The 226574-nt window shown below is 68.4% G+C and carries 188 protein-coding genes, 1 tRNA gene, 1 other RNA gene, 2 pseudogenes, 1 CRISPR repeat array and 1 riboswitch (2 of these 194 cut by a window edge); of the genes and pseudogenes, 95 read left to right on the top strand and 97 right to left on the bottom strand.

The window, feature by feature from the left end:
- The 8 genes from ABDJ85_RS10680 to ABDJ85_RS10645 form a co-directional block, all read right to left on the bottom strand.
- Positions 1–613 carry the 5' portion of a DUF4382 domain-containing protein gene (locus ABDJ85_RS10680; protein WP_347704739.1) on the bottom strand. It extends 836 nt beyond the left edge of the window, so only the first 613 of its 1449 coding nucleotides appear in the window; it begins with the start codon at positions 611–613; the stop codon falls past the left edge of the window.
- 123 nt (positions 614–736) lie between these two features.
- A complete protein-coding gene (locus ABDJ85_RS10675; RefSeq protein ID WP_347704738.1) occupies positions 737–2263 on the bottom strand; it encodes a S8 family serine peptidase in 1527 nt (508 codons plus the stop codon).
- A 3-nt stretch (positions 2264–2266) separates the two neighbouring features.
- Positions 2267–3052 carry an anti-sigma factor gene (locus ABDJ85_RS10670; RefSeq protein ID WP_347704737.1) on the bottom strand — a complete coding sequence of 262 codons (786 nt, stop codon included), beginning with the start codon at positions 3050–3052 and terminating at the stop codon, positions 2267–2269.
- Positions 3040–3567 carry an RNA polymerase sigma factor gene (locus tag ABDJ85_RS10665; RefSeq protein WP_347704736.1) on the bottom strand — a complete coding sequence of 176 codons (528 nt, stop codon included), beginning with the start codon at positions 3565–3567 and terminating at the stop codon, positions 3040–3042. Before ABDJ85_RS10665 ends, ABDJ85_RS10670 begins: the two co-directional genes overlap by 13 nt.
- 84 nt (positions 3568–3651) lie before the next feature.
- Complete coding sequence (locus tag ABDJ85_RS10660; protein ID WP_347704735.1) at positions 3652–5628, bottom strand: DUF1631 family protein; 1977 nt, start codon at positions 5626–5628, stop codon at positions 3652–3654.
- A 219-nt stretch (positions 5629–5847) separates the two neighbouring features.
- Positions 5848–7491 carry a chaperonin GroEL gene (groL, locus tag ABDJ85_RS10655; protein ID WP_347704734.1) on the bottom strand — a complete coding sequence of 548 codons (1644 nt, stop codon included), beginning with the start codon at positions 7489–7491 and terminating at the stop codon, positions 5848–5850.
- Positions 7492–7602: 111 nt separating this feature from the next.
- A complete protein-coding gene (locus ABDJ85_RS10650) occupies positions 7603–7893 on the bottom strand; it encodes a co-chaperone GroES (protein WP_347704733.1) in 291 nt (96 codons plus the stop codon).
- A 251-nt stretch (positions 7894–8144) separates the two neighbouring features.
- On the bottom strand, positions 8145–8828 hold the full coding sequence (locus ABDJ85_RS10645) for a PEP-CTERM sorting domain-containing protein (RefSeq protein WP_347704732.1): 684 nt from the start codon (positions 8826–8828) through the stop codon (positions 8145–8147).
- 284 nt (positions 8829–9112) lie between these two features.
- Here ABDJ85_RS10645 and ABDJ85_RS10640 point away from each other — a divergent pair, with 284 nt between their 5' ends.
- From ABDJ85_RS10640 to ABDJ85_RS10605, 8 genes and pseudogenes are all read left to right on the top strand, one after another.
- Entirely contained in the window at positions 9113–10003 is an 891-nt protein-coding gene (locus ABDJ85_RS10640; protein ID WP_347704731.1) for an amino acid ABC transporter substrate-binding protein, read from the top strand.
- A gap of 69 nt (positions 10004–10072) precedes the next feature.
- Positions 10073–10813 carry an amino acid ABC transporter permease gene (locus ABDJ85_RS10635; protein ID WP_347704730.1) on the top strand — a complete coding sequence of 247 codons (741 nt, stop codon included), beginning with the start codon at positions 10073–10075 and terminating at the stop codon, positions 10811–10813.
- Positions 10813–11478: an amino acid ABC transporter permease gene (locus tag ABDJ85_RS10630; protein ID WP_347704729.1), complete on the top strand. Its 666-nt coding sequence runs from the start codon at positions 10813–10815 to the stop codon at positions 11476–11478. Before ABDJ85_RS10635 ends, ABDJ85_RS10630 begins: the two co-directional genes overlap by 1 nt.
- A 9-nt stretch (positions 11479–11487) precedes the next feature.
- On the top strand, positions 11488–12222 hold the full coding sequence (locus tag ABDJ85_RS10625; RefSeq protein ID WP_347704728.1) for an amino acid ABC transporter ATP-binding protein: 735 nt from the start codon (positions 11488–11490) through the stop codon (positions 12220–12222).
- A gap of 43 nt (positions 12223–12265) precedes the next feature.
- A complete protein-coding gene (gene pyrC, locus ABDJ85_RS10620; protein WP_347704727.1) occupies positions 12266–13297 on the top strand; it encodes a dihydroorotase in 1032 nt (343 codons plus the stop codon).
- Positions 13294–14022, top strand: a pseudogene (locus tag ABDJ85_RS10615) (NYN domain-containing protein); the annotation flags it as partial. The gene pyrC and the pseudogene ABDJ85_RS10615, both read left to right, overlap by 4 nt.
- A 353-nt stretch (positions 14023–14375) precedes the next feature.
- Positions 14376–15782, top strand: a complete 1407-nt coding sequence (locus ABDJ85_RS10610) for a S1 family peptidase (protein WP_347704726.1) — start codon at positions 14376–14378, stop codon at positions 15780–15782.
- Positions 15767–16786 carry an FHA domain-containing protein gene (locus ABDJ85_RS10605; RefSeq protein WP_347704725.1) on the top strand — a complete coding sequence of 340 codons (1020 nt, stop codon included), beginning with the start codon at positions 15767–15769 and terminating at the stop codon, positions 16784–16786. Before ABDJ85_RS10610 ends, ABDJ85_RS10605 begins: the two co-directional genes overlap by 16 nt.
- 24 nt (positions 16787–16810) lie before the next feature.
- Here ABDJ85_RS10605 and cysK read toward each other — a convergent pair whose 3' ends face one another.
- Positions 16811–17728 (bottom strand): cysteine synthase A, encoded by a 918-nt coding sequence (gene cysK / locus ABDJ85_RS10600; protein ID WP_347704724.1) that lies wholly within the window; start codon positions 17726–17728, stop codon positions 16811–16813.
- Positions 17729–17778: 50 nt separating this feature from the next.
- Here cysK and rnpB point away from each other — a divergent pair.
- The 3 genes from rnpB to ABDJ85_RS10585 all read left to right on the top strand — a co-directional run bounded on the left by rnpB (position 17779) and on the right by ABDJ85_RS10585 (position 20368).
- An RNA gene (gene rnpB / locus ABDJ85_RS10595) (RNase P RNA component class A) lies at positions 17779–18094 on the top strand.
- Between the two features lie 108 nt (positions 18095–18202).
- The gene (locus ABDJ85_RS10590; RefSeq protein ID WP_347704723.1) at positions 18203–19411 is read left to right on the top strand and encodes a multidrug effflux MFS transporter; all 1209 of its coding nucleotides are present in this window, start codon (positions 18203–18205) and stop codon (positions 19409–19411) included.
- Positions 19412–19456: 45 nt separating this feature from the next.
- Positions 19457–20368 (top strand): carbonic anhydrase, encoded by a 912-nt coding sequence (locus ABDJ85_RS10585; protein WP_347704722.1) that lies wholly within the window; start codon positions 19457–19459, stop codon positions 20366–20368.
- Here the strand turns inward: ABDJ85_RS10585 and ABDJ85_RS10580 are convergent.
- The 10 genes from ABDJ85_RS10580 to dusB all read right to left on the bottom strand — a co-directional run bounded on the left by ABDJ85_RS10580 (position 20346) and on the right by dusB (position 32047).
- Positions 20346–22679: an ATP-binding protein gene (locus tag ABDJ85_RS10580; RefSeq protein WP_347704721.1), complete on the bottom strand. Its 2334-nt coding sequence runs from the start codon at positions 22677–22679 to the stop codon at positions 20346–20348. The genes ABDJ85_RS10585 and ABDJ85_RS10580 overlap by 23 nt on opposite strands.
- A 180-nt stretch (positions 22680–22859) precedes the next feature.
- Complete coding sequence (ruvC, locus tag ABDJ85_RS10575) at positions 22860–23408, bottom strand: crossover junction endodeoxyribonuclease RuvC (RefSeq protein ID WP_347704720.1); 549 nt, start codon at positions 23406–23408, stop codon at positions 22860–22862.
- A 219-nt stretch (positions 23409–23627) separates the two neighbouring features.
- The gene (locus ABDJ85_RS10570) at positions 23628–24623 is read right to left on the bottom strand and encodes a phosphatidate cytidylyltransferase (RefSeq protein ID WP_347704719.1); all 996 of its coding nucleotides are present in this window, start codon (positions 24621–24623) and stop codon (positions 23628–23630) included.
- Positions 24623–25267, bottom strand: a complete 645-nt coding sequence (locus tag ABDJ85_RS10565; RefSeq protein ID WP_347704718.1) for a lysophospholipid acyltransferase family protein — start codon at positions 25265–25267, stop codon at positions 24623–24625. The genes ABDJ85_RS10570 and ABDJ85_RS10565 overlap by 1 nt, the downstream gene beginning before the upstream one ends.
- 8 nt (positions 25268–25275) lie before the next feature.
- Positions 25276–26400, bottom strand: a complete 1125-nt coding sequence (locus tag ABDJ85_RS10560; protein WP_347704717.1) for an SGNH/GDSL hydrolase family protein — start codon at positions 26398–26400, stop codon at positions 25276–25278.
- A gap of 120 nt (positions 26401–26520) precedes the next feature.
- On the bottom strand, positions 26521–27381 hold the full coding sequence (locus tag ABDJ85_RS10555) for a tetratricopeptide repeat protein (RefSeq protein WP_347704716.1): 861 nt from the start codon (positions 27379–27381) through the stop codon (positions 26521–26523).
- Between the two features lie 77 nt (positions 27382–27458).
- On the bottom strand, positions 27459–29093 hold the full coding sequence (locus ABDJ85_RS10550; RefSeq protein WP_347704715.1) for a GMC family oxidoreductase: 1635 nt from the start codon (positions 29091–29093) through the stop codon (positions 27459–27461).
- A 78-nt stretch (positions 29094–29171) separates the two neighbouring features.
- On the bottom strand, positions 29172–30749 hold the full coding sequence (gene purH / locus ABDJ85_RS10545) for a bifunctional phosphoribosylaminoimidazolecarboxamide formyltransferase/IMP cyclohydrolase (protein ID WP_347704714.1): 1578 nt from the start codon (positions 30747–30749) through the stop codon (positions 29172–29174).
- Positions 30750–30767: 18 nt separating this feature from the next.
- Entirely contained in the window at positions 30768–31019 is a 252-nt protein-coding gene (locus ABDJ85_RS10540) for a helix-turn-helix domain-containing protein (RefSeq protein ID WP_347704713.1), read from the bottom strand.
- A gap of 23 nt (positions 31020–31042) precedes the next feature.
- A complete protein-coding gene (gene dusB / locus ABDJ85_RS10535) occupies positions 31043–32047 on the bottom strand; it encodes a tRNA dihydrouridine synthase DusB (RefSeq protein ID WP_430765538.1) in 1005 nt (334 codons plus the stop codon).
- A gap of 158 nt (positions 32048–32205) precedes the next feature.
- Here dusB and ABDJ85_RS10530 point away from each other — a divergent pair, with 158 nt between their 5' ends.
- Both ABDJ85_RS10530 and ABDJ85_RS10525 read left to right on the top strand, forming a co-directional pair.
- Positions 32206–32703, top strand: coding sequence for a YqaA family protein (locus tag ABDJ85_RS10530; protein WP_347704711.1), 498 nt, complete (start codon positions 32206–32208; stop codon positions 32701–32703).
- Complete coding sequence (locus ABDJ85_RS10525) at positions 32700–34181, top strand: carboxypeptidase M32 (protein WP_347704710.1); 1482 nt, start codon at positions 32700–32702, stop codon at positions 34179–34181. The genes ABDJ85_RS10530 and ABDJ85_RS10525 overlap by 4 nt, the downstream gene beginning before the upstream one ends.
- On the opposite strand, the gene ABDJ85_RS10520 is transcribed toward ABDJ85_RS10525, so the two are convergent.
- From ABDJ85_RS10520 to ABDJ85_RS10435, 18 genes are all read right to left on the bottom strand, one after another.
- A complete protein-coding gene (locus ABDJ85_RS10520) occupies positions 34178–34363 on the bottom strand; it encodes a hypothetical protein (RefSeq protein ID WP_347704709.1) in 186 nt (61 codons plus the stop codon). The genes ABDJ85_RS10525 and ABDJ85_RS10520 overlap by 4 nt on opposite strands.
- Positions 34364–34373: 10 nt before the next feature.
- Positions 34374–35309 (bottom strand): UDP-3-O-acyl-N-acetylglucosamine deacetylase, encoded by a 936-nt coding sequence (lpxC, locus tag ABDJ85_RS10515; protein ID WP_347704708.1) that lies wholly within the window; start codon positions 35307–35309, stop codon positions 34374–34376.
- Between the two features lie 4 nt (positions 35310–35313).
- Positions 35314–37314 (bottom strand): sensor histidine kinase, encoded by a 2001-nt coding sequence (locus ABDJ85_RS10510; protein ID WP_347704707.1) that lies wholly within the window; start codon positions 37312–37314, stop codon positions 35314–35316.
- Positions 37315–37599: 285 nt separating this feature from the next.
- Positions 37600–38841, bottom strand: a complete 1242-nt coding sequence (gene ftsZ, locus ABDJ85_RS10505) for a cell division protein FtsZ (RefSeq protein ID WP_347704706.1) — start codon at positions 38839–38841, stop codon at positions 37600–37602.
- Between the two features lie 94 nt (positions 38842–38935).
- Positions 38936–40165 carry a cell division protein FtsA gene (gene ftsA / locus ABDJ85_RS10500; RefSeq protein ID WP_347704705.1) on the bottom strand — a complete coding sequence of 410 codons (1230 nt, stop codon included), beginning with the start codon at positions 40163–40165 and terminating at the stop codon, positions 38936–38938.
- An 8-nt stretch (positions 40166–40173) separates the two neighbouring features.
- A complete protein-coding gene (locus tag ABDJ85_RS10495; RefSeq protein WP_347704704.1) occupies positions 40174–41043 on the bottom strand; it encodes a cell division protein FtsQ/DivIB in 870 nt (289 codons plus the stop codon).
- Between the two features lie 16 nt (positions 41044–41059).
- On the bottom strand, positions 41060–42034 hold the full coding sequence (locus tag ABDJ85_RS10490) for a D-alanine--D-alanine ligase (protein ID WP_347704703.1): 975 nt from the start codon (positions 42032–42034) through the stop codon (positions 41060–41062).
- The gene (gene murC / locus ABDJ85_RS10485) at positions 42031–43413 is read right to left on the bottom strand and encodes a UDP-N-acetylmuramate--L-alanine ligase (protein WP_347704702.1); all 1383 of its coding nucleotides are present in this window, start codon (positions 43411–43413) and stop codon (positions 42031–42033) included. Before murC ends, ABDJ85_RS10490 begins: the two co-directional genes overlap by 4 nt.
- 109 nt (positions 43414–43522) lie before the next feature.
- Entirely contained in the window at positions 43523–44584 is a 1062-nt protein-coding gene (gene murG / locus ABDJ85_RS10480; RefSeq protein WP_430765537.1) for an undecaprenyldiphospho-muramoylpentapeptide beta-N-acetylglucosaminyltransferase, read from the bottom strand.
- Between the two features lie 14 nt (positions 44585–44598).
- Positions 44599–45840 carry a putative lipid II flippase FtsW gene (gene ftsW / locus ABDJ85_RS10475; protein WP_430765536.1) on the bottom strand — a complete coding sequence of 414 codons (1242 nt, stop codon included), beginning with the start codon at positions 45838–45840 and terminating at the stop codon, positions 44599–44601.
- A gap of 5 nt (positions 45841–45845) precedes the next feature.
- Complete coding sequence (gene murD, locus ABDJ85_RS10470; protein ID WP_347704700.1) at positions 45846–47462, bottom strand: UDP-N-acetylmuramoyl-L-alanine--D-glutamate ligase; 1617 nt, start codon at positions 47460–47462, stop codon at positions 45846–45848.
- A 138-nt stretch (positions 47463–47600) separates the two neighbouring features.
- Complete coding sequence (mraY, locus tag ABDJ85_RS10465; RefSeq protein ID WP_347704699.1) at positions 47601–48779, bottom strand: phospho-N-acetylmuramoyl-pentapeptide-transferase; 1179 nt, start codon at positions 48777–48779, stop codon at positions 47601–47603.
- A complete protein-coding gene (locus ABDJ85_RS10460; RefSeq protein ID WP_347704887.1) occupies positions 48779–50155 on the bottom strand; it encodes a UDP-N-acetylmuramoyl-tripeptide--D-alanyl-D-alanine ligase in 1377 nt (458 codons plus the stop codon). The genes mraY and ABDJ85_RS10460 overlap by 1 nt, the downstream gene beginning before the upstream one ends.
- Positions 50156–50172: 17 nt before the next feature.
- A complete protein-coding gene (locus ABDJ85_RS10455) occupies positions 50173–51684 on the bottom strand; it encodes a UDP-N-acetylmuramoyl-L-alanyl-D-glutamate--2,6-diaminopimelate ligase (protein ID WP_347704698.1) in 1512 nt (503 codons plus the stop codon).
- A 76-nt stretch (positions 51685–51760) separates the two neighbouring features.
- A complete protein-coding gene (locus tag ABDJ85_RS10450; RefSeq protein WP_347704697.1) occupies positions 51761–53539 on the bottom strand; it encodes a peptidoglycan D,D-transpeptidase FtsI family protein in 1779 nt (592 codons plus the stop codon).
- Complete coding sequence (gene ftsL, locus ABDJ85_RS10445; RefSeq protein ID WP_347704696.1) at positions 53536–53829, bottom strand: cell division protein FtsL; 294 nt, start codon at positions 53827–53829, stop codon at positions 53536–53538. Before ftsL ends, ABDJ85_RS10450 begins: the two co-directional genes overlap by 4 nt.
- On the bottom strand, positions 53823–54752 hold the full coding sequence (gene rsmH / locus ABDJ85_RS10440) for a 16S rRNA (cytosine(1402)-N(4))-methyltransferase RsmH (RefSeq protein ID WP_347704695.1): 930 nt from the start codon (positions 54750–54752) through the stop codon (positions 53823–53825). The genes ftsL and rsmH overlap by 7 nt, the downstream gene beginning before the upstream one ends.
- Positions 54752–55180, bottom strand: a complete 429-nt coding sequence (locus ABDJ85_RS10435) for a division/cell wall cluster transcriptional repressor MraZ (protein WP_347704694.1) — start codon at positions 55178–55180, stop codon at positions 54752–54754. Before ABDJ85_RS10435 ends, rsmH begins: the two co-directional genes overlap by 1 nt.
- 685 nt (positions 55181–55865) lie before the next feature.
- Here ABDJ85_RS10435 and ABDJ85_RS10430 point away from each other — a divergent pair.
- From ABDJ85_RS10430 to ABDJ85_RS10420, 3 genes are all read left to right on the top strand, one after another.
- Entirely contained in the window at positions 55866–56399 is a 534-nt protein-coding gene (locus ABDJ85_RS10430; RefSeq protein ID WP_347704693.1) for a hypothetical protein, read from the top strand.
- A 132-nt stretch (positions 56400–56531) separates the two neighbouring features.
- Complete coding sequence (locus ABDJ85_RS10425) at positions 56532–57152, top strand: YdeI/OmpD-associated family protein (protein ID WP_347704692.1); 621 nt, start codon at positions 56532–56534, stop codon at positions 57150–57152.
- A 94-nt stretch (positions 57153–57246) separates the two neighbouring features.
- A complete protein-coding gene (locus ABDJ85_RS10420; RefSeq protein ID WP_347704691.1) occupies positions 57247–57723 on the top strand; it encodes a hypothetical protein in 477 nt (158 codons plus the stop codon).
- 52 nt (positions 57724–57775) lie between these two features.
- On the opposite strand, the gene ABDJ85_RS10415 is transcribed toward ABDJ85_RS10420, so the two are convergent.
- The gene (locus ABDJ85_RS10415) at positions 57776–58768 is read right to left on the bottom strand and encodes a Bug family tripartite tricarboxylate transporter substrate binding protein (RefSeq protein ID WP_347704690.1); all 993 of its coding nucleotides are present in this window, start codon (positions 58766–58768) and stop codon (positions 57776–57778) included.
- A 146-nt stretch (positions 58769–58914) separates the two neighbouring features.
- Between ABDJ85_RS10415 and ABDJ85_RS10410 the strand changes: the two genes are divergently transcribed.
- The 3 genes from ABDJ85_RS10410 to ABDJ85_RS10400 all read left to right on the top strand — a co-directional run bounded on the left by ABDJ85_RS10410 (position 58915) and on the right by ABDJ85_RS10400 (position 62421).
- The gene (locus tag ABDJ85_RS10410; RefSeq protein WP_347704689.1) at positions 58915–60510 is read left to right on the top strand and encodes an ExeA family protein; all 1596 of its coding nucleotides are present in this window, start codon (positions 58915–58917) and stop codon (positions 60508–60510) included.
- A gap of 12 nt (positions 60511–60522) precedes the next feature.
- Positions 60523–61194 (top strand): general secretion pathway protein GspB, encoded by a 672-nt coding sequence (locus ABDJ85_RS10405; RefSeq protein ID WP_347704688.1) that lies wholly within the window; start codon positions 60523–60525, stop codon positions 61192–61194.
- A gap of 69 nt (positions 61195–61263) precedes the next feature.
- A complete protein-coding gene (locus tag ABDJ85_RS10400) occupies positions 61264–62421 on the top strand; it encodes an FAD-dependent monooxygenase (protein ID WP_347704687.1) in 1158 nt (385 codons plus the stop codon).
- Positions 62422–62424: 3 nt separating this feature from the next.
- Here ABDJ85_RS10400 and ABDJ85_RS10395 read toward each other — a convergent pair whose 3' ends face one another.
- From ABDJ85_RS10395 to ABDJ85_RS10370, 6 genes are all read right to left on the bottom strand, one after another.
- Positions 62425–64056 (bottom strand): ShlB/FhaC/HecB family hemolysin secretion/activation protein, encoded by a 1632-nt coding sequence (locus ABDJ85_RS10395; protein WP_347704686.1) that lies wholly within the window; start codon positions 64054–64056, stop codon positions 62425–62427.
- A 6-nt stretch (positions 64057–64062) separates the two neighbouring features.
- Positions 64063–68103 carry a two-partner secretion domain-containing protein gene (locus tag ABDJ85_RS10390; protein ID WP_347704685.1) on the bottom strand — a complete coding sequence of 1347 codons (4041 nt, stop codon included), beginning with the start codon at positions 68101–68103 and terminating at the stop codon, positions 64063–64065.
- A gap of 101 nt (positions 68104–68204) precedes the next feature.
- Positions 68205–70418, bottom strand: coding sequence for a protein kinase domain-containing protein (locus tag ABDJ85_RS10385; RefSeq protein WP_347704684.1), 2214 nt, complete (start codon positions 70416–70418; stop codon positions 68205–68207).
- A gap of 13 nt (positions 70419–70431) precedes the next feature.
- Positions 70432–71037, bottom strand: a complete 606-nt coding sequence (locus tag ABDJ85_RS10380) for an ECF-type sigma factor (protein WP_347704683.1) — start codon at positions 71035–71037, stop codon at positions 70432–70434.
- 33 nt (positions 71038–71070) lie between these two features.
- Positions 71071–72318 (bottom strand): patatin-like phospholipase family protein, encoded by a 1248-nt coding sequence (locus ABDJ85_RS10375; RefSeq protein ID WP_347704682.1) that lies wholly within the window; start codon positions 72316–72318, stop codon positions 71071–71073.
- Positions 72319–72346: 28 nt separating this feature from the next.
- Complete coding sequence (locus ABDJ85_RS10370; protein ID WP_347704681.1) at positions 72347–72973, bottom strand: phasin family protein; 627 nt, start codon at positions 72971–72973, stop codon at positions 72347–72349.
- Between the two features lie 176 nt (positions 72974–73149).
- On the opposite strand from ABDJ85_RS10370, the gene ABDJ85_RS10365 reads away from it, so the two are divergent.
- From ABDJ85_RS10365 to ABDJ85_RS10355, 3 genes are all read left to right on the top strand, one after another.
- Positions 73150–75156 (top strand): SDR family oxidoreductase, encoded by a 2007-nt coding sequence (locus tag ABDJ85_RS10365; protein ID WP_347704680.1) that lies wholly within the window; start codon positions 73150–73152, stop codon positions 75154–75156.
- A gap of 66 nt (positions 75157–75222) precedes the next feature.
- Positions 75223–75597: a VOC family protein gene (locus tag ABDJ85_RS10360; protein WP_347704679.1), complete on the top strand. Its 375-nt coding sequence runs from the start codon at positions 75223–75225 to the stop codon at positions 75595–75597.
- A gap of 7 nt (positions 75598–75604) precedes the next feature.
- A complete protein-coding gene (locus tag ABDJ85_RS10355; protein ID WP_347704678.1) occupies positions 75605–75880 on the top strand; it encodes a hypothetical protein in 276 nt (91 codons plus the stop codon).
- Between the two features lie 265 nt (positions 75881–76145).
- Here the strand turns inward: ABDJ85_RS10355 and ABDJ85_RS10350 are convergent, their stop codons facing one another.
- The 11 genes from ABDJ85_RS10350 to ABDJ85_RS10300 all read right to left on the bottom strand — a co-directional run bounded on the left by ABDJ85_RS10350 (position 76146) and on the right by ABDJ85_RS10300 (position 92560).
- Positions 76146–76529 carry a hypothetical protein gene (locus tag ABDJ85_RS10350; protein WP_347704677.1) on the bottom strand — a complete coding sequence of 128 codons (384 nt, stop codon included), beginning with the start codon at positions 76527–76529 and terminating at the stop codon, positions 76146–76148.
- Between the two features lie 163 nt (positions 76530–76692).
- Complete coding sequence (locus ABDJ85_RS10345) at positions 76693–77352, bottom strand: PEP-CTERM sorting domain-containing protein (RefSeq protein WP_347704676.1); 660 nt, start codon at positions 77350–77352, stop codon at positions 76693–76695.
- A gap of 196 nt (positions 77353–77548) precedes the next feature.
- Positions 77549–78019, bottom strand: a complete 471-nt coding sequence (locus ABDJ85_RS10340; RefSeq protein ID WP_347704675.1) for a cupin domain-containing protein — start codon at positions 78017–78019, stop codon at positions 77549–77551.
- A gap of 290 nt (positions 78020–78309) precedes the next feature.
- Positions 78310–81114: direct repeats of the CRISPR family, unit length 36 nt; unit sequence GTTCCGGCCAGAGCGCATTTCCCAGCGACCTAGACT.
- Positions 81115–81184: 70 nt separating this feature from the next.
- On the bottom strand, positions 81185–81511 hold the full coding sequence (gene cas2 / locus ABDJ85_RS10335; RefSeq protein ID WP_347704674.1) for a CRISPR-associated endonuclease Cas2: 327 nt from the start codon (positions 81509–81511) through the stop codon (positions 81185–81187).
- A 10-nt stretch (positions 81512–81521) separates the two neighbouring features.
- Positions 81522–82451 (bottom strand): type II CRISPR-associated endonuclease Cas1, encoded by a 930-nt coding sequence (gene cas1 / locus ABDJ85_RS10330; RefSeq protein ID WP_347704673.1) that lies wholly within the window; start codon positions 82449–82451, stop codon positions 81522–81524.
- Between the two features lie 5 nt (positions 82452–82456).
- Entirely contained in the window at positions 82457–85546 is a 3090-nt protein-coding gene (gene cas9, locus ABDJ85_RS10325; protein ID WP_347704672.1) for a type II CRISPR RNA-guided endonuclease Cas9, read from the bottom strand.
- Between the two features lie 309 nt (positions 85547–85855).
- Positions 85856–86416, bottom strand: a complete 561-nt coding sequence (locus ABDJ85_RS10320) for a DUF6036 family nucleotidyltransferase (protein WP_347704671.1) — start codon at positions 86414–86416, stop codon at positions 85856–85858.
- Positions 86413–87093 carry a helix-turn-helix transcriptional regulator gene (locus ABDJ85_RS10315; RefSeq protein WP_347704670.1) on the bottom strand — a complete coding sequence of 227 codons (681 nt, stop codon included), beginning with the start codon at positions 87091–87093 and terminating at the stop codon, positions 86413–86415. Before ABDJ85_RS10315 ends, ABDJ85_RS10320 begins: the two co-directional genes overlap by 4 nt.
- Positions 87094–87157: 64 nt before the next feature.
- A complete protein-coding gene (locus ABDJ85_RS10310; protein WP_347704669.1) occupies positions 87158–90415 on the bottom strand; it encodes an error-prone DNA polymerase in 3258 nt (1085 codons plus the stop codon).
- On the bottom strand, positions 90412–91719 hold the full coding sequence (locus ABDJ85_RS10305) for a Y-family DNA polymerase (protein ID WP_347704668.1): 1308 nt from the start codon (positions 91717–91719) through the stop codon (positions 90412–90414). The genes ABDJ85_RS10310 and ABDJ85_RS10305 overlap by 4 nt, the downstream gene beginning before the upstream one ends.
- Positions 91688–92560, bottom strand: a complete 873-nt coding sequence (locus ABDJ85_RS10300; RefSeq protein ID WP_347704667.1) for a recombinase RecA — start codon at positions 92558–92560, stop codon at positions 91688–91690. Before ABDJ85_RS10300 ends, ABDJ85_RS10305 begins: the two co-directional genes overlap by 32 nt.
- A gap of 395 nt (positions 92561–92955) precedes the next feature.
- Between ABDJ85_RS10300 and ABDJ85_RS10295 the strand changes: the two genes are divergently transcribed.
- The 10 genes from ABDJ85_RS10295 to ABDJ85_RS10250 all read left to right on the top strand — a co-directional run bounded on the left by ABDJ85_RS10295 (position 92956) and on the right by ABDJ85_RS10250 (position 98444).
- Positions 92956–93408, top strand: coding sequence for an SRPBCC family protein (locus ABDJ85_RS10295; RefSeq protein ID WP_347704666.1), 453 nt, complete (start codon positions 92956–92958; stop codon positions 93406–93408).
- A 30-nt stretch (positions 93409–93438) separates the two neighbouring features.
- On the top strand, positions 93439–93780 hold the full coding sequence (locus ABDJ85_RS10290; RefSeq protein WP_347704665.1) for a YciI family protein: 342 nt from the start codon (positions 93439–93441) through the stop codon (positions 93778–93780).
- 139 nt (positions 93781–93919) lie between these two features.
- The gene (gene sugE, locus ABDJ85_RS10285) at positions 93920–94240 is read left to right on the top strand and encodes a quaternary ammonium compound efflux SMR transporter SugE (RefSeq protein ID WP_347704664.1); all 321 of its coding nucleotides are present in this window, start codon (positions 93920–93922) and stop codon (positions 94238–94240) included.
- Positions 94241–94339: 99 nt separating this feature from the next.
- Positions 94340–94978: a LysE family translocator gene (locus ABDJ85_RS10280; protein WP_347704663.1), complete on the top strand. Its 639-nt coding sequence runs from the start codon at positions 94340–94342 to the stop codon at positions 94976–94978.
- A 1-nt stretch (position 94979) separates the two neighbouring features.
- A complete protein-coding gene (locus ABDJ85_RS10275; protein ID WP_347704662.1) occupies positions 94980–95471 on the top strand; it encodes a GNAT family N-acetyltransferase in 492 nt (163 codons plus the stop codon).
- Complete coding sequence (locus ABDJ85_RS10270; RefSeq protein ID WP_347704661.1) at positions 95468–95980, top strand: GFA family protein; 513 nt, start codon at positions 95468–95470, stop codon at positions 95978–95980. Before ABDJ85_RS10275 ends, ABDJ85_RS10270 begins: the two co-directional genes overlap by 4 nt.
- A complete protein-coding gene (locus ABDJ85_RS10265) occupies positions 95977–96858 on the top strand; it encodes an alpha/beta hydrolase (protein WP_347704660.1) in 882 nt (293 codons plus the stop codon). Before ABDJ85_RS10270 ends, ABDJ85_RS10265 begins: the two co-directional genes overlap by 4 nt.
- 13 nt (positions 96859–96871) lie before the next feature.
- Entirely contained in the window at positions 96872–97603 is a 732-nt protein-coding gene (locus tag ABDJ85_RS10260) for a glycine-rich domain-containing protein (RefSeq protein WP_347704659.1), read from the top strand.
- 19 nt (positions 97604–97622) lie between these two features.
- Positions 97623–98024 (top strand): MAPEG family protein, encoded by a 402-nt coding sequence (locus ABDJ85_RS10255; protein WP_347704658.1) that lies wholly within the window; start codon positions 97623–97625, stop codon positions 98022–98024.
- 57 nt (positions 98025–98081) lie between these two features.
- Positions 98082–98444, top strand: coding sequence for a GFA family protein (locus tag ABDJ85_RS10250; RefSeq protein ID WP_347704657.1), 363 nt, complete (start codon positions 98082–98084; stop codon positions 98442–98444).
- Positions 98445–98484: 40 nt separating this feature from the next.
- On the opposite strand, the gene ABDJ85_RS10245 is transcribed toward ABDJ85_RS10250, so the two are convergent.
- Positions 98485–98898: a VOC family protein gene (locus ABDJ85_RS10245; RefSeq protein WP_347704656.1), complete on the bottom strand. Its 414-nt coding sequence runs from the start codon at positions 98896–98898 to the stop codon at positions 98485–98487.
- Positions 98899–99093: 195 nt separating this feature from the next.
- Between ABDJ85_RS10245 and ABDJ85_RS10240 the strand changes: the two genes are divergently transcribed.
- The 19 genes and pseudogenes from ABDJ85_RS10240 (at position 99094) to tatC (ending at position 111377) form a co-directional block, all read left to right on the top strand.
- On the top strand, positions 99094–99528 hold the full coding sequence (locus tag ABDJ85_RS10240; protein ID WP_347704655.1) for a GFA family protein: 435 nt from the start codon (positions 99094–99096) through the stop codon (positions 99526–99528).
- A gap of 30 nt (positions 99529–99558) precedes the next feature.
- Positions 99559–100113, top strand: a complete 555-nt coding sequence (locus ABDJ85_RS10235; protein WP_347704654.1) for a hypothetical protein — start codon at positions 99559–99561, stop codon at positions 100111–100113.
- Between the two features lie 38 nt (positions 100114–100151).
- Positions 100152–101129 carry an isochorismatase family protein gene (locus ABDJ85_RS10230; protein WP_347704653.1) on the top strand — a complete coding sequence of 326 codons (978 nt, stop codon included), beginning with the start codon at positions 100152–100154 and terminating at the stop codon, positions 101127–101129.
- Between the two features lie 62 nt (positions 101130–101191).
- Positions 101192–101677: a nuclear transport factor 2 family protein gene (locus ABDJ85_RS10225; protein ID WP_347704652.1), complete on the top strand. Its 486-nt coding sequence runs from the start codon at positions 101192–101194 to the stop codon at positions 101675–101677.
- Between the two features lie 148 nt (positions 101678–101825).
- Positions 101826–103124, top strand: a complete 1299-nt coding sequence (locus ABDJ85_RS10220) for a flavin-dependent oxidoreductase (RefSeq protein ID WP_347704651.1) — start codon at positions 101826–101828, stop codon at positions 103122–103124.
- 101 nt (positions 103125–103225) lie between these two features.
- Positions 103226–103666 (top strand): GFA family protein, encoded by a 441-nt coding sequence (locus ABDJ85_RS10215; protein ID WP_347704650.1) that lies wholly within the window; start codon positions 103226–103228, stop codon positions 103664–103666.
- Complete coding sequence (locus ABDJ85_RS10210) at positions 103666–104331, top strand: hypothetical protein (RefSeq protein ID WP_347704649.1); 666 nt, start codon at positions 103666–103668, stop codon at positions 104329–104331. The genes ABDJ85_RS10215 and ABDJ85_RS10210 overlap by 1 nt, the downstream gene beginning before the upstream one ends.
- Positions 104332–104391: 60 nt before the next feature.
- Positions 104392–105297, top strand: a complete 906-nt coding sequence (argB, locus tag ABDJ85_RS10205; RefSeq protein ID WP_347704648.1) for an acetylglutamate kinase — start codon at positions 104392–104394, stop codon at positions 105295–105297.
- Positions 105294–105962, top strand: coding sequence for a pyrimidine 5'-nucleotidase (locus ABDJ85_RS10200; protein WP_347704647.1), 669 nt, complete (start codon positions 105294–105296; stop codon positions 105960–105962). Before argB ends, ABDJ85_RS10200 begins: the two co-directional genes overlap by 4 nt.
- A gap of 64 nt (positions 105963–106026) precedes the next feature.
- The gene (locus ABDJ85_RS10195; RefSeq protein ID WP_347704646.1) at positions 106027–106716 is read left to right on the top strand and encodes a response regulator; all 690 of its coding nucleotides are present in this window, start codon (positions 106027–106029) and stop codon (positions 106714–106716) included.
- Positions 106717–106764: 48 nt separating this feature from the next.
- Positions 106765–107385 carry a nucleoid occlusion factor SlmA gene (slmA, locus tag ABDJ85_RS10190; protein ID WP_347704645.1) on the top strand — a complete coding sequence of 207 codons (621 nt, stop codon included), beginning with the start codon at positions 106765–106767 and terminating at the stop codon, positions 107383–107385.
- Between the two features lie 41 nt (positions 107386–107426).
- Positions 107427–108290 (top strand): ATP-binding protein, encoded by an 864-nt coding sequence (locus tag ABDJ85_RS10185; protein ID WP_347704644.1) that lies wholly within the window; start codon positions 107427–107429, stop codon positions 108288–108290.
- Positions 108287–108703, top strand: a pseudogene (locus ABDJ85_RS10180) (NUDIX domain-containing protein); the annotation flags it as partial. The gene ABDJ85_RS10185 and the pseudogene ABDJ85_RS10180, both read left to right, overlap by 4 nt.
- A complete protein-coding gene (gene hisI / locus ABDJ85_RS10175) occupies positions 108704–109105 on the top strand; it encodes a phosphoribosyl-AMP cyclohydrolase (protein WP_347704886.1) in 402 nt (133 codons plus the stop codon). It begins immediately after the preceding pseudogene.
- Complete coding sequence (locus tag ABDJ85_RS10170; protein ID WP_347704643.1) at positions 109098–109430, top strand: phosphoribosyl-ATP diphosphatase; 333 nt, start codon at positions 109098–109100, stop codon at positions 109428–109430. Before hisI ends, ABDJ85_RS10170 begins: the two co-directional genes overlap by 8 nt.
- Positions 109431–109438: 8 nt before the next feature.
- Positions 109439–109786: a histidine triad nucleotide-binding protein gene (locus ABDJ85_RS10165; protein ID WP_347704642.1), complete on the top strand. Its 348-nt coding sequence runs from the start codon at positions 109439–109441 to the stop codon at positions 109784–109786.
- 73 nt (positions 109787–109859) lie between these two features.
- Positions 109860–110087 carry a Sec-independent protein translocase subunit TatA gene (gene tatA, locus ABDJ85_RS10160; RefSeq protein WP_347704641.1) on the top strand — a complete coding sequence of 76 codons (228 nt, stop codon included), beginning with the start codon at positions 109860–109862 and terminating at the stop codon, positions 110085–110087.
- Between the two features lie 13 nt (positions 110088–110100).
- Complete coding sequence (tatB, locus tag ABDJ85_RS10155) at positions 110101–110589, top strand: Sec-independent protein translocase protein TatB (RefSeq protein WP_347704640.1); 489 nt, start codon at positions 110101–110103, stop codon at positions 110587–110589.
- Positions 110586–111377, top strand: a complete 792-nt coding sequence (gene tatC, locus ABDJ85_RS10150; protein WP_347704639.1) for a twin-arginine translocase subunit TatC — start codon at positions 110586–110588, stop codon at positions 111375–111377. The genes tatB and tatC overlap by 4 nt, the downstream gene beginning before the upstream one ends.
- Here tatC and ABDJ85_RS10145 read toward each other — a convergent pair.
- Positions 111374–112522: a S1C family serine protease gene (locus ABDJ85_RS10145; protein ID WP_347704885.1), complete on the bottom strand. Its 1149-nt coding sequence runs from the start codon at positions 112520–112522 to the stop codon at positions 111374–111376. The two genes, tatC and ABDJ85_RS10145, sit on opposite strands and share 4 nt — an antisense overlap.
- A 20-nt stretch (positions 112523–112542) precedes the next feature.
- Here ABDJ85_RS10145 and ABDJ85_RS10140 point away from each other — a divergent pair, with 20 nt between their 5' ends.
- Positions 112543–113292, top strand: a complete 750-nt coding sequence (locus tag ABDJ85_RS10140; RefSeq protein ID WP_347704638.1) for a Nif3-like dinuclear metal center hexameric protein — start codon at positions 112543–112545, stop codon at positions 113290–113292.
- Positions 113293–113337: 45 nt separating this feature from the next.
- Here ABDJ85_RS10140 and ABDJ85_RS10135 read toward each other — a convergent pair whose 3' ends face one another.
- The gene (locus tag ABDJ85_RS10135; protein WP_347704637.1) at positions 113338–113973 is read right to left on the bottom strand and encodes a PEP-CTERM sorting domain-containing protein; all 636 of its coding nucleotides are present in this window, start codon (positions 113971–113973) and stop codon (positions 113338–113340) included.
- 183 nt (positions 113974–114156) lie between these two features.
- Between ABDJ85_RS10135 and pdxA the strand changes: the two genes are divergently transcribed.
- Complete coding sequence (pdxA, locus tag ABDJ85_RS10130; protein WP_347704636.1) at positions 114157–115164, top strand: 4-hydroxythreonine-4-phosphate dehydrogenase PdxA; 1008 nt, start codon at positions 114157–114159, stop codon at positions 115162–115164.
- On the opposite strand, the gene ABDJ85_RS10125 is transcribed toward pdxA, so the two are convergent.
- Positions 115148–117589: a DUF1631 family protein gene (locus tag ABDJ85_RS10125; protein ID WP_347704635.1), complete on the bottom strand. Its 2442-nt coding sequence runs from the start codon at positions 117587–117589 to the stop codon at positions 115148–115150. The genes pdxA and ABDJ85_RS10125 overlap by 17 nt on opposite strands.
- A 179-nt stretch (positions 117590–117768) precedes the next feature.
- The gene (gene mscL / locus ABDJ85_RS10120; RefSeq protein WP_347704634.1) at positions 117769–118194 is read right to left on the bottom strand and encodes a large conductance mechanosensitive channel protein MscL; all 426 of its coding nucleotides are present in this window, start codon (positions 118192–118194) and stop codon (positions 117769–117771) included.
- A gap of 204 nt (positions 118195–118398) precedes the next feature.
- Between mscL and petA the strand changes: the two genes are divergently transcribed.
- The 6 genes from petA to ABDJ85_RS10090 all read left to right on the top strand — a co-directional run bounded on the left by petA (position 118399) and on the right by ABDJ85_RS10090 (position 122619).
- Complete coding sequence (gene petA / locus ABDJ85_RS10115; protein ID WP_347704633.1) at positions 118399–118995, top strand: ubiquinol-cytochrome c reductase iron-sulfur subunit; 597 nt, start codon at positions 118399–118401, stop codon at positions 118993–118995.
- Between the two features lie 9 nt (positions 118996–119004).
- Positions 119005–120420: a cytochrome b gene (locus ABDJ85_RS10110; RefSeq protein ID WP_347704632.1), complete on the top strand. Its 1416-nt coding sequence runs from the start codon at positions 119005–119007 to the stop codon at positions 120418–120420.
- A 23-nt stretch (positions 120421–120443) separates the two neighbouring features.
- Entirely contained in the window at positions 120444–121214 is a 771-nt protein-coding gene (locus ABDJ85_RS10105) for a cytochrome c1 (protein ID WP_347704631.1), read from the top strand.
- Between the two features lie 150 nt (positions 121215–121364).
- Entirely contained in the window at positions 121365–121982 is a 618-nt protein-coding gene (locus ABDJ85_RS10100; RefSeq protein ID WP_347704630.1) for a glutathione S-transferase N-terminal domain-containing protein, read from the top strand.
- Complete coding sequence (locus ABDJ85_RS10095; protein WP_347704629.1) at positions 121982–122491, top strand: ClpXP protease specificity-enhancing factor; 510 nt, start codon at positions 121982–121984, stop codon at positions 122489–122491. Before ABDJ85_RS10100 ends, ABDJ85_RS10095 begins: the two co-directional genes overlap by 1 nt.
- A 52-nt stretch (positions 122492–122543) precedes the next feature.
- Positions 122544–122619 (top strand) — tRNA-Thr (locus ABDJ85_RS10090).
- 43 nt (positions 122620–122662) lie between these two features.
- Here the strand turns inward: ABDJ85_RS10090 and ABDJ85_RS10085 are convergent.
- Positions 122663–122977: a DciA family protein gene (locus tag ABDJ85_RS10085; protein ID WP_347704628.1), complete on the bottom strand. Its 315-nt coding sequence runs from the start codon at positions 122975–122977 to the stop codon at positions 122663–122665.
- 240 nt (positions 122978–123217) lie between these two features.
- Between ABDJ85_RS10085 and secA the strand changes: the two genes are divergently transcribed.
- From secA to ABDJ85_RS10055, 6 genes are all read left to right on the top strand, one after another.
- Positions 123218–125962: a preprotein translocase subunit SecA gene (gene secA / locus ABDJ85_RS10080; protein ID WP_347704627.1), complete on the top strand. Its 2745-nt coding sequence runs from the start codon at positions 123218–123220 to the stop codon at positions 125960–125962.
- Between the two features lie 228 nt (positions 125963–126190).
- Positions 126191–126691, top strand: coding sequence for a PEP-CTERM sorting domain-containing protein (locus ABDJ85_RS10075; RefSeq protein WP_347704626.1), 501 nt, complete (start codon positions 126191–126193; stop codon positions 126689–126691).
- A gap of 32 nt (positions 126692–126723) precedes the next feature.
- Positions 126724–127407 carry a PEP-CTERM sorting domain-containing protein gene (locus ABDJ85_RS10070; RefSeq protein WP_347704625.1) on the top strand — a complete coding sequence of 228 codons (684 nt, stop codon included), beginning with the start codon at positions 126724–126726 and terminating at the stop codon, positions 127405–127407.
- Positions 127408–127541: 134 nt separating this feature from the next.
- Complete coding sequence (gene argJ / locus ABDJ85_RS10065) at positions 127542–128771, top strand: bifunctional glutamate N-acetyltransferase/amino-acid acetyltransferase ArgJ (RefSeq protein WP_347704624.1); 1230 nt, start codon at positions 127542–127544, stop codon at positions 128769–128771.
- 161 nt (positions 128772–128932) lie between these two features.
- On the top strand, positions 128933–131047 hold the full coding sequence (locus ABDJ85_RS10060; RefSeq protein ID WP_347704623.1) for a prolyl oligopeptidase family serine peptidase: 2115 nt from the start codon (positions 128933–128935) through the stop codon (positions 131045–131047).
- Positions 131047–131487 carry a GNAT family N-acetyltransferase gene (locus tag ABDJ85_RS10055; protein ID WP_347704622.1) on the top strand — a complete coding sequence of 147 codons (441 nt, stop codon included), beginning with the start codon at positions 131047–131049 and terminating at the stop codon, positions 131485–131487. The genes ABDJ85_RS10060 and ABDJ85_RS10055 overlap by 1 nt, the downstream gene beginning before the upstream one ends.
- Here the strand turns inward: ABDJ85_RS10055 and ABDJ85_RS10050 are convergent.
- Positions 131484–133028, bottom strand: a complete 1545-nt coding sequence (locus ABDJ85_RS10050; protein WP_347704621.1) for a hypothetical protein — start codon at positions 133026–133028, stop codon at positions 131484–131486. The two genes, ABDJ85_RS10055 and ABDJ85_RS10050, sit on opposite strands and share 4 nt — an antisense overlap.
- A 130-nt stretch (positions 133029–133158) precedes the next feature.
- Here ABDJ85_RS10050 and ABDJ85_RS10045 point away from each other — a divergent pair, with 130 nt between their 5' ends.
- Entirely contained in the window at positions 133159–133830 is a 672-nt protein-coding gene (locus ABDJ85_RS10045) for a histidine phosphatase family protein (RefSeq protein ID WP_347704620.1), read from the top strand.
- Here ABDJ85_RS10045 and ABDJ85_RS10040 read toward each other — a convergent pair.
- The 4 genes from ABDJ85_RS10040 to panB all read right to left on the bottom strand — a co-directional run bounded on the left by ABDJ85_RS10040 (position 133827) and on the right by panB (position 137494).
- Complete coding sequence (locus ABDJ85_RS10040) at positions 133827–134948, bottom strand: 6-phosphofructokinase (protein WP_347704619.1); 1122 nt, start codon at positions 134946–134948, stop codon at positions 133827–133829. The genes ABDJ85_RS10045 and ABDJ85_RS10040 overlap by 4 nt on opposite strands.
- Before the next feature lie 176 nt (positions 134949–135124).
- Positions 135125–135715 (bottom strand): peptidylprolyl isomerase, encoded by a 591-nt coding sequence (locus ABDJ85_RS10035; protein ID WP_430765535.1) that lies wholly within the window; start codon positions 135713–135715, stop codon positions 135125–135127.
- A gap of 133 nt (positions 135716–135848) precedes the next feature.
- Positions 135849–136682 (bottom strand): pantoate--beta-alanine ligase, encoded by an 834-nt coding sequence (gene panC, locus ABDJ85_RS10030; RefSeq protein WP_347704617.1) that lies wholly within the window; start codon positions 136680–136682, stop codon positions 135849–135851.
- A 2-nt stretch (positions 136683–136684) separates the two neighbouring features.
- A complete protein-coding gene (gene panB / locus ABDJ85_RS10025) occupies positions 136685–137494 on the bottom strand; it encodes a 3-methyl-2-oxobutanoate hydroxymethyltransferase (protein ID WP_347704616.1) in 810 nt (269 codons plus the stop codon).
- Between the two features lie 62 nt (positions 137495–137556).
- Between panB and ABDJ85_RS10020 the strand changes: the two genes are divergently transcribed.
- The 8 genes from ABDJ85_RS10020 (at position 137557) to ABDJ85_RS09985 (ending at position 165100) form a co-directional block, all read left to right on the top strand.
- Entirely contained in the window at positions 137557–138489 is a 933-nt protein-coding gene (locus tag ABDJ85_RS10020) for a LysR substrate-binding domain-containing protein (RefSeq protein ID WP_347704615.1), read from the top strand.
- A gap of 93 nt (positions 138490–138582) precedes the next feature.
- Positions 138583–139077 carry a Dps family protein gene (locus tag ABDJ85_RS10015; RefSeq protein WP_347704614.1) on the top strand — a complete coding sequence of 165 codons (495 nt, stop codon included), beginning with the start codon at positions 138583–138585 and terminating at the stop codon, positions 139075–139077.
- 150 nt (positions 139078–139227) lie between these two features.
- Positions 139228–140868 carry a peptide chain release factor 3 gene (locus ABDJ85_RS10010; protein ID WP_347704613.1) on the top strand — a complete coding sequence of 547 codons (1641 nt, stop codon included), beginning with the start codon at positions 139228–139230 and terminating at the stop codon, positions 140866–140868.
- A 58-nt stretch (positions 140869–140926) separates the two neighbouring features.
- Positions 140927–142027 (top strand): PQQ-dependent sugar dehydrogenase, encoded by a 1101-nt coding sequence (locus ABDJ85_RS10005; protein ID WP_430765530.1) that lies wholly within the window; start codon positions 140927–140929, stop codon positions 142025–142027.
- A 226-nt stretch (positions 142028–142253) separates the two neighbouring features.
- Positions 142254–142481 (top strand): hypothetical protein, encoded by a 228-nt coding sequence (locus tag ABDJ85_RS10000; protein ID WP_347704612.1) that lies wholly within the window; start codon positions 142254–142256, stop codon positions 142479–142481.
- 137 nt (positions 142482–142618) lie between these two features.
- Positions 142619–144289, top strand: coding sequence for a ShlB/FhaC/HecB family hemolysin secretion/activation protein (locus ABDJ85_RS09995; RefSeq protein ID WP_347704611.1), 1671 nt, complete (start codon positions 142619–142621; stop codon positions 144287–144289).
- Positions 144290–144303: 14 nt separating this feature from the next.
- A complete protein-coding gene (locus ABDJ85_RS09990) occupies positions 144304–145068 on the top strand; it encodes a SapC family protein (RefSeq protein WP_347704610.1) in 765 nt (254 codons plus the stop codon).
- Positions 145069–145138: 70 nt separating this feature from the next.
- Positions 145139–165100 (top strand): leukotoxin LktA family filamentous adhesin, encoded by a 19962-nt coding sequence (locus tag ABDJ85_RS09985; protein WP_347704609.1) that lies wholly within the window; start codon positions 145139–145141, stop codon positions 165098–165100.
- 19 nt (positions 165101–165119) lie between these two features.
- Here the strand turns inward: ABDJ85_RS09985 and ABDJ85_RS09980 are convergent, their stop codons facing one another.
- On the bottom strand, positions 165120–167207 hold the full coding sequence (locus ABDJ85_RS09980; protein WP_347704608.1) for an oxidoreductase: 2088 nt from the start codon (positions 167205–167207) through the stop codon (positions 165120–165122).
- Positions 167208–167334: 127 nt separating this feature from the next.
- Between ABDJ85_RS09980 and ABDJ85_RS09975 the strand changes: the two genes are divergently transcribed.
- The 3 genes from ABDJ85_RS09975 to ABDJ85_RS20335 all read left to right on the top strand — a co-directional run bounded on the left by ABDJ85_RS09975 (position 167335) and on the right by ABDJ85_RS20335 (position 169657).
- Positions 167335–168627: a DUF4397 domain-containing protein gene (locus ABDJ85_RS09975; protein ID WP_347704607.1), complete on the top strand. Its 1293-nt coding sequence runs from the start codon at positions 167335–167337 to the stop codon at positions 168625–168627.
- A gap of 98 nt (positions 168628–168725) precedes the next feature.
- Positions 168726–169442 carry a hypothetical protein gene (locus ABDJ85_RS09970; RefSeq protein ID WP_347704606.1) on the top strand — a complete coding sequence of 239 codons (717 nt, stop codon included), beginning with the start codon at positions 168726–168728 and terminating at the stop codon, positions 169440–169442.
- Positions 169439–169657 carry a cysteine-rich CWC family protein gene (locus ABDJ85_RS20335; protein ID WP_430765529.1) on the top strand — a complete coding sequence of 73 codons (219 nt, stop codon included), beginning with the start codon at positions 169439–169441 and terminating at the stop codon, positions 169655–169657. Before ABDJ85_RS09970 ends, ABDJ85_RS20335 begins: the two co-directional genes overlap by 4 nt.
- Here the strand turns inward: ABDJ85_RS20335 and ABDJ85_RS09965 are convergent.
- A complete protein-coding gene (locus ABDJ85_RS09965; RefSeq protein WP_347704605.1) occupies positions 169621–171861 on the bottom strand; it encodes an ATP-binding protein in 2241 nt (746 codons plus the stop codon). The genes ABDJ85_RS20335 and ABDJ85_RS09965 overlap by 37 nt on opposite strands.
- 163 nt (positions 171862–172024) lie before the next feature.
- Here ABDJ85_RS09965 and ABDJ85_RS09960 point away from each other — a divergent pair, with 163 nt between their 5' ends.
- Positions 172025–172378 carry a response regulator gene (locus ABDJ85_RS09960; protein ID WP_347704604.1) on the top strand — a complete coding sequence of 118 codons (354 nt, stop codon included), beginning with the start codon at positions 172025–172027 and terminating at the stop codon, positions 172376–172378.
- A gap of 20 nt (positions 172379–172398) precedes the next feature.
- Here the strand turns inward: ABDJ85_RS09960 and ABDJ85_RS09955 are convergent, their stop codons facing one another.
- Positions 172399–172851 carry a nuclear transport factor 2 family protein gene (locus tag ABDJ85_RS09955; protein WP_347704603.1) on the bottom strand — a complete coding sequence of 151 codons (453 nt, stop codon included), beginning with the start codon at positions 172849–172851 and terminating at the stop codon, positions 172399–172401.
- Between the two features lie 76 nt (positions 172852–172927).
- On the opposite strand from ABDJ85_RS09955, the gene ABDJ85_RS09950 reads away from it, so the two are divergent.
- Positions 172928–173566, top strand: a complete 639-nt coding sequence (locus ABDJ85_RS09950; protein WP_347704602.1) for a TetR/AcrR family transcriptional regulator — start codon at positions 172928–172930, stop codon at positions 173564–173566.
- A 76-nt stretch (positions 173567–173642) separates the two neighbouring features.
- On the top strand, positions 173643–174530 hold the full coding sequence (locus ABDJ85_RS09945) for a DMT family transporter (protein WP_347704601.1): 888 nt from the start codon (positions 173643–173645) through the stop codon (positions 174528–174530).
- On the opposite strand, the gene ABDJ85_RS09940 is transcribed toward ABDJ85_RS09945, so the two are convergent.
- From ABDJ85_RS09940 to ABDJ85_RS09890, 11 genes are all read right to left on the bottom strand, one after another.
- Positions 174527–175171, bottom strand: a complete 645-nt coding sequence (locus ABDJ85_RS09940) for a DUF6988 family protein (RefSeq protein ID WP_347704600.1) — start codon at positions 175169–175171, stop codon at positions 174527–174529. The genes ABDJ85_RS09945 and ABDJ85_RS09940 overlap by 4 nt on opposite strands.
- Before the next feature lie 17 nt (positions 175172–175188).
- On the bottom strand, positions 175189–175950 hold the full coding sequence (locus ABDJ85_RS09935; protein ID WP_347704599.1) for a type III pantothenate kinase: 762 nt from the start codon (positions 175948–175950) through the stop codon (positions 175189–175191).
- Between the two features lie 84 nt (positions 175951–176034).
- Positions 176035–176397: a cupin domain-containing protein gene (locus tag ABDJ85_RS09930; RefSeq protein ID WP_347704598.1), complete on the bottom strand. Its 363-nt coding sequence runs from the start codon at positions 176395–176397 to the stop codon at positions 176035–176037.
- A gap of 79 nt (positions 176398–176476) precedes the next feature.
- On the bottom strand, positions 176477–176869 hold the full coding sequence (locus ABDJ85_RS09925; protein WP_347704597.1) for a hypothetical protein: 393 nt from the start codon (positions 176867–176869) through the stop codon (positions 176477–176479).
- A gap of 245 nt (positions 176870–177114) precedes the next feature.
- Positions 177115–179109, bottom strand: coding sequence for a DmsC/YnfH family molybdoenzyme membrane anchor subunit (locus tag ABDJ85_RS09920; protein WP_347704596.1), 1995 nt, complete (start codon positions 179107–179109; stop codon positions 177115–177117).
- Between the two features lie 9 nt (positions 179110–179118).
- Positions 179119–181365: a molybdopterin oxidoreductase family protein gene (locus ABDJ85_RS09915; protein WP_347704595.1), complete on the bottom strand. Its 2247-nt coding sequence runs from the start codon at positions 181363–181365 to the stop codon at positions 179119–179121.
- Between the two features lie 33 nt (positions 181366–181398).
- Complete coding sequence (gene nirD / locus ABDJ85_RS09910) at positions 181399–181776, bottom strand: nitrite reductase small subunit NirD (protein ID WP_347704594.1); 378 nt, start codon at positions 181774–181776, stop codon at positions 181399–181401.
- Between the two features lie 4 nt (positions 181777–181780).
- Entirely contained in the window at positions 181781–182698 is a 918-nt protein-coding gene (locus tag ABDJ85_RS09905; RefSeq protein WP_347704593.1) for a type IV pili methyl-accepting chemotaxis transducer N-terminal domain-containing protein, read from the bottom strand.
- Positions 182698–185136, bottom strand: coding sequence for a nitrite reductase large subunit NirB (nirB, locus tag ABDJ85_RS09900; protein WP_347704592.1), 2439 nt, complete (start codon positions 185134–185136; stop codon positions 182698–182700). Before nirB ends, ABDJ85_RS09905 begins: the two co-directional genes overlap by 1 nt.
- Positions 185133–186932: a bifunctional protein-serine/threonine kinase/phosphatase gene (locus ABDJ85_RS09895; RefSeq protein ID WP_347704591.1), complete on the bottom strand. Its 1800-nt coding sequence runs from the start codon at positions 186930–186932 to the stop codon at positions 185133–185135. The genes nirB and ABDJ85_RS09895 overlap by 4 nt, the downstream gene beginning before the upstream one ends.
- Positions 186933–186951: 19 nt before the next feature.
- A complete protein-coding gene (locus tag ABDJ85_RS09890) occupies positions 186952–187761 on the bottom strand; it encodes a formate/nitrite transporter family protein (RefSeq protein WP_347704590.1) in 810 nt (269 codons plus the stop codon).
- 323 nt (positions 187762–188084) lie between these two features.
- Between ABDJ85_RS09890 and ABDJ85_RS09885 the strand changes: the two genes are divergently transcribed.
- Both ABDJ85_RS09885 and ABDJ85_RS09880 read left to right on the top strand, forming a co-directional pair.
- The gene (locus ABDJ85_RS09885) at positions 188085–189812 is read left to right on the top strand and encodes a bifunctional protein-serine/threonine kinase/phosphatase (protein WP_347704589.1); all 1728 of its coding nucleotides are present in this window, start codon (positions 188085–188087) and stop codon (positions 189810–189812) included.
- A gap of 88 nt (positions 189813–189900) precedes the next feature.
- A complete protein-coding gene (locus tag ABDJ85_RS09880; RefSeq protein ID WP_347704588.1) occupies positions 189901–190767 on the top strand; it encodes a dioxygenase family protein in 867 nt (288 codons plus the stop codon).
- Here ABDJ85_RS09880 and ABDJ85_RS09875 read toward each other — a convergent pair whose 3' ends face one another.
- Positions 190768–192018 (bottom strand): MFS transporter, encoded by a 1251-nt coding sequence (locus ABDJ85_RS09875; RefSeq protein ID WP_347704587.1) that lies wholly within the window; start codon positions 192016–192018, stop codon positions 190768–190770.
- A 248-nt stretch (positions 192019–192266) separates the two neighbouring features.
- On the opposite strand from ABDJ85_RS09875, the gene ABDJ85_RS09870 reads away from it, so the two are divergent.
- The gene (locus tag ABDJ85_RS09870; RefSeq protein ID WP_347704586.1) at positions 192267–193178 is read left to right on the top strand and encodes an ANTAR domain-containing protein; all 912 of its coding nucleotides are present in this window, start codon (positions 192267–192269) and stop codon (positions 193176–193178) included.
- 52 nt (positions 193179–193230) lie between these two features.
- Here ABDJ85_RS09870 and ABDJ85_RS09865 read toward each other — a convergent pair whose 3' ends face one another.
- The 4 genes from ABDJ85_RS09865 to ABDJ85_RS09850 form a co-directional block, all read right to left on the bottom strand.
- Complete coding sequence (locus ABDJ85_RS09865; RefSeq protein ID WP_347704585.1) at positions 193231–194025, bottom strand: ABC transporter ATP-binding protein; 795 nt, start codon at positions 194023–194025, stop codon at positions 193231–193233.
- Positions 194026–194028: 3 nt separating this feature from the next.
- Positions 194029–194964, bottom strand: coding sequence for a nitrate ABC transporter permease (gene ntrB / locus ABDJ85_RS09860; protein WP_347704584.1), 936 nt, complete (start codon positions 194962–194964; stop codon positions 194029–194031).
- A 3-nt stretch (positions 194965–194967) separates the two neighbouring features.
- Positions 194968–196212: a CmpA/NrtA family ABC transporter substrate-binding protein gene (locus tag ABDJ85_RS09855; protein WP_347704583.1), complete on the bottom strand. Its 1245-nt coding sequence runs from the start codon at positions 196210–196212 to the stop codon at positions 194968–194970.
- Between the two features lie 457 nt (positions 196213–196669).
- Positions 196670–197290, bottom strand: a complete 621-nt coding sequence (locus ABDJ85_RS09850) for an ANTAR domain-containing response regulator (protein ID WP_347704582.1) — start codon at positions 197288–197290, stop codon at positions 196670–196672.
- 228 nt (positions 197291–197518) lie between these two features.
- Between ABDJ85_RS09850 and ABDJ85_RS09845 the strand changes: the two genes are divergently transcribed.
- Together ABDJ85_RS09845 and ABDJ85_RS09840 are read left to right on the top strand one after the other, a co-directional pair.
- A complete protein-coding gene (locus ABDJ85_RS09845; RefSeq protein ID WP_347704581.1) occupies positions 197519–198265 on the top strand; it encodes a substrate-binding domain-containing protein in 747 nt (248 codons plus the stop codon).
- 56 nt (positions 198266–198321) lie between these two features.
- On the top strand, positions 198322–199875 hold the full coding sequence (locus tag ABDJ85_RS09840; protein WP_347704580.1) for a methyl-accepting chemotaxis protein: 1554 nt from the start codon (positions 198322–198324) through the stop codon (positions 199873–199875).
- Positions 199876–199953: 78 nt separating this feature from the next.
- Here ABDJ85_RS09840 and ABDJ85_RS09835 read toward each other — a convergent pair whose 3' ends face one another.
- Positions 199954–201762, bottom strand: coding sequence for a S53 family peptidase (locus ABDJ85_RS09835; RefSeq protein WP_347704579.1), 1809 nt, complete (start codon positions 201760–201762; stop codon positions 199954–199956).
- A 76-nt stretch (positions 201763–201838) separates the two neighbouring features.
- Positions 201839–201924, bottom strand: a riboswitch (cyclic di-GMP riboswitch).
- Positions 201925–202007: 83 nt separating this feature from the next.
- Positions 202008–202433 carry a RidA family protein gene (locus ABDJ85_RS09830; RefSeq protein ID WP_347704578.1) on the bottom strand — a complete coding sequence of 142 codons (426 nt, stop codon included), beginning with the start codon at positions 202431–202433 and terminating at the stop codon, positions 202008–202010.
- Between the two features lie 96 nt (positions 202434–202529).
- Between ABDJ85_RS09830 and ABDJ85_RS09825 the strand changes: the two genes are divergently transcribed.
- Entirely contained in the window at positions 202530–203426 is an 897-nt protein-coding gene (locus ABDJ85_RS09825) for a LysR family transcriptional regulator (RefSeq protein WP_347704577.1), read from the top strand.
- Here ABDJ85_RS09825 and ABDJ85_RS09820 read toward each other — a convergent pair.
- The 3 genes from ABDJ85_RS09820 to ABDJ85_RS09810 all read right to left on the bottom strand — a co-directional run bounded on the left by ABDJ85_RS09820 (position 203392) and on the right by ABDJ85_RS09810 (position 206485).
- Positions 203392–205581, bottom strand: coding sequence for a molybdopterin-dependent oxidoreductase (locus ABDJ85_RS09820; protein ID WP_347704576.1), 2190 nt, complete (start codon positions 205579–205581; stop codon positions 203392–203394). The two genes, ABDJ85_RS09825 and ABDJ85_RS09820, sit on opposite strands and share 35 nt — an antisense overlap.
- A gap of 74 nt (positions 205582–205655) precedes the next feature.
- Complete coding sequence (locus ABDJ85_RS09815; RefSeq protein ID WP_347704575.1) at positions 205656–206033, bottom strand: PilZ domain-containing protein; 378 nt, start codon at positions 206031–206033, stop codon at positions 205656–205658.
- 29 nt (positions 206034–206062) lie between these two features.
- The gene (locus ABDJ85_RS09810; protein WP_347704574.1) at positions 206063–206485 is read right to left on the bottom strand and encodes a hypothetical protein; all 423 of its coding nucleotides are present in this window, start codon (positions 206483–206485) and stop codon (positions 206063–206065) included.
- A 115-nt stretch (positions 206486–206600) separates the two neighbouring features.
- Between ABDJ85_RS09810 and ABDJ85_RS09805 the strand changes: the two genes are divergently transcribed.
- The 3 genes from ABDJ85_RS09805 to ABDJ85_RS09795 all read left to right on the top strand — a co-directional run bounded on the left by ABDJ85_RS09805 (position 206601) and on the right by ABDJ85_RS09795 (position 209988).
- Positions 206601–207176 (top strand): DUF1134 domain-containing protein, encoded by a 576-nt coding sequence (locus ABDJ85_RS09805; RefSeq protein WP_347704573.1) that lies wholly within the window; start codon positions 206601–206603, stop codon positions 207174–207176.
- Between the two features lie 336 nt (positions 207177–207512).
- Positions 207513–209441, top strand: a complete 1929-nt coding sequence (locus ABDJ85_RS09800) for a methyl-accepting chemotaxis protein (protein ID WP_347704572.1) — start codon at positions 207513–207515, stop codon at positions 209439–209441.
- 244 nt (positions 209442–209685) lie between these two features.
- A complete protein-coding gene (locus ABDJ85_RS09795) occupies positions 209686–209988 on the top strand; it encodes a hypothetical protein (protein ID WP_347704571.1) in 303 nt (100 codons plus the stop codon).
- Here the strand turns inward: ABDJ85_RS09795 and ABDJ85_RS09790 are convergent.
- Both ABDJ85_RS09790 and ABDJ85_RS09785 read right to left on the bottom strand, forming a co-directional pair.
- Entirely contained in the window at positions 209945–210937 is a 993-nt protein-coding gene (locus ABDJ85_RS09790; protein WP_347704570.1) for a PEP-CTERM sorting domain-containing protein, read from the bottom strand. The two genes, ABDJ85_RS09795 and ABDJ85_RS09790, sit on opposite strands and share 44 nt — an antisense overlap.
- A gap of 122 nt (positions 210938–211059) precedes the next feature.
- Positions 211060–214329, bottom strand: a complete 3270-nt coding sequence (locus ABDJ85_RS09785) for an ATP-binding protein (RefSeq protein WP_347704569.1) — start codon at positions 214327–214329, stop codon at positions 211060–211062.
- Between the two features lie 204 nt (positions 214330–214533).
- Here ABDJ85_RS09785 and ABDJ85_RS09780 point away from each other — a divergent pair, with 204 nt between their 5' ends.
- The 6 genes from ABDJ85_RS09780 (at position 214534) to ppk2 (ending at position 222562) form a co-directional block, all read left to right on the top strand.
- On the top strand, positions 214534–215487 hold the full coding sequence (locus ABDJ85_RS09780) for a tripartite tricarboxylate transporter substrate-binding protein (protein WP_347704883.1): 954 nt from the start codon (positions 214534–214536) through the stop codon (positions 215485–215487).
- Positions 215488–215586: 99 nt separating this feature from the next.
- The gene (locus tag ABDJ85_RS09775) at positions 215587–216555 is read left to right on the top strand and encodes a tripartite tricarboxylate transporter substrate-binding protein (RefSeq protein WP_347704568.1); all 969 of its coding nucleotides are present in this window, start codon (positions 215587–215589) and stop codon (positions 216553–216555) included.
- A 194-nt stretch (positions 216556–216749) separates the two neighbouring features.
- The gene (locus tag ABDJ85_RS09770; protein WP_347704567.1) at positions 216750–217286 is read left to right on the top strand and encodes a DUF924 family protein; all 537 of its coding nucleotides are present in this window, start codon (positions 216750–216752) and stop codon (positions 217284–217286) included.
- A gap of 144 nt (positions 217287–217430) precedes the next feature.
- Entirely contained in the window at positions 217431–218705 is a 1275-nt protein-coding gene (locus ABDJ85_RS09765; protein WP_347704566.1) for an SGNH/GDSL hydrolase family protein, read from the top strand.
- A gap of 11 nt (positions 218706–218716) precedes the next feature.
- Positions 218717–221599, top strand: coding sequence for a glycosyl hydrolase 115 family protein (locus ABDJ85_RS09760; RefSeq protein WP_347704565.1), 2883 nt, complete (start codon positions 218717–218719; stop codon positions 221597–221599).
- A gap of 33 nt (positions 221600–221632) precedes the next feature.
- Positions 221633–222562 (top strand): polyphosphate kinase 2, encoded by a 930-nt coding sequence (gene ppk2 / locus ABDJ85_RS09755; protein WP_347704564.1) that lies wholly within the window; start codon positions 221633–221635, stop codon positions 222560–222562.
- On the opposite strand, the gene ABDJ85_RS09750 is transcribed toward ppk2, so the two are convergent.
- The 5 genes from ABDJ85_RS09750 to ABDJ85_RS09730 form a co-directional block, all read right to left on the bottom strand.
- Positions 222556–222915: a cupin domain-containing protein gene (locus ABDJ85_RS09750; protein WP_347704563.1), complete on the bottom strand. Its 360-nt coding sequence runs from the start codon at positions 222913–222915 to the stop codon at positions 222556–222558. The genes ppk2 and ABDJ85_RS09750 overlap by 7 nt on opposite strands.
- A gap of 33 nt (positions 222916–222948) precedes the next feature.
- Positions 222949–224070, bottom strand: coding sequence for a serine hydrolase domain-containing protein (locus ABDJ85_RS09745; protein ID WP_347704562.1), 1122 nt, complete (start codon positions 224068–224070; stop codon positions 222949–222951).
- 32 nt (positions 224071–224102) lie between these two features.
- Positions 224103–224825 (bottom strand): YbhB/YbcL family Raf kinase inhibitor-like protein, encoded by a 723-nt coding sequence (locus ABDJ85_RS09740; protein ID WP_347704561.1) that lies wholly within the window; start codon positions 224823–224825, stop codon positions 224103–224105.
- 115 nt (positions 224826–224940) lie between these two features.
- Complete coding sequence (locus ABDJ85_RS09735) at positions 224941–226158, bottom strand: helix-turn-helix domain-containing protein (RefSeq protein WP_347704560.1); 1218 nt, start codon at positions 226156–226158, stop codon at positions 224941–224943.
- Positions 226159–226227: 69 nt separating this feature from the next.
- Positions 226228–226574: the 3' portion of a sensor histidine kinase gene (locus tag ABDJ85_RS09730; RefSeq protein WP_347704559.1), read on the bottom strand. Its footprint extends 1033 nt past the window's final position; the window shows 347 of its 1380 coding nt (coding positions 1034–1380); its start codon lies off the right edge, out of view; its stop codon occupies positions 226228–226230.

Genomic DNA, 226574 nt, shown 5'->3' with positions numbered 1-226574 from the left:
GGTGCACCCATTGGCCGAAGGCATCCTTGGGGTTGCGCGCCAGGATGGCCGGTGTCACCAGGCCGGTGCTGGCGTTGTAGCTGAACTTCTTCAGGTCGAAGTCGAGCACCAACTGGCCGGTGGTGGCGGGGTTGAGGGCCAGGTCGCGGATGCGCCAGACAAAGCTGCTGCCGGTGCTGCTGAACTTGGCGTTGATGGTGGTGAGCCCGTCGGTCGAGACCAACTGGACACTGTTGCTCAGCGTGACGCGGATCTCGGTGTACAGCTCGGCCGGCAGACTGAGGCTGGACAGGAACTGGCCGACGTTGGCCAGCGAGGCCAGGTTCACGGCGACCGGGCTGCTGCCTGCATCAAAGAGCGTGACGCTGGTGCCGGCGCTGTTCAGGGCGGTGATGCTCTCGATGCTGACCCAGACCTTGGCGTAGTCGGTGGTCAGGTCGTCGGTGATGTAGGTCTGCAGGCGGTAGCTGGCGGCGCTGGCCGTTGGTGGCGCGTTGCTGGTGCTGGCCCCGGTGCTGGCGCCAGGGTCGGCACCGCCACCGCAGGCCGCGAGCAAGGCGGCAGCCAGGCAACTGGCCAAGGTCAGTGAAGCAACGAGATGGGGACGGGTCATGCGAACTCTCCGGTGCGTGGACGAAGGGGGTGCTGCGTGCTGCAGCACCGGCTCATCCCGTCACAACGTTGCTCGGGCCCGCGCTCGTCCTTGCCACGTCGGCAATTTGTATCGACTTGCGATTCAGTTCGACGCCGTGGCGGGCGCTGCGCCACCGAGACCCAGCAGGCCATACCCATACACCGGGTCCCGGCCCGGCGCTCCGGCATCCACGGCCTGGTGCACGAGCGAGGTGATGGCGGCCTGGGCCGCCTCGCGATCAGGCTGCGGCAGCCGCGCGGCGAGCAGGCCGCTCACCACAGGGGCTGCGAACGAGGTGCCGCGCCAGACCTTGGTCAGGCCGTCGCCGCCGTCCACGCTGACGATGCCGGGTGCTGCGAAGACGATGTGAGGGCCGCGGCTGGCCTCCACGAGCACGCGCCCGCGCTCGTCCACACCGGTCACGGCCACGACACCGGGCAGCGCGGCGGGGTAGAGCGGGGGGGCTGCCGGTCCCTCATTGCCACTGGCGGCGACGAGCACATGGCCGCGTGCCAGGAAGAGCTCCACCAGCCTCGCCATCACCCGGTTGTAGGGGCCCGCCGCGCTGACATTGACCACCGGGATCCGCGCGGCCGCGAAGTTCTGCAGGGCCGCGGCCAGGGTGTCCACCGCCCCCAGGCCGCAGCCGAAGTCGGCGACGTGCAGCACCAGGGGCCGGCCTGCCGTCCGCGCGCTGCGCGCGAGCACGGCAGCCACGGCCGTGCCGTGCCCGGTGTTCTGCAGGGCAGGGCGCTCGCAGTGCTTGCCTTCGAGGCGCACACCTTGCAGCTCCGGCACGGCGCGCGGCGCTTCGTCGACCAGGCCGATAAGCAAGGGGGCGGCACTCTCAGGCGCTGCCGCGCGGTTGCTGGCGCCGCCCTCCGGTGGCGCTGCGACGGCGCGGCCCGTTCCGAGCAGCAGGTGATTGAAGTCGACATCGGCGCCGGGTAGCAGGCGACGCAAGGCCTCCAGGGCCTGGCTCAGACTGAGGCCGCTGGGCGTGCGGAGCACCAGCAGGCGCTGCCCCAGCACTTGGCTTTGACGGATCAGGTCAAAGCCCTGGCTTTGCAGCTCGACGGGGGGCTCCACCTCACCGGGCAGCAACACAGTGAGCTCGTCACGCAGCATGGGCGCGCCTACCGGGTCGCGCTGGACCCACTGCGGATAGCTCTGCAGCAATTGCTCCACCCGCAGCGCGCGTGCTTCACCACCATGGAATGGCAGATTGGGCGCAGGCGACCCAGGCGCGGGGAATGGATTGCCACCCGGCTTGCCTTCGGTGTCGCGCGCGGGCTTGGCGCCTGTGGGGGGCGTTGTGGCCCGCTCTGCAGGCGACTGATCAGGGCTTGCGCCCTCACCACCTGAACGGCTGGGTACACCCGCGGGTTTGACGGCGGGCGTGGCGTCGGATGGGCCGGCTGTGGGCGTCCTGCCGGGCGCGGGCGTCGGCGTGACGCTCGGTGGCTGGGACGGCATCGGCGGCATCGGGCGCTGCATGGCCGGGGGCGGGAGCATGGGCGGCATGGGCGCACCGCCATGCGGTGCTGCCCAGGCGCTGCCCGCCAGCAGGGCGATGGGGGCGACAAACCGCGCCCAGCGGTACATGTTCGGGAGCGAGAGGCGGGTCATGGCTCAGCGACGCCAGCCGGCATCGCGCGCCTCGCGCTCTTGTCGTGCATCGAGCGCCATGCCTGCCATGCGGCGTTCAGCCGCTTCCAGCACGGCGATGGGCAGGCCGCTGCTGGCCAGGCGCAGGCCGGCCTCGGCAGCGGGCGCGCTATCGGGTGTGGTGGTGGGTGTGTTGGTAGGTGCGTTGGTGGGCGTGAGCACCACCAGTTGCCAGTGCCCGGCATCCCGGCAGGCCAGGCCGGCACCGCCAGGCGCTTCAAAGCTGCGGCAGTAGCGGCCGTCACGGTCCTTGAAGGTCCAGGCCACCTTGATCGGGCTGGTGCCTGTCTCCAGGGCCAGTTGCTGTTCAAGCGCGCGCTCCAGGCTGGCCGAGGCCACCAGGCGCCCGTCAGGGCCGTTGCGCCAGGCGATGTCTTCCGTGGCGGCGCCAGGGCCCCACGCCTGCCAGCCCCACAGCAGCAGCAATACGCTCGCGGCCAGGCCCATCCAGCGGGGCCAGGCGCCGCGTGGGAAGCGGATGAGTTGCGCGCCCTGGGCAGCGGGTGTGTGCCGTTCTTGGCTCGTGTTCAGGTGCTGCCCATGCGCGTACGCCATCAGCCCGGCCGGCACGGCGCCGCTGAGCTCGGTCGAGAACGCGGCACGCAGCCGCCGGTTGAGCGTCTGCATGCGTTCCACCTGCTGACGAGCCCCGGCGTCGTGAGCGAGGGCGGCCTCGACGGCCGCCGCTTGCTCAGGCAACAACTCGCCGTCGACAAAGGCCATCAGGGTTTCGGTGTTTAGCTCAGGCATGGGCGCGGCTCCTCGGGGGAGAGCAGGTTCTGCAATTGTTCCCGGGCCCGTGCCAGACGGCTCGTCAGGGTGCCGATGGGGACGCCGAGCGCATCCGCAGCCTCCTTGTAGGACAGGCCCTCCACCAGGACCAGGGCTACGGCGGCGCGGTGGTCCTCACTCAAGCGGCTGACGGCCTGGCGCACGGCGAGGGCGTCGGCCGGCGAGGGGCTGTCGGGGCCGGCGCCGGTTTCGGCCAGGGTCTCGTGGTCCACCGACACCAGCACCCGGGACTGGCGCTGGCGGGCACGCACTTCGTCAATCCACGCGTTTTGCATGATCCTGAACACCCAACTGTCGAGCCTGGTGCCCGGCTCCCAGCGCGCTTGGTGCTGCCAGGCCCGCTCCAGGGCGAGTTGAACGAGGTCGTCGGCGTCCTGGGCGTGACCGGTCAGCAGCCGGCCGAAGCGCCGCAAGCGTGGCAGCAAGGCGGCAAGCTCCGGGCCAAAGGCCGTGGGGGCGGGCGGTGATTCCATGTGTTGACCCGACAACGTCGTCCCCCACGAGTTTCTTCCATCGGTGTGGGGATGGGATCGTGACCGCCCGCCGGCCCGAGGTGGTCAAGCCTCGGGCAGGTCCGACATCAGGGTGTCAACAGCACGCTGAACCACGCTCTCCTCTTCCAGGGCCGTGATCAGCCCATTGGCCAGCAGGGCCTCCAGGGCCTTGCGGGTCAGCGGCAGGCGTTCGTCCAGGTCGCGTCCGACGAAGAAGTAGCTTTGCGAGCTAGGGCTGATCCAGGCCAGCTGGACGGTGTGCCACTCGCCCTGCGTGAAGAGATGGAACCAGCGGCCGATGTGCACGCCGCCGAACCAGGCTTCGATGGCGCTGCGGGCGGCCTCACGGTCCCCGCCGCTGTACAGCGCGACGGGCACCGTGGGCAGCTCGCCCCGGTCCACGCGCGTGGTGAGCCAGTGGGTGGGCGGGCGCGAGTCGCGCTCTTCCATCAGCTGCTGGACGATCTCTTCCGGCGTTGGCGGCGGCTTGGCCACGACCTCGACGGCCGGCAAGCCGCGCAGCACACGGCCGTGCATGTCCATCAGGTCCTGGAAGAAGGCGTCGCGGCGCGGCGCGGCGAGCTGGATGCTGTCGCAGCCGGCCTCCAACTGGTGGATGAGGCGGGGCAGGCGCTGCTGCAGCGCGGCGCGGGCGATGGCGTCGCGCGGGGGCTTGAAGCTTTCCAGCAGCGCATCGACGGCGTCCATCGCCATCTGGGCGGCCGCCGAGTCGTGACCGTGCTCGGCCATGGCGTGGACGATGACGTCCACCCAGGCAGTCTCTAAAAAGTGGCGGCAGCGGGTGGACAGCGGCGCGCGCGAGGTTTGCTGCAGGATCTGCTCGCGCACGACGGCGGTCCACTCGGCGCGCTCCTCGCCGCGTGCCAGGGCCTGGATGGCTTCGGCGTGGCGCTGCTCGGCCTGGTGGGTCTGCGATTCGATCTCGGCGTTGACGCGGCGCAGCGCCAGCTCGAACAGGCCGACGCTTGGCACCGGCGCATCGGTCAGCAGCTTGGCCTCGGCTTCCATGAAGCGCAGGAAGGCCTGCAGCGCCGGGTCGTCCGCGCGGTCAAAGGTCATGCCGTGCGCGGCCACGCGGTTGAGCAGGTCCCAGGTGGGGTGATCGTGGCGGCGCAGCAAGCTGGGGTCGGCCCGCGCCATGCGCACCACGGCCACCTGCAGCCGCGCGAGCAGGCCCTTGAGGGGCGGCAGCAGGCGGGGGTCGGCCAGGATCTGGTCGTAGAGCCGGCTGAGCATGTCGGGCCCCGTGCTGCGCACCAGCGGCGCCGCCTGGGCGCCGACATGGGCATCAAAGGGCGCGGGGCGGGAGTTGACGGCGTCCACCCGGCGGGCGAGGCCGTCGAGCGTGCCACGGCTGGAATTGAGGGCCCCCACGCCGCGCGCGGCAGCCAGACGCTGGTGGGCAAAGCTGTCACGCGCACCGCTGCCGAAGCCGGCGACAAGGTCGGTCAGCTGGGCGGCGCGCAGGCGTTCGCAGACACCGCCGTAGAACTTGGCCAGCCGCCGTGCCACGGGCGTGGCGGCGGCGCGCATTAGGTCATGGTGGACCTGGGCGTTGACACCGCTGGCCGCGATGGCCTGGTGCAGGGCCTGGGCATAGATGGCGGGGCGCAGCGGGTTGTCACGCTCACGCGCCTTGCCGCCGCCCTTGAGCGCGGCGAAGAAGTTGCCGATTTGATAAAGCTCGGGCTTGGCAATGTCCTCGGCGGCGTGCACGACATGGGCCACGGCCACGTCCTCCAGCGCCTGGGATTCATCCACCAGGCTCAGGCCGCCCAAGGTGGGGCTGGTGCGCTGGAGTGGGTCGCCGCCATGCAGGGCCTCCTGCAGCGCCGCGAGCAGGCGGGTCTCAAACTCGGCCGCAAAGCGCGGCCGCACGCGGCGCCAGGCCTCGCGCAGCCCAAAGTGCTGGGCGTTGGCGTCGAGTTCGTCCTGGATGAGATTGAGCAGGTCGCGCGACAGGCCGCTCACCTCGGTGAGCGCCTCGTTGACGAGATCCTGAGCGCGAAGCTGGGTCATATCCCCAAAATTATCGAATCGCGCTCCGGCCCGAAATGCCCGAACAGGGGTGTTCTGCCCTCAATCCGGCGCCGACCGTGATGCATTGCCGGCCGGTGTACCCGGTCCTGTGGCGCGCCAGCTTGCCGCTTCGTCTGCGGGGCGCTATGCAGACACCGGCGCCACCAACGAAAAAGGGTCGCCGAGGCGACCCTTTCGAGGCGTGAGGCCTGCGTGGACTTACATGTCCATGCCGCCCATGCCACCCATGCCGCCGGGCATGCCGCCGCCAGCAGGCGCTTCGTCCTTCGGGGCCTCAGCGACCATGCACTCGGTGGTCAGCATCAGCGAAGCCACGGAGGCCGCGTTTTGCAGCGCGGTGCGGGTCACCTTGGTCGGGTCCAGGATGCCCATCTCGATCATGTCGCCATAGGTGTCGTTGGCGGCATTGAAGCCGTAGTTGCCCTTGCCGGCCAGCACGGCGTTGACGACGACGGAGGCTTCGCCACCGGCGTTGTAGACGATCTCGCGCAGCGGGGCTTCGATGGCCTTCAGGACCAGCTTGATGCCGGCGTCCTGGTCGGCGTTGTCGCCCTTGATCTCGCCAGCCGATTGCTTGGCACGCAGCAGGGCCACGCCGCCGCCGGCGACGATGCCTTCTTCAACGGCGGCACGGGTGGCGTGCAGCGCGTCTTCCACGCGGGCCTTCTTTTCCTTCATCTCGACTTCGGTCGCAGCGCCAACCTTGATGACGGCAACGCCGCCAGCCAGCTTGGCCACGCGCTCTTGCAGCTTCTCGCGGTCGTAGTCGGAGGTGGCTTCCTCGATCTGGATGCGGATCTGCTTGACGCGGGCTTCGATGTCGGCAGCCTGGCCAGCACCGTCGATGATGGTGGTGTTTTCCTTGCCCACTTCGACGCGCTTGGCCTGGCCGAGGTCAGCCAGCGTGACCTTCTCGAGCGAGAGGCCGACTTCTTCGGCGATGACCTTGCCGCCCGTCAGGATGGCGATGTCTTCCAGCATGGCCTTGCGACGGTCGCCAAAGCCCGGCGCCTTGACGGCGACGACCTTCAGGATGCCGCGGATGGTGTTGACCACCAGGGTCGCCAGCGCTTCGCCGTCGACTTCTTCAGCAATGATCAGCAGCGGACGGCCGGCCTTGGCCACGGCTTCCAGCGTGGGCAGCAGGTCGCGGATGTTCGAGATCTTCTTGTCGAACAGCAGGACGAAGGGGTTGTCCAGCAGGGCGACTTGCTTCTCGGGGTTGTTGATGAAGTAGGGCGACAGGTAGCCGCGGTCGAACTGCATGCCTTCGACGACATCCAGCTCGTTGTTCAGGCTCTTGCCGTCTTCGACGGTGATGACGCCTTCCTTGCCGACCTTGTCCATCGCGTCGGCAATGATCTGGCCGACGTCGGCATCGCTGTTGGCCGAGATGGTGCCAACCTGTGCGATTTCCTTGGAGGTGGTGGTGGCCTTGGAGGCCTTCTTCAGCTCGGCAACCAGGGCTTGCACAGCCTTGTCGATGCCGCGCTTCAGGTCCATCGGGTTCATGCCGGCGGCCACGTACTTCATGCCTTCGCGCACGATGGCCTGGGCCAGCACGGTGGCGGTGGTGGTGCCGTCACCGGCGTTGTCGCTGGTCTTGGAAGCGACTTCCTTGACCATTTGGGCGCCCATGTTCTGGAGCTTGTCCTTGAGCTCGATTTCCTTGGCCACGGACACGCCGTCCTTGGTCACGGTGGGGGCGCCGAAGGAGCGCTCGAGCACCACATTGCGGCCCTTGGGGCCCAGGGTCACCTTGACCGCATTGGCCAGGATGTTCACGCCTTCAACCATGCGGGCGCGGGCGTCGCCGCCGAAGATCACGTCTTTTGCTGCCATGTTTGTTTCTCCGAATTCAAAGGGGGAATGTCTTTCCGTCTACGGCCGGGCCTGCGGCCCTTAACTTGGCTGCGCCAAGTTAGCCTGCGACGAAAGTGATGCCTCAGGCAATCACTTTTCGACGACCGCAAACAGGTCGTCTTCCTTCATCACGAGCAGTTCTTCGCCATCGACCTTGACGGTCTGGCCGCTGTACTTGCCGAACAGCACCCGGTCGCCGACCTTGACGTTCAGGGTGACGAATTCACCCTTGTCGTTGCGCTTGCCCGGTCCCACAGCCAGCACTTCGCCCTGATCGGGCTTCTCGGCGGCGTTGTCAGGGATGATGATGCCCAGAGCAGTCTTGGTTTCGTTCTCGAGGCGCTTGACGATCACGCGATCGTGCAGGGGACGCAGCTTCATGGAATCTCCTGAGGTCTAGTCTGACGAAGCCGCCCAGGTGGCGGCGTCTGAATCCAAAGCCGCCCCACGGGCGGCATCCGAATAGTTAGCACTCGATGGTGATGAGTGCTAGCAGACCATTATAGGGATCGATCCCGGGCTTTCAAGAAGCCACTTCACGCCGTCGTGTTCGATCCGCCCAGCGGCGCGCCCAAACAAAAAGACCGCCCACTGGGCGGTCTTTTCACAGTGACAACGGCGACGCCGTCAGCTCACTGGCCCCGACGGCGGCGGGTAACGGCAACGCCACCCAGAGCGGCGAGGACGAGCGCGAAGCTGGCAGGCTCAGGGACGCGGTTGGGGGGCGTAGCCTCAAACGGCGTCACGTTGAACTGGTCAAACAACCAGTGCGCGGCGCTGGCAAAGCTCAACCGGAAACTGGTTCCGACCTGACCAGGCGCCAAGTCCACCGAGAATTCCTGAAAGGTGCAAACCCCAACTTTGCAGGCGCTGCTGGACTGGACCCCTGCCACAGCAACCGCACTGCCGATCTGGCCTTGATCGCCGAAGATTTCAAGCATCGGGGAGCCGCCGCTGCGGAGATCGAGGCTGGCCAAACTAAACCCAAAGTTTGTGAAACCTGCTGAAAAGCCGACGGTGATCGCGCAACCCGCAGACGGGCATTGGTCGACCGTATCGCCAAACTGGTCGACGGACACTTCGCTGAGCAGCAGCGCGTTGTGCGTGCCGCCGCCGGCTACCCCAAGGCCAAAGGCAAAGGCACCGTTGCCAGTGAAACTGAGCCCATTTTCAGAGTAGGGCAGCGCGACGATCACGGAAGGATCGCTCGGGGCCGAGAGGCCTTCGAAATCCGCCGTCTTCTTCACCGGGACAGCCTGGACCAGGCCCGTAGCGGCCAAAAGGCCAGCCATCATCAAAGTACGAAAAGCCCGCATGGGACGACTCCGTGAGTGTTCTTGTTGGAGGGGAACGTGCGCTGACTGTACTGAAGCGGCTCAATTCTTGGGGGACGCCGGCCCCTTTGATTCGGGGGGGCTGGAGGAGGCTGAGCCCATGACAAAGGGGGTGAGTGAAGCTTCGCGTCAAAGCCACAGCTGGCTGAGTGGGCGGCAGTAAAGTCGATCGGCACGTAGAAACCCGTATTCGGCGGGCTTGCTCGCCATGGTCTGCTCAGCTTTGCACCACGGCCTCAGTGGTGGACACGATTTTTGGAGAAGCCATGAAGCATTCGATCGTTCTGCTGGCCCTTGCTGGTGCCGTGAGCCTCGCGCAGGCGGAAGACACTCTCAAGAAGATCAAGGACACCGGCACCATCACCCTCGGTGTGCGCGAGTCGTCCGGGCTGTCCTACACGATTGGGGATGGCAAGTACGTGGGCTATCACATCGACGTTTGCGAGAAGATCGTCTCGGACGTCCGCAAGGCGCTCGGCCTGAGTGGCATCACCACCAAATACCAGCCCGTCACCTCGGCCAATCGCATTCCGTTGACGGTGAACGGCACCGTGGATCTGGAGTGCGGCTCCACCACCAACAATGCCACGCGGCAAAAGGACGTGGCCTTTGCGGTGACGACCTATGTCGAGGAAGTGCGTATCGCGGTCAAGGCCAATTCGGGCATCAATTCCATCAAGGATCTGGCCAACAAGACGGTCGCCACGACGACGGGCACCACCTCGGTCCAGACCCTGCGCAAGCACGAGCGCTCGACTGGCGTGGACTTCAAAGAGGTGTTTGGCAAGGACCACGCCGATAGCTTCCTGCTGCTGGAGTCCGGCCGTGCTGACGCCTTCGTGATGGATGGCTCCATCCTCGCCAAGAACATCGCGACCTCGAAGAGTCCCAAGGACTACAAGATCGTCGGCGAAGTACTGTCCGTCGAGCCGATCGCCATCATGATGCGCAAGGACGACCCAGCCTTCAAGAAGGTGGTGGACAACAGCATCAAGGAGCAGATTCGCCTCGGCGACCTGGCCAAGCTCTACGACAAATGGTTCCTGAAACCGATCCCACCGGCGGGCGCCGTGATCGGCATGCCGCTGAACGAAGCCACCAAGGCGGCCTGGGCCAATCCCAACGACAAGCCGATGGAAGACTACGCCAAGAAATAAGGCGGCAAGGCTGGATGCATTGACCACTGGAAGCGGGTGCATGGCACCCGCTTTGCGTTAGGAGGGACGATGAGCTGGGATTGGCAGTTCTTCTGCAATGACACCGCCACGGGCGAAGCCGTGGCCAGCTGCTTCGCGGCGGGTGGCAAGGAGCAGACCTATTTGCAATGGATGCTGGGAGCCTGGGGCTGGACACTCAGCGTGTCGCTGCTCGGTCTCTTGGTGGCCTTGGTGGTGGGCTCGCTGGTCGGGGTGGCGCGCACCACACCCAACCGCTGGCTGGTCCGCTTTGGCGAGGCCTGGACCGAACTCTTCCGCAACATCCCGCTGCTGGTTCAGGTCTTCCTCTGGTACCACGTGCTGCCGGTGATGGTGCCTGTTTTGCAGGGCGTGCCGCCTTCGGTGCTGGTGGTGCTGGCGTTGGGCTTCTTTACCAGTGCGCGCATTGGTGAGCAGGTCAAGGCGGGCATCCAGACCCTGCCCAAAGGCCAGCGCTATGCCGGTCAGGCGCTTGGCTTCACGCTGCCGCAGACCTATCGCTTCGTGCTGTTACCGATGGCCTTTCGCATCGTCATCCCGCCGCTGACCAGCGAGTCGATGAACATCGTCAAGAACTCGGCCGTGGCCTTTGCGGTCAGCATCCCTGAGCTCGCTCAGTTTGCCCAGCAGGCGTCGGAGGAGACCTCGCACTTTGAGGAGATCTTCATCCCGGTCACGCTGCTCTACTTTGTCTCGGCCTTCGTGATCAACCGCGTCGCCAAGTTCATCGAGGCGCGGGTCCGCATCCCGGGCACGGTGGGGGCCAAGTGATGCTGAACCTCGACTACAGCTTCCTGAACTGGGGCGTCATCCACAGCTTTGTGGCCAAGGGTTTCTGGTTCTCGATCCAGCTCACCCTTGTGGCCATGCTGGGCGGCATCGTGCTGGGCACCTTGCTGGCCATGATGCGGCTCTCGGGCCGGGCCTGGCTGGCAACCCCGGCCGCCATCTACGTGGACACCTTGCGCTCCATCCCGCTGGTGATGGTGATCCTGTGGTTCTTCCTGCTCATCCCCAAGCTGCTCGGGCCGCTGGGCGGTGAGACCTCGGCGCTGATCACGTTCACGCTTTTTGAAGCCACCTACTTCTCCGAGATCATGCGCGCCGGCATCCAGTCGGTGTCCAAGGGCCAGGTCAACGCGGGCTATGCGCTGGGCATGACCTATGGGCAGAGCATGCGTTACGTGGTGCTGCCGCAGGCCTTTCGCAACATGCTGCCGGTGCTGCTGACGCAAACCATCGTGCTGTTCCAGGACACCTCGCTGGTCTATGCCGTCGGTGCCTACGACCTGCTCAAGGGCTTCGAGGTGGCGGGCAAGAACTTCAACCGGCCGGTCGAGACCTATCTGGTCGCTGCCCTCGTCTATTTCGTCATCTGCTTCTCTCTGTCGCAACTGGTACGGCGCCTGCAGCAGAAGATCGCCATCATTCGTTGAGGTCCCGCTGTGATTGACATCAAAAACGTCTCCAAGTGGTATGGCAGCTTTCAGGTGCTGACCGACTGCACGACCTCCATCCAGAAGGGCGAGGTTGTCGTGGTCTGCGGCCCCTCAGGCTCCGGCAAATCCACGCTGATCAAGACCGTCAATGCGCTGGAGCCCTTCCAGAAGGGCGACATCGTGGTGGACGGCATCTCGATTGCCGACCCCAAGACCAACCTGCCCAAGCTGCGCTCGCGGGTCGGCATGGTGTTCCAGCACTTCGAGCTGTTCCCACATTTGTCGGTGACTGAGAACCTCACCATCGCGCAGATCAAGGTGCTGGGGCGCAGCCCCGACGATGCCAAGGCGCGTGGGCTCAAGATGCTGGAGCGGGTCGGCCTCACGGCCCACAAGGACAAATTCCCCGGTCAGCTGTCCGGCGGCCAGCAGCAGCGCGTGGCCATCGCGCGGGCGCTTTCCATGGACCCCATCGTGATGCTGTTTGACGAGCCCACCTCGGCGCTCGACCCCGAGATGGTGGGCGAGGTGCTGGACGTGATGGTCAAGCTCGCTCAAGAAGGCATGACCATGATGTGCGTGACGCACGAGATGGGCTTTGCCAAGCGCGTGTCCAACCGCGTCATCTTCATGGACGCTGGCAAGATCGTCGAGGACTGCACCAGCAGTGATTTCTTCAGCAAGCCCGAGGATCGATCAGCCCGCGCCAAGGACTTCCTGTCCAAGATCTTGCAACATTGACCGGGCGCCGAGGCAGACCGGGGGCGACGGACAATCCCGCCCCATGAGTACCACCCTGACCCTCACCCGCCCCGACGACTGGCATCTGCACCTGCGCGACGACGCCGCACTTGCCAGCGTGGCGCCCTACACGGCCCAGCAATTTGCACGGGCCATCGTCATGCCCAACCTGCGGCCGCCCATCACCACGGCCGCCCAGGCCATGGCCTACCGTGAGCGCATCCTGGCCGCCCTGCCGGCCGGCTCGGACTTCCAGCCGTTGATGACGCTCTACCTCACCAACAACACCGCCCCGGCGGAGGTTGCGGCGGCCAAGGCGGCGGGCGTGGTCGCGCTGAAGCTCTACCCGGCTGGCGCCACCACCAACAGCGATGCCGGCGTCACCGACATTCGCAAGTGCTACGCCACGCTCGAGGCCATGCAGCGCGCCGGCCTGCTGCTGCTGGTGCATGGCGAGGTGACCGACCCGGCCATCGACGTCTTCGACCGCGAGGCCGTCTTCATCGACCGCGTGATGCAACCGCTGCGCCGCGACTTCCCCGAGCTCAAGGTCGTGTTCGAGCACATCACCACCAAGGAGGCGGCGCAGTACGTGTCCAGCAGCGACCGCTTCACCGCCGCCACCCTCACCCCGCAGCATTTGCTCTACAACCGCAACGCCCTCTTCACCGGCGGCCTGCGCCCGCATTACTACTGCCTGCCCGTGCTAAAGCGCGAGGAGCACCGGCTGGCGCTGTGCCAGGCCGTCGCCTCGGGCTCTCCGAAGTTCTTCCTCGGCACCGACAGCGCACCGCATGCCGCCCAGCTCAAGGAAGCCTCCGTTTGCGGCGCTGGCTGCTTCACCGCGCTGTCGGCGCTGGAGCTGTACGCCGAAGCCTTCGAGCTGCTCGGCGCGCTCGACAAGCTCGAAGCCTTTGCGTCCTTCAACGGCCCCGACTTCTACGGCCTGCCGCGCAACACCGGCACGGTCACGCTCAAGCGCGAGCCTTGGACCCCGCCTGCCGCCGTGGCCTTCGGTGACGCCCAGCTCAAGCCGTTGCGTGGCGGTGAAACCCTGAACTGGAAATTGCAATGACCACCACGCCCGAGCGCAACGCACGCATCGCGCTCTTGATCGACGCCGACAACTCCCCCGCCGGCAAGATCGACCTCATCCTCACCGAGCTGGCGAGCTTTGGTGTGGCCAATGTGCGCCGCGCCTACGGCAACTGGAAGAAGGACGCCCTCAAGGGCTGGGAGAAGCTGCTGCACGAGCACGCCATCCGGCCCATGCAGCAGTTCGACTACAGCAAGGGCAAGAACGCCTCCGACATGGCCATGGTCATCGACGCCATGGAGCTGCTCTACACCGACCGCCCCGACGCCTTTGGCATCGTCTCCAGCGACGCCGACTTCACGCCCCTGGTCATGCACCTGCGGGCCAAGGGCGCCGCGGTCCACGGCTTTGGCAACCAGCAAACGCCGGCGCCCTTCGTCAACGCCTGCTCGCGCTTCCTCTACCTGGACAAGCTCGACACAGGCGCAAGCAGCGCGCCCCAGCGCATGAGCCCGGCCCAGCTCAAGCAGGATGCCAAGCTCGTCTCCCTGCTGCGCCACGCCGTGCAAGGCGCGGCCAATGAGGATGGCTGGGCCAGCGTCAGCGTCGTCAGCCAGCAGATCCGCAACCAGGCCAGCTTCGACCCGCGCAACTACGGCTACGCCACCTTCACGCGCCTGCTGGAGGCCACCCAGCTGTTCGACTTCAAGCGCGAGGGCAACAACCCCTACGTGCGTGACCGGCGCGAGGCCCGGCCTGGCCGCACCGAGGCCCCGCGCCCGGTGCCAGAGTCCGTCGTGACCCCGCCGCCCCAGCTTGACGTGGTGCCCGAGCCGCCGCCGGCCCCGCCTGTTGCCGAGGCCAAACCCACGCGTCGCCGCTCGCCGCGCAAGGCCAGCGCTGCCGGTGCGGTGCCCCAGAACCCGCCCGCCACCCCGCCAGCCCCCCAGCCAGTAGAAGCCGCCGCGCCCGCGCCCAAGCCCCGCACCCGTCGTCCTCGCGCCAAACCTGCGGCATAGGCCCCATTCCAGCGACAGGCCGTGCCGCGTTCGCGGCTAGCATCGGCGAGCATGGACGGCGGCCCACGCCGCCATGCCCCCAAGCCTTGAGGACTCGCTTGCGCGCTATTCCCAGCCTCCCCCGTCTGCCCCACCTGTTGCTGAGTCTCGGCCTCCTGCTCGGGGCCTTGCTCGTTGCGCCAGACCTGCGGGCCCAGCCTGCCTCCGCACCAGCCGCCACGCCAGCCGCCACATCAGCCGCCACGTCAGCCGCTGCGCCGCCAGGCGCGCGCGCCGCACCGGCGCCCGTCTCCGCCAGCGCCCGCCGCCTCTACGAGCGGTCCAAGGGCCAGCTGCTGCAGATCCGCACCCTGCTCAAGACGCAGGACAGCCAGGCCAGCGTGGGCTCCGGCTTCATCGTCAGCGAGCAGGGCCATGTCATCACCAACTACCACGTGATCAGCCAGTTCGCGCTGGAGCCCGAGAACTTCCGCCTGCGTTACGCCACGACCGAAGGCGAGGGCGGCCAGCTGGAGCTGATCGACTTCGATGCCCGGCGGGACCTGGCCCTGCTGCGCGTGGTCGGTGATGGCCTGAAAGGTGTGGGCCAGCTCAGCTTCCGCCCCCAGGGTCAGCCGCTGTCCAAGGGCGACCGCATCTACTCGATGGGCAACCCGCACGACGTGGCCTTTGCCGTGGTCGAGGGCACCTACAACGGGCTCGTGGAGCGCAGCTTCGACCCACTCATCTACTACTCGGGCTCCATCAATTCGGGCATGAGTGGCGGCCCGGTGCTGGACGAAGACGGCCGCGTCGTCGGCATCAATGTCTCGGCCATGTTCTTTGCGCAGCAGATGAGCTTCCTGGTGCCGGCCGAGTACGCTGAGAAGCTGCTGCAGCGCAGCCGTGACGCTAAACCCATCAAGGGCGCCGCGTGGACGCGCCTGCGTGACCAGTTGATGGCCTACCAGGACGAACTTGTCACCCGCTTCACCGCCCAGCCCTGGCAGAGCGCCAACCATGCGCACTACCGGCTGCCCGTGCCTGAACAGACCTTCATGCGCTGCTGGGGGCGCGGCACGCCGGCCGACACCAAGGGCCTGGACTTCGAGCGCTCGCAGTGCCGCATGGAGCACGCCATTTTTGTGAGCGGCAGCCTGCAGACCGGCTGGCTCGACATGTCGCACGAGGCCTATGACGGCAGCAAGCTCGGCACCCTGCGCTTTGCGCGCCAGTACTCGGGCAGCTTCCGCAACGAGCGGCTCGGCCGGCCCGACAAGAGCCGCACCGCACCCTTCTGCAAGGAAGACTTTGTGGAGCGTGACGGCCTGCCGCTGCGTGCCGTGGTCTGCCTGCGCGCCTACCGCAAGCTCGAGGGCCTGCATGACCTCTCGGTCCTCGTCACCACGGTGGACGCCAAGACCGAAGGCGCGCTCGGCCGCTTTGATGCCCGGGGCGTGAGCTTCGACAACGCGCTCAAGCTGGCATCGCACTACCTGGAGGGCTTCGCATGGACGAAGAAGTGAAGCCCGGCCTGCTGCTGCAAGCCCCCGTGGCCGTCGTCGAACTGCTGGGCCGTGACGGCCGGCCGCAGCTGCTTCAGCGCGTCAGCACCTGGCCAGCGCGCATCGGCCGCTCACCCGCGTGTGAGGTGGTGCTGGACGACCCGCACCTGGCTGCCGAGCACGCCGTGCTGGACTGGACGCCCGAGGGCGGCGTGCAACTGCGCCTGCTGCCCAGCCTCAATGGCGGTAGCCTGGTGGGTCAGGCCGGCGAGGCCTTGAAGCCGGAGGCGCCGGTGGCCGTCGCGGCCTCGCAAGACCTGCTGCTGGCGGGCGTGCCCCTGCGCATCCGCCACACCGCCGCCCCGCTGGCGGCCGAGCAGCCGCTGGCGGTGCCGGTGCGTCGCCACTGGGCGTTGCTGCCCGGCATGGCGCTGCTTCTGGTGCTGCTGCAGTGGGTGGACCGCTGGAGCAGCGTGGACCCCGACTCCCGCTGGGTCGACTACGCCGCGCCGCTGCTGGGGCCTCTGGTGGTGGTGGCTGGCTGGGCGGCGCTGTGGGCGCTGGCTACCCAGCTCTTCCAGCACCGCTTCCCGTTTGCCACGCATTTGCGCAAGGTGCTGCTGGTGCTGTGCACGGTGGGCCTGCTGGAGTGGCTGCTGCCCCTGGTGGCCTTCGCCTTCTCGTGGCCGCGCCTGCTGGTGCTGGAGGCTCTGGTCGTGCCCGTGCTGGGTGGGGGCCTGGTGTGGTGGCATGCCAGCACTGTCTGGCCGCGCGCGCGCCGCTGGCTTGGTGGGGCCATGGTGTCGCTGCTGGTGATGGGCTTGGGCCTCCAGGCCGCTGGCCGCTGGGAGCAGCAGCACCTGTTCGGCCCGCCTTACCTGGCCAGCCTGGCGCCGCCCGCCTTCCGCCTGGCCAACCCCAAGCCGCCAGCGGCCTTGATCGATTCGCTGCGGCCCTTGCAGGCCGAGCTCGCGCGCCAGGCCAACAAGGACAACGAAGCGCCTGAGGCTGACCCGAACGAGTAGCGGCCTCAGGCCAGCTCGCTTGGGTTATGCCGGCAGATAGCCCTCGACCGACAGGTAGCGCTCGCCGGTGTCGTAGTTGAAGCCCAGCACCCTGCTGCCCGCCGCCAGCTCGGGCAGCTTCTGTGCAATGGCGGCCAGCGTGGCGCCGCTGGAGATGCCCACCAGCAGGCCTTCCTCACGCGCGCAGCGGCGGCCGTACTCGCGGGCGGCTTCGGCTTCGACCTGGATCACGCCGTCCAGCAAGCTCGTGTTCATCACCGCCGGGATGAAGCCCGCGCCGATGCCCTGGATGGGGTGGGGGCTGGGCGACCCGCCGCTGAGCACGGGCGAGGCCGTGGGCTCGACGGCAAACACCTTGAGCTGCGGCCAGGCCTTCTTCAGCACCTCGGCGCAGCCGGTGATGTGGCCGCCCGTGCCCACGCCGGTGATCAGCGCATCCAGCCCCTCGGGGAAGTCATTCAGGATCTCCTGCGCCGTTGTGCGCGCGTGCACCGCCGGGTTGGCCGCGTTCTCGAACTGCTGCGGGATCCAGGCGCCGGGCGTGGCGGCGGCCAGCTCCTGGGCCTTGGCGATGGCGCCCTTCATGCCCTTCTCGCGCGGCGTCAGCTCAAAGCTCGCGCCATAGGCCAGCATCAGGCGGCGGCGCTCGATGCTCATGCTGTCGGGCATCACGAGGACGAGCTTGTAGCCCTTGACCGCCGCCACCATCGCCAGGCCCACGCCCGTGTTGCCCGAGGTGGGCTCGATGATGGTGCCGCCCGGCTGAAGCTGGCCCGAGGCCTCGGCCGCTTCGATCATGGCCAGCGCGATGCGGTCCTTGATCGAGCCGCCGGGGTTGGCGCGCTCGGACTTGATCCACACCTGGTGCGAGCCACCAAACAGGCGCTGCAGGCGGATGTGGGGGGTGTTGCCAATGGTGGCCAGGACGTTGTCGGCTCTCATGCGGGGTCTCCGTGCTGTTCTGGTGAAAGGGTCGGGGATAATTTACCCGTGAAGTGCTTCAGACCGCCGCTGGTGCTAGTCCCGAAAGGGCGCACTGGAGGAAGGTCCGGACTGCAAAGAGCAGCGTAGCGGCTAACAGCCGCCCGGCGAAAGCCGAGGATCAGAGCAACAGAGACGAGCCGGTTAAGTCCGGGTGAAACGGGCAATCTCTACGCGCAGCAACACCAAGTAGGCCAGCGTTGATGCGGCTCGCAGAGCTGGCGGGTAGGTGGCATCGAGCCGGGGTGTGAGCCCCGGCCCAGAAGAATGGCGGTCAAGGCCCCGCAAGGGGCTTCACAGAATCCGGCCTATCGAAGCACTTCACTCTTTTCGACTTTCACCCGTCCGGCGTGGCGGGGTGTCTCGCGCGGGGCAGGCAGGGCAGGGCAATGCCACGCAGAATGCCGGCTTGATGTCGCGCCTGAAAGCCTGCCCATGAACCCCGAAGCCAGCCGCCTCTGGCGAGCGCCCCGCTGGGCGCTGTCCATCCTGCTGGCCTGCCTGGGCATGCTCGGGCCCTTCAGCACTGACACCTACCTGCCGGCCTTTGCCGGCATCACCCAGGCCTTGCACGCGACGCCGCTGCAGATGCAGCAGACGTTGTCGAGCTACCTGTTCGGCTTCGCGGTGATGAACCTCTTCCACGGTTCGCTGTCGGACTGCTTTGGCCGCCGCCCGGTGGTGTTGATCGGGCTCACTGCGTTCACGCTGGCCAGCTTGGGGTGTGCGCTGGCGGGCAGCGTCGAGGCGCTGATCTTCTGGCGTGCGGTGCAGGGCATGTCGGCCGGCGCGGGCATCGTGGTGTCACGCGCCATCATCCGGGACATGTACCCGCCGGCCGATGCGCAGCGGGCCATGTCGCAGGTGACCCTGTTCTTCGGCGTGGCACCGGCGGTGGCGCCCATGATCGGGGGCTTTTTGTTCGTGCATGCCGACTGGCATTCGATCTTCTGGTTCCTGGTGGCCATTGGCCTGGCCTTGCTGCTGGCCAATGCGCGCTGGCTGCCTGAGACCTTGCACACCCAGCACAAGCATCCCTTCCACGTCGGCAAGTTGCTGCGCGAGTACGCGCGCCTGATCTCCAGCCCACGCTTCGTGCTGCTGGTGCTGGCCAGCGGCATCCCGTTCAATGGCATGTTCCTGTATGTGCTGGCCACGCCGGTGTTCCTGGGCGAGCATCTGCAGTTCGCGCCGACGCAGTTCTTCTGGTTCTTCTGCTGCACCATCGGCGGCATCATGGCCGGCGCGGCGGTGAGCGGGCGCCTGGCCGGCAAGGTCACGCCGGCGGCGCAGATCAAGTTGGGCTTCCAGGTCATGGTGGTGATGTCGGTGGTCAACATTGCACTCAACCTCTGGGTGCCGCTGAGCGCCTGGTGGGCGCTGCCGGTGCTGGGTCTGTTTGCCTTTGGGTGGGCCATCATGGTCCCGGTGGTGACGCTGCTGGTGCTCGATCAGGTGCCCGAGCGGCGCGGTATGGCGTCGTCGCTGCAGGCCTGCGTGGGCAGTGCGGCCAATGGCCTGGTCGCTGGCGCCCTGGTGCCGCTCGTGATGCATTCCACGCATGCGCTGGCCTTCACCTCGGCGGGGCTGATGTGCATCGGGCTGGTGGCCTGGGTGATCGTGCAAAAGGGGCTCAAGACCTAGCCGCTTCGGCCGAAGAACAGGCCTTGCCGGTGGAGACTGCTGCCCGTGTTCGCTCGCCCCTTGCTTCTCAGCCTGATGGCCCTGGCCCTGCTGCCGGCTCCGGCGCGCGCGCAAGACGCTGCCGATACGGCCGAGCTGCTGCGCCAGCGTCTGGCCGAGCGGCTGAAGGACAAGCCTGACGCCAAGCCGGACGCAAAGGTCGCCACCAAACCCGACGCCAAGGCAGACGCCAAAGCCAGCCCCCCCAAGAAGAAGCCCGAGGGCGCCGCCCACGGCACTGCGCACTGGGGCTACACCGGCGAGGGCGCCCCCGAGCGCTGGGCCGAGCTGAGCCCCGAGTTCCGCACCTGCGCCACCGGCACGCGCCAGAGCCCCATCGACATCCGCGAGGGCATCCGGGTCGATCTGGAGAAGATCGACTTCAACTACCAGCCCAGCCGCTTCTCGGTGCTGGATAACGGCCACACCATCCAGGTCAACGTCGCCGCGGGCAACACGCTCGGCGTGATGGGCCGGCGCTTCGAGCTGCTGCAGTTCCACTTCCACAAACCGAGTGAAGAGCGCATCAACGGCAAGCTCTTCGACATGGTGGCCCACCTCGTGCACCGGGATGCGCAGGGCAAGCTCGCCGTGGTGGCCGTGCTGCTGGAGCAGGGCCGGGCCCAGCCCCTGGTGCAGACCATCTGGAACAACCTGCCGCTGGAGAAGGGCGAGGACCTGCCCGCCCCCGGCAGCCTGGACCTGAACCAGCTGCTGCCCGAGGACCGCGCTTACTTCACCTACATGGGCTCGCTGACCACGCCGCCTTGCAGTGAAGGCGTGCTGTGGATGGTGATGCGCCAGCCGGTGCAGGTGTCTGCTGAGCAGCTGAACATCTTCGGTCGCCTCTACCCGATGAATGCACGGCCGCTGCAGGCCGGCTCGGGACGCCTGATCAAGGAGTCGCTCGGCCCTTGACCTGCTGCTTGCCGGACAGCCAGGCATGCAGGGTCAGGAAGAGCTGCTCGGCCGACACCGGCTTGCCGATGTGGTCGTCCATGCCGGCGTCGATGCAGCGCTGGCGCTCCTCGTCGAAGGCATTGGCCGTCATCGCGATGATGGGCACGGCGGTGCCCTTGTCCGGCAGCTGGCGGATGGCACGCGTGGCGTCCAGCCCGTCCATCACCGGCATCTGCACGTCCATCAGCACCAGCGCGTAGTCGCCGTGCTCGAACATCTCCACCGCCTCGCGCCCGTCGGCGGCCACGTCGGCCGAGAGCCCGGCATTGGCCAGCATGGCCAGCGCCACCTCCTGGTTCACGAGGTTGTCCTCGGCGATCAGGATGCGAGCCTGCGCCCAGGGCGCCAGCAGCGCACGCGCGCTTTGCAGGTCGTGCGAGATCGGGGCCAGCTCGGCGGACTCCGGCTCGGGTGTGGCCCGGTCCAGCCGCAGGCGCAGCCAGAACTGGCTGCCCTGGCCCGGGCTGCTGCGCAGGCCCACGCTGCCGTTCATCAGCTCGGCCAGGCGGCGGCAGATGGCGAGGCCAAGGCCGGTGCCGCCGTAGCGGCGCGTGGTGGAGCTGTCGGCCTGCTCAAAGTCGCGGAACAGGCGCAGCTGGGCTTCGCTGTCGATGCCGATGCCGCTGTCCTCCACCTCGATCAGCAGGCCCACGCGCTCTTCGGTGCTGTGGTCGGCGTCCTGGCGTGCTGACAGGCGCACAAAGCCCAAGTCGGTGAACTTGACGGCATTGCCGGCAAAGTTGAGCAGGATCTCGGTGATGCGCTGTGGGTCGCCCAGCAGCGGCGTGTCGTGCAGGTCGGGTGCGATGTCGACCTCGACGCGCAAGCCCTTGGACGCCGCGCTCTGCGCCACCATGCTGGCCACGTTGTCCAGCACCGACTCCAGCCGGAACTCGCGCCGCTCCAGCTGCACCTTGCCGGCCTCGATCTTGGAGAAGTCCAGCACGTTGTTGATGATGCCCAGCAGGTGCTCGGCCGCCTCGGCCACGCGAGACAGGCGTTCGCGCTGCTCGGGCTCGTTGGCGTCGCCCTGGGCCAGGTAGGTCAGGCCGATGATGGCGTTCATCGGCGTGCGGATCTCGTGGCTCATATTGGCCAGGAAGGCGCTCTTGGCCAGGCTGGCGGCCTGGGCAGCGCTGGTGGCCTCGGCCAGCGCGGCCGTGCGGGCCTGGACGAGTTCTTCGAGGTGGTGGCGGTAGCGCTCCAGCTCCAGCGCATCGCGCCGCTGGCGCGAGATGTCGGTCAGGAAGCCATGCCACAGCACGCTGCCATCCAGCTGCTTCTGCGCAATCGCATTGGCGTACATCCAGCGCTCGCTGCCGTCGCCGTGCTGGGTGCGGAACTCCTGCTGCCAGGGCCCCAGGCTGCGTGCCGAGACCTCCAGCGCGGCGCGCACGGTGGCGCGGTCGGCGGCATCGATGCGGGCGAACCAGGCGTCGGCGGAGTCGGTCAGCTCGGCGCTGCCGAGCAGGAAGTACTCACGGATGGCCTCGCTCACGTAGTCGAAGCGGTAGCCGCCCTGGGGCAGGCGACGCAGCTGGAAGACCACACCGGGCACGGTCTCGGCCATGCCGCGCAGGCGCTCGATCAGTGCATGCTGGGCGCTGAACTGCGTTTGCAGCGCGCCGCGCATGTGCTCCAGGTGGCCACCCAGGCGGCCGATTTCGTCATCGCGCGGCAGGCTCACGGGCGTGGTGAAGTTGCCGCCCGCCAGGCCCTGTGCAAAGTCCTCCAGCTCGCGCAGCGGGCGGAACACGCGTGAGCGCAGCAGCCACAGCACCAGCAGCAGCGAGGCCAGCAACTGGCCGCTCACTGTCATGCCGTAGAGCCAGCGCTGGCGCGTCACGGCCTCGCGGTTCAGGTGGTCGTCGAGTTCGACCTCGACCTGACCGATCAGCGCGTCACCGCGCAGCACATCGCGCTTGCCGGTCAGGCTCTGGCCGCGCCGGCGCTCAGGGTATTGGCGTTCCAGGAAGGGTTGGGACGAGGCCGCATCACGGATGCTGACGCGCACCACCTCGGGCGACTTGACGATGGCGGCCACCACCTCGCGGGCGGCCACGGTGTCGAGGTTCCAGAGCAGCTCGGGCATGCTGCTGGCCAGCACGTCGAGGCGCGATTCCAGCTCGCGCTGCAGCGCGGCCTCAGCTTGTTGCTGGTCGCGCAGACCCATCCACAGCCCCCCCACCAGCAAGGCCGGCACGAGCAGGCCAGCCACGGCACCAAAGGCGAGCGCGACGGAGAGGGAGGCGGAGGTTTTGCGGGTCAAGATGGTGCGGCGGTTGTCAGCGCATGCTGCCACAGACTCCTAGGCGCAGACTCGCAGAGTGCGCCCCGCCCGGTGGGGGTGTCTGCTGGAGCAGGAATTGTTCGCCCGGGCCTGTCGGTGCGTGACATCTCGTGTGTGCGCCAGGGTCTTTGGGTGTGACTTCCGAACGCCGGGGGCTGATCAGTAGGTGCGCCCGCCCCGGAACTGCGCGTGCTGGCGCCGCGCCAGCGGGGTCTGCTTGCTCATGGCGGCAAAGCTCACGCTGGCATGGGCGTGCATGATGGCCAGGCCGAGCGCATCGGCCGCATCCTTGCCCGGCAGGCCCGGCAGGTTGAGCAGACGCTGCACCATGGCCTGGATCTGCTCCTTCTTGGCATGGCCGTGGCCCACGATGGCCTTCTTCATCTGCAGCGCCGTGTACTCGGACACGGGCAGGTCGCAGGACACCAGCCCCGTCAACGCCGCGCCGCGCGCCTGGCCCAGCAGCAGGGTGGACTGCGGGTTGACGTTGACGAAGACGATCTCCACCGCCGCGCATTGGGGTGCATAGCGCGCTACCACCTCGCGGATGCCGTCGTACAGGATCTTGATGCGCGCCGGCAGCTCGCCGGCCGCGACCTTGTTGGTCTTGATGGTGCCGCTGGCCACGTAAGCCAGGCGTGGGCCATCAGCGTCGATGACGCCAAAGCCGGTGGTCTGCAAACCCGGGTCGATGCCGAGAATCCTCATGAGGGTGCTGTCCCGACGTTGGTGACGGTGGCAAGGCTTCTGCGCAGGCTCATGAGCGCGCAGCGCTCGTGAAGTCGCGAGAGCGACGCGCCGCAGCTAAAGCCTGTCGTCTGCAAGCCGGGGTCGATGCCGAGGATCCTCATGGCAGCGCCCGCCGGGCCGCCCCAAGGGCGCTGCAGCCCCCGTGGGGGGCAGTGAACGAAGTTCGCGTGGGGGCTCTCATGTGGCCCTCATCGGCAGCTCAAAGTACCAGCGCACCGAGTGGAAGAACACCGGCGCCGCGAAGCACAGCACCGCGATGCGATCCAGCAGACCCACTGCGCCGGTGATGGAGCTGCGGTTGCCCCAGTAGCGCACGCCGGCATCGCGCTTCATGGCCTTCATCACCAGGCCGCCAAAGCCCGCGCTACCGGCGCTGAGGAAGGCCATCACCAGGGCCTGCCCGGGCTTGAAGGGCGTGATCCAGTAGAGCAAGGTGCCCACCACGGCGCCAGTGAAGGCGCCCGTCCACCAAGCGCGCATCGAGAAGCTGCGGCTGATGCGGCGCGCCACCGGCCGGCGGCGCAGGCTGCGCCGGGCCAGCTCCTGTGCGACCTGGCCGGTCGCCACCACCATCACGAAGAAGAACAGCAAGAAGGCGCCACGGCCCCGGAAGCCGGGGAAGTCGAGCAGCAGCAAGGCCGGCGCGTGGGAGAGGCCGTAGACGCACAGCATCACGCCCCACTGGATCTTGGCGTTGCGCTCCAGAAAGCGCTGCGGGTCGTCGGCCAGCGCGCTGACCATGGGCAGCACCAGGAAGCCATAGACCGGCAGGAAGATGGCGAAGAGGTCAAAGAAGCGCGCACCGCAGATCAGGTACTGCGCGGGCAGCAGCACGAAGAAGGCGACGATCAGCGAGCGGTGGTCGCTGCGCTGGGTGTGCACGAGGGTGATGAACTCGCGCAGGCCCAGGAAGGAGAACACCGCAAAGAGCGCGGTGGCCCCGAGCGGCCCGGAGATCCAGGCCATCCAGAACAGGCAGCCGCCGATCCACGCGGCGCGCAGGTCACGCCGCGTGCGCTCCCAGCCGCGGCTGGTGCCGGCGCGCACGTCCTCGGGCCGCTCGCGTAGCGAGTGCAGGAAGAGCCCCACCGTCAGCAGCGCCAGGAAGCCGAACAGCACCACGAAGAGCAGGGCGACCTGCTCGCTGCTGCTCAAGGACTTGAGCCAGCGCATCAGGCGACGACCTTCTCAGCCCATTCGGGGTTGGGGCGTTGCGCCAGCAAGGCCTCGCGGGCACGCACGAGGAAGTCCGCCTTGCTCTCGCCCGGCTGCAAGCGGATCGGCTCGCCAAAGGTGACGGTGCACAGGATGGGCACGGGCACGACCTCGCCCTTGGGCATCACGCGCTGGACGTTGTCGATCCAGGTGGGCACCAGGGGCACGTGCGGAAACTGCTCGGCCAGATGGAAGAGGCCCGACTTGAACGCCAGCGGCGTGCCGGTGTGCGAGCGCGTGCCCTCGGGGAAGATGACCAGCGAGTCGCCGTGGCCCAGCGCCTCGACCAGCGGCTCCAGCGGGTCTTCGTCGGGCTTGGCGCGCGTGCGGCTGACGTAGATGGCGTTGAAGACGGCACTCGTCAGCCAGGTGCGAAAGGCGCTCTTGGCCCAGTAGTCGCGCGCTGCGATGGCGCGGGTCTGGGCGCGCAGCTCGTGCGGGAAGGCGGCCCAGATCAGGACGATGTCGAAATGGCTCTGGTGGTTGGCGAAGTAGATGCGCTGCTCGGGCAGCGGCGGGCAGCCCTTCCAGTGCCCTTGCGCACCGGTGATCAGGCGCGCGATGAAGGTGAGCAGCTGGCCGGTGAAGTCGGCGACGGACATGCGCCGAATTATCGAGCGCTGGCTGCGGCGGGCCAGACCTCGGGCTCGGCATCGATCAGCGACACCAGGGCTTTGGCGATCTTGCGGTGGTCGGCCAGCGAGGGGTGCCAGTGGCAGCCCATCATGTCGAGCCCGTGCATGGGCACGAGGCGGATGCGGCGCTCGCCCTCGCGCTGCAAGCCCTGCACCACGGCGGCGGCCTGGGTCAGGATCTCGCCGGCCGCGCCGTCGGTGGCCCACACCACCAGCAAGGCTTGCGGATAGCGTGCGCGCAGCTGCTTCAGGAACGCCGCATAGCGCTGCCGGAAGTCCGCCTGCAGGGCCTCGCGCGTGGGCCAGGCTTCGCCGGCCTTGAGCGGCGTCGAAAAGTCATTGGTGCCCAGGGCCATGGCCACCACCTGGGGCTGCCAGTCGGAGGTGTCGCGCGGGCTGGTTGGGTCGAGCAGGGTGTGGGGGTAGGCCTCGGGCAACTTGGGCGAGGCAAAGCCGTCGTAGTTGCGCACCACGCCGCGGCCGGAGATGGCGGTGACGCGGTAGTCGGCGTTGTAGTGGCGCGCGGTGATGGGGCCGTAGGCCTGGGTGTTGTCGGTGGTGGCCCAGACCTGGTCCTGCGTGCAGTCGCGGCTGTTGGAGGTGTTGCCGTAGCCGACGGTGTGCGAGTCGCCGATGAACTCGATGCGGCGTGCGCGCTCAAGCGCCGGCTGGGCCTTGGCGTCTGCGGGCAGCAGGAAGCCGCCAAAGCGATTCGGGCCGGCTTGGTGCTCGGTCAGCACCTCAAGGCGCAGCGCGTGCGCGCCGGGCGCGAGCTCAGACACCGCGTAGACGCCTGCGGCCGGCTTGGTCAGCAGCGGCAGTGCCTGCCCATCCACGCTCACGCGCAGGATGACCGCGCCAGCGCCGAGCTTGAAGTAGGCGCTGCTGCCCTCGAAGTTCAACTCGAAGTAAGCGCCCGGCCACTGGTAGGCCAAGCCCGCCTCGCCCGGCACGGTGCGCGCCACCGGGGCGCTTGCGACGGCGCTGAGGCCCGCAGGGGCCTGGACGGGCTGGGGTGACAGTTGCGGTGCTGCCCAGGACGACAGGCACAGACCGAGGGCGGAGGTGACGAGGCTGAGGCGGAGCGTGGCGCAGAGCATGGGCAGGCAATGAGGCAGTGAGCGCCGCAGTGTAGGCAGGCTCAGCGCGGTCCCGCAAAGCAAACGGGCCGGCATGGCCGGCCCGAGGGGCTGTGTGGTGCGCGGGTGCCGGCCGTCGGCTTACCAGTCGCCGCCTCCGCCCCCATCGCTGCCGCCAAAGTCGCCACCGCCACCCCCGGCATCCCAGCTGTTGCCGCTGCCGAAGTCGATGTCGCGCGAGGCCAGGTCGCTGGCGGCACCCAGGTCTTGGCTACCCCCTTCAAAGGCGCCACCGGGTGCATAGCCATCGCTGCGCGAGGTGGTGTGGTCGCTGCCGCCATGCAGCATGCGCTCGGCCAGCATGCCGGCGGCCACGCCACCGGCAGCAGCCAGGCCCACGCCCATCAGGCCGGGGCCTTGGCTGGGCGCGGCACCGGGGCCATAGCCGCCCATGGGCATCGTGCCAGCACCGCCATAGCCGGGCATGGGCATGCTAGAGGGTGCGGCGGCACGGCGGCGCATCCAGCGCGCGGCCAGCCCGATGAAGAGCACCGAGCCACCGAGCAGCATCCAAAGCGGCACGCCGCCGTCGCTGTTGTGGCTGGCCGGGGCCGGGGTGGGCGTGCGCGCAGGCATGGGCACGGCGGCCGGCGCGGCCGCTGTGCTGGCGCCCTGTGCGCGGTCCAGCAGGCGTTCAAACTCGGTGAACTTGGCGCGGTCCACGGTCTTGAGATCGGGGTCGTTCAGGCGCACCAGGCGGGCTTGCTCGGCGGCGTCCGTGAACTTGCGCTGGCGCGCCAGGATCTCCGCCAGCACATAGTGGGCCTTGGCACTGCCAGGCTTGGCCTCGACGACCTCGCGCATCATTTGCTCGGCGCGGGGGTAGTCGCCCTGGTTGGCGGCGGCGCGCACCTCGTCCACCGAGGGCAGCGCAAACGCCAGCTGCGCGCTGAGCGAGAGCGCGGCAAGCAGGCCAACGAGAAACGTGGGGCGGGAGGTCATGGGACACATCCTCTGTGAACGGCGCGTCCACACGGACGCGTGCCAAAGATAGGGCCTCGCCCACCGATATCAAGAGGTCATGGTGCGGGGCTCAGTTTTATGAAATCCGCCGCCCGCTCGCCAATCATCATGGCCGGCGCATTGGTGTTGCCGCTCACCAGCGTGGGCATCACCGAGGCGTCCACCACGCGCAGGCCCTGCAGGCCATGCACGCGCAGCTCGGGGTCCACCACGGCCATGGCGTCCTGGCCCATCTTGCAACTGCCTACCGGGTGGTAGATGGTGTCGGCGCGGGCGCGGATCAGGGCTTCGATCTCGTCGTCGCTGCGGGCGTCTGCCGTCCAGAGCTCTTCGGTCCAGTGCGCCTTGAGGGCCGGTGCGTGCATGAGGGCGCGGGTGAGCTTGTAGCCCTCGACCAGTTGCGGCAGGTCGGCCGGGTGCTGGAAGAAGCCGGGGTCGATCAGCGGCGCATCGCCGGCCCTGGGGCTGGCCAGGCGCACGCTGCCACGGCTTTCTGGGCGCAGCAGGCAGACGTGGCAGGAGATGCCATGCCCCGTGTGCAGCTTGCGCGCGTGGTCCTCGACGAGGGCGATCAGGAAGTGCAGCTGCACATTGGGCGTGGCGTGCGCGGCCGAGGTGCGCAGGAAGCCGCCGGCCTCGGCGAAGTTGCTGGTCAGCATGCCGCGCCGCTGGTTGCGGTAGAGCGCCACGTCGCGCGCGAACTTGGCGCCGCCAGCGGCCGAGATGCCGAGCGCATCCAGGTCCCGGGACTTGAAACCGAAGACAAAGTCCGGATGGTCCTGCAGGTTGGCGCCCACGCCGGGCAAGTGGTGCAGTACCGGCAGGCCCAGCGCCTGCAACTGCGCGGCCGGGCCGACGCCTGAGAGCATGAGCAACTGCGGGGACTGGATGGCACCCGCTGCCAGCACCACCTCACGGCGCGCGCGCAGGCGGCGCAGCAAGCCGCCTTCAAGCAGCTCCACGCCCACGGCACGGCGGCCCTCAAACAGCACGCGCTGCACCTGCACGCCGCAGCGCACGGCAAGGTTGCGGCGCTGGCCCAGGTGGGGGCGGATGTAGGCCCGCGCGGCGCCCCAGCGCTCGCCCTGGTGCTGGGTGGTCTGGTAGAGGCCGAGGCCCTCTTGGGTCTCGCCGTTGAAGTCGGTGTTGATGGGGTGGCCGCAGTGGCGCGCGGCCTCCAGCCAGTGTTGCTGAAAGGGGTTGCTACTCCGCAAATCGCTGACGTGCAGCGGGCCGCTCTGGCCATGCAGCGGGGCGCCGAGGCGCTCGTTGCCCTCGCTGCGGATGAAGTAAGGCAGCACGTCCTGCCAGGACCAGCCGGTGGCGCCGAGGGCGGCCCAGTGGTCGTAGTCCTCGCGCTGGCCACGGATGTAGACCATGGCATTGATGCCCGAGGAGCCGCCCAGCATCTTGCCGCGCGGCACATAGCCACGGCGGCCATTCAGGCCCGGCTGCGGCGTGGTCTGGAAGCCGTAGTTGTGCAGCTTGGTCGGCACCATCAGCACGGCGCCCGTGGGCACGGTGCTGAGCCAGTTGTTGACGTCGGCGCCGGCCTCCAGCAGTAGCACGTCGATGGACGGGTCTTCGCTCAGCCGGCCGGCCAGCGCGCAGCCTGCGGAGCCACCCCCGACGACGATGACATCGTGCGTCTCGTCGAACGGGGGCAAGGGGGCTTGGGGCGTGAAGCTCATGGGCCCCACGCTAGCGCCGAAGAGGCCCGCTTCCCAGCGGAATGCCCCTTGCTTAGGGGCGAGCCTCTACTTCAACGCTCAGTGGCGGAAGTGGCGCACGCCGGTGAAGACCATCGCGATGCCGCGCTCGTTGGCGGCGGCGATGACTTCGTCGTCGCGCACCGAGCCACCGGGCTGGATCACGCAGGTGGCGCCTGCGTCGGCCACCACATCGAGGCCATCCCGGAACGGGAAGAAGGCGTCGCTGGCCACGGCCGAGCCTTGCAGCGCGAGGCCGGCGTTGGCGGCCTTGATGGCGGCGATCTTGGTGGAGTCCACGCGGCTCATCTGGCCGGCGCCCACGCCCAGGGTCATGCCGCCGCCGCAGAAGACGATGGCATTGCTCCTGACGTACTGGGCCACGGTCCAGGCGAACATCAGGTCATCGATCTGCTGGGGCGTGGGCTGCAGGGTGGTGACGACCTTGAGGTCGGACTTCTGCAGGAAGTGGTTGTCGGCGGTCTGCACCAAGAGGCCCGAGCCGACGCGCTTGACGTCCTGCGCGTTGCGGCCTTGCTCCCAGGGCGTCGATCCACCCTTGGGCAGGGCGATCTGCAGCAAGCGCACATTGACCTTGGCCTTGAAGACCTCCAGCGCCTCGGCGCTGAAGGAGGGCGCCATCAGCACTTCGACGAACTGCTTGGCCACGAGCTGCGCGGCCACGCCATCCACCTCGCGGTTGAAGGCAATGATGCCGCCGAAGGCGCTGGTCGGGTCGGTCTTGAAGGCCTTGCTGTAGGCCTCGGCCGGGCTGGCTGCCACGGCCACGCCGCAGGGGTTGGCGTGCTTGATGATCACGCAGGCCGGGGCCTCGAAGGCCTTCACGCATTCCCACGCGGCATCGGCGTCTGCGATGTTGTTGTAGGACAGCTCCTTGCCTTGCAGCTGCTTGCCCGTGACGAGCGAGCCGGGGGCGGGGTGCAGGTCGCGGTAGAGCGCGGCGCTCTGGTGCGAGTTCTCGCCGTAGCGCAGGTCCTGCACCTTGACGAGGTTGGCGTTGTGCTGAGCCGGGAAGGCGCTGACGCTGCCATCGGGCTGCAGGGCAGACAGGTAATTGCTGATGGCCGCGTCGTACTGGGCGATGCGGTTGAAGGCGGCCACGCTGCAGGCAAAGCGCGTGGTGTCGCTGGTCTTGCCGGCAGCCTTCAGCTCGGCGAGCACACCGGCGTATTGCGCGGCGTCGGTCAGGACGGTCACGTCCTTCCAGTTCTTGGCGGCGCTGCGCACCATGGCCGGGCCGCCGATGTCGATGTTCTCGATGGCGTCTTCGAGCGTGCAGCCGGGCTTGGCCACGGTGGCCTCGAAGGGGTAGAGGTTGACGGCCAGGATGTCGATGCGCTGGATGTCGTGCTGCTGCATGGCGGCCACGTGCTCGGGCACATCGCTGCGGGCCAGCAGGCCGCCGTGGATCTTGGGGTGCAGGGTCTTGACGCGGCCGTCCATCATCTCGGGGAAGCCGGTGTGCGCGGCCACCTCGGTGACAGGCAGGCCGTTGTCGGCCAGCAGCTTGGCCGTGCCGCCGGTGGACAGCAGGGTGGCGCCCAGCGCGTGCAGTTCACGGGCGAAGTCGAGGATGCCGGTCTTGTCGGAGACGGAGAGGAGTGCGGTGAGGGCCATGGGGGTCTTCTTGGAGTTTCAGGCGAGGTTGTGATCGATCAGCTTGCGGCGCAGGGTGTTGCGGTTGATGCCCAGCCACTGCGCGGCCTTGCTTTGGTTGCCGCCAGCCTCGCGCATCACGATTTCGAAGAGCGGCTTCTCGACCAGCTTGACCAGCATCTCGTGCATGGAGTGCGGCTCCTGGCCGTCGAGGTCGCGGAAGAAGGCTTCGAGGTTGTCGCGCACGCAGGCATCGATGGGATTGGGCGGTGTGTTTTTGGTGGCGCTCATGGCAGGGTCAGTTGGCGCAGATTTCAAGCGGCGCAGGCTTCTTCAGCGTCGGCCGTATCTTCGTCATTGGCTGCCAGGATGGCAGGCAGCCGGTCGTGGGTCTGGCCGAGGTCGTCGAACCAGTCGCGGAGCGCTTGCAACTGCTGGTCGCAGTGCTCCAAGGTGTTCATGTGCTGGCGGAAGGCCTCGCCACCCGGCAGGCCGCGCACGGCCCAGCCGATGTGCTTGCGCGCGCTGCGCACGCCGCTGAGTTCGCCATACAGGCCGTAGTGGTCGTGCAGGTGCTCGGTCAGCAGGTCGCGGGCCTCAACCACTGTCGGGGCGGGCAGGTGCTCGCCGGTGGCCAGGTAGTGCGCCAGCTCGCGGAAGATCCAAGGCCGGCCTTGCGCGGCGCGGCCGATCATCAGCGCGTCGGCGCCTGTGTAGGCCAGCACCTCGCGCGCCTTCTCGGGCGAGTTGATGTCGCCATTGGCGACGACGGGGATGGAGAGCGCGGCCTTGACGGCGGCGATGGTGTCGTACTCGGCCAGGCCCTTGTAGCCCTGCTCACGCGTGCGGCCGTGGATGGTCAGCATCGCGATGCCCGCCGCCTCGAAGGCGCGCGCCAGACGCAGCGCGTTGCGCTCCTCCAGGCTCCAGCCAGTGCGCATCTTGAGCGTGACGGGCACGCCGCGCGGGGTGCAGACGTCCACGACGGCTTCAACGATCTCCAGCGCCAGCGCCTCGTTGCGCATCAGCGCCGAGCCAGCCCATTTGTTGCAGACCTTCTTGGCCGGGCAGCCCATGTTGATGTCGATGATCTGGGCGCCGCGGTCGATGTTGTAGGCCGCGGCCTCGGCCATCATGGCAGCGTCGGTGCCGGCAATCTGCACGGCAATGGGCCCGGGCTCGCCGGTGTGGTCGGCGCGGCGCGAGGTCTTGAGGCTGCCCCAGAGCTCCTTGCGCGAGGTCACCATCTCGCTCACCGCATAGCCGGCGCCGAGGCGGCGGCAGAGCTGGCGGAACGGGCGGTCCGTCACCCCGGCCATCGGCGCCACAAAGAGGCGGTTGGGGAGGGTGAAGGGGCCGAGTTGGAAACCGGGGGGCACTGGGGTCTGCTCAAAAAAGAGGCAGGAGTATAGCCATCCGACCTGACGGGCCATATGCCCACGCTTCGGCCACCCACCGGGCCGCACAATTGGCCGCCATGGAAGCTTGGCTGGGCCATTTCGTACAGGACCTTTTGGCCGCGTTGGCGCTGCCGCAGGTGGGGCTGGTGGCGGTGTTTGTCATCGCCTTCATTTCGGCCACGCTGCTGCCCATGGGGTCGGAGCCCGCAGTCTTTCTGGTTGTCAAGGCTGACCCCGCCATGTTCTGGCCCGCCGTGCTGGTGGCCACGTTGGGCAACACCCTGGGCGGCATCACGTCGTGGTGGGTGGGCTATGGCGCCGAACGCGCTTATGAGGGCGCGACCCACCACACACCCAAGCACCCACGCGCGCTGGCCTGGTTGGAGCGCTTTGGCCCCAAGGCCTGTTTGCTGTCGTGGCTGCCCGTCGTGGGCGACCCGCTGTGCGCCGTGGCCGGCTGGCTGCGCCTGCCTTTCTGGCCCTGCGTGGCCTATATGGCGCTGGGCAAGTTCCTGCGCTTCATCTTCTACACCGCCGCGCTGCTGTGGCTGATTCCGGAGTCCTGGTTTCAATGAACACCGCCTACGCCGACCTCGCCGCGCGCCAACTGCGCAGCTGGCGCTTCATCCACCTGCAGTCCATCGCGCAATGGGATCAGGCTGCCAACATGCCGCCTGCTGGCAACGAAGCCCGCAGCCTGGCCCTGGCCGAGCTGGACAGCCTGCTGCACGGCATGGCCACCGACCCGGCCTTGCCGGCGTTGCTGGCGGCTGCCGAGGCTGAGCCGCTGGACGCGCTGCAGCGCGCCAATCTGCGCGAGATCCGCCGTGCCTGGCGCTCGGCCAATGCGCTGCCCGCGAGCCTGGTGTCGGCCAAGACCTTGGCCAACGCGCGCTGCGAGCACGCCTGGCGCAGCCAGCGCCCAGCCAATGACTGGGCGGGCTTTGCGCCCAATCTGCGCGAGGTGCTGGCCCTGGCCCGGCAGGAGGCCGAGTGCCTGTCGCAAAGCAGTGGGCTGTCGCGCTACGACGCGCTGCTCGACCTCTATGAGCCCGGCATGCGCAGCAGCGAGGTGGTGCGCGTGTTTGGCGCGCTGCGCACCTGGCTGCCGGGGCTGATCCGTGACGTTGTGGCCCACCAGGCCGCCGAGACGGTGGTGCAGCCCGTCGGGCCCTTCGCGGTGGATGCGCAAAAGGCGCTGGGCCGCGACGTGATGCAACTGCTCGGCTTCAACTTCGAGGCGGGCCGGCTCGACGTCTCCACCCACCCGTTTTGCGGCGGTGTGCCCGAGGACGTGCGCATGACCACGCGTTACCGCGAAGGCGACCTGCTGCAGGCCTTGATGGGCACCATCCACGAAACCGGGCACGGCCGCTACGAGCAAGGCCTGCCGCGCGAGTTGCTGGGCCAGCCGGTCGCGCGGGCGCGGTCGATGGGCCTGCACGAGAGCCAGAGCCTCAGCTTCGAGATGCAGCTGGGCAGCCATCCAGCCTTTGCGGGCCTGCTGGCGCCGCTGCTGGTCAAGCACTTCGGGGCGCAGCCCGCCTTTGAGCCCGGCAACCTGCACCGCCTGCTGACGCGCGTGAGCCCGGGGCTGATCCGCGTCGAGGCCGACGAGGTGACCTACCCGGCCCATGTGATCCTGCGCTTCGAGATCGAACGCGCCTTGATCGAGGGCGAGGCCGAGGTGGACGATGTGCCCGCCCTATGGGATGCCGGCATGCAAGACCTGTTGGGCCAGGACACGCGCGGCAACTTCAAGGATGGCCCCATGCAGGACATCCACTGGCCGAGCGGCGCCTTTGGCTACTTCCCCTGCTACACGCTCGGCGCCATGTACGCCGCGCAATGGTTTGCCGCCATGCGGCGCGAGCGACCGCAGCTGGATGCCGACATCGCCGCCGGCCGCCTGGGCGTGGTGTTTGACTGGCTGTCCAGCCACATCTGGCAATCCGCCAGCCGCTACGAAACGCCTGAGTTGGTGCAGCGCGCCAGTGGCGAGCCTCTGAACCCGGCGCACTTTGAGGCACATCTGCGCTCGCGTTATCTCTAAAGCAGTAGCGCCAGTCGCTCCAGGATCAAGGCCCCGAAGAAGGCCAGGCCGGCAATCAGCGTCCACTTGACGATGACGATGCCGATCCGGCGCCAGCGGGGCTGGCGCGTGGCGACGGACATCGCAAAGCAGATGACCGCCGCGAACAGCAGCAGGCCGATGACGAGGCGGGCGATCATCATGGCGTGCGCCTCACCAAGCCGGGGCCAGTTGGGCAAAGCCGGCCGGGGCCTCGCGCTCGTGCTCGAAGCTCACCAGCTCGTAGGCTTCGGCATCGGCCAGCAGGGCGCGCAGCAACTTGTTGTTGAGCGCGTGGCCGCCCTTGAAGGACGTGTAGGCCGCCAGCAGCGGGTGGCCGGCCACCTGCATGTCGCCGATGGCGTCGAGGATCTTGTGCTTGGCGAATTCGTCGTCGTAGCGCAGGCCGTCGCTGTTGAGCACGCGGTAGTCGTCCACGACGATGGCGTTGTCCATCGAGCCGCCGAGCGTCAGCCCGCGTGAGCGCATCAGCTCGATGTCCGACGTCATGCCGAAGGTGCGGGCGCGGGCGATCTCCTTTTTGTAGAGACCCGATCCCATGTCGAAGTGCACCTGCTGGCCGGTGGCGGCCACGGCGGGGTTGTCAAACTCGATCTGGAATTCGAGCGTGTAGCCGTGGTGGGGTTCGAGGCGGGCCCACATCAGCTTCTTGCCCTCGCCCTGGCGCACCTCGACGGTCTTCTTCACGCGCAGAAACTTCTTGGCCGCGTTTTGCAGCTCGATGCCGGCCGACTGCAGCAGGAAGACGAAGCTGGCCGCCGAGCCATCCAGGATGGGGACCTCGTCGGCATTGATGTCGATGTAGAGGTTGTCGAGCCCGAGGCCCGCGCAGGCCGAGAGCAGGTGCTCGATGGTCTGGACCTTGGGGCCGCTCGGGTCACCGCCGGGGCTGATGGTGGTGGCCATGCGCGTGTCGCAGACGCTGCTGGCCGAGACCGGGATGTCCACCGGCGGGCAGAGGTCGACGCGGCGGAACACGATGCCGGTGTCGGGGGCTGCCGGACGCAGCACCAGTTCGACCTTTTGACCGCTGTGGATCCCGACGCCTACTGCGCGCGTCAGGGCCTTGAGGGTGCGCTGTCTGACCATGCGCTCATTGTCCGGTAAAGCCTGAATGCAGGGAGGGTCCGGGGTCTTGTTGGTCGGGTCTGGCGGCAGCGCGTTCCAGCGGCAGGCGCAGCGACACCCGCGTGCCCACGCCCACCGAGGACTCGACGCGCAGCTTGCCGCCCAGCTTCTTGGCGCGCTTGATCTGGCTCTTGAGGCCGCGGCCATGGCGCACGGTCTCGATGTCGAAACCATTGCCATCGTCCTCGACGCGGATCTCGACATAGCTGCTGTGGTCACGTGTCACGAAGCGCACGCGTCGCGCGTGGGCGTGCTTGACGATGTTGTTCAGCGCCTCCTGCAGCAGGCGCAGCACGTGCAGCGCGTCGGGCGGCTCCAGCCAGGGCAGGGCGGGCAGGTCGTGCACGTCCCACTCCAGCTTGAGGCCGCTGAGCTGCAGGCGCTTGCCCAGGCGGTAGCGCATGGTGGCCAGCAGGGAGACGAGGTCGTGGCCCACGGGCTCCAGCGAATCGATCACCAGGCGCAGGTCGTCCACGCACTCACGCAGCACCTCGGTGACCTGCTCCTGGTTCATATTGCCCTGCTCGACGGCCACCAGGGCCGAGAGCAGCGAGGAGCCGAGGCCGTCGTGCATGTCGGCCATCAGGCGCTGGCGTTCGATCAACAGGGCCTGCTGGCGCTCGGCCTCGCGCAGGCGTTCGTTCTGGACCTGGTAGGCATCCACCTGCACGTCAAGGCTGATCTGCAGCTGGCTGTTCTCGAACATCGCCTCCTCGACCTTGCCCGCATAGCGGCGCAGCACGGCGTAGAAGAAGCCCAGCACCACGACCAGGGCAGTGGCCGGCATCAGGTAGACATGCTCGACCCAGGCCCAGCCGGCCAGCACGCACAGGTCATGCACGCCGAGCGGCAGGCACAGGCCCCAGGTCACCGTCATCACCACCAGCTCTTCGCGGCGCTCGCGCCACGCCAGCTGCAGCAGGCGTGCGGCACCCACAAAGCCCACCACGGCGGTGATCGCATAGGCCAGCACCAGGGTGTCGGCCTGCCGCGCCCAGAAGGGCAGGTTGAGGACAGTCTCCAGCACCACGCCCGCGAACAGCACCGAGATCAGGGTCTTGGAGTTGGCCTTGGCAAAGCGCAGCGAGTAAAGCAAGGCCAGGAAGAGCACCCAGCCCAGCGAGGCATCGGTCATCCACCAGTACCAGGCGCGGACGGTGGCCTGGGTGGGTGGGTCGATGTAGTGATGCAGGTTGCGCGCCACCCAGCCAAAGGCCGCGAGGCTGAATAGCAGGTAGGAGGTCTCGGCCCGGTGCCGCAACCACATCAGCAGCGCAAACATCGCCAGCACGGCCAGCGTCAGGCTGATGGCCTGCGGCGCGGTGTGCTGCATCCAGTAGCGGAACTCCCATTCGGGCAACAATTCATCTTTGGGGGCCACCCAAAGCCGGGGCACGGCAAACGAGCCAGAGGCCGCGACGGGGACCGCCAGCAGGATCTCCTGCCCGGTCTCGCCGGCGGTGGGCAGTGGCACCCACAAGGGCAGTGCGCGGCGGTCGCGCTCCTGGGACTGGTGGTGCAACAGGACCCGCCAGGGCTCACCCGGCGCGCGGGCCAGCACCGAGACCGAGAGGCCCACGAAGCGCGGCCCGTACAGCGCCAAGGGCGCATGCGAGCCGGCGGGCAATTGCGTCCGGTACCACCGCAGTTCGACGCGGTCGGTGGCCTGTGCCTGCGCTGCCGGCACCCGGGCGCGCACATCGGGCAACAGGGCTGGCGACCACTGTGTCATGTCTTCGGGAGGAGCCAGGTCGGGCGGCAGCTCCAGCAGGTCCGGCCCTTCGCTGGAGTGGCGCTGCAGCAAGGCACTCCAGGCGCTCACCTGCGCGCGCGTCCAGTGCGAAACCGCGCGCTCCACTGCGGCGGGGGAGGCAGTGCGCGTGGCGTTGGGTTGTGCCTGCGCGGCACCGCCAACCAGGGCAGCAAGCCAGCACAGCAGCAGCAGTTGACGCAGCAGAGCGAACACGGATCCAGGCAGACGGCAGTCAGGTGGCAGCACGTGGGCGCGAGGGGACGACCTGACGCCCTCCATGGCCATCTGATCCTCGTGGCGGCGTGCAGAGCGCCAGGAGGCCCGTGGCCCCGACGCTCGTCTGCGCTCCTCGCTCCCCCTATCGCTGAAGCCCCCTAGTTTGCCCGGCTTGAAAGCAAAAACGGAGCGACAAGCGCTCCGTTCTCTGGGTAATTTCACCCAGCTTTTTGCTGAGGTGATATCGGGGTCAGTTCATGCCCCGGGGTCTGGCGGGGTGGATCAGTCCGCCTGCTTGCGCAGGAAAGCCGGGATCTCGATCTCGTCCATGCCATTGGAGGACAGGGCCTCCACCTTGGCTGCCGCGCTGCCAGAGCGGCCATGGCGCCAGACGCTGGGCACATTGCTGTTGGCGAAGTCGCCCAGGCCCAGACCCATATTGGGCGCCTGCGGTGCGGTGGGCGCCACAGACACGGCCTGCGTCAGCACGGGCATGCCGTCGGTGCCGTTGCGGATGACCTGGGCCGGCTGCGAGTGCACGACCGAGATCGGCGCCTGCTGGCGCACTTGCTTGCCCGAGAGGCCCGTGGCGATCACGGTCACGCGCAGCGCATCACCCAGGGTGTCGTCGTAGGCGGTGCCGTAGATGATGTGGGCGTCTTCCGAGGCGTAGCGCTTGATGGCGTTCATCGCATTGCGCGACTCGCTCAGCTTGAAGTTGTTGCGGTTGGCCGCAATCAGCACGAGCACGCCACGTGCGCCGGAGAGGTCGATGCCTTCGAGCAGCGGGCAGGCCACGGCGGCTTCGGCAGCCTTGGCGGCGCGGTCTGGGCCATTGGCCTGGGCCGTGCCCATCATGGCCTTGCCGGGCTCGCTCATCACGGTCTTCACGTCTTCGAAGTCGACGTTGACGAGGCCGGGGATGTGGATGATGTCCGAGATGCCGCCGACGGCGTTCTTGAGCACGTCATTGGCGTGGGCGAAGGCTTGGTCTTGCGTGGCGTCTTCGCCCAGCACGTCGAGCAGCTTGTCGTTGAGCACGACGATCAGCGAGTCGACATTGGCTTCGAGTTCGGCGAGGCCGGCATCAGCAGCCTTGGAGCGGCGGCTGCCTTCAAACTCGAAAGGCTTGGTCACCACGCCCACGGTCAGCACGCCCATTTCCTTGGCCACGCGGGCAATCACCGGCGCGGCGCCGGTGCCGGTGCCACCGCCCATGCCGGCGGTGATGAAGAGCATATTGGCGCCAGCGATGGATTCGCGGATGCGGGCCTCGGCTTCTTCAGCCGCCTGGCGGCCGACTTCGGGTTTGGCGCCAGCGCCCAGGCCCGAGTTTCCGAGTTGCAGCAATTGATCGGCCTTGGAGCGATTGAGTGCCTGTGCGTCGGTATTGGCGCAGATGAATTCGACGCCTTGCACGCCCTGGGCGATCATGTGCTCGACGGCATTCCCGCCGCCGCCGCCGACACCGATCACCTTGATTTGGGTGCCTTGGTCAAACTCTTCAATCATTTCAATAGGCATATCAAACCTCCTGCTGCAATTGTGCCCTGCGGGCCACGCCGATGACTAGATGCTGAAACATTTTTTTCAGCCTTTTGTGGTGAGAAAGAGCAATTCAGAAGTTGCCCATGAACCAATCCTTCATCCGCCCCAACATGGTTTGGACGGAACCCGCTTGTTGAGCGGCCTTCAAACCCCGGGTTCGGGCCAGTCGGGCCTCTTCCAGCAAACCCATCACGGTGGCTGACCTGGGGTTTGCCACCATGTCGTTGAGGGCGCCGCGATAGGTGGGCAGGCCACGGCGGACTGGTTTGAGAAAAATGTCTTCGGCCAGTTCGATCATTCCCGGCATCACGGCCGAACCGCCGGTCAGGACAATCCCCGACGACAGCACTTCCTCATACCCGCTTTCGCGGATGACCTGGTGCACCAGGGAAAAGATTTCCTCAACCCGCGGTTCAATCACGCCGGCCAGGGCCTGGCGCGACAGCATCCGGGGGCTGCGGTCGCCCAAGCCCGGCACCTCGACCTGGTCCGATGGCTCGGCCAGCAGCTGCTTGGCCACCCCGTGCTCGACCTTGATCTCCTCGGCGTCCTTGGTGGGCGTGCGCAGGGCCATGGCGATGTCGCTGGTGATCAGGTCACCGGCGATGGGGATGACGGCGGTGTGGCGGATGGAGCCGCCGGTGAAGATGGCGACGTCGGTCGTTCCGGCCCCAATATCGACCAGGGCCACGCCCAGGTCCCGCTCGTCCGGCGTCAGGGTGGCCAGGCTGGAGGCGCTGGGATTCAGCACCAGTTGCTCGACCTCCAAACCACAGCGGCGCACGCATTTGACGATGTTTTCGGCGGCGCTTTGGGCGCCGGTCACGATATGGACCCGAACCTCCAGCCGGCCGCCGCTCATTCCAATCGGCTCTTTGACCTCGTGACCGTCGATCACGAATTCCTGGGGTTCCACCAGCAGCAGGCGCTGGTCGTTGGGGATATTGATGGCCTTGGCGGTTTCAACCACCCGCGCCACATCCACCGGCGTGACCTCCTTGTCCCGCACGATCACCATGCCGGTGGAGTTTTGCCCGCGGATATGGCTGCCCGTGATCCCCGTGTAAACCCTAGATATTTTGCAGTCGGCCATCATTTCGGCCTCTTTCAGGGCCTGCTGGATGGACTGGACCGTGGCATCGATATTGACTACCACCCCACGTTTGAGGCCATTGCTCGGGGCCACGCCCATGCCGGCCAAACGCAACTCGCCGCCCGGCAATACCTCGGCCACCACCGCCATGATCTTGGCGGTACCGATATCCAGGCCGACGACCAGATCCTTGTATTCCTTGGCCATTTGAGTCCTCAGTGGTTTTGTTTTGCGGGTTTACCCGGGCGGGCGGGAGGGGTTTGGGTGGAAACACCACGCAGCCGGACGGCATATCCGTCCTGGTGGCGCAGGTCGGCCGAGAGCAGGGCGGTCCGGTAACGGGCGGTGATTTGCGGCAGGGTCTGGACGAAGCGCGCCACCCGGGCCTCGATCTCGGCGTCGCTGCCGCGTCCGATTTCGATCTCGGCGTCGCCCGCAAACTGGGCGCGCCAGGACCCGCGGCTGGACAGCTCCAGGCGTTCAATGCGCTCCAGCCCCTCGGCGCCTTCGCCCAGGTTGCGCAGCTGGCTGGACAGCTGCTGCCACATGCGCAGCATCTGGGAGGCGGTGCCCGGTGGGCCCGACAGCGTCGGGAGCGGCTCGTCTTCGACGTCGCCGGTGTTGGCCTGGAAGACCTCGCCGAAGGTGTTGACCAGCGCGCGGCTGCTGCCCGCTTCGGGCTCGGCGTCATCGCCACGCAGCTCCCCGCGCAGTTCCCAATACGCGGCGGCATGGTGCTCCTCGATCTGCACGCGCAACTGCATCGGCCAGAGCTTTTGCACGCGCGCGTGGCGCACCCAGGGGGCGCCTTCAAAAGCGGAGCGTGCTTCCTTCAGGCTCAGGCTCCAGAACGAGCCTTGCAGCCTGGGCAGTGCATTGGCCCGCAGCGAGGCGGCGCTGTTGCGCTCCACCTCGCCCGCCACCTCGATGGCGCGCAGCGCAAACACCGGCTGGCGCACCACCCAGCGCAGGCCAAAGGCCAGCACGGCCACCACCGCGCCCACCACCAGCAGCGCGGTGGCGGCGTTCATCACGCGCACATCGAAGGGCTGGGGTGTAGTGGACGGGGTGGACGACAGGCTCATGGCAGCGCTGGTTCGATCAGGCCTGGCGGTCCAGCCGCGCCTGGGCCAGCAGCCACAGGCACAGATGCGGGTAGTCGATGCCCACGGCCTGCGCGGCCTTGGGGACGAGCGAGTGCGAGGTCATGCCCGGGCTGGTGTTCATCTCCAGCAGGAAGGGCTTCATGTCACTGCGGCGCAGCATCAGGTCGGCGCGGCCCCAGCCCCGGCAGCCCAGCAGCCGGTAGGCGCGCAGTACCAGTTGCTGGATCTCGGCCTCAAGCGCGGGCGCGAGGCTGCCGAACAGGTACTCGGTCGTGTCGGTCTTGTATTTGTTCTCGTAGTCGTAGTTGCCCGCCACCGCGCGGATCTCGATCACCGGCAGCGCCACGGCGGCCGCACCCTCGCCCAGCACGGCGCAGGTCAGCTCGGGGCCTTCGATGCATTGCTCGAACAGCAGCTCGTCGTCAAAGCCCAGCGCCAGCTCGACCGCGCCTTGCATCTCCGAGTAGCCGGCCGCCTTGGTGATGCCGATGCTGCTGCCCTCGTGCGGCGGCTTCACCATCACGGGCAGCCCGAGCTCGTCGGGGATCTGGCGGATGCGCTCGCGCGTCAGCTCCGCGCGCGAGAGCGCCAGGTACTGCGGCGTGGAGAGGCCCTCGTTGTGCCAGACGCGCTTGGTCGTGGTCTTGTCCATCGCCACGCTGGAGGCCATCACGCCCGAGCCCGTGTAGGGCAGGCCCAGCCATTCCAGCGCGCCTTGGATGGTGCCGTCCTCGCCGCCGCGTCCATGCAGCGCGATGAAGGCGCGCGCATAGCCCTGGTCTTTCAGCGCCTGCAGCGGCTGCTGGGCGGGGTCAAAGCCGTGAGCGTTCACGCCGGCCGACTGCAACGCCGCGAGCACGCCGCCGCCGCTCATCAGTGAGACCTCGCGCTCCGCGCTGTGGCCGCCCATCAGCACGGCCACCTTGCCGAGGCTGCGCGCGTCGATATCGAGCTTGACCGGAGGCGTCATGCCGAGGCTCCTTCAAAGTGCTTGGCAACGAGGGCGGGCAACTGGCTCATCGAGCCCGCGCCCATGCCGATCACCACGTCGCCCGCGCGCGTGAGCTGGGCCAGCGCAGCAGGCATGTCGGACACGGCGCCCACAAAGTGCGGCGTGCCCACGGCCTGGGCCAGCGCACTGCCTGTGGCGCCGGTAATGGGCGCCTCGCCCGCGCTGTAGACCTCGGTCAGCAGCACCACGTCGGCCTGCCGCATCACCGCCACAAAGTCGGCAAAGCAGTCGCGCGTGCGGGTGTAGCGGTGGGGCTGGAAGGCCAGCACCAGGCGCTGCCCCGGGAAGGCGCCGCGCGCGGCGGACAGCACGGCGGCCATCTCCACCGGGTGGTGGCCGTAGTCGTCGATCAGCAGGAAGCTGCCGCCCCCGGCAGCCGGCCACTGGCCGTGCCGCTCAAAGCGCCGGCCCACGCCCGAGAAGCCGGCCAGCGCGCGCTGGATGGCGGCATCCTCAACACCAATCTCGGTGGCCACCGCGATGGCGGCCAGCGCATTGCGCACGTTGTGCTCGCCGGCCAGGTTGAGCTCGATGTCCAGGTCCGGCGCGTCGTCGCGCTGGCAGGTGAAGCGCATCTGTGCGCCGGGCTGCACGTTCACCGCGCGCACCGTCACGCCCTCGCCGAGGCCGTAGGTGACCACGGGCCGCTGGATGCGCGGCAACACAACCTGCACGCCAGCGTCGTCGGCGCACATCACCGCCGCGCCATAGAAAGGCATGCGGTGCAGGAAGTCCACGAAGGCGCCATGCAGCCGCTCCACCGAGTGGCCATAGGTGTCCATGTGGTCTTCGTCGATATTGGTCACGACCGAGAGCACGGGGCTCAGGTGCAGGAAGCTGGCATCGCTCTCGTCGGCCTCGACGACGATGAACTCGCCCTGGCCGAGGCGAGAGTTCGCGCCAGCGGCGTTCAGCTTGCCGCCGATCACGAAGGTCGGGTCCAGGCCTGCCTCGACCAGGATGGCCGTGACCAGCGAGGTCGTCGTCGTCTTGCCATGCGTGCCGGCGATGGCGATGCCTGCGCGCAGGCGCATCAGCTCGGCCAGCATCACGGCGCGAGCCACCACCGGGATGTGCCGCTCGCGGGCGGCCAGCACCTCGGGGTTGTCGGCCTTCACCGCCGTGCTCGTCACCAGGGCCTGGGCCTGGCCGATGTGCTCGGCCGCGTGGCCAATCTCGACGCGCAGACCCAGTTCGCGCAGGCGCAGCGTGGTCGCTGACTCCGCCGCGTCAGACCCGCTGACCGCATATCCAAGGTTGTGCAGGATCTCGGCGATGCCACTCATGCCGGCGCCGCCGATGCCCACGAAGTGAATGCGCTTCACTGCATGTTTCATGTCAGCCCCTCGTCCGATGCGTACATCGGCCGATCCCCCGAGGGGATGCGGGCCGGCTTGGGAGCGGCCCGGCGCTCGGCCCGCTGGCCACGGCCTTCAAGAGCGCGACTCATCGCAACATTCCTTCAATCTCATCCGCCACACGCGCTGCCGCCCGGGGGCGGGACAGGGCGCGGGCCTTGTCACCCATCAGCGCGAGCTGCGGGCGGTGGTGTTCGTTCACGAGTGCGAAGAGCTGCTTTGCGTTCAGCTCTTCCTGCGGCAGGTGGATGCCGGCGCCGTGCTGCGCCAGGAAGCGCGCGTTGTCGCGCTGGTGCGAGGTGGTGCTGACGACCAGCGGCACCAGGATGGCGGCACTGCCGGCGGCGCAGAGTTCGCTCACCGTGATGGCGCCCGCGCGGCACAGCACGAGGTCGGCCTCTGCCAGCGCGGCAGCCATGTCGTCGATGAAGGGCAGCACGTCGGCACTCTCGCCCGCCACGCCGGCGGCCGCATAGGCGGCTTGCACCTCGGCCAGGTTGGCAGCACCCGTCTGGTGTTTGACGATGGGGCGCTCGTCTTGCGGCCACAGCGCCAGCGCAGCGGGCACCACGGCGTTGATGGCGCGTGCGCCCAGCGAGCCACCCACCACCAGCAGGCGCAGTGGCCCCTCGCGGCCCAGCAGGCGTTGCGGAGGTGGCGGCAGGGTCTCGATCTCGGCACGCACCGGGTTGCCCGTCACCACCGCCCGCTTCGTGGTGGCTGCCGCTGCGCCATCAAAGCCAAAGCCGATGCGCTTGGCAAAGCGCGCCAGCACGCGGTTGGACAGCAGCATCGCCGCGTCGGCGTTGATCAGCATCAGCGGCCGCCCGGTCAGCCAGGCCATCAGGCCGCCGGGCAGGCAGACATAGCCACCCATGCCCAGCACCGCATCGGCCCCACGCTGCTTGAACACACGCCGCGCCTGCCAGAGCGCCTTCACGAAGCCGACCGCGCCGCGCAGCGCATGGCCCGCGCCCTTGCCGCGCATGCCCGAGAAGGCCAGGCGGTCAAGTGGCAGGCCCTTGGCCGGCACCAGCTTGTTTTCGAGCCCAGCCTCGGTCCCGATCCACGACACCGTCCAGCCCCGGCGCTGCATCTCTTCAGCGACCGCGAGGCCCGGGATGATGTGCCCACCAGTACCCGCCGCCATGATGACGAGATGGCTCACGAGCGCCCCCCCTTCATCATTTGCCGGTTCTCAAGATCAATGCGCAGGACAACGGCCAGCGCAATGCAATTCATCAACACCGCCGAGCCGCCAAAGCTCATCAGCGGCAGGGTCAGGCCCTTGGTGGGCAGGGCGCCGAGGTTGACGCCCATGTTGATGAAGGCCTGGCCGCCGATCCAGATGCCGATGCCCTGGGCATAGAGGCCGGCAAACACGCGGTCCAGGGCGATGGCCTGGCGGCCGATCAGGAAGCAGCGGCGGGTCAGCCAGAAGAAGGCGCCGATGGCCACCACCACGCCGACGAGGCCCAGCTCTTCGCCGATCACGGCGAGCAGGAAGTCGGTGTGCGCCTCGGGCAGGTAGTGCAGCTTCTCGACGCTGCTGCCCAGGCCCTGGCCGAACCACTCACCGCGGCCGAAAGCGATCAGGCTGTGCGTCAGCTGGTAGGCCTTGCCGGCGGCGTACTTCTCGTCCCAGGGGTTGAGGTAGGCAAAGATGCGCTCGCGGCGGAACTCGCTGAAGCTGATCATCAGCACGAAGGCGCCGAGCAGGATGGCCACGCTGAGCAGGAACATGCGGCCGTTGACGCCGCCCAGGAAGAGGATGCCCATCGCGATGGCCGCGATGACGATGAAGGCGCCCATGTCGGGCTCGGCCAGCAGCAAGAGGCCGATGAAGGCCAGCGCGATGGCCATGGGCCGCACGGCGCGCACGAAGTTCTCGCGCGCCTCCATGCGCCGCATCATGTAGTTGGCCGCATAGAGCGCGATGCCGAACTTGGCCAGCTCGCTGGGCTGGAAGTTCATCACCCCCAGTGGGATCCAGCGGCGTGCGCCGTTGACTACCTTGCCCACGCCGGGCACCAGCACCGCCACCAGCAGCACCAGGGCCGTGACAAACACCCAGGGCGCGACGCGCTCCCAGGTCTGCACCGGCACCTGCACGGTGACGAGCGCAGCCACCACGGCCACGCCAATGGCGATGCAATGCCGCGTCAGGAAGTGCGTGGGCTGGTACTTGGCAAAGCGCGGGCTGTCGGGCAGGGCGATGGAGGCCGAATAGACCATCAGCAGGCTCCAGGCCATCAGCGCGACGACGACCCACACGAGGGTGGTGTCAAAGCCCTGCAGCTGCGTGGGCCGCCCGGCCGAGGTGGAGACCCAGTCGCGCACCGGCACGCTGGCGTCTTCTTCCTTGGGCGCCAGCAGGCGCTGCTTCAGGGCTTGGAGCCAGGCCAGCAGGTTCACAGCGTGGCCCCCCGCTCGTCGGCCAGCTGCTGCACGGCCGCGATGAAGACCTCGGCCCGGTGCGCGTAGTTGCGGAACATGTCGAGGCTGGCGCAGGCCGGGGAGAGCAGCACGCTGTCTCCCGCTTGCGCCTGCTCCAGGCACCAGCGCGTGGCGGCCTCGACGCTGGCGTGGTGTTGCATCGTGATGCCGGCGCCAGTGGTGGCCGCTTCGATCTGCGCGGCATCGCGGCCGATCAAGGCGACTGCACGGCCGTAGCGCGCTAGTGGCTCGGCCAGCGGGCTGAAGTCCTGGCCCTTGCCGTCGCCGCCGAGGATCAGCACCAGCTTGGCGGGTGCGCGGTCTGCTCCCAGGCCCAAGATGGCCGCCACGGTGGCGCCGACGTTTGTGCCCTTGGAGTCGTCGTAGAACTCGACGTCGTCGATGCGGCCCACGGGCTCCACGCGGTGCGGCTCGCCGCGGTACTCGCGCAGGCCGTGCAGCATGGGTGCCAGCTCGCAGCCGGCGGCACTGGCCAGGGCCAGCGCGGCCAGGGCATTGGCCGCGTTGTGCCGGCCGCGCACGCGCAGCGCATCGGCGGGCATCAGGCGCTGGATGATCAGCTCTTCGGCCTCGGCGTTCTTGCCGCGCTTGATGGTCGGGTCCAGCTCGCGGGCACGCACCAGCCAGGCAATGCCACCCTCCTCGACCAGGCCGAAATCGCCCGGCTGCGTCGGCGCATTGAGTCCGAAGCGGCAGACCTGGCGAGTGTGCGTGCGCCCCGGCTTGCCGCGCGACCCTTTGACGAACACGGGGGCCGGCACCATCGCCTCCACCAGCGGGTCGTCGCGGTTGATGACGAGCAGGCCCTCGGCGCCAAAGACGCGCGCCTTGGCGGCGCCATAGGCGGCCATGTCGCCGTGCCAGTCGAGGTGGTCTTGCGTGAGGTTGAGTACGGCGCCTGCGGTGGGCTCGAAGCCTTCCACACCGTCGAGCTGGAAGGACGAGAGCTCCAGCACCCAGGCCTCGGGCAGCACCTCGAAGCTGGGGCCCGGCGGCGGGGGCGGCTCGATGGGCAGGGGCTCCTCGCCCTCGGCCAGCTCCACGGGCGCGGGCGGCTCCACCGGCTGTGGCTCGGGCTCGGCGTCGAGCGCGGTCCAGAGCGTGTCGAGCAGGGTCGGGCCGATGTTGCCGGCCAGGCCCACGCGCAGGCCAGCGCGTTCCACCAGCAGTGCGGTCATGCAGGTGGTGGTGGTCTTGCCATTGGTGCCGGTGATGGCCAGCACCTTGGGCGCATACTGGGCCTGAGCCTTCAAGGCCGCCAAGGCGTCGGCAAACAGGTCGAGCTCGCCCTTGACCGGCACGCCCGCCTGCAGCGCCGGGGCGATGCGCGCATCGTGCGGCGCCAGGCCTGGGCTCTTGAGCACGAGGCTGATGCCCTCCACCGGCACCGCGCCGCTGACGAAGCGGCCCGCGTCGCCCAAGCGCTCGCGTTGCGGCGGGTTCTCGCGCGAGTCCCACACCGTCACCGTGCTGCCAAAACGCGCGCACCAGCGCGCCATGGCCAGGCCCGAGTCACCGAGGCCCAGGACCAGCACGTGCTGGCCATGCAGGGAGGGCAACTTAACTCGCACGAGGCACCTCCGTTGCCGTGTCGGCGGCCAGTGTCGAGAAAGCGTGCATAGCCCAGCGGCCCCGGTGGAACCGGCTTTGCCGGGCCACTTGGGGCGCCCCCTTGAGGGGGAGGCGCGAAGCGCTTCGGGGGTGGGCCATTACCGCAGCTTGAGTGATGCCAGGCCGACGAGGCACAGCAGCATGGTGATGATCCAGAAGCGCACGACGACCTGCGTCTCAGCCCAGCCCTTCTTCTCGAAGTGGTGGTGCAGCGGCGCCATGCGGAAGATGCGGCGGCCCTCGCCAAACCTATTCTTGGTGTACTTGAACCAGCTCACCTGCAGCATCACCGACAGCACTTCGGCCACGAAGACGCCGCCCATGATGGCCAGCACGATCTCCTGCCGTGTGATGACGGCGATGGTGCCGAGCGCGCCGCCCAGCGACAGTGCGCCCACATCACCCATGAAGACCTGAGCCGGGTGCGCGTTGAACCACAAGAAGGCCAGGCCCGCGCCCGCCATGGCGGCGCAGAAGATCATCAGCTCGCCCGCGCCGGGGATGTAGGGGAAGAGCAGGTACTTGGAGAAGACCGACGAGCCCGTCACGTAGGCGAACACGCCCAGCGCCGAGCCCACCATCACCACCGGCATGATGGCCAGACCATCGAGCCCATCGGTGAAGTTGACGGCATTGCTGGTGCCGACGATGACGAAGTAGGCCAGGGCCATGAAGCCCCAGACCCCCAGCGGCATGCTGATGGTCTTGACGAAGGGCAGCATCAGGTCGGCCTTCGGGGGCAGGTCGGTCGAGAAGCCGCTGCTGACCCAGCGGTAGCAGAGCTGCACCACGCCGAGGATGTTGTTCTCTGAGACGCTGAAGGCGAGATAGAAAGCCGCCAGAAGGCCGATCAAGGATTGCCAGAAGAACTTCTCGCGGCTCTTCATGCCCTCGGGGTTCTTGTCGACGACCTTGCGCCAGTCGTCCACCCAGCCGATGGCGCCGAAGCCCATGGTGACGATCATCACCACCCAGACGAAGCGGTTGGTCCAGTCGAACCACAGCAGGGTCGAGGCGCCGATGCCGATCAGCACCAGCACGCCGCCCATGGTGGGCGTGCCGCGCTTGCCCAGGTGGGTCTGCATGCCGTACTCGCGGATGGGCTGGCCGATCTTCATCTCGGTCAGCTTGCGGATCACCCAGGGGCCAAAGGCCAGGCCGATCAGCAGCGAGGTCATCGCCGCCATCACGGCGCGGAAGGTGATGTACTGGAACACGCGCAGGAAGCCGAGTTCCGGGTAATGGGCTTGCAGCCACTGGGCCAGGCTGAAGAGCATCAGGCGGCTCCCTCGGGGGTGGATTGCAGGGCGGCGACCACGGTTTCCATCTTCATGAAGCGCGAGCCCTTGACGAGCATCAGCGCGGCTTTGGGTTGTTCGGGCAGCGCGGCGATCAGCGCTGCGGTGGTGTCGAAAGCGCGGGCGCGGTCGCCAAAGGCGGTGGCGGTGTCGCGCGCGGCCTGGCCGGCGGTCCACAGCCAGGTGATGCCGCGCGCTGCCGCATAGCGGCCCACTTCGCGGTGGAAGGCCGGGCCTTGCTCGCCCACCTCGCCCATGTCCCCGAGGATCAGCCACTGCGGCGAGGGCAGGCCGGCCAGCACGTCGATGGCGGCGCGCACGCTGTCGGGGTTGGCGTTGTAGGTGTCGTCGATCAGCAGGCGGCCGCGTGCGTCGGTCTTCAACTCGCTGCGGCCCTTGACGGCGCGGAAGGCATCCAGCCCCGCCACGATGGCGGCCAGCGGCACGCCGGCGGCCAGCGCGCAGGCGGTGGCAGCCAGCGCATTGCGCAGGTTGTGCTCGCCGGCCATGTGCAACTGCACGGGGGCCGTGCCGGCGGGGGTGTGCAGCTCCAGCGCCCAGTAGTCGCCGCGCCAGCGCGCGCTGCCGGTCACGTCGGCTTCGCCCTTGAGCGCAAAGCTCAGGTGCGGGCGGCTGCCGGCCAGCTCCAGCCAGATGGGGGCGCACACGTCCTCGGCCGGGAAGACGGCGCAGCCGCTGGGCGCCAGTGCGCTGATGACCTCGCCGTTCTCGCGCGCCACGGCCTCGACCGAGGTCATGAACTCCTGGTGCTCGCGCTGCGCGTTGTTGACGAGGGCCACGGTGGGCGCGGCCATGGCGGCCAGCGGCGCAATCTCGCCCGGGTGGTTCATGCCCAGCTCGATCACGGCGATGCGGTGCGAGAGCGTGTCGTCATGCCGCAGGCGCAGGAGCGTCAGCGGCACGCCGATCTCGTTGTTGAAGTTGCCTTGGGTGGCCAGCGCAGCATCACCCGCCCCACCCACGTAGGCGCGCAGGATGCTGGCGATCATCTGCGTGACCGTGGTCTTGCCGTTGGAGCCGGTGACGGCGATCAGCGGGATGCGGTGCTGGCGGCGCCAGCCGGCGGCGAGCTGGCCCAGGGCTACTCGCGCATCGGGCACCAGCAGGCCGGGCATGGTGCCCAGGCCACGTTCGGCGATGGCGGCCACCGCGCCGGCCGCTTGCGCCTGGGGCAGAAAGTCCGCCGCGTCAAAGCGCTCGCCGCGCAGGGCGACAAACAGGTCACCGGCCTGCAGGCTGCGGGTGTCGGTGTGCACGCGCTGGAAGGCGACGCTGCCGTCGCCCACGAGCTGGCTGCCCGGCACCAGTGCCTGGGCATCCTGCAAAGTCATCATCTTGTGGGGCATCGAAGTCACAGGCCCGCCCTTTGCAACAGTGCCGCGCGGGCTTCGAGCGGGTCAGAGAACGGCGTGCGCGCGCCGTTCACCTCTTGGTAGTCCTCATGGCCCTTGCCGGCGATCAGGATCAGGTCGCGCGTGGTGGCCGCCAGCACCGCCTGGCGGATGGCGGTGGCGCGGTCCTCGATCACCTGGGCCTGCGGCGCGCCGGCCTGGATGTCGGCCAGGATGCGGGCGGGCACTTCGGTGCGGGGGTTGTCGGTCGTCAGGATCACCTGGGCCGCGCGCTCGGCCGCAATGCGGCCCATCAGCGGGCGCTTGCTGCGGTCACGGTCACCGCCGCAGCCAAACACGCACCACAGCTTGCCGCCTCGTGCCGTTGCGAGGCCCTGCAGGGCCGAGAGGGCTTTGTCCAGCGCGTCGGGGGTGTGCGCGTAGTCCACCACCACCAGGGGCAGCTCGCGGCCATGGCCCACGCGCTGCATGCGGCCGGGCACGGGCGTCACCTGCGCCAGGGCGCGGGCCACCGCGGCCAGGTCGTGCCCCTGGGCGCGCAGTGCGGCCGCCACGCCCAGCAGGTTGTGGGCGTTGTAGTCGCCGATCAGGCCGGTGTGCACCGGCACTTGCTCGGCGCCCTCTTGCAGGGTGAAGGCCAGGCCCTCGGCCGAGTAGTGCAGGTCACGCGCCTGCAGGCGCGCGGCCGTGTCGTGCGTGCTGAGGGTCCAGACGTCGACCGGGCCGCCGGCCAGTTCACGTGCCAGTTCGGCCAGGCGCTCGTCGTCCACGTTCAGCACCACGTGCTGCAGGCCGGGATAGTCCAGCAGCGCCCGCTTGGCCTGCCAGTAGGCGTCCATGCTGCCGTGGTAATCGAGGTGGTCCTGCGTGAAGTTGGTGAACACAGCGGTGGCGACCTGCGTGCCCGCCAACCGCCCTTCGACGATGCCGATGCTGGACGCCTCGATCGCGCAGGCCGCAAAGCCGGCGTCGCGCATGCCGGCAAAGGCGGCTTGCAGGCGCACGGGGTCAGGGGTGGTGAGGCCGGTGTAGTCGAGCTGGCCGCTGCCGTCGTGGCCCTTGGCGCCAGTTCCACGCGGCGGCTCGCCCACGCCCAGGGTGCCCACCACGCCGCAGCGCCGGCCCAGCAGGCTGGACGCCTGGGCCACCCACCAGGCGGACGAGGTCTTGCCATTGGTGCCGGTGATGGCGATGACGGCGAGGCGGGCGCTGGGGTGCTCGAAGTAGCTGGCTGCGATCTCGCCCGTGCGGCCCTTGAGGCCCGGCAGGCTGGCCACGCGCGCGTCGGTGAACTTGAAGGCCTCCACGCCCTCGTCCTCCACCAGGCAGGTGGCGGCGCCCATGCTGAGCGCCCCGTTCACAAACGCCCGCCCGTCACGCGCATAGCCGGGCCAGGCGATGAAGGCATCGCCGGGGCGCACGGCACGGCTGTCGGTGCAGAGCTTGCCGGTGCACCATTCGCGCAGCCAGCGGGCGGCGGCGTCGGCAGATTTGAGACGGGTCAGCATCATCGACCGCCGGGCCGCCCCAAGGGCGATGAAGCCCCCTTGGGGGGCAGTGAACGAAGTGAGCGTGGGGGCCTCATGTTCAGAAGCTCTCCTCAACAGCGGGTGCCTTCGAGGCCACGATCTGGCTCTTCACATCGAGGTCGGGTGGCACCTGCATCAAGCGCAGGGTCTGGGCCACCACCTGGCTGAAGACGGGGCCAGCCACCTTGCCGCCGTAGTACACGCCGGTGCTGGGTTCATCCACCATCACGGCCACCACGATGCGCGGCTTGTCGATGGGTGAGATGCCGACGAACCACGAGCGGTACTTGTTGACGTAGGTCTTGCCCACCTGCTTGTGCGCGGTGCCCGACTTGCCGCCCACGCTGTAGCCGGGGACCATGGCATCAGGCGCGGTGCCGCCAGGGCCGGCGGCCATTTGCAGCATCTGGCGCAGCTCGCGCGCGACGCTGGGCGAGAACACGCGGATGCCGTGCACCGGGTCGGGCTCTTGGCGGCGCTGCAGCGTGACGGGGATGACCTCGCCGTCGCGCGCAAAGGTGGTGTAGGCCCGTGCCAGTTGGAAGAGGCTGGCCGAGAGGCCGTAGCCATAGCTCATGGTGGCCTGCTCGATGGGCCGCCAGCTCTTGTAGGGGCGCAGCCGGCCCGTCACTGCGCCGGGGAAGTTGACCTGCGGCCGCTGCCCCAGCCCGATGCTGGTGAACATCTCGTGCATCTCGCGCGCCTGCATCTGCATGGCGAGCTTGGTGACGCCGATGTTGCTGGACATCTGGATCACCTGGCGCACGCTGATGGCGCCGTGCGGCTTGGTGTCGCTGATGACCGCGCCCTGGTAGGGGAACTTGCCATTGCCCGTGTCCACGATGGTCTCGGGCGTGACGCGGTGTGTCTCCAGCGCCAGCGCGGCCACAAAGGGCTTCATGGTCGAGCCGGGCTCGAAGACGTCGGTCATCGCGCGGTTGCGCAACTGCTCGCCGGTCAGGTTGGTGCGGCTGCCGGGGTCGTAGCTGGGGTAGTTGGCCAGGGCCAGCACCTCGCCGGTCTGCACGTCCAGCACCACCACCGAGCCGGCCTTGGCCTTGTGCTCCAGCACCGCATCGCGCACGCGCTGGTAGGCAAAGAACTGCACCTTGGCGTCGATGGAGAGGTCCACGTCGTGGCCGTTGGCGGCGGGCACCAGCTCGCCGATGTCCTCCACCACGCGGCCCAGGCGGTCACGCACCACCGAGCGCGAGCCGGCACGGCCCTGCAGCTCGGTCTGGAAGGCCAGCTCAATGCCCTCCTGCCCCCGGTCCTCGATGTTGGTGAAGCCCACCACGTGCGCGGCGGCCTCGCCCTCGGGGTATTTGCGGCGGTACTCGCGGTCTTGATAGACGCCCTTGACGCGCAGCGCCTTCACGCGGTTGGCGGTCTCGTCGTCGGCCAGGCGCTTGAGCCACACGAAGCGCCCTTCCGGGTTCAGCTTGGCATCCAGCTCGCTGCGGCTCATGCCCAGCGCATCAGCCAGTGCGGCGCGCTTCTCGGGGTCGGTGTCCACTTCCTTCGGGAAGGCCCAGATCGACGGCACCGCCACGCTGGAGGCCAGCACCTGGCCGCTGCGGTCCACGATGCGGCCACGGCTGGCGGGCAGCTCCAGCGTGTGGGCGTAGCGAGCCTCGCCCTGCTTCTGGATGAAGTCCTTGTGGATGACCTGCAGCCACACCGCGCGGCCCAGCAGGCCGGCAAAGGCCAGGCCTACCAGCGCGACGAGGAAGCGCGAGCGCCACGGCGGCGTCTTGCTGGCCAGCAGCGGGCTGGTGGCGTAGCTCACGCCGCGCGCGCTGGCGCCGCCTTTGCTGGGCTTGGGCGCTGCGCTCATGGCTTGCCCCCTTCGGCGCTTGACGCCGGCAGCACCACGGGCTGCACGACCGAGGGCGCAATCAAGCGCATGTTCATCTTCTCGCGCGCCACCTGCTCCACGCGGATGCTGGTGGACTGCTGGTGCCGCTCGGCCGCCAGGCGCTGCGCATCGGCGGCCAAGCGCTCGCCCTCGGCCTTGGCGCGGTCCACCTCGCTGTAGAGGCGCCGGGCCTCGTAGCTCGTCTGCACCAGCAGCATGCCGAAGCCCATCACCAGGGCCAGCAGGAGGAGGTTGACTTTCGTCAGCACGGGGCCTCCGTGCGTTCGGCCACGCGCAGCACCGCTGAGCGCGAGCGCGGGTTGGCGCGCACCTCGCCCTCGCTCGGGAACACGCGGGCGATGCTCTTGAGCGGCATCGCCTTCTCGGGCGCAAAGGGCGCGCGGCGGTCAAACACCTGCTTGCTGTGCGTGTTGATGAAGGTCTTGACGATGCGGTCTTCCAGCGAGTGGAAGCTGATCACCGCCAGGTGCCCGCCCGGCGCCAGCAATTGCAGCGCCGACTTCAGCCCCTGCTGCAGCTCCTCAAGCTCGGCATTGACGTGAATCCGAAGTGCCTGAAACGTGCGCGTTGCAGGGTCCTGGCCCGCCTCGCGGGTCTTGACGGAGCGAGCCACGAGTTCGGAAAGCTCGGCAGTGGTGCTGACGGGAGCGCCACCTTCGCGCCGAGCAACAAGCGCCTTTGCAATCTGTGCAGCAAACCGTTCTTCTCCATAGCCCCGAATGACCTCCGTGATCTCACGCTCGCTGGCACGCGCCAAAAACTCCGCCGCGCTCTCGCCGCGCGTGGTGTCCATGCGCATGTCCAGCGGCCCCTCGAAACGGAACGAGAAGCCTCGGCCCGGGTTGTCAATCTGCGGGCTCGACACGCCCAGGTCCAGCATCACGCCGTCCACCTGGTTCACGCCCAAGGCGGCCAGCTCATCAGCCATGTCGGCAAACGCGGCGTGGCGGATGGTGAAGCGCGGGTCTTCAATGCCGCCAGCCGCCGCCACCGCCTCCGGGTCGCGGTCGATCGCAATCAAGCGGCCCGCCGGGCCCAGCTTCGACAGCAGCAGCCGCGAGTGCCCACCCCGGCCAAAGGTGCCGTCCACATAGACGCCATCCGGCCGCGTGAGGACACCTTCCACCGTCTCGTGCAGCAGCACGGTGGTGTGTGCGAACGCCGCGCTCATTAGAAGTTGAAGTCCTGAATGACTTCCGGCCGCTCGGACGCCATGACCTTGGCCTCGTGAGCGGCATAGCGCTCGACGTCCCACAGCTCGAAGTGGCTGCCCATGCCGAGCAGCATCACCTTCTTGTCCAGGCCGACAGCCTCGCGCAGCTCAGGCGCAATCAGCACCCGCGAGGCCGAGTCGATCTCGATGTCCATCGCGTTGCCCAGGAAGACCCGCTTCCAGCCTGCTGCCGACAGCGGCAACGCCGCCACCTTCTCGCGCACCTGCAGCCACACGGGCCGGGGGAAGAGCACCAGGCAGCCGTCCGGGTGCTTGGTGACCGTGAGTTGCCCTTGGCACAGCGCGTCCAGCACCTCGCGGTGCCGAGCGGGCATGTTCAAGCGTCCCTTGGCATCCAAAGCCAGGGAGGACGGTCCTTGAAACACGAAATCCGCCACGGTCACCCACAAAACGACACTTTCCGACACTGTAGTCGCTTGTCAGCAGCCAGGTCAAGCCGTTTTCAAGGATTTTTCTGAATGAAATCAAGCACTTACAAGCGACTTTGAGGCCAAAATTTGAGCTTGAAAAGTGTTTAGAAATAAGGACTTGCGGAGGGTTGTGGAAGTGGCGGTTGAGGAGTTGGGGGTGGTGGGGTAGGGGGTAGTCCTGGGGGTGGGGCTTGGTGGGGCTGGGCTGGCTGCTTGTGCCGTGATTGGGTTGGCAAAGGCCCGCCCGGGCTGGCTGGGGCGCTCCAGTTGGGGCGGTCGCTGCGCGACTGCCCTGTGGTGCTCGGCTTGCGGGGCTCGCGCCGAACTCCCGCCGCTACGCTCCGGTCGGACAGGCGGCGCGAAGTCAGATATTGAAGTGCGCTGCGCGCACGCCCCGCAAACCTCCGCTCCTCGGCGCCCCAAAAGTCCGCGCCCCAGCCAGCCCGGGCGGGCCTTTGGGGGGTAGTGGGTTATGCGTAGCAAGTGCAAAGGCGAGGGCCTGAATTGAGCAGACTGGCGAATACCGCAGTAGGGTGAAGAACGCCAACGAATCTATGACTTGGATCTGGTGGACGTGGCATCATTTGCCAGCCGTCTGCATTACGCAGACTGGCGATATCACGTTAGGACCTAGTCAACGATGAAGGCCTTCTTTCTGTCCCTTGCAGTTCTGTCATTTCAGGCTACTGCCGCAGGCTACGGCCCCTGGCAATTTGGTATGACTAAGTCCGACGTTTCGAGCGTCCAAGGCTATGCCCCGTATTCGGAAGTTCAGGCCACAGGAGGTCTTGAAACCGCTAACGGCGAATGGGCTGGAAAGAAAAAGTACGTCTCGTTTATCTTTGACAGCCGTGGCTTGTCTCGCATACAAGTCTGGGTATATGAAGGGCCGAATATCAACGACGCAGGAGAGTCGTGGCGCGAAGCATATGAGTATCTGAATAAGAATTTTGGCGAAATCGAGGTCCCGCAAATTATCCAGGATGCAAGCAGTCTGCCTGCCAATTCGCAGGCATTATCCTTGGCCGCCAAGGCGCACGTTGATTCGGTAGGGAAAGTGCAAATGGCGCCAAAGGCTATGCCTGATGGCCAGAGCATTTTCTCATCCTTTATGAAATCAAACGTTCAAGGCAAGCCATATTACTATGTTTTCGTCTACTACAGCCGGCCCTGAAAATTCAGTCGAGCGGTGCGGTCTGCAAGCTGCGCCTTCGGGTTTCATCGCTGCGCTCGGCCGCCCCTTTCACGTCAACTTCAGTATTTATATACTTTGTTCGTTGATCGATATTGAGTCGCCATTTGTTTCATGATCACCAACATCTCCGACTATTTCTCCCAAGGCTGCGGCCGCTGCGATCGCTTTGGCACGCCCGACTGCGCCACTCGCCTGTGGGCCGAAGGTTTGGCGGCTTTGCGGGCAGTTTGTGTGGCGGCGGGGATGGAGGAAACCGTCAGATGGGGCCACCCCTGCTATCGGCATGCCGACCGCAATATCGCGTTGATTGGGGCCTTGCGGGGGGATTTCAGGCTGGTATTCATGAATGCGGCCTTGATGAAAGACCCCGAGGGGGTGCTGGAGCGCCAGGGGCCCAATACCCGGCATGCGGACATGCTGCGCTTCACGAGTGCGGCGCAGGTGCAGGCGCTGGCGGGCACGATCCAGGCGTATCTGCAGGAGGCCATTGGCTATGCCGAGGCAGGCATCAAGGCACCCAAGGTGGCCACGGCGATTGAATTGCCCGACGAGTTGGCCGAGGCGTTGGACGCGGACGTGGCCTTGGCGGAGGCCTTTCATGGGCTGACGCCGGGGCGGCAGCGCAGCTATGTGATTGCGCTCTCGAGCGCCAAGAAGCCCGAGACACGCGTGGCGCGGGTGGCCTCGTACCGCGAGCGCATCCTGGCGGGCAGGGGCGCGCAGGAGCGCTGAGGCGCGCGGGACTCGCGGTTTCTTCTTGAAGGCTTGTCCACCAACGGCCGGGTAGCGGCGTTGCAGGCTCACTCATCCCCTTGTGAGGCCCGCCTTGAAACCCGTTGCTCGCGTTCTGATCGTCTCCACCTTGGTGGCCGCGCATGGCCTGGCTCTCGCCGGGCCGCATTACTACGAACCGCCGCCCCCGCCGCGTCACCACCACCATCACCACGATGGCGCCCGCCTGGGCAAGTGGGCCCTGGGGCTGGCGATTGCGGTGCCCTTGATCGCGATGGCGAGCCGCGCAGACCGGGCGCCCGAGCCCGTGTATGTGCCGCCGCCTGCGCCGATGCCGCCGGTGACGGTGGTGCAGCCTGTCGTTCAGCCGATGGTCCAGCCCGTCTACGTGCCGGCCCACGCGGCGCCCGTGATCTACCCGCGCCAGGGGCAGTCGTACGAGCAACTGGAGTTTGACCACCGCAGCTGCAACCAGTGGGCCACCACGCAGCCGTCCGCGATGGCCGATGGCAGCGTGTTCCGCCGTGCCGTGGAGGCCTGCATGGATGGGCGCGGGTACTCGATGCGTTGAAGTCTCTGCCCGCCCCCTGGGGCCGGTTCAGCGGCGCGGGAGCATCCTTGCCCTACTCGGGCTTGATCCCCGCCTGCTTGATCACGCGGGACCACAGATCGATCTCGCTCTTGATGAACTTGGTGTAGTGCTCCGCGCCCGGGGTGGCCACCACGAAGCCGATGGACTCTAGGCGCTGGCGGGTCTCCGGCGAGGTGAGGACGGCCTTCATGGCGGCTTCGAGCTTGTCGACGATGGGCTGGGGTGTGCCCTTGAGCGCCGAGATGCCCGACCACGACAGCGCCTCATAGCCCTTCACGCCGGTTTCGGCGATGGTGGGCACATCCGGCAAGAGCGCGTTGCGTTCCTTGCTGGTCACTGCCAGGGGCCGCAGCTTGCCGGCTTTTACGTGGGGCAGGGCCGTGTCCTGGTTGATGAACATCATCGGGATCTGGCCGCCCAGGATGTCCTGCAGCATCGGGCCGCCGCCACGGTAGGGGATGCCCACGATGAACAGAGGCCGGCCCACATCGCCACCCACTTGCTTGAGCAGCTCCATGGCCATGTGGCCGCTGGCCGCATGGGTGTAGCCGTAGTTCATCTTGCCGGGGTTGCGGCGGATGTAGGCCAACAGCTCTTGGAAGGTCTTGAAAGGCTGGTCCGGGTGAACCACCAGCACATTGGGCCCGGAGTTGACTTGCGAGATGTGGATGAAGTCCCGCATCGAGTCGTAGGCCAACTTGGGGTCCAGACCATGGGCCACGGCGTTCTGGCCCACGCCCGTCTGGATCAGCGTGTATCCGTCGGGCGGCGCCTGCAGCGCCTTGAGCGTGCCCAGCGTGCCACCTGCGCCGCCAACGTTCTCCACGATGACCTGTTGCTTGAGCTCCTTGGTCAGGCCGTTGGCCACCAAGCGCGCCATCACGTCGCTCGTCCCGCCCACCGGGAAGGGGCAGATCAGCTTGATGGTTTTGCTGGGCCACGGGTCGGCAGCCAGGGACGGCAGGGGCAGCAGGGCGGAGGCGGCGGCTGTGGCGGCCCAGGCAAGCAGGTGGCGGCGTGTCATGTGAAAACTCCGTTGAGGAGCGATGTCATACAACTCTGGACGATGGTAGGCCGCGCCGCCCGCCTTTGCCTACGGGGATTGCGCAAGGATCAGCTCGGGGGTGGCCAGCCTCGGCGCGGCTGAGCTGGTTATCCTGCCGCCCCATCATGTACGCGCCCTTTTTCGGCCTGCAGCAGGCGCCGTTCTCTATTGCTCCGGACCCGCACTACCTCTTCATGAGCGAGCGGCACCGCGAGGCGCTGGCGCATCTGCTCTATGGCTTGCAGGGCGGCGGCGGCTTTGTGCTGCTGACGGGCGAGATCGGGGCGGGCAAGACCACGGTGTGCCGCTGCTTCCTGGAGCAGATCCCGCCAGACTGCAACGTCGCCTACATCTTCAACCCCAAGCTCAGCGCCATCGAGCTGCTGCAGACGGTGTGCGACGAGTTCCATGTGCCGGTGCCGCCGGGGGCGCAGACGGTCAAGGATTACGTCGACCCACTCAACGCCTTCCTGCTGGCGCAGCACGCGGCGGGGCGCAACAACGTGCTCATCATCGACGAGGCCCAGAACCTGGCGCCCGAGGTGCTGGAGCAGCTGCGCCTGCTTACCAACCTGGAGACCAGTGAGCGCAAGCTGCTGCAGGTGGTGCTGATCGGCCAGCCCGAGCTGCGCGAGATGCTGGCCCGGCCCGAGCTGGAGCAGCTGGCGCAGCGGGTGATTGCGCGCTTCCACCTGGGTGCGCTGTCCGAGGCCGAGACTGCGCAGTACGTGGGTCACCGCCTGCAGGTGGCTGGCCTGGCGGGCCCCTTGCCCTTTGACGGCACGGCCCTGCGCCTGGTGCACCGGCTGAGCCGGGGCGTGCCGCGCCGCATCAACCTGCTGTGCGACCGCGCGCTGCTGGGCGCCTATGCGCGCAACCAGGCGCAGGTGACGCGGGCCGTGGTGAAGAAGGCGGCGGTGGAGGTGTTTGACAGCGGCGAGGCTGGCGGCGGGCAAGGCCTGGTTTGGGCGCTTGTTGGCCTGCTGCTCGTTGCCGCCGGTGTGGCCGGGACTGTGCTGTGGATGGGCGGGCGCGACGCCGTCGTCAAGCCAGCGGCGCCGGCAGCCAGCGCGGCCGCTTCTGCGGCAGCCAGTGCCGTCGCGCCCGCCTCGAGCGCTCCTGCGCCGGCTGCATCCGCTCCGCCCCCCGTGTTCTCTTTGGCCGACTGGCAGCCGCTGGCCGCCGAGGCCTGGCCCGCGCTGGCCGAGCGCTGGGGCCTGACGTTCCCTGAGGGCGCCGAGCCCTGCGCCTCTGCCGCCGCGCAGGGGCTGCAATGCCACCGCAGCAGCACGGGCAGCCTGTCCCTCATCCGCCTGCTGGACCGCCCCGTGTTGCTGAGCCTGCAGCGCCCCGGGCAGGCAACTGCCCAAGCTGTGTTGCTGGGCCTGACAGACACCCACGCCACGCTGTGGCTGGCCGGCGCGCCGCGCCGGGTGGACCTGGCTGAGCTGGCGCGCGCCTGGCGGGGTGAGTTTGTGACCCTGTGGCGCATGCCGCCTGGCTATGCGCAGCGGGCTGACGATGCGGCGCCGCTGCGCGCCTGGGTGGCCGCGCAGCTGGCACCGAGCCAGCCAGCGTCGGGGCCGGCACCTGACATGACCCGTGAACTCCAGGCCTTCCAGGCGCGCCAAGGCCTGCAACCCGATGGCCGGCTCGGGCCCATCACGCTGATGCTGCTCAACCGCAGCGCAGGCGTGAGCGAGCCGCGTCTGGCGCACTGAGGCACACCGACCATGTCCTACATCCTCGAAGCCCTGCGCCGCGCTGAAGCCGACCGCGAGCGTGAGCGCGGCCAGGTGCCGGGCCTGCATGCGCAGCCGTTGGTGTCGGCGGCCACGGCACCCGGTGCGGGCCGGCGGCGGGCCTTGGCTTGGGCCGCCGGCGCCGGCTTGCTGCTGCTGGCGGGCTGGGGCCTAGGCCGGTGGTGGGCGGGTGAGCCGGCTACTTCCAAGTTGCCGCAAACGCCTGCGGTGACGGCTGCGCCCGCAGCAGCCCCTGCACCCGTGCAGCCGGCCTTGCCCGTTGCCCAACTGCCGGCGTCCGCGCCACCGCCAGTTGTTGCCGCTGCGCCTGCGCCCAGCCCTGCTGCCACGGTTGCCCTCCCCACACCGCCGGTCACCGCCAAGCCCGCTCCCTTGGCCGCGCCACAGCCTCCGGCTGAGGCCCGCATCCCCCGCCTGGCCGAGCTGCCCGAGGGCTTGCGCCGCGAGCTGCCGAGGCTGGCCGTCAGCGGCTCGGTCTATTCCGACGACCCGGCCGGTCGCTTCGTGATCATCAATGGCGACGTGGCCCGCGAGGGCGCCGTGTTGGCGCCGCAGCTCGTGCTGGAGCAGATCCAGCCGCGCGAGTTGGTGCTGAGCTACAAGGGGCAGCGTTTTCGGCAGCCGGCATCGTCGGCGCCGTGACCTGGGTCAAGGAAGGCACGGCGCACCCAGCCTAGGCTGGCGGCCTTGTTGCCACACCTGCCTTGCGCCATGACCTCTGCCGACGCTCCCCAAGTCCTGATCTGCGGTGCCGGCCCGGCTGGCCTGGCCTTGGCGTGCGCGCTGCACGATGCCGGCTGGCGCACCGCACTGCTGGAGCAGGCCGACGAGTCCGACCTGGCCGCGCCGCTGGACGATGGCCGCGAGATCGCGCTCACGCACCGCTCGCGCCGCTTGCTGGAGCAGCTCGGCCTGTGGGCTCGCCTGCCCGAGGTGACGGCGCTCAAGCAGGCCACCGTGCAGTCGGCCGGCTCGCGCGTGCCGCTGCCGTTTGAAGCTGCTGGGCAGGACCTGGGCTGGATGGTGTCCAACCGCCACCTGCGTGCCGCTGCCTTTGCCGGCTTGCAGGCGCGTGGTGTGCCGCTGCACTGCGGGCAGCGCGTGACCGGCTTCACACGCGACGCCACGCAGGCCACGCTGCACACCGCCAGCGGCGAGCGCTTCAGCGCCCCGCTGGTGGTGGCAGCCGACAGCCGCTTTTCGCCGCTGCGGCGCCTTGCCGGCATTGGCGCGCGGCACCGCGACTTTGGCCGCAGCGCGCTGCTGGTGCCGCTGTCGCACGAGGTGGCTCACGAGGGCCTGGCGCAGGAGTGCTTCCTGGAGGGCCACACCCTGGCCCTGCTGCCCATGCCCGGGCGGCGCTGCTCGGCCGTCTGGACCGTGGCCAACCACGCCTTGCCCGGCATCGCCGCCATGGACGACGCGACGCTTGCCACCACCATCGAGCGCGCCGCCGGCGCGCGCCTGGGGCCCATGCAGGTGGACGGTCAGCGGCACGTCTACCCGCTGGTGGGCGTGTGGGCCGAACGCTTTGCCGCGCCGCGCCTCGCGCTCATTGGCGATGCGGCCGTGGGCATGCACCCGGTGACGGCGCATGGCTACAACCTGGGGCTCTACGGCATCGAGGCGCTCACCCGCCAGCTCAAGCCGGGCCAAGACCCTGGCGCGCTGGCGCCCCTGCTGGCCTACGAGGCCCAGCACCGCCGCGAGGCCGGGCCGCTCTACACGGGCACCAATGCCCTGGTGCGCTTCTTCACCGACGACCGCGCCCCCGTGCTGGCGCTGCGCCGCGCCGTCATCGACGTGGCCCGCCACCTGCCGCCGCTGCGCGCGGCCATCACGCGCAAGCTGGTGGACGCGGCGGCCTAGTCGTCAAAGCCCCGCCCACTGCAGCGACACATGCAGCCGGCTGCCGTGCTGCGCCTGGCTGGGCACGCCGCTCTTGATCCGCTGGGCCCACTGCAGGCTGAGGCTCAGCTTGCCGGGGCCGCTGGCCGTGAGGCCCAGGCCCGCGCTGGCCAGATGGCGCCGTGCGGGCTCGCCGGGCTGAGCGCTGTGGACGCGTAGCTGGGCTGCGTCCAGCAGGAGCGAGGGCGTCAGCACCAACCCAGCCGGGCCGGCCGAGCTTGGCGCACGCAGCTCGTTGCGCCACAGCCAGCCACTGTCGCCATAGCCGGCTCCTTCCGCAAAGCCGCGGACGCTGCTCATGCCGCCGCCGTTCAGCTGTTCGCTGCCCAGCAAGTTGGTGCTGGCTTGCTGCAGCGTCAGCTGGCTTTGCCAGTGCAGTGCGCCCAGCGGCGTGCCGCGCTCCAGCTGCAGTTGCACCACCTGGTAGCGCGCCTGGGCGCCCGCGCGGGTCGCGGAGAAGGCGTCGTCGTCGTTGTGCCCGAACAGCCCGCCGGGTGACACCGTGAGCGTGGCGGTGATGCGGGTGCGGCCCAGCGCGTCGGGCCGCTCGGCGCCGTAGCTGGCGTTGAACTGCCCGATGTCGGTCACGGTCTGCGTGACCGGGGTGTCGCTGAACAGCAGGTTGTTGTCGCTGCGCTTGTGGTCGAAGCCCAGGGTGAGGCTGTCGGTCCAGGGCCCCGTGAGGCGCAGCGGGATCTCATAGCGCAGGCTCTGGCCGCTGCTGCTGCCGCGCAGGTCCAGCGGCTCGGGCATGCGGCCATGGATGCTGCCACCATTTGCGTTGAGGCTCAGGACATGCCGCCACGGCAAGCCCACCTGGTAGCTGGCCTGCCAAGAGCGCGAGTGCCCGAAGCTCGGGTCGCCCGAGATGCGCAAACCAGCCTGGTCGTTGCTGCCTAACAGGCGGTTGATGGTCAGCCCCGCGCTCACGCGGCGCGTGCCCGTGACGGGGCTGCCGGTGTTGTCGGCCCCGGCCGAGAGCGTCAGCCGATCGGGCTCTTTGACCTGCAGGTCCAGCGCCACCGCGCCCGGCTGTGCGCCGGGGCTGAAGCGGGCTTCGCTGTTTCGGCCGGGCAGCGCGCGGTCGATCCAGGCGAGCGTGGTGTCCAGGGCCGCCGCGTCGATGGCGGCATCACCGCGCACCGCATCGAACTGGCGGCTGATGGCGTCTGCATCTGCCGCACCGCTGATGCGCAGCGCCGCCAGCCGCCCGCGCGTGACGACGATGCGCAGCTGCCCCTGGCTCACGTCCTGGTCGGGCACGCTGGCCACGCTGAATCGCTCGCGGGTCGCTGCCAGTTCGCTGTTCAGTGCCGTCACCAGCGCCTGCACCGTGGCCGGGGTGAGCGGCTGGCCCAGGGCCGTGCTCAGCAGGCTGCGCAGCGCGGGTCGGTCCAGCTCGGGCAGGCCCTGCCATTGCAGACCAAGGCCCTCGTGGTTGGCCGGCATGGCGTGGGAAGCGTCAGCGACGATCAGCCGCCGTAGCGGCGGAGGCGCCGTCTGCGCCAGGGTCGGGGCATTCAGGCTCAAGCTCAGTAGGGCCATCAGCGTGAGGCGCAGCTGATGGCGCTCGGAGAAGGAGGGCAGTGAGTTCATGGCGTGCTAGTCCGTGAGGAGATTGGTTTCCCGAAACAGGCCGGGATCGACGCGGCGTTTGGCCAGCTGTGCAGTCACGATTGCCACCAGTTGGGCCCGCCCTTCCTCTGTCTGGGTGAGCTGGCGCAGGCGCTCAGTGATGCGCTCGGGCTGAAAAAGGTCCCGGTTCCATTGCTTCTTGACGTTGTCGCCAACTTGCACGGTTTGCTGGGGCGCCCATCCGAACGCGCGGGGCTGGGCGGCCACCAGCACGTCGCTGACCGGCGAGCCCGCTGCCAGCGCGTTCTGAAAGCTGGCCTGCGTCAGCGACAGACCCAGGTGCGCTGCGCCGACGGCCTCGCTGAAATCGGAGACGCCCTCGGTGCCGAGTCGGATCCCGAGCTGAGGCAAGGCAGACCCTGGGCCACCGGTTGACCGCTCGCGCTGGAGGCGGCGCGCCTGCGCGGCATTGATGCCGGCCAACCACTCGCCGCGCGGGTCGGCCCGGTCGCCATCGCCACCTGATCCCCGGCGCTCCTCCGGGCGCAGATCGGGTACATCGGTCCAGAGCGTGGTGGCGGGTTGCGATGCGGGGGGTGCGCCCGCGCCGCTGGACCGCGGGAAGAGTCGGTTACCCAGTGCGCTCGCCAGCTCGGCCACCCCGGGCAGCGGGTTGCCACTGCTGCCGAAGAAGCTGGTGTCGCCCGTCAAGGCAAGCGCGGCATAGGTGCCGCTGCCTGCGGGGCCCAGCCCCGCAGCCGCCAGGGCCTGGAGACGGAAGTCGGGCGCGAGGCTCACTCCACCAAAGCCGAAGGCCGGATGCTGCTTCTGCCAATCACTGTTGAGCCGAGCGGATGCTTCAGCCACCTGCCCGGCGCTGTCCACCACCATCGAGGCGATGATCTCCACCAGCGACCGGTCCTCGTAGGTGAAGTTGACGTCGCCTCGTTCGAGCAGATTGACCAGCCCGTTCACCATGCCTGCCGCAATGACACCGCGCCGAGCGCTGCCGTCCAATTCAGCGCGCTGCGCGGACAGGCGGGTCAGCTCGTCGTACAGCTCGGCCGGAGCGCGCTGGACGATGCCGGTGGGCCCCGGGGCTTCGGCGTTGCTGATGCGCGCCAGCAGGGCGTCGATCTGGCTGCTCAGCAGATCCACCTGAGCCTTCGTCTTGGCGTCGGGTGCTGCCGTCATCGTGCCCCAGAAGGCCTCGGCTGATTGTGCGAACTGCTGGGGGATGTCGCGCTCGTACGCGGCAATGCGCTGGGCCAGGGTGTTGCGGGCGGCCAGCAGGGTGGGTGGATCCCAGTCTGGGTGCTCTGCTTGCAGCAAGCGCAGACGTTCACGCCAGAACTGCACGGCGTTGATGGCCTCAGCGGAGACGGTGGACATCGGGTAGACGTCAGAGAACAGGGCGTCGAGCGTGGTGTTGGACAGGCCATAGGCGCCCAGGGCGTCCAGGCCATCGCTTGGTCGCCGTTCGGTGAGCTTCGGTGGCACGTTCGGCTTCCACCAGTGGAATGCTTCCACCGTCGCTTGGTCCATTTGGACGCCATCGGGCAGGAAGCTCACGTTGGCCACATCGACACGAACCGTGGCCGAGGCCGTCGCGCAGTCCGTGGGCGCGCTCACCAGGCAGACCGAGTAGCTCAGCTGGTAGCTGCCGGCCGGTGTGCGCGCCAGCACGCGCAGCTCGCCGCTGGCACTCAGCGTCAGGCCCGGCGGGGCATCGGGCCCCAGTTGCACACGCACCGAATCCGCCACCAGGGGCTGCCCGCCATAGCGGTCGTTGGCCACCAGTGACCCCGATGCGCCGACGGGCAGGACAAGTTGGTCAGCCGCAAGCGCCCATTGGGAGATGGGCGGCTGCGCAGGAGCAGGAGCAGGAGCAGGAGCAGGAGCAGGAGCAGGAGCTGGTGCTGGTGCTGGTGCTGGTGCTGGTGCTGGTGCTGGTGCTGGTGCTGGTGCTGGTGCTGGTGCTGGTGCTGGTGCTGGTGCTGGTGCTGGTGCTGGTGCTGGTGCTGGTGCTGGTGCTGGTGCCGGTGCCGGTGCCGGTGCCGGTGCAGGAGCAGGCGCAGGCGCAGGCGCAGGCGCAGGCGCAGGAGTTGGCGCAGGGGCGGGTGCAGGCGTGGGCGCTGGCGCCGGTGGTGCCGAGGGGTCGGTCTTGTAGTAGATCCCGCTAGCGCTGGTCCCCGGCTCATCCAGCCATTTGCCGACCACGATGTTCTTGTCTGGCGTTGGTGTGGTGGTGTCGAACTGCGAGACGCTGGCATCCAGGCTCACGCGGCCCGGCTGCGGCGCGAAGAAACGCAGCCGATGTGCGTACAGCACCTGACCGACGCCGGTGGTGATGCTCCCTGCGCCGGCGCCGCTGCTTGCGTTGCCGGCCACCAGGGTCAGCAGCGAGCCGGCGCCGATGACGAGTTGGCCGCCGCCGCCACGGGTGTCGATGTTGCGGCCGGCAATCAGCTGGAGCTCGCCAGGAGACGGCGTGGCCTGGGAGCTCAGGTCCACCACGGAGATGGAACCGTTGACCAGGATGTCGCGGTCGGCGCGCAGCACCAGTCGGTAGGGCGAATCGAAAAAGTAGGCCTGCGAGTTGTCGGCCGGCGGGGCCTGGATGGTGATGTCGCCGGCCGCCGTGTTGGCGGCAACGGTCGAGGTGCCGACGGCGACGTTGGCGGTTTGCAGCGCCTGCCGGATCTGTTCAGCATTCAGGGTGCTGCGCTGGTTGACGGCGTCGTAGCTGCTGGGCTCCGTGGAGATGACCACGTCGGTCGGGTCCAGCAGCAGCGAGCCGGTGAGCGCGGTGGTGTCGGCGCGTAGGTCGGCGCGGCCCGCATATCGCAGCGTGCCGTGCCCAGAAACTTCGGCCTTGCCGCCAGCGCCCTGCTGGCCCTTGCCCCGGGCGCTGATCGCACCCTCAAAGTTGGTATGGCGGTCGGCCCAGACGACCACGTCGCCACCCGCCCCGGCTGTCGTCGCGTCGGCGCGCAGTTGGGCGCCTGCGGCCACCGTCGTCTGGCTCGCATTGCGCAGGCCCGCCTCCTGCCCATGCCAGCCGCCACCGACGCGCAACGCGCCGCCGCCGGTGGTGCCACTGGCATCCAGCAAGGCGGTCTCAGTCAGGTTCACGGCCTGACCCTCGACGCTGATGCGCCCGCCAGAGGCTGACGGGCCGCTCGCATCCAGCGATCCGCTCACCTCGGCGCGGCCACTGCCGCTGAGGCGGATCTCGCCGCCCGCGCCGGTGCTGAGCGAGAAGGCGCGGATGCTGCCGCTGGCCTGCACGGCCAGCGCGAGCGGGTTGCCGCCCACGGCGCGCAGGTCGGCGGCGGCGGCTTCGATGCGGCCGGTGTGCAGCACCTGGGCGTCAGGGGCGCCGGGCAGGGGCGGCGCCGTCAGCGGCGGGCGGATGCTGACCAGCAGCCGGTCCTGCCCGTCCCGCGCCAGCAGGACCTCGCTACCGGCCGCTGCCGCAGCCAGGGAAGCCGTGCCGGCGGGGGCCTGGATCTGCCCATGGTTCTCGACCTGCCGGGCCACCAGCACCACGTCGCCCTCGCGCGCCACGATGCTGCCTTGGTTGACGACGGTGGCATTGCTGTCGCCCGCCAGCCGCAGGGCCTCGCCACGCAGGAAGGCGGCGTTGTCGAGGTCACGCGTCGAGGCGGTGAAGCCATTCGTCAGCACCTGGCCACCGGGCCCCACCAGCACGCCGTTGGGGTTGACGAGGAAGACCCGGCCGTTGGATTGCAACTGGCCAGCAATCACGCTCGGGTCCGCCCCCACGACGCGGTTGAGCACGGCGGCCGTGCTCGCAGGGAGGTCGAACTTCACCAACTCGCCGGCCTTCACGCCGAAGGCCTGCCACTGCAGGATGGCGCGCTGGCTTTGCTGCTGGATGAGGGTGGTCTTGCCTTGCTGATTGATGTTGGCCTGGCCAGCCACGACCTGGCCACCGCTGGGTGCGGCCAGCGAGGGGCCGGCTGCGGAGCCTGCCCAGGCCGCCACGGCGGCGGCGATGGCGGTGAGGGTGCGAAGGGGTTTGGGGGTCGTCCTGAGGTGCATGGGGCGCTTCCGGGGGCGAGGGGCCTCTCGAAGCGAGGGGCCTACACAACCGGAAACGCATTCCCACCGGGTCGCCTATCAGCAGGCGGCAAAAAAATCGTTCAGGGCTTGAGCCGCGCCCCGTGCTGGGCCATGAAGACCTGGTGGCGCTGGCGGATCAGGGTGAGCCCCAGCGGGTCACCGTCGGCTTCCTGCGAGGCTGCCAGCTGCAAGGCGGCCTCGTGCTCGCTGGCGGCTTCGGTCAGCGCGCCGGTGGCGGCCAGGGCCTCGGCCAGGCGGCTGCGGGTCATGGCGGCGAGGGGGCCGTGGGCTTCGCCCTCCTCGGCACAGAGCAGCGCCAGGCGCAGCACGCGCACGGCGTCTGGTGCGCGCCCCAGCTGCAGCAGGGCCCAGCCATGGTCGCGCAGCACGCGGTGGCGGTTGCCGTTGACTTCGCCAAAGTCGCGCACCGCCGCGCGGTCCGCGCGGTCGAACTCGGCCAGGGCTTCGGCGCCGCGCCCCTGCAGCATCAGGCTCATGGCCAGCACGCTGTGGCGGCGGAAGGCGCTGGCATCCTCGGGCAGGAGCGCACGCCGCATCAGCAGTTCGGCGCGCGGGCCATTGCCGGCCGCCAGCTCGGTCAGCGCGAGGTTGGACGTCAGGTGGAAGCCGCGCACGGTGCGGGGCGGCCCCTGCAGCGCGTCGGGCGACTCACCGCGCGCTTGCAGGCTGTGCTCCAGATAGCGCCGGGCCTCATCGATGCGGCCCAGGTTGGTCAGCACGGTGCCGAGCGCGTTGTCGAGGTTGGAGACGTCGTCACTGCCCTCTATGGTGCCGAGCCGTTGCCAGGCCTCGATGGTGCGCAAGGCCGCACGGTAGCGCCCGAGGCGGTTCTGCGTGAAGGTGAGTGCGTTGTAGAGCGCCGGCAAGCGATCCAGCCGGCCAAGGCTCTGGTGGGTGGCGATGGCCTCGGCGTAGAGCCGGGTGGCGTTCTCGGTGTGGCCGAGGTTCTCGCGCACATGCCCGAGGGTGTCGAGCAAGGGCGCGCGCAAGGCGGGCTGGTCCTTGAGCTCGCCCAGTACCCGCACCTCGCCGCGTTCGATCAGCTCCACAGCGCGCACTTCGCTGGCGCGCTTGCTGTTCCAGGAGTCGGCCTTGTTGAAGAGGTCGGTCAGGAAGTCGCTCACGGCCTGCGCTGCCTGGGCTTCTGCATGGGCGCGCTGCTCGGCGGCGAGGGCACGGTCTCGCTCGGCAGCCAGGCGCCAGGTGAAGGCACTCGTCCCGACGAGGGCGAGGCAGCCGGCCAGCGCCCAGGGCCAGCGGCGGCGCAGCAGCTTTCGGGCGCTGTAGAGCGGCGCGCGCCCCAGGGCCTCCAGCGGGCGGTGGCTGAGCAGGCGGCGCAGATCGGCGGCCAGGGCTGCGGCATCGGCATAGCGCTGCTCGGGCAGCAGGGCGGTGGCCTTGCTCACGATGGCCTGCAGCTCGGTGCGGCGGCGTCCGGCTACGGGCATGCACAGCTCGGTCAGCAGGCGGCCCAGGCTGTAGACGTCGGAGGCCGTGGTGGGGGCGCGGCCTGCCAGCTGCTCCGGGCTGGCATAGCCGGGCGTGAGGCCGGCCGGCCCAGCCTCGTCGCCCTCCAGGTGCGCGATGCCGAAGTCCAGCAGGCGCAGGCGACCGCTGCGGTCCACCAGCACGTTGGCGGGCTTGAGGTCGCAATGGATGACGAGGCTGCGGTGTGCATAGGTCAGGGCCTCGCACAGGCTTTGCATCAGCGCCAGTCGCTGGGTGAGGTCGAGCTGCCGCTGCTGGCACCAGGTGTCGATGCGCTCGCCATCGACAAACTCCATGACGAGGAAGGGCCAGCCCTCGCTGGTCTGCCCGCCGTCGAGCAGGCGGGCGATGTGGGGGTGGTCCAGCCCCGCAAGGATCTGCCGCTCGCGCGTGAAGCGCTCGGCCGCATGCGGGCTGGACGCGAGCCGGACCAGCTTGACGGCGGCCTGCTGCTCGTAGGCGCCGTCGGCCCGCTCGGCGAGGTAGACGCGGCCCATGCCGCCCTCGCCCAGCGGCTTGATCAGGCGCCAGGCCCCGAGCTGCGTGCCCATGGGCAGCTCCTGGCCCAGCCACATCGCGCTGGCGCGGGCGACCGGAGCGGCGAAGTGCGTGGTCTCGCCCGTGTGGCCCAGCAGGCGCAGCACGGCCACCTGGTCGTCGGGCGACACGCCGCTGCCGGCGAGGGCCGCGAGTTGGGCGGCGCGGTCGGGCAGATCGACCACCTCCATGTAGAGGCGCTTGATGCGCGCGTGCTGCTGGGCGCGGCTGGCGGAGGCGTCCGTCACGGCAGGCGCACGCTCAAACGGCCAGGTCGCGGCGTCCCAGTCGCTCGGCCAGCCAGGCGCGGGCAAAGCGCAGCTCGCGGTCCACGGTCGGGACGGAGACACCGATCACCGTGGCCAGCTCCTCGCGTTCCAGGCCAGCGAAGTAGGTGAACTGCAACACGCTGGCGGCGCGTGGGTCGAGCGCCTGCAACTCGGTCAGCAGCGCATCGAGCGTGAGCAGGTCGGCCACCAGGGCGTCTTCGCCATGGGCGGTGAAGGTGTAGGTGACGCGCTGCCACTCGCCGCCGCGTTTGTCGGCCTGGCGGGCGCGGGCGTGGTCCACCAGCACCGAGCGCATGGCGAGCGACACGTTGGCAAAGAAGTGCTCACGGTCGTTCCAGTCCGGCGTTTGCTGGGAGACGCGCAGCAGGGCCTCGTGCAGCAGGTCGCCGGCGGCGAGCGAGGGCGTCTCGGCGCCGCGCAACCGGCCCAGCGCCATGCGCTCAAGCTCGCGGTAGACGAGCTTGAGCAGGTGTTCAAAGGCCTGGCGGTCCCCCTGCTGCCAGGCATGCAGCAGTTGGGTGAGCGGGCGGGTACTGGCGGTGGCCGCTGGTGCAGGGCTGGTGACGGGCGCGGACATGGCCGCGATGTTGCCACGCGAGGCCGGGGCGATTCAGCCCCCGGCCCGCAGACCGTTTCGAGCCTCCAGCACGCTGAGGCTGTGGCGCAGCCGGTGCAGGGCGGCGTCGATGCGGGTCTCTTCGGGCGGGGCGAGCAGACGGGCGTCGTCGTGGGCGAGCAGGTCGGTGCGCAGGCGCAGGCCGGCGCGGGCGAGTTGCGGCGCCAGGCGCTCGGCGCGGCTGCGCAGCTGCTGGCGCGTGGCCTGGTAGGCGTGCTCGGCCAGGTGGCGGCGCTGGCGGTAGCTGAAGGTGTTGGCCAGGAAGAGCTCGCCGTCGCGCCGGTCAGGCTCGATGAGCAGGATGTCGGTGCCCGGGTAAGCGGTCTCGTAGCCCTTCATGCCGAGCTCCAGCCGCGAGTGGATGAGGGAGCGGAAGGTCTGCGACATCACCAGCGGCAAGCCGCCGTCCACCAGGCGGTGGATGCGCGGCGGCAGCGCGCGGCGGTCGCCGCCGGGTGGGCTGTCGGCACTCTCGTGGCGGCGCTCGCGCTGGGCGGCGCGGCCGCGGTCGCTGGCATAGGGCACCAGGGGGTTGATGCAGAGCAGCAGGTCGAGGCCCTGGTCCAGCAAGGTGGTGGCGTGCAGCGTCTTCTTGAGCGCGCCGTCCACGAAGTGCCGGCCTTCGATCTCGATGGGCGGGTAGAGCCCGGGCAGCGCGGCACTGGCCTGCACCGCGCGCGAGATGGGGACGTGGTCCCAGCCCGGGGTGCCGAAGGGGACGGCCTCGCCGGTGTCGAGGTCCGTTGCGACCAGGATGAGCGGGCGGCGCAGGCGCCGGAAGTCGTTGCTGCGGCCGGGGGCTGAGAGCACCTGCGCCAGCGCGGCGCCAAAGCGCTCGCTGGAGAGCAGGCCATTGGGCAGCAGGCGCCCCAGGCGCTCCAGCGTGCCGAGCCAGGAGCGGCCCCGCAGCATGTCGAGCAGGGCTTCGTTCAGTTGCGCGGGTAGCTCGGCCAGGCGCTGGCCAAACTCGGCCCAGGCGGGCTCCAGCAGGTCGGCGGGGTCGAAGCGGTCGGGCGGCGCGGCGCTGTTTTCAATGAAGGCCGCGCAGAGCTGGCGCGGCGTCATGCCGTTGACGAGGGCGGCGGCGATGAAGCCGCCAGCACTCACGCCGATATAGCCATCACAGGCGGTGAGGTCGAGGCCCTCGATGGACTCTTCCAGCGCGCACAGCGCGCCGACCTCGTAGATCGCCCCCAGCGGCCCGCCGCCGGCCAGGGCCAGTCCGATGCGGGCTTGGGGCATGGCTGTAGGGCGCTAGGGCGCTAGTGACTCAGGCCGCAGGCTTTGCGGCGGCCTTCTTGGCGGGGGTCTTCTTGGTGGCAGCCGCCTTCTTGGCCGGTGCCTTTACTGGTGCTTTTACTGGCGTCTTTGCCGGTGCCTTGGCAGCGGCCTTCTTCGCCGGCGCCTTCTTGGCGGCAGGCTTGGCGGCCGCCTTCTTGGCCGGCGCGCTGGCCTTGAGGCCGACAGCCTCAGACAGCGCGTCGATGCGCTGGATCAGCGCTTCCACCTCGGCGGCCGTGGGCACGCCCAGCGCCTTGAGCGACTTGGCCACGCGCTGCTCGAAGATGGACTCGAGCTTGTCCCACTGTTGGCCGGCCTTGGCGCCCACGTCGCCGGCCATGCCTTGCATCTTGGAGGCCATGGTGGAGAGCTTTTCCTCGGCGGCGGATTGGGTCTTCTTCTGCAGCTTGAGGCCTTCCTTGACGAGGGCCTCGAAGACCTTGTTGCCTTCGCCCTGCGCCTTGGAGAAGGAGGCGAGACCAGCGGCCCAGATCTGCTGGGCGCTGTCCTTGACGTTCTGGGCCAGCGGGCTGTCCAGCAGGCCTGCGGGCAGGCCGGGGAACGTCGAGTCGGCGGCCTTTTGCTTGGCGGCCAGCTTCTGGAGCTTCTTGACCATGGTGTGCGTCCTTGCTGTATCGGTAGTGACGAGATGACTGTAGCCGTCGCCTCCTGCGATGGAATGGGGTTTCCTAGTGAAACCGCCCTAGGATCGTCGTCCTCGGGAAACCGCGCAGCAGCGCCGCGCGAACGCTCGTCAAGAATCCATCGACAACGAACCCGCAGGAGAGCCCCATGCAGTATTTCGTGACCGGCGCGACCGGCTTCATCGGCAAACGTCTCGTCAAGAAGCTGCTGGCCCGCCGAGGCAGCACGGTCTACTTCCTGATGCGCGAGAGCAGCCACGCCAAGCTGCCCGACCTGCTGGCCTACTGGGGTGTCAACAAGACGCGCGCCATCCCCGTGTTTGGCGACCTGACGAGCAAGAAGCTCGGCGTGGCGTCGGATGTGATCAAGAGCCTCAAGGGCCAGATCGACCACCTCTACCACCTCGCTGCCGTCTACGACCTCAGCGCCGACGAAGAGAGCCAGGCGGCGGCCAACATCGACGGCACGCGCAGCATGCTGGAGTTTGCGCAGGCCATCGACGCCGGCCACGTGCACCACGTGTCGTCCATCGCGGCGGCGGGCCTCTACGAGGGCGTGTTCCGCGAGGACATGTTCGATGAGGCCGAGAACCTCGATCACCCCTACTTTGCGACCAAGCACGAGAGCGAGAAGCTGGTGCGCACCAGCTGCAAGCAGCCCTGGACTGTCTACCGCCCCGCCATGGTGGTGGGCGACTCGCACACCGGCGAGATGGACAAGATCGACGGGCCTTACTACTTCTTCAAGCTGATCCAGCGCATGCGCCAGATCCTGCCGCCCTGGATGCCCAGCATCGGGCTCGAAGGGGGCCGCATCAACATCGTGCCGGTGGACTTCGTCGTCGATGCGCTCGACGCCATCTCGCACAAGGTCGACAAGAGCGAGGGCTGCTACCACCTCGTCGACCCCGAGGGCTACCGCGTGGGCGATGTGCTCGACATCTTCAGCAAGGCCGCCCATGCGCCGAAGATGAACGTCTTCGTCAACGCCGCGCTGCTGGGCTTCATCCCCAAGAGCGTCAAGAAGGGCATGATGGCCCTGGCCCCCGTGCGCCGCATTCGCAATGCGGTGATGAAGGACCTGGGCCTGCCCGAGGACCTGTTCACCTTCATCAACTACCCCACGCGCTTCGACTGCCGCGAGACCGAGAAGCAGCTCAAGGGCACCGGCATCGCCTGCCCCCGCCTGCCCGACTACGCCTGGCGCCTGTGGGACTACTGGGAGCGCCACCTCGACCCCGACCTCCACATCGACCGCAGCCTGCGCGGCACGGCCGGCGGCAAGGTGGTGCTGGTCACCGGCGGTTCCTCGGGCATTGGCCTGGCGGCGGCCATCAAGTTTGCCGAAGCGGGTGCCATCACCCTCATCTGCGCGCGTGACCAGGACAAGCTCGACGCCGCCGTGGCCGAGATCCAAGCCAAGGCCGGCCCGGACGCCCGCGTGCATGCCTATGCCTGCGACATCGCCGACGAGGCTCAGGCCGCAGCCCTCATCGCCTGGTGCGACAGCGAGTTCGGCGGCGTGGACTTCCTCATCAACAACGCCGGCCGCTCCATCCGCCGCGCCATTGAGAGCAGCTACGACCGCTTCCACGACTTCGAGCGCACCATGCAGCTCAACTACTTCGGCTGCCTGCGCGTCACGCTCGGCCTGCTGCCTGGCATGGTCAAGAAGCGCAAGGGCCACATCGTCAACATCAGTTCCATCGGCGTGTTGACGAATGCGCCGCGTTTCAGCGCCTACGTCGCCAGCAAGGCCGCGCTCGACGCCTGGACGCGCTGCGCCTCCAGCGAGTACGCCGACCAAGGCATCACCTTCACCACCATCAACATGCCCCTGGTGCGCACGCCCATGATCGCGCCCACCAAGATCTACAACAACGTGCCCACCCTCTCGCCCGAGGAGGCTGCCGACATGATTGCCCAGGCCTGCATCAGCAAGCCCGTGCGCATCGCCACGCGGCTGGGCAAGTTCGGCGAGGTGCTGCATGCCGTGGCGCCGCGCATCGCGCAGATCGTCATGAACACCAGCTTCCGCATGTTCCCCGACAGCGAAGCCGCCAAGAACCTCAAGCCCGGCGAGAAGCCCGCCAAGCCCCAGCTCTCGGCCGAAGCCATCGCGCTGCAGCAGATGATGCGAGGCATCCATTTCTGAGGCGCCGGCTGACGCTGAGGCAGCTTGGAGCCAGCACCAACCCCATCGCCTTCAGCAGGAGCCCGCATGCAGACCGACACAGGCATCACCGGCATCGTCCAGGTTGCGCTCACCGTGCACGACCTGGACCGCGCCACCGCCTTCTACCGCGACACCCTCGGCCTGCGTCACCTCTTCAGCAGCAATGGCATGAGCTTTTTTGACTGCGGTGGGGTGCGCCTGATGCTCGGGCTGGCCGAGCCTGGCCGGCCTGATCACTTCAGCTCCATCGTCTACCTGCGCGCACCGCAGATCGAGCAGATGGCCGAGCGCCTGCAAGCCCGCCAGGTGCACTTCGAGCAGCCGCTTGGCATGGTGGCCAAGCTGCCGCACTGCGAAGTCTGGATGGCGCTCTTCCGCGACTCGGAAGGCAATCTGCTTGGCCTGATGTGCGAGCGCTGAGCTGACCATGCCCATCGTCCTCTACTGGCTGGAGCCTGACGGCGCCGGCGACTGGCTGCCCTGCTGCGAAGAGTTTGCCGACGGCGAGCTCTCCGCCGCCCTCAAAGGCGCCGAAGAACGCCGCCGCGCCGGCTGCCCCCACGTCACCATCTCCACCGAACTGGCCAGCCACGTCGGCAAGCCCGGCGTTGCCGCCGTCGAGGCCGGCCGTACGCCAGACGGCGAGGTCTATGAGTGGAGCAAGGCCGGGCGGGCCGGCAAGGTGCGGCGGGGGCGGGCTTAGGAGTCTGCGCGGCAGAAATCCAGGCCCGCGCCGGGGCGGGTTGCGGGGCCAATCTAGGCGCCGGCGAGGCGTTGGATCGGCGCCAACAACGAGCCGGCAACGACGAGTGGCCCCGCAAATCGCCCCGGCCCGAAGGGTTGGTCCCGGGAGGGGGGCGATCCGGCGTTGCACCGCTTGTCCGGGGGCCACCCCGGACGGCGCGCTGCGCCTTGCCTCGACCCCCTTCCGGGGCCAACGCGGGCCTGGATTTCTGCCGCGCAGACTCCTAGATCGGCCGTTTGGTGAACGCGTAGTAAAGGAAGGCCGCCCCCAGCACCGCGTGCAGCGCGCTGTTGGGCGCCATGCCCCAGAACTCGGTGATCACCCCGCCCTGGTAGGCCAGCACCTCAATGGGCAGCAGTCCCCACTGCAGCACTGCATTGCCCAGCATGAAGGCCCGCAGCGCTGGCCCGTCGGGCAGCGTGCGCATCCGCAGGGCCATCACGCCAAAGGCCAACAGCGCCACACCCACCTCACGCATCCACACGGCAGCCGCCGGGTTGCCCTGGATGCCTTTGCTCGCCAGAAACTGCGTCGGCACCAGCACCGCACAGGCGCCAACGCCCAGTGCAATCGCCGTGACCACCCCGAGGAATGTTGTTCGCTGCATGGGCGCGACTGTCGGGGCACCCTGCGTGGTGGCGCAATGACCTGCGAGGTCATTGCGCCCGACCGACCGAGCCGCTCGGGGCGTATGTCGGCGCAAATAAAAACGCCCCAGGCGCTGGCGCGCTTGGGGCGATGCAGCCGGAGGCTGAGGAAGGCCGTGTCGATCAGCCGCGCTGCTTGCGCTTGGCCACGCCAGCGGCAACCAGGCCCAGGCCCACCAGAGCCAGCGAGACCGGCTCCGGCACATTGTTTTGCCGCTCGCTGAAGCTCACCGAGCCACTGAACCCGATGTAGTAGCCACCACCAGGGGTGTTGTCTGCCTTGATCGCGATGACGTTGTTGCCAGCTTGCAGGAAGGACGAGATGTCCGCCGAGTGGCCACCGTTGTAGCTGTTGCTGTGGTCGTCAAGCGCCGGCACCAACACGTTGTTGATCCAGACCTGTGAGTCGTCGTCCACTTCGAGGTAGAACGAGCCGGCGGTCGGCGTGCCGATCGTGAAGCTCTTGCGCAGGTACATCGGGCTGCGGCTGCCGTCCCCGGGAACCCAGCCGCCCGAATAAGCCGACCACGCCGAGTCGTTGTAGCCCAGGGTGCGCCAACCGGGGTTGGCGGCTTCGAAGGCCGCGCCCGAGGTTTCGATGCTGGGCATCTGGCCGTAGTGGTTGCGGGGGTCGAGGCTCGTCGCGTCGTAGTTGGACACCCAGCCGCCCGAGTTCATGTCCAGCGACACCGTGCCAGCGTTGGCTGCGGTGGAGGCGCCAGCCAGCAGAGTCAGGGCGCACAGGCACTGGAGGCCCAGGGTCTTGGTCAGGTTTTGAGTCATTTTGTTCAGGTTGGTAGTTGTGAAGAACCACCCCATCAGTGACTGCACATCTCTGGCACTGCGGGTCGCATTACTGCAATAGCAATGCTCGTGCCTATCCCTAACTTGTTGATGCGCCTAGAGGGCGCGCGCCGGACGGCTGTCTCTGTAAGAAAGGCCGACTCCCTGACTCCGGGGGAGGCCGGGGCCGTCAACCTCAGTACGGCTGCCCGTCCTTGTGAAAGAACTGCCAACCGCCCCCCACCTCGCGGGCGACCAGGTCGTCGTCCGGGTAGTGCGCCTCGTCACCCGCCGTGCGGTCGCCTACCTCCAGGTAGAGCACCTCGGCATCCGTCTCGTTCAGCAGCCGGTGCGCATCCCCTGTGCCTGCCTTGAAGCCCGCACACATCCCTGGGGCCAGGCGTTGCCGCCCCGCGTCGGTGTGCAAGGTGGGGTGGCCAGCGAGGATGTAGATGAACTCGTCCTGCTTGCTGTGTGCATGCCGCAGTGCCGAGCTGCCCCCAGGCGCCAGCGTCGTCAGATTGACGCCGAAGTTGCTGAGCCCGAACAGGTTGCCCAGCACCCGCTTGGTCCGCCCCTCCATCAGGCTCGCAAAGGGCTCGGGGTAGATCGAGCGCTTTTGGCGAGGTGGGACGTCGAGGGCGGTGAGGGCGGTGGGGGTGGGCATCGAGTTCTCCTTGCCAAAGGTGGTGTGGCCCGGGGCTGATCAGAGCTGGCCTGGCAATGTGAGGGCATGCGGCGCGGTGTTGCGGCAGGTCTTTGTGGGCTGTACCAGCTAGCGCCGCGCCCAGCTCAGCAATGACGCGCCGCACAGGGCGGCGCCAAGTAGCAGGCCACACAGGCCCACGGCGGGGCTGATGCCGACCGCCAGCGCACTGAACAGCACTATTTGAAGCCCGAGCCTTGCCATGGCAGCGACTCTAGACCACGCTGATATCGAAGCTGCTGGAGTAGCTAGTTCCGGCCAGAGCGCATTTCCCAGCGACCTAGACTGCACCTCACGGTCAGCATCTCGGGAGCCAGTTCCGGCCAGAGCGCATTTCCCAGCGACCTAGACTTGCTGCTTTTGGCAGGGCACGCACACATCGGTTCCGGCCAGAGCGCATTTCCCAGCGACCTAGACTGGGATGGCCGTCCGGTCAAATGGATTTCCGGTTCCGGCCAGAGCGCATTTCCCAGCGACCTAGACTCCGCACCAAGCGCACCAGCAGCAGTGCCCAGTTCCGGCCAGAGCGCATTTCCCAGCGACCTAGACTAAGGCGGCCGAAGAGGCCACTCGCGAATGGGTTCCGGCCAGAGCGCATTTCCCAGCGACCTAGACTCCTGGGCGCGGTGCTGGTGGTGGCGGGCATGTTCCGGCCAGAGCGCATTTCCCAGCGACCTAGACTCGAAGCGCACGTCGTATGGCATGTCATGGAGTTCCGGCCAGAGCGCATTTCCCAGCGACCTAGACTTGCGATGTGGTACGTGCCGCTGCTGTTGAAGTTCCGGCCAGAGCGCATTTCCCAGCGACCTAGACTATCAACCGTGTAGTCATGCACGGCGCCGGGGTTCCGGCCAGAGCGCATTTCCCAGCGACCTAGACTCTCGTCCTGATAGCCTCTAAGCTCAACCTTGTTCCGGCCAGAGCGCATTTCCCAGCGACCTAGACTGACCGTCATCGACGGCGCCAAGGCCCGCCAGTTCCGGCCAGAGCGCATTTCCCAGCGACCTAGACTGTAGAAATCCTGCATGTGCTCCACAGACTGGTTCCGGCCAGAGCGCATTTCCCAGCGACCTAGACTCGGCCATTCGTGAAGCTGACAACGCTGCGCGTTCCGGCCAGAGCGCATTTCCCAGCGACCTAGACTCGATGATGTCCACGCCGGCCGGCTGGACGAGTTCCGGCCAGAGCGCATTTCCCAGCGACCTAGACTGGCAACGCTTTCTAGGTCTATCCCTGTCAGGTTCCGGCCAGAGCGCATTTCCCAGCGACCTAGACTCCACGTCAGCCACGTCCGCGTAAAGCTGGCGTTCCGGCCAGAGCGCATTTCCCAGCGACCTAGACTTGCGCTTCATGTGGTCGGCCCAGGCGCTCAGTTCCGGCCAGAGCGCATTTCCCAGCGACCTAGACTGGCTGCCCGCAACATGGCGTTCTCGCGCAAGTTCCGGCCAGAGCGCATTTCCCAGCGACCTAGACTCGCCAAAGAACCATTCGACTCCGCGAATCAGTTCCGGCCAGAGCGCATTTCCCAGCGACCTAGACTAGGTCGGGACGACGATGGTGCCGAAGTCAGGTTCCGGCCAGAGCGCATTTCCCAGCGACCTAGACTGCTTCGGGCTGAGATTCTCAAGCTTCAGGGTTCCGGCCAGAGCGCATTTCCCAGCGACCTAGACTATCACCAGGCTTGCAGTTCATGCCGCACCCGTTCCGGCCAGAGCGCATTTCCCAGCGACCTAGACTGCTGCTTGATAGTCTCGTCTCGCGCTGAGAGTTCCGGCCAGAGCGCATTTCCCAGCGACCTAGACTTACACCGCCCAATCCGATACCCGTTACACGGTTCCGGCCAGAGCGCATTTCCCAGCGACCTAGACTGACCGGGATTGCCGGGCACATGGGCACGCGGTTCCGGCCAGAGCGCATTTCCCAGCGACCTAGACTGAGACTGATGCGTGGTACTGCTGGACTGGTGTTCCGGCCAGAGCGCATTTCCCAGCGACCTAGACTCGGCATTGATGGCGCTCGCAAGATGAACGCGTTCCGGCCAGAGCGCATTTCCCAGCGACCTAGACTCTGCCGCCTGGCCGAAAGCTCCGCCTGTGAGTTCCGGCCAGAGCGCATTTCCCAGCGACCTAGACTCTCGCGTCCACCAAGGAGCTGCATTTGCTCGTTCCGGCCAGAGCGCATTTCCCAGCGACCTAGACTGATGACCGCGGCGCATCGCTCTGCTACCGAGTTCCGGCCAGAGCGCATTTCCCAGCGACCTAGACTCGTACTGCTTGGCGATGTCCGACACGTCCAGTTCCGGCCAGAGCGCATTTCCCAGCGACCTAGACTTGCCAGAGGCCGCGCCAGCGCGCACGACGAGTTCCGGCCAGAGCGCATTTCCCAGCGACCTAGACTGCACTCGACGCCCAGCAAAACCGCTGCGCAGTTCCGGCCAGAGCGCATTTCCCAGCGACCTAGACTCGCAGCCGATGCCAAGCGCGATGGCGCGGCGTTCCGGCCAGAGCGCATTTCCCAGCGACCTAGACTAGCACGGAGCCGAGGAGCTTGCCCAAGTCGTTCCGGCCAGAGCGCATTTCCCAGCGACCTAGACTCTACCTTCAGGATGGTCGCATCCGACGTCAGTTCCGGCCAGAGCGCATTTCCCAGCGACCTAGACTCTTGGTCATGGTCTGCTCACTTGGTGAGGAGTTCCGGCCAGAGCGCATTTCCCAGCGACCTAGACTCGAGCGCATTTATCTGCGTCGAGGTGTTGCGTTCCGGCCAGAGCGCATTTCCCAGCGACCTAGACTGCCTACCGTGTGGTTGTGCGGCTGCTGCGGGTTCCGGCCAGAGCGCATTTCCCAGCGACCTAGACTTCAGGCCCAGATCGATCAGGCTGAAATTCAGTTCCGGCCAGAGCGCATTTCCCAGCGACCTAGACTACGCCGCTGCAGCTGCTGCTGCCCCCGAAGGTTCCGGCCAGAGCGCATTTCCCAGCGACCTAGACTTCCAGTTGCCGTAGGCGATGGCCGAGCAGAGTTCCGGCCAGAGCGCATTTCCCAGCGACCTAGACTCGGTCGGCGGTAACCCCTTGATTCGTCAAGGGGTTATTCGTTTCTGCAACGGCCGAAAGTGCGTTCATGGTCAGAAGAGGTCGAACTGGTCAGGCGTTTTCTTAGCCGGCTGTTTTGCCTTGCCCTGGTAGCTGACGATGCGTTCGTACTGCTTGTCAGTGAACTGCAGGATATTGACTCTGCCGCCTGCAGGCAACGCCTGCTCTACGCGTTTGCAGTAGGTCTCCACTTGCGTGCCGCTGGTGCAGAAGCGCATGTAGACGCTGAACTGGCTCATCTCGAAGCCCATGTCCAGCAGCGCGTTGCGGAACTCAGTGGCAGCTCGGCGCTCGGCCTTCTCGACGACGGGCAAGTCGAACATCACCACCATCCACATCAGTCGGTATCCCGTGAGCATTCGGGGCGCCTCATTCGTCGTCCTGTAGCGCAGATGCCAGTGACAGCGGCAACCCGGGCAGTGGTAGGTCGAGCTTGTCGCGCTCGCCCAGATAGACCTGTGCCAGCGACACCGCCAGTCGCTGTGTGCAGACCATCACAGGCGTAGCGCCAGAGGCCGTCTGCATGTCGTCGTAGAGGGTGCGTACCAGCGCACGCTTGGACTCGGGCGTGACCATCTCTTCGCCGTTGCGGCGCAACTGCCAGACCTTGAGGTCGATGATGGGCCGGAAGGGCTCCATCAGGTCGTCGACCAGCCGCATTGCGTTGTTGTCGTGGCTGTGGTGCAGGCCGATGCTGGGGTGGAGGCCGGCCGCAATGATGGCCCGCGCCATCGTGGCACGCATCACGGTGTAGCCGTAGTTCAGCAGGCCGTTGAGTCCACCGGCCTGCTGATCGCGCCGGAAGCCGTCGCCGAACAGCAGGCCCCAGTAGCGTCGTGCGCCCTGTGCTTCCAGGTTGTCAGGGTCGCCGCTGCGCACCTTGGCGGCGAGCGCGGTTAGTGGCGCGGTGGGGGCTCCTGCGGCCTCCAGTGCGGCGGCCTGTTGCTCCAGCTTGGACCGCACGACGGCAGCCCACATGCGCTTGTGCGTGGGTAGGCTCGCGGCGATTTGTGCCTCGATGCGCTTGGCCTGCTCGAAGTTGCCCTCAATGGGAAGGAGCATGCCCACCGCGTTGTGGTTGGCCGCGCACAGCACGAAAGGCGCTCCGCGTTCGGCCAGGGCCACGAGCAGGTTGTTCGTGTAGCTCAGCCCCTGGGCATTAGCGATCACGGCGGCAATATCGTCCAGCGGCACTTGGCCCAGCTCCTTGGACGACTCCGTGTCCTTGACCACCATGAAGCCGCGATTCATGGAGAGGTGCCGCCGGTCATCGGCCACTTCGACGATGCGGCCGATCATGGGGGCTACTCCTTGAAGCCGGGGTCGCGGAGTTCGCCGCTCGGTGATATTGAGACGCGCCGGCCACGGGCCTTCTTTAGTGATCCGGCGTACTTGGATATATAGACGAACGGGTCCTCTTTGTCCCGATTTCTGGCATCTCCATTGGCCTCGTTGTGAGGTGCGAAGAAGACCTGACCGTTGCCGGTCATATTGACCACGCGTAGCACCATCTGCCGACCCTCGTCGTCCTCACAGCGGACCATGTCGCCGTTCTGCAGCCGCATGACCAGTGGCTGGCCTGAGATGCTTTGGCTCCTGGACTGGATGCGTGCCAGCGCTGCATGCCGGCCCAATTCGCTGATCAGGCGATAGACCTCGAAGGTCGATACCACCTCGCCCTCCCAGCGTCCCTTGTCATTGCGCACGATGTCCATGCAGAACTTGGGGCTGGCCACATAGCCTTTGTAGGGCAGAGGCTGGCCGGCTTCGTCGCGACGGTGCCGCTGCAGGCTCTCGGGTCCGCTGAAGCCGACCATGGCCTTGGAGTCGGCGTCTTTCTCATTGGGCTTGTTGCCGCCGATACCGCGCGTGCGCCACATGTTGCTTGGGTCAAGGTGCGGCGGCCGATACGTCGTGTCCTCGTGCATCGCACCTTCGAAGCCGTGATCCGGCTTGTGGCTCACCCAGATGGCATTCACCGCACGCCGCACATGCTCGCGGTAGCTGGGCCATGGGTCGGGCATGGTCTCCACCAGGCGGTCCAGCCCCTTGCCGCGTGCATCGGCGCTGGCCTGGGCAAAGCGTTGCAGCAGCCCCTGGTCGGTCACGGCGACGACGCAGGCGTCCACGGCGTGGTGACGGTGGTCGTTGCGGTTCTTCTCGCCATCCAGCCCCAGGATGTCGTTGAGGCCGAACTTGGCGCGCAGCATCGCCGTCATCTGCCCTGGGATCACGCGCGTGCTGGCCGGGCAGATCAGGCTCAGGTACTCGCGTGCCACGCGGCTCAGGTGTCGCGTGTCGTTGAGTGCGCGGGCGAGGAAGTCCTTGTCTTCCTTCAGCCACTTCTCGTAGCCGTCTGCGGCGAAGCGTTGGCGCTTGGCGCGCGGCATGCGTTCGGCACGGGTGAGGATGCTGTCGTAGTCCCAGCCCTGCGCGGCGAAGTCCTCGCGCGCTTGCCACGGCGTGCGGTTGCCCTTGATGCGGTTGGCCTGCCGCAGCGCCACGGTCTTGTTGTTGAGGCTGTCTTCCAGCGTCATCGAGAACGGCAGGATGTGTTCGATCTCGACCCGCTCGGTCAACACATCGGCTGCCGCAATCTGCACGCCGCTGTAGGGGCAGCGGCGGTCCGCTACGTCGAAGCTCAACTCCTCCCAAAGGATCAGCTTCTGGATGTCGCTCAGGCGTACCCGTTCTTCTGCACAGCCACGAATTTCAGCGGCGACCTTGCGCAGCCGCTCATTGCGCTTCTGGTTCTTGGCTTGTTGCTCCTGGGTCTCCCGGCGCTGTTTCTGGCTTTGTTTGAGGTCGCGAGCCACTTCCACGATGACTTCGCTGGGGTGGCCATAGCGCTTGATGAGCGCATTGACGACCGCGCGCACCTGGTTCAGGCCGATGTGCACTGTTGGGTTGGCGATGCGGCCGAAGCGTTTCTCGGGCGGATCGTTCAGCTCGCCAGTACCGAAGCCTACGTGGCGCTGCAGGTACTCGCCGTAGTAGGGCAGCTCAGGCAGGATCTCGCCGGTCGAGGCCGCATGGCTGATGTGGCTGTGATGGTCGTAGCCAGCCGCCTGTACGGCCTTGTCGTAGGTGATGACTTCGGCTCGCAATGCGGGCAGCAGCTTGGCCAGCGCCTTGGCGCTCAGTGAGCCGTAGCCCTCGGGTAGCGATGCGTTGGCAATCTTCAGCGCATGTGCCTCGTCCACACCGGTGGACGTGACTAGCCAGTCCACCAGCTTCGATTCACTTTCCTCCTCCAGGATGCGCATGACGATTTCGTCCTGGCGCGCCTCGCTGAAGCCATGCCAGGCTGGTCCGAAGAAGTCCTTCTTGCCCAGCAGCATGCTGGTGGCATTGCCCTTCAGCTCCGTGCGCTTGGCGTCGGCCAGGTTGAACTGCACAGTACCCGGCAGGCCGAGCAGCTTCGGGATGGCCGTCTTGAAGGATTGGCTGCCTTCCTCCAGCGCAGCCACCAGCTTGTCGCGCTGCGCCAGGCTCAGCGCTTCTTCCAGCAGACGCCCGCCCAGCAGGCGTAGGTGGTTGACCTCCTGCAGGATGCGAAATCGCTGCTGGCTGGGCAGCGCCAGCGGGGCGCGCGGCTCGTCGGGTTCCAACGTGCAGCGGCCGGGTTTGACGGGGCGGAGGTTGCGTTGATGCAGCAGGCAGTCCCTAAGCGCTGCGCCAGCCGCTTCGTGGAACTTGGCAGGGTTGAGCGCAGCCTGCTTGGCCCACAGCGCATCGAACTCGTCCGCGACCATCTTGCGGTCCACGTACAGGTCGTAGCTCTTGTCGACACGCGTCTTGCCGTCTTCCTTCAGCACGCGTTGCTCTCGGTAGCGGGCGCGCACCGTGCGCACAGCGGGGTCGTTCATGCGGCGCCACAGGAGTTCGCCCACCGTTCGGGCCTTGCCGTCTGCGCCCGCTGGGTCCAGCTGTGCGCGCAGGCTGCCGATGGCGGCCTTCAGCACCCCACTGTCGTTGTCCTTCTTGTCCGTGCGGCGGTTGCTCTTGAAGCCGCGGCGTTGGTTCAGGTGGAAGAGGGCGCGGGCGAACTCGGCAGGCGTCAGTGCCGCGTCCAGCCCCTTGGCGCGCAGCTCATAGGGGTTCAGCGTCTCCAGTGCTTTGCGCGCTGGCTCCTCGGCAGGGAAGAAGCCGTGCTCGATCAGTAGCCGCTGCATGCGCGCCTTGCGCTTGAGCAGCCGGTCACGGCGTCGGCGCATCGCGCGGGCGTTGCGGCGAGTGACGGCCAGGGATGAGCCGTCCTTTGGATTTCGGCCGTCAGGGAAGATGCGAACGCCGGCGCGGACGATAGCGCAAGGGTCGCAGGTGCCATTGAGTTGCACGATGGCCCAGCCCAGCGAAGTCGAGCCGAGATCTAGTGCCAAACGGTATTTCATGTGCTGACTCCTCCCTGGAGCTTCCTGCGCGCGCGAGCCAGCGATTGGAGCGGATTCGGCCGGAATCTAGCTCCCGGTTTGCCCCGGAGCGACGGCTTCCATTTACTGCGTTAGCATTGCGGCGCTATACCGCTGGGAAATGCGCTCTGGACGCTAACAAGCTGAAAGATGCACCAAATGGAAGGCCGCGAAGTCGCAAGACGCGCGGCCTTCGTCTTTGTGGCTCGCGAGCGCGTAGTCGGTGCCCAGTGAGGTCCTGACCCCTGGTTGCGCTTGTGCTCGTGGATAGCCTCGAGCGAGTCGCTCCGGTCACCCCTCGTCGACGCCGTGGCCCTGCTCTCTCAGTGCCTTGGTCCAGCGACGGATGCGGGCGCGTAGGCTGCGCTTGGCTTCGTCGTCCAGCGGCATGTGACTGACCTGGTCGAGGGCTGGACCGATAGCCACGAAGCGGTGTTGCAGCATGGCCATGCAGAAGACGCGGTCCTTGTCGCGTGCTGCGGCGGCTTTGGACATGAAGAGGTCCAGCACGTCTAGGCAGTAACCAACACGACCGTTGGTGCCTGGCGTTTGCACGCGTTGGAGGCGGGTCTGCCAGCCGGTCGGGAGCAGTGCGGTGTCAGGCCCCACGCCTTGGGCGTAGTAGCCAAAGGTGTCGTGGAACGGTGAGCCTTCACCAATGGCGGCGTCGATGGCGTCGGCCTTGTGCGTGGCGTTCAAGGGGTAGATGTCGGCCTCGGCGGACATCTTGAAGACGTCTGGCGGGTTGGGGATGGGGCCGAGGATGGACTGGCTGCCGACTATGACGAACTCGTACTCGTTTGTGATGTCGGCGGCGGCCCGAATGATGTGCTCGAGGTCTTCGCGGTTCATGGCGTCTTGGTCGGGGTGTCGCCCAACGTGAGGCCACGCTTCAGCGCCTGGACCTGGCCGAGGATGCCTTGGCGCACTTCTTCGGGTAGCAGCGTGGGCAGCGGGGAGGCTTGGCGCAGTTCCTGGGCACGGCGTGTGCGGCCCAGGGCCTTGCGCCAGAGGCCGTCGCGCAGGATGGCGTCCCATTCGTCCCAGAGCTGGCGGGCGCGGGACTGGGCGTCTTGAGCGCGCCAGCGTGCGAGGGTGTCGGCGGCACGGCTGACGAGGCTGGGGTCGGCCTTCAGCCGACGGACGGCTTCCGTGTGCAGGGCCAAGCTTTGCAGGTCTTGGGCCTGGTGTTGGGCGTCGTCGGCCCGGATAGCGATCTGCACTTGGGGCCGGCTGCGGCGCGAGCGTGCTGCGGCCGTGCCTCGGGGGGCGGCCTGGAAGGTGTCGCCTGCCAGCAGGGCAATGTCTCCCGCGATGCCGAGGGCTGACATGACCCGCAGATAGGTGCCGATGGCCGTGCCGGGGTCACCCGTCTCGATGGCGGCGAGCGTGGTGCGCGAGATGCCAAGCTGCTGGGCCAGGCCCACGGTGGTCACACCTTGTGCCTGGCGCAGGCGTTTGAGCCTGTCGCCCAGTTGCAGCAGCAGGTGGCGCTCGAGGACGGCGGCGGTGTCAGTTCGTGCATTCATTGTCCAAAATTGTGAACATTGATTTAACAATTGTCCAGTTTGATATTCATTTTGAGAGCCGGGATCACCTGAAATCCCGACTCTCCGTCGGCAACCTGCCCAGCAGCGGGTTCAGGTTCCTGAACCCCTTTGCCAGCAGGTGCCGCACGTCGCCGTCGCCGCGTTGCCAGGTGCCTTGGACGGCGAGCAGGCGGGCGCCGAGGATGGTGCTGCGGTGCTGCTCGTAGACCTTGGGCCAGACGATGACCTGGACGTTGCCGGTTTCGTCTTCGAGGGTGACGAAGAGGGTGCCTTTGGCGGTTTGGGGCTTTTGGCGGCCGGTGACGATGCCGCAGGCGGTGGCGCGGCGGCCGCTTTGGAGGGTGTCGAGTTGGCGGGCGGTGAGGCAGCCGTCCTGGGCGAGGCGCGGGCGCAGCAGGGCGAGGGGGTGGCGGCGCAGAGTGAGGCCGGTGGCGGCGTAGTCCCACAGCACTTCTTCGCCCTCGGCGGCGGCGGGCAGGGTGAGCTCGTCTTCGGGCAGGAGGCTGCCTTGCAGCAGGGCTGGCAGGGCGTGCAGGGCGGAGGCCTGCCAGACCTGCTGGCGGCGGTGGCCGGCGAGGCTGGTGAGGGCGTCGGCGGCGGCGAGTTGCTGCATGTCTTGCTGGCTGAGCTGGGCGCGCAGGGCGAGGTCTTGCGGATGCAGGAAGGGGCCATGCTGGCGCGCGGCTTCGATGCGCAGGGCGGCGGGGTCGCCCAGGCCGCTGACGAGGCGCAGGCCGAGGCGGACGGCAGGTTGGGGCTCGCCGTCACGGGGTTCGAGCGTGCTGTCGCGCTGGCTGTGGTTGACGTCGATGGCGCGCACCTCGACGTGGTGGCGCCGCGCGTCCTGCACGAGCTGGCTGGGTGTGTAGAAGCCCAGCGGCTGTGAGTTGAGCAGGGCGCACAGGAAGGCCGCCGGCTCGTGGCATTTGAGCCAGGAGCTGACGTAGGTGAGCAGGGCGAAGCTGGCGGCGTGGCTCTCGGGGAAGCCGTAGGACTGGAAGCCCTTGATCTGGCTGAAGATTCGCTTGGCGAAGGCGTCCTCGTAGCCGCGCTCGCGCATGCCCTTGACGACTTTGTCGTAGTACTTGTCGAGTACGCCAGGGCGCTTCCAGGAGGCCATCGCACGGCGCAGTTCGTCGGCTTCGCCGGCTGAGAAGCCCGCCGCGATCATGGCCACCTGCATGACCTGCTCCTGAAAGATGGGCACACCGCGCGTGCGCTTAAGGGCCGCCTTCAGGTCTTCGCTCGGGTATTCGATCTGGTCCTCTGGCAGCGCGCGATTCTTCAGGTAGGGGTGGACCATGCCGCCTTCGATGGGGCCCGGCCGGACGATGGCGACCTCAATGACGAGGTCTTCGTAGCAGCGGGGCCGCAGGCGCGGCAGCATGGACATCTGCGCGCGCGATTCGATCTGGAAGATGCCGACGGTGTCGGCCTTGCAGATCATGTCGTAGGTGGCGGTGTCGTCCTGCGGGATGCTGGCGAGCGTGTGGGTGTGGCCGCGCAGCGGGGTGAGCAGCTCAAAGCAGCGCCGGATGGCGGTGAGCATGCCGAGGGCGAGCACGTCGACCTTCATCATCTTGAGCTCGTCGATGTCGTCCTTGTCCCATTCGATGACGCTGCGGTTCTCCATCGTGGCGTTCTCGATGGGCACGAGGCGCTCCAGCGGCCCCTCGGTGAGCACGAAGCCGCCGACGTGCTGCGACAGGTGCCGGGGCAGGCCGTTGAGCTGGCGGCCGAGCGCGATGAGCTGCTGCAGGCGCGGGTCGTCAGCGGGCAAACCCAGCCGCTGCAGCAGGGCCTCGCGGTGGTCGTCGGGCAGCACCTCGGTAGACCAGCCGCTGTGGTCTTTGCTCATGAGGTCAAGCTGGGCCTCGCTGAAGCCTAGGGCCTTGCCGACGTCACGGATGGCGCTCTTGGGCCGGTAGCAGGTGACGACGGCGGTGAGGGCGGCGCGGTCGCGGCCGTATTTGGCGTAGAGGTGCTGGATGACTTCTTCGCGGCGCTCGTGTTCGAAGTCGACGTCGATGTCGGGCGGCTCGTTGCGCTCGCGGCTGATGAAGCGCTCGAACAGCAGGGTGCTCTGCTCGGGGTTGACCGAGGTGATGTGCAGGCAGTAGCAGACGACGCTGTTGGCCGCCGAGCCCCGGCCCTGGCACAGGATGCCGATGCTGCGCGCGAACTGCACGGTGTCGGCCACGGTCAGGAAGTAGTGCTCGTAGCGCAGCTCGGCAATCAGCTGGAGCTCGTGTTCGAGGCGCTTGCGCCACTCGTCGGGCAGCCCGGCCGGCCAGCGTTGCTGCGCGCCGGCGTAGGTCAGGGCGCGCAGATGTGCGGTGGCGCTGAGCCCGGGCGGCACGACCTCGCTCGGGTAGCGGTAGCGGATCTCGTCGAGGCTGAAGTGGCAGCGCGCGGCCACGTGCAGGGTCTCGCGCAGCAGCTCGGGCGGGTAGAGCTGGGCGATGCGCGGGCGGCTGCGCAGGTGGCGCTCGGCATTGGGCTGCAGGTCGAAGCCGCACTCGGCCACGGGGCGGCCCAGGCGCGTGGCTGTCATCACGTCCTGCAGCGCCTTGCGGGAGCGGACATGGAAGTGCACATCGCCTGCCGCCACCAGGGGCAGGGCGGTGGCCTCGGACAGGGCCTGCAGGCGCTGCAGCCAGCGCGCATCACTGGCCTCGCGCAGCAGCTCGACGGCGATCCAGGCGCGGCCGGTGAAGTGCTGAAGCAGCCAGTGCGCAGGGGGCAGCAGCTCGGCGTCGCTGGCCTCCCGGTTCAGCACCAGCAGGGCGAGGCAGTCGCCCAGCTGCTCGGGCACGAGCTGGTGAACGTGGAGCGTGTACGTGCCCTTGACTGGGCTGGCGCGGCGCAGCCGGGTGATGAACTGGCAGAGGTTGCCGTAGCCGTTGAGGTTCTGCGCGATCAGCACGAGCTTGAAGCGCGGCGTGCCGGCGTCGTCGCGAACGAGGAACTCGCTGCCGATCAGCAGCTGCAGGGTCACGGGCGGGGCGGCCTCAAGCAGCGCGGCTTCGCGCAGTTCTCGCAGTTGCCGGTGCGCGCGCACCACGCCGGCCAGCGAGCATTCGTCGGTGAGGGCCAGGGCCTCGTAGCCCAGGGCCACGGCACGCGTCACCAGCTCTTGCGGCTCGGAGGCGCCGCGCAAAAAGCTGAAGGCGCTGAGGCAGTGCAGTTCCGCATAACGTGACCCCTCGGCCCGCGAGTACGCAGGCCGATCCCCCAAGGGGATGCCGGGCCGGCTTGGGGCGGCCCGGCGCTCGTCCCGTGGCGGCGGCTTGCGCTTCATGCAAACACCCCATGCAGAAACCAGCCCGAGCCGCCCAGGGCTGGGTCGGGCAGGCGCTCGTGATAGACCCACAGCAGGCCGCGCGTGGCGCTGCGGTAGACGAAGTAGTCGCGCGTTTGCAGCTGGCTGCGGCCCTCCCACCAACCGGCTTCGATGCGGTGTGGGCCGCTGATGCGGGTGAGGGGCCCGGCCAGCAAGGGCTGCTCGCGCGCGTCGCATCTCAGGGGCTGGGGCGGCTCGACCAGCCAGGTGGGCTGGGGGCCGGGTGGGCAGCGCGCAGGCGGGGCCGCAGCGGGCGAGGGTGGCGCAGGCCAGGGGTGCCAGCGCTGCATGTGGCCGAGCCGGTGGTCCTCGTGCAGGCGGCCCTCGCGCACTTGGCTGGCGCCCAGGCGCACGGACAGCCGCTCCAGCAGGGCATTCGTGGTGCTGCGTTCCTGCGGTTCGGTGGGGCCGGGCAGCAGGCTGTTGCTGCCTTCCTCCAGCGGCAGCAGGGTGTCGGCGTTGAGCGTGATCTCGCCCGCCGGGGCGGCAAGCGTTGTGCGGGCCAGGTGCTCGGCCAGCAGGCGGGTCAGGCGGGGCAGGTCGCGCGTGGTGTCGGCGGTGGCCACGGTCAGCTCGCCCTGGCTGGCCACGTCGTGGGCGCGCATGGCGTCGTACTGCCAGGCCAGGCGCAGGCTCTGCACGCCGGCATGGCGCGCGGCGAGAAAAGCGCAGAGCTGGCGCAGCAGGCCCTCGGCAAAGTGCAGCAGCACAGGCGCGTGCTCGACGCGGTAGGGCAGCTCCAGCCGCGCGTCAAAGCGATCGGGCAGGGTCAGCCATTCATGCACCTCGGGCTGCTCGCCATAGGCTTGGTCCAGCGCCTTCAGCAGCGCTGGCCCGAAGCGCTTGGCCAGCGCGGCGCGCGGCAGCTGGCGCAGGCTGCCCAGTTGCGTGCAGCCCAGCCGCGCCAGCATCGCGTGGTGGGCCTGGGCGGCGCTGAGGGCGTGCAGATGCAGGGCGTCCAGGCGATCGCTCAGGCTGCTTCGCAGGGCGTAGCCAGGGCAACGCGCCAGCGCCAGCGCAGCGAGGGCCGTGGGTGCCCAGGCCATGGCGCCCAGGGCCAGGCCCGCTTGCTCGGCCTGGGCCTGCAGCCGCAGGCGCAAGGCCCGCGCGCCGCCAAAGAGCCGCAGGCTGGCCGACACCTCGGCCACCACGGCCTCCTCCAGCCGGGCCACGCGCGGCGTGAAGCCCAGGGCCAGCCAGGCCAGGGCGTCGGTGTCCCCCGGCGGGGCCTCAGGCTTGCAGCACAGGGCCAGCCAGCGCATGGGGGTGCTCCGCAGGTGAGGGGCTGTGAATGGGCACGGCGGGCTCCGCAGGCAACGGGGCGCTGATCTCTGCCGGGGCGGGCACGCGCCAGCCCGCCGTCAGCAGCGGCTCCACCGCGCCGGGCACGGCCTGCAGCTTCAGCCAGCCCTCGTGCGCAGGGCCGCGCCGCTTGAGCAGATGCACGTCCAGCGCCCAGCCCCCGCTTTCTTCACCCGGCCGCACGACCAAGCGCAGCGGTGCGGCCGAGGCTTGTTGGCCGGCGTGCTCGGGCCGCACCAGGAAGGCCGGCGCGTCCGAGCTTTGCGCATGCACCTGCAGCCGCCGCAACTGCTCGGGCCGCGCCTCGGGCAGCCAAGCCAGCACCGCCACGCGCGACTTGATGGCCTGCTCCGCCGTCCACAGCGCCTGGGCTGGTGTGGCTGTGGCCACCCAGACCAGCGCCTGCGCCTGCATGCCCAGATCGAGGCCCAGGCCCTGCAAGCCCGGCAGATGCGGTGTGTGGGGCGGGTTGACGAGCAGCAGCGTGCGACGCGCCGGCTCGGCCCGTGCCGCACGCCGCCCACGGCCCGGGGTGGCTTGGTTGGGTGTGGCCTGGGCTGCCCACCACGCCCGCAGGGCCGGCGCCAGCAGCCGCCACTCCAGCACCCCGGCCTGCGGCACCAGCAGCTCGGTCACCGTCTGCAAGGGCCAGCCCCCGCCGGGCAGCTCGGCGTCCAGCGCCGCAAAGCTGCTGGGCACCACCGCCGCCGTGGCCTGCCCCAGGCTGTGCGCCCGCCACACCCGCCCCTGCGCCGACAGCCCTTGCAGGCTGGGCAGGGCGGGGGGCGAGACCGTGGGCAATGGCGCAGGCGTTGGGCGTGAAAGGGCAGTCGGCAACATGGCAAAACCCCGGCCCGAAAAAGCAGCGCGGGGGATGGGGCAACGCTGAACAGGCCCTCGCGCGCAGCGCATCCCTGCTTGGGGCGATCTGCTGCGTTGCAAATGCGCGCGATACCAGCGGGTATCGCTGTGCTTTGCGCCTTGCAGCTCATCCCCAATCAGGGCGCACTGCATCGCGCAGGCCTGTTCAGCGTCGCCCTAGAATACTGTATATAAAAACAGTATTGCAAGCCCCCCACCCAGGGCTGGCCCACGCCCTCCCGGCCATCCGTGTCGAATGCCACAGCCGCGCTTCGTCGTGCGTGCATGGAGGCGCTGCCTCTATCCTCTTTCCCTCACCCCGCGAGGCCCATGCCATGAGCACATCCACCCACACCGTCAGCCTGCACCGCGTGCTGCGCAGCCCGCCCGAGCGCGTCTACCGTGCCTTTCTCGACCCGGCTGCTTTGTGCAAATGGCTGCCGCCCAATGGCTACACCTGCACCGTGCACGAGCTCGACGCCCGCGTGGGCGGCGTGTTCAAGATGAGCTTCACGCAGTTCTCGTCCGGCCAGGGCCACAGCTTTGGTGGCACTTACCTCGACCTCCAACCCGGCGAGCTGCTGCGCTACACCGACGTCTTTGATGACCCCGGCCCGCCCGGCCAGATGATCACCACCGTGCGCCTCAGCGCCGTGAGCTGCGGCACCGAACTGCATGTCACCCAGGAGGGCATCCCCGGCGTGATCCCGCCCGAGGCCTGCATGCTGGGCTGGCAGGACTCCCTGCGCCTGCTGGCGCTGCTGGTGGAAGAGCTGCCGGGCGGTTGAAGCGAAGCGCAACCCAAGGAGGACCACCAGATGCCGCGCTACCTGATTTCGTTTGACGACGGGTCCATGGACCACATCGCGGCTGCAGACTTGCCCGCCGTGAGTGACGAGACGCACGCCGTGGTGCGCGAGGCCAAGGCCGCCGGGGTGTGGATCTTTGGCGCGGGCCTGCAGCGCCAGCAGGCCGCCGTGGTGGCCACGGACGGCAGCGTCACGGCCGGCCCCTTCCCCGAGACCAAGGCCGTGCTTGGCGGCTTCTGCCTACTCGAAGTCGCCTCCCGCGACGAGGCCCTGGCCTGGGCCGCCAAGTTCGCGCGCGGCTGCCGCTGTGCGCAGGAGGTGCGCGAGATCATGTTCGATCCGGAGTCGTGAGGGACGGGCTCAGCGCTTCCCTCAATTGCTGCCAGCGCCCTCGCAAGCCACCAAAGCGTTTGGGTGGTTGGGCGGCAACAGCCTCGCATACCCGGGCCCTTGAACAGAATCCCGGCACCGAATCCTGGAGGGCGAAATCATGGCGTGGGTGCTGTTGTTGGTGGCGGGGTTGCTGGAGGTGGGGTGGGCCATCGGTCTGAAATACACCGAGGGCTTCACCCGCCTGTGGCCGAGCGCGCTGACCCTGACGGCCATGGTGGGCAGCGTGCTGCTGCTGGGCGTGGCGATGAAGTCGCCGCCGGTAGGCACGGCCTATGCCGTGTGGGTGGGCGTCGGGGCGGTGGGCACGGCCATCTTGGGCATGGTGCTGTTTGGCGAGGCTGCCAACCTGGGGCGACTGTGCAGCCTCGCGCTGATCGTGGCGGGCATCGTGGGGCTCAAGCTGGCAACGGTGCCTTAGGCCTGGTTGCCAAGCCCGCCACGCTTCCATGCAAACACGCGGGCCGAACTAGCATTCGGTCCAGGCCGAACCCCGGTTGCATGACGTACAAGGCGATTGATGATTTCGCTCACCACGCTGTTGCTCTTTGCTGGCGCGGCTTTGCTGATGGCCCTGACGCCGGGGCCGAACATGGTCTACCTGATCTCGCGCTCGCTGTGCCAGGGGCGTGCGGCGGGCGTCATGTCGTGGCTGGGCGTGGTGCTGGGTTTTTCGGTGCACATGGTGTGTGCCGCCGTCGGCGTGACGGCGCTTTTTCTGGCGGTGCCGCTGGGCTACGAGGCCCTGAAGCTGGCCGGCGCGCTCTACCTGCTGTGGCTGGCCTGGCAGGCCGTGCGGCCGGGTGCGCGCTCGCCCTTCGAGGCGCGTGACCTGCCGCCTGTGTCGCGCCGCAAGCTGTTCACCATGGGCCTGCTGACGAGCATCCTCAACCCCAAGGTGGCGGTGTTTTATCTGTCGGTGCTGCCGCAGTTTGTGGACCCGGCACAAGGCTCGGTGCTGACGCAAAGCCTGCTGCTCGGCGCCACGCAGGTGAGCATCGGCGCGAGTGTGAATCTGCTGGTCACCCTGACCGCCGCGCGCATCGCGGCCTGGCTGGCACAGCACCCGCTGTGGATGGCCGTGCAGCGCTACGTGATGGGGCTGGTATTGGGCGCCCTGGCCGTCAAGCTGCTGGGCCAGCAGCGGCAGGCCGTTTGAGATGCGCGTCGGCCTGGAGTCGCCTCAGCAGCCCGACGTGGAGGCCTTGATCGAGGCCCTGGATGCCTACCAGGACACGCTCTACCCGGCCGAGGCGCGCTATGTGCTCGACGTGAGCGCGCTCTCGCGGCCCGAGGTGCGCTTTGCGGTGGCCCGCGATGGAAGCGGCCAGGCGCTGGGCTGTGGCGCCGTGGTGCTGAGTGCAGGCTGGGGTGAGCTGAAGCGCATGTATGTCCGCCCCGAGGCGCGCGGCACCGGTGTGGCGGGGCAGCTCTTGCACCTGCTGGAGGCCGAAGCCCGGGCCTGCGGCTGCCCAGCCCTGAAGCTGGAGACCGGCCCCTTCCAGCCCGAGGCGCTGGCCTTTTATGCCGCCCAGGGCTTTGCGCGCTGCGGCCCGTTTGGTGACTACCCCGACCACCCCATGAGCGTGTTCATGCAGAAGGCCTTGCCGACCTTGGACCCCGCAAACCCAGCCAAGCTGATACAGCCATGACCGATGCCGTCTATGACGGCGGCTGTGACTGCCGCCGTGTCCGCTTCCGCATGACTGCAGCGCCGCTGGTGGTTCACTGCTGCCATTGCCGCTGGTGCCAGCGCGAATCGGGTGCGTCGTTTGCGCTGAACGCCATGATTGAGGCGGAGCGCTTGGTGCTGCTGGGCGAGGCGCCGGAGTTGATCGATACACCCTCAGAGAGCGGCGAGGGCCAGCGCATTGCACGGTGCCCGCATTGCAAGGTGGCGGTCTGGAGCCACTACGCCGGCGCAGGGCCTGTGGTGGCCTTTGTGCGCGTGGGCACGCTTGACCAGCCGGATCGGTGCCCGCCGGATGTCCACATCTTCACGGCCTCCAAGCAGCCGTGGTTGGTGTTGCCGCCCGGCGCCAAGGTCTTTGCTGAGTACTACGAGCGCGAGCAGGTGTGGTCTGCCGCCAGCCTCGCGCGGCGCCAGGCCTATCTGCCGCAGGTTGAGGCCTATCTGGCTGCGCGTCGAGCGCGCGTATGAGTGCGCGCATCTGGGGTCTGAGCCTTGGTGGCCTGCTTTGCGGGCTGCTGGTGACGCTGTGGGTGGCAGGCGACTTGTTGAGCCGTCCGGCTGCACGCGAGGTGGGCCCGCCGCCGCAGGAACTTGGCGCGCAGACGGTGAGCTTGTCCACGGTGCCCGGGCAGCACGTCGTCGGCTGGTTTGCGCGTGGTGAATCGCAGGGAGCGGTGTTGCTGCTGCATGGCGTGCGAGGCGACCGCCGGCAGATGACGGAGCGTGCGTTGTTCCTGCAGCAGGCGGGGGATGCGACCTTGCAGATCGACCTGCCGGCCCACGGGGAGAGCTCTGGAGAGCGCATCACCTTTGGCGCGCGTGAGGCGGCGGGTGTCGAGGCGGCCGTCCGCTTCTTGCGGCAGACCCTGCCGGGGGTGCAGATCGCAGTGATCGGCGTGTCATTGGGTGCCGCCTCGACGGTGCTGGCGGGCCTGGACCCTGCGCTGCAGGCAGTCATCCTGGAATCGATGTACCCGACGATTGATGAGGCCGTGCAGGACCGGCTCGCCATGCGCTTGGGCCGTGTGGGCGCTGGGCTGGCGCCGTTGCTGCTGTGGCAGTTGCCCCTGCGCGTGGGCCTGAGTGCCGAGGCGCTGCGGCCCATTGATCGCCTGCCCAGCTTGGGCGCCCCCGTGCTGATTGCTTCGGGGGCTGATGACCAACACACGCTGTGGCCCGAGACCCAGCGCCTCTTCGACGCGGCCAAGGAGCCCAAGGTGTTGTGGAGGGTTGAAGGCGCGGCGCATGTGGATCTGCATGACCACGCGCCCGAACCCTATCGGCAGCGTGTGCTCGAATTCCTGGCGCAGCATCTGCGCGGCGGCGCTGCCCAAACTGCCCACTGACACCCGCCTCACCATGCCCGCCTTCTTCGCCATCCTTGCCTTCATCCTGCTGGCCTGCTTCGCCCTCTTCTGGTCGAAGTACACCCGCCTGCGCCGCGCCGCTTTCATCCGGGAGGCTGAGTTGCCGCGCGGCCTGTTTGAGAAGCTCCGCGCCAAGCACCCGCAGCTGAGCACCAAGGACTGTCAGCTCGTCGCGCATGGGCTGCGGCAGTTCTTTCTGGCGCACCTGAAGAGCGGGCGCCAGTTCGTCTCCATGCCCAGCCAGGTGGTGGACGACCTCTGGCATGAGTTCATCCTTTACACCAAGAACTACGACGCCTATTGCCGCTCGGCCTTCGGGCGCTTCCTGCACCACTCGCCAGCCGTGGTGCTGGGCAGTGAGCGCCAGCGCAATGCCGGCCTGCGCCGCTGCTGGTGGTTTGCCTGCAAGGAAGAGAACATCAACCCGCGCGCTCCGACGCGGCTGCCGCTGCTGTTTGCGCTGGACACCAAGCTGAACATCCCAGGGGGCTTCCGCTACGTGCCCGACTGCTCGGGCGTGCGGCGTGAGCAGGATGGGAAGGACGGAGCGGCCACCTACTGCGGCGGCGATTTTTCGAGCTCGTCTTACGACGGAGGCACTGCTGGTTTTGCGGATGGGCTCTCGGACGGCGGCAGCGCTGATGCAGGCGGCAGTGATGCTGGCAGTGACGGCGGTGGCGGCGGGGATGGCTGCGGCGGCGGTGGTTGCGGAGGTGGCGATTGAGCACCAAAAGGACTTTTCGATGACTGCGCTGATCGCGCCAATGGCCGCGCACGTGGCGCTTGCGGCTTTGCTGTATGCCCTGCTAACGGCGGCCCGTGCTCCGGCGGTCTGGGGCGTGGGGCGTGCGGCGGATGGCACCAACCCTTGGGCGCAGATCGAGCGGCGCATCAGCGCGAACCTGTCCAACCAATTCGAGTGGCCGCTCTTCTTCCATGTGGTCTGCCTGCTGCTCGTACACCTCCAGGCAGTGGATGCTGCCCAGATCGCGCTGGCCTGGGTCTTCATCGCTGGGCGGGTGGCGCACAGCGGCGTGCAGGTCTTCACCGCCAACGTCCGCCTGCGCGGCCTCGTGTTCACCGTCAACTACCTGGCGGTGTTGGGCATGTGGGGCTGGCTGCTGGTGCGGGGCTGGTGGCTGTGAGACTGTGCCGGGCCTCCAGGGCTGAGCGTGGCTGCTGACAAGAAAGGCTGATTCCTGATGCAACTCATTGGTTCTTGCCACTGCGGCGCCGTCCGCCTCGAGCTGCCCTCGGCCCCGGAGACGGCCACCAACTGCAACTGCTCGCTGTGCCGGCGCTTGAACGGGCTGTGGGCTTACTACGAGTTCGGCACGGTGCGCATCACCGGGCACCCGGAGCACACCGAGGCCTACGTCCAGGGTGACCGCACGCTGCAGACCCTGCGCTGCCGCAGCTGCGGCTGCATCACGCACTGGGAGCCTCTGCCGCCGGTGGCCGGTGCGCGGCATGGGGTGAACCTGCGCAACTTCGACCCCGCCCTGGTGGCAGCGGTGCGGGTGCGCCACTTTGATGGCGCGGACAGCTGGACTTTCCTGGATTGAGAGGCCGCCTGCTGGGAGGCATGCGGCCTTCTCGCCGCACCTATTCAGGCCGGTGGCACACCGCCTCGATGTTGTTGCCCTCGGGGTCGATGACGAAGGCGCCGTAGTAGTGGGGGTGGTAGTCGGGGCGCAGGCCCGGGGCGCCGTTGTCCTTGCCGCCGGCGGCAAGGGCGGCGCGGTAAAAGGCATCGACCTCGGCGCGGCTCGCGGCCTTCCAGGCCAGGTGGCAGCCGCTGGTGGTGGCCGGGCCGCCGTGGGGCGAGGGGCCGTCGATGAACCAGACATCGGCCTTGCGCCCGCTGGGCTCGGCAGGGTCGGCGTAGTCAAAGCCCAGGATGTTGGCGCCGTAGTTGCCCTCAAAGCACAGCGCATAGCCCAGGGGCGCCAGCGCGGCGCTGTAGAAGGCTTTGGCGCGCTGGATGTCGGCAACGCGGAAGGTCATGTGGTCGAGCATGGGCGGGGTCTCCGAAGCGGGTGGATGGGGTGGTAGATGGCTGTATAAATATACAGTTTTCGGCATCGCTGGCAAGAGGGCTGAGCCAGCCACGGCAGGCGGCCTGACAGGCGCATTAGCCTGGGCATACTGCCCGTCGATCCGGCGGGCAATGGATCGTCAAGCAGCCATGATCTGACAGCGCGGAGGTGAGCGATGGTGTACGAAGGGGGATGTTTGTGCCGGGCGGTGCGCTACCGGGCCCAGGGCCCGGCCTTGTTTGCCGGGGTGTGCCATTGCCGCGATTGCCAGCGTGCCTCGGGCACGGGCGGCGTGCCGGTGCTCGGTGTGCGCCGCGATGCCTTTGAGGTGCAGGGGCCGGTGCGGCAGACGCGTTCAACAGGCGGCAGCGGCCTGCCCGCCGTGCGCAACTTCTGCGCCGACTGTGGCAGCCTGCTGTTCGGCACGCCCGAGGTGGCGCCGGAGATGGTGACCATCTACGCAGGCAGCCTGGATGACCCCGAGAGCTTCCAGCCCACCGACGCGTTCTTCACGGCGCAGCGCCCGTCCTGGGCCAAGCTGCAGGGCCCCTTGGCCGAGCATCCGGCGCTGCCCGGCGCGCCCCCGGCCCAAAGCTCGGCCGCCTCCTAGACTGCGCACCCCACTCCGAAGGAGTTCCCCGTGCCCCGAATGGCTGTCATTGCCGCATTGTTTGCCACCGCCGTTGCCGCAGCGCCCTTCGGCGCTGAAGCCTGCAGCGCCACCGGGGCCTATGGCTTCAGCTTTGGGGCCAAGCCCGCAGCCGACGCCAAGCGCCTGCGCGGTGGCAATGCCTCGGTCTGGTATGCCGTGCAGGCGCCCAAGCCGGACGAGCGCTTTGACCGCTATGAGGTGCGCACCGACACCAAGACCGGCGAGATCTACGAGATCGATGCCATCCGCACCATCGCGCCCATGGCCAGCGCGCCCAAGCTCACGGCCGAGGACCGGGCGCAGAACGTGCAGCGCGCCCATGCCTTTGTGGCCGAGTACCGGGCCAGCCTGCCGCCCGAGACGCAAGCGTTGCTTGCGGACAAGTACCGCACCTCGAACTGGCAAGGCAGCATCGCCGACGGCCTGTGGCTGGAGATGAGCGCCACCGCCGGCTGGGAGGTGACCGTGGTCTGCCGCGACCTGCGCCGCGAGCTGGGCATGGCCCGCCGTGTGCTGCCCGAAATGTTCGAGCAGAGCAAGTAGCCCACCTTCGCACGCCACGTCTTCCCAAGGAGCCCCCCATGCCCACCCGCCCCGGCCCCCACGCAGCGCTGCTCGTCGTCGATGTTCAAACCGGCGTCGTGGCCCAGGCCTGGGAGCGCGACCGCGTGGTGGCGAATGTGGCGCTGGCGGTGGAGCGCGCACGCGCAGCCGGGGTGAGGGTGATCTGGGTGCAGCACGAGGACGACGAACTGCAGCGCGGCTCGGCCGCCTGGCAGTGGGTGCCCGAGCTGCAGCTGCAGCCGGGCGAGGCCTGCGTGGACAAGCAGTTCAACTCGGCCTTTGAGGGCACGCCGCTGCTGTCGCTGCTGGAGCAGGCCGGCGTGTCGCGCCTCTTCCTGGCCGGGGCGTTGAGCAACTGGTGCATCCGGGCCACGGCCTACGGTGCGCTGGAGCGCGGCTTTGACCTGACCTTGATCAGCGACGCCCACACCACCTCGGACATGGAACTCAGCCCCGGCCGCGTGGTGACGGCCGCCTCCGTCGTGGACGACCTGAACACCGCGATGCAGTGGCTGTCCTACCCGGGCCGCAAGAACGCCGTGGCCACAGCGGCAGAGCTGGACTTTGGGGCCGTGGCGGCCAGCGTGGCACCGGTGGACTCCGGCGCCTTCGATCCGAGCAGCCGCTATGTGCACCTGCATGCCTCGGGCCAGGCGCAGCCAGTGCCGGGTGGCGATGCGTTCTGGTCCCTGCCCGAGGCTGAGCTGGCGCGCTTTGGCGAGGGCTGGCTGGTGACCGAGTTCGAATGCGCCACCGACTGGCCCAGCTGGGAGCGCCACCCGGCGGGCGATGAATTCGTCTACCTGCTCTCGGGCGCGGCCACCTTGCTGCTGGAGCTGCCCGCGGGCGTGCAGCGCGTGCCGCTGCAGGGGCGTGCAGCGGTGCTGGTGCCGCAGGGCATCTGGCACACCGCCGAGGTGACGGCGCCGAGCCGCATGCTCTTCATCACGCGCGGCCAGGGCACCGAACACCGGCCGGTGACGAACGACATCTGAGCCCGGCGCGCGGTTCAATCCCGCCCTCTCCCTCTCCCTCTCCGTCTAACCTCCAAGCCGCCATGCGCCACACCCTCGCCATCGCCTCCCTCATCGCAGGTCTTTGCCTCAGCCTGCCCGCCGCCGCCCAGGTGCCCGTCACGCCCGCGCCCGACCACGCGGCCCTGCTCGCCAGCCCCGACGCCAAGCTCGCCGCCAACAAGCGCCTGGTCTACGACTTCTGGCGCGAGGTCTTCGAGGCTGGCCACCTGGAGCTGGCCGACAAGTACATGGCCGAGACCTATATCCAGCACAACCCCATGGTGCCCACCGGCCGTGCGGCCTTCGTCGAGTTCTTCGGGCGCTTCAAGAAGCCCGGCCCCATCGCCCCCAAGGTGGCGGCGCCCCTGGTGACCATCACCGCCGAGGGCGACATCGTGGTGCTGAGCTTTGTGCGTGAAGGCAAGGACGCCAAGGACCCGACCAAGACCTACACCACCACCTGGTTCGACATGTTCCGCATCGAGAACGGCAAGATCGCCGAGCACTGGGACCCGGCCACGCGCTGACCCTTGCACGGCGCCGGGTGGGGCGCCGTGCCCTATCGCACGCACGAATGCCGGCTTCTGCAACCGGCAAGGCGCGGGCGCCGCAGTCCGGGGGGCGGGTGGGTTCCCCCCTGCGCTTTTGCGCGGGGTGGGCCCGAGAATCCCGGCCGTGAGCCTCCCTAACAATTCCCAACTTCCCGTACTCGTCGCCGGTGGCGGCATCGGCGGCATGGCCGTCGCCCTGACCCTGCACCAGATCGGCGTGCCCTGCCAGGTACTCGAGACCGTGCCCGAGCTCAAGCCGCTCGGCGTGGGCATCAATGTCCAGCCCAATGCCGTGCGCGAGCTGTACGACATGGGCCTCGGCGCTGAGGCTCTGGACACCGTCGGCATCGCCACGCGCGAGTGGGCGCTGGTGGGCCGCAATGGCAACGACATCTACAGCGAGCCGCGCGGCCGCCTGGCCGGCTACCAGTGGCCGCAGTACTCGGTGCACCGGGGCCAGCTGCAGATGCTGCTCTACCGCACGGTGCTGGAGCGCCTCGGGCCCCAGGCTGTGCAGTTGGGCCAGCGCGTGGTGGGCTACCGCAATGTCGAAGGCGGTGTGGTGGCGCAGCTGGAATCGCGTGACGGCACGCGCTCCGAGCTGGCGGGCCGCCTGCTGATCGGCGCTGACGGCCTGCACTCGGCCATCCGCGCGCAGATGCACCCCACGCAGCCGCCCATCCAGTGGGGCGGCGCCATCATGTGGCGCGGCGTCACGCAGGGGCGGCCCATCCGCACCGGCGCGTCCTTCGTCGGCCTCGGGTCGGCACGGCACCGCGTGGTGTTCTATCCCATCTCGCAGCCCGACCCGGCCACGGGCCTGGCCACCATCAACTGGATCGCCGAGATCACCGTCGACAACGCCGGCGGCTGGCGCCAGGGCGACTGGAACCGCCGTGTCGCGATGGAAGAGTTCGCGCACCACTTCGACGGCTGGAACTACGGCTGGATCGACGTGCCCGCCATGCTGCGCGGCGCCACCGAGGTGTTCGAGTACCCGATGATCGACCGCGAGCCCATCCCGACCTGGGTCGACGGCCGTGCGGTCCTGATGGGTGACGCTGCCCACGTCATGTACCCGACGGGCTCCAACGGCGCCAGCCAGGCCATCGTCGATGCGCGCGTGCTGGGCGCCATGATGCTGCGCCACGGCGCCACGCCTGAGGCTCTGCAGGCCTACGACGAGAAAATGCGCCCGCCCATCTCGGCCCTGGTGCTGCGCAACCGGGGCGCCGGCCCCTTCGGCCTGCTCAACCTCGTGGACGAGCGCTGCGCCGGTGTGTTTGACGACATCGAGGCCGTCGTGCCGCAGCCCGAGCGAGAGGCCTTCATGGCCCGCTACAAGTCGGCGGCAGGCCTCGACATCGCCACCCTCAACGCCGCGCCGCCCACCATCGCACCGGGTGAGCGCGTGCCGGGCTGACGGCGCCACGGCCTGCGAGAGCAAGCGCCGCAGGCTTTTGACAGCTGCCGCGCTCTGGCGGGTGCTATGGTGAGTCGCTCTCACGATCGCAGGAGACCGAGATGACCGAACGAACCGGCCGCTGCCTGTGCGGCAGCGTGAGCTTCAAGCTGACGGCCGAGCCTGTTGCCACGCGCATCTGCTGGTGCCGCGACTGCCAGCACCTGGCGGCCAATGGCACGGTCAACCTGATGGTGCCGGCCGACGCACTGAGCGTGAGCGGCACGCTGGCCGAGCACGCCAAGACGGCCGACAGCGGCAACACCGTGACGCGCATGTTCTGCCCGCAGTGCGGCACGCATGTGATGGCCCGCTCCTCGGCGCGCCCGCAGTTCCGCGTGCTGCGCGCTGGCAATCTGGACGACCCGTCCTCCATCCAGCCCACGGCCAACATCTGGGCCGTCAGCGCGCCCGCTTGGGCTTGCCTCGATGACACGCTGGAGCGGGTGGAGCGGGGCCCCCAGCCGCCCCCACCGGCCGGGCCTGCGAACCCTCCGCGCTGATGCACGGGCCTTCCAGGACACGACACTTCTGCGGCGCGCTCGCGCTCCTCGCGCTGGCGCTGCCGGCGGCCGCCCTGTCGCCCGCATTGCCCACTTACCCCCGCCAGGCCACCGAGCAAGACCTGCAGCAACTCAGTCAGCTCGCCTGCGCGCAGCCCCAAGGCACCCGCCTGGACGATGCCGCGCTGTGGTCCAACTGGCCGGTGCGTGAGGACGCACCCGAAACCGATCGGCGTGACTGGCGTGCCCACGTCACCTGTTCGCCGCACCAGGAGGCCGACGGCTTCAGCTGGCGTCACAGCTGGTCCTGCGCCTGGGAGGCCGATGCCTGGCGGTGCAGGCCCTGGGGCGGGCGGTTGGACTTCCTGAGGGCCCAGCAGGCCGTGAGCCTGAGCTTCAACTCGGACCTCTACCGGCCCGAGCAAGTGCAGGCCGTGGCGGGCGACCTGTTCGGTGTCCGCTCGGGCCCGCAGCGGCCCGCAAAGACGGCCGGGCTGCCTGCCGGCGTCGCCGGCGAGTGCAGCCTGGCGCGCAGCAGCTTCAGTTCTGTCTTCAGCGGCCAACGGCTGGAGATGCTGGTGCTCAGCTGCGGCAAGCAGCAGTTCAGCTTGCGAGAGCATTGCCAGGCTGGGCGTTGCCGTTACGGCGTCGAGTCCAAGCTTTAGCGTTCGCCTGCCGCCGCAGGCCCTTTCTAGAATCCGCCTCGAGTTTTACAGGCATCCCCCATGACCGGCACCCACACCACCGACGTTTCCCACATCGCCCCGCGCGAGAAGGCCGAGATCCTTTCGCAGGCGCTGCCCTACATCCGCAAGTTCCACGGCAAGACCATCGTCATCAAGTACGGCGGCAATGCCATGACCGACCCGGCCCTTCAGCAGGACTTTGCCGAGGACGTTGTGCTGCTCAAGCTCGTCGGCTTGAACCCGGTGGTGGTGCACGGCGGCGGCCCGCAGATCGAGGGCGCTTTGAGCCGCCTGGGCAAGAAGGGCGAGTTCATCCAGGGCATGCGCGTCACCGACGCCGAGACCATGGAGGTTGTCGAATGGGTGCTGGCCGGCCAGGTGCAGCAGGACATCGTCGGCCTCATCAATGTGGCCGGCGGCAAGGCCGTGGGCCTGACCGGGCGTGACGGCGGCATGATCCGCGCCAAGAAGCTCAAGATGGTCGACATGAAGGACCCGAGCAAGGAGTACGACGTCGGTCAGGTGGGCGACATCGAGTCCATCGACCCCAGCGTCGTCCAGGCCCTGCAGGACGACCAGTTCATCCCCGTGGTCAGCCCCATCGGCTTTGGCGCCGACAACGAGAGCTACAACATCAATGCCGATGTGGTGGCCGGCAAGCTGGCCGAGGTGCTGCAGGCCGAGAAGCTGGTGCTGCTGACCAACACGCCCGGCGTGCTGGACAAGGAAGGCAAGCTCATCACCGACCTCTCCGCCAAGGAGATCGATGCCATGTTTGCCGACGGCACGCTGCACGGCGGCATGCTCCCCAAGATCGCCTCGGCGCTCGACGCCGCCCGCGCTGGCGTCAAGGCCGTGCACATCATCGACGGCCGCGTGCCGCACTCGATGCTGCTGGAGATCCTGACCGATCAGGCCTACGGCACGATGATTCGCTCCAGATGACTGGCGGGGCCCGGCGCCGCGTCTGGCTCTTCGACCTCGACGACACCCTGCACGACGCCTCGGGCTGGGTGTTTCCGGCGCTCAAGGGCGCGATGAACGCCTACATCCAGACCGAGCTGGGCCTGGACGAAGACGCCGCCGCCGCGCTGCGCTATCGCTACTGGCGCCGCTATGGCGCCACGCTCACCGGCCTGATTCGCCACCATGGCGTGGACATGGCCCACTTTCTGGCCGAGACCCACCGCCTGCCCGGCCTGGAGGCGCAACTCCGCGCTCACGCGCACGACCGCGCGGCCCTCGCGCGTCTGTCGGGCCGCAAGCTGCTGCTGACCAATGCGCCGCGCGCCTATGCCGAGCGTGTGCTGGAGGCGCTGGGCTTGGCGCGCTGCTTCGAGCGCGTGCTCTGCATCGAGGACATGAGCTTTGCCGGCCACGCCCGCCCCAAGCCCGACGCGCGCATGTTCCGCGTCGTGCTGGCCCGGCTGCGCCTGCGGCCAACGGACTGCGTGCTCGTCGAGGACCAGCTCCAGCACCAGAAGGCCGCTCGCGCGCTGGGATTGCAGACGGTCTGGATGCAGCGCTGGCTGCGCAGCAAGCCCCACGGCCGCCGCCCTGCGTATGTTGGCCGGCGTGTGCACTCCCTGAATGCCCTGAGGCGGTTCTAGGGAGATTCGCCCCACGCGCCGCCGCAGTCAGCGTCGAAAATGCTGGCTGATACAAGAAATGAACATGACAGACCGGTTCTCAGTTCTCATCGTCGAAGACCAGGAGCGTTTTCGCGAAGCCTTCCAGCGCGCCCTGACCTCAGTGCCCGACATCGAGCTGCTGGCCATGGCGCCCGACCTGCCGACCGGCCTCAAGCTCTTCGACCAGTTCAAGCCCGACGTGCTGCTGGTGGACCTGGACCTGCCCGGCGGCAGCGGCATCGAGCTGATCCGCCACGCCGCCAAGACCTGCCCGGCCTGTGAGGTGATGGTGATCTCGGTATTTGGCGACGAGCAGCACGTGGTGGCCAGCATCGAGGCCGGCGCCACCGGCTACCTGCTCAAGGACAGCCTCGCGCTTGACCTGCCCGAGCAGCTGCGCTCGCTGCGCGCGGGCGGCAGCCCCATCAGCCCCGTCATCGCTCGCCGCCTGCTGCAGCGCCTGACGCCGCCCGTGCCCAGCGCGCCCGCCTTTGCCGGCACGGCCCCGCGTGGGCCTGACCCCGACGAAGAGGTGGTGGCCCTGTCCGAGCAGGAGTCCCGTGTGCTGCACCTGGCCGCCAAGGGCTTCACCTTCGACGAGATCGCCCAGTTCATGCAGGTGTCGCCGCACACGGTGATGACCTATGTGAAACGCGTCTACCGCAAGCTGCATGTGCGCTCCAAGGTCGAGGCGATCTACGAAGCCCGACGGCTCGGCTGGTTGCGAGACTGAAGCCACCGTCATCGCGGCGGCGTCTTGAACGCGGCACACTTGGGCCCCATGAGCGACCAGCCCGACGCCACCCCCGCACCCCGCCCCCGCCTCAAACCCGGTGAGCGCCGCCTGCAGATCCTGCAGGCCGTGGCCGCGATGCTGGAGCAACCGGGCGGCGAGCGCGTGACCACCGCTGCGCTGGCCGCGCGGCTGGACCTGAGCGAGGCGGCGCTCTACCGCCACTTCGCCAGCAAGGCGCAGATGTTCGAGGGTCTGATCGGCTTCATCGAGGACAGCTGCTTCGGCCTCGTCAACCAGCTGGTGGAGACGGCCCAGCTGGACGCCCACCCGACGCTGCAGGCGCGCCGCATCGTGGCCGTGCTGCTGCAGTTTGCCGAGAAGAACCCGGGCATGGCGCGGGTGATGGTGGGCGAGGCCTTGATCCTCGAGCACGAGCGCCTGACAGCGCGCATGAACCAGTTCTTCGACCGCATCGAATCGACCCTGCGCCAGGTGCTGCGCGCAGCGGCCGAGCAGGCCGGCGCGGCCACGCCCACCGTGCAGGCGCAGGTGCAGGCCAATGTGATGGTCAGCTTCACCCTCGGCCGCCTGCAGCGCTTTGTGCGCTCGGGCTTCAAGCGCCTGCCCACCGAACAGCTCGACGCGGCCCTGCGCGAGCTGGGGTGACACAGCCAGAGTGACGCGCTGCAACAGCGACAATCCGGGCCATGCCCGACGTTCAGTCCCTGATCGACCGTGCAGAGCGGCTGCTCACCCGTCTTGAAGCCGTCCTGCCCCATGCCCCCGAGCCGCCTGACTGGGCGGCCTCCGTCGCCTTCCGCGCCCGTCGCCGCCATGGCGCGCTGTGCCTGGAGCCGGTGCGTGCCGTGTCGCGAATCCGCCTGGCCGACCTCAAAGAGGTCGACACCCAGAAGGAGCGCCTGCTGCGCAACACCGCGCAGTTCGTGGCCGGCAAGCCCGCCAACAACGTGCTGCTGACCGGCGCCAAGGGCACGGGCAAGAGCTCGCTCATCAAGGCCGTGCTCAATGAGTTCGCGGGCCAGGGTCTGCGCCTCATCGAGGTCGACAAGGCCGACCTCGTGGACCTGCCCGACCTCGTCGAGCAGGTGGCCGCGCGACCCGAGCGCTTCGTCATCTTTTGCGACGACCTGAGCTTTGACGAAGGCGAGGCCAGCTACAAGGCGCTCAAGAGCGTGCTCGACGGCTCGGTCAACGCGGCCAGCGAGAACGTGTTGATCTACGCCACCAGCAACCGCCGCCACCTGCTGCCCGAGCGCATGAGCGACAACCTGAGCGGCACCCATGCCGAGACCGGTGAGATCCACCCCGGCGAGGCGGTGGAGGAAAAGATTTCGCTTTCCGAGCGCTTCGGGCTGTGGATCAGCTTCTACCCCTTCAGCCAGAACGAATACCTGGCCATCGTGGCGCAGTGGCTGCGGCACTTCGGGCTGAGTGATGCAGCCATCGAAGCCGCGCGCCAGCCCTCGCTGGTGTGGGCTCTGGAACGTGGCTCGCGCTCAGGGCGTGTGGCTTACCAGTTCGCGCGGGACTTGGCGGGGCAGCAGGCATGACGGAGCGGGAAGTCACAGAAGTCGCCGTTGGCGTTTTGGTGCGGCCCGATGGCCAGTTCCTGCTCACCACCCGCCCGCACGGCAAGGTCTACGCCGGCTACTGGGAGTTCCCGGGCGGCAAGCTCGAAGCGGGCGAGACCGTGGAGCAGGCACTGCGCCGCGAGCTGCGCGAGGAGCTGGGCATCGAGATCGGCACCGCCCACCCCTGGAAGGTGGAGGTGATGGACTACCCCCACGCCCGCGTGCGGCTGAACTTCTGCAAGGTCTACGACTGGACCGGCGAGTTCCAAATGCTCGAAGGCCAGCGCATGGCCTGGGCCAGCCTGCCGGTGGCGCTGCAGCCCGTGCTGCCCGGCACCATCCCGGTGTTGAAGTGGTTTGCCGACGAGCGTGCGCACAGCGGCGCTACCCACATCGACAGCAGCTGGCTCGAAGCCATCAAGTGGGACGACAAGGGCCTGGTGCCCGTGATCGCCCAGGAGCAGGGCAGCGGTGACGTGCTCATGTTCGCCTGGATGAACAAGGAAGCCCTGGTCCTGACCGCTGAGCGGCGCGAGGCCGTCTACTGGAGCCGCTCGCGCAACCGGCTCTGGCACAAGGGCGAGGAGAGCGGCCACGTGCAGCAGGTGCACGACATCCGGCTCGACTGCGACAACGATGTGGTCCTGCTGACCGTGACCCAGCACGGGCATGATCCGGGCATTGCCTGCCACACGGGGCGGCACAGCTGCTTCTACCAACGCCTGGACGGCCATGCCTGGACCAGCGTCGAACCCGTCCTCAAGGACCCGAACCAGATCTATCGCCATGAGTGAGATCCTCGACCGCGTCGCCGCAGTGATCGACAGCCGCAAGGGCGCCGACCCGTCGACCAGCTATGTCGCCAAGCTTTTTGACAAGGGCCTCGATGCCATCCTCAAGAAGGTGGGCGAAGAGGCCACCGAGACCGTGATGGCCGCCAAGGATGGCGATGCCAAGAAAGTGGTCTATGAAGTGGCCGACCTGTGGTTCCACAGCATGATTGCGCTCTCGCATTTCGGGCTCAAGCCCGATGACGTGCTGGCCGAGCTGGCGCGGCGCGAGGGCCTCTCGGGCCTGGCCGAATTCGCGGCACGCAACCAAGCCCAGCAACAACAGTGAGCCCTGCGATGAGCAACGACGCCAACTGCATCTTCTGCAAGATCGTGGCCGGCCAAATCCCGAGCCGCAAGGTCTACGAGGACGACGAACTCCTCGCCTTCCATGACATCGCGCCCTGGGCGCCGGTGCATGTGCTCATCATCCCCAAGCGCCACATCGTCTCGATGGCCGACGTGACCGAGGCCGAAGCAGCCCTGCTCGGCAAGATGATGGTGCTGGGCAGCAAGCTGATGAAGGAGCTGGGCGTGACGGGCGGCTTCCGCCACGTCGTCAACACCGGCCGCGACGGCGGGCAGGAGGTGTTCCACCTGCACCTGCACGTCATGGGCGGCCCTCGGCCTTGGGCCAAAGGTTGAGCAGCGTGCGGGTCCAGAACTTGCTGACTGTCAGCGTCACCTAAAATTTGCGGCATTCCTCTAGGAGAACAACATGGGTTCCTTCAGCATCTGGCACTGGTTGATCGTGCTGGTCATCGTCGTGCTGGTGTTTGGCACCAAGAAGCTCGGCAACATCGGCAAGGACCTCGGCAGCGCGGTCAAGGGCTTCAAGGACGGCATGAAAGACGGCTCCGCCGAGCCGCCAGCCCAGCAACTGGCCAACACCCAGAAGCCGGCCGACCCGAATACGGTCGACGTGGACGCCAAGACCAAGTCCTGAGCTCGGTTGCTGAGTGATTGATTTCGGTTTTGACAAGCTCGCGCTGATCGGCGCGGTGGCGCTGGTGGTGATCGGGCCGCAGCGCTTGCCGCGCGTGGCGCGCACCGTGGGCCATCTGCTCGGCAAGGCGCAGCGCTATGTGGCCGACGTGAAGGCCGAGGTCAACCGCAGCATCGAGCTAGAAGAGCTGGCCAAGATGAAGCGCCAGTTCGAGACGGCCGCGCACGATGTGCAAAGCAGCGTCAACCAGACGATTCACGAGACCTCCGAGTCCCTGAACCAGAGCTGGCAGTCCCTGCCCGGCGGCGGTGGCCCGGAAGGCGCCGACGCCTACGGTACCGACCCCGTGCCGCCCCCCGAGTACCGGCACCCGAAGAAGAAGTGGCGGCTCAAGCGCGGCGCCACCCCGCTTTGGTACAAGCAGCGCGAGGGCGTGCAACGCCACGTGCAGTCAGGCGCCGCCCGGGTGGCGCGCTTCAGGCCCCCGCGCAACACCGCATGAGCGACTTCAAAAACCCCAACGAGGACGAACTCGCCGGCACCGAGCAGCCTTTCGTCGAGCACCTGATCGAGCTGCGCGACCGCATCATCCGCGCGGCCCTGGCCGTCATCGTCTGCTTTGGCGTGCTGGCGCTGTACCCGGGTCCGTCCAAGCTCTACGACCTGCTGGCCCTGCCGCTGGTGGCGCACTTGCCCGAGGGCACGCACATGATCGCCACCAGCGTGATCTCGCCCTTCCTGGTGCCGCTCAAGATCACGCTGCTGGCGGGCTTTCTGGTGGCGCTGCCGGTGGTGCTCTACCAGGTCTGGGCCTTCGTGGCGCCGGGCCTCTACTCGCACGAGAAGCGCCTGGTCCTGCCGCTGGTCATCTCCAGCACCCTGCTGTTCTTCATCGGCGTGGCCTTCTGCTATTTCTTCGTTTTCGGCCAGGTCTTCAAGTTCATCCAGGGCTTTGCGCCCAAGAGCATCCAGGCGGCGCCCGACATCGAGGCTTACCTGGGCTTTGTGATGAACATGTTCATCGCCTTCGGTGCCGCCTTTGAGGTGCCGGTGATCGTGGTGGTGCTGGTCCGCATGGGGCTGATGACCGTCGAAAAGCTGCGCGAGTGGCGCGGCTATTTCATCGTCATCGCCTTCGTGGTCGCGGCCATCATCACGCCGCCCGATGTGGTCTCGCAGCTGGCGCTGGCAATCCCGATGTGCCTGCTCTATGAACTTGGCATCTTGGCTGCGGGCGTGTTCTCGCGCTACAGCAAGGCGCCAGAGCCGGACTCTGAGCCCAAGCCCTAGTCGTCCTGATCGCGCTGCGGCGTTGGGCGCTGGGCCACGCTGAGCTTGAGCTCCAGCCGCTCGCGGCCGCGCTTGAGCTGGATCTGCACCTGATCGCGCGGCTTGAGCGCCGTGACGGTGGCCAGCAACTCGGCCGGGCTGTTCACCTCCCGCTTGCCAATGCGCAGGATCACGTCGCCCGGCCGGATACCCGCCGCTGCTGCCGGCGCACCGGCCACCAGGCCGCCAATCAGCACGCCGCGCGTGTCGTCGAGCTTGAGCGCCTCGGCCAGTTCGGCCGACAACTCGCGAGGCTGCACGCCGATCCAGCCGCGCGCCACCTGGCCGTCGCGCAGGATGGCCTGGGCCACCTGCTGGGCCACGTCCACCGGGATGGCAAAGCCCAGCCCGACGCTGCCGCCGCTGCGCGAGAAGATGGCCGTGTTGATGCCCACCAGCCGCCCGTCGGCATCGACCAAAGCCCCGCCCGAGTTGCCCGGGTTGATCGCGGCATCCGTCTGGATGAAGTTCTCGAAGGTGTTGATGCCCAGCTGATTGCGCCCCAGCGCGCTGACGATGCCCGAGGTGACGGTTTGCCCGACGTTGAAGGGGTTGCCGATGGCCAGCACCGGGTCGCCCACTTGCAAGGAGCGCACGTCGCCCAGCGCGATGACGGGCAGCTTGTCGAGCTGGATGCGCAGCACCGCGACGTCTGTTTCGGGGTCGGCACCCACCAAGGTGGCGCGCGCCTGGCGCCCGTCGGACAGCAGCACCTCGATGTCAGACGCGCCAGCCACCACGTGGTTGTTGGTCAGCAGCACGCCGTCGGCCGAGATGATGACGCCCGAGCCCAGGCCGAGCTGAGGCCGCAGGTCAGCCTCGCGTGAGCCAAAGGGCAGGCCGAAGAAGCGCCCTTGCTCCCGCGCACTGCGCGGCGGTGCCTTGCTGGCGGTGATACTGACCACGGCAGGCGCGGCCGCGCGGGCAGCCTGAGCCAGGGATTGCCGGGCAGCGACGGCAGGCAATGAGGGCGCTACGCTGGCCGCCGGCAATGCTGCCAACGTCGGTGGGTTCTTGAACCACTGCGGCCGCAAGGTCGCCAGCACGAAGAACACGGCCAGCGCCACGGTCACTGCCTGCGCGAAAATCAGCCAGAGCCGCTTCAATTCCATCGAGTCCATCTTCCATGCCCGACCGCATCGCGCTTGAACAGTGTCTGAATCGACTGCTGGAGCCGGGTCGCTTCAAGGATTATGGGCCGAACGGTTTGCAGGTCGAGGGCCGCCGCGAGGTGCAGCGCCTGGTCTGCGGCGTGACGGCCAGCCTCGACTTCATCGAAGCGGCCATCGCTGCTGGCGCCGACGCGCTGCTGGTGCACCACGGCCTGTTCTGGCGCGGCCAGGACGGCCGCGTGACGGGCTGGATGAAGCAGCGCCTGGCGCGCCTGCTGGCGGCCGATGTGAGCCTCTTTGCCTATCACTTGCCGCTGGACGCCCACCCCGAGCTGGGCAACAACGCGCAGCTTGGGGCGCAACTGGGCTGGCAGGCCGACCAGCGCTGCGGTGAGCAGGACCTGGTGTTCAGCGCCTCGCTGCCCGGGGCCTGCTCGCTGGAGTCGTTGAACGCCCATGTCCAGCAGGTCCTCGCCCGGCAGACCCTGGCCTTGCCGGGCGATGGCCGCCTGCTCAGGCGTGTGGCCTGGTGCACAGGAGGTGCCCAGGGGTACTTCGAGGCCGCAATCGCCGGCGGGGCCGATGCCTTCATCACCGGCGAGGTCTCGGAGCCCCAGATGCACCTGGCCCGCGAGACCGGCGTGGCCTTCATCGCCGCCGGCCACCACGCGACCGAACGCTATGGCGTGCAGGCCGTGGGCGCCCGGGTGGCCAGCGAGCTGGGGCTGAGCTGCCAGTTCATCGACCTGCCCAACCCGGCATGAAAAACGGCGGCTCAAGGCCGCCGTTGCGCAATCCGCCGAGGCGAATCAGCCCAGGCGTCGCTGCTTGCGACTGACGCCGCAGCCCAGCAGGGCCAATCCGGCCAACGCCAAGGTGGCGGGCTCGGGCACATGCCCGCTTGCGGCACCGAATTCGAAATTCGGGCCAAACATGCCCGGGTTGAACACACCAATGCCGCTGGCAAATGCCAACGAACTGCTGCTGCCGAAAACGCCCGCAGTGACCGTCAACTCCGAGGCCGAGGTGAAGCCGCTCGCCGAGATCAGTTGACGGTCGTCGTTGCCCACCGGCATCGTCATCACGATCTCGTAGTCGCCAGCGCCGAGCGCGAACCCTGAGGCCAGCGCGTCGTAGCGGAAGTCGCCGTTGAGGTAGCCGCTGGTGCCTGCGCCCAGCGTGGTCGACACCATCAAGGCCTGGTCGCTGATGCGGAAGATGCCGATGGCGTGGCGAACTTCCATGCCATCGTGATCGTCGTCATAAACGCCGAGGGCGGTCACAGTCACGTCCGTGTTCAGCGTGAACCGCCAGCCGTACAGTTGGTCCGATCCCGAGGTCGCCAGCGAGCCGCCGGAGATGCTGGTCAGTGCCGGGCCGGCGAAGGCGGAGGCGCCAATGCCGAGAGCGAGAGTTGCAACTGCCAGTTTGAAATGCTTGAGCATTGAGATTTCCTTGGGGCAAAAACGATTGGGATCCCACCGCAAAGCAACTTGAGTGCCCGTGCGCAACTTGTTGATTCGGAACAGGTGTTCACGCTGACAGCGTAATCCTGTCAAATTTGTCGACACTGCTTTGCATGCCCCCGGGGGGTGGATGCGTCGAGCCGCGATGAAAGAATGCGTGGCATGTCCGCCGCGCCCACTCCCTCCAAGCCCATCCTCGTCAGCATGGGTGATGCATGCGGCATTGGCCCGGAGATCATCGCAAGCTTGTGGTGCCGCGAGACCCCAAGGGACGTCGTGGTGGTGGGCAGCGCTGAGGTGCTTCGCCGGGCAATGCGGACGGTGGGCGGGGCTGCGGAGATCGCGCCGTTTGATGCCCCTGACGACCTGCGGCATCTGGCATCACATCAACTTCCCGTATGGCAGCCGGAGGGCATACCGCCAGAGTTGGCGGACTTGCCGCTGGGCCATATCGATGCCCGAGCGGGTGCGGCGGCGGCGCGCTGCGTGGAGGCGGCAGTCGAACAAATCCAGGCCGGACGAGCCCGTGCGTTGGTCACGGCCCCCATCCACAAGGAGGCGCTGCACGCTGCCGGTTCACCCTACCCGGGCCACACCGAGATGCTGCAGGCCCTGGCTGGTGGCGTGCCCGTGCGCATGATGCTGGCCAATGACGAGCTGCGCACGGTGCTGGTCACCATCCATTGCTCGCTGCGCGAGGCCATTGAGCGCGTGACGCGTGAGGCGGTGTTGGACACCGTGCGCATCACGCACACGGCATTGCAGCGCTTTGGCCTGGCGGCGCCGCGCATCGCGGTGGCTGGCTTGAACCCGCATGCGGGCGAGGGCGGCTTGTTCGGGCGCGAGGAGATTGAGCACATCGCGCCGGCCATTGCCGAGGCGCGGGCCTTGGGCCTGGATGTGAAGGGGCCGTTTGCGCCCGACACCGTCTTCATGCGCGCGCGGCGCGGCGAGTTTGATGTGGTGGTGGCGATGACGCACGACCACGGGCTGATCCCGGTCAAGTACCTGGGGGTGGAGCAGGGCGTCAATGTGACGCTGGGCTTGCCCTTCGTGCGGACCAGCCCGGACCACGGCACGGCGTTTGACATTGCTGGCACCGGCAGTGCCGACCCCAGCAGCCTCTCGGCGGCGCTGGCGATGGCGCGCCGACTCAGCGGCCCGAGCTGAGGGCCGCGAGCTGCTTGCGGGCGCGGGCGGTGGCGCGCTCCAGCAGCGCGGCGTGCTCGAAGGCGCGCAGGCGGCCGGCGTCGCACAGCTTCTTGAGCATGCGGGCGGTCATGGTGACCGTTTCCTTGTGCTTGGAGCCGTGCGTGAAGATGAAGAAGCTGCGACCCGCGCTGACGTGGGCCAGGCGCACCTTGTTCCAGCGCTCGCCTGTGTGCATCTCGTAGGCGACGCCGAGTTGCAGGTGCTCGAACAGCGAGCCGCCGCTGGCGGGCTCGGGGGCGCTTTCTGCCGGAGGCAGCTCGTCGAACGAGATGTCCACCGCTGCCAAGGGCGCGGGCGGCGCGTCGTTGCCGGACAGGTCGAGGTCGAGCGTGCCGTCCCAGTTGACGCCGGCTTCGTCCACCAGGCCGAGGGACTTGGCTTCGTCGGGTGTCAGGCGCTGGCCGACGTCGACCGCTTCTGGCACCGGCTCGGCCTGGGCACCGGCGCGTTGTAGGTCGGCCTCGGAGGGCGTGGAAGCGCCGAAGACGGCATCGAGCTGCTTGAGCAGCAGATTGGTCTCCAGCGCCATCGGGGCCTGGCCCTTGAGGCTCTCGGCATGCGCGGGCAGCAGGGCGGCGAAGAAGTCCTTGCGTGGCGACTCCGGCCAGCGGATCAGGTCCAGGCCTTCATTGAGGCCGCGCATCAGGTTGGGCAGCTCGCGCAGGAAGTCCTGCCGGCCGGCGGGGCCCTTGGGCTGCACGCTCATCACGAGGCTGCGGCCCAGCTGGCGCATGCGGGTGGCGCGCTCGGCATTGCCGTCGCGAGCCGACTGCATCACCGCCTGGCTCCAGACATCGGCCAGGAACTGACGCAGGAAGTCCGGCATCTTGACGCTGGTGAGCGACTGCTGCAGCTGGCGCGCATAGAGCTGCTGCAGGCGCAGGTCGGTCTCTTTGCGCTCCACCAGCGCGGCGGCATCGATGCTCTCGGTCGTGAGCAGCTCGCGCGTCTGCTCGGCAATGAAGGCGTCGAGCTGGTCGAGCTGCGCGGTGTAGACGTCGATGCGGTCGAAGTCGCCCGTGGTCACGGCCTGCACGAGGTCGCGCACACGCACCAGGAAGGATTTGCCGGGGTCGTGGCTGAAGTCGTCAAACGAGCAAGCGAGTGACGCCAGGCGGTTGACGAAAAGTCGCACCGGGTGGCGGCGCGAGGAGAAGAAGGTTTCGTCACCCAGCGCCACGCGCAGCACGGGCAGCTGCAACCGCGCCAGCAGGCGCGCCATCTGCGGCGGCACCTTGGGGTCGGACAGGATCTGATCAAAGAGGCTGGCGATGACGTCGATCACGACATGATCGAGTCGGCCGCTGGACATGCTCCGCAACTCGTCGCGGTGCTGGGTGATCAGGTTGGGTGGCGCGGGGTGCTGGGCCCAGATGGCGTCGCCGGCAGCCGCAAAGTCGAAGCTGCCGGTCATGCCGGCCAGGCCGCCATCACCGGCAGGCACCTGGGCCAGGCGGCGCAGCAGGTCCATCATCTGCGGCTCAACGACGCCGAAACTTCCGCGTCCGCCACTGCGGCTGGCGGTGCCGTAGCCGCCACCACCGCCGGCGCCGCCGCCCAGGCCGCCACCACCACCGCCGCCCATGCCACCAAAGCCGCTGGATGGCCCTCCGCGACCACCGCCGCCGCCCATGCCGCCAAGGCCACCGGGCGAGGTGCCACCGCCGAGTCCGCGCGGCATGCCGCTTTGGGAATTGAGCGCGCCGGAGGTGCTGTCCAGGCCGCCGAAGCGGCTGCCCGCCCCGCCCCGTGCGGGGTCGATGCCACGCACCTTCAGGTCTTGCGGGCGCAGGCCGCGCGTGCGCAGGATCTCGGCGATGTCGGCATAGCAGCCGCGCATCTCGGTGGCGAGCGCGCGGGTCAGTTCGTCGGTGAGTGTCTGGCGGGTTTCGGCTTCCTCGGTGACGGCATGGATGCCGTCGAGCAAGGCCTGGCCCACCACCTCGGGGCGCAGCGGGTTGCGTTCGCCGATCTGGATACCGGCCACATAGGACTCGACCTCGCGCAGCTCCCATTCGCTGTGGTGACCAATCGCCAGGCCGATGCGGTCCGCCGCGACCAGATTGTTCACCTGGTCATCGTCCATCAGCGAGAGCTCGCCCCAGACGGTCTTGGCAGCGGCAGGAGGCGGCTTGTTGTCGGCCTGCTCGCTGGCGACTTGGCGCCGCAGGCTTTGCATGAAGCGCTGCGAGAACAGGGCGTGCTGGTTGCGGAAGATGTACTGCGCGGCCAGCAGGGCGTCACGCCGCTTGACTTGGGCGGCAGACAAGGCCGACAGCCCCAGGCCTTCGGCGCACCGCTCCGCGGCCTGCTCCGCCGACAGGCGGATGCGGCCAAGTGCTGCTTCGAGGTGCGGGTTGAGGCGGAGGTCGAGGGCGTCCATGGTCAGGCAGATCGCTCTCTGGAGCGACCGTACTTGGCCAGAAGTATCGCGCCCACCGGATGACCCTCGGCGCGCGAAGCGTTCTCAGGTGCGCATTCCGTGGCGGATAGCCAAGGCGTAACGCATGCTTACGGCGGTAGGCCGTTGCCTATGGCAGGCCGGCCCAGCGCTCGCGGGGGTCACTTCTTCAGCGAGTCGCGGATCTCGCGCAGCAGCTGGATGTCTTCCGGCGTGGGCGGCGGTTCTGCCGGTGCGGCTGCTTCGGCAGGCTTCTCGCGCTTGAGGCGATTGATCTGCTTGATCATCACGAAGATGACCAGCGCGAGGATGATGAAGTTCAGCGTCACCGTCAGGAAGCTGCCATAGGCCAGCACGGCGCCGGCCTTCTTGGCATCCGCCAGCGTGCTGGCGTTCTGCCCGGCCAGCGCGATGAAGTAGTTGCTGAAGTCCAGGCCGCCGAAGATCGTGCTGACCACCGGCATGATCACGTCACCGACCAGCGAGTCCACGATCTTGCCGAAGGCCCCGCCGATGATCACGCCGACGGCGAGATCCATGACATTGCCCTTGACGGCGAATTCCTTGAATTCGGAGAAAAAGCTCATCGAAGTAGTCCTGTTGCTGAAGGCTGCTGCCTTGACGCTGGTGCTCCCGCGGGATACAGCTGTGCGGTTGTTGGCAGTCTACGGCGCAGGGGCCTGGCGCGCGTCCGGGTCGGCCCGGGGGCGGCAGGCAGCAACGCCAGTCGGTTGGGCGTCCGCTAGAATCCCTGGCTGCCCTGCATCTGAAGACCCCGGTTGAGGACCCTCATGAGTGACCAGCAAGTGGACCAAGGCAAGCGCACCTGGTTGATTGCCACCAGTTGTGCCGGTGCTGTGGGTGGCGTTGCCACCGCTGTGCCTTTCGTCAGTACCTTTGCGCCGAGCGAGCGCGCCAAAGCCGCCGGGGCTCCGGTCGAGGTGGATATCTCGGCCATCAAGCCGGGCGAGAAATTGACCGTCGAGTGGCGTGGCAAGCCGGTCTGGATCGTGCGTCGCACGCCAGAACAGCTGGAGGCGTTGAAGAAGAACGACCCGCAGCTGGCTGACCCGGGTTCGGCCCGCACGGCCTACCCGACCCCCGACTACGCCAAGAACGAGCATCGTTCGATCAAGCCCGAGTATTTCGTGGCCGTCGGCATCTGCTCGCACCTTGGGTGCTCGCCCTCTGACAAGTTCGCGGCGGGCCCCCAGCCGTCGCTGCCCGACGACTGGACCGGCGGCTTCCTGTGCCCCTGCCATGGCTCGACCTTCGACCTGGCCGGGCGTGTGTTCAAGAACAAGCCTGCGCCGGACAACCTGGAGGTGCCGCCGCACATGTACCTCTCGGATTCCAAGCTGCTGATCGGCGAAGACAAGAAGGCATAAGGAACAGCCATGGCCGAATTCAAGGAAGCCCCCGCAGGCGCATCGTTGGGCGTGAAGACCCTGACCTGGTTCGAGAACCGGTTCCCGACCGCGTTCGATGCCTACAAGGTCCACATGGCGGAGTACTACGCTCCGAAGAACTTCAACTGGTGGTACATCTTCGGCTCGCTGGCCATGCTGGTGCTGGTGATCCAGATCGTCACCGGCATCTTCCTGGTGATGCACTACAAGCCGGATGCCGCCGTCGCCTTCGCGTCGGTCGAGTACATCATGCGCGATGTGCCCTGGGGCTGGCTGATCCGCTACATGCACTCCACCGGGGCCTCGGCCTTCTTCGTGGTGGTCTACCTGCACATGTTCCGTGGCCTGATCTACGGCAGCTACCGCAAGCCGCGCGAGCTGGTCTGGATCTTCGGTTGCGCGATCTTCCTGTGCCTGATGGCCGAGGCTTTCATGGGCTATCTGTTGCCCTGGGGCCAGATGTCCTACTGGGGCGCTCAGGTGATCGTGAACCTGTTCTCCGCCATCCCCTTCATCGGCCCTGACCTGGCGCTGATGATCCGTGGCGACTATGTGGTGGGCGACGCGACGCTGAACCGCTTCTTCAGCTTCCATGTCATCGCCGTGCCTCTGGTGCTGATCGGCCTGGTGGTGGCCCACTTGCTGGCGCTGCACGACGTGGGTTCCAACAACCCCGATGGCGTTGAGATCAAGAAGGGCCCCAAGGGCAATGCCTGGTCGCCCACGGCTCCGGCCGACGGCGTGCCCTTCCACCCGTACTACACGGTGCACGACATCTACGGCGTCTGCCTGTTCCTGATGGTGTTCAGCGCCATCGTGTTCCTGGCGCCCGAGCTGGGTGGCTACTTCCTGGAGTACAACAACTTCATCCCGGCCGACCCGCTGAAGACCCCGCCGCACATCGCGCCGGTTTGGTACTTCACGCCGTTCTACTCGATGCTGCGCGCCACGACCGATGTGATGGTCAACGTGCTGTGCGTGATCATCGGCCTGGGCGGGGTGGTGACCTTCCTGAAGAGCCGGCTGCAAGGCCTGGCCAAGGTGGCCGTGCTGGTGGCGGCTGCCGTGATGGTGCTGCTGCTCAAGACCTTCGACGCCAAGTTCTGGGGCGTGGTGGTGATGGGTGGTGCCGTGATCATCCTGTTCTTCTTGCCCTGGCTGGACAACAGCCCCGTCAAGTCGATCCGCTATCGCCCGAGCTGGCAGCTGTGGTTCTACGCGGTGTTCGTGGTCTTCTTCATCGTGCTGGGCTATCTGGGCATCCAGCCGCCGAGCGACATGGGCACCTTGATCGCTCAGGTTGGCACGCTGTTCTATTTCGGCTTCTTCCTGCTGATGCCCTGGTGGAGCACGATCGGCACGCCCAAGGCCGTGCCGGATCGCGTCACCTTCCACGCCCACTGAACCCGACGCGGAGCACACACAGAATGAAAAAGCTGATTGCGATCTTTTTCGCCGCGCTGAGTCTGGCGGGCGTGGCCCGCGCCAACACCGGCGGCATCGAGTGGGACCGCTTCCCCAAGGAGAAGATGTCCGACATGGCGTCGCTCCAGAACGGCGCCAAGCTCTTCGTCAACTACTGCCTCAACTGCCACGCAGCGGCGTTCATGCGCTACAACCGCCTGCGCGATATCGGCCTGACGGAAGCCGACATCAAGAACAACCTGCTCTTCGCGGCTGACAAGGTCGGTGAGCAGATGAAGATCGCCATGGACCCCAAGCAGGCCAAGGACTGGTTCGGTGCCACGCCGCCCGATCTGACCCTGGTGGCTCGCTCGCGCGCCGATGGCGCCAAGGGCTCGGGTGCGGACTACCTCTACACCTATATGCGGACCTTCTACCGCGACGAGTCCAAGGCCACGGGCTGGAACAACCTCGCCTTCCCGAGCGTTGCGATGCCGCATGTGCTGTGGGAGCTGCAGGGTGAGCGCGTCGCCAAGTTCGAGGAGAAGGCCGACGCACACGACCACAGCAAGACCACTCACGTCTTTGCCGGCTTCGAGCAAACCAAGCCCGGCCTGCTGACGTCGCGCCAGTACGACGATGCCGTGGGCGATCTCGTGGCCTACCTGCAGTGGATGGGCGAGCCCGCACAGGGCTCCCGCTTCCAGCTCGGCGTGATCGTGCTGCTGTTCCTGTCGGTCTTGACCGTGTTTGCCTGGCGCTTGAACGCCGCCTTCTGGAAGGACGTGAAGTAGGCCCTGACCGCATCACCCAGCCGCCAGGCGCGGTAGGGTGAACCACGCAGTGGGACGCGCCCCTGGGCACCCACTGCGTTTGCTTTTTCCGCAGCCACCGCCTTGTGCCGGCTGCACCTTGATTGACTGACCCCTCGGGAGCCCGCCGCCATGATGGTGCTTTACTCTGGAACCACCGACCCCTATTCGCACCGCTGCCGCTTTGTGCTGTTCGAGAAGGGCATGGACTTCGAGATCCGCGACGTTGACCTGTTCGCCAAGCCCGAAGACATCGCCTTGATGAACCCGTACAACGAGGTGCCCATCCTCGTTGAGCGCGACCTCATCCTCTATGAGTCGCACATCATCAATGAGTACATCGACGAGCGCTTTCCGCACCCCCAGCTGATGCCTGGGGACCCGGTTGCCCGCGCCCGGGTGCGCCTGTTCCTGCTCAATTTCGAGAAGGAGCTGTTCGCCCACGTCAACCTGCTCGAAGGCCGTGGCACGACGACCAAGCCGACCGACAAGCAGCTTGAAAAGGCGCGTGGCCAGATCCGCGACCGCCTGACCCAGCTGGCGCCGATCTTTCTGAAGAACAAGTACATGCTGGGTGACGATTTCTCGATGCTCGACGTCGCGATCGCGCCGCTGCTGTGGCGCCTCGACTACTACGGCATCGAGATGAGCAAGAACGCCGTCCCGCTGCTCAAGTACGCCGAACGCATCTTCAGCCGCCCGGCCTACATCGAGGCGCTGACCCCGTCTGAAAAGGTCATGCGCCGCTGATGGAACCCATCGCTGGTCAGCCCGCAGGCTCGTCAACGCGCCCTTACTTGATCCGTGCCCTGCACGACTGGTGCACGGACAACGGCTTCACGCCCTACATCGCCGTGCATGTGGATCGCAGCGTCCAAGTGCCGATGGAGTACGTGAGCAATGGCGAGATCGTGCTGAACGTCGGCTTCGATGCCACCAGCGGGCTCGATCTGGGCAATGACTACATCCAGTTCAAGGCCCGTTTTGGGGGCGTGGCGCGGGAGATCGTGATCCCGGTCGATCACGTCGTGGCGATCTATGCCCGAGAGAACGGCCAAGGCATGGCCTTCCCGGCACCGGACACCACGGCCGGTTCGGCGTCCCCGACGACGCCCCTGGTTCACCCTGCTGCACCCGCGCCCGCGCGGGGTCTCAGGCTCGCCAGCGATGCCGAGTCCAGTGACGCCGGGTCTGAACTGCCGGACCCGCCAGACAGCCCGCCCAGCGCGCCGCGCCCCTCGCTCAAGCGCATCAAGTAGCGGCCGCTGCCATGTCGGGGCGCTCATGCGCTCCGCCTAGAATCCAGCCCACGCCGGCTTAGCTCAGTTGGTAGAGCAACCGCCTTGTAAGCGGTAGGTCATCAGTTCGAATCCGATAGCCGGCACCACATCCAGCCCAGGCCCTGCAAGGTGCCTGGGCTTTTTGTTGGCTCATGTGCGACGGCAGAGCTTGATGCGGACCTTGACGTCGGGCAAGCCGGCTTGCGCCAGGCGCTCCTCGATGCGGGGCAGCAACTGGCGCAGCTTGGCCGCCACGGCTGCGTTCTCGGCAAACAGCGACCAACCCAACTCGTCGATCGGGCCCGGGCTGACGTGAGGCCGCAGCGGGGGGGGCAGCACTGCCGAGATTTCGGCCAGGCGGCGCTTGGACGCCGCCAGACGCTCGGTCAGCTGGGTGAGCGCATCGTGCTCCCGCAGAGCGACGCGCACTGGTTTGGCGTCCGGGATGCTGGGGCCGGAATGCATTCCTGGGCTGTGAGCGCGACGCTGGAACGACATGGCCCCAGTGTAGGCCCCTGCTAAACTGCCGCGCTTTGTTCGCCCAGCGTAGCCCCAGGGCGCAGACGTTCGCCCTGGCCTGGTTGCCCGGCATGTCGTGCGCGCACCTGCAGGGACTTGGGTTCCAGGAATTCGCCTCCAAGTGGGGCGCTTCGCCCCCACCTCGGGAGCGGCTCCCGCCGCCCTGATGACTCGAAGATCTGCCGCATGTTGCCCAAGCTCCTCACCTCGATTTTTGGCAGTCGCAACGAACGCCTGCTCAAGGGCTACCGCCGCATCGTCCAGCAGATCAATGCGCTGGAGCCCAAGTTCGAGGGTTTGAGCGACGACGAACTGCGCGGCAAGACCGCAGAGTTCAAGCAGCGCATTGCGCAGGGCGAGACCGTCGACGACATCCTGCCCGAGGCCTTTGCCGTCTGCCGCGAGGGCAGCAAGCGGGCGCTGAAGATGCGGCACTTCGACGTGCAGCTGATCGGCGGCATGGTGCTCAATGCCGGCAAGATCGCCGAAATGCGCACCGGCGAAGGCAAGACGCTGATGGCCACGCTGCCCGTCTACCTGAATGCGCTGACCGGCAAGGGCGTCCACGTCGTGACCGTCAACGACTACCTGGCGCGACGTGACGCCGAGTGGATGGGGCGGCTGTACACCTTCCTCGGTCTGACGGTGGGCATCAACCTGCCGCAAACCTCGCGCGAAGAGAAGCAGGCGGCCTATGCGGCCGACGTGACCTACGGTACCAACAACGAGTACGGCTTCGACTATCTGCGCGACAACATGGTCTACGAGCCGCAGGACCGCGTGCAGCGCGGCCAGGCCTATGCCATCGTTGACGAGGTGGACTCGATCCTGATCGACGAGGCCCGCACACCGCTGATCATCTCGGGCCAGGCCGACGACCACACCGACGTCTACCTCAAGATCAACAGCATCGTCCCGGGGCTCAAGAAGCAGATTGGCGAACTCGACCCCCGCACCGGCGAGGGCGTGATCGAGCCGGGCGACTTCACGGTGGACGAGAAGTCGCACCAGATCCATCTGACCGAAGATGGGCACGAGACCGCCGAGCGCCTGCTGGCCCAGGCTGGCCTCATCCCCGAAGGTGCCAGCCTCTACGACGCCGCCAACATCACCCTGGTGCACCACCTCAATGGTGCGCTGCGGGCTCACCACATCTACAACCGTGACCAGCACTACGTGGTGCAGAACGGTGAAGTGACGATCGTGGACGAGTTCACCGGCCGCCTGATGACGGGCCGGCGCTGGAGCGATGGCCTGCACCAGGCTGTCGAGGCCAAGGAAGGCGTGCAGATCCAGGCCGAAAACCAGACGATGGCCTCGATCACCTTCCAGAACTACTTCCGCATGTACGGCAAGTTGTCTGGCATGACCGGCACGGCCGACACCGAGGCCTACGAGTTCCAGGAGATCTATGGCCTGGAAACCGTCGTCATCCCGCCCAACCGGCCGACCATCCGCAAGGATGAACTCGACCTCGTCTACAAGACCGACAAGGAAAAGTACAACGCCGTGGTGGCCGACATCCGCGCCTGCCACGAGCGCGGCCAGCCCGTGTTGGTGGGCACCACGTCCATCGAGAACTCTGAACTCGTCTCCTCGCTGCTGACCCAGGCCAAGCTGCCGCACCAGGTGCTCAACGCCAAGCAGCACGAGAAAGAGGCGCAGATCGTGGCCCAGGCCGGTCGCCCCGGCGTGATCACCATCGCCACCAACATGGCCGGCCGAGGCACGGACATCGTGCTCGGCGGCAATGTCGAGAAGCAGATCCAGTTTGTCGAGGTAGATGCAAGCCTGTCGGACGAGCAGAAGGCCGCCCAGATCCAGCAGCTCAAGGACGAGTGGCAAGGCCTGCACGAGAAGGTCAAGGCGGAGGGTGGCCTGCGCATCATCGCCACCGAGCGCCACGAAAGCCGCCGCATCGACAACCAGTTGCGCGGCCGCTCCGGCCGCCAGGGTGACCCGGGCTCCAGCCGCTTCTACCTGAGCCTGGACGACCCGCTGATGCGCATCTTTGCGGGCGAGCGCGTCCGGGCCATCATGGACCGGCTCAAGATGCCCGAGGGCGAGGCCATCGAGGCCGGCATCGTCACGCGCTCCATCGAGGGCGCGCAGCGCAAGGTCGAAGCGCGCAACTTCGACGTCCGCAAGCAACTGCTCGAGTACGACGACGTCTCCAACGACCAGCGCAAGGTCATCTACCAGCAGCGCAACGAAATCCTCGACGCCGAAGGCCTCGAAGCCCAGATCGCCAGCCTGCGCGACGCCACGCTGACCGACGTCGTCCGCACCTATGTGCCGGCCGAGAGCCTGGAAGAGCAGTGGGAGCTGCCGGCCCTGGAGGCGACCCTGCGCGACGAATGGCAGATCGAACTGGCACTGGCCGACAAGGTCAAGGCCAGCGATTCCGTCACCGACGAAGAGATCCTGGAGATGGTGCTGGAGGCCGGCAAGGCCAGCTTCCAGAGCAAGGTCGACCGCGTCGGCATCGAGCAGTTCAACCCCTTCATGCGCATGGTGCTGCTGCAGAGCATCGACCAGCGCTGGCGTGAGCACCTGGCCGCGCTCGACTACCTGCGCCAGGGCATCCACCTGCGCGGCTATGCCCAGAAGAACCCCAAGCAGGAGTACAAGCGCGAGGCCTTCGAGCTCTTCTCCCAGATGCTCGACATGGTCAAGATGGAAGTCACGCGCATCCTGATGAATGTGCGCATCCAGACCCAGGAAGAAGCAACGCGGGCGGCCGAAGCGCTGGAGCGCCGTGCCGAGGCGGTGTCCAACGTCACCTACCAGCACCCCAATGAGGACGGCTCGGTCTCGCAGGAAACCGACCCCAGCACACTGGCGCAGCGCTTCCCCGGCGTCGGCCGCAATGACCCCTGCCCCTGCGGCAGCGGCAAGAAGTTCAAGGCCTGCCACGGCAAGCTCAGCTGATCATTTCTGAGCCTTCAAGCCTCAAGGGCCGGCACTGCCGGCCCTTTTCTTTTGCTGCGACCGCACATTTGCCCCGCCCACCTGGGGGGTAGAGCGTGCGGAACTGCGCATTTCAGGCGGCGGAGCCCCCGGCTGAGGGGTACTTCAATTTAGGGGGGATCCCTAGAGTGCAGTCCATCAGATCCACCGCCGCACCTCCTGGTGTGGCAGCCGACCCGAAAGCAAACCATGAAAACCCTCGCTCTTGCTGCCGCTCTTGCCCTTGGCGCTGGCACCGCATCCGCCGAACTGCTGAACTTTGGCGCGACCGACCTGCAAGACGGCTCGGGCGGCTGGGGCACGGCCTTCTCCAAGACCTACCACCTGCACCTCGACGCCGGCAGCTGGGTATCCGGCCAGCTGTTCACCAAGTCGGTGTTTGGCGGCCAGTTGCCGACGGTCGACGTCCAGTCGACTCTGCTGCGCCAAGGCGGCACCAGCGTGGTGTGGAACGAAACGACCCCGGTGGACTGGGACGTGACCGACGCTGCCGTTGAGCAGTGGTCGCTGCCCACGCAGTGGTTTGCGGCCGGTGACTGGGACCTGATCGTCTCCGGCATCACCTACGCCGACAAGTCCGGTGAAGGCTTTGATGTCACGGTGCAAGTGCCCGAGCCGACGAGCGCGGCACTGGTGGTGCTGGCGCTGGCCGGTGTCGGTGTCAGCCAACGCCGCCGCAAGACCGCCTGAGCCACCTCTTGAATCCCTTTCGAAAGACTGCCATGAAGTCCCCGAACGCTCCCCGAAGCCTTGTTGCGCTGGCCCTGCTGGCGGTGCTGCCTGCTGCGATGGCGGCCACGCCGGTCCAGATCAAGTTCGGGGGTCAGGACACGTCCGGCAACGCGCTGACGACCTACGACACCACCGTTACGAGCGGCGGGCCCGTCACCAACAACGCGTCGACCACCGCGCTGAACTACTCCTATGTGAGCTCCGGCGCCAGCTTCATCGCCTACTGCCTGGAACCCAACCAGGGCAATGGCCGTGCAGGCGTGGTGCGCAACTACGAAGCGTCCACCTTCAGTGGTGCCAAGGCGCCGCTGGTTCAGGGCCTGTTCTCCACCCACTACGCAAGTTTGAGCGACTACGACTCCAAGGCCGCCTTCCAGATGGCTCTGTGGGAAATCATGCGCGAGACGGGCACGCCCAATGACGTGAACTCGGGCAGCTTCTACATGAGTGCCTCGGGCACGCATGCCGCGACCGTGGCCTCGATGGCCAACAGCTTCCTGTCGAACGCAGCCACCTACTCGGGCCCGGCGCGCTACACGCTGACCTACCTGTCCAACGCCAGTCTGCAGGACCTGGTCACCGCCACCCCCGTGCCCGAACCCATGAGCGGCGCGATGCTGATGTCTGGCCTCGCCGTGCTGGGCCTGCTGGCACGCCGTCGCCTGCCGCGCTGATCGCGCAGGGCGCTTCGATCCAAGAGGGCTCCTTCGGGAGCCCTTTGCATTGGGGCAACGGATCGGGTGTCTCGCCCGACCCAAGGCGGTTTCTACAATCGCGCGCTTCCCGCCTTCATCACTGCGTTTGCGCCATGCCCGTCAATCTCCAAGCTCCTGATCCCGCAGCCCTCTTGCCTGTCCCCGGGGTTCGCCTGGGGGTGACCATGGCCGGGGTGCGCAAGGCCAACCGGCGTGACCTGACGGTGATCGCGCTGGACGAGGGCGCCGCCGTGGCCGGGGTGTTCACGTCCAACCGCTTCTGTGCCGCGCCGGTCCAGCTGTGCCGGCAACGTTTGGCGGCTGGCAGCGCCATCCGCGCACTGCTCATCAACACCGGCAATGCCAACGCCGGCACCGGGGCCGACGGCCTGGCGCGAGCCGAGCAGACCTGTGCGGCGCTGGCCGGCCTGATGGGGGTCGCGCCCGAACAGGTGCTGCCCTTCTCGACCGGCGTGATCATGGAGACCCTGCCGGTCGATCGCATCGCCGCAGGCCTACCCGGCGCGCTGGCCGCCCTGGCGCCTGACGCCTGGGGCGAGGCCGCCGCCGGCATCATGACCACCGACACGCTGCCCAAGGCCGCCTCGCGCCGCATCGAGATCGACGGCCAGAGCGTCACGCTGACTGGCATCTCCAAAGGCGCCGGGATGATCCGCCCCAACATGGCCACCATGCTGGGCTTCGTCGCGACCGACGCCAACATCGCCCAGCCCCTGCTGAAGCAGCTGGTGCGCGAAGCGGCCGATGCCTCGTTCAACCGCATCACCATCGACGGCGACACCTCCACCAACGACTGCTTCATGCTCATCGCCAGCCGCAAGGCCGCGCATGCCGAGATCACCTCGCTGAGCAGCCCACAAGGCCAGGCGCTGCGCGCGGCGGTGGTCTCGCTGGCCCAAGAGCTGGCCCAGGCCATCGTGCGCGATGGCGAGGGCGCCACCAAGTTCATCAGCATCACCGTGGAGGGTGGCCGTGACGAGGCCGAGTGCAAGCTCGCTGCCTACGCGATCGCCCACTCCCCCCTGGTCAAGACGGCCTTCTTCGCCAGCGACCCCAACCTCGGCCGCATCCTGGCCGCCGTAGGCTACGCCGGCATTGCCGATCTGGACCAGAGCCTGATCGACCTGCACCTCGACGACGTCCACGTCGTCACGCGCGGGGGCCGCCGCCCCGAGTACCGCGAGGAAGACGGCCAGCGCGTGATGAAGCAGAGCGAGATCAGCATCCGCGTCGGCCTCAACCGCGGCGCTGCCAGCACCACCGTCTGGACCTGCGACCTGAGCCACGACTACGTCAGCATCAACGCCGATTACAGAAGTTAGACCACCCCTACCGGCTTCGCCGGCCCCTCAAGGGGCGCACCCAGTGGCCCGGCAAAGCCGGTTCCACGGGTGCCGCTGAGTAATACCCCTGAATGACGAACGGCGCGCCTCAGTGGGGCGCCGGACAATGCGCTCACCCCCAACCTTTCGGTGATGACCGCATGAAGCACATCCTGCTCGTCGCGGCCCTGCTGAGCGCTACCAGCGTGCATTCACAGAGCCTGGACTACCCCGCCACCCGCAAGACCGACCAGGTCGATGCGTATTTCGACACCGCCGTCGCCGACCCCTACCGCTGGCTCGAGGACGACAACAGCGCCGAGACGGCGGCCTGGGTCAAGGCCCAGAACAGCGTCACCGAGCGCTACCTGGCCGCGCTGCCCCAGCGCCAGCCGGTGCGCAAGCTCTACACCGAGCTGATGGACTTCGAGCGCTATGGCCTGCCCCAGCGGGCTGGCAAGCGCTATTTCTGGACGCGCAACGACGGCCTGCAGCAGCACAGCGTGCTCTACATGGCCGACAGCCTTACCGGCACGCCGCGCGTGGCCATCGACCCCAACCTGATGTCTGCCGACGGTACCGTCGCCCTCAGCGGCATCGTGCCTTCGCCCGACGGCAAGCTGCTGGCCTATGGCATCGCCGGGGCTGGTTCTGACTGGCAAAGCTGGAAGGTCCGCGACCTCGCCACCGGGCAGGATCTGGCCGACGACCTGCAGTGGGTCAAGTTCACCACCGCTGTCTGGACCAAGGACGGCAAAGGCTTCTTCTACGGCCGCTACGACGCCCCCGCCCCCGGTGCCAAGCTCACCGGCGTCAACGTCTTCCAGAAGCTCTACTACCACCGCATCGGCACGCCCCAGAGCGAGGACCAGCTCGTGGCCGAGAACCGCGAGATCAAGGAGTGGGGCTTCCGGCCCACGGTGTCGAGCGACGGCCGCTGGCTCCTCATCTCCGTCTGGCGCAGCACCGCCAGCAAGAACGGCCTGATGGCCCTGCCCCTGCCCGGCGGCGCCTACCAGGGTGGCACGCCCCGCGCCATCACGCTGGACTTTGGCGCGCTCTACAGTCCCGTCGACGTGGTGGACAACCGCCTGCTCGTGCGCACCGACGAGGACGCCCCGCGCGGCAGACTCGTGGCCATGGACCTGAAAGGCCCGCCCACCTGGACCACCCTGGTGCCCGAAGGCCCCGACGCCATGACCAGCGCCAGCGCCATCGGTGGCCGCCTGCTGCTGACCTACCTCAACCACGCCTCCACCCTCGTGCGCCTGCACGACGCCAAGGGCAAGCGGCTGCGTGACATCCCGCTGCCCGGCATCGGCACCGCCAGCGGCTTTGGCGGCGAGTGGCAGGACCGCGAGACCTTCTTCAGCTACACCAGCCTCACCACGCCCGCCGAGATCCACCGGCTTGATCTCAGCACCGGCAAGACCACGCTCTTCAAGCGCCCCAAGACCGCCTTCAACCCCGACGAGTTCGAGACGCGCCGCGAGTTCATCGCCAGCAAGGACGGCACCCGCGTGCCCATCTTCATCGCCGCGCGCAAGGGCCTGGTGCGCGATGGACGCCAGCCCACGCTGCTGTACGGCTACGGCGGCTTCAACGTCAGCCAGACGCCGGGCTACAGCGTCACCGCCGCCACCTGGATGCGCATGGGTGGTGTCTATGTGCTGGCTTCGCTGCGTGGTGGTGGCGAGTACGGCGCCGACTGGCATGCCGCCGGCACCCTGCTGCGCAAGCAGAACGTGTTTGACGACTTCATCGGCGCCGCCGAATGGCTGATCGCCAACAAGATCACCTCGCCCGCGCGCCTGTCCATCTACGGCGGCAGCAATGGCGGCTTGCTGGTGGGCGCGGTCACCAACCAGCGGCCCGAACTCTTTGCGGCGGCCGTGCCCGCCGTGGGCGTGATGGACATGCTGCGCTACCACCGCTTCACCATCGGCTGGGCCTGGGCGTCCGACTACGGCACCAGCGACGACGAAGCCCAGTTCCGCGCGCTGCAGGCCTACTCGCCGCTGCACAACATCCGCTCAGGAACCCACTACCCGGCGGTGCTTGTGACGACGGCCGACCATGACGATCGCGTCGTGCCGGCCCACAGCTTCAAGTACACCGCCGCGCTGCAGGCCGCCGCTACAGGGCCTGCGCCCAAGCTCATTCGCATCGAGACCAAGGCCGGCCACGGTGCTGGCAAGCCCACGGCCAAGATCATTGAAGAGCGGGGCGATGTGCTGGCCTTCCTGGCCAACGCGCTGCAGCTCGACGTCCGCTGATGCAGATCCGCGCGCTGGGGCTCGATGACCTGCTGTCGCTGCTCGGGCTCTATGCCCAGCTGCACCCGCAGGACAGTGTGCGCCCCGGCGTGGCCGTGGCCCGCGCGGCCTTTGCGCACCCGGGGCTGACGCACTGGGGCGGCTTTGAGGACGGGCGGCTGGTGGCCAGCTGCAACCTCGCCCTCATCCCCAACCTCACGCGCGGCGGTCGGCCCTATGGCGTGATCGAGAACGTCGTCACCGACGCCGCCCGGCGCGGCCAAGGCAAAGGCCGCGCGCTCATCGAGCATGCGCTGCAGCAGGCCTGGGCGGCCGGTTGCTACAAGGTCGTGCTCACCACCAGCCGCAAGGACCCGGCCGTGCTGGCCTTCTACGAGCGCTGCGGCTTTGATCGCCACGACAAGACGGCCTTTGTGGCCAGGCCGCCGACCTCGGCTTAAAAGTCGATTGCTTTGGTGCGCAGGCCGCGTGCCACCAGCACCGCATTGATCAGCTGCGCCTGCTCCCGGCTGTTGAAGGGCCACACCGTGGCGCGCCAGCCTTGTGGGGTCTCGATCACCATGGCCTGCAGCGAGTTCGGGTCGCTGTGCAGGCCGGCCAGGGCATTGCGCATGGACTTGAGCGAGGCCTCGGCCTCGGCCTTGCTGCCGGCGGGCCCGACCAAGGCCACGACCGAGCGCGGGGCTGGCACCGCACTGCCCAGCTTGTTGCCGGGCTGAGCCGGTGCGGCGTCTGTGGCGCGGTCGGCCGTGCTGCCGCTGCTGCGCAGTGCCGGGCTGGCCTTGCCCGAGGGCATGGGGCGTTCGGCCGACGCATCTTGGGGCCGCGAGTCCGGCCGCGCGTCGGACGGCGTGCCTGGCGTCACAGCCGTCGTGGCGCCTGCCGTTGCGGCGGCCGCGCTGGCGGCAGCCTCGCTGCGTTGCAGCGGCGGGCGCGGTTTGCCGTCGCGCCGGCCCAGCTCGGGGATGAGGTGGGGCCGGATGTCACGCGGCTCCTCGGCGTCTGGCGCATCGGGCGGTGTGTCGGCCGGCATCTCCGCGGCGCTGGCGCTGCTGGCGGCTTCGGCGGGCACCGCACTGGCAGCGTCGGGCGCCGGTGTGGCGGTGGACGCAGGGGAGGAGGGCGCTGAGGCCGCTGAAGGTGCAGACGCTGCTGACGCTGCCACCGCTGGCGGCGCCTGCACCGGGGTGGCGCTTGTGCGCATCGCCCACAGCGCATAGCCAGCGGCGCCTGCCAGTGCCAGCGCCGTCAGCGCGGCGGCGGCCAGTTTGCGCGGGTCCAGCAGCCGGCGTCCCAGGATGGGGGCGGGCATGCCGCAGCCAGCCAGCACGCGGCGGCGCGAAGTGCCCACGTCGATGCCGGCGCTGAGCAAATAGATCTCATAGGGCCAGCCCTCGCCCGCGCCCTTGTGCGGGTTGACCACGCGCCAAGGCATGGCCTCCCGACCGCCCGGCGGCGTGCTGAAGCCATGGGCCAGCGCAAACGCGGCCACGCGGCGCACGCTGAGCCGGGGCACAAAGCGCTCGTTGAAAGCCGGCCGGCTGCCCGGCACGCTGGCCGCTGCGGCCGGCTGACGACCCGCCAGGCGCTGGCGCAGCGACGACCCGCCGCCAGGGGGGGTTGACGACCAGACCGACGCCGACGCTGCATAGGACGACTCGGCAGCGGCTGGTGACGGGGCGGCTGCGTCGACAGCCCCGTCGCCAGCGGACGTGTCCGCCCTGGCCTGCAACTGCGCCGGGTCTACGGCCTCGGTCAGGACGGGCTCGGTGCCTGCCGGGGACGTGTCATCGACCGGGGCGGCGCTGGGCAGCGCGGCCGGCGGCGTCAGTTGCGGCTCGGTAGGCTCCTGCGGCGGCGGCTCGCTGCGCAGGAAGGGCAGGCTGACCACGCCGATGGTGTGCACGTCCTGGACGCGGATGCGCCTCGCCAGCGGGTGGCGGTTGTGCCAGGCAACGATGGTTTCGGCGAGACGCTCCATGCCGTGTGGATGTTCCCTCACATCGCCGGGCCTGGGCAGGGCGATCAGGGCGGCAATCGCCGCGCAGTTCACGCGGTGCCCGTCCGGCGTGTGACACCCACCCCCGCGCCGGCCAGCGATGATGCCCGCCATGGGCATGCTGTTTCTCGTTCGCCATGGTCAGGCCCAGCTGGGCGCGGCCGACTACGACCAGCTCTCGCCGCTAGGCCTGCAGCAATGCCAGCGGCTGGGGCGCTACTGGCGTGACCGGGGCCAGCGGTTTGACGCCGTCTTCACCGGCACGCTCAAGCGGCATGCGCAGTCGCTGCAAGCGCTGGGCGAGGGCCTTGGTCAGCCTTTGGCGGCCCAGCAGTTGCCGGGCCTGGACGAATACGACAGCCAGGCCTTGGTGCGCGGCCTGGATGCCGGCCCCCAGCCCGCACTGGACGCCCCCAGCGCCGTGCGCCAGCACTTCCGGCTGTTGCGCCAGGCCTTGCGGGCCTGGGTGCAGGGCGAGATTGCGCCGGCCGGCATGCCCACGCATGCCGAGTTTGCGGCCGGTGTGCGCAGCGCGCTTGCGCAGGCGCATGCCCTGGGGCCAGGGCGGCAGGTGTTGATCGTGTCCAGCGGCGGGCCCATTGCCACGGCGGTCTGCCAGGTGCTGGGTGCACCGGCCGCGAGCTTTGTGGACCTCAATCTGCGCCTGCGCAATGCCTCGCTCACGCAGTTCGTGTCCACCGCTGCGGGCTATCAGCTGCAGGAGTTCAACACCCTGCCGCACCTGGACGACGCGGCGGGCCAGCTGCTGGTGTCTTACGCCTAGTCGCCCAGGCAAATACCCAGGTCGCGCGCGGTCTGGATGGTGTCGCCGTCGAGCCGCACGCACTTGATGCGGCCGGCCACGTCGGCCAGGGGCACCAGGTTCACGTCGGGAAAGGCCAGCGCCACCATCACGCCGCTGTGCCCATCGGCCAGCGCGCGCACGGCGGCGGCGCCAAAGCGCAGGGCGGCTGTGCGGTCAAAGGCGCTGGGGCTGCCGCCGCGCAGCAAATGGCCCAGCACCACGCAGCGGGCGTCCTTGCCGGTGGCGGCGGCCAGGGCGTTGGCCACTTGCTCGCCAATGCCGCCCAGCCGTTCGGCATGGCCGGCCTCGGCGGCGGCGCGCAGGCTGCGGTGGCCGTCGCGCGGCATGGCGCCTTCGGCGACCACGACGATGGAGTAGGCCTCGCCCATGGCCTCGCGGCCGGCAATGGTCTCGGCCACGGCGTCGATGTCGAAGGGCAGCTCGGGCAGCAGGATGGCGTGGGCGCTAGCTGCCATGCCGGCGTGCAGCGCAATCCAGCCGGCATAGCGGCCCATCACCTCGACCACGATGATGCGGTGGTGGCTGGCAGCTGTGGCGTGCAGGCGGTCGATGCAGTCGGTGGCGAAGCTCACCGCCGTGTCGAAGCCGAAGGTGGTGAAGGTGCGGTCCAGGTCGTTGTCGATGGTCTTGGGCACACCCACCACGCGCAGGCCCTGCTCGGCCAGGCCGTCGGCAATGGTCAGCGAGCCATCGCCCCCCACGGCCACCAGGGCGTCGATGCGCATGCGCTTGAAGGCATCGAGCAATTGCTTGGAGCGGTCCACCTCGCGCAGCGTGCCGCCCACGTCGCGCACCGGGAAGCGAAACGGGTTGCCCTTGTTGGTGGACCCGAGCAAGGTGCCTCCCATGGAGGCCAGGCCCTCGACGCGCTCGGGCGTGAGCGTGAGCGTGCCGCCTTGCGGGTAGTTCTCGGGGCGCAGCAGGCCGTCATAGCCGTCGCGGATGCCGATGATTTCCCAGCCCCGCCGATGGGCCGCCAAAGTGGCGGCACGGATCACGGCGTTGAGGCCCGGGGCGTCGCCCCCGCCGGTGGAGATGGCGATGCGGCGAATGGGCGAGAGGGTGGCGTCAGGCATGGGCCCGAGCTTAAGGCAACGTTGAATGAGTTCCCGCAGAGGCGCGCACCTCGATTCGGGATGGGCTGCTAGGCGCAAAGCGCAGCGATACCCGTAGGTATCGCGAGCATTTGCAACGCCGCAGACCGCCCGAAGTCGAGGATGCGCGCGCTGCGAGGAACTTGTTCAGCGTTGCCTCAGGGGATGACCTTGGCGTCCAGGATGGTCACATCTGACACCGGCACGTCGTTCGCCGTGGCCACGGCGCGGATCTTGTCCACCACGTCGAGCCCGGCCGTGACCTGGCCGAAGACGGCGTAGCCATAGCCATCGGAGCTCGGGTAGTTGAGCGACGTGTTGTCGACGGTGTTGATATAGAACTGGCTGGTGGCGCTGTTGGGCACGGCGGTGCGCGCCATGGCCAGGGTGCCGCGCAGGTTGGACAGGCCGTTCTGGCTCTCCAGCGCAATCGCGGGGTAGGTGGCAGCCTTCTCGACCAGGCCATTGGCGCCGCGCGCGTAGCCACCGCCCTGGATGACGAAGTCCTTGATCACGCGGTGGAAGACGGTGCTCTTGTAGAAGCCGTCGTTCACGTACTTGAGGAAGTTGTCGACGGTGATGGGCGCGTGGTTGCGGTCCAGGCCGAGGTCGATGTCGCCCAGGCTGGTGGTGATGCGCACCTTGTGCGTGACCGTCAGGGTCACGGGCGTTGGGGTGGTGGGCGTGGGCGTCGTAGGGGTGCTACTACCACCACCGCCGCCTCCGCAAGCCGTCAGCAGGGCCAGCACGGTGGAAGCAGCGAGTGCGGTCGGGGCGCGGAGGAAGGTGCGGCGGAGCGTCATCGTTGAATCAGTGGTCAAAGAAAGGGAAAGGCGCGCAGTGTGTGGCGCCAACATTGCTGGAGCTTGTCTGGGCAGCCGCTCAGACTTCAAGGTTGTCGATCAACCTTGTATTGCCCAGCTTGGCCGCCGCCAGCGCCACCAGGGGCTGGCCGTCCACGGCGGGGCTGAGGTCGCGCTGGCAGCGCAGGGTCAGGTAGTCGGGCTGCCAGCCGGCGTCGCGCAGGGCTTGCATGGCATCGGCTTCGAGCCGGCCCAGGTCGCGCTCGCCCGCCTGCCAGCGGGCAATCAAGGCCTTGAGCGTGCGCGAGAGGCGCAGCGCCTCGGCCTTCTCGGCCTCACTCAGGTAGCCGTTGCGGGACGAGAGCGCGAGCCCTTCCGCGCTGCGGCACGTCTCACCGCCGTGCACGGCGATGGGCAGGGCCATCTGGTCCACCATGCGGCGCAGCACCATCAGTTGCTGGTAGTCCTTCTTGCCGAAGACGGCGTGCGAGGGCTGCACGATGTTGAAGAGCTTGTGCACGACGGTGCACACCCCCGTGAAGAAACCGGGGCGGAAGTGGCCTTCCAGGATGTCGGCCAGCTCGGGCGGTGGCGTCACCTTGTAGCCCTGGGGCTCGGGGTAGAGCTCTCGTTCATCGGGCGCAAACACCACGTCGCAGCCGGCGCCTTCGAGCAACTCGCAGTCCCGCGCCAGGGTGCGCGGGTAGCGGTCAAAGTCCTCGTGCGGGGCGAACTGCAGGCGGTTCACAAAGATGCTGGCGACGACCGCGCCCTGCGGCCCGACGAGGCCGCGCGCCTGGTGCACCAAGGCCAGGTGGCCGTCATGCAGATTGCCCATGGTGGGCACGAAGCCGCGCAGCGGCTGGGCAGAGAGCAGCGCGCGCAACTCGGCGATGGAGTGAACGACGCGCATGCTCAAAAGCCGTGGATCTCGTTGACGGGGAAGCTGCCGGCCTTGACCTCGGCCACGTAGCGCTCGATGGCGGCGCGCACGGACGGCATGCCCTCCATGAAGTTCTTGACGAAGCGCGGCTTGCGCCCTTGAGTCACGTCCAGCATGTCATGCAGCACCAGCACCTGGCCCGAGCAGCCAACGCCGGCGCCAATGCCGATCACGGGCACCGGCGACGCGGCGGTGATCTCGGCCGCCAGGGCGGCAGGCACCATCTCGTAGAGCAGCATGGCCGCACCGGCGTCGATCAGCTCCTGGGTCTCGCGTTTGATGCGGGCGGCGCTCGCTTCGTCGCGGCCCTGCACGCGGAAGCCGCCGAGCGAGGTCACCGTTTGCGGCGTGAAGCCGAGGTGCGCGCAGACGGGAATGCCGCGCTCGGTGATGAAGCGCACGGTCTCGGGCGTCCAGCCGCCCCCTTCGAGCTTGACCATGTGGGCGCCGGCCTTGACCAGGGCGGCCGAGGACTTCCAGGCGGCCTCCTTGCTGACGTGGTAGCTGTCAAAGGGCAGGTCGGCCACCACCCAGGCGGCCTTGGCGCCGCGCCGCACGCAGGTCGTGTGATAGACCATGTCCTCCAGGCTGACGGGCGCCGTCGAGCCCCGGCCCTGCAGCACATTGCCGAGCGAATCGCCGATCAACATCACGTCCACGCCTGCCACGTCCAGCAGGCCCGCAAAGGCCGCGTCGTAGCAGGTCAGCATGGCAATCTTGTCGCCGCTGCGGTGCATCTCGTGGAGGCGGGGCAGGGTGACCGGCTTGCGCTCTGGTGTCATGGTCAGACTCCGTAAAAACCCCGAGGGGTGGGGCAAGGCGGGCGCAGTGTAGCGTTGGGCCTATGACCCTGACGGAACTCAGATACATCGTCGCCGTGGCCCGCGAGCGCCACTTCGGCCGGGCTGCCGAAGCCTGCGGCGTCTCGCAGCCCACGCTCTCGGTCGCCATCAAGAAGCTGGAGGAAGAGCTCGACGTCAAGCTCTTCGAGCGCGGCGGCAATGAGGTCTCGGTCACACCCCTGGGGGAGGCCATCGTGCGCCAGGCCCAGACCGTGATCGAGCAGGCCAGCGCCATCCACGACATCGCCCGCAGCGGCAAGGACCCACTGGCCGGCCCGCTGCGCCTCGGCATCATCTACACCATCGGTCCCTATCTGCTGCCCGAGCTGGTGCGCCGCTGCATCGACATGCACCCGCAGATGCCGCTGATGCTGCAGGAGAACTTCACCGTCAAGCTGCTGGAGATGCTGCGCACCGGCGAGATCGACTGCGCCATCCTGGCCGAGCCCTTTCCCGACACGGGCCTGGCGGTCGCCAAGCTGTATGACGAGCCCTTCGTCATCGCCATGCCGGCCCAGCACCCGCTGGCCAAGCGCGAGAGCATCAGTGCCGAGGAGCTCAAGCGCGAAACCATGCTGCTGCTCGGCAACGGCCACTGCTTCCGCGACCAGGTGCTTGAGGTCTGCCCCGAGTTCGCCCGCTTCTCCGCCGACGCCGACGGCCTGCGCCGCAGCTTCGAGGGCTCGTCGCTGGAGACCATCAAGCACATGGTGGCCGCGGGGCTGGGCATCACGGTGCTGCCCCAGCTCACGGTCCCGCGCGACGGCCAGGGCGGCAGCGCCTCTCACCTGCGCTTCGTGCCCTTCAGCGACCCCATCCCCACGCGCCGCGTGGTGCTGGTCTGGCGCCGCAGCTTCACGCGCTACGAGGCGATTGCGGCGCTGCGCAATGCGGTCTATGCGTGCAAGCTGGAGGGCGTGACGCGGCTGAGCTGAGCCCTCGCTGCTATCAGTGCGATAGCGCGAAGCCGCTTCCGCCACGCCCCGCGCAAATCTACAGTGGCGGCTCTGACCACAAGGAGTTCACCCATGGCCAAGAAGCCCGCCGCCCCCAGCCTCAATATCGGCATCTCCGACAAGGGCCGCGCTGCCATTGCCGCCGGTCTCTCCAAGCTGCTGGCCGAGACCTACACGCTCTACCTCACCACGCACAACTTCCACTGGAACGTGACGGGCCCGCAGTTCAACAGCCTGCACGCCATGTTCATGGCCCAGTACACCGAGCTCTGGAATGCCGTGGACCCGATCGCCGAGCGCATCCGCGCCCTCGGCCACCCGGCGCCCGGCAGCTACGCCCAGTTCGCCAAGCTCAGCAGCTTGCCCGACGCCCCGGCCACGCCGCCCAAGGCCACCAAGATGATCGAGCTGCTGGTGCAGGGGCATGAAGCCATCGCCCGCACGGCGCGCGGCTTGTTCCCCGTGGTGGACAAGGCGGGTGACGAGCCCAGCGCCGATCTGCTCACGCAGCGGCTGACGGTGCATGAACAGACCGCCTGGATGCTCCGGAGCCTTTTGGAGGAGTGAGCATCCAGCCCCGCGCAGCGGGCGGCGCGAGAGCGCCGGGCGGGCTATCGGCGAAGCCAACAGACCGCGTGGATGCTGCGGAGCCTGCTGGAAGAGTGAGGCTCGGGGCGCGCCCTCGATAATCGCGGGTTCGTCTGAATCGACCCCGCCATGTCCACCGCCACTCCCTCGCGCACCGAATCCGAAGTTCGGCGCCGCCGCACCTTCGCCATCATCAGCCACCCCGACGCGGGCAAGACCACGCTGACGGAGAAGCTGCTGCTGTTCTCGGGCGCGATCCAGATTGCCGGGTCGGTCAAGGCCCGCAAGGCCTCGCGGCATGCGACGTCGGACTGGATGGAGATCGAAAAGCAGCGCGGCATCTCGGTGGCTTCGTCGGTGATGCAGATGGAGTACCGCGACTGCGTCATCAACCTGCTCGACACCCCGGGCCACCAGGACTTCTCGGAAGACACCTACCGCGTGCTGACCGCCGTGGATGCGGCGCTGATGGTGATTGATGCGGCCAACGGCGTGGAGCCGCAGACGCGGCGCCTGCTTCAGGTCTGCCGGGCGCGCAACACGCCCATCCTGACCTTTGTGAACAAGTTGGACCGCGAGGTGCAGGAGCCGCTGGCGCTGATGGACGAGATCGAGCGCGAGCTGGGCATGACGGTGGTGCCCTTTACGTGGCCGGTGGGCATGGGCAAGTTCTTCGGCGGTGTGCTGGACCTGCGCAAGGACCAGATGCGCGTCTTCACCCCGGGCGAGGACCGCGTGGCTGGCACCGAGGAAGTGGTGCAGGGCCTGACCAACCCGGTGCTGGCCGAGCGCTTTGGCAGCCCTTACGAGCAGGCGGCCGGCGAGGTGGAACTGGTGCGCGAGGCCGCACCTGAGTTCAATCACGCCGACTTCCTGTCTGGCAAGCAGACGCCGATGTTCTTTGGCTCCGCCGTCAACAACTTTGGCGTGCAGGAGGTGCTGGACGCGCTGGTGGACCTGGCCCCGGCGCCGGGCTCGCGCACAGCCATCCAGCGCGAGGTGCAGCCGGTGGAGCCCAAGTTCACAGGCGTGGTGTTCAAGATCCAGGCCAATATGGACCCGGCTCACCGCGACCGCATCGCCTTCGTGCGCGTGGCCTCGGGCAAGTTCGAGCGCGGCATGAACCTCAAGGTCGTGCGCTCGGGCAAGACGCTGCGGCCCAACACGGTGGTGACCTTCATGAGCCAGAAGCGCGAGCTGCTGGACGAGGCCTTTGCCGGCGACATCATCGGCATCCCCAACCATGGCGTGCTGCAGCTCGGCGACACGCTGACCGAGGGCGAGGCCTTGCAGTACACGGGCCTGCCTTTCTTCGCGCCCGAAATGTTCCGCAGCGTCGAGGTGGCCGACCCGCTCAAGACCAAGCAGCTCAAGGCCGGCCTGCAGCAGCTGGGCGAGGAGGGGGCGATCCAAGTCTTCCGCCCCATCGCTGGCAGCGTGCTGCTGCTGGGCGCCGTGGGCCAGCTGCAGTTTGAAGTGGTGGCCCACCGGCTGGAGCACGAATACGGCTGCAAGGCCCGCATCATGCCGAGCCGCTTCCAGGTGGCCCGCTGGGTGACCTGCAGCCCCGAAGACGGTGGCGAGAAGGAGCTCAAGCGCTTCATCGACGCCAACGACCACCGCATGGCCTACGACGCTGTCGATGCGCCGACGGTGCTGGTCGAGTACGCCCCCGAGCTGCGCGCCATCGAGTCCAACTGGCCCAAGATCAAGTTCCACGCGCTGCGTGAGCACGCGGGCTTGGTGTTCCAGCGCCAACTGGAAGGCTGAGGCCCCCGGGGCAAGCCCGTGATTGCCGAGCGGCGCCCCTGACTGCATGATTCATCGCATGAAGATGCGGCAGTTGTGGTTTGCGTGGGCGGGTTTGATCGTCACGTTGGGCGCCCAGGCCCAGACCCTGGAGACCTTGGTCCAAGGCCTGCAAGTGCCCTGGGCGGTGGCCTTCCTGCCCGACGGGCGCTTCCTGATCACCGAGCGTGATGGCAATCTGCGCACGGCCCGGGCGGGCGAGGCGCCAAGCAGCCCGCTGCAGGGTGTGCCCAAGGTCGATGTCAACGGCCAGGGCGGCCTGCTGGACCTGCGGCTGGACAGCGACTTTGCGCGCAACCGCACGCTCTACCTCTGCTACGCCGAGGCCAGCGTGGATGGCAAGACCAACAGCACGGCGCTGGCGCGTGCCCGCTTGAGCGATGACGCCAAGCAACTGACCGATGTGAAGCGTCTGTTCAGCCAGGCGCCCAAGGTCAAGAGCTCGCTGCACTTTGGCTGCCGCATCGCCGAGCTGCCCGACGGCAGCCTGGTGCTGGCCCTGGGCGAGCGCTTCAGCCAGATGCAGCAGGCCCAGAACCTGGGCAACCACCTGGGCAAGACCGTGCGCCTGACCAAGGACGGCGGCGTGCCGCCCGACAACCCCTTTGTTGGCCGCGCCGGTGCGGCGCCCGAGGTCTACACCTATGGCCACCGCAACCCCCAGGGCGCCGCGCTGGACGCCCAGGGGCGCTTGTGGGTCAGCGAGCACGGCCCTCAGGGTGGTGACGAGCTGAACCTGATCCGCCCCGGTCTGAACTACGGCTGGCCCGTGATCACCCATGGCGAGAACTACGGCGGCGGCAAGATCGGCGAGGGCCTGACCAGCAAGGACGGCATGGAGCAGCCGGTGGTGCAGTGGACGCCCTCCATCGCCCCCTCGGGCCTGGCCCACCTCAAGAGCAACCGCTACGGGCCTGACTGGCAGGGCAGCTTCTTCTTGGGGTCGCTGAAGTTTGGCTACCTGGAGCGCGTCAAGCTCGACGCTCAGCAGCGCGTGGTGGCCCAGGAGCGGCTGTTTGCCGGCATTGGGCGGCTGCGCGACGTGCGCGAGGGCCCGGATGGTTTGCTCTACCTGCTGGTGGAAGCCAACGGCAGCCTGGTGCGCGTCAACCCGCGCTGATCAGCCCGGCACCGGGTTGCAGTGCAATTTGGCCCTGACCCTATTTTGTGTTTCTCCCCCCTGAAGGGGGATGACACCCCCCTGGCGAGGGCCACTCCCCCCTGCGTTCCACCCTAAGGGCGATGGGCGCCGCCAGGGCTGGCGACGAAGCTGTGTGCATGCGCCGGGACGACCGTTTCAAGCGGTCGGCACCCCCGGCGGTCCACACACCCTTCAGGAGATCGCCATGGAATTCTTCAGCTCGACGCTCAGCGGCTTTCGCAGCAGCGGTGCCCGGACCCGCATGGCCGACGCCGGCAGCGCGACCCGGCCTCAGATGCACTTCGCCGGCCGCCGCAACCCGCTGGCCTGCGGCTGGTACGACTCCAGCTTTGAATTGCTCGACGGCCTGGAAGTGACCGAGCAGCACGACGACGACCAGTACCAGCTCTGGCAACTGGCGGACAACCGCTGAGCGTCCCCCTCATGCGCCGGGGTGGAGAAGGCCTCACCCCCCTAGCTGAAGGGTTCGGGCGCAACCGGGTGTCGCACGGATGCTGAGAATCGCGTCTGTTTGGCATCCCGCTGTTTTTGCGGGGATTGGATTCGACCATGACCCGGCAAAAACGAAGCGGCTTCCTGGGAGCGGCCCTCACAGTCTTGTGCGCTGGCGCCGCTGTCGCCCAGGTGACACCGCAGGTGCCGCCCACCGTAGACCCGGCGCAACTCCAGCGCCAGCGCGAGGCCTTGGAGCTGCAGCGCCAGCAAGCCGCGCCCAAGCCGGTTGACCCCAAGTTGACGGCCCCGGCGGCCGAGCGTCCCGCCGGCAGCGAGGCACCTGGCCCCAGTTTCGTGCTCAAGCGCGTGGAGTTCACGCCGAGCAAGTTCCTGACCGAGGCTGAACTGCAGGCCGTGGTGGCCGGCCAGATCGGCAAGCCCACCACCTTTGCCGACGTCAAGCGCCTGGCCATCGAGATCAATGCGCTTTACCTCGCGCGCGGCCACCTGACGGCGCGCGCCTTCGTGCCCTCGCAGCGCGTGGCCGAGGGCAACCTCAGGGTGCAGCTGATCGAGGCGCAGCTGTCGGCGGTGGTGATGCCGCCCAAGACCCGGCTGTCCAAAGACTTCCTCGAAGCCGTCATCGCCACGCCGGTGGGCAGCCTGATCGACGGCCCCGCCATCAGCGAGCGTCTGACCCGGCTGCACCGCGGCACGCCGGACAACCGCATCGCGCTCGACTTCGCGGCCAGCGAGTCGCGCCAGGCCGGGCTCAGCGTGATCAAGATCGACACCGAGGAGCCCCCGCTCTGGACTGCCAAGCTCGCGGCCAGCAACGAAGGGGCGGACTCGCTCGGCAAAAACCAGCTCAGCGCCAACGTCGCGCTCAACAACCTGCTGGGCCGCACCGACAAGCTGAGCCTGCTGCTGATCGGCTCCAAGGGCTCGGTATCGGCCAATGTCCAGTACGGCCTGCCACTGCCGGGGCCCTTCCTGGCCTGGGGCACGCGGTTCAACGTGGGCCTGTCGCATGGCAAGACCCAGACCGTCTCGCCCGGCTTCGAGTCCGTCAAGCTCGACGGCGCCTCGTCGGGCGCCAACCTCGGGCTCAGCCAGCCGCTGTGGCGGCGCGGGGTCTGGAGCCTGGATGGCGGCCTGTCGCTCGGCCTGACGCAGTCGGCCACCGACATCCAAAAAGAACGCTTCTCCGACATCCACACCCGCTCGCTGGGCCTGACGGCCACGCTGGGCCGGCAGACCGAGGACTCGACGGCCAGCGTCGGCCTGGCCCTCAACCAGGCGCACACCAGCACCCAGGGCGACACCGCCCGCAACACCTTCGTCACCCAGCTCAATGGCAGCCTGCAGCAAGTGATTGGCGCGGGCTTTTGGCTCAACAGCCGTGCGGTGATCCAGCGCACCGGCGCGCTGCAGCTGCCCTCGACCCTGCAATTCCAGGCCGGCGGCCCCGGCACCGTGCGCGGCTACCCGTCGCCGGCCGCCTCGGGCGACCAAGGCGAGACCCTGAGCCTCGAACTCCACCGCCCGCTGACCCAGTGGTCCGAGCGCATCGACGCCTTCGTGTTCGTCGACGCCGGCCGCGTCAGCACCAAGGGGGCCGTGGCCAGCAAGCTGGCCAGCGCCGGGCTGGGGGGCAGCTATGCCGGTGACCGCTGGCAACTGGCCGTCAACGTCGCGGCGCCGCGCAAGGCCCTGCCCCAGATCCCCAAGGACAGCACCCGCCTGACGCTGCGCCTCTCGGCCGACCTCGAAAAATTTCTCTAAGACGCTGACCCCCCATGAAGACCCTGCTCATCTACGACGACCTCGTCAGCCTCAACCGCGAAGCCCATCGTGAGCTGAAGCTCAAGCCGGCGGCTGACAAATTTGGGTTCGCACGGGAGACCAACTCGGTCCTGATCGCCGCCTCCGAGTTGCCCCAGGCGGCGCTGGATTTCCCCTGCGTCTTCGTCTCCACCGAGACCGGCGTCGGCCTCGCGGCCATCCTGGGCTTGCAGGCGCACGAGAACCTTTTCGTGCAGCCAGACGGCGCCTGGCGCCAAGGGGCCTACCTGCCTGCCTTCATCCGGCGCTACCCCTTTGTTCTGGCCGAATCTGAAGGCGACAGCAACTTCACCGTCTGCCTCGACCGCGCTTACGCCGGCCTCAACACGCAAGACGGCCAGGCCCTGTTCGAGGCCGATGGCCGCGAGACCCCGTGGCTGGAGGAGATCAAGCAGTTCCTGGTCGCCTTCCGTCAGGAGATGGTGGCCAGCCGCGATCTGGGCCAGCGGCTCGCGGACCTGGACCTGCTCGAAGACCGCGTTATCGAGTACGAACTGATGGGTGAGCGCCAGACCTTGCGGGGCTTCAAGACTGTCAATGAGGCCAAGCTCCGCAGCCTGCCGGCGGAAGCCCTTGAGGGCCTCTCCGCCCAGGGCTTGCTGGGCCTGATCTACGCGCATCTGCTGTCACTCAACCAGGTTCAAAGGCTGGCGGTCAAGCTCGACGAGCGCCGGTCCCAAGCGGCGGCGGAACGCGAGTCCGCCGCTGCCGTGCACTGAGAGATTTCGTTCATTTTGGGGTTTGGCGCCCTCCGCCTTCGGGGGCGCGAGCCAAGCTAAAGGGTCTGCCATGAATACGCCCCGCTCGTTGAAGTTCCGCCGCTTTTCCACCCGCCGCAGCCCGCGTGCCGTGTGGCGCCTGTTGCGGCTGACTCCGCTCGGTGCTGGCGTGGCTGCCGTGGTGGGCGTGCCGCCCATCACCGCCTGGGCGCAGGCCAATGTGATCAAGCCCGATGGGCGCACCGCCACCCAGCAGACGGTGGCCGGTACGCACACCGACATCACCACCGGCACCATCAAGGGCGACAACGCCTTCAACTCCTTCAGCCGCTTCGAGGTGGCGCAGGGGCAGACTGTGAATGTGCACGTGCCCAAGCAGGCCCAGCGTGTCATCAACATCGTGACCGACGCGCCGGTGCGCGTCGACGGCGTGCTCAACGGCCTGAAGGACGGCACCCTCGGGGGCAACCTCGTCTTCGCGGACCCGGCCGGCATGGTCGTGAGCCGCAGCGGCGTCATCAATGCGCAGTCGCTCCAGGTCGTGGCCACCACGCGTGCGCATCTCGACGCGATGCTCGACGGCCAGGGCAAGGTCGGCGAGGCGGCCGTGCAGCAGCTGCTGGACGGCAAGGCCCCGCGCTCGGCCGAGGGCCAGGTGCAGATCGACGGCAAGATCAATGTGCTGGACAAGGTGCGCATCGAGGCGCGCCGCGTCGACATCGAAGGCCGCATCAAGGCCGGGGCCGATGCGCTGCACGACGCCAGCTTCCGCGCGGCCGTGTCCAGCCAGGGCATTTCGGTGGCGACGGGCATGGTCGAGCGTGGCGGCGTGATCGAGCTGATCGCCGACGACGCGGTCACGCTCAAGGGGCAGCTCGATGCCTCGCAGCGCGGCACGCTCACGATGCCCGATGCCGCAGGCGCTGGCCTGGGCGGCGTGGTGACGGTGCAGGCCGAGCGCATTGAACTGGCGCCCGGCTCCCGCATCGACGTCTCCGGCCTGCTGGGCGGCGGCGTGGCCACCATCGGCTCCATCAGCGCTCCCGGCGCGGCCGAGCCGGCTGCTGAAGAGGGCTCAGTCCCCAGCGCACCCAAGACCCAAACCCTGATCGCCGCCATCACCTCCAGCGTGGAGGCCGACGCCATCGACCGTGGCGACGGCGGGCGCATCCAGTTCCTCAGCGACGGCAGCGCCGACTTCGGCGGCTTTGCGGGCGCGCGGGGTGGTGCCATCCTGGGCCGTGGCGGCTTTGTCGAGGTCTCGGGCCGCCGCCGCGTGCAGGTCTATGGCCTGGTGGACACCACGGCCGCCAAGGGCGAGCTGGGCACCCTGCTTATCGACCCGGACAGCCTGAGCATCAGCAGCGGCGCGGCAGGTGGCAGCAGCTGCCTGAACGTGAGCGACGGCGCCTGCGCCATCACCACCGGCACCATCGCCGGCCTGGCCGGCGGTGCCAACCTCATCCTGCAAGCCAACGACTCGATTTCCTTCGACGTGGGCACCGTGCTGGACCTCAGCAAGGTGCTGACGACCGGCAGCCAGAGCATTGCCTTCCTGTCGCAGAACATCACCTTCGGCCAGAACGCCAAGCTGATCACCGGTGGCGGCAATGTGAAGCTGTATGCGCTGGGTGGGCAAAGCGATGGCGTGCTGGGCTCGGGCAAGTTCAGCTACGACAGCAAGATCGGCTGGGGACCGCTGAACATTGGCGAGCAGGTCAAGGGCGGCACCATCGAGCTGCAAAGCGGCGCGGCCATCATCACGCGCCCGGTGGCCGACGGGGCGGACGCCGCCACTGCGGCCCTGACCGGCGATGCCGGCGACGTGACGCTGCGGGCCGCCAACATCCAGTTGAACAGCGGCTCCTCCATCCTGGCCCATGCGGTGCCCGGCGGCAGCGGGACTGGCGGCTCGGTGGAGCTGACCGCCTACTCGCTGGAGCAATACCACCTGGGCAAGGCCACGGCCGATGCGCGCGTCACCCTGGCCGGCACCGTCAAGGCCAATGACATCACCGTCAATGCCGTTGCGCGCGCCGAGGCCTCGCCCGATGGCGCCACCGGCTTTGCCGTGCAGCTGCTGCAGTCGGCCGTGGGCGGCTGGACCGGGCTCAGCGCCGGCTACCACGAGACCCAGGCCGACGCCCATGTCGATGTGCAAGGCTCGGCGGTGCTGGAGTCCACCACCACGCTCGACATCTCAGCTGCCTCCGTCAACAAGGCAGCCGGCGCAGTGCGCGTGTTCACCGTCGACGAAAAGGGCAACAACCTCGCCTCGGCGGCGGCGCTCTACGTCAAGACCGCCGGCGTGGCCGACATGCAGGTGCAAAGCGGCGCACAGCTCACCAGCGGCGGCAAGGCCACGCTGGGCGCCTACAACGACGCCACGGCCAAGGGCCAGGTCAAGGTCCTGTCCAACAACTCCCTGGGGGGCGTGGTGGTGGGCATCGTGGAGGCCGACGTCTCCGCCACTGCCAATGTGGCGTATGGCGCGACGCTGAACGTCAAGTCGCTCGACCTGGCTGCCCTGCAGACCGGCAATATGCGCAGCGTGGCCAGTACCACCGTGGCGCAGCAACAGGCCAAGGACGGCGAGCCGCCGCCGCCGCAAGCCTCCGTCGGCGCGGCCGTGGCCGTCAGCGAGATCAAGGCGCAAAGCACGGCCACGCTGGGCGCGAGCCTGAGCAAGGTCGGCGACGTGAATGTGGTGGCCGACACCTCGCTCTGGCAGAACTACACCGCCTCGCGCAACGACGTGGGCGGCGACCCGACGGTGGCCGACAAGATGTTGTTGGGCATGGCGAACAAGATCAGCCCCTTTGCTTCCAACCAGGGCAAGCTGTTTGCGTGGCTGGGCGACAAGTTCGACAAGCTCGGCAACCTCAGCAAGGGCGCACCCCCCATCAAGGCCGGGGCGGTGATCACCGTCAACGAGACCAACCTCGGCTCCAAGGCCAATATCGGCCCTGGTGCGGTGATCGACTCCAGCGGCAATGTGGCCGTGATCTCGGCCACCGAAGACCGCGCGCTGCACAACATCGCCGAGAGCAAGGTCAACACCAAGGACCAGGTCAACAACGGGCCCATCATCAACGCCGCCGTGGCGGTGGGGCTCTACACCCACACGGCCGAAGCCACCGTGGGCCAGAACGCCCAGATCACGGCCCAGCACTTCGGCAGCTATGCCGACATCTACCAGCCGCTCGACGTGACCTGGCTGGCGGCCTTCAGCGTGGATGGGCTGCGTGATCCCGTTGCGCTGTTCAAGCGCTTTGCGCCGCCCAACTTCGGCATGCCGCAGTTCGTGTTCACCTCCTGGGCGACGGCGCTGGCCGAGCAGGAGCAGGCCAAGGACGCGAGCAAGGAGAACACCAATGCCATCACCGGCTCGGTGAACTGGACCGTGTTCAACAACACGGCCAAGTCCTGGGTGGGCAGTGGCGCCAAGATCACCGCGTTGGGGGGCGACCAGGAGTGGACCGTCAGCTGGAAGTCGCCCACCGTGCCGCTGCTGGACGGCGACGTGACCATGAACGGCGAGCCGGCCAACGCCATCTCCAACATCCTGCTGGAGACGGTGGACGAGATCAAGGCCATCGGCGAGCCGGTCACGAATGCGATCGGCGAGATCACCAGCTTCTTCAACAACAAGCCGGTGTCGCTGGGCATCACCTTGCGTGACTCGCTCACCTTCAACAAGGCACTCGACGTCAAGGCCCGCAACCAGAGTGCCTTCCTGACGCTGACCGGCCAGCCCGTGGACTTCGGCGTCTCGGGCAAGAAGCTGGGTGCGCAGGGTGGCAATCTGGCCGTGGGCGGCGCGTTCAATTACGCCTCGGCCGAGCACAGCACCATCGCCGGGATCGACGATGGCGTGGTGGCGCGGGCGCAGTCCGGCACCATCGGCGTGGATGCGCTGAGCCAGGACCGCATCATTGCGGTGGCACCCACGGCCGGCCAGGGCGAAGGCTCGGCGGTCAACATCATTGCCGCCTACTCGCAGCTCGACAACAAGACCATTGCCGTGCTGTCCAACAAGGCCGACATCAAGGCCGAGCGCCTGGGCGTCACCGCCACCGAAGATGTCTCGGTCTGGAGCGCCGCCGGTGCGGCGGCCTACGGCGAAGCCTCGGCCTCCGTGGGCATCGCGCTGGCCGTGAACGACCTGAGCGGCCGCACCGTGGCCGCCATTGCCGACCCCGGCGCACTGGCCGTGGGGGCCGTGCGCCCCGACGGCTTCGGCGGCATGAATGCCGTTGGCAGCGTGGACGTGCCGCAGGTTGAGGTGCTGGGCCTGACCCAGGGCACCAGCGGCGCCCTTGCCGCGTCGGCCTCCGCCGTCAGCACCAAGGACAACAGCCAGGACGACCAGGCCAAGAGCGACGATCCCAAGAGCGGTCCCTCCAAGCTGATGGAGAAGGTCAAGACCAAGACCAGCGGCATGCGCCAGGGCCTGGTGGACAAGCTCGCCACCGACAAGCCCGGCAAGATGGCCGACGCGCGCAATTGGCTCAGTGACAAGGTCAAGGCAAAGCAGCAAGCCTCCTCCGCACCGCCCAAGCCCATGGAGGCCAGCAAGATCGCCTTCGCCGCTGCGGGCAGCTCCACCGTCAACCTGGGCGACCTGGACACCAGCTCTCTGATCGACCACGCCAGCCTGGCCTACCTGGGCACCAAGACGGTCGGTGTCAGTGATGCCACCAGCCTCAGCGCCCGGGCCGTCAACGACACGCACCAGTACTCGGTATCGGGCTCGCTGGCCGTGCTCAAGCTCAAGGCCCCGCAGACCCAGACCGGCTACGGCGTCTCGGGCGCCATCGCGCTCGATCTCGAAGACAACGACACCCTTGCCCGGGTGTCCGATTCGGCCGTCAAGGACTACGGCCGCGTGGGCGTCGAGAGCCTGTCCTCGGGCCAGCGGATTTCCGTCGGCCTGGGCATCGCGGGCTCCAGCGGCAACAAGCCCAGCTACATGCTGAGTGCGTCCTACTCGATGACGGACTCGGACAACTCGACCATCGCCGCCGTCGATGGCGGCAAGGTCAGCAGCACGAACGACAGCTTCCGCTCCGCGCTGGAGGTGCTGAGCTACGACAAGACCGAGACCGGCGTGGGCGCTGGCGCCCTGACCGTGCAGTCCAACAAGGGCGGCGCGGCGGGTGCCTCGGTGGGCGTGGCCCTGATCCACAACCAGGTCGAGTCGCGCGTGGCTGGCGCCGACAGCGACAAGCTGTCCCAGGTGGACGTGCGGGCCTACGACCCCGTGGTGCTGGGCATTGGCGCGGCTTCGGTCGGCATCAGTACCGACAAGAAGAGCACCACCATCGAAGGGGCGGTGACCTACGGCGAAGTCGAGAACACCACCCGTGCGCTCATCACCGACCGCAATGGCACCAACAGCACCATCAAGGCCAAGGATGGCGTCGTGGTGCAGGCCAGCGACGTCACGCCCCAGGTCTTCAAGGACCGCCTGGCCGCCGTGCTGGCGGCCGACGGCACGCCCGCGCCAGACAGCGACTACGACTACGGCGCCTCGCTGCGCCAGGAGCGTCAGGAGTCCTTTGGCGGGCAGTCCATCGGCACCACCCAGCCCGGCGCGCTGATGATCGGCGTGGCCGGCGGCGTGGCCGTGGGCTCGGGCAATGATGCCGGGGCGTCGGCCGCCCTGGCCCGCGTGGCCAGCGTGCACGAGGCGGTGCTGGAGGGCAGCACCGTCAACGCCAGCAGCGTGCAGGTGGATGCCACCGATGCCACGCTGATGGTCAACGTCGGTGTCGGCGTGGCCGGCACCAGTGGCAAGGTGGCCCTGGTGGGCTCGGTCGCGGTGACGCTGGACGAGTCGCGCGCCACGGCGCGCGTGGGCGACTACGGCAAGACCACGCAGGTGACCACCACCGCCGCCGAAGGCCTGGGCGTCACCTCGGCATCGGCCGACAGGGCCTTTGCGATTGCGGGTGCCATCGGCATCTCGACCCAAGGCTCGGCCGGCGGCCTGGCTGGCACCGTGGGTGTCAACTCGGCGGTGTCCGAGGCCTTGGTCCACAACGCCACGGTGAACGCGGCAGACACGCGCGTGGCGGGCACCACGTCCAGCCAGCACATCAGCGTGGCGGCAGCCGGCGGCTATGGCGCCAATGCGTCCATCAATGGCAGCTTCGTCATCAACTTTGCGACCGAGCGCACCACGGCCCAGGTCAACGACTCCTCGGTCACCGGCAGCAGCCTGAGCGTCAAGGCCGGCGACGACACGAGCCTTGCCGCCCAGGTCTACACCGGCGCGGGCTCCATCGGCTTTTCCAAGGAGGTGGCCGGCGGTGCCGCGCTCACGTCCAACACTGTGGCTTTGAGTCGCGAGGCGGCCGTGGACCGCAGCGAGCTGACGCTCGGCGCCGCCAGCGATGCGCTGCTGGTGCAGGCGGACTCCAGCGTCAAGATGATCGGCGTCACCATCGCCGGCGGCGGTGGCACCGGCGTGGCCTTCAACGGCGCCATCAGCTCCAACGAGATCGCCAACGTCACGACGGCCCGGGTCTCGGGCAGCACCGTCACGCAGACGGGCGGCGCCAGCGTGCTGGCGGCCGATCGCTCCGAGATGAACTACGGCACGGGGGCGGTCTCGATCGGGTCCGAGGCCGGCATCGGCGTGGCCATCGGCTTCAACCTCATCACCAATGACGTGAGCGCGCTGCTGCAGGGCACGGACTCGCTCGGTCAGGTCCGGGGCACGGGCAAGATCGGGCTGGGCGATGCCCGCATCTCGGCCACCAGTGACGAGAAGATCGTCAACGCCAGCTATGGCGTGGGCGGCTCCAGCACCGTGGGCGGTGCGGGGTCGATCTCGGTCAATGTGATCGACACCGACGTGACCGCCCACATCGGGCGCGGTGCCCAGCTCACTGCCGACGGCACCGTGGTCGTTGACGCGCAAGGCCAGGATGACATCAAGGCCTTTGCAGGCGCCTTGGGCCTGGGCGGCAACGCGGGCGTCGGGCTGTCTTCCAGCGTCAACGTGATCCGTGGCGCCACCGAGGCCAGCGTGGGCGCCGATGGCGAGACGCGCACCCAGGTGGATGCCAAGGGGCAGGGCAATGGCGCCTCCGTCAACACCGGCGTGCTGGCCAGCGCCATCCCGGGCATCACGGCGCCCAACAACGAAGACAGTGATGCGTTGCAGCGCTTCAGCGGCCTCACCGCGATGACCAACTACGACGCCACGCGCGCCAAGATGCGCGAGACCACCGAGACGGTGAAGGGCTTGGCCGTCAATGCCACCTCGCTGCGCCACGTGCTGTCCTACGACACCACGGTGGGCGGGGCGACCGAGGGCGTGGGCATTGGCGCCAATGCCGATGCGCACGTCATCAGCAGCACGACCAAGGCCGAGATCGCCAACGCCGCGATCAACCAGAGCGTGGCCCCGGCCGCGACGGCCGATGTGCGCGTCAAGTCCACCAGCCACCATGTGCTGTCCAGCTTCGGCTTCAGCGGCGGTGTGGGCACCGGCGGCGGTGCCGGCGCCTTGGGTGGCGATGTGTTCAAGACCAGCACCACCGCGCAGGTGCGCGACAGTGCCGTCAAGGCCGGGCACGATGTCGTTGTGCGGGCGGCCAACGAGTCCGCGCAGAACGGCATCCTGGCCGGTGCGGCCGGCGGCGGCTCGGCCATTGCCGGTTCGGTGGGCGTGGTGGTGTTCGACGGCGACGTCGAGGCCTCCATCCTGGGCGGCACGACGCGCGCCGATCGGGACGTGGTGGTGGACGCCGACAACGCGCAGTTGCTCAACCAGATCACCGGCGCCGGCGCGCTGGGCGTGGGTGGCCTGGCGGCGGCTGGATCAGTGGCGGTGGCGGTGTCCGACACCACCACCCGCGCGCTGATCGGGCGCAGCACCGACGTGGGCCAGCCCACGGTGGTGCAGAGCGGCCGCGACATCGCGGTGACGGCCGACAGCAGCGACTCCATCAACAGCTTCACGATGACCATCAGCGGCGGCGCCGGCACGGCCGTGGCCGCCCTGGCCAGCGTGGCGGTGGTGACCAACGAGACCACGGCCAGCGCCCGCCATGCCGACCTGCAAGTGGGCGTGGCCGAGGGCTGGAAGCGCGTGGTCGGCGTTGCGGCCGATGACGCCAGCAACAACGAAGGCGCAGGCGCTGCATCGAGCAGCGGCCCGGCCGGCGGCACGCTCAAGGTCGAGGCCAATGACCATGGCCTGATCAACCAGCTCAGCGGCGCCGCAGGCATCAGCTTCGGTGCCGGTGGCGCCGTGGGCGGCACGGTGTCCATCCTGGTGGCCAAGTCCAATGTCACGGCCGATGTCCGCAGCAGCCTGGTGGACGCCAAGGACGTCACCATCCATGCCCTCAACAGCCAGGACCAGCTGGCCGGCACCGTGGGTGTCGGCGGCGCGGTCGACGTGGGCGTGGGCTTTGCCATCTCGCTGACCATGACGGGCACGGGTTCGGTCAGTGCCGACCAGTTCGGCAACACCCAGAACCCCGACGACGAGAGCAAGGCCAACACGGCCAACGATGCCTTCGGCAGCGGCGGCGATGCCAAGGGCACGCAGCTGATGAACCGCATCGTCAACGTCGTCAACAGCGATCGGCTGGGTGAGACCGGCGGGATGCTGAGCTTCAACGATCGCCAGGCGATCAATGCGCAGAGCAAGCGCGACCTCTCGGGCACCTTGAGCAACGCGGGGGCCAACAGCGCCACGGCGGCGGTGGATGCCAGCAGCATCAAGGCCTCGGGCAATGTGAGCGTGACGTCCAACCAGAAGACGGCGCTCAAGAACATCGCCGGCGCCGGCGGTGTCGGCCTGCTGGCCGGCGCGGGTGGCACGGTAGGCGTGAGCCTGGTGCGCAATGCGACGGCGGCCCAGGTCACGGGCAGCCAGATCGATGCCGATGGCACGGTGAGCATCGGCGCGGACTCAGGCGACCAGTCCAGCAAGCACGCCCTGGACCTGCTGACCGTGGCAGGCGGCGCGGGCCTGGTGGGCTTTGGTGCTTCGGTGGGCTATGGCCGGCTGGACAGCCAGGTCTCGGCCCAGGCTGATGGCTACATCCACGGCAGCAGCGTCAGCCTGACGGCGAACGACACGACGTCCAGCAAGGCCTTGAACGTGGCCGCTGCGGTGGGCGGCGGCGCAGCCGGCATCGCGGTGGCGCACATCGACCGCACGGGCACTACGCAGGCTTTCTTCAACCAGGGCGGCGCGCAGTCGGGCCAGCGCATCGAGGCCGGCAGCCTGAGCATCACCGCCACTACCGATGAGGGCAATGAAGTCAAGTCCGTGGCAGCGGCCGGAGGCCTGGCCGTGGCCGCCAATGGCGCGGCCGGGTCTTTGGTCGACAGCACCCATGTGCGCGCCGGCATCGGCAGCTACAGCCAGATCGCGGTGGGCGGTGCCGAGCTGGAGCCGGGGCAGACGGTGAACGTCAGCGCCACGCGCGGCAGCCTGGTTGAGGCCTCGGCCGATGGCGTCGGGGTGTCGGGCGGCTTGCAGATCGGCGCCTCGATCTCGGTGGCCAAGATGCAGGGCTCGACCTCGGCCACGGTGGGCCAGGGCGTCGTGTTTGACGCCGGCGGCAGCCTGACGGTGAGCGCCAGCGAGCAGTCGGGCAACAACGTCAAGGCCAAGTCCACCGCCTCGGGCGGCGGCGCGCTGGCGGGCGTGAACGCGGGCCTGTCCTGGAGCCAGAACGACGCCACGGTGAGTGCCAGCATCGGCGACGACACCCTGCTGCCCGATGGCGGCGTGGCCCTGCACGCTGCGCACCGCGGCACGCAGTCGGCTGACACCTTTGGTGTCACCGTCGGCGGCGTGCTGGCCGTGGGGGCCAACACCGCCAAGGCATTGACCAATGCCAGCAGCTCGGTGGTGCTGGGCAATGTCAAGACCCAGGCCAGCCGCCTGGGCGACCTTGACGTGGCGGCAGCCGGCGAGGACACGACCACGGCCAAGGCCGTTGCGGGTGGCGGCGGCCTGGTGTCAGGCCAGGCGGCCACGGCCCTGGCGGACGACAACACGCAAACCAGCGTGATGGTCTCGGCCGCCGGCGCCAAGGCGCTGGGCAATGCCGCCGACTACACGCTGCGCGGCGGCGCGCTGACCTTTGACGCCACGCACTTCGGCACCTTGCGTGCCGACTCCGACACCGTGAACGCCTCGGCCGTGGGTGCCAGTGGCGCCACGACCCTGGCCACCGCCGACAACAGCGCCACCACCACCATCGGTGATGGCGTGCGCCTGCGCGGCCTGGGCATCGGCATCACCACCACCAACCGCGCGCTGGAGCCGCTGGAGGGCGACAACGCCTCCGGCGCCGGTGGCGGCGTGGCCAATGGCAGCGCCGTGGTGTCTAAGACGCACTTCACGACACAGTCCTCGGTCAAGGTGGGTGACAACACCCTGCTTGACGTGATTGGCGACCCCAGCAGCGACGAGGTGGGCCGCCTCGTGATGGTGGCCAAGACCGACCTGCTGACGCACACGCAAGGCTCGCTGAACACGGGCGGCCTGATCGACATCCCCTACGCCGAGATCGAGAGCAAGACCGACGGCCACAACAGCGTCGAGGTGGGCAGCAGCGCCCAGCTGCGCAGCGCGGGCGACATCATCATCGGCACCGGCACCTTCAACCGCACCGAAGCCGACACCCTGGTCAAGACCTATGGCGGCGTCGGCATCACCGGCGGCAAGAGCCTGGCGGAGAGCCAGCAGACCGACTCGATCAAGGTGGGCGCCAGCAGCGTGCTCAAGGCCTATGGCGACATCGCCATCAACACCGGCCGCGACGCCGACAACGCCGCCAACCTGGTGCAGGCCAAGGCGACGACCGACGTCTACAACAACACCGCGATTCCCATCAGCTATCAGAATCCGGCGATCGCCAACATCAGCCAGACGGCCACTATCGAGCTGGTGGCCGGCAGCCAGGTGCAGGCCGGGCGCAATGTCTATTTGCGAACCTACAAGGGCGACCAGATCACCCAGGCCGACGGCGAAGGTCACAACCCCTATCTGGACCTGTTCAGCACCAGCACCAGCGACAGCCGCCGCAGTGCCAACTTCAACGGCACGCTGAAAGCGTTCGGTGACGTGGTGGCCGGCTACTACCGGCTGCGCGACTACAGCATCGATGGCGCCGGCAACCTGACCCAGGTGACCGACAGCCCCGAGCTGCAGTTGCCCGTCAAGACCTTCAGCATGGATGCGTCGGGCAACTACTTCAACGCCCAGGGCCAACAGGTCACGGCCAATGAGGTGCTGCGGCCCGAGGGCTTCATCGCCAAGGTCACCGGCTTCAGCCCCAACTTCTACTACACCGATGCGACCAAGCAGAAGCTTGGCAAGCTGCCCACTCAGACCTTCAATGCCTACGTGCTGCCCGACCTGGTGGCCGCCGGCGGCAGCATCGAGGTGGACGCCAGCACGGTCACCGGCGCTGGCAGCCTGACGGCGCGCGGCGGCCCGCTGATCCGCGTCGAGAACGCGAGCAACGCCTTCCTGATCGCCAACAAGCTGGTCATCCCGGACATCGACAGTGGCGGCGCGGTGAGCTTCACCGGCCTGGGCTCGGCACCCTCGTCGTTGGTGGTGTCCGAGGTCAACAAGGCGCGGGTGCCGGTCATCAGCCTGCACAACGCCTACGACACGGCCTTCGGCGGCCCGGCATCGGACATCATCACGCAGGCCCCGCTCGACGGGACCAACCCGGTGCGCAACTTGCGCGGCAACTACACCGTCTTCAACGAGCACGGCAATGTGCTGGACGGTGGCGCCGAGGCGCTGAAGATCGAGATCAAGGCGCCCGAGGGCACCTTCGTCTACGACCAACCCGGGGCCTACAAGCCCATCGGCACTTCGCCCGAGGCCATGTGGGCCTCGACCGACGCGGCCAGCCGCCCGAGCAACGTCAACGATTTCGTGGACACCGCTGCCTGGGCCTACTACCTCAACCGAGGCATCGGCAGTTCGACCGACTCGGTCACCTACTCGCGCCAGCTGCAGGGCATTGCCAACAACAAGGGCGAGAACCTCTACGGCTATTTGTTCCGCCAGAACCTGGGCAATCAGCCGGGCGACTACGGCGGCAACGGCGCCTGGTACGACGGGCGCTACAACTTCGACATCCTGCCGGCCAACAAGACCATCAGCTATGCGAAGAACACCCTGCCCAGCTACGACCGTGGCACCGGGCTGCAGGCCAACCGCATCGACATCACGGCCAACTTCGTTGACATCAACGCGCCCATCCGCGCCGGCACGGCGCGTGACATCGACGTCACCATCACCAAGGACGCGGTCTTCGCGGTCAACTGGCTCGACAAGGCCTTTGGCACCAGCATCTATGGCCGCAAGAGCTTCTTCGATTGCGTGGTCGACACCAACTGCCGCAACCTGAATGGCCTGACACCCGAGCGCAACGGGCTCTACAAGGTGTCGTCTGCCGTGCTGCGCTACGGGGTCGACAGCCCCAAGGTGACGGTGACCTACGACCCGATCTCCGGCCACGTCAGCACCGCGCCCATCGGCAGCGCCAGCGTGGGGGCGGTCAGCATCGTCGGGCACATCCTCAACAGCAACCCCGACCCGAACGCGCGCTCCACGATTGAGCTGTCCAGCGGGACGCTCAAGCTCAACATCAACAACCAGAGCGGCCGGCCGCTCGACATCCCGATGGTGGAGACCGGCGCCGCTTCGGGCGACGGCGTGATCCGCATCACCGACCTCAACAAGGTTGACGGCTCCTGGCGCCCGCTCACCTCCTGGTGGGTCAAGCGCGACGGCCAGGCCACGGCCGAGCTGCACCAGAGCTATGTCGATGCCACCTACAAGGACACCAACCTCATTGCCAGCGGCAATGGCGCCGCCCTGACCAGCTACGACCCGCAGTCCGGCTGGCGCTACCGCTGGACGCGCTACGCCTCAGCGTCGCGTACCTTCACCAACAACACCAACTCCTGGTGGGATGCCTACGCCTCGGCCTGGACCTTCAGGAACGGTGCGGCCACGACCGAGTGGACGCTGTCCGACAGCGCCCGTGGCCCGATCTACGACCCGGGCAACGCCGGCACGACCTATATCTCCAACCTGCGCCAGTCCACGAGCTTCCGAGGGGCTGGCGTTGGCTACAGCTACAAGGGCGCGGCCAGCCGCAACTGGAGGATCGCGACCAACATCACGATGTACCAGGACACCACGGTGCGCGCAGACTTTGGGCTGAACATCAGCTTCAAGGGCTACACGGACGGCGGCGTCACCATCGGCTCGAACGCCGACACCTTCCTCGGCCGCAGCATCAACAACCCCACCGGCACCACCACGATCAAGGTCACCGACGGGGGCTCGCTGATTGCCCGCGAACAAGGCGTGATCCGCAGCCGCGACCTCAGCCTGAACGTGGCTGGCAACATCACTGGCCTGGGCAACAGCAAGGCGCTCGACATCGACGTCGATGGCAAGCTCGACGTGGTCTCGGGCGGCAACCTGGCCGTCAACGCGGCCGGCAGCTTGTTCGTCGCCAGCGCGCGTGCCGGCAGCCAGGGCCTGAACCGCAGCCTGGTGCTCAAGTCGCAGGGCGATCTGCTGGGCAACGGCAGCACGCTCATCTCGGCCTTCTCGGTCGACCTGTCCAGCGCCAATGGCCGCATCGGCCAGCAAGACGGCTCGGCGCTCGCCGTGCAGACCTTCAACATCGGCAGCAGCGTGCAGCAGCGCGGCATCGTCAGCGCCAAGGCCAAGGGCGACATCGCCCTTGAGCTGCGTGGCGGCGACACGCGCATCGACGCCATCGCGGCGGCCGATGGCGACGTGACGCTCAAGGCCAATGGCAGCCTCTATGACGCCCGCGAGGGGCAGGGCGGCACCGGCCGCAGTGACGACGAGCTGCAGGCGCTCTGGGAGCAGACCCTGCACCTCAGCGGCGACCGCAAGGCCAGCGTGCAGGACTACCTGCAGCACACCATCGCGCCGCTGGATCAGCAGGTCAACCGCGACTACCGTGCCTACTGGGACCTGATGGCCCTGGGCAGCCTGAACAACGGCCAGATCGAGCTGTCGAGCAAGGGCCTCGGGCTGCTGCGTGCCCAGGCGGCTGCGGGCTTGGGCCTGGCCGCGCCGACCGATGGCGACGTCAACCGCTGGGCCAACCGCCTTCTCAAGGGCTACACCGACGGCTTCGACCGCCTGCTGGGCAAGAACCAGTGGCAGTCGCTCGGCGCCTTCCAGGCGCGTGACGACAGCTACCGATTCAGCGCCGACCGCTACAACGAGTACTGGACGCTGGTGAACGCCACCAATGCGAACCGCCAGCTCACGGTGGCGGGGCGTGACGCGATCCGCAATGTCGCCGCCACGGTCATCGGCGGCAGCCCGAGCGACGCGCAGCTGCAGGCCTATGTCGACCAACGCTTTGCCAGCCTGGGGCAGGCCTTCAGCGCCAGCCTGGGCGCCGGCTGGCAGGGCCAGGCCGCCTTCACCAGCTTCGACCCCAGCTACCACCTGGCGGCCGACACGCTGCTGGGCACCTACGCCTTTGGCAACTACTGGGGCGCCGAGCGGCTGCAGAACCAGATCCGCCAGACCGCGTTCGGCCAGGCCAGCGCCGGCAGTGGTGGCATCGACCACCTCAATGTCTCGGGCCGCAAGGTCACCATCAGCAGTACCAAGAGTTCGGCCTCGCTGGGCCGGGACAACGGCTATCTGACGCTGCCGGTGGGCCAGCCGCTCAGCGAAGAGGCGCGCTACGCGCTGTCGCAGGCGGTGGCACCGGGCGACGTCCAGGTGCTGACCAATGCGCAGGGTCAGATCACCGGGCTCAAGGTCAAGGACACGCGCGCCTTCTTCGTCGAGGCGCGTGACCAGTTCGACGCCTCGGCGCAGGGCCAGCTCTTCGTGCAGGGCCAAGGTGCGCTGCTGCTGGGCGCCATTGCCAGCAATGGGTCTGTCCGCCTCTCGGCGCAGACCGGCATCACCGCCGGCAGCGGCTTCCAGCCCATCAAGGCCAGCACCCTGGTGCTGGACGGTGGCCTGGGCAGCCTGGGCACGGCCCTGGCGCCGCTGACCACCCAGGTGGCCGAATTGAGCCTGGCGCGTGCCAATGAGTCCATCTTCCTCACCCAGCCGCTGGGCAGCCTGGTGATCGACGTGGTGAACGCCGCCAAGGACGTGCACCTGACACTGGGCTCGGGCAGCCTGACGCAAAAGCAAACCGGCTTGCTGTCGCTGGCCGGCGAGAACCTCTACCTCGACATCGCCGGCAAGGTCGGCAACGACGGCGTGAGCGGCACCGGTGCCCTGGTGCTGCAAACGCGCGGCGGCGAGCTGCAACTCAAGTCGCAGGATGCCTGGCTGCAAACCAGCGGCGGCACGCTGCGCCTGGGCGACAGCAGCACCGGCGCGCTCAGTCTGACCGCGCCGGGCCTGCTGGGCGTGACGCTCGCGGGCGATGCCAAGGTCAATGGCGACACGCAATGGCTGGTGGGCGGTGACACCCGCTTTGAAGCCGGCACGTTGCTCGACGCCAAGGGCAAGGCCGTGATCACCACCAGCAGCCTCGTGATGGCGCCGGACAGCGTGCTCAAGAGCGGGGCCTCGGTCGCGCTCACCAGCAGCGCCGGACCCACCGTGCTGGCGGACATCACCGCCAAAACGGGACTCGACATCGACTCTGAGCTGGCCGGTGTGCAGGCGGCGCGGGCGGGCTCGACCCTGACCGTGTCCGACGCCGGCGGTGCGGTGCGCTTCAACGCGCATAACCCCGGCGGCGCCGGTGTGGGGGGCATCGCCGGTGGCGCCGGGGACGCGCTGCTGCGCGTGGCCGCCGACCGTGTCAGCGTACAAAGCGCCAGCGGCGACGCGGGCCTGGACCTGCTCAACAGCCGGGTCACGCTCGACGCCTCTGCCCTGGCCGCTGGTCGCCTGGTCGCCCATGCGGCCGGCGACCTCGTGCTGGCCACGCTGATGGCACGCGACGGCATGGACCTGACGGCGGTGGGTGCGCTCAGCGCCCTGTCCGCAGCCGACACGCTCAAGAGCAGCGGCGCCGCCGCGCTGATCGACCTCAATGCGGGCACGGGCATCGGCGCTGCCGCCGTGCCGCTGCGCGTCACCAGCGACCGCGTGAGCGCCAAGACGAGCACGGGCGGTGTCTACCTGAGCCTGGAGGACGCGCCGCCCAAGACGAAAACCACCTTGCTCACGGCCCAGTCGGGCCAGGGCGATGTGGTGCTGAGCGCCAGCGCAGATCTCGACATCACGGGGCCGGTGCGGACCGTGGGCCATGTCGATATCGTCGCCACCGGCGCGCTCGCCGCCGCCGACGTGATTGAGGCACTGGGCGCCGATCACGACCTGAAGCTCCAGGCCGCAAGCCTGGACCTCGCCGGCGCGCTCAAGGCTGGGCGCGATGCACGGCTGCAGGCCAGCACAGGCGATCTGCTCGTCAAGAGCCGACTCGAAGCCGGTGCTGACATCGAGCTGCGCTCGGGCGGGCGCATGCTGGCCCAGGACGTCAGCGCTGGTCACGATGTGATGCTCGACGCCGGTGGCCCGCTGCAAGGCGATCGGGTGTCCGCCGGCCACAACCTCACACTGGCCCGTGCACCTGAGGTGACGGTGCGCGAGTTGGTCAGCGGTGCCGAGATGAGCCTCAGCTTCACCCGGGCCAATGTGCGGGACCTCCGCGCGGGCGGTGGCTTGCTGATGCAAGGGGGCAGTGCGCAGTTGGGCACCGCAGTCGTTGGGGGCGATGCTCGTTTGCAGTTGTCGAACAACTTGGAAGTCGACGACCTGTCCGCTCGAGGCAATCTGGACGTCAGGGCGAGCGCCCTGGGGGCAGGCGCCTTGTCCGCTGGCGGACGCGCTGATTTGCAGGCCGGGAACGCCTCGATCAGCAGCCTGGGGACGGGTGACGACGCCAGCCTCCGCGTGACCTCGAACTTGGTGCTCTCGAGCGCCAGCGTCGGCCGCAACCTCGGCGTCTCGGCGGGGTCCGCATCGCTGGGCACCATTGGTGTCCGGGGCAACGCGAGCGTCAGCTCTGGCCCGTTGGCGATCAGCTCTTTGTCTGCCGGCGGCTCGCTGACGGTGGCTGCGGGAGCTTTGCAAGCCGGTCTCCTGCAGGCCGGCGGGGCTTTCAGCCTGGTTGCCGAGTCTGCGGACATCAGCACGGTCGAAGCGGGCGGCGTGGCCAACATGGATGTGGCGGGACGCCTGGTGCTGGACAGCGGCAACTTCGGCAACGCCTTGGGCATTCGTGCGGGCGAAGCCAGCCTGGGCAACGTCCTGGTGTCGGACAGCGCCGACCTCAACGTCAGCGGCGCGCTCAGCTTCCAGTCCTTTGAAACCAAGAAGAAGTTCCTGGCCAAGGCTGCCAGCATCGACGGGGGGACGCTCAAGTCGGGCGGCGATGCCGATCTCACGGCCGTTGGCGACCTCAAGCTGGCGCGTGCCGACATCGGCGGCGCGCTGCGGCTGAAGGCCGCGCAGGCCAGCTTGGGCGAGCTGGACATTGCCGGGGATGCCAGCCTCAGCCTGGACCAGAAGCTCAGCATCGACCGCATCACGGCCGGTGGAGCGCTCACGCTCAGCGCCGATGTGCTGCGCGCATCGCGATTGGCCGCTGGCAAGCAGCTGGACCTGAGCGTGCGCGATGGCGAAGTGGGCACCATGCAGTCGGGCGCGGCCACCAAGGCCACGGCCAGCGAGCGTCTGTGGGTCAAGGCCTCGCGCAGCGGGGCCGAGGCGCTGTTCACTGCACCGCAGTTGCAGCTGGACCAGCTCGATGCCACAGGTAAGGGCGTCATCACCGCGTCGACTCAGGCGGTGCTGGGCCAGCTGGCCAGCCAGCAGGACCTGAACGTGACGGCCGGCGTCTTGCAGGCTGCACGTCTGGCTGCCGGCACCGACCTGCGCGTGCAGGCCGCGTCGGCCGAGGTGGACGCCATCAAGGCGGGCGGCGCGGCTGACCTGCAGGCCACAACTGGCCTCACCTTGCGTGCGGCCGATGTCACCGGCCGGCTCGTCGTGCGAGCCGATCAACTCAAGCTCGCTGGCCTGCAGGTGGGGGGTGACCTGGACGGCGAGGCCAAGAGCACGCTCACTGTCGGCGGGGCCGCGAGCCGCATCGGCGGCAAGCTCACGCTGCAGGCGAACGAGGCGCAGATTGCTTCGCTCACCAGCCATGGCGACGCCAGCTTGAGCGTCTCGGGCGCCCTGGTGGCCGACCAGTTTGGCGGCGATGCAGCGGTCAAGGTCCGTGCGCGCACCGCGCAGCTGACGGGCTTGAAGGCCGGCGGCGACGCGAGCATCGTCGTGACCGAAGCGGCGACGGTTGCGGGCCAGGTGGGCGGCGCGCTGGACCTCCAGGCGCAGCGCATCGACGTGGGTTCGCTCAGCGTGGGCGGCAAGAGCCAGCTGCTCGCCCAGGCCGACCTCAAGCTGGAGGGCTTTGTGGGCAAGCAAGCCGCCGTGCTGCAAGGGGTTGACGTGCAACTGGCCAAGGCCAGCTTCGAGGACAGCCTGGTGCTCAAGGCCACCACCTTGACCGTGGGCGCCGTGCAAGCGGGCGCTGCGACGCTCAGCGTCACCGGCGCGGTCAAGGGCGACAGCCTGTCGGCGGGCAAGCTGGACCTGCAGTCAGACAGCCTGCAGCTCAAGCAGCTGGCCGTTGCGGGCGATGCCGACGTCAAGGTCAAGGCGGGCCTGGCGGTCGAGACCGCCCGCGTGACGGGCAGCTTGATGGCCAGTGCAGCGGATCAGGACTATGGCCTGCTCGCCGTGGGGCGTGACGCCACTCTGCGCGCCAGTGGCTCCTTGCATGCCAGCCGGATCGAGGTCGGCGGTGCGCTTGACGCGCAGGCCGCGCGCATGGAGCTGGGCAGCACCGGCCTGGTGAAGCCGCAGGACAGCACGGTCGTGCCTGGCGTGGCGGTGACCGGAACCGTCAAGCTGGCGGCCGACAGCCTCAGCCTGGCCAGCGCTAGCATCGGCCAGTCGGCCAGCCTGGTGGCCCAGAAGGACCTGGTGCTGACGGGCAACCACAGCTATCAGGCCAGCCTGGATGCGCGTGGCAACACGCTCACGGCGGACACCTTGTTCGTCTCCGACCTGGCGCATCTGGAGGCCAAGGGCGAGCTGGTGGTGAAGCAGCTCACCGCGGGCCGCGTCGAGCTGGTCGGTGGGACGCTCACGCTTGGCACGATGAACGCGGCGGACTCGCTGGCCGCTACAGCGGCGCAGGCGTTGACGGCCGAACACCTGTTGGCCGGCAAGACCATCCGCCTGCAGGCCGCTGACGACCTGAGCGTCAAGCATGCAGACGCGCCGTCCTTCGAGGCCCAGGCAGGCAAGCAGATCAAGCTTGATCTGCTGAGCGCCGACTCGGGCGTGCTGCGCAGCGCCACCCAGATTGCCCTGGCCCAGGCCACGGTGAACAGCATCGACCTGCAGGCGCCGGTCATCCAGGGCCGCGTCAAGGTGGCGACGGGCAACACGCTCACCGCCCGCCTGGCGGGGGTTGATGGTGCGGCGGCGCAAAGCGTGACGCTCGACGTCGACACGCCGCTGCGCTGGCTGGTGCCGGTGCTCAACGCCGACACGGCCACGCTCAGCACCAATGGCAACTTCGCCCAGTTCGACGACGCCCGGGTGACGACGACGATGACCCTGGCCACCCCGGGCGGCCTGATCGGCATGAGCAATGGCGAGATCAAGGCCATGCCGGGCGTTGACGTGCAGCTCTATGCCCCGAACGGTGACTTCCGCCTCATCCGTGACGGCATCAATGCCTACACCACGGCCTTGGCCCTGATCTACAAGCCGGGCCAGATGGTGTCGGCGCCCAACACGGGCCTGTCGCCCATGGCGGCGGCTGCCGGCGTGGCCAATGGCAGCGGGCGGGCGGTGGGGGCCCTGCGCCCCGGGCAGCTCACCGTCAACCTCGACGCACTGCTGCGTCGTGCCCCGACGGCGGCGGGCGAGGACGAGGAGGAGCTGCTGGTGGGCGACCTGGAGTTCTGAGCGAGAGCCGGGCGGCCTCCTACAGGCGCACGCCCAGCTGCGTGCCTTGCAGGATGGCGCGCTTGGCGTCCAGCTCGCCAGCTTCCTGCGCGCCGCCGATCAGGTGGACGGAGGCGCCCGCTGCACGCAGCGGCGCCTCCAGTTCGCGCAGCGGCTCCTGGCCGGCGCACAGCACGATGGTGTCGGCGGGGATGAGCTCCAGGCCCTCGCGCGTGGGGCCGTGGCTGACCCACAGGCCTTCGGGCGTGATGCGTTCGTAGTGGATGCCGCCGAGCATCTCGACGCCCATCATCTTGAGCATGCTGCGGTGGATCCAGCCGGTGGTCTTGCCCAGGCCACTGCCGGGCTTGCCGGCCTTGCGTTGCAGCAGCGTGACCTGGCGGGCCGCAGGCTCGGGGGCTGGGCGTGCCAGGCCGCCACGGGCCTCGGCCGGGTCGGCCACGCCCCAGTGGCGGCGCCAGGCCTCGGGGTGCAGGGTCAGCGAGTGGCCGGCCTCCAGCAGGTATTCGGCCACGTCAAAGCCGATGCCGCCGGCGCCCACCACGGCCACGCGCTGGCCCACGGGGCGGTGGTCGCGCAGCAGGTCCAGGTAGCTGAGCACCTGGCCGCGCGCCTGGCCTTCCAGCTGGCCGGGGATGCCCGGATCGCGCGGGCGCACGCCGGTGGCCAGCACGATGTCGTCATAGCCTTGCAGCGCGGCGGTGTTGACACGCTGGTTCAGGTGCAGGCGCACGCCGGTGACGGCAAGACGCCGCGCAAAGTAGCGCAAAGTCTCGTGGAACTCTTCCTTGCCCGGGATGCGCTTGGCCAGGTTGAACTGGCCGCCGATGTCCGAGCTGGCGTCGAAGAGATCGACGGTGTGCCCGCGCTCGGCCAGCGTCGTGGCGGCCGCGAGGCCTGCGGGCCCGGCGCCCACCACGGCGATGCGCTTGGGGCTGCCGCTGACGGGGCGCAGCACGATCTCCCGCTCATGCGCCGCGCGGGGGTTGACGAGGCAGGACGCAATCTTCTGCGCGAAGGCGTGGTCCAGGCAGGCCTGGTTGCAGGCGATGCAGGTGTTGATCTCGTCGGCACGCCGCTCGCGCGACTTGCGCACGAAGTCCGGGTCGGCCAGGAAGGGGCGCGCCATCGAGACCATGTCGGCGCTGCCGTCGGCCAGCAGGCCCTCGGCCACCTCGGGGGTGTTGATGCGGTTGCTGGTGATCAGGGGCGTGGTGATGCCCTCGGCCCGCAACTGCGCGCGCAGCTTGGCCGTGACCCAGGCAAAGCCGGCGCGCGGCACGCTGGTGGCGATGGTGGGGATGCGTGCCTCATGCCAGCCGATGCCGGAGTTGATCAGTGTGGCCCCGCCCCGCGCCACGCGGCGCGCCAGCTCGACCACCTCGTCCCAGGAGCTGCCCTCGGGGACGAGGTCGAGCATCGAGAGCCGGAAGATGATGATGAAGTCAGGCCCCGCCGCCTCGCGCATGCGGGCCAGCACCTCTAGCGGCAGGCGCATGCGCTTTTCATAGCTGCCGCCCCAGTCGTCCTGCCGGTGGTTGGCGTGGGTGGCCAGGAACTGGTTGAGGAAATAGCCCTCCGAGGCCATCAGCTCGACGCCGTCATAGCCCGCCTCGCGCGCCAGGCGCGTACAACGCACGAAGGCGCGGATCTGCCGCTCAATGCCCCGGCTGGAGAGCTCGTGCGGGGTGAAGGGCGAGATCGGCGATTGCAGCCGCGAGGGCGCCACGCACAGCGGGTGGTAGCCGTAGCGGCCGGTGTGCAGGATCTGCAGCGCGATCTTGCCGCTCTCGGCGTGCACGGCATCGGTGATGACGCGGTGCCGGCGTGCGGCGCCCGAGGTGGCCAGGGTGCCGGCAAATGGCTTGGCCCAGCCCTCGATGTTGGGCGCAAATCCGCCCGTCACGATCAGGCCCACCTCGCCGCGCGCGCGCTCGGCAAAGTAGGCGGCCATGCGCTCGAAGTGCTTGCGGCTGTCTTCCAGCCCGGTGTGCATGCTGCCCATCAGCACGCGGTTGCGGAGCTGGGTGAATCCGAGGTCCAGCGGCGCCAGCAGACGGGCGTAGGGATGGTCCGCAGCAGCTGCGACGTTGTCAGGCATGGCCATGGTGGCGAGTTTGGCCCAGAAACATTGCTTCACGGCCATACCGGCCTGAGGCGCGGAGCCCAGTAAACTCCGGGCGCCGCGCTTTTCCCCTAGGCGTGCTGCCTTTGCGGCTTCTTGGAGATCCCCGATGCGATTCACCCCCTGGGCCCTGGCCCTCAGTCTCTGCGGCGCCGTGCTGCTCACCGCTTGTGGCGGCAAAGGCGGCAGCGGCAGCAGCAGCAGCAGCGCCAGCGTGCGCCTGCTGAATGCCACTTCGTCCTATGCCTCGATTGACCTGACCGTCAATGAGGTCAAGCACACGAGCAACATCGCCTTCGGCAAGGTGGGCTCCTACGGCAATGTGGACACCAGCGCCACCACCTCCAAGGTGACCGATAGCAGCAACAGCGCCACCATCGCCACCACGGCACCCACGCTGGCCGGCAACAACAGCTACACCCTGATCACCTACGGCTTTGCCGGCTTTACCCGCACCACGCTGCTGCAGGAAGAAGAAGCCGCGCCCGACGCCAACAAGTCCAAGCTGCTGGTGCTGAACCTGTCGCCCGACGCGGGTCCGATCGACGTCTACCTGACGGCGCCGACCGACTCGCTCGACACCGCCACTCGCTCGGTGGCCAACCTGCAAAGCGGTTCGGGCAGCGGCTTCATCTCGATGACCTCGGGTTCCTACCGCGTCCGCGTGACGGGCTATAACCAGCGTGGCAACGACATCCGCCTGGACATCCCCACCCTCGCGCTGGCCTCGACCGGCGTGCACACCCTGATCCTCACGGGAACGGACGGCGGCGTGCTGCTGAACGGCATCACCCTGGTGCAAAAGGGCGACGTCGCCCCGGTGCTCAACACCCAGGCCCGCGTGCGCGGTGTGGTGGCACTGAACAGCGGCTCCTCGGTGTCGGGCAGCATCAACGGCCAGGCCATCGTGCCCGCGTCCGTGACCCCGGCCCTGGGCGACTACGTGGCCGTCACGGCCGGCAGCGCCACCGCGCAGTTCGCCTTCAACGGCGCCACGCTGACCTCGCCGGCCAAGACCCTGGTTGCGGGCAATGACTACACCCTGCTGGTCTGGGGCGACCCGGCCAACCCGCAGTACACCTGGAACACCGACAGCAACCGCCTGGCCACGTCCACCGGCAACGCCAAGATCCGGCTGCTGAACGGCATGGGCACGGCCGCCGGCCCGCTGAACATGTCGGTGGACTTTGGCGCTGTGGCCTCCAGCGTGGCGCCGGGCGCGATTTCCGAGTTCAAGGAAATCACTGCCAGCAACTCGGCCTTCCTGGAAGTGACCAAGCCTGGCACCGTCGAGCCGCTGTACAGCCGCTCGCCGCTGACCTTCCTGCCGCTGGCCAACTACACGGTCTTTGTGATGCCAGGCTCTACCGGCCCGGTCACGACGCTGCGCAAGGAGCGTTGATCGCCGAGACGCTCGCGCGGGTGTTGAACGACTGACACCGGCACGCGATCATCGAACCCCCGCGGCCTCCGGCCCCGGGGGTTTGTTTTTTTGCCTGCATGACGACCATCGCGACCACTGCCCGCCCACCCAGCCGTGTCCTGAACCAGCGCCTGCGCCAGATCTGGCGCAGCAGCGGCTGGCCGTGCCAGGACCTGGTCGAGGTGGAGCTGCTGGCGCAGGGGTGGGTGGAGCGCGTGCGCGAGCCCGACGGCCGGGAGCGGCTGCGCGTCACCGACACCGGCGTGCAGGCGCTGGCGGTGGGGCTGGCTGGCAACCGCCAGGCGCGCAACGCCCACGAGGACCTGGTGGCCCGCGTGGCGCTGGAGATGCAGCGGGCTGGCCGCGTCGTCTGGCGAGGCCTGACGCTGCGCTGTGGCTTGCCGGCTGAGGAGGAGGGCGGCAAGACGCGCTGGGTGCAGGCCATGCCCGATGTGTTCTCGATCCGGCACTCCACGGTGGAGGACTACCTGGAGCCCACCATCCACGAGATCAAGGTCAGCCGCGCCGACCTGCTGGGCGAGTTGCGCCGGCCGGCCAAATCGGCCGCCTACCGGGCGCTGTGCGGGCAGTGCTGGTTCGTGCTCAAGGCCGGCATTGCCGAGGTCGAGGAGATCCCGCCCGAGTTTGGCGTGCTGTTCGTGCAGGACGGTGGCCTGACGCTGGCGCGCCCCGCGCCCCGGCGCGCGCACCGGCTGGATTTCGCCACCTGGATGGCCCTGGCCCGCGCCACGCCCGAGCCACCCCCACTCGACGACGGCCAGGAGGCGCTATGACGCTGCGTGAGCTTGCCTGCCCGCGCTGCGGCCAGCCCGTGGTCTGCGGTGCCACTCAAGGAGCCTGCGATTGCTTCGAGCTGCGGCTGGATCAGGCGCAGCGGGACGCGATCGCGGCCGTGTTCCAGGACTGTTTGTGCCTACGCTGCCTGCGCGAGATTCAGTCGGGGGCGCCGGTTCAGGTGCCTGGGCTGACGTCGCGCCCCAAGGCCTGACGCACGGCCTTGGCCAGTTCGTCGCGGCGGTAGGGCTTGGGCAGCAGTTGCACGCCGGGGTCCAGGCGGCCGTGGTGGACGATGGCGTTCTCGGTGTAGCCCGAGGTGTAGAGCACGCGCAGGCCCGGCCGGCGCTGCAGCGCCGCCTCTGCCAGTTGGCGGCCCGACATGCCGCCCGGCATCACCACATCCGTGAAGAGCAGGTCCACCGCGCAGCCGCTGTCCAGCAGGGCCAGGGCTTCGCTACCTCGGCTGGCCTCCAGCACGTCGTAGCCCAGCGCGCGCAGCTCCAGGCAGGCCAGGCGGCGCACGGGCTCGTCGTCCTCCACCACCAGCACGGTCTCAAAGCCGCCTCGCACATGGCCTTGCACTGGCAGCTCAGGCTGGCTGCCGCGCGTGCCGCTAGCGCGTGGCAGGTAGAGCTTGACGGTGGTGCCATGCCCGGGCTCGGAGTAGATGCTGATGTGGCCGGTCGACTGCTTGACGAAGCCATAGACCATGGCCAGCCCCAGGCCCGTGCCCTTGCCCTTTTCCTTGGTGGTGAAGAAGGGCTCGAACACGCGAGACAGCACGTGGGCGGGGATGCCGCTGCCGGTGTCGGACACGGCCATCATCACGTACTGCCCAGGCTTCACCTCGGGGTGTTGCTCGGCATAGCGGGTGTCGAGCGAGGCGTTGGCGGTCTCGATGGTGAGGCGGCCGCCTGTGGGCATGGCGTCACGCGCGTTCAGGCACAGGTTGAGCAGGGCGTTCTCAAGCTGGGTGGCATCGACCGTGGCCCACCACAGCCCGGCGCCGCGCACGAGTTCGATCTCGACATGCTCGCCCAGTGAGCTGCGCAGCATCGGGTCCAGCGCGGCCAGGCGCTGGTTCACGTCCACATCGCTGGGGGCCAGCGGCTGCTTGCGCGCGAAGGCTAGCAGGTGCTTGGTCAGCGAGGCGCCGCGTTCGGCCGCATCGATGATGGTCTGCACCATGTGGCGCCGGTCCGGGTCCTTGGCACAGGCTTCCAGCAGCAGGTCGGCATTGCCCAGCACGACGGTGAGCAGGTTGTTGAAGTCGTGCGCCACGCCGCCCGTGAGCTGGCCGATGGCCTCCAGGCGCTGCGACTGCAGCAACTGGGCATTGAGGCGTTCGATGTCGGCGCGCTGCGTCTGCAGCGACTCGGCCGCCTGGTTGAGCGCCGCCATCAGGCTGCCCAGCTCGCCGCCAGGCAGTGGCGGCTCGATGCGCGCGGCCAGGTCACCGGCGTGCAGGCGGGCTGCCATGTCGCTCATGCGCGAGATCGGGCGGCGGATGGTGCGTTCGCTGAGGCGCCAAACGATCAGGAAGAGCAGGCCGGCGGCCAGCACCATCCAGCCCAGTTCGCGCATGAAGCGGCGGTTGGCCGCGGCCAGCAGCGCGTCGTTCGGGGCGCCAGCCAGGATATGGACGCCAGCCGCTGCCAGCGCCGTGGTGTCGGCGCGGGCCCAGGTGTAGAGCCGCCCGTCAGGCATGCTCAGCTCTGCGGTGCCGGCCTCGTGCGAGGCTGAGGCGAACTTCCACAACTGGGTGCCCACGACCGACGCGCCCTTGGCCAGATCGGTGTCGCCACCCGCGAACACGGTCAGCACGGTGCCCTTGTCGTCCAGCATCACCATGCGGCCACCGGGCACGCGCCGGTCGTCCAGGTTCATGGCCTTGGCCAGGTCCAGCGAGGCCAGCAGCACGAAGCGCAGAGCGCCCGTTGCATCACGGGCCGGGTAGGCCACTTGCATCACCGCGCGGCCCGTCAGGCGGCCGAAGGCGGCTTCGAGCACGACGCCCGCAGGGGTCTCCAGCGCGCGGCGGAAGTAGTCGCGGTCGGTCAGGTTCAGCTCGCGGCCTGTGCGCAGCGAGTCGCAGAACAAGCGCCCATTGGGCAGGATGGTCAGGATGCCGGTGTACTGCGGGTGCGCATCGCGCACCTCGGCCAGGAAGTCGGAGCAAGCCTTGCGGTCCTCCTGCGCCAGCACCGTGGCGCGGGCCAGGCCAAACTGCAGTTGTGCGGTGCCCTGGATGCGCTCGCTCAGCTCACGGCTGCTGTCCTGCGCAAAATTGGCCAGGCTGGTGGTATCGGTGCGGATGGTGGCCTGCCGCTCGCTCGCAAAGCGCTCCAGCACCATCAGCGCCGGCAGCAAGGTGGCAAGCAGCGCAAACCACAGTAACCGGGCGCGAATACTCATGCAGCAGCCTTCCTGAGGTAGTCTTGTGGCGGGCGGGTGTTCTGTGCCACCTGCGCCCTGCTGGTTGTCACGCGCCGAGGCGTGCAGGTCAGCTGCCGGGCATCTTAAGCGGGGTCATGTCCCGCGCCGGATTCGAGGGAGTGCTGTGGAATCAAGACGATTGTTGGTCCTCGACGATGACGCCACCGTGGGTGAGCTGCTTTGCGCGGGTGCGCGCAGCGCCGGCTTCGAGGCCAGGCTTTGCTTGGACGCTGACAGCTTCATGGCGCAGCTGGGCCCTTGGCAACCGAGCCATCTGGCCGTGGATCTGACCCTGCCTGGCACTTCGGGCGAGGCCGTGCTTCAGTCCGTGGCGTCACTGGGCAGCCAGGCGCGCGTCATCGTCTGCAGCGGGACCAGCGGCCTGCAGCTTGAGACCGCCTTGCGGCTGGCGCGCGCGCTGGGCATGAACGTGGTGGGCAGTCTGGCCAAGCCGTTCCGGATGGCGCAACTGCGTGAGCTGCTGCTGCAGGACTGAGAGGCTGCTGGCGCGTCCGCTCAAGCCGTGATGGGCGATGCAGCCGCCTCGGCGATGCCGGCGGCTTCCAGCTGGGCCAGGTAGCGCGCCAGGCGCGCCGTGTCGCAGTGCACGGTCAGGACACGCACGCGGCCCCAGGCGAGCTCGAACTCGTGCACGCCCCGGTTGCTGCCGCGCGAGCCGTCGGGCAGGGCAAAGCTGTCGCGCCAGCTGACCGCCACCCAGGTGCGCCAGGGCCAGCCGCGCACCAGCACCCGGTCGATGTCAAACCGCAGCCCCGGCAGCAGGCGCTGCAGCCGGTCATACCAGCGCTGGGTGGCCGCCAGGCAGCCGCGCTCGCCGCCCAAGGCGTGCTGGCCCACCATCGCATGCCGATGCTCGCTCGCGAACTGCGCGGCGATGCCCTCGAAGCGCCCGGCATTGATGTCGGCAAAGGCGCGGCGGATCTTGTGCTCAACGATCGCGTGGTACATCGTGGGCTCCAATCTTGACAATGGAAAGATTGGGTTGCATGGTGGATGTGTATCTTTCTCGTGTCAAGATCTGCGCATGAATACCCCCCCGGTTCGCCCACCCCCCAAGGAGCCAGCCTCGCGCGGCTATCACCATGGCGACCTGCGCGAGGCACTGCTGAGTGCCGCCGAAGCCTTGCTGTCCACCGAGGCCGGCCAGGCCCCTGGTGGGGCCCTGGCGGCGTTCAGCCTGCGCGATGTTGCCCGGCAGGCCGGGGTGTCACACGCGGCGCCGTATCACCACTTTGCCAACCGCGACGAGCTGCTGGCGGCGGTGGCGGCGCGGGCCTTTGAGCACCTGGGGGCGGCCATGCAGGCTGGCGCTGCGGCAGTGGCCAGCCCGCGCGAACAGCTGCTGGCCATTGCCGAAGCCTATGTGCGCTTTGCCCGCGCCAGCCCGGCGCGCTTCCGGCTGATGTTCGGGCCGCTGCTGGCCACGCGCGCCCAGCACCCGGCGCTGGACCAAGCCGCGGGCGCCAGCTTTGCTGTGCTGCTGGGCGCGGCCGAGCGCCTGGACGCGCGCTTCGCGCTGCCCTTGGCCCTGACTGGTTGGAGCCTGGCGCATGGCCTGTCTCATCTGCTGCTGGACCAGGCCTTTGCCGGCCTGCCGGTGGAGCTGCCCGAGCCCGAGCTGCTGGTGCGCCAGCTCAGCGAGCTGGTCCTGGCCGGGCGATGATGCAGGCCCACACGGATCGGATGTCGACCATGAACTGTTTCCGGGGTATGCGCTCCGACCTTGATTGTGTCAAGCGATGACGGCGCTGCAGGGCGAGACAACCTGGGTGCGCTGGCTGGATCGCCTGGCTCCGCCGGCCTTTATCTTCATCTGGGCCACCGGCTATCTGGCTGCCAAGGCTGCCGCGCCACATGCCGATGCGTTGACCTTCCTGGTCTGGCGCTATGCGGGGGTGGTGGCCTTGATGGTCTGTCTGGCCGCGCTGGCCCGGGCGCCGTGGCCGAGTCGTCGGGACTGCCTGCATCTGTCGGTGGCCGGCATCGGCATCCAGGCGCTCTACCTCGGCGGGGTTTGGGTGTCGATCCGGCATGGCCTCTCGGCCGGCATGGCGGCACTCATCGTCAACCTGCAGCCGGTGCTGGTGGCTGCCCTCGCGCCCCTGGTGGGCGAGCAGGTGAGCCGGCGCCAGTGGGGCGGCGTGGCGCTGGGCCTGGCGGGTGTGCTGCTGGTGGTGTCGCACAAGCTAGGCTTTGGCGCCGGGCAGGCAGGGCCGCTGCTGCTGTGCGTGCTGGCGCTGGCGGGCATCACCGGGGGCACGCTCTACCAAAAGCGCTTTGTGCCGCAGTTTGATCTGCGCACCGGCCAGGTCGTGCAGTTTGCGGCTTCGCTGGCGGTCACCCTGCCCGTGGCCTGGCTGACCGAGCCCATGCACATCGACTGGGCCTTGCCCACCGTGCTGGCCATGCTCTGGAGCGTCTTCGTGCTCACCGCAGGCGGCATCAGCCTGATGTTCTACATGCTTCGCCACGGCCAGGTCACGCGCGTCAGCAGCACCATGTACATCGTGCCCAGCCTCACCGCGCTGATGGCCTGGATGTTGTTTGACGAGACGCTCACCGCCTTCACCATCGCCGGCATGGGGGTCACGTTGCTCGGTGTCTACTTGGTTGTGGGGCGACGCTAGGACATCACCATGCACTCGGGGTGAGCCACGACGATCCGATTGATCGCGGGCAGCGTTTCGGCCGGGTCCATGATCTCGGCCGAAATCATGGAGGCCGAATACCCGTGGGCATTGGAAATGTAGAGGGCGTGGACGAGGTGGGCTTCCGCATGGCGCTTGCCGACGCGCACCAGCGGCAGGAGGCCGGCATGGGTGTAGGAGTTGGCATCGGCCCAGACGACGTCCCGGAACTCTCGCAGGCCGCGCTTCAAGGCGGCAGGCGTGAGCTCTGAGGCCTCGACTTGCTTGAGCAGGATGCCGGCCAGCGGGAGTGCATTGGCCTGCTTGACACCGAGATCCGTGTCCGGACCCGTCAGGGCCTGCAGGGCGGCGTCATCAGCGGCGTAGGCCACCCAGGCCGCGCGCAGCAGGGCCTCGTGCTGAACGCGAAGCAGGGCCAGTGCTGCGTTCTCCAGGTGCTCTTCCAGCAGCAAGCGAATGGCCTGACCGTGCTCAAGCGTCAGCGCGCTGGCGTCGAGCGCCAGTCGCTGGCGCAGCGGCAGTTCGTTCGGGTGTGGCGGCGCATGAGCCATCAGCGTGTCGTGCCAGGCGCGGTGCATGGACTCTGAGCGGTCCAGCATCGTCTTCAGGCTGCGAATCATGGGCGCAGGGGGCAGGCTCAGGCGCCGTGCTGCAGGGCCAGCAGGCCGTCGAAGATCAGGCCTTCGATCAGCTCATGCGGAACGTCGAGTGCGGGCGAGACCTTCCAGCCGGCGCCGCCCGTCATCAGCACCAGGGGCGCGCGGCCCTCGCGGGTTTGCAGGTGGCGGAAGAGCCGCTCGATGGCGCCGGTGATGGCGTAGGTGCCGCCGCTGGTCAGCGCGTCACTGGTGTTGGTGGGGAAGTTGCGCACCTCGCCGGTGGGTACGCGCAGGCCGGCGGTGCCGCTCTCCAAAGCGCGCAGCATGATGCCGTGGCCCGGCAGGATGAGCCCGCCCAGGTAGTGGCCGCTGGCCGACAGCGCTTCCACCGTCACGGCCGTGCCCACCATCACCACCAGCACCGGCCCGTCAAAGCCGCGCTGCCGCGCGTGGGCACGGGCGCCGATCACGGCCACCCAACGGTCGGCGCCAAGGCGCGTCGGGTGGTCATAACCATTGGTGACGCCGCCGGCCTCGCTGCCGGGCACCACCCAGCGCGGCGCTACGTCCCAGCGGTCCATCTGCTCTTCCACACGACGGCGCACCGCGTCGCTGGCCACGTTGCTGCCCAGCATGGCGCTCGGGGCGGGCAGGTGCTGCCAGTCGCCATCGGCCAGGCGGTCGATGTTCTCGATGAAGACCGCGCCTTGCCGCTCGGGCGATGCACCCGGCCGTGCGCCGTCCGCATACAGGGCCCATTTGAGGCGGGTGTTGCCAATGTCGACTGCGAGAAAGCTCATCCGCCAAAGGGAGCGTGGAAGGAGGGCGACAGCCTAGCAGCCGGTGTCGCCCCTGCTGCTCGGGGCTTGTGCCGATGGGGCGTGTCAGTCGGCTGCCGGCAGGCGCTCATAGCCCGCCGCAGCGGGCGTCACCACCGAGACGAACTGCAGCACCTCGCTGCCGTGGTTGTAGACACCGTGCACGCTGCCGGGCGTGGCGATCGCGATGTCGCCCGGCTTCAGGGGGCGGGTGTCGCCGGCCGCGTCGGTTTGGTAGAGACCTTGGCCGGAGAGCACGGTCCAGGTGTCCTGGCCGGCGGGGTGGACATGGGCTGGGATGCGTTGCCCGGGCTGCACATACCAGGCCACGACGACGGCCTCGGGCGTCTCGACGACGACCGAGCGCACGGGTTCGTCGTCGGCCGGGGTCATGTAGGCGGCGCTGGGGAAGATGCGGCGGCTGGTCATCACGGTCATCCCTGGTAATGCTGGGTGAAGGGATCAATGCAAGAAGCGCACCGCTGCGCGCCTGCGGACGGGTGCAAATTCACACCGAGTCAGGCCCGGCCGTTCCCACTTGCGGCTGCTGCGTGTTGGGCACCCAGTCCCACCACTCGTGCCGGCCCTCGGGCGTGTCCTGCCGCTGGCGGTGCACGTCCCAGGTGACGAGGTAGTCGGGGTTCTCGATGTCGACGCCGCTGGGCGCATGGCGGTAGTGGCCGGGGGGCGCCTTGAACCAGGCCTCCAGCACCGGCGGCACGATGAAGTCGCCGGGCGCCACAGCGGGGTCGCTGTGCTGCAGCCGCATGGAAATGCCGTGCTCGGCATCCACGCGTTGCACCACGCCGGCGAACTGGGTTTGCTTGAGCAGGTCGCCATTGGCGTCGAAGTAACTGACGCCGACGACGCAGGTCTTGCCGATCAGGTCGCCCAGATCCATCTCAGTGTGTGATCCCGTGTTTCGGGCCGAGCGCCGGGCCGCCCCAAGCCGGCCCGTGGAGACGGAGCACTTGGCTCAATGCCACGTGCTCCGGCGTCCCCTCGGGGGCTGAGCCCGGACCTGAACGGTCCAGTGGACCGTTCAAGCCTGGCGAAGGGCTTGCCCGTGAGGGCAAGCGCGGTCCGCAGGACCGACCGGGCACGCCCGCGTTCAGCGGGGCGGGACTGCGCGAGGGGCCGAACATCTCAATGAAATGCGTGCTTCGGCACGACCCCGACCTGCGGCATGTTCGCCAGGCCAATGTCGCGGGCGTGCTCTTCAAAGCCCTTGTTCTTCCAGAAGAAGGCGCCGGGCATGGTGGTCGGGATCACGAGCACGTAGAACAGCGCGCGGCTGATCAGGCTGGTGGCGACGAGCACCAGGCCAACGACACCGAAGGCCAGCACGGTGTTGCGGCCAAAGGCAGGCTGCGTGACCATCCAGACCAGCAGGGCTGACGCCAGCAGCACATTGAGCCCCAGCAGTGCATTGCGCAACCAGAAGGTTTTTCCAAACGTCGTGCACTGGATGTAGTACGCGGCACCGCCTTCGTGCTCGGCCTGGCCCAGGCTGCGGGCGTGGCCGATGTGACCGATGCCTTCAAGCACCATGCCAGCGAGCATCACGCTGGCCCAGGTCAGCATGGCGTCCTGGTAGGGCAGGCCGGCAAAGCCAAGCGTGGCGGTGATGGCCACGCCAGTGAGCAGGCCGCCTAGCGACAGCGCGCTGCCGGCAAAGGCGGTGCCCACTTGCCAGTGGTTCCAGAACGGCCGGGCCTTGATGCGGTAGCAGCGGTTCATGTAGTACAGGCCCACCGCGCTCGCCAGCACGGCCAGCACGCCGAACACCGTGCCAAGCTGCGTGGCCGCAGCGGGGCTGATGACGGCGTCGGCCGGGATGCCGACGATGCGGCCAAAGAGCACGCGGTAGTCGGGCTGGGCGGCGATGCTGGCGGCGATGTGCAAGCCCAAGCAACCGATGAAGATGGCGATGCCCAGACCCTCACGCGAGACCGGCGAGTAGCGCAGGTTGTTGAAGCCGCGGTAGAAGCGCTTGGGCTTGCCCAGATGCATGGTGGACATGAAGAGCCCGAAGGCCACCAGCCCGAAGCACACCAGGCCCAGCACCGGGTAGGCCATGGACTGCGCAAAGGCGCCAAAGCCCGGCAGGCCCGCCAGCGCACCCAGGAAGGCCAGCGCAAAAGCCCCGGCCGCCGCCTGCGCGGCGAGCGTGAACAGCACCAGCGGGTTCTCGCGCGACGAGAGGCGCGCGAGGTTCCAGTGCTTGGCCTGGCCCTTCTTCTGGTCGATGGCGGGGCGGTAGCGGCCCGCTTCATCCTTGTGGTACTTCACCGGCATCGAGTCGGTGCGCTTCATCTCGTCGGGCAGCTGGCGGATCTGCTGGAAGCGGATGTTGGGGTGCGTGATCTCGGGTGCCGGGAAGCCGGGAATCTCGACGCGCGCCTGCTCGCGCCGCTCGGGGATGTTCTCGATCACGCCGAAGTCGAGCGCATTGCCAACGCAGGCCGACACGCAGGCGGGCTTGAGGCCCACTTCGAGACGGTCCACGCACATATTGCATTTGGAGACCTGGCCCTTGATGGGGTCGAGCTGGGGCGCGTTGTAGGGGCACACCCAGGTGCAATAGCCGCAGCCAAAGCAGGTCTCGGGGTCTTGCAGCACGGCGCCGTATTCGACGTGCTTGGTGTAAGCGCGCGTGGGGCAGCCTTTGAGGCAGACCGGGTCATCGCAATGGTTGCAGGCCATCGAGATGTTCATGCGCTTGTAGTCGGGGAAGCTGCCGCCTTCGACATAGCCGACCGAGCGGAAGGCCAGGTGCGGCGGGTTCTCGTTCTTCTCACTGCAGGCGGCCTCGCAGGCGTGGCAGCCGATGCAGTTGTCGGCCGTGAAGAAGAAGCCGTGCTGCTTGTTGCGGTTGGGGTTGCTGCCGACGGCCGGGTTCTCGTTGATGAACATCGAGCGGCCCGGCGTGGCGTTGGGGGCTTGACCGCCGGTCAGCTCGATCAGGTCCACCTTCTGGCCATAGCGGTTGGTGGCGGGGATCTGCTTGTCGCTGAGCTTGGCGTAGGCCTGCTCCTCGGTGCGGATCTCCCAGATGCGCTGCTGCCCGCTCTTGGAGGCACAGCCGCCGCTGCCGCATTCGGGCTTGCCGCAGCCTTGGTTGTCGTGGGTCGTGGTCATGGCCGGTCCTCAGAATGCGCGACGTTCCAGATTCAGGCGGGCCGCTTCCTGCTGATCGATCTTCTCGATGCGGGCGGCGTTCTGCTTGAAGGCGGGCTGGCGCGAGTAGGGGTCGAGCAGGCCGAGCGTGAGTCGGTTGACGCAGTCGTGGAAGTGGAAGGGGATGAACAGCATGTTGCGGCCCACGCGGTGGGTCAGCTGCACCATCACCACCGCGTCGCCGCGCCGGCTCACCACGCGCACATAGCTTTGGTGCTCCAGCCCCAGCTCCGCCGCCGCGTCGGGGTTCATCTCCATGTAGGGCGTCGGGCTGTACTTGTTGCAGTTGCCGATCTTGCCGGTGCGCGTGCGGGTGTGGAAATGCTCGACCACGCGGCCCGAGTTGAGCCAGAACGGGTACTCGGCGTCCGGGCATTCGTTGTTGTTGACGAAGCGCACCGGGATCAGGTTCGCGCGGCCACTGTCGGTCTGGAAATGTCCGTCGGTGTAGAGCCGCGGGTTGCCGAGGAAGTCCTGCCGCTCCAGCATCTGCGTGGCACCGGCTGGGCCGACGCGGGCTTCGTCGGCTTGCGCCTGGGCTTCGCTGTAGGGCCACTGGATGCCGCGTGCCGCCTCGATGCGGTCATAGCTCATGCCCGAGATGTCTAGCGTGCGGCCGGTGCCGACCGAGAGCTTGCGCATCTCCTCGAAGGCACCTTCGGGCTTCTCGGGGAAGTGGATGGCATTGCGATCCTGAAACCGCTTGGCCATCTCGTTGAAGATCCAGAAGTCCGGCTTGCTGTCGGCGTAGGCGGGCAGCACATTGCGTGTGAGGTTGACGCGGCGCTCGGTGTTGGTGTGGCAGCCTTCTTTCTCGGCCCAGACGGCGGCGGGGAAGTAGACGTGCGAGTACTGGTTGGTCTCGACGTCCTCGTACACGTCCTGCACCACCAGGAACTCCAGGTTCTCCATCGCCTTGCGGATGCGCGGCTGGTTGGGCATGGAAGTCATGGGGTTGGTGGCGACGAGCCACAGGCCCTTGATCTGGCCGGTCTCGATAGCCGGGAAGATGTCGGTCTGCGTGAGGCCGCGCTTCGGGGGGAAGAAGCTCTCGTCGATGCCCCAGAAGTCGGCCACCGTCTTGCGGTCCTTCTCCTTCTCGAGCACGCGGTAGCCCGGCAGGCCCGAGCAGGACGACCACTCGCGTGTGCCCATGGCGTTGCACTGGCCGGTGATCGAGAGACTCGTGCCGCCCGGCTTGCCGATGTTGCCGGTGATGAGGTTGAGGTTGTTGATGTTGACGACGCCGTCGGAGCCGTGGGTGGACTGGTTGATGCCCATGGTCCAGATGCTCATGGCGGCGGGCGCGCTGGCGTAGAGCCGCGCCACGGTGCGGATCATGTCCTCGCTGATGCCGCAGACGTGCTGGGCCGTCTTGGGGTCGTAGTCGGCCACCAGGGCGCGCAGCTCATCGATACCTTGGGTGTGGGCGTCGATGTAGGCCTGGTCCTGCAGCCCCTCTTTGAGGATGACGTGCATCATCGAGTTGATGAGCACGCAGTCAGTCCCGGGGGTGAGGGGCAGGTGGATGTCGGCGAACTGGGCCAGCATCGTCACGCGCGGGTCCACCACGATGAGCGGGAACTTGCGCTTCTCCAGCGCTTCCTTCAGCCGCCAGTAAATGATCGGGTGCTGCTCCGGCAGGTTGGAGCCGAAGGCCATCAGGCAGTGCGTGTGCTCGAAGTCGCCGTAGCAGCCCGGCGGGCCGTCGGAGCCGAAGCTGCGCTTGTAGCCCGACACGGCCGAGGCCATGCACAGCGTGGTGTTGCCGTCGTAGTTGTTGGTACCGATCTGGCCGCGCACCAGCTTGCCCAAGGTGTAGAACTCCTCGGTCAGCAGCTGGCCGGTGGAGACGACGGCGAAGGAGTCCCGACCGTACTTGTCCTGGATCTCCTTGATCTTGGCGGCGGTGTGGTCCAGCGCCTTGTCCCAGCTCGTGGGCTGGAACGGCAGGTGGGCCTTGTCGCGCATCAAGGGCATGGTGCCGCGCCCGGGAGAGTCGAAGAGCTCGTGCTCCAGCAGACCCTTGATGCACAGCTTGCCGCGGTTGACGTCAGCGCCGGCATGCCCGCGACTCGTCACGATCTTGCCGGCCTCGTTGAGGCCAATCTCGATGGCGCAGCCGGTCGAGCAGTAGTTGCAGGTCGTGTACTTCCACTCCTTGACCGCCTTGACGGGGATGGAGATGGGCTTGCGCTTCTTGCGGCCGAACAGCATGGTGGGCTTTCGATCAGCGTTGCGGGAGGAGGCTCAGGCCGTGCGGCGGATGGGGCCCGCGATCGGGGCGACCTGGTCCAGGCCCTTGGTGTCGAGCTCGGTCTGGTCGAGGTAGACGACGCCGCCTTCGACCTTGATGGCAAAGGCCGGCGTGCAGCCCTCGTCGGGCTCCTTGGCGCAGCCGTTGTCGAGGCCAATGGTCCAGTTATGCAGCGGGCAGGCCACGCTCTTGCCGAACACGATGCCCTGGCTCAAGGGGCCGCCCTTGTGCGGGCAGCGGTCCAGCAGCGCGAAGACCTCGTTCGCGTCGTTGCGGAACACGGCCACGTCCATGCCCTTGGGGCGGGCGACACGGCGCGAGCCGAGCACGGGGATCTCGTCGACGAGGCAGATGCGGGTCCAGGTGGTCATTTCTCTATCCCAATAGGCGGGCGTACTGCCCGGTCACGGTTTCCATCACGGCGAGCAGGTTCTCGCTCGCCAAAAATGCTTCGGCCGCTGCACGCTGGCCGTGGCTGGTGCCGCCCAGCGCGGCGTCCAGAAAGATCCATTGCGAGGCAGCGAGCTGCAGGTTCTGGTGGATCTCGGCGCTCGTTTCCGGCGCGCTCTGCAGCACGCGCATCGCGGCGCGGAAGTCGTTGCGTGCCACGCCCATCTCGGTGCGGATCAGCGCGCGGTCCACGCCGTGCTCCTCGGCCAGGTAGAGCATGGCCAGGCGCTGCGACAGCATGCGCTGGCGGCCGGCTAGGTTGATCAGCTTGGCGCTGGCAGCCTCGGAGCGCTTCTCCAGCAAGCCGGTGCCTTGGTGCGCGAGCTTGAGCACCTCGCCCGCCAGCGGGATCACCGCGTTGACGCGCGCCGGCGTCACCGGCAGCTCGTCGAGTCGCCCCTTCAGCACGGCCGCGCGCTGGCCCAGTTGCTCGTAGGTAGAGGCGATCTCGGCCGTCGGGGCAAAGGCGCGCAGCTCGGCAAGCTGGCTGTCAAAGCGCTGTTGACTGGCTTCAAGGATCTTGTGCGCCCGGCCCTCGATGTCAGGCAGGGCCAGGGCCAACCAGGCCTTGGTCATGCGCTGGCTGAGCATGCGCTGGGCGCCGGCCTTGTTGATGGCCTCGCCCAGGTCGCGGATGCGTGCCATGGCCGGCAGGCTGGCCGTAGCCAGACCCGCCAACAGCAGCGTGCGCCGCAGGAATTTCGGGCCGAGCGCCGGGCCGCCCCAAGCCGGCCCTTCAGAGGTGGTCAGCGGCTCAATGCCGCAGACCGCCTCGTCCCCTCGGGGGACCGGCCAGACTCGCCCGCGTTCAGCGGGGCGAGGTTGGACGAGGGGTCGAAACATCAAGCCTCGACCTTCTCAAACTGCCGCAGGTCAACCTTGGCCTCCTTGAAGTCGAACCACGGGTCGGGCTCGCCTTCGAGGGCGGCTTGCAGCTGTGCCCACAGGGCCTTGCGGTTAGCGGCGTCGTTGAGGATCTTGTCCTTCACGTAGTCGAGGCCCACACGGGACACGTAGTGCACCGTGCGCTCCAGGTACCAGCCTTCCAGGCGGTAGAGCTGCATGAAGGCGCCGGTGTACTCCAGCACTTCCTCGGCCGTCTTCACCTTGGTGAAGAAGTGGGCCACCTCGGTCTTGATGCCGCCGTTGCCGGCGATGTACATCTCCCAGCCCGAGTCCACGCCAATCACGCCGACGTCCTTGATGCCGGCCTCGGCGCAGTTGCGCGGGCAGCCCGACACGGCGAACTTGACCTTGTGCGGGGCGTACATGCGCCACATGGCCTTCTCCAGGTCCTTGCCCATCTGGGTGGAGTCCTGGGTGCCCATGCGGCACCACTCGGAGCCCACGCAGGTCTTCACCGTGCGCAGGGCCTTGGCATAGGCGTGGCCCGAGGGCATGCCGATGTCCTTCCAGACGTTGACCAGGTCTTCCTTCTTGACGCCCAGCAGGTCGATGCGCTGGCCGCCGGTGACCTTGACCGTCGGGATCTTGTACTTGTCCACCGCGTCGGCAATGCGGCGCAACTCGTCGGCCGTGGTCTCGCCGCCCCACATGCGCGGGATGACGGAGTAGGTGCCGTCCTTCTGGATGTTGGCGTGGCTGCGCTCGTTGATGAAGCGGCTTTGCGGATCGTCCTGCGCCTCCTTGGGCCAGGTGCTGATCAGGTAGTAGTTGATGGCCGGGCGGCAGCTGGAGCAGCCGTTCGGCGTGCGCCATTCCAGCGCCTTGAAGACCTCTTCCTTGGTCAGCAGGTGGCCGTTCTTGATGGCGTCGCGCGTGTCCTGGTGGCTGGCATCGGTGCAGCCGCACATGGCCTTCTTCTTGGGCGCGGCCGAGTAGTCACCGCCGGCGGTGAACATGATCAGCTGTTCAACGAGGCCCGTGCAGGAGCCGCAAGAGGCCGAGGCCTTGGTGTGCTTGCGCACCTCTTCCAGCGTGAACAGGCCCTTGTCCTTGATGGCCTTGCAGATGCTGCCCTTGCTCACGCCGTTGCAGCCGCAGACCTCGTCGGAGTCGGCCATCATGGCGGCCTTGTTCTGGCCCTGGTGGCCCACGTCGCCGATGTTGCTGCCGGCTTCGCCATGGAGCAGCTGGTCACGGATGTCTGTGATCTTGCGGCCCTCGCGGATCAGCTTGAAGTACCAGCCGCCGTCCACGGTGTCGCCATACATGCAGGCGCCCACGAGCTGGTCGTTCTGGATCACGAGCTTTTTGTAGACCCCGCCGAAGGGGTCGCTCATCACCATCTCCTGCGTGCCCTCGCCGCCCTGGAAGTTGCCGGCCGAGAACAGGTCGATGCCAGTGACCTTGAGCTTGGTGCTGGTCTGCGAGCCCTGGTAGCGCCCGATGCCGAACTGCGCCAGGTGCGTGGCGCAGACCTTGCCCTGCTCGAACAGCGGGGCCACCAGGCCGTAGGCGATGCCGCGGTGCGACGCGCATTCGCCCACCGAGTAGATGCGCGGGTCGGTCACCGTCTGCATGGTGTCGGTCACCACGATGCCGCGGTTGCAATGCAGGCCCGACTTCTCGGCCAGTTCGGTGTTGGGGCGGATGCCGGCGGCCATCACGACCAGGTCGGCCGGGATCTCGCGGCCGTCCTTCAGCTGCACGGCGCGGACGCGGCCGCTCTCGCTGGCCAGCAGGGCCTGGGTGTGCGCGCCCAGCTCGAACTTCAGGCCACGGTCCACCAGGCTCTTGCGCAGCAGGTTGCCGGCCACGGAGTCGAGCTGGCGCTCCATCAGGGTGTCCATGATGTGGATCACCGTGACCTGCATGCCGCGCAGCATCAGGCCGTTGGCGGCTTCGAGACCGAGCAGGCCGCCGCCGATCACGACCGCGTGCTTGTACAGCTCGGCGGTCTCGATCATGGTGTTGGTGTCGGCGATGTCGCGGTAGGCGATCACGCCCGGCAGGTCCTTGCCCGGCACGGGCAGGATGAAGGGGTTGGAGCCGGTGGCGATGAGGAGGCGGTCGTACTCGGCCTCGGTGCCGTCTTCGGCAATCACCTTGCGGCGCACGCGGTCGATCTGCGAGACCTTTTTGTTCAGGTGCAGGGTGATGCCGTTTTCCTCGTACCAGGAGATCGGGTTGAGGATGATCTCGTCGATCGTCTGCTCACCCGCGAGCACCGGCGACAGCAGGATGCGGTTGTAGTTGGGATGGGGCTCGGCACCGAAGACGGTGATGTCGTAGAGGTCGGGCGCGATCTTGAGCAACTCTTCGAGAGCTCGGACACCGGCCATGCCGTTTCCAACGAGAACCAGGCGGGGCTTTTTCATGGTGAGTGCGAGGAAGTGACGTGGGAAGAATTGGCGGCTGAGCGGCCCTGCAGCCACATGAACTGCAGAAGCACGATCAGTGCCAGAACCAGGGACACCGCCTGCCAGAAGCGCACCGGGTGGCGCTGGGCCAGCGGGCGGGGGCGGACGGCCAGGGCCTCGGCGCCGGGTTGGCGCAAGGCGAAGGCGAATTCGGACAGCGCCTCGTGGCGCTTGGCGGGTGTGGGGTGGACGGCGCGCTCCAGCACGGCGTCGATCCAGGCCGGGATGGCGCGGCCTTCGTCCAGCACGCTCAGGTAGCGCAGGCGCTGCACGTCCTGCACGGTGCGCACGCTGGCGGCCTGGGTGCCGTAGGGCAGGCGGCCGGACAGCATTTGGTAGGCCAGCACGCCCAGGGCAAAGAGGTCGGAGCGCTCGGTGGCGGGCTCGCCCAGCAGGCACTCGGGGGCGGTGTACTGCAGGGTGCCCAGCACCTGGGGCGCGGCATCCGGGCCGGCGGCGTCGTTGAGGCCGGCCACCTGCACGCTGCCGAAGTCGATGATGCGCACGGTGCCGCTGCGGTCGATCATCAGGTTCTCGGGGCGCAGGTCCTGGTGCAGCATCTCCAGGCGGTGGAAGGCCTGCAGGCCGCGCGCGATCTGCTCGACCATGTCGCGCACCGCCTCCAGCTCGGGGCGGGGGTTGTCGCGCATCCATTGCGCCAGGGTCTGGCCTTCGACGTATTCGGTCGCGCTGTAGAGCTGGGTGCGGGGGCGCACGGCGTCAAAGGGACGCAGCACATGGGGGCTCTGGATGCGGCGGGCAATCCACTCCTCCAGCATCAGGCGGTCCAGCGCGGCTTCGTCCTGGGCCAGGTCCACCGAGGGCGTCTTGAGCACCGCGAGCCGGCTGGTGGCCACCTCGGTGGCCAGGTAGACGTGGCTGCGGTGGCTGCCGGCCAGCTCGCGCTCGATGCGAAAGCCGTCCAGCTCGCTGCGCGGTGCCAAGAGGCCCGGGAAGGGCAGGTTGGCGCGCGCTTGCTGGGCTTCGATCAGGTCGGCCGTGGGCAGGGCCTCGACGCGCACCAGCTGCAGGCTGAGGTTGTCGGGGCTGCCGCGCTCGAAGGCGGCCTGCACCAGCTGGCGGGCGCAGGCGTCCAGGTCGTCGGGGTGGGCGTCCAGCGCGGCGCGCAGGTCGGCGGGCAGCAGGTGCTCGTGCACGCCGTCGCTGGCCAGCAGGTAGATGTCGCCGGGCTCCAGGGCCAGGCAGCGGTAGTCCACGTCCAGCCGGCTTTGAAAGCCCAGCGCGCGGCTCAGATAGCTCTGGCCGCCACCGATGTAGACGCGATGGTCCTCGGTCAGCGGCTCGAGCACGCCGTCTTGCAGGCGAGCGATGCGCACGTCGCCGGCATGGAAGCAATGCGCCGCCCGGCCCTTGAGCACCAGCACGGCCATCGCGCAGACATAGCCGCGGTCATGGTCGTGCCGGTAGGGGCTGCGCTGGGTCTGGGCATGCAGCCAGGAGTTGGTGGCCGCCAGCACGCGTTGCATCGAGCGCTTGACGCTCCAGGCCTCGGAGGTGCCGTAGTAGTCCTCCAGCACCGCGCGCACGGCGGCGCGGCTGGCGTCCTGGCTGACGCTGCTGGAGCCGATGCCGTCGGCCAGGGCCAGCACGGCGCCCTTGCTGGCCAGCAGCGGTTGCGGCGGGATGCGGGCGCCGTGGCAGTCCTGCTGCACAGGCTTGCGGCCGGCCTCGGCGTGCTGGCCGAGGCTGAGCTTCAGCGCGGCGGCAGACAGGCGGGACGGGGCAGCCAGCATCCGGTGGGCTCCTGGGGGCTCAGGCAGCGCGGCGCGGTGCGGTGCGCGCGTGGGTCGAGTACAGGGTCAGGCCCACGAAGGTCAGCCCGCCCACGAGGTTGCCCAGCACCGTGGGGATCTCGTTCCACAGCAGGTAGTCCATCATCGTGAAGTGGCCGCCCAGCATCAGGCCCGACGGGAACAGGAACATGTTCACGATCGAGTGCTCGAAGCCCATGTAGAAGAACACCAGGATGGGCATCCACATCCCGATGACCTTGCCCGACACCGAGGTGGACATCATGGCCGCCACCACGCCGGTGGACACCATCCAGTTGCACATCACGCCGCGGATGAAGAGCGTCAACATGCCGGCCGCGCCGTGGGCCGAGTAGCCCACCGTGCGGCTCTCGCCGATCACACCGATCTTCATGCCGACGGCATTGGGCGCCTCGCTGAAGCCGAAGGTGAAGATGATGGCCATGAACACCGCCACGGTGAAGGCACCGGCAAAGTTGCCGATGAAGACCAGCCACCAGTTGCGCAGCACCCCGTTCCAGGTGCAGCCGGGCCGGCGGTCCAGCACGGCGAGCGGGCACAGCGTGAACACGCCGGTCAGCAGGTCAAAGCCCAGCAGGTAGAGCATGCAAAAGCCCACCGGGAAGAGCAGCGCACCGATGAGCGGGTTGCCGGTCTGCACATTGACCGTCACCGCAAACGCGGCGGCCAGGGCCAGGATGGCGCCGGCCATGTAGGCACGGATGACCGTGTCGCGGGTGGACATGAAGATCTTGGCCTCACCGGCGTCGATCATCTTGGTCACGAATTCATTGGGGACTAGGTAGGCCATGGAGCACTCCCGCAAAGCGGTTGGGATCAGGGGCAGGGCCAGCCCCAAAAAGCGCAACGCCCCGCGACCGGCTGGCACGGGGCCAAACGGCAACGGGGCGTCCTGGGTAGGGGCCGGAGGGGAGGGTGGCGGGCCGCCCTCGGTGGCGATCCCGCGAACACGCCGGGGCAGGGCCTGCCTGGCGTGGTCTCGTTCTTGCGGTGCAATGTCCATGCCAGCAATGGGGCTGGCTAAACGCAGGCGGAAACGCAGGCGATGCCCCCTGGCTGGCGCAAGATGCACCCGGCCGGGTCAAATGCACCCCAAAACAGTGCGAACACCTGATGAGCTTTGAGATCGACGTGGGCCTTGCCAGCCTGCAAGGCCGCCGCGAGCGCAATGAAGACTTCGCGGGTGTGCAGCGCGCGGCCGCGCACGAGTCCGACCGCGGCTGGGTCGCTGCGCTGGCCGACGGCGTGAGCACCGGCGGCGACGGCTTGATGGCCGCGCAGACCACGGTGATGGCCTTGCTGTCGGACTTTCATGCCACGCCACTGAGCTGGGATGCCAGCGTGGCCCTGGAGCGCCTGTTGGCCACGCAGAACGCCTGGCTGGCCGCCTACAACCGCCGCGACTCGCGCCGCCAGGCGCTGTGCACGCTCACGGCCGTGGCCCTGCAAGGCCGTCGCTACGCCATTGCCCATGTGGGCGACAGCCGCGCCTGGCTGCTGCGCGACGGCGCCTGCCTGCAGCTCACGCAAGACCACCGCATGGAGCGCGCCGACTTTGCCGGCCTCACGCGCGCCGTCGGCCTCGATGACCTGCTGCACCTCGATCACAGCCAGGGGGAGCTGCAGATTGGCGACCGCCTGCTGCTGACCAGCGACGGCATCCACGGCGTGCTCCGCACCCGCGACATCGCCCGCCTGCTGCGCGAGGCGACCTCCGCCCAGGCGGCCGCAGAGGGCCTGGCCCAGGCCGCGCTCGATGCCGGCAGCCACGACAACGCCACCGCCCTGGTGATGGACGTCAAAGGCCTCGGCGCCCTGGGTTATGCCGACCTGCTGGGCCAGAGCCACACCCTGCCCGTGCCCGGCCTGCTGGGTGTGGGGGCCGTGCTCGACGGCTACACCGTCACCGCCGTGGTGGCCGACAACGGCGTGCACCGCCTGCTGCAGGCGCGCGACCCCGCCGGGCAACTGGTGGCGCTCAAGCTGCTGCACCCCAGCCGCGCCAGCGATGCCGAAGAGCGCGCCATGCTGGCCCACGAGCTGTGGCTGGGCCGTCGGCTGACTGAAGCCGCACGTGGCCGCCGGCGCGAAGGGGCAGCAGCCGGCCTCGTGCGCGTGCACACGCCGGCGGCGCCCAGCGCTTTCTACGGCGTGTTCGACTGGCATGCCGGCCGCACGCTGGAGCAGCTGCTGGCCAAGCAGCGCCTGGACCCCGCCGAGGCCGTGGGCCTGGCGACGCAGCTCGCCCAAGCGCTGAGCCTGTTGCATGCAGCGGGCTGCGTGCACCGCGACATCAAGCCCGGCAACCTGCACCTGGGCGATGACGGCCAGTGGCGGCTGCTGGACCTGGGCGTTGCGCTCTCGCCCCGCGCGCCGGCGGCGCTGCGCGACCTGCATGCCGGCACGCCCAGCTACATCAACCCCGAGCAATGGGACGACCCACCCGCTGCTGCGGATGCCGGCAGCGACCTCTACGCACTCGGCGTCACGCTCTACCAAGCCCTGACCGGGCGGCTGCCTTATGGCGAGGTCGAGCCCTACCAGGTGGCGCGCTTTCGGCGCGAGCCCGCACCCTTGAGCCGCCTGAGGCCCGATGTGCCCATGTGGCTGGCCCAGCTCGTCAACAAGGCTGTGGGCCGCGATGTGCGCCAGCGCTTCGAGACCCCCGAGGAGCTGTTGATGGCGCTGGAGCGCGGCGCGGCGCGCGGGGTCGAGCCGGTGCGCGCCTCACCGCTGGCGCAGCGCGACCCGCTGCTGCTGTGGCAGCTGGCGCTGGCGGTGTCGGTGCTCTTCAACCTGCTGCTGGTGGCGTGGTTGATGTGGCTGCCCAAGTCAGGCTGAGGGATGAAACGGCCCGGGGCCGGCGTTGTGAACGCGACGGCCGGCCCTTTCATGGTGGAAGGGTGGCGCGCTCAAGGACGCCCCCTCGATGCAGCACACACCGCACACACACCACGACCCTTTCGACCAAGGTCTGGCCCATGACCTGAACCGCCTGCTGGCGCAGCAGGCGGCGCGCCGCACCAGCCTGCGCTGGTTGTTGGGGGCAGGAGGCCTGGCGCTGGTGGGATGCGGAGGCGGGGGCAGCACCAGCACTGGAACGTCAACCGGAGCGACGACCGGCGGCACCACCACGACCCCCAGCGGCAGCTGCTCGGTGATCCCCTCCGAGACCGAGGGGCCGTATCCGGGCGATGGGTCCAACACCGCCAACGGCAGCATCGCCAATGTGCTGACGCTCAGCGGCATCGTGCGGCAGGACATCCGCACCAGCATCGGCAATGCCTCGGGCACCGCGGGCGGGGTGCCCATGACGGTGGAGCTGGAGCTCGTCAACACCAATGCCAGCTGCGCCAGCCTGGAGGGCTATGCCATCTACCTGTGGCACTGCGACGCGCTGGGCCGCTATTCGATGTACTCCAGCGGCGCCACGGCCGAGAACTACCTGCGCGGCGTGCAGGTGACGGGCAGCAACGGCAAGGCCACGTTCACCACCATCGTGCCCGGCTGCTACGCGGGCCGTTGGCCGCACATGCACTTCGAGATCTACCGCAGCAGCAACACCGCCAGCAGCTACACCAACAAGCTGCGCACCTCGCAGCTGGCCGTGCCTGAGGACATCTGCGCCGCCGTCTACGCCACCTCGGGCTACAGCGGCAGCGCCACCAACCTGCGCGGCGTCTCGCTGGCCAGCGATGGCATCTTCAGCGACGGGGTCGGCACGCAGTTGCCCTCGGTCACCGGCTCGGTGTCCGCCGGCTATGCGGCCAGCCTGCGCGTCGGTATCTCTGCCTGATCAGCCTCGGCCGTAGGAGGTGGGCTCGTGCTGGCCAGGCGCTTGCCGCGCGCGGCCGCCCTTTTCGGCCCAGGTGCGGGTCCAGCGGATCTGCACCACGCGCAGCATCGCCAGCATGGCCAGCGCCACCGCCGCAAAGGCCACGAAGCCCCACAGATAGCTGCCCGTGCGCTGCATGCTCTGGCCCATGGCATTGGGGATGAAGCCGCCACCCAGCGCGCCGACCTCGCCGATCATCGAGCCGGCCACAGCCGTGGTCAGCGGCCAGCGCAGCGGCACCAGTTGGAACAGCGCGCCATTGCCGGCGCCAAACGCGGCAAAGCACAGCATGAAGAGCAGGGTCGTGACGACCAGGGACTGCCCGGCCATCCCGCAAGCCACGAGGCAAAGGGCAGCCACCACCAGCACGCCGGTCAGCGTGGTGATGCCGCCGACGCGGTCTGACACCGCCCCGCCCACCACGCGCACCGCGCTGCCCATCAGGGTGGCCAGCATGGTCAGCTGGCCGGCCTCGACCTTGGTGACCTTGAACTGGTCGTAGAAGTAGGTGGGCAGAAAGCTCGCCAGGCCGATGAAGCCGCCGAAGGTGACCACGTAGATCAGGCTGAAGGCCCAGCCGTCTTTCTCAAAGAGGCAGCTGATGTGCTCGCGGAAGCTCTGGTGTTCGACGTCCGGCGGCTCCTTGGCGGCAAACCACATCACCGCCATCGGCAGCAGCATGGTGAAGGCGGCGAGGCCGTAGACCGTCTGCCAGCCGAACTTCTGCGCCAGCGGCGGCGCAAACAGCACGGCCAGCACCGTGCCGCTGTTGCCGGCACCGGCGATGCCCATTGCCAGGCCCTTGTAGCGCGGCGGGAACCAGCCCGAGCCCAAGCTCAGCGCCACGCCAAAGCTCGCCCCTGCAATGCCCAGCAGCACGCCCATGGCCAGCACATGGCTGTAGCTGCCCACCACGAAGTAGCCAAAGGCCAGCGCCAGGACAATCAGGCTCATCTCCACCATGGCCGCGTTCTTGCGTCCGATGTACTGGGCCAGCACGCCCAGCGGGAAGCGCATCAGCGCGCCGGCCAGGATGGGCACCGAGATCATGAAGCCCTTCTGGGCCGCGTCGAGGTGGAAACTCTCGGTGATGAAGGGCGCCATGGCGCCGTTCAACACCCAGATGGCAAAGCAGAAATCGAAGTACAGGAACGAGGCCAGCAACGTGGGCCAGTGGCCTGACTTGAGGAAGGTCTTGAAGGATGACGACATGAGTGAGGCGCCCAAATGACGGGCCGGGACGATCACATGAAATGCACCAAATCCAGCAAACAGCGTGCCAGTGCGCCATCTTGGATCACGAAGCCATCCTTGGGGGCACTTGTCACGTGAATCAGGCACTTAAGTGGGTTTGCGCGGTGCCGGACGACCTGCCAGACGCGCTGCGCGATACCTTGGTGCGTGCGGGTTGCACCGTCGTGGCGCTAGGCGGTGCGGCAACGCACGGGGGATGGGTCCTGGTGCCCCAGTCGACCTGGGCCGAGGTGCAGGCCCGCCTGGCCGACCAGGAGGGCCTGCTGGAAGACCGCAAGTGGACCGACCGTGCCAAGGCCGTCCTGATGCAGACCCAGCAGCTGGACGAGGGGCCCGCCTACAAGCTGCTGCGCGATGCGGCCATGCACGCGCAGATCAAGCTGCCACGCTTGGCGCGCCAGCTGGTGCAGCAGCACGAGCGCGCCGAGGCGCTGGAGCGTGCGGCCGCCCAGCGCATGCTCAGCCAGCGCCTGGTGCGCCTGCAGGCCCAGGCCACGCTGCTGCCTGATCAGCTCGACCTGGCCCGCCAACTGCAACGCGACACGGTTGGCCGCATTGAGGGCAACCTGCAGCGCTTGCTGGAGTTGTTGCATGGCCCCATCCGCGAGGCCGAGCTGGCATCCGTGATGGCCTGCTGGGCCGGGTTGCAGCCCTTGCTCTTGCCGGCCACGGGCAGCTTGCGTGCGCTGAACGAGGCCGCCCAGCAACTGGTGGATGCGAGTGAGCGCCTGGCGGCGGCCTTGCTGGACGAGGGCTTTGAGCGCCCCTTGCGCCTGCTCTCGCTGTGCGCCCGCCAGCGCCTGCTGTGCCAGCGCCTCGTCAAGGAGGCCTTGTTGGCCCAGGCCGACGCCAGCCACCAGCCCCAACGCCTGGCCGAAGACCTGGAGGCCTTCCTGCAAGCCTTGCAGGTGCTGCGCAATGCCCCGCTCAAGGCCAGCGGCCTGCAAGAGGCCTTCGACACCGTGGACGCTGACTGGGCCCGCCTCGTGCGCGCGCTGCGCCAGGGCGGCGGGCCGCAGGCGCTGACCGACCTGTGCAACGCCAGCGAGCGGCTCTTTCATGGGCTCGACACGCTGACCGAGGTGGTGCAGCGCAGCCTGCAGACGCTGCTGTCTTGAAGTGAAAACACCGGGTAAGCCCGGCGTTTTTGAGATGCGTGCGACCGGTTGATCAAGCCGCTTCCGCGTGCTTGTGCCTCGTGTACAGGAAGTCGATCACCGCCTTGCGGGCGTGCACGTAGTCGGGGTCTTCGGCCAGCTCGACGCGGTTGCGCGGGCGCGCCAGGTCGACCTTGAGCACTTCGCCAATGGTGGCGGCCGGGCCGTTGGTCATCATCACGATGCGGTCCGACAGCAGCACGGCTTCGTCCACGTCGTGGGTCACCATCACCACGGTGCTCTTGGTGCGCGCCACGATCTTGAGAAGTTCGTCCTGCAGGTGGGCGCGGGTCAGCGCGTCGAGGGCGCCAAAGGGCTCGTCCATCAGCAGCACCTTGGGCTCCATGGCCAGCGCGCGGGCGATGCCCACACGCTGCTTCATGCCGCCAGAGATCTCGTGCGGGCGTTTGGTCAGCGCATGGCTCATGCCCACCAGGTCGAGCGCGGCGCGGGCCCGCTCTTCGAGCTTCTTGCGCGGCTCCTTGCCACCGAAGACCGACTCGACCGCGAGCAAGACGTTCTCGGTGCAGGACAGCCAGGGCAGCAGCGAGTGGTTTTGAAAGACCACGGCGCGGTCCGGCCCCGGGGCGGCAATTTCGCGGCCATCGCAGATCAGGCCACCACCCGTGGGGGTGAGCAGGCCGGCGATCAGGTTCAGCAGCGTGGACTTGCCGCAGCCCGAGTGCCCGATCAGGGTGATGAACTCGCCCTGGTCGATCTTGAGGTTGATGTCCCGCAGCGCATGGAAGCGGCCTTTGCGGGTGTTGAAGACCATTTCGGCTTCGGTGATGTCGATGAAGGCGGTCATGGTTCAGTCCTCCGCAAACGAGAAGCGCTTGGCGATGCTGATGAGCGTCCACTCCAGCAGCAGGCCGACGATGCCGATCACAAAGATGGCGATGATGATGTGTGCGACGTTGAGGTTGTTCCACTCGTCCCAGACCCAGAAGCCGATGCCCACGCCGCCGGTCAGCATCTCGGCCGCCACGATCACCAGCCACGCCGTGCCCACCGAGAGGCGCACGCCGGTCAGCACATAGGGCAGCACGGCCGGCAGCAGGATCTTGGTGATGACCTTCCACTCCGACAGGTTGAGCACGCGGGCCACGTTCAAGTAGTCGGCCGGCACGCGCTGCACGCCCACGGAGGTGTTCACCACCATCGGCCAGATCGAGCAGATGAAGATGGTCCAGATGGCGGCCGGGTTGGCGCTCTTGAAGGCCAGCAGACCGATCGGCAGCCAGGCCAGCGGCGACACCGGCTTGAGCAGCGAGATCAGCGGCGAGATCATGCGGTTGGCAAAGTCAAAGCGGCCCACCACAAAGCCCAGCGGGATGCCGATGAGGGCGGCCAGGCCAAAGCCCATGCCCACACGGCCCAGTGAGTTGAGGATGTTCCAGCCAATGCCTTGGTCGTTCGGGCCCTTGCTGTAGAACGGATCAGCGAACAGCTTGGCAGCGGCTTCCCAGGTGGCGCCCGGAGTCGGGAAGCTGCCGCCCCCCTTCATGGTGGCAAGCGCCCAGATGCCGACGAGCAGGGCCATGCTGAGCACGGGCGCCAGCACACTGAGCGAGAGGCTCCGCCAGTCGATCGGTGCACGCGGGGGCTTGGCGGGCTTGGGGGCAGCAGTCACAGGGGCAGCGTCCTCGTTGGCAGCGGTGGCGGGGCGGCGCGCGGCCGCTGGCTTGGCGGCAACCGTGGGCTCGTCGCCCAGGTCACGCGGGGAATGAAAGACGGCGGAAACCATGGCTCAGGCTCCTTTGATCTTGAAGGAGTCGGCGTACTTGGCCGGGTCCTTGCCGTCCCAGACGATGCCGTCCATCAACTTGCTGGTGCGCATCGGGTCCTTGGGTACGCTGATGCCTAGGGCCTTGGCGGCTTCGGTGTAGATGCCGACCTGGTTGACCTGCTTGGCCACGGCCAGGTAGTCGGGGTGGCTCTTCAACAATCCCCAGCGCTTGTGCTGGGTCAGGAACCACATGCCGTCCGACAGGTAGGGGAAGTTCACCGCCCCGTCGTTGAAGAACTTCATGTGATTGGGGTCGTCCCAGGTCTTGCCCAAGCCGTTTTGATAGCGGCCCAGGATGCGCTGGTTGATCGCGTCGACGCCGGTGTTGATGTACGACTTTTGCGCCACGGTCTCTGCCATCTTGAGCTTGTTCTGCAGGCCAGCGTCGATCCAGCGGCTGGCTTCGAGAATCGCCATCACCACGGCCCGCGCAGTGTTGGGGTACTTCTTGACGAACTCCAGCGTCGTGCCCAGCACCTTCTCGGGGTGGTCCTTCCAGATGTCCTGCGTGGTGTTGGCGGTGATGCCGACGCCGTCCATGATGGCGCGGTGGTTCCAGGGTTCACCCACGCAGAAGCCGTCCATATTGCCGACACGCATATTGGCCACCATCTGGGGCGGCGGCACGGTGATCAGCTTGGCGCCGCTAACCGGGTTGATGCCTGCAGCCGCTAGCCAGTAGTGCATCCACATCGCGTGCGTGCCGGTCGGGAAGGTGCCGGCAAAGGTGTATTCGCGCGGGTTGGAAGCCATCACCTTGGCGAGCGACGGGCCATCGACGGCCCCTGCGTCTGCCAGCTTCTTGGACAGGGTGATGGCCTGACCGTTGTTGTTCAGGGCCATCAGCACGGCCATGTCCTTCTTGGGGCCACCGATGCCGAGCTGCACGCCGTAGATCAGGCCGTAGAGCACGTGGGACATGTCGAGCTCGCCATTGACGAGCTTGTCGCGCACACCGGCCCAGGAGGCCTCTTTGCTGGGGATGATCTTGATGCCGTACTTCTTGTCGAAGCCCAGCTCGGCCGCCATCACCACGCTGGCGCAGTCGGTCAGCGGGATGAAGCCGATCTTGACCTCTTCCTTCTCGGGCTTGTCCGAGCCGGCGGCCCAGGCTGATGAAGCAAGGCCGGAAGTGAGGCTGGCGAGAGTGGCAGCGGCGCCACCGGCGAGCAACTTACGACGCTGCACGCTGTTCCGATCAGTCATGGTGAAAGCTCCAGAGAAGTTGAAGGGCAAAGCAAGGCAAAAAAAAGCGGCGTCACCACCACGCCGCACGCCAAGGTGCAGCAGGGGTGGGACGCCGTTGTCCGCAGGTGCCGGCTCATTGCCAGCGGCCTATCTCGATGCCCACGCCTTTGTGAGCCTCTGCCTCTGAGTTAGCACGCCCTGTGCCAGCAGGGGGAAGCCAAGAACCTGCCCTCGTCAGGGTCTTGCCGCGCCAAGTCGGGCCCCGCATGCCGCGCACTGGTGCCCATGGGGTGGCCTGGGCGCTTGAGGCCTCGGGTTTGCACTGATGCGGTGCAAATGCGTGGATCAGGCTGGTGCGGTGCTGCCTGCGCGCTTGGCGGGGTCTGGGCGCAGGCGCGCCGCCCGGCACAGCAGGCACGCAATCGAGGGGGCTGGTGAAGGTCTGAAGCGCAGGCCTGAAGCACAGGCCCTGGGCTCAGGCCTTGCGCAGCAGCTGGTCGGCTTCCAGCAGCCGGGCGGCCACGGCGGCCAGGGGCTCGCCCCGGTCCATGGCCAGGCGTCGCAGCCGGTGGTAGGCGGTGTCCTCGTCGAGGTGCTGCTCACGCATCAGGATGCCCTTGGCACGCTCGATGGACTTGCGGTCGGCCAACTGGGTGTTCACGCGGTCCAGCTCCTGGCGCAGCTGGTCGTCCTGCTCAAAGCGCGCCAGCGTGAGCTGCAGCACCGACTCCAGCCGCTGCGCCTGCAGCCCACCCACGATGACCACATTGACGCCGGCCTGCAGCGCGCTGCGCATGGCGTCTGGCCCCAAGCCATCGGCAAACAGCAGCAGCGGCAGGTGGCGCGAGGCCTGTGCGGCTGCCAGCGCGGAGAGCAGCTCGGCGTCGATGTGCTCACTGTCGATCAGGATCAGATCAGGCTCGCTGCGCAGCATGGCGGCTGGCAGGCCGTGCACACTGTCCAGCACTTCCAGCAGCTGGCATCGCAAGCGGATCAGCTCGGCACGGAAGATCGGGCTGCGCTGCTTGCCGTGGTCGAGCAAGAGCACGCGCAACCCGGCCACGGCCATCGATGTGTGGGGGCGAGTCCTGTTCATGGCAGCAGGCATCGCAATATGTGTGCCCGCGCGGTGGTGCAAGGGGGAAGGCCGCCCCGCCATCCCACAGATCAAGTCGCCTGTGTGACACGGCCATTCGGGTGCTGAGACATTCCGCACGAAGCCGTGGCCCGCCGCGTGACAAGGCTTGCGCCGCCAAGCCGTGGCCCCCAGCATGCCGGGTTGAGCCCCTCCGGGTTCCCAAATCTTTGTTGGAGGTAGTCCCTGATGAACAAGTTTTCAATTGCCTGCGCGGCAGCTCTCCTGGCCATGGCATCTGGCGCACAGGCCGATGTGTTGAAGATCACCGGGGCGTCCACCGTCCTCAATGTCGTGGTGGCGCCCGCCAAGGCCGCCGTCGAGAAGGGCACCGGCCACACGCTGCAGATCATTGGCTCTGGCACCGGCAAGGGCTTGGTCGATCTGTTCAATGGCGACAGCGACATCGCCATGGTGTCTGAGCCCATGGACATCGCCGCTGACGCGGCCGCCGTGGCGGGCAAGAAGATCGATGCCAGCAAGGTCAAGTTCTTCGAGCTGCGCAAGGACGAGATCGTCTTCGTCGTCCACCCGAACAACCCGGTTGGCAAGCTCAGCTGGGAGCAGATCCGCGACATGCACCTGGGCAAGATCAAGAACTGGAAAGAGGTGGGCGGCAAGGACCTGCCCATCGTCGTCTACAGCGACTCCACCACCGGCGGCACCCGCGCCATGATCAAGAAGCTGGTGCTGGGCGGGGCCGAGTACGGCCCGGACGTGAAGCCGCAAACCTCGGTCAAGCGCGCCGCAGAGGTGGTCAGTACCGATGAAGCCGGCCTGGCGGGCGTGGGCAAGGGCTTCGTCGAAGAAGGCAAGGACAAGGTCGTCCAGACCAAGCGCATCGAGCGCCCACTGGCCCTGGTGACCCTGGGCGAGCCCAAGCCTGCGGCCAAGGCCGTGATCGAGGCCTTTGCCAAGGAAGCCAAGGCGCACTGATCGACTGGGACGTGGCGCACCGGCGGCGGGGCGCCCATCTGCACACTGAGGACTTTATGGATGCATTGCGAGGGTTCAGCATCGGCCGACGGCTGCTGCTGGGATTTGGTTTGATGCTGGCGCTGCTGCTGCTGGCCGTGGCGGTGGGCTGGAACCGTTTGGGCGCGTTCAACGAGCGCGTCTCCGGCCTGATGCACGGCGAGGCCCGGGCCGCACAGCTGGCCAGTGAGCTCGACGCCGGGGCCCAGGCCATGCTGAACGCCGTCAGCGTGGCCATCACGACCGACAGCGTCGGCGACATCGACAAGAGCGCCAAGCGCGTGGAGACCTTGCGCGCCGAGGCGGGCAAGATGCACCAAGGCTTGGCCAAGGCCGTGGAGGGCAGCTCCTCGCAGGCGGCCTATGACCGCGTCAAGGCCAAGGAGCAGGACTTTGCCCAAGCGGTGGAGAAGCTGCTCAGCGTGGTCCGCTCCGGCGACATGGATGCGGCGCGCCAAGCCTTCAACGACAAAGCCACGCGCGAGGCCAGTGCCAGCTATCTGGCCGCCTTGGCCGCGTTGCGTGACGAGGAGGAAGCCCTGCTGAGCGCCGCAGAAGCGGCCGCAGGCACCACCTACACCTACAGCCGCAGTGTGCTGGCCACGGTGGCGGTGCTGGCGGCCGGGGTGGCGGTCTTCCTGGGCCTGGCCATCACGCGCACCATCGTTGGCCCTGCGCGCCAAGCTATGCATATTGCCCAAGGCATTGCGGCGGGCGACCTGCGCCAGGACATCAGCCCGCGTGGCCGCGACGAGCTCACCGACCTCTTCATCGCCATGCAGGCCATGCAGTCAGCGCTGAGTGATGTGGTGGGCACCGTGCGCAGCAACGCCGACAGCGTGGCCACGGCCAGCTCCGAAATTGCCGAGGGCAATCAGGACCTCAGCCACCGCACCGAGAACCAGGCCAGCGCCCTGCAGGAAACGGCCGGCGCCATGGACCGCCTGGGCGATGTCGTGCGCCAGAACACGTCCAGCGCCACCCAGGCCAACCAACTGGCGCGCAGTGCCAGCCAGGTGGCCGAGCAGGGCGGTGAGGTGGTGACCGAGGTTGTCAGCACCATGCGCGGCATCAATGACAGCTCGCGCCGCATCTCCGACATCATTGGCGTCATCGACAGCATTGCCTTCCAGACCAACATCCTGGCCTTGAATGCGGCCGTCGAGGCCGCCCGTGCGGGTGAGCAAGGGCGCGGCTTTGCGGTGGTGGCCTCTGAGGTGCGCAGCCTGGCTCAGCGCAGTGCCGACGCCGCCAAGGAGATCAAGCAGCTCATCACCCACAGCGTCGAGCAGGTGGAGCGCGGCACCGCCCAGGCGGACCGGGCCGGCAGCACCATGACCGAGATCGTGCAATCGATCCGCCGCGTGACGGACATCGTCTCCGAGATCAGTGCCGCCAGCGAAGAGCAGAACGGCGACGTGGCCCAGGTCGGGCAGGCAATTGGCCAGATGGACCAGGCCACGCAGCAGAACGCGGCCCTGGTCGAGCAAAGCGCCGCCGCCGCCGAGAGCCTCAGCCAGCAGGCCAAGCAGTTGGTCCAGGCCGTGGCCTTGTTCAAGCTGCGCGGCTGATCACCGCACCCGCGCGCGGCCGCCCACAACGGCGCGGACCGTGCGATCCCGCGGGGCCGCTATTGGCTTGGGGCGTGCCTACTTGGCGATGCTGACCGCCACGGCCGCCTGGGCCGTGCGGCCGAGGTTGTCGCTGAGGCTCACCTGCAGCGTGTAGCTGCCGGCCACCGGGCTGGGCCAGCTGACGCTGATGCCGTTGGCGCTGGCGCTGAAGCCCATGCCCTGGGGCGCACCGCTGATGTTGATCTGGGCGCTGGTGGCGCCGGCCAGGTCCAGGCCGATGGTGGCGGCCAGCGCGCTGCCCGCCTTGCCACTCAGCGGCGTGCTGCTCACGCTCAGGCTGCTGACCACGGGCGTGGTGGTGCTGGCCGTGACGGTGGCGCCGCTCAGGGCCGTGAGCACGGCACTGCCTTGTGGCGTGCCCAGGCCGGTGGGCGTGTCGTAGCCCGCAGCGGCGGCGCAGGTGCCGCAGCTGCCATTGCTGCCGGAGGTGATGTCGAGCAGGTTGCCGGCCGTCTTGGCGACGCTGCCGTAGAGCGCGCTGTGGGGCAGGCCGAGCAGCGCCTTGCCGCCCTGGGCACGCAGCGCATTGGCCACGGCCAGCAGGCCCGCCCATTGCGGCGTGGACAGGCTGGTGCCGCCGGCGCTGATCCAGCTGACGGTTGTGCTACCAGACGCCATGGTGGCCACGTACTGGCCGGTGTAGGGGTTGGCGTTGAAGGCCACGTCGGCCACCGCGCGCTTAGGCGCGCTGGCGGTGCCACTCGTTGTGCCAGTCTGGTAGCTGGGCTGCGCCACATAGCCGCTGATGCCGCCGCCCGTGCTGGCCCAGGTGGTCTCGCTGCGCGTGCCGCTGCCGGTCCAGGTGAGGCTGGTGCCGCCCACGGCCACCACGCGGCTCGACACCGCCGGCCACGAGACGCCGGCCCCGTTGTCGCCCGTGGCGGCCAGGTAGCTCATGCCCGAGGTGGCAAAGCTGCTCTCCACGCTGCTGACCCAGCTGCCTTCATTCGCGCCAAAGCTCATCGACACCACGCCCGGCCCCATGCGCGTGGCCAGGCGAATGGCGCCCGAGAGGTTGCTGACGCCAGCATCCGGCGCTTCGATCAACACCAGGCGCGCCAGCGGCGCAATGGCGTGGGCCCACTGCACATCCAGCGCAATCTCGGTCGCCCAGCCCGAGTCATAGGCGGGCGCCGTGCTGCTGAGCGCGGCAGCGCTGGTGCTGTAGGCGATGACCAGCTCGCAGGTGCTGCTGCTGGCCGCCGCGAGCGGCAGGGCCGTGGTGGCGGTGAGCGTGCGGTTGCTGCAGCTGGGCAGGCTGAACTTGCTGTTGAACGCGGCCAGCTCGGCCACGATGTTGGGGTCGTGTTTGGCGTTGACGATGTAGATGGTCTGGCCAGCGCCGAGCTGCGCCTTGGTGGCGCTGGCGATGCTGGGCAGCTTGTAGGCGGCGCGGATCTGGGCCGGCGTGTAGGTCACCACCGTGCCGCTGCTGGCCATGGGCTGGGCCTCGGTGCCCGCCAGCGCCCGGGCGCGCAGGCCGTCCCGGAGGCTGTCGGCCGAGCGCTGGCGCGTGGGCTGGGCGGCCTGGGCGGCGGTCAGGCGTGTCTGGGCCGGTGCGTCGGCGTCAGCCTGGGGGTCATCAAGCAGCACCGGCGCAGCATGGAAGCTCGGGCGGGCCTCCACGGCGTCCAGCGCGGGCAGGGCCTCCAGGGGCTCGCCCGGCACCTCGACGTTGAGGCTCACCACGGCCGCCTGGGGCGACACGCCAGGGCTGGCTTCGCCACCGGCGCCCGAGAGCCCGCCGCCGCAGGCCGTCAAGCCGCCGAGCAGGGCAAGGCTCAGGGCAAGGCCGAGATGGTGAAGGCGGGGAGCTTGGGGCATGGCGGTGGCCTCGCTGAATACTCGAAAGAGAACGTGCGAGGGCCTGGCCCGCGTCCCAGGGCGGTCAACGCCCCGGTCCGGCAACCCCGCTGCCCTGCGTGAATCACGTGTAGGCCGGTGGCTTTGCGTCCCCGGCTTTCGCCGGGTTTGCCCTCATCAATGAGTCCAAGTCTAGGAGGCCGCCTGCGCTTTGGCGAGGCGGCCCAGGGGGGCTGGGCGTGACTTCCGCCGCAGCGCCAGGTACTTCAGGCAGATGGGTGTGCAACTGCCTGTATCGCGGCTGGTGCCAGCGGCAGTTGGGCAATGACCTTGATCTCGAACTGGTAGCCGTAGAGCCAGGAGACACCCACGCCGGTCAGGGTGGGATGCGGCGCTGCCCCCCAGCGCTCGGAGAACACCGGCCAGATGAGCTCGAAGTTCCGCTCGGGGTCGACCATGAAGACCGTGGCGTCCACCACGTCGTCAAAGCTGCACCCCGCGGCAGCCAGGATCTCGTCCAGGTTGTCAAAGGCCTGGTGCACCTGGGCCGTGAGGTCGGCGACCGGGCTGCCGTCCGGCCGGCTGCCGACCTGGCCCGAGACGAACAAAAAGCCATTCGCGCGCACAGCGGGCGAGTAGCGGTTGCGCTCGTAGAGCAGGTGCCGGGTGGCGGGTGACACGGTGTCGCGCATGAGGGTCTCCTTCGTTGGCTGAGGGACTCTAGTTGTGCGCTTGGAGATGACAAAGATGAGCTGTCGACAATGTCTGTTCATCCAGCGCAAACAATCATGGACCGACTCGACCGCCTGCGGGCTTTCGTCAACGTGGTGGAAACCGGCAGCTTCACGCGCGCCGCGCAGCTGCTGGACCTGAGCAAGACGGCGGTCAGTCAGTGCGTGCAGCGGCTGGAGGCTGAGCTGGGGGTCAAGCTCCTGCACCGCAGCACACGCCGCGTGCAGGCGACCGACGAGGGCGCGCTGTACTACGACAAGGTGCTGCGCCTGCTGGCCGATTGGGCCGAGGCGGACACCAGCGTGCGTGGCGCGGCGTCGGCGCCCCGGGGGCGGCTGCGTGTGGAGCTGCCCAGCCCTGTGGCGGCCCTGTTGGTGGTGCCTGCGTTGCCCGACTTCCTGGCGCGCTATCCCGGCATCGAGCTGGAGCTGGGGGCCAGCGACCGGCGGGTGGACGTGATTGCCGACAACGTCGACGCCGTGCTGCGCGCCGGTGTGCTGGAGGATTCATCGCTGACCGCACGCCGCGTAGGTGAGCTGCAGTTCAAGGCCTATGCCGCCCCGCGCTACCTGGCCGGCGCCGGTCGGCCCACCCACCCGCGCGAGCTGGCAGGGCCGGCCCACCGCGTGGTGGCCTACCGACGCAGCCTGGTGCAAAGGCCGCAGCCACTGGCCCTGTTCAAGGCCGACGAGCGCCTTGAGCTGACGCCCCACCCAGCCCTGACCCTGGACGACGGCAATGCCTACCTGGCCGCCGGCCTGGCGGGCCTGGGCGTGCTGTGGCTGACCGACTACATGGCTGCCGCACCCCAGGCGCGCGGCGAGCTGGTGCCGGTGCTGGAAGGCTGGGGCCTGGCGCCACTGCCGCTCTACTGGGTGTTCCCGTCGCAGCGCCACCCGAGCGCGCGGCTGCGCGCCTTCACGGACTGGGTGGAGGCACGGCTCGCAAGCTGACCTCGATGCCCGACAGCACCGCATTGCCCGACAGCGGGTCGCGCGCATCGGTGCTCAGCACTGCATTGAGATTGGCGCCGGGCCGCTCGGCCGCCACGGCGAGCTGGCTGCCGGCCAGGTGGTGGCCCCAGCCGTGGGGCAGGCTCACCACGCCGCGTGCCATCTGGTCAGCGCGCTCGATGCGTGCCGTCACGCGGCCGGTGGCCGATGCCAGCTCGGCGTAGTCGCCCAGGCCCAGCGCGGCGGCGTCCTCGGGGTGGATGTGCAGCGTGCAGCGCTCCGGCCCCTTGGCCAGCACGGGCAGGTTGTGCAGCCAGCTGTTGCTGGAGCGGACGTCGCGTCGGCCGATCAGGCTGAAGGGCGGGGCGGGCGTGGGCGCTTCAAGCCGGGCCAGGTCAGCCACGATGGCTGGGGGCGCGAGCTCGATATTGCCGCTCTCGGTGCGCAGCAGCTCGGGGATGCGGGGCTGCAGCGGGCCGAGGTCGATGCCGCCTTGTTCAAGCGTGGATTGGGCCTGGACCTTGGCGAGGGTGAGACCCTCGTAGGGCCCGGTGCGCAGTTGCAGGTCGATCAGCCGCTCGGGCCCGCGCAGCGGCTGCAGGGCTTGCATCAGCGCGGCCGCTTGCGGGCCGGCGCTGCGCTGCAGGTCGGCGGCCAGCAGCTCGTCGTCGAGCAGGCCTATGTCCGCCTCCAGGCCACGGCCTTCCAGCAGGGCGACGAGGCGCAGCAGGGTCTGCCACTCGGGCGGCTGGGTGGGCTCAAACACCGGCCCGGAGACGCGCGCGTGGTTGCGGTGGCTGAGCTGGGCAAAGGCGGGGTCGAAGTGCAGGTCCTCCAGCGGCGAGAGCCCGGGCAGGATCACGTCGGCATGGCGCGTGGTCTCGTTGACGTAGATGTCGAGGCTGAGCATGAAGTCGAGCCCGGCCAGCGCCGCGTCGAGCTGCGCGCTGCCCGGGGCCGAGAGCACGGGGTTGCTGGCCACGGTGATGAGGGCGCGCACCTGGCCCGGGCCGGGCGTCGTGATCTCCTCGGCCAGGCAGGTCATCGGCAGCTCGCCCATCACCTCGGGCGCGCCCGAGACGCGGCTCACGCGCCGGCCGGTCTGCACGCCCCGGCCCTGGCCTGGGTGGCCCTGGGTGTTGGCGGCAAAGGCGGCGGCCTTGGGGAACATCATCCCGCCCTCGCGGTCGAGCTGGCCGGTGAGCACATTGATGAGGTCGATCAGCCAGCTGTTGACCGTGCCCCAGCGCTGGGTGCAGGTGCCGATGCGGCCATAGAGCGCCGCGCGCGGGCTGGCGGCCAGCTCGCGGGCCAGGCGGCGCTGGGTGGCGGCGGCTATGCCGCAGCCGGCGGCGGTGCGCTCGGGCGGCCAGGGGGCGATGGCCTCGCGGGCGGCGTCCAGGCCTTGCAGGTGCTCACTCAGGCGGCCGGGTTGCACCAGGCCCTCGGTAAACAGCGTGTGGGCGATGCCGAGCAGCAGGTAGACGTCGCCGCCCGGGCGGATGGCGAGGTGCTCGTCGGCGGCCTCGGCCGTCTCGGTGCGGCGTGGGTCGATGACGACGATGCGGCCGCCGCGTGCGCGCAGGGCTTTGGCCTTGCCCCGGTAGTCGGGCACGGTCCACATGCTGCCGTTGGACACCATGGGGTTGGCGCCCAGGATGACCAGCAGCTCGCAGCGCTCGATGTCGGGCACGGCCACGCTCATCCAGTGGCCGAACATCAGGCCACTGGCCAGCTGCTTGGGCATCTGGTCGAGCGTGGAGGCCGAGAACACATTGCGCGTGCCCAGCGCCTTGACGAGGCGCGGCCCGTAGAGCATCAAGCCGGCCTTGTGGACCACGGGGTTGCCCAGCGTGATGGCGACGGCGTCCGGGCCGTGGGCTTGCCGCAGCGGCAGCAGCCGGGCCTCAATCTCGGCAAAGGCCTCGTCCCAGCTGGCCGGCACGAGTTGGCCATCACGTCGGATCAGCGGCGTGCGCAGCCGGTCAGGGTCCTGGTGCAGGTCCTTCAGCGCCACGGCCTTGGGGCAGAGGTAGCCGTGGCTGAAGACGTCGTGCTCGGCGCCGCGAATGCTGATGACGCGCTCGCCGTCGGTCTTCAGCTCAAGGCCACAGCAGGCTTCGCACAGCGGGCAGATGCGGTAGTGGCTGGGCATGGCGGCGTCCGGGTCAGATGAGCCGCCGATTGTGGGCATGGCGCAGCGCAGGCTGCGTCATGCGGGTGACAGGGTCAGCCCGCCGCGTGTGCCGCGATCAGCGCCTTGAGTTCACGTTCCGACGCCGCGCTGTCCCCGAGGTTGACCTCGATCAGCCGGCGCAGGTGGGTGATGCTTTCCAGGTCGATGGAGCGGCACAGCACGCCAGCCTGGCCGCCATGCACATGGGCCAGCTCGCCGGCCATGGCAATGGTCACGTCCGAAGTGGACAGCGGCAGCTTGACCAGGCAGGGCATGCCCACCGTGGGGGTGCGCCCCTCGGGCAGTTGCAGCAGCACGCCCTTGAGCGAGATGTCCACCACCTGGCAGGCCAGGTGCTCCTGGGTCGTGATCAGCTCGGCGCCAGAGGCGAAATGCACGCGGGCGAATTGGCGGCGTTCGGTGTTGCTCATGGGGGCTCCTGGGGCGGCGAGGCGCCAGCCTAGCAAAAGGGCTCGACCTGGCTGCTGAAGACGGTGGTGGTCTCGACCGCCTCGGACAGCGCCGACGGCGCGAGGCTGGACAGGCCCATGGCCTCAAGCATGAACCAGCAGGCGCGCAAGTAGGCCTCGGTCTCGGCGCGCAGCGCGTCGGGGCGGCCCTGGGTGTCCATGCCCCGGGGGGCGGCGGCACGCGGGCTGCGCGCCTTGGCCTGGTAGGCGCGGGCCACGCGCTCCAGCAGCTCCTGCGCGTTCTCCACGGCCTGCGGGCCTTCCACCAGCTTGACCAGGTCGCCCAGCAGCTGCTCGGCCGCAGCGGCCAGCAGGCGCGCCGCGTAGTCCGACCCGCCACCCAGGTAAAGCCCGGCGCCGAGATCGACATATTCCAGCGCCACGCTGAGGCGGGTGAGGTCGTGTGGATTCATGACAGTGGGGCTGGAGTCTAGGGTGGTGATACCCCAGGCCACGGCCTGCGGGGCGGGCATTCGAGACTTGGTTCACGAAGGTATGCTGACCCCACCCCACCTTGAGGATGCCGCCATGCCTGACCGCCGCCATGCCCTTGGCCTGCTTGCCAGCCTGCCTACCCTCCCGCTGGCACTCCCGCTGGCCGCCCACGCCGCCGACGATGCCAAGGAGTTCGACGAGGACTCCATCTTCAAGGCCGCCGTGGCCTTCTTCGGCAACACGGCCGAGGGCCTGGGCAAGGTGATCGAGAAAGCCTTCAAGGAGCAAGGCCGCCCCAATGCCTACATCCAGGGCGAGGAGGCCAGCGGCGCACTGACCGTGGGCCTGCGCTATGGCGATGGCACCCTGGTCATGAAGGCCGGCACGCGGCGCAAGGTCTATTGGGCCGGCCCGTCGATCGGCTTCGACGTCGGTGGCAATGCCGCCAAGGTTTTCACCCTGGTCTACAAGCTGCCGCAGGCGCAGGCGCTGTTCCGCCGCTTCCCGGCGGTGGAGGGCAGCTTCTATTACGTGGGCGGCGCCGGCATCAACTACCAGCGCGTTGACGGCATCACCCTCGCGCCCATCCGGCTCGGTGTGGGTCTGCGCTCAGGCGTGAACATGGGCTATGTCCACTACCGGGCCGAGAAGTCGCTGAATCCCTTCTAAGCGGCTGAATACCCCTACGGCGAGATGCCGCTCCAGCGCCTCGCTGGTGCATGGCGCGGTGCGTGCTGCCCTGTCAAGGTGCAAAGCCCGCAGCGTTAGCGTCGGGCCCACAGCCGGCGCGTGCAGCTTGTCACGGGCCAGGAGCAAATCGCGGTCCGCTTGATCTGGGCCAGGAAGGCGCTTGACAACGCTCCTGAAAATCACGCCAGGAACAAGTACTTTCTGCGCTCGATGGTGCAGTCAGGCTTGGCGTTGATTGGCTCGAGCCCAGGGGAGGCCGACGCCGCAATGATGCGGTGAATCGGGGTCCGGGCGGCGCGACTTGGAGTGGGATCGATGAATCTGCTGTCTCGGCTTTCTGTGGTGCAACGCATCGTCGCGTTGGGGGTGTTGGCCTCGGTGCTGGTGGTGGGCTTGATGGCCACCCAGGTGCGGCAGCAGTGGATGGATCGGAACAAGGCCGAGCGGGAGCAGCGAGGCCTGCCCATGGTGTCCGCCGTGCTGACGGCGGCGCGCCTGACGGCCGAGCACCGCGGCATGTCCAACACCTTCCTGGGCGGCAATGCGGCGCTGGCCGACAAGCTCAGTTCCAAGCGCGCCGAGGTGGATCAATCGCTGGCCCAGATGGCCGAGAAGGTCGGGAAGGGCGCCAGCAGCGACAAGGCGGGTGCCTTGGTAGAGGCGTTGCGGACCGAGTGGAAGGCCGTCGCCGAGGGCGTGGGTAGCAAGGCCTTTGCGGCGCGCGACAGCTTTGGGCGCCATAGCGCGCTGATCGAGCAGCAGCTGGCGCTGGTGGAGGAGCTGCTGTCGTCCGAGAGCCTGATCCTGGATGACGATCCGGTGTCGCATGCCTTGATCGAGGCGGCGCTGGTGCAGCAGCCCTGGATCAGCGAGACCTTGGGCCGCGTGCGGGGCTTTGGCGCTGGCATGCTGGGCAAGACGAGCTTTGATTCGCAAGACCAAGCCTATGTGGCCTCGACCCTGGACACGGCCAAGCGCAGCGCGGTCTCGGCGCGCGCGGCCTTGCGAAGGGCGGCGGCGCTGAATCCGGAGTTGAAGTCCGCCCTGGCGGCCCCGCTGGAGAAGGCCGAGGCCGCCTTCCGCGAGGGGGTGAGCCTGGTGGACTCGCAATTGCTGCAGGCCGCGCTGCCCAACAGCCGCGGCGCCGATTTCTTCACCGCGATGACGCAGGTGATTGCGGCGCAGCAGGAGGTGTCCAAGGCCAGCTTCGCGGTGCTGGAGGAGCGCACCCAGGCGGCCGCGACGCGGGCGCTGCGCAATGTTCAGTTCGTGCTGGGCCTCAGCAGCCTGGCGCTGGCCTTGATGCTGGGCTTGATCGTGTCGCTGGCGCGGTCGGTGCGGCGCAGCGCGCGTGAGGCCGTGCAGACCTCGCAGGCCTTGGCCGACGGCGATTTCCGCGCCCAGGCCACCGTGGCGAGCCATGACGAATTTGGCGTCATCGCCCAGGCCCTGGATCAAGCGCGGGTCGACATCTCGCATGCCGTGCAGGACGTGCGTGTGGGCGTGGACACCCTGGCCGAGGCCACGCGCGAGATTCAGCAAGGCAGCCACGACCTCTCGCAGCGCACCGAGCAGCAGGCCAGCACGCTGGAGGAAACCGCCTCAGCCATGGAGCACCTCAAGGGCCTGGTCACGCGCAGCTCGCAAGATGCTGTCTCTGCCGGCCAGCGCGCCGCCGAGGTCAGCCACCATGCCGAGCGCGGCGGCGAGGTCATGACCCAGGTGGTCAAGACCATGACCGAGATCTCCGAGTCCAGCAAGCAGATCGGCGGCATCGTGGCGCTGATCGACAGCATCGCCTTCCAGACCAACATCCTCGCGCTCAATGCCGCCGTGGAAGCGGCACGCGCGGGCGAGCAGGGCCGCGGCTTCGCGGTGGTGGCGTCCGAGGTGCGGACCCTCGCGCAGCGCAGCGGCGAGGCGGCCCGCGAGATCCGCCGCATGATCGAGCAGTCGGGCGAACGCATCGACGCCGGCAACCAGTTCGTGGTCTCGGCCGGCAAGAGCATGGAGCTGATCGTGGCCGAGGTGCGCGGCGTGAACGAGCTGCTGCAACGCATCGGCGAGAACGCCCGCGAGCATGCCGATGGCATCGGCCAGGTGTCAGACGCCGTCAGCCAGCTTGATCAGGTCACCCAGGCCAATGCCGCGCTGGCCGAGCAAAGCGCGGCCGCCGCCGAAAGCCTGCGCGATCAGGCCGAGCGGCTGGCCGAATCGGTGTCGCGCTTCAAGCTGGCTCAGTGACACCGAGGCCCCTCGCCCAGGCTCGCCGCGCTGTACGCGGGCGAGTCTGGTCGGTCTTGCAGACCGCGCTTGCCTTTGCAGGCGAGCTCTTCGCCAGGCTGGACCGGTCCACTGGACCGATCCTGTCCAGGCTCAGCCCCCGAGGGGACGAGGCTGCCTGCGGCATTGAGCCGCAAGCAGCCGCAGCTGGGCCGGCTTGGGGCGGCCCGGCGCTCGGCCCGTGGCGCGCTGGTATGGTTGCGCCATGGCCGACGACTTTGGCTTTGCCCCTCCGCCCTTCAACGCCGACAACGCGCTCTTGAGCCTCAAGCGCCTGGTGCGCGACTTGCGCACGCTGGCCGAACGCAATGACGGCTTCACCTTCGGCGGCCAGCCGGTGCTGCAGCTAAGCGTGGCCGACGGCGCCCTGCACGCCAAGCTCGCGCGCCGCGCGGCGCGCACGCCGGAGTGGGACAGCTACAAGATCAGCACCCAGCCCGAGCTGCGCAAGCTGCAGGACGAGATCAAGCGCCGCGTGTCGCGCTGGGCTGAGGGTCGCGACGAGTGATTGAGGCGCTGCGGCGCCGCATCCAGGCGCCGGCCAGCAGCCCGCCGCCCCACAGCATCCAGGTGCCCGGCTCGGGCACGGCCGAGGCCAGCAGGTCCACCCCGGGGGCGGACTCCACGCTCCAGCCGGTCACCGCCTGGCCGTTGGCGCCGAGCACGCTGACGATGCCGTCCCACTTCAGGGTGTGGGCGTAGTCGGTCATCGCGTAGTGCTCGATCCAACCCCCGGTGCCATTGGCCGTCACCCTGGATAGGCTGGTGGCCCACATCTGAAGACTGAACTGGCTCCAGGTGCCGAAGGTGAAGGGGATGCGCAACTCCCAGGTGTGGTTGGGGTTGTTGGTGTTGACGTGGTCGCCGGAGAAATCGCGGTTGATGGTCCAGCAGCCGGCGTCGGCGTAAGTGGTGCAGCCGGTGGCATTGAGCCCCGTGGCCCAGAAATACATCTCGGCCTTGCCGTGCGCGTCGGCACTGGTCACCGGGTCGTAGAGGGGCTGCCCGACTTCCACCTTGCCGTCCACCTGCAGATGCGCGACCAGGGTGCCCTTGGTGCCTGCGGTGCCGCCGCCAGTGATGAGGAAGGGCGTGGTGACCGAGGCGCGCGCGGCTGAGTCAGCGAAGGCGGAGTAGAGCGGCGCCGAGCTGCGGGCCCAGGTGTAGCTGCGGCTGTAGAGGCTGATCGAGGTGGCCGTCACGGTGCCGCTGGCCTCGGCGCTCTGTTCGGAGGCATAGAAGCCGGCCGGCGTGTCGAGGGTCGACTCATGTGCAGCGAGGTCGTGCATCACGAAGGGCTGGCCGCTGCTGTCGAAGCGCTGGTTGTCGTGATACGCGTTGGCGCGCAGGCTGAGGGTGGTTTGAACCGCCGGGGCGGCTGCGGCTGTCAGGGTGGCGCTGGCCAGCAAGGCGCACAGGCCAAGCGAGGGCAGACTGAGGCGGGCGGCTGAGCTCATGTCGAGGGTCTCCTGGAGGGCTGCGGCGCCGGCGCAGGTGCGCGGCGGACTCGGATGCAGCCGACTCTAGGAAGCGCAGCGTCACGTCAGCGTCACGCCGGGTGTGACGCTGGCCCCCAAGTTCAGGGGGCGGCCGCGAGCAAGGCCTGGTGCTCGGGGATGGCGTCGCAAAAGCTGGGCTGGAAGGGCGCAGGCACGTGCAGGCTGCGCGTGCTGTGCACCCAGTGGCGCCCGGCGGTGAGGGCGGTGGTGGCGAGGGGGCGGTCGCCCAAGGCCAGGCCGACCTGCCAGAGCCCATGCCACCAATGCCCGTCGGGCAGCAGCAGGGCGACCTGGCCGGCCGGGCGCTGGAGGCAGACGCGCACATGGCGCCGTGCGGCGCGCGCCAGCCCGGCGCGGGCCGCGAGCTGAGCGGCCACCCAGTGCGCCAGCCAGCGCAGGCCGGCGTGCTGCTGGGCCACGGCGGCGTGCAGCAGCCGGCGGGCGTCGCGCCAGGCCTGGGCTTCGTGGCCGGGCTCGGCCAGCAGCAAGGAGCGCAGGCGCGGCGGGCCATCCAGCGCGCGCTGGGCAGGGTCGTTCAGGGCGTCCAGGGTGCGTTGCCAGCCGGCCAGCGTGGGCTGGGGGCTGGCCAGTGCCAGTGCGTGGTGGGCGCGTGCCACCACCCAGGGCGGCAGGGCCGGGTGGCGCAGCACCTCGGCGGCGTCGGCCAGGGCGCGGCTGCGCTGGCCGAGTAGGGCCCAGAGCATGGCGCGGTGCGCCAGCACGGCCTGGTGCGCGGCGCCCGACTGCTGGGTGACGATGCCGAGCGCCCGCTCGATGTGATCGAGCGCGTGGCCATAGTGGCCCAACTGGGCGGCGGCAAAGGCGCGGTGCAACGCGAGGTAGTCGCTCGCGTCGTGCAGGCCTTCGTGCCGGGCGCTCAGGGCCTCGGCACGGTCGAGCACGGTCTCGGCCTCGGCGGGCGCGCCGGCCAGCAGCAGGCCTTGCACCACATTGCCCAGCACCACGGCTTCATCGACAGGGCGGCCCTGTGCACGGGCCAGCGCCAGGCCGCGCTCGTGCCAGGGGCGGGCCTCGCGCGGGCGGCTCAGACGGTCCAGCACCCAGCCGCGGTCGGAGCTGAGTTCGGCGCTCAACGGCGTGTTGGCCACCCAGTGCTGCTCGGCCGCCCAGAGCACCTCGCCCTCGGCCGCATGGCCGGCCATGCACAGCGCGCGGTGGCGGCGCAGCACGGCCTCGGCGGTGTGCGCGGTGTCGTGCAGCGCACGGGCCAGGCTGAGTGCCTGCTCGGCGGTGCGTGCGCTGGCATCGGGCATCAGGCGGTTGAACTGGATGTCGGCCAGCAGCAGCAGGGCTTCCAGCCGCGCGGGGCCATCGGCCGCGCGGTGCAGCGCGCGCTCCAGCGGCAGCGTGGCGGCCTCAAAGCCCTGGGCCTCCACCTGCACGCGGGCCAGGCGCAGCAGCACGGCGGGTGCACGCTCGGGCGCCAGGCTCTCCAGCAGCTCGGCCAGTTGGCTGAGGAAGCGGGCCTCCTCCACGGGGCGCCATTGGCGGTGGGCTTGGTCGGCTGCGTGCTCCAGCCAGGGCAGGGCCTGCGCAGGCTGGTCGGCGGCCAGCCAGTGCGCGGCCAGGTGGGCCGGTGCGGTGGCGCCAGCCTGGCTCAGGTGCTGGGCCACGGCGGCGTGCAATTGCGCGGCGATGGGCGCGGCCAGGCCCTGGCGTGTGGCGGCGGCCATGAGGTCGTGCGTGAAGGCATGGCCCTGCAGCACCTGGGCGGCCTCCAGTGCGGCCCAGGCGTCGGCCAGCGCCAGTACCGGGCGTTGCAGCACGGCACTGGCCAGCGGGGCGTCAAAGTCCGGGCCAGCCACGGCGGCCACGCGGGCCAGGGCCAAGGCCTCGGGGCTGAGCCGGGCCAGGCGCTGGGCCAGCAGGGCTTCTACCGTGGGCGTGAGGCCGAGGCCAGCCTGCGGTCCGGGTTCGTGGCTGGCATGGCTGGCATGGCGTAAGGCCTCCAGCAGGAAAAAGGGGTTGCCGCCGGTGTGGCGGTGCAGGCGCTGTGGCCAATCGGGTGTGGGCGGTTTGAGGGCGAGGCTGTCCAGCAACTGGGCCACGCTGGCTTCGTCCAGCGGCGCCAGGGCCAGGGGGTGCAAGCGGCGCTCGGCCGTGAGGGCCTCGCGCAGGGCGTGGGCTGCCGGCGACATCTCGGCCGGGCGCGTGGCCAGCACCCAGACGTGGCTGGTCAGGGCCTCGTCCTGCATCAGCATGCGCAGGGTCTCGATGCTGGCGGTGTCGGCAAAGTGCAGGTCGTCCAGCACGGTGGTCTGCACGCCGCTCGCGCACCAGAGCTGGACCAAGGCCTGGTGCTGCGCGGCCGGGCTGTGGGGGGCGCTGGCGCTCCCGGCCAGGTCAGGCAGCAGTGGCGCGAGTGCCGGGCTGGCGAGGCGCGGGCGTTCGGCCAGCAGTTGGCGCAGCAGGCGGCCCAGTGCGGCATGCGGAGCGGCTTCGTCACTGGCATGGGCACGGGCGATCAGCGTCCGGGGCCGGCCGCTCAGGGCCTCGGCCATCAGCCGTGACTTGCCCATGCCGGCCTCGCCCAGCAAGAGCACGACCTGGCCGGCCCGCAGCGCCCGCTGCAGCTCGGACAAGGCCGCTGCCCGGCCGATCAGGCGGGGCGGGCGTTGCAGCGCGGTGCTCAGCGGTGTGGTCGGGCCAGGGGCGGCGCTGCTGCCTGACCCTGCAGTGCGCGCCGGGGCCTGGGCCACCAACTGGCGCAGCGCCAGCGTGGCGCTGCTGGGCGCCGCGCCATGAACACGGGCCAGCATGGCGTCGAGGGCATCGAGCTCCTGCAGCGCACGGGCGCGGTCATGGGCCAGGTAGTGCAGCCGGGCCAGTTCGCGCCGGGGGGCTTCGGCTTCGGGTTGCAGGCTGATGGCATCCACAGCCAGGCGCAGGGCGTCGTCGAGCCGGCCTGACTGTTCGGCCGCCTGCAGTTGCTGCTGCAGGGTGTCGACGTGGGCCTGCCGCCAGCGCCGGCGGGCGTCGTCGAGCCAGAGGCCGAGTTCGTCGTCGGTGGGCAGTTGCAGTTCGGGCAGCAGGGGCTCGGTGCCGAGGCGCTGCACGGGCGTTTGCAGGGCCAGGGTGTCGGTGCCCAGCACCCAGGCGTGGCCGGCCTGGCTCTTGAGGCGCAGCAGGCGCTGGCGCAGGTTGCCGCGCGCCCGCGCGGCTGGCACGCCCGGCCAGAGCTGGCGGGCCAGCAGCTCGCGCGGCTGCGGGCCCGCCAGGGCCAGGCGCAAGGCCAGCAGGGCGGCCACGCCGTCCAGCGCCCAGCGCCGGCCGTCCGGGGCCACCAGGCAGGCTTGCCGCCCGAGGGTGAGGAGCCAGTCCGTCGTCATCGCTTAGGGGTGCCGTGCGCCTTGAGTGCCGTCGGCCAGCGGCGCTGGCCTGTGTGGTGCGAGTGATTATGGAGACGGCCCGGCCGGGCAAATTCCCGGATTCGGCCAGGCACCGGTGCGTGGCCCGAGGCATCGCTGCCTAGCATCGTTGTCTGTCCACCTCTCGCGCTTGGAGTCGCTGTGAAACGTCAAATCCTGTGGGCCATGCTGGCCGCCCTGGTGTCGGGGCCCGTGCTGGCCGAGTTCCCGGACAAGCCCATCACCCTGGTGGTGCCCTTTGCGGCGGGCGGCCCCACCGACAAGGTGGCGCGCGACCTGGCCGAGGCCTTGCGTGGCCCCTTGGGCGGCGCGGTGACGGTCGAGAACGTGACGGGGGAGGGCGGCACGGCCGGCGCCACCAAGGTGGCCAAGGCCAACGCCGATGGCTACACCCTGCTGGTGCATCACATCGGCATGGCCACGGCGCCGCTGCTCTATCGCGGGCTCAAGTTCAAGCCGCTTGAAGACTTCGAGTACCTGGGCCTGATCAACGAAGTGCCCATGACCCTGGTAGCCCGGCCCAACCACCCAGCCAACACCTGGCCTGAGCTGGCCAAGTGGCTGGACGCCCGGCCGGATCGTGTGCAGCTGGCGCATGCGGGCATTGGCTCGGCTTCGCACCTGTGCGGGCTTTTGTTCCAGGCGGCGAGAAAGGCCGATTTGCAGACGGCGGTCTACAAGGGCACCGGCCCTGCGATGGCCGACCTGATCGCTGGGAAGGTCGACCTGATGTGCGACCAGACCAGCAACACGCTTGCGCCCATCGAGGGCGGCAAGGTCAAGGCCTATGCCGTCACGACCAACCGCCGACTCAGCGGGCCCCTGGCCAAGCTGCCCACACTCGACGAAGCAGGGCTCAAGGGCTTCAACATCACGATCTGGAACGGTGTCTATGCCCCCAAGGGCACGCCCAAGGCGGTTCTGGACAAGCTGCATGGCGCGCTCAAGACGGTGATGCAGTCGCCCGACTTCCAGAAGCGCCAGCACGCGTTGGGCGCCGAGGTGGTGACCGATGCGCGCAGCAACCCGGCCGAGCACCGCAAGTTCGTGCAAAGCGAGATCGTCCGTTGGGGCCCCATCCTGAAGAGCGCTGCGCAGTACGGCGACTGGCTGGATTGAGCTCTGGCGCAGCTGTGGCGGCTAAGTAGTCGCCACAGCGCCAAGCGTTGTGGCCCTCCTAGGATGGAGTTCACCGCTCCAACCTAGGACCTCACCGCCATGCGCCACGCCCTGATCGCCACCCTCGCTGTCTTGACCGCAGGCTCGGCCCTGGCCGAGTACCCCGAGAAGCCCATCACCATCGTCGTGCCCTTTGCGGCCGGCGGCCCGACCGACAAGGTCGCGCGGGACCTGGCCGAGGCGCTGCGCAAGCCACTGGGCGCCACGCTCATCATCGAGAACGTGGGTGGCGCGGGCGGCACCCTGGGTGCCACCAAGGTGGCCAAGGCCGCCCCTGATGGCTACACCGTGCTGCTGCACCACATCGGCATGGCCACCTCGCCGGGCCTGTACCGCAACCTGCAGTACAAGACCCTGGACGACTTCGAGTACCTGGGCCTCATCAACGAAGTGCCCATGACCCTGATCGGCCGCCCCACGCTGCCGGCCAACAGCTATGCCGAGCTGGCCAAGTGGCTAGACGCGAACAAGGGCAAGGTCAACCTGGCCAATGCCGGCCTCGGCTCGGCCTCGCACCTGTGCGGGCTGTTGTTCCAGTCCACCCTCAAGAACGACATGACGACCGTGCCCTACAAGGGCACGGCCCCGGCCATGAATGACCTGCTTGGCGGCCAAGTCGACATCATGTGCGACCAGACCACCAACACCACCGGCCAGATCGAGGCCGGCAAGGTCAAGGCCTACGCCGTCACCACCACCAAGCGCCTCACGGCCCCCGCACTGGCCAAGCTGCCGACGCTGGACGAGTCGGGCCTCAAGGGCTTCAACGTCAGCATCTGGCACGGCCTCTATGCACCCAAGGGCACGCCGAAGGCGGTGGTCGACAAGGTGAACGCCGCCCTCAAGGTCGCGCTGCAGGACCCCGACTTCCACAAGCGCCAGGAAGCGCTGGGCGCCGTCATCGTGACCGACGCTCGCGTCAACACGGCCGACCACAAGAAATTCGTCGAGGCCGAGATCAACAAGTGGGGTCCGATCATCAAGGCGGCGGGGCAATACGCAGATTGAGCACCGAGCTGAGTCCTGTGGACTCAGTGACGGCTCAATCTGAGTTCGTCATGTCTTGCATGGCGAACGCGCCCTGCAAGGGGACTGAGGCAGGACCGAAGGCAAGACCTGCGTCTTGCCTGACGCCTGACGAAGGCCTGGCAGCCTGCAAGCGGCCAGGCATGACGCGCCCACACCCGGCCTCACCCGTTGACATGCACCAAGCCGTCCTCGACTTCTGGTTCCAAGAGATCAAGCCAGCTCAGTGGTGGTCGGCCGACCCCGCCTTTGACGCCTTGATCCGCAGTCGCTTCGGCGGCCTGCACGCCAGCGCTGCTGCGGGCGAGCTATGGGCCTGGCGGCAGGCCGGCGCCCACGGTCGGCTGGCCGAGATCTTGGTGCTGGACCAGTTCTCGCGCAACCTCGGCCGGGGCACGCTGCTCGCCTTTGCCCAGGACGGCATGGCCCTGGTGCTGGCCCAGGAGGCTGTGGCTGGCGGCGCGCTGGCGCAGCTGAACGACGCCGAGCGGCCCTTCCTGCTGATGCCCTTCATGCACAGCGAATCGCGCGCCGTGCATGAGGAGGCGCTGGGCCTCTTCGCCGCCCACGCGCCAGGCAACCTCGACTTCGAGCGCCGCCACAAGGCCATCGTGGACCGCTTCGGGCGCTACCCGCACCGCAATGCCGTGCTGGGGCGGGCGTCGAGCGACGAGGAAATCGAGTTCCTCAAGCAGCCAGGATCCAGTTTCTAGCAGCCCCGCTGCTGAGAATTCATCGCTGGGCCGGTGGGGGCTTTGCGTGGGCTTTACGCGGCCTCGATACGATGGCTCATCGGTTGTCGTACAACTACACCCTTCCGCGCACCGATGCGCCATTCCACGCCCCGAGAAACCGCCATGAAGCCCTTCCATCCTGTGCCGCCCCTGCGTGCTGCCCGCGCCGTCCTCGCCGCCACCCTGCTGGGCCTTCTTGCCAGCCACGCCGCGCTGGCCCAGTCCGAACGCTGGGTGGCCAGCTGGGGCACGGCGCAGCTGACGCCCTCGCCCGACCAGGCCTTGCCGGCCGATGCCTGGCGTGACGGCAGCATCCGCCAGCTGGTGCGGGCCTCGGCACCGGGGCGCCAAGTGCGGGTGCGGCTGAGCAACGCGCATGGCCCCACGCCGCTGCAGATCAATGCCGCATCCGTGGGCCTGGTGGCCGCCAATGGCAAGCCCGACCTGGTGCCCGGCAGCGTCTACCCGCTGACCTTCAACGGCGAGACGGCCGTGATGATCCCGGCCGGGGCCGAGTACCTGAGCGACCCCGTGCCCTTGGCCATCGCGGCCGGTGCCGACGTCGCCATCAGCCTGCACTTCCTCGGTGAGCCGCACCGCGTGACGGGCCATGCCGGCTCGCGCGCCACCACCTTCATGCTGCCCGGCAACAAGGTGCTGGACACTACTTGGGCCAACCCGCGCACGGCCGAGCGCTGGGTCTTCATCACGGGGCTGGAAGTGCTGGCGCCCAAGGGCAGCCGCAGCTTTGTCGCCATCGGCGACTCGATCACCGACGGCTATGGCGTCAAGGCCGACACCCATCTGCGCTGGACCGATGGCGTCGCCACCCGGCTGCGCGAGGCGGGCCTCTCGCAGATTGGCGTGGTCAATGCCGGCATCGGCGGTGGCCGCATGCTGCGCGAGGGCCTGGGCCCGGCCCTCGTCAGCCGCTTTGAGCGCGATGTGCTGATGCGCCCCGGCGTGAGCCACGCGCTCGTCTTCATCGGCGTCAATGACATGGGCAGCCAGCGCCGCAATGGTGACGACACGCCCGATGCCCGCGCCCGCATGCTGGCCGACCTCAAGCTCGCCCACACGCAGCTGGCCGCCCGCGCGCACGACCAGGGCGTGTGCCTGATCGGCGCCACCGTCACGCCCTATGCCGGCAGCGACTACTACCGCCCCAGCCCCGCCAACGAGGCCGACCGCCAGGCGCTGAACGACTGGATCCGCAAGTCAGGCGTGTTCGACGCCGTGGCCGACTTTGACGCCGCCGTGCGTGACCCCGCGCGCCCCGACCGCCTTGCGCCCGAGTCCGACAACGACGGCCTGCACCCCAGCATGGCCGGCCTCAAGAAGCTGGCCGACGCCGTGCCGCTGGACGCCCTGCGCAGCTGCCGCTGGGCCGCACGCTGAGGAGCCGGTTCATGACGATCCAACGCCTGCTGGCCGCCCTCGTTCTCAGCCTGGCCGGCACGGCCGCCAGCGCCCTGGGCCTCGCGCCCTTTGTGCAGTTCCAGCCCGTCAAGAACGGCGTCTCGCTCACCGGCGGCATCGCGGTGGACGCCGCTGATGAGCCTGCTGTGCGCCGCGCCGTGGCCGACCTGCAGGCCGACGTCGAGCGCGTCACCCGCACGCGCCCTGCGCTGCAAGCCACGGCCGCCCCGCAAGGGCAGGACCTGATCCTCGTCGGCACCCTGGGCAAAAGCGCCCTGATCGACGCCCTCGTTGCCAGCGGCAAGCTCGACGTGCGCGGCCTCAAGGGCCAGTGGGAGGGCTGGCAGATCGCCACCGTCGCGCGGCCGCTGCCGGGCGTCGAGCGGGCGCTGGTCATCGTCGGCAGTGACCGGCGTGGCACCGTCTACGGCGTCTACGAGCTGTCCGAGCAGATCGGCGTCTCGCCCTGGTACTGGTGGGCCGACGTGCCCGTCACGCAGCGCCCCGCGCTCTATGTGCCCGCCGGCACGCGCGTGCAGGACGCGCCCGTGGTGCGCTACCGCGGCATCTTCCTCAACGACGAAGCGCCTGCGCTCACGGGCTGGAGCAAGGAGAAGTTCGGCGGCTACAACAGCAAGTTCTACGCGCATGTCTTCGAGCTGATCCTGCGCCTGCGCGGCAACTTCATCTGGCCGGCCATGTGGGGCTCGGCCTTCTTTGCCGACGACCCCAAGAACGGCGCACTGGCCGAGGAGTTCGGCGTCGTGATCGGCACCTCACACCACGAGCCGCTCATGCGCGCCCACCGCGAGTGGGCCGACGCGGGCGGTGGCCCCTGGGACTACAACCGCAATGCCGAGCGGCTGCGCGAGTTCTGGCAAGGGGGCCTCGCGCAATCGCGCGGCACCGAGCGTGCCTTCACGCTCGGCATGCGCGGCGACGGCGACGAGCCCATGAGCCGCGACGCCAATGTCGCGCTGTTGGAGCGCATCGTGGCCGACCAGCGCAAGCTGATCGAGAAAGAGCCCGACGCCAAATCCGCCATGCAGGTCTGGGCCCTCTACAAGGAGGTGCAGGACTACTACGAGAAGGGCATGCGCGTGCCCGACGGCGTCACCCTGCTCTGGGCCGACGACAACTGGGGCAATATCCGCCGCCTGCCCACCAAGGACGAGCGCGCCCGCAGCGGCGGCGCCGGCGTGTACTACCACTTCGACTACGTGGGTGGCCCGCGCAACTACAAGTGGATCAACGTCACCCCCGTCGCCAAGGTCTGGGAGCAGATGCACCTGGCCTGGCAGTACGGCGCCACCAAGCAGTGGGTCGTCAACGTGGGCGACCTGAAGCCGATGGAGATCCCCATCGACTTCTTCCTCAACTACGCCTGGAACCCCGGCCGCTGGCCCACGCCCGATGGCTTCCTGCGTGCCTGGGCGGCGCGTGACTTTGGCGCCGCGCAGGCTGAAGCCCTGGCCGACATCGTGCAGCGCACCACGCGCGCCAACCACCGCCGCAAGCCCGAGCTGCTGGCGCCCGAGACCTACAGCCTCGTGAACGAGCGCGAAGCCGAGCGCGTGGTGGCCGAGTACCAGCAACTCGCCCGCGAGGCCAAGGCCCTGCGCGCCAAGCTGCCCCAGGGCGCGCAGGACGCCTTCTTCCAGCTCGTCGAGCATCCCATCGAGGCCGGCCGCATCGTCACCGAGCTGCACGTCACCGCCGCGCTCAACCGGCTCTACGCCCGCCAGGGCCGCACCAGCACCAATGCCCAGGCCGCCAAGGCGCGCGACCTGTTTGCCGACGACGCCGCCCTCACGCGCCGCTATCACGAGCTTCAAGGCGGCAAGTGGAACCACTTCATGGACCAGACCCACCTGGGCTATTTCTTCTGGAACGAGCCGCCGCTCAACATCATGCCGGCCGTGTCCGAAGTGCAGCCACGCGCGGGCGCGTTCATGGGCCTGGGTATCGAAGGCACCGAACAACCGGCCGATGCCTGGGGCCTGCCAAAGCCCGTGAGGCTGCCGATGCTGGACCCTTTCAGCGGGCAGAAGAGCTACTTCGAGGTCTTCAACCGTGGCGACCGACCGCTGCGCTTCAGCGTCCAGGCGGAGCAGCCCTGGCTGCAACTCTCAGCCGCCACCGGCAAGCTCGGCGACCCGGTGCTGCTGCAGCAGCGCATCGAGGTCTCGGCCGATTGGGCCAAGGTGCCTGCGGGCGAGAGCACGGGCATGGTGATCGTCGAGCCCGAGGGCGGCCCGGCGGTGCGCCTGGCCGTGCCCGTGCGCAAGCCCGCAGCCCCGCTGCCCGAAGGCTTTGTGGAAAGCCGTGGCGTCGTCGCCATCGAGGCGGCCAGCCATGCGCGCCAGGTGGCCCCGGCCGGCCGCCGCTGGATGCGCCTGCCCGGCCACAGCCGCACCGGTGACGGCATGACCCCCTTGCCGGTGGACGTGCCCGCACCGGCCGACCCCAAGGCCGCCACCATGCGCCTGGAGTACCCGGTCAACCTGACGAGCAGCGGCAAGCTGACCGTGCACACCACGGTCGCGCCCACGCTCAAGTTCCAGCCCGACTGGCCTGCCAACGGCCTGCGCTTTGCCGTCTCCATCGACGACGGCCCGCTGCAGATCGTCAACATGCACGCCGCCGGCGGTGTGGGCGACGGCAGCCGCGAGTGGGAGCGCAATGTCTCCAACTCGGCCGCCACCTTCCAGACCCGCCACGAGGTCAGCGCCCCAGGCGCCCATGTGCTCAAGTTCTGGGTGCTGGAGCCCGGCGTCGTGCTGCACAAGCTGGTCATCGACGCCGGTGGCTTGAAGCCCAGCTACCTGGGGCCGCCCGAGAGCGGGTACGTGACGGGTGCCGTCGCCCGCTGAGCGTTCAACAAACCGTCATGCCGGGCGTTCACCATGCCCGGCATGAGCGACCCCACCGAACCAAGCCTCCACGCACGCATCCGCCGCGACCTACTCGACGGCTATGACGAAGAGCTGGAGATGGAGATCGAGGACCGCAGCGTCGACGAGGCGCTGCGGGGCCTGGACGGCCCGGCTGACGAGGCGGCGCAGTCTCAGCGCCTGACCTACTTCAAGCAGCTCTTCCGGCTGCAGCGCGAGCTGGTCAAGCTGCAGGACTGGGTCGCGCACACCAAGCAAAAGGTCGTGATCCTCTTCGAGGGGCGCGACGCTGCCGGCAAAGGCGGCGCCATCAAGCGCATCACCCAGCGGCTCAACCCGCGCGTCTGCCGCGTGGTGGCGCTGCCCGCACCCAACGACCGCGAGCGCACGCAGTGGTACTTCCAACGCTACGTGCCGCACCTGCCGGCGGGTGGCGAGATCGTGCTGTTCGACCGCAGTTGGTACAACCGCGCTGGCGTCGAGCGCGTGATGGGCTTTTGCACCGAGGACGAGGTCGAGGAGTTCTTCCGCTCGGTCCCTGAGTTTGAGCGCATGCTGGTGCGCTCGGGCATCACTCTCATCAAGTACTGGTTCTCGATCAGCGACGACGAGCAGCACGTGCGCTTCCTCGGTCGCATCCACGATCCGCTCAAGCAGTGGAAGCTCTCGCCCATGGACCTGGAGTCCCGCCGCCGCTGGGAGGACTACACCGGCGCCAAGGAGAGCATGTTGGAGCGCACCCACATCCCCGAGGCCCCGTGGTGGGTGGTCCAGGCCGACGACAAGAAGCGCGCGCGGCTCAACTGCATCCAGCACCTGCTCGACCAGTTCCCGTACCACGAGGTCGAGCGCACGGAGATCGCGTTGCCCGAGCGTGAGCGCCACGACGACTACGTGCGCCACCCGGTGCCGGCCGAGATGTTTGTGCCGGCGCGTTACTGAGCAGCGGTGTCCACCAACACAAACTGCTTGCGCACCGGCTCCAGCACCTCGAACTCGCCCTCAAACCCCGGCGGGATCACGCCGCCCTGGCCGGGGCCGATGTCGGTGGCGCCCTGCGGCCCATGCAGGCGCACGCGGCCTGAGAGGACGTGAAAGTACTCCTGCCGCTCGGGCGGGAAGACGATGCGCCAGCGGCCCACCTCGCACTCCCACACGCCGGCGGTTACCGGCCCGGCCTCGTGCAGCACCCAGGTCTTGCGCAGCGGGTTGCCGCTGACCAGGCGGTCAGGGCGCGGGCGGTCGAGCGTGGGGGTGAGGCCGTCGGTGGAGTCGATCAGGGCGATGGGGAGCATGCCGGTGCGCCGTGGAGAGGGGGCCCGGCATTTTCAGGGCGCCCGGCTGACGATGCGATCGATCTCGGTCACCTGGCTGTGGCCGATTGCGCCTGAGTTGGTGAGCACCGTCCAGGCACGTTTGCGCTGCGTGTCGATGCTCATCACGGTGTAGAAGCTGTCCCATTCGCCCTGGTGGGTCACGCCATTGGCGGTCAAGAAAAAGCCAAGCCCCATCGCGCCGCCGCCAACGAGCACGGCCCGGCGGCGCCACATGTCGGCCAGGGTCTCGGGTTTGACGAGGCGGCCGGCCAGCAGGGCTTGGAAGAAATGCAGAAAGTCGTCGGCCGAACTGACCTGCGCCATCGAGCCTTTGAAGTAGGTGGTGAAGCCGTAGAAGGTGGTGCGATCGCCGTGGTTGAGGGCGTCACCGGGCTTGATGGGCTGGAACTCGTCGTTGATGTAGCTGCCCAGCATGCCGGCGGGCTGGAAGACGGCTTCGGCCATGTGCTGGCCAAAGCGCTTGCCCGTGCGCCGCTCGACGATCTTGGCCAGCAGCATGAAGCCAGTGTTGCTGTAGTCGCCCCGGGTGCCGGGCGCGAACTCCAGCGTGCGCTGCGAGGTGGACAGGTAGGTCAGCAGGCCGTCCAGCGTCATGTTGTTGAAGACGGCCGGGGTCCAGAAGTCATTGAAGATGTCGACGATGCCCGACTGGTGCGACAGCAGGTGCTCCAGGGTGATGGGCCGCCAGTTCGCGGGCAGCTCGGGCAGGTGGTCGAGGATGGAGTCGGCCAGCGTGAGCCGGCCTTGCTCGACGAGCTGCATCACCGCCACCGCCGTGAAGGGCTTGCTCACCGAGGCGAGCCGGAAGCCCGTGCTGCGGCTGACTGGCGTGCGCGTGAGGGTGTTGGCCATGCCGCGCTGGGCGCTGTAGGTCTCGACGCCGTCCTGCATCACCAGCACGCTGACGCCGGGCTGGTCGGGCGCGGCGGTGGCCAGGGCGGTGCCCAGTTGATCCGCCATCGTGCCGATACCGTTGCCGGTGCTGGTCGATGGCGGGGTGGTGGGCGTCGGCGTGGGTGCGTTGGCGCTGCTGCCGCCCCCGCACCCCGCCAGCAGCGAGAGCCAGAGCGTGGCCTCGCGCCGCCGTGGGTGGGGGCGATGGCGGGGTGTCATCGTTGGGGCGGGCATCGTGGCGTTCAGCGGTTTCAGCGGCTGAAGGTGGCCTGCATCTCCACCTTCTGCACGATGGAGCTGAGGTAGAGGCGCTCAAAGTCAGCCTTGCGCCAGGGCCGGGAGGTGTCGATGCCCAGCGCATTGGTGTTCAGCGCGTAGAGCGTGAAGCTGTAGTGGTGGGTGCCATTGCCAGACGGCGGGCAGGGCCCCGAGTAGCGGGCCACGCGGTCGTCGTTGAGACCCTCCACGCTGCCGGCCGGCATGCTCTTGCGCGAGGCGCCCTCGGCCAGCTCCCGCGCCGTGGCCGGGATGCCGAACACGTTCCAGTGCACATAGGCATAGCCGACGATGGGCACGGCGTCCGGGTCTTCCATGATCAGCGCAAAGCCCTTGACCGCGTCCGAGCTGATGGTCCATTGCAGGTTCGGGCTGGTCTCGCCGCCATTGCAGGTGTACTTGCTGGGCATCACCGTATTGGCCGCAAAGCTCAAGGAGTTGATGGCGAAGGACGTGGGATCGGGTGACGGGGCCGGCGTTGGAGCGGGTGTTGGGGCGGGCGTCGGTGCCGGCGCGGGTTCAGGCGCCGGGGTCGGGGCGGGGGTGGGGGCCGGTGTAGGAGCCGGGGTTGGCGCCGGTGCCGGCGCTGGCGTGGGCGCCGGTACGGGTGGGTCGGTGATCGTGCTGCTGCCACCGCCGCCGCAGGCGGCCAGGGTCAGGGCAACGGCCGTCGTTGCGCCCAGTTTGGAAATCTGCATGCCTGTCTCGTCCTCTATTGGCTTGGGCCGCGCCCGGGGGTGGCGCAGCACTGCGGCCGCAGTCTTGCGAGGACGGGGGTGGCGGGCGTCCGAGCGGATCGGCCCGCACGCTGAATCAGGGATTTGCCGGAGCACCCACCCCCTCGGGCGAGGTTGGCGGCCGGCGCCGCCATTCCGACGGCGTCATCCCGCACACCCGGCGGAACGCGGCGTTGAAGGTGGACTTGCTGTTGAACCCCGCCTCAAAGGCCAGGTCCAGCACCGGCGTCTTGGCGCGCGCCGGGTCGGCCAGCAGGGCCTGCACCTCGGCCACCCGCAGCCCGTTCACGTAGTCAAAGAAGCTCAGGCCCAGCCGGTGGTTCAGGTACTGCGACAGCAATTGCGGCGAGGTGCCAATGCGCCCGGCGAGCTCGGCCAGGGTCAGGTCGCTCTCCAGATGGTCGCGCTGGGTTTGCATGCGCTGCGCCAGGCGCTGGCCGATCAGGGCCTCGGCGGCGGCGGTCATGCCCGAGCGGGCGTACTTTTCCGTCTCGGCGACCTCGGCGGTCGTACTGGCGGGTGTGGCGGGTGTGGCGGGCGTGGCGGCGTCGGCCTCCGGCGCGTCCGGAGTCACGGGCGCTGCCGTCTCTGCCTCGGCCTGGGCGGCCGGGACTGTCGCCGCCGGCTCCACCATCTCGCTCGGCAGCGCAATCGCCCCCTGGCGCAGCCCATACCAGCCCACCACGTAGACGACGGCCAGCCGCAGCACCATCAGCAGCCAGATCCAGATGCCCCCCGCCAGGCTCGTCAGCACGCAGATCGTCAAGATCAGCACCACCACCACGCACAACCAGCTCAGCCACAGCAGGTCGCGCCCCCTCAGCGACGAGAAGCTTTGCTCCAGCCGGCGCCGGTAGGTGTGCAGCCGCACCGCTGCCACCAGCGCATACGCAGTGGCCACCAGCTCGTAGGCCATCAAGATGCTGTCGAAGCGCCACGCTCGCTCGCGCAGATCCCCATGCGCCCACAGCAGCAGGCCCGCCAGCACCCCCAGCGGCACAAAGTGCAGCCACGGCCAGCGCCCCGTCCCCAGCCCCACCATGCGCCGCACATAGAAGTAGAAGCAGGGCCCCAGCACGGCCACCGGCCAGTCCAGCAACCCGAACAGCGCCGGCTGCATGTGATACCAGTAGGTGCTCGACACCGACAGCATCGCCACCGCCAGCATGAAGGCGCCCAGCCACATCTGCGGCGCACCGCCCTGCACACCCACACGCACCCGGAGCAGCAGCGGCAAGGCCACAAAGGACGCCAGCGCCGCGCTGCAGAAGGACAGGATCTCGATCATTTCCATACGGCCCGGAGTCTCGCCGATGGCGCCATCGGCGACGCGAACGCTCTCCAGGCCGGCCCCGTGATGGCCTCAGGCCGCAGGCAGCACCAGCAGCACCAGCAGGCCGCCCAGTGCGCTGACACCCAGCTCCACCGTCCCCTCGTACAAGGTGGCCAGCTCCTGCACGATGGCCAGGCCCAGCCCGCTGCCGGGCGTGGTTTCATCAAGCCGGTGGCCGCGCGCCAGCGCCTGGGCCATCTGGTCTGTCGGGATGCCGGGGCCGTCGTCGTCAACGGTCACGCGCAAGTGGCGCCCGGTCTGCATGGCGCTGACGAGCACCTGTGAGCGGGCCGCCTTGCAGGCGTTGTCCAGCAGATTGCCCAGCATCTCCTGCAGGTCCTGGGACTCGCCGGCAAACGCCAGCCGTGCATCGACGT

Origin of the sequence: Roseateles paludis (genome assembly GCF_039872745.1) — a bacterium.
GTDB lineage: Bacteria > Pseudomonadota > Gammaproteobacteria > Burkholderiales > Burkholderiaceae_C > Pelomonas > Pelomonas paludis.
The sequence above is the reverse complement of the archived record's forward strand: the minus strand, read 5'-3'. Positions and strand labels throughout refer to the sequence as shown.

Excerpts from the sequence above, each read along its gene's own strand:
- ABDJ85_RS09915 (WP_347704595.1), bottom strand. The coding sequence starts at position 181,365 with ATGCTGTTCGGCCGCAAGAAGCGCAAGCCCATCTCCATCCCCGTCAAG.
- ABDJ85_RS09830 (WP_347704578.1), bottom strand. The coding sequence starts at position 202,433 with ATGCGCGACACCGTGTCACCCGCCACCCGGCACCTGCTCTACGAGCGC.
- ABDJ85_RS09825 (WP_347704577.1), top strand. The coding sequence starts at position 202,530 with ATGGACCGACTCGACCGCCTGCGGGCTTTCGTCAACGTGGTGGAAACC.
- ABDJ85_RS10020 (WP_347704615.1), top strand. The coding sequence starts at position 137,557 with ATGACCCTGACGGAACTCAGATACATCGTCGCCGTGGCCCGCGAGCGC.
- ABDJ85_RS10225 (WP_347704652.1), top strand. The coding sequence starts at position 101,192 with ATGCGCCACACCCTCGCCATCGCCTCCCTCATCGCAGGTCTTTGCCTC.
- ABDJ85_RS10265 (WP_347704660.1), top strand. The coding sequence starts at position 95,977 with ATGAGTGCGCGCATCTGGGGTCTGAGCCTTGGTGGCCTGCTTTGCGGG.
- ABDJ85_RS10365 (WP_347704680.1), top strand. The coding sequence starts at position 73,150 with ATGCAGTATTTCGTGACCGGCGCGACCGGCTTCATCGGCAAACGTCTC.
- ABDJ85_RS10450 (WP_347704697.1), bottom strand. The coding sequence starts at position 53,539 with ATGAGCGCAGCGCCCAAGCCCAGCAAAGGCGGCGCCAGCGCGCGCGGC.
- ABDJ85_RS10390 (WP_347704685.1), bottom strand. The coding sequence starts at position 68,103 with ATGCACCTCAGGACGACCCCCAAACCCCTTCGCACCCTCACCGCCATC.
- cas9 (WP_347704672.1), bottom strand. The coding sequence starts at position 85,546 with ATGAAATACCGTTTGGCACTAGATCTCGGCTCGACTTCGCTGGGCTGG.
- ftsZ (WP_347704706.1), bottom strand. The coding sequence starts at position 38,841 with ATGCCTATTGAAATGATTGAAGAGTTTGACCAAGGCACCCAAATCAAG.
- ftsA (WP_347704705.1), bottom strand. The coding sequence starts at position 40,165 with ATGGCCAAGGAATACAAGGATCTGGTCGTCGGCCTGGATATCGGTACC.
- ABDJ85_RS09840 (WP_347704580.1), top strand. The coding sequence starts at position 198,322 with ATGGATGCATTGCGAGGGTTCAGCATCGGCCGACGGCTGCTGCTGGGA.
- ABDJ85_RS10105 (WP_347704631.1), top strand. The coding sequence starts at position 120,444 with ATGAAAAAGCTGATTGCGATCTTTTTCGCCGCGCTGAGTCTGGCGGGC.
- ABDJ85_RS09835 (WP_347704579.1), bottom strand. The coding sequence starts at position 201,762 with ATGCCCCAAGCTCCCCGCCTTCACCATCTCGGCCTTGCCCTGAGCCTT.
- ABDJ85_RS09890 (WP_347704590.1), bottom strand. The coding sequence starts at position 187,761 with ATGGCCTACCTAGTCCCCAATGAATTCGTGACCAAGATGATCGACGCC.
- ABDJ85_RS10380 (WP_347704683.1), bottom strand. The coding sequence starts at position 71,037 with ATGTCCGCGCCCGTCACCAGCCCTGCACCAGCGGCCACCGCCAGTACC.
- ABDJ85_RS09875 (WP_347704587.1), bottom strand. The coding sequence starts at position 192,018 with ATGTCGTCATCCTTCAAGACCTTCCTCAAGTCAGGCCACTGGCCCACG.
- ABDJ85_RS10345 (WP_347704676.1), bottom strand. The coding sequence starts at position 77,352 with ATGACTCAAAACCTGACCAAGACCCTGGGCCTCCAGTGCCTGTGCGCC.
- ABDJ85_RS09925 (WP_347704597.1), bottom strand. The coding sequence starts at position 176,869 with ATGGATCTGGGCGACCTGATCGGCAAGACCTGCGTCGTCGGCGTCAGT.
- nirB (WP_347704592.1), bottom strand. The coding sequence starts at position 185,136 with ATGAAAAAGCCCCGCCTGGTTCTCGTTGGAAACGGCATGGCCGGTGTC.
- ABDJ85_RS09975 (WP_347704607.1), top strand. The coding sequence starts at position 167,335 with ATGCGATTCACCCCCTGGGCCCTGGCCCTCAGTCTCTGCGGCGCCGTG.
- ABDJ85_RS10245 (WP_347704656.1), bottom strand. The coding sequence starts at position 98,898 with ATGCTCGACCACATGACCTTCCGCGTTGCCGACATCCAGCGCGCCAAA.
- ABDJ85_RS09795 (WP_347704571.1), top strand. The coding sequence starts at position 209,686 with ATGGCCGACGACTTTGGCTTTGCCCCTCCGCCCTTCAACGCCGACAAC.
- ABDJ85_RS10650 (WP_347704733.1), bottom strand. The coding sequence starts at position 7,893 with ATGAAGCTGCGTCCCCTGCACGATCGCGTGATCGTCAAGCGCCTCGAG.
- ABDJ85_RS10560 (WP_347704717.1), bottom strand. The coding sequence starts at position 26,400 with ATGCTCTGCGCCACGCTCCGCCTCAGCCTCGTCACCTCCGCCCTCGGT.
- ABDJ85_RS10295 (WP_347704666.1), top strand. The coding sequence starts at position 92,956 with ATGAGCACATCCACCCACACCGTCAGCCTGCACCGCGTGCTGCGCAGC.
- ABDJ85_RS09740 (WP_347704561.1), bottom strand. The coding sequence starts at position 224,825 with ATGCAGATTTCCAAACTGGGCGCAACGACGGCCGTTGCCCTGACCCTG.
- ABDJ85_RS10185 (WP_347704644.1), top strand. The coding sequence starts at position 107,427 with ATGCCCGACGTTCAGTCCCTGATCGACCGTGCAGAGCGGCTGCTCACC.
- ABDJ85_RS10000 (WP_347704612.1), top strand. The coding sequence starts at position 142,254 with ATGGAATTCTTCAGCTCGACGCTCAGCGGCTTTCGCAGCAGCGGTGCC.
- ABDJ85_RS10045 (WP_347704620.1), top strand. The coding sequence starts at position 133,159 with ATGGGCATGCTGTTTCTCGTTCGCCATGGTCAGGCCCAGCTGGGCGCG.
- mscL (WP_347704634.1), bottom strand. The coding sequence starts at position 118,194 with ATGAGCTTTTTCTCCGAATTCAAGGAATTCGCCGTCAAGGGCAATGTC.
- ABDJ85_RS10675 (WP_347704738.1), bottom strand. The coding sequence starts at position 2,263 with ATGACCCGCCTCTCGCTCCCGAACATGTACCGCTGGGCGCGGTTTGTC.
- ABDJ85_RS09850 (WP_347704582.1), bottom strand. The coding sequence starts at position 197,290 with ATGAACAGGACTCGCCCCCACACATCGATGGCCGTGGCCGGGTTGCGC.
- ABDJ85_RS10170 (WP_347704643.1), top strand. The coding sequence starts at position 109,098 with ATGAGTGAGATCCTCGACCGCGTCGCCGCAGTGATCGACAGCCGCAAG.
- ABDJ85_RS09775 (WP_347704568.1), top strand. The coding sequence starts at position 215,587 with ATGCGCCACGCCCTGATCGCCACCCTCGCTGTCTTGACCGCAGGCTCG.
- ABDJ85_RS10565 (WP_347704718.1), bottom strand. The coding sequence starts at position 25,267 with ATGTCCGTCGCCGACTTCACCGGCCAGCTGCTCACCTTCATCGCGCGC.
- ABDJ85_RS10645 (WP_347704732.1), bottom strand. The coding sequence starts at position 8,828 with ATGCGGGCTTTTCGTACTTTGATGATGGCTGGCCTTTTGGCCGCTACG.
- ABDJ85_RS10085 (WP_347704628.1), bottom strand. The coding sequence starts at position 122,977 with ATGCATTCCGGCCCCAGCATCCCGGACGCCAAACCAGTGCGCGTCGCT.
- ABDJ85_RS10260 (WP_347704659.1), top strand. The coding sequence starts at position 96,872 with ATGCCCGCCTTCTTCGCCATCCTTGCCTTCATCCTGCTGGCCTGCTTC.
- ABDJ85_RS10670 (WP_347704737.1), bottom strand. The coding sequence starts at position 3,052 with ATGCCTGAGCTAAACACCGAAACCCTGATGGCCTTTGTCGACGGCGAG.
- ABDJ85_RS10660 (WP_347704735.1), bottom strand. The coding sequence starts at position 5,628 with ATGACCCAGCTTCGCGCTCAGGATCTCGTCAACGAGGCGCTCACCGAG.
- ABDJ85_RS10350 (WP_347704677.1), bottom strand. The coding sequence starts at position 76,529 with ATGCAGCGAACAACATTCCTCGGGGTGGTCACGGCGATTGCACTGGGC.
- ABDJ85_RS10240 (WP_347704655.1), top strand. The coding sequence starts at position 99,094 with ATGGTGTACGAAGGGGGATGTTTGTGCCGGGCGGTGCGCTACCGGGCC.
- ABDJ85_RS10640 (WP_347704731.1), top strand. The coding sequence starts at position 9,113 with ATGAAGCATTCGATCGTTCTGCTGGCCCTTGCTGGTGCCGTGAGCCTC.
- ABDJ85_RS10540 (WP_347704713.1), bottom strand. The coding sequence starts at position 31,019 with ATGAGCGCCACCAAAAACACACCGCCCAATCCCATCGATGCCTGCGTG.
- ABDJ85_RS10250 (WP_347704657.1), top strand. The coding sequence starts at position 98,082 with ATGCAACTCATTGGTTCTTGCCACTGCGGCGCCGTCCGCCTCGAGCTG.
- ABDJ85_RS09930 (WP_347704598.1), bottom strand. The coding sequence starts at position 176,397 with ATGACCAGCCGCCGCATCTTCCCCAGCGCCGCCTACATGACCCCGGCC.
- ABDJ85_RS09950 (WP_347704602.1), top strand. The coding sequence starts at position 172,928 with ATGAATACCCCCCCGGTTCGCCCACCCCCCAAGGAGCCAGCCTCGCGC.
- nirD (WP_347704594.1), bottom strand. The coding sequence starts at position 181,776 with ATGACCACCTGGACCCGCATCTGCCTCGTCGACGAGATCCCCGTGCTC.
- ABDJ85_RS10165 (WP_347704642.1), top strand. The coding sequence starts at position 109,439 with ATGAGCAACGACGCCAACTGCATCTTCTGCAAGATCGTGGCCGGCCAA.
- ABDJ85_RS10635 (WP_347704730.1), top strand. The coding sequence starts at position 10,073 with ATGAGCTGGGATTGGCAGTTCTTCTGCAATGACACCGCCACGGGCGAA.
- panC (WP_347704617.1), bottom strand. The coding sequence starts at position 136,682 with ATGCGCGTCGTTCACTCCATCGCCGAGTTGCGCGCGCTGCTCTCTGCC.
- argB (WP_347704648.1), top strand. The coding sequence starts at position 104,392 with ATGACCGGCACCCACACCACCGACGTTTCCCACATCGCCCCGCGCGAG.
- ABDJ85_RS10370 (WP_347704681.1), bottom strand. The coding sequence starts at position 72,973 with ATGGTCAAGAAGCTCCAGAAGCTGGCCGCCAAGCAAAAGGCCGCCGAC.
- ABDJ85_RS10075 (WP_347704626.1), top strand. The coding sequence starts at position 126,191 with ATGAAAACCCTCGCTCTTGCTGCCGCTCTTGCCCTTGGCGCTGGCACC.
- murG (WP_430765537.1), bottom strand. The coding sequence starts at position 44,584 with ATGGCGGCGGGTACTGGTGGGCACATCATCCCGGGCCTCGCGGTCGCT.
- argJ (WP_347704624.1), top strand. The coding sequence starts at position 127,542 with ATGCCCGTCAATCTCCAAGCTCCTGATCCCGCAGCCCTCTTGCCTGTC.
- ABDJ85_RS10460 (WP_347704887.1), bottom strand. The coding sequence starts at position 50,155 with ATGATGACTTTGCAGGATGCCCAGGCACTGGTGCCGGGCAGCCAGCTC.
- ABDJ85_RS09905 (WP_347704593.1), bottom strand. The coding sequence starts at position 182,698 with ATGTTTCGACCCCTCGTCCAACCTCGCCCCGCTGAACGCGGGCGAGTC.
- cas2 (WP_347704674.1), bottom strand. The coding sequence starts at position 81,511 with ATGCTCACGGGATACCGACTGATGTGGATGGTGGTGATGTTCGACTTG.
- ABDJ85_RS10360 (WP_347704679.1), top strand. The coding sequence starts at position 75,223 with ATGCAGACCGACACAGGCATCACCGGCATCGTCCAGGTTGCGCTCACC.
- ABDJ85_RS10135 (WP_347704637.1), bottom strand. The coding sequence starts at position 113,973 with ATGCTCAAGCATTTCAAACTGGCAGTTGCAACTCTCGCTCTCGGCATT.
- ABDJ85_RS10570 (WP_347704719.1), bottom strand. The coding sequence starts at position 24,623 with ATGCGCTGGCTCAAGTCCTTGAGCAGCAGCGAGCAGGTCGCCCTGCTC.
- tatA (WP_347704641.1), top strand. The coding sequence starts at position 109,860 with ATGGGTTCCTTCAGCATCTGGCACTGGTTGATCGTGCTGGTCATCGTC.
- pyrC (WP_347704727.1), top strand. The coding sequence starts at position 12,266 with ATGAGTACCACCCTGACCCTCACCCGCCCCGACGACTGGCATCTGCAC.
- ABDJ85_RS10255 (WP_347704658.1), top strand. The coding sequence starts at position 97,623 with ATGACTGCGCTGATCGCGCCAATGGCCGCGCACGTGGCGCTTGCGGCT.
- ABDJ85_RS10405 (WP_347704688.1), top strand. The coding sequence starts at position 60,523 with ATGTCCTACATCCTCGAAGCCCTGCGCCGCGCTGAAGCCGACCGCGAG.
- panB (WP_347704616.1), bottom strand. The coding sequence starts at position 137,494 with ATGACACCAGAGCGCAAGCCGGTCACCCTGCCCCGCCTCCACGAGATG.
- ABDJ85_RS10095 (WP_347704629.1), top strand. The coding sequence starts at position 121,982 with ATGGAACCCATCGCTGGTCAGCCCGCAGGCTCGTCAACGCGCCCTTAC.
- ABDJ85_RS09765 (WP_347704566.1), top strand. The coding sequence starts at position 217,431 with ATGAAGCCCTTCCATCCTGTGCCGCCCCTGCGTGCTGCCCGCGCCGTC.
- cysK (WP_347704724.1), bottom strand. The coding sequence starts at position 17,728 with ATGAGAGCCGACAACGTCCTGGCCACCATTGGCAACACCCCCCACATC.
- ABDJ85_RS09985 (WP_347704609.1), top strand. The coding sequence starts at position 145,139 with ATGAATACGCCCCGCTCGTTGAAGTTCCGCCGCTTTTCCACCCGCCGC.
- ABDJ85_RS09880 (WP_347704588.1), top strand. The coding sequence starts at position 189,901 with ATGCAGCACACACCGCACACACACCACGACCCTTTCGACCAAGGTCTG.
- ABDJ85_RS09990 (WP_347704610.1), top strand. The coding sequence starts at position 144,304 with ATGAAGACCCTGCTCATCTACGACGACCTCGTCAGCCTCAACCGCGAA.
- ABDJ85_RS10340 (WP_347704675.1), bottom strand. The coding sequence starts at position 78,019 with ATGCCCACCCCCACCGCCCTCACCGCCCTCGACGTCCCACCTCGCCAA.
- ABDJ85_RS10305 (WP_347704668.1), bottom strand. The coding sequence starts at position 91,719 with ATGCGCTGGCTGGCCCTGTGCTGCAAGCCTGAGGCCCCGCCGGGGGAC.
- ABDJ85_RS10010 (WP_347704613.1), top strand. The coding sequence starts at position 139,228 with ATGTCCACCGCCACTCCCTCGCGCACCGAATCCGAAGTTCGGCGCCGC.
- ABDJ85_RS10665 (WP_347704736.1), bottom strand. The coding sequence starts at position 3,567 with ATGGAATCACCGCCCGCCCCCACGGCCTTTGGCCCGGAGCTTGCCGCC.
- ABDJ85_RS10590 (WP_347704723.1), top strand. The coding sequence starts at position 18,203 with ATGAACCCCGAAGCCAGCCGCCTCTGGCGAGCGCCCCGCTGGGCGCTG.
- ABDJ85_RS09895 (WP_347704591.1), bottom strand. The coding sequence starts at position 186,932 with ATGCTGGCTGCCCCGTCCCGCCTGTCTGCCGCCGCGCTGAAGCTCAGC.
- purH (WP_347704714.1), bottom strand. The coding sequence starts at position 30,749 with ATGGCCCTCACCGCACTCCTCTCCGTCTCCGACAAGACCGGCATCCTC.
- ruvC (WP_347704720.1), bottom strand. The coding sequence starts at position 23,408 with ATGAGGATTCTCGGCATCGACCCGGGTTTGCAGACCACCGGCTTTGGC.
- ABDJ85_RS09965 (WP_347704605.1), bottom strand. The coding sequence starts at position 171,861 with ATGAGTATTCGCGCCCGGTTACTGTGGTTTGCGCTGCTTGCCACCTTG.
- ppk2 (WP_347704564.1), top strand. The coding sequence starts at position 221,633 with ATGCCCGGCATGAGCGACCCCACCGAACCAAGCCTCCACGCACGCATC.
- ABDJ85_RS10140 (WP_347704638.1), top strand. The coding sequence starts at position 112,543 with ATGCCCGACCGCATCGCGCTTGAACAGTGTCTGAATCGACTGCTGGAG.
- groL (WP_347704734.1), bottom strand. The coding sequence starts at position 7,491 with ATGGCAGCAAAAGACGTGATCTTCGGCGGCGACGCCCGCGCCCGCATG.
- ABDJ85_RS09855 (WP_347704583.1), bottom strand. The coding sequence starts at position 196,212 with ATGACTGATCGGAACAGCGTGCAGCGTCGTAAGTTGCTCGCCGGTGGC.
- ABDJ85_RS10415 (WP_347704690.1), bottom strand. The coding sequence starts at position 58,768 with ATGACACGCCGCCACCTGCTTGCCTGGGCCGCCACAGCCGCCGCCTCC.
- ABDJ85_RS10555 (WP_347704716.1), bottom strand. The coding sequence starts at position 27,381 with ATGACCTCCCGCCCCACGTTTCTCGTTGGCCTGCTTGCCGCGCTCTCG.
- lpxC (WP_347704708.1), bottom strand. The coding sequence starts at position 35,309 with ATGGTCAGACAGCGCACCCTCAAGGCCCTGACGCGCGCAGTAGGCGTC.
- ABDJ85_RS09995 (WP_347704611.1), top strand. The coding sequence starts at position 142,619 with ATGACCCGGCAAAAACGAAGCGGCTTCCTGGGAGCGGCCCTCACAGTC.
- tatC (WP_347704639.1), top strand. The coding sequence starts at position 110,586 with ATGAGCGACTTCAAAAACCCCAACGAGGACGAACTCGCCGGCACCGAG.
- ABDJ85_RS09750 (WP_347704563.1), bottom strand. The coding sequence starts at position 222,915 with ATGCTCCCCATCGCCCTGATCGACTCCACCGACGGCCTCACCCCCACG.
- ABDJ85_RS10040 (WP_347704619.1), bottom strand. The coding sequence starts at position 134,948 with ATGCCTGACGCCACCCTCTCGCCCATTCGCCGCATCGCCATCTCCACC.
- ABDJ85_RS10070 (WP_347704625.1), top strand. The coding sequence starts at position 126,724 with ATGAAGTCCCCGAACGCTCCCCGAAGCCTTGTTGCGCTGGCCCTGCTG.
- ABDJ85_RS10320 (WP_347704671.1), bottom strand. The coding sequence starts at position 86,416 with ATGAACCGCGAAGACCTCGAGCACATCATTCGGGCCGCCGCCGACATC.
- ABDJ85_RS10495 (WP_347704704.1), bottom strand. The coding sequence starts at position 41,043 with ATGAGCCTGTCGTCCACCCCGTCCACTACACCCCAGCCCTTCGATGTG.
- ABDJ85_RS09945 (WP_347704601.1), top strand. The coding sequence starts at position 173,643 with ATGACGGCGCTGCAGGGCGAGACAACCTGGGTGCGCTGGCTGGATCGC.
- ABDJ85_RS09790 (WP_347704570.1), bottom strand. The coding sequence starts at position 210,937 with ATGAGCTCAGCCGCCCGCCTCAGTCTGCCCTCGCTTGGCCTGTGCGCC.
- ABDJ85_RS20335 (WP_430765529.1), top strand. The coding sequence starts at position 169,439 with ATGACGCTGCGTGAGCTTGCCTGCCCGCGCTGCGGCCAGCCCGTGGTC.
- ABDJ85_RS09800 (WP_347704572.1), top strand. The coding sequence starts at position 207,513 with ATGAATCTGCTGTCTCGGCTTTCTGTGGTGCAACGCATCGTCGCGTTG.
- ABDJ85_RS10550 (WP_347704715.1), bottom strand. The coding sequence starts at position 29,093 with ATGAGCTTCACGCCCCAAGCCCCCTTGCCCCCGTTCGACGAGACGCAC.
- ABDJ85_RS10630 (WP_347704729.1), top strand. The coding sequence starts at position 10,813 with ATGCTGAACCTCGACTACAGCTTCCTGAACTGGGGCGTCATCCACAGC.
- ABDJ85_RS10195 (WP_347704646.1), top strand. The coding sequence starts at position 106,027 with ATGACAGACCGGTTCTCAGTTCTCATCGTCGAAGACCAGGAGCGTTTT.
- ABDJ85_RS10430 (WP_347704693.1), top strand. The coding sequence starts at position 55,866 with ATGAAGGCCTTCTTTCTGTCCCTTGCAGTTCTGTCATTTCAGGCTACT.
- ABDJ85_RS10275 (WP_347704662.1), top strand. The coding sequence starts at position 94,980 with ATGCGCGTCGGCCTGGAGTCGCCTCAGCAGCCCGACGTGGAGGCCTTG.
- ABDJ85_RS10425 (WP_347704692.1), top strand. The coding sequence starts at position 56,532 with ATGATCACCAACATCTCCGACTATTTCTCCCAAGGCTGCGGCCGCTGC.
- ABDJ85_RS10270 (WP_347704661.1), top strand. The coding sequence starts at position 95,468 with ATGACCGATGCCGTCTATGACGGCGGCTGTGACTGCCGCCGTGTCCGC.
- secA (WP_347704627.1), top strand. The coding sequence starts at position 123,218 with ATGTTGCCCAAGCTCCTCACCTCGATTTTTGGCAGTCGCAACGAACGC.
- ABDJ85_RS10400 (WP_347704687.1), top strand. The coding sequence starts at position 61,264 with ATGACCTCTGCCGACGCTCCCCAAGTCCTGATCTGCGGTGCCGGCCCG.
- ABDJ85_RS10005 (WP_430765530.1), top strand. The coding sequence starts at position 140,927 with ATGAAGATGCGGCAGTTGTGGTTTGCGTGGGCGGGTTTGATCGTCACG.
- ABDJ85_RS09780 (WP_347704883.1), top strand. The coding sequence starts at position 214,534 with ATGCTGGCCGCCCTGGTGTCGGGGCCCGTGCTGGCCGAGTTCCCGGAC.
- ABDJ85_RS09920 (WP_347704596.1), bottom strand. The coding sequence starts at position 179,109 with ATGACCACGACCCACGACAACCAAGGCTGCGGCAAGCCCGAATGCGGC.
- ABDJ85_RS10060 (WP_347704623.1), top strand. The coding sequence starts at position 128,933 with ATGAAGCACATCCTGCTCGTCGCGGCCCTGCTGAGCGCTACCAGCGTG.
- ABDJ85_RS09805 (WP_347704573.1), top strand. The coding sequence starts at position 206,601 with ATGCCTGACCGCCGCCATGCCCTTGGCCTGCTTGCCAGCCTGCCTACC.
- ABDJ85_RS09970 (WP_347704606.1), top strand. The coding sequence starts at position 168,726 with ATGACGACCATCGCGACCACTGCCCGCCCACCCAGCCGTGTCCTGAAC.
- rsmH (WP_347704695.1), bottom strand. The coding sequence starts at position 54,752 with ATGAGCGCGGCGTTCGCACACACCACCGTGCTGCTGCACGAGACGGTG.
- ABDJ85_RS10315 (WP_347704670.1), bottom strand. The coding sequence starts at position 87,093 with ATGAATGCACGAACTGACACCGCCGCCGTCCTCGAGCGCCACCTGCTG.
- ABDJ85_RS10050 (WP_347704621.1), bottom strand. The coding sequence starts at position 133,028 with ATGGAGCGTCTCGCCGAAACCATCGTTGCCTGGCACAACCGCCACCCG.
- ABDJ85_RS10310 (WP_347704669.1), bottom strand. The coding sequence starts at position 90,415 with ATGAAGCGCAAGCCGCCGCCACGGGACGAGCGCCGGGCCGCCCCAAGC.
- ABDJ85_RS09815 (WP_347704575.1), bottom strand. The coding sequence starts at position 206,033 with ATGAGCAACACCGAACGCCGCCAATTCGCCCGCGTGCATTTCGCCTCT.
- ABDJ85_RS09935 (WP_347704599.1), bottom strand. The coding sequence starts at position 175,950 with ATGAGCTTTCTCGCAGTCGACATTGGCAACACCCGCCTCAAATGGGCC.
- ABDJ85_RS10530 (WP_347704711.1), top strand. The coding sequence starts at position 32,206 with ATGGAAGCTTGGCTGGGCCATTTCGTACAGGACCTTTTGGCCGCGTTG.
- ABDJ85_RS10200 (WP_347704647.1), top strand. The coding sequence starts at position 105,294 with ATGACTGGCGGGGCCCGGCGCCGCGTCTGGCTCTTCGACCTCGACGAC.
- ABDJ85_RS10280 (WP_347704663.1), top strand. The coding sequence starts at position 94,340 with ATGATTTCGCTCACCACGCTGTTGCTCTTTGCTGGCGCGGCTTTGCTG.
- ABDJ85_RS10110 (WP_347704632.1), top strand. The coding sequence starts at position 119,005 with ATGGCCGAATTCAAGGAAGCCCCCGCAGGCGCATCGTTGGGCGTGAAG.
- ABDJ85_RS09810 (WP_347704574.1), bottom strand. The coding sequence starts at position 206,485 with ATGAATCCACACGACCTCACCCGCCTCAGCGTGGCGCTGGAATATGTC.
- ABDJ85_RS10395 (WP_347704686.1), bottom strand. The coding sequence starts at position 64,056 with ATGAACTCACTGCCCTCCTTCTCCGAGCGCCATCAGCTGCGCCTCACG.
- ABDJ85_RS09735 (WP_347704560.1), bottom strand. The coding sequence starts at position 226,158 with ATGGAAATGATCGAGATCCTGTCCTTCTGCAGCGCGGCGCTGGCGTCC.
- ABDJ85_RS09865 (WP_347704585.1), bottom strand. The coding sequence starts at position 194,025 with ATGACCGCCTTCATCGACATCACCGAAGCCGAAATGGTCTTCAACACC.
- ABDJ85_RS09770 (WP_347704567.1), top strand. The coding sequence starts at position 216,750 with ATGCACCAAGCCGTCCTCGACTTCTGGTTCCAAGAGATCAAGCCAGCT.
- ABDJ85_RS09885 (WP_347704589.1), top strand. The coding sequence starts at position 188,085 with ATGAGCTTTGAGATCGACGTGGGCCTTGCCAGCCTGCAAGGCCGCCGC.
- ABDJ85_RS10375 (WP_347704682.1), bottom strand. The coding sequence starts at position 72,318 with ATGCCCCAAGCCCGCATCGGACTGGCCCTGGCCGGCGGCGGGCCGCTG.
- ABDJ85_RS09980 (WP_347704608.1), bottom strand. The coding sequence starts at position 167,207 with ATGGCCATGCCTGACAACGTCGCAGCTGCTGCGGACCATCCCTACGCC.
- ABDJ85_RS10210 (WP_347704649.1), top strand. The coding sequence starts at position 103,666 with ATGCACGGGCCTTCCAGGACACGACACTTCTGCGGCGCGCTCGCGCTC.
- ABDJ85_RS10520 (WP_347704709.1), bottom strand. The coding sequence starts at position 34,363 with ATGATGATCGCCCGCCTCGTCATCGGCCTGCTGCTGTTCGCGGCGGTC.
- ntrB (WP_347704584.1), bottom strand. The coding sequence starts at position 194,964 with ATGGTTTCCGCCGTCTTTCATTCCCCGCGTGACCTGGGCGACGAGCCC.
- dusB (WP_430765538.1), bottom strand. The coding sequence starts at position 32,047 with ATGGCCGGGGTGACGGACCGCCCGTTCCGCCAGCTCTGCCGCCGCCTC.
- ABDJ85_RS09955 (WP_347704603.1), bottom strand. The coding sequence starts at position 172,851 with ATGTACCACGCGATCGTTGAGCACAAGATCCGCCGCGCCTTTGCCGAC.
- ABDJ85_RS10290 (WP_347704665.1), top strand. The coding sequence starts at position 93,439 with ATGCCGCGCTACCTGATTTCGTTTGACGACGGGTCCATGGACCACATC.
- mraY (WP_347704699.1), bottom strand. The coding sequence starts at position 48,779 with ATGCTCTTCAGCCTGGCCCAGTGGCTGCAAGCCCATTACCCGGAACTC.
- cas1 (WP_347704673.1), bottom strand. The coding sequence starts at position 82,451 with ATGATCGGCCGCATCGTCGAAGTGGCCGATGACCGGCGGCACCTCTCC.
- ABDJ85_RS09845 (WP_347704581.1), top strand. The coding sequence starts at position 197,519 with ATGAACAAGTTTTCAATTGCCTGCGCGGCAGCTCTCCTGGCCATGGCA.
- sugE (WP_347704664.1), top strand. The coding sequence starts at position 93,920 with ATGGCGTGGGTGCTGTTGTTGGTGGCGGGGTTGCTGGAGGTGGGGTGG.
- ABDJ85_RS10215 (WP_347704650.1), top strand. The coding sequence starts at position 103,226 with ATGACCGAACGAACCGGCCGCTGCCTGTGCGGCAGCGTGAGCTTCAAG.
- ABDJ85_RS10490 (WP_347704703.1), bottom strand. The coding sequence starts at position 42,034 with ATGACGCCTCCGGTCAAGCTCGATATCGACGCGCGCAGCCTCGGCAAG.
- ABDJ85_RS10525 (WP_347704710.1), top strand. The coding sequence starts at position 32,700 with ATGAACACCGCCTACGCCGACCTCGCCGCGCGCCAACTGCGCAGCTGG.
- murC (WP_347704702.1), bottom strand. The coding sequence starts at position 43,413 with ATGAAACATGCAGTGAAGCGCATTCACTTCGTGGGCATCGGCGGCGCC.
- ABDJ85_RS09940 (WP_347704600.1), bottom strand. The coding sequence starts at position 175,171 with ATGATTCGCAGCCTGAAGACGATGCTGGACCGCTCAGAGTCCATGCAC.
- ABDJ85_RS09760 (WP_347704565.1), top strand. The coding sequence starts at position 218,717 with ATGACGATCCAACGCCTGCTGGCCGCCCTCGTTCTCAGCCTGGCCGGC.
- ABDJ85_RS10015 (WP_347704614.1), top strand. The coding sequence starts at position 138,583 with ATGGCCAAGAAGCCCGCCGCCCCCAGCCTCAATATCGGCATCTCCGAC.
- ABDJ85_RS09785 (WP_347704569.1), bottom strand. The coding sequence starts at position 214,329 with ATGACGACGGACTGGCTCCTCACCCTCGGGCGGCAAGCCTGCCTGGTG.
- ABDJ85_RS09820 (WP_347704576.1), bottom strand. The coding sequence starts at position 205,581 with ATGCCCAGCCACTACCGCATCTGCCCGCTGTGCGAAGCCTGCTGTGGC.
- ABDJ85_RS10125 (WP_347704635.1), bottom strand. The coding sequence starts at position 117,589 with ATGGACGCCCTCGACCTCCGCCTCAACCCGCACCTCGAAGCAGCACTT.
- ABDJ85_RS10605 (WP_347704725.1), top strand. The coding sequence starts at position 15,767 with ATGGACGAAGAAGTGAAGCCCGGCCTGCTGCTGCAAGCCCCCGTGGCC.
- ABDJ85_RS10455 (WP_347704698.1), bottom strand. The coding sequence starts at position 51,684 with ATGATGCTGACCCGTCTCAAATCTGCCGACGCCGCCGCCCGCTGGCTG.
- ABDJ85_RS10355 (WP_347704678.1), top strand. The coding sequence starts at position 75,605 with ATGCCCATCGTCCTCTACTGGCTGGAGCCTGACGGCGCCGGCGACTGG.
- pdxA (WP_347704636.1), top strand. The coding sequence starts at position 114,157 with ATGTCCGCCGCGCCCACTCCCTCCAAGCCCATCCTCGTCAGCATGGGT.
- petA (WP_347704633.1), top strand. The coding sequence starts at position 118,399 with ATGAGTGACCAGCAAGTGGACCAAGGCAAGCGCACCTGGTTGATTGCC.
- ABDJ85_RS10230 (WP_347704653.1), top strand. The coding sequence starts at position 100,152 with ATGCCCACCCGCCCCGGCCCCCACGCAGCGCTGCTCGTCGTCGATGTT.
- ABDJ85_RS10410 (WP_347704689.1), top strand. The coding sequence starts at position 58,915 with ATGTACGCGCCCTTTTTCGGCCTGCAGCAGGCGCCGTTCTCTATTGCT.
- slmA (WP_347704645.1), top strand. The coding sequence starts at position 106,765 with ATGAGCGACCAGCCCGACGCCACCCCCGCACCCCGCCCCCGCCTCAAA.
- ABDJ85_RS10055 (WP_347704622.1), top strand. The coding sequence starts at position 131,047 with ATGCAGATCCGCGCGCTGGGGCTCGATGACCTGCTGTCGCTGCTCGGG.
- ABDJ85_RS09745 (WP_347704562.1), bottom strand. The coding sequence starts at position 224,070 with ATGACACCCCGCCATCGCCCCCACCCACGGCGGCGCGAGGCCACGCTC.
- ABDJ85_RS10100 (WP_347704630.1), top strand. The coding sequence starts at position 121,365 with ATGATGGTGCTTTACTCTGGAACCACCGACCCCTATTCGCACCGCTGC.